General features: G+C 37.5%; 185 protein-coding genes, 5 tRNA genes, 1 pseudogene and 1 CRISPR repeat array (1 of these 192 cut by a window edge). Of the genes and pseudogenes, 94 read left to right on the top strand and 97 right to left on the bottom strand.

Features of this window, described 5'->3' with window-relative positions; genetic code table 11:
* The 3 genes in view from WAE64_RS18685 to topA are tightly spaced (at most 32 nt apart) and all read right to left on the bottom strand, a layout consistent with a single transcriptional unit that may run on beyond the window.
* Nucleotides 1-454, bottom strand: partial view of a serine hydrolase domain-containing protein gene (locus WAE64_RS18685; protein WP_340239133.1) — the beginning only. Its footprint begins 641 nt before the window's first position; the window shows 454 of its 1,095 coding nt (coding positions 1-454); the start codon lies at nucleotides 452-454; its stop codon lies beyond the left edge, outside the window.
* Nucleotides 455-473: 19 nt separating this feature from the next.
* A complete protein-coding gene (locus WAE64_RS18680) occupies nucleotides 474-1,172 on the bottom strand; it encodes an SIR2 family NAD-dependent protein deacylase (protein ID WP_340239132.1) in 699 nt (232 codons plus the stop codon).
* A gap of 32 nt (nucleotides 1,173-1,204) precedes the next feature.
* Nucleotides 1,205-3,673 (bottom strand): type I DNA topoisomerase, encoded by a 2,469-nt coding sequence (topA, locus tag WAE64_RS18675; protein ID WP_340239131.1) that lies wholly within the window; start codon nucleotides 3,671-3,673, stop codon nucleotides 1,205-1,207.
* A 307-nt stretch (nucleotides 3,674-3,980) separates the two neighbouring features.
* On the opposite strand from topA, the gene WAE64_RS18670 reads away from it, so the two are divergent.
* The gene (locus WAE64_RS18670; RefSeq protein WP_340239130.1) at nucleotides 3,981-6,245 is read left to right on the top strand and encodes an aconitate hydratase; all 2,265 of its coding nucleotides are present in this window, start codon (nucleotides 3,981-3,983) and stop codon (nucleotides 6,243-6,245) included.
* 462 nt (nucleotides 6,246-6,707) lie between these two features.
* Here the strand turns inward: WAE64_RS18670 and WAE64_RS18665 are convergent, their stop codons facing one another.
* From WAE64_RS18665 to WAE64_RS18640, 6 genes are all read right to left on the bottom strand, one after another.
* Nucleotides 6,708-8,075, bottom strand: a complete 1,368-nt coding sequence (locus tag WAE64_RS18665) for a glycoside hydrolase family 140 protein (RefSeq protein ID WP_340239129.1) — start codon at nucleotides 8,073-8,075, stop codon at nucleotides 6,708-6,710.
* Between the two features lie 156 nt (nucleotides 8,076-8,231).
* On the bottom strand, nucleotides 8,232-9,428 hold the full coding sequence (locus WAE64_RS18660; protein WP_340239128.1) for a hypothetical protein: 1,197 nt from the start codon (nucleotides 9,426-9,428) through the stop codon (nucleotides 8,232-8,234).
* Between the two features lie 166 nt (nucleotides 9,429-9,594).
* Entirely contained in the window at nucleotides 9,595-10,407 is an 813-nt protein-coding gene (locus WAE64_RS18655; protein WP_340239127.1) for a type 1 glutamine amidotransferase, read from the bottom strand.
* A gap of 284 nt (nucleotides 10,408-10,691) precedes the next feature.
* Entirely contained in the window at nucleotides 10,692-11,789 is a 1,098-nt protein-coding gene (locus WAE64_RS18650; RefSeq protein ID WP_340239126.1) for a carboxylate-amine ligase, read from the bottom strand.
* A gap of 83 nt (nucleotides 11,790-11,872) precedes the next feature.
* Complete coding sequence (locus WAE64_RS18645) at nucleotides 11,873-12,985, bottom strand: ATP-grasp domain-containing protein (RefSeq protein WP_340239125.1); 1,113 nt, start codon at nucleotides 12,983-12,985, stop codon at nucleotides 11,873-11,875.
* Between the two features lie 95 nt (nucleotides 12,986-13,080).
* Nucleotides 13,081-13,800, bottom strand: a complete 720-nt coding sequence (locus WAE64_RS18640) for an alpha/beta fold hydrolase (protein WP_340239124.1) — start codon at nucleotides 13,798-13,800, stop codon at nucleotides 13,081-13,083.
* Nucleotides 13,801-14,171: 371 nt separating this feature from the next.
* Here WAE64_RS18640 and WAE64_RS18635 point away from each other — a divergent pair, with 371 nt between their 5' ends.
* From WAE64_RS18635 to WAE64_RS18600, 8 genes are all read left to right on the top strand, one after another.
* Nucleotides 14,172-14,972 (top strand): alpha/beta hydrolase, encoded by an 801-nt coding sequence (locus WAE64_RS18635; protein WP_340239123.1) that lies wholly within the window; start codon nucleotides 14,172-14,174, stop codon nucleotides 14,970-14,972.
* A 40-nt stretch (nucleotides 14,973-15,012) separates the two neighbouring features.
* Nucleotides 15,013-17,631, top strand: coding sequence for a DUF5686 and carboxypeptidase regulatory-like domain-containing protein (locus WAE64_RS18630; protein WP_340239122.1), 2,619 nt, complete (start codon nucleotides 15,013-15,015; stop codon nucleotides 17,629-17,631).
* Between the two features lie 41 nt (nucleotides 17,632-17,672).
* A complete protein-coding gene (locus tag WAE64_RS18625) occupies nucleotides 17,673-18,380 on the top strand; it encodes a L,D-transpeptidase family protein (RefSeq protein WP_340239121.1) in 708 nt (235 codons plus the stop codon).
* Between the two features lie 108 nt (nucleotides 18,381-18,488).
* On the top strand, nucleotides 18,489-20,732 hold the full coding sequence (locus tag WAE64_RS18620; protein WP_340239120.1) for a sialate O-acetylesterase: 2,244 nt from the start codon (nucleotides 18,489-18,491) through the stop codon (nucleotides 20,730-20,732).
* 140 nt (nucleotides 20,733-20,872) lie between these two features.
* Nucleotides 20,873-22,897 (top strand): sialate O-acetylesterase, encoded by a 2,025-nt coding sequence (locus WAE64_RS18615; protein ID WP_340239119.1) that lies wholly within the window; start codon nucleotides 20,873-20,875, stop codon nucleotides 22,895-22,897.
* Between the two features lie 30 nt (nucleotides 22,898-22,927).
* A complete protein-coding gene (locus WAE64_RS18610; protein ID WP_340239118.1) occupies nucleotides 22,928-23,620 on the top strand; it encodes a 16S rRNA (uracil(1498)-N(3))-methyltransferase in 693 nt (230 codons plus the stop codon).
* Between the two features lie 28 nt (nucleotides 23,621-23,648).
* Nucleotides 23,649-24,323 carry a DUF4159 domain-containing protein gene (locus tag WAE64_RS18605; protein ID WP_340239117.1) on the top strand — a complete coding sequence of 225 codons (675 nt, stop codon included), beginning with the start codon at nucleotides 23,649-23,651 and terminating at the stop codon, nucleotides 24,321-24,323.
* A 158-nt stretch (nucleotides 24,324-24,481) separates the two neighbouring features.
* Nucleotides 24,482-25,282, top strand: a complete 801-nt coding sequence (locus WAE64_RS18600) for an acyl-CoA desaturase (protein ID WP_340239116.1) — start codon at nucleotides 24,482-24,484, stop codon at nucleotides 25,280-25,282.
* An 84-nt stretch (nucleotides 25,283-25,366) separates the two neighbouring features.
* Here the strand turns inward: WAE64_RS18600 and gldC are convergent, their stop codons facing one another.
* Nucleotides 25,367-25,714 carry a gliding motility protein GldC gene (gldC, locus tag WAE64_RS18595; RefSeq protein ID WP_340239115.1) on the bottom strand — a complete coding sequence of 116 codons (348 nt, stop codon included), beginning with the start codon at nucleotides 25,712-25,714 and terminating at the stop codon, nucleotides 25,367-25,369.
* A 216-nt stretch (nucleotides 25,715-25,930) separates the two neighbouring features.
* On the opposite strand from gldC, the gene WAE64_RS18590 reads away from it, so the two are divergent.
* From WAE64_RS18590 to WAE64_RS18575, 4 genes are read left to right on the top strand one after another with little or no spacing between them, the layout of a single operon-like run.
* Entirely contained in the window at nucleotides 25,931-28,069 is a 2,139-nt protein-coding gene (locus tag WAE64_RS18590) for a hypothetical protein (protein WP_340239114.1), read from the top strand.
* 11 nt (nucleotides 28,070-28,080) lie between these two features.
* Entirely contained in the window at nucleotides 28,081-28,398 is a 318-nt protein-coding gene (rhaM, locus tag WAE64_RS18585; protein ID WP_340239113.1) for an L-rhamnose mutarotase, read from the top strand.
* Nucleotides 28,399-28,409: 11 nt separating this feature from the next.
* The gene (gene rhaT / locus WAE64_RS18580) at nucleotides 28,410-29,450 is read left to right on the top strand and encodes an L-rhamnose/proton symporter RhaT (protein WP_340239112.1); all 1,041 of its coding nucleotides are present in this window, start codon (nucleotides 28,410-28,412) and stop codon (nucleotides 29,448-29,450) included.
* 16 nt (nucleotides 29,451-29,466) lie between these two features.
* Nucleotides 29,467-30,813 (top strand): glycoside hydrolase family 88/105 protein, encoded by a 1,347-nt coding sequence (locus WAE64_RS18575; RefSeq protein WP_340239111.1) that lies wholly within the window; start codon nucleotides 29,467-29,469, stop codon nucleotides 30,811-30,813.
* A 59-nt stretch (nucleotides 30,814-30,872) separates the two neighbouring features.
* Here the strand turns inward: WAE64_RS18575 and WAE64_RS18570 are convergent, their stop codons facing one another.
* Nucleotides 30,873-31,601 carry a DUF4197 domain-containing protein gene (locus tag WAE64_RS18570; protein WP_340239110.1) on the bottom strand — a complete coding sequence of 243 codons (729 nt, stop codon included), beginning with the start codon at nucleotides 31,599-31,601 and terminating at the stop codon, nucleotides 30,873-30,875.
* A gap of 134 nt (nucleotides 31,602-31,735) precedes the next feature.
* Between WAE64_RS18570 and WAE64_RS18565 the strand changes: the two genes are divergently transcribed.
* The 6 genes from WAE64_RS18565 (at nucleotide 31,736) to WAE64_RS18540 (ending at nucleotide 38,612) form a co-directional block, all read left to right on the top strand.
* A complete protein-coding gene (locus tag WAE64_RS18565; RefSeq protein WP_340239109.1) occupies nucleotides 31,736-33,010 on the top strand; it encodes a competence/damage-inducible protein A in 1,275 nt (424 codons plus the stop codon).
* A 33-nt stretch (nucleotides 33,011-33,043) separates the two neighbouring features.
* On the top strand, nucleotides 33,044-34,363 hold the full coding sequence (locus WAE64_RS18560) for a dihydrolipoamide acetyltransferase family protein (RefSeq protein ID WP_340239108.1): 1,320 nt from the start codon (nucleotides 33,044-33,046) through the stop codon (nucleotides 34,361-34,363).
* 183 nt (nucleotides 34,364-34,546) lie between these two features.
* Nucleotides 34,547-35,992 carry an MBOAT family O-acyltransferase gene (locus WAE64_RS18555; RefSeq protein WP_340239106.1) on the top strand — a complete coding sequence of 482 codons (1,446 nt, stop codon included), beginning with the start codon at nucleotides 34,547-34,549 and terminating at the stop codon, nucleotides 35,990-35,992.
* A 3-nt stretch (nucleotides 35,993-35,995) separates the two neighbouring features.
* Complete coding sequence (locus WAE64_RS18550; RefSeq protein ID WP_340239105.1) at nucleotides 35,996-36,529, top strand: hypothetical protein; 534 nt, start codon at nucleotides 35,996-35,998, stop codon at nucleotides 36,527-36,529.
* Nucleotides 36,530-36,549: 20 nt separating this feature from the next.
* Nucleotides 36,550-37,410, top strand: a complete 861-nt coding sequence (locus WAE64_RS18545) for an AAA family ATPase (protein WP_340239104.1) — start codon at nucleotides 36,550-36,552, stop codon at nucleotides 37,408-37,410.
* 8 nt (nucleotides 37,411-37,418) lie between these two features.
* A complete protein-coding gene (locus WAE64_RS18540; RefSeq protein ID WP_340239103.1) occupies nucleotides 37,419-38,612 on the top strand; it encodes a vWA domain-containing protein in 1,194 nt (397 codons plus the stop codon).
* A gap of 7 nt (nucleotides 38,613-38,619) precedes the next feature.
* Here the strand turns inward: WAE64_RS18540 and WAE64_RS18535 are convergent, their stop codons facing one another.
* Nucleotides 38,620-39,639 (bottom strand): acyl-CoA reductase, encoded by a 1,020-nt coding sequence (locus WAE64_RS18535; protein ID WP_340239102.1) that lies wholly within the window; start codon nucleotides 39,637-39,639, stop codon nucleotides 38,620-38,622.
* Between the two features lie 115 nt (nucleotides 39,640-39,754).
* On the opposite strand from WAE64_RS18535, the gene WAE64_RS18530 reads away from it, so the two are divergent.
* The 4 genes from WAE64_RS18530 (at nucleotide 39,755) to WAE64_RS18515 (ending at nucleotide 43,559) form a co-directional block, all read left to right on the top strand.
* The gene (locus tag WAE64_RS18530) at nucleotides 39,755-40,105 is read left to right on the top strand and encodes a 4Fe-4S dicluster domain-containing protein (protein ID WP_340239101.1); all 351 of its coding nucleotides are present in this window, start codon (nucleotides 39,755-39,757) and stop codon (nucleotides 40,103-40,105) included.
* Nucleotides 40,106-40,330: 225 nt separating this feature from the next.
* Nucleotides 40,331-40,681: a 4Fe-4S dicluster domain-containing protein gene (locus WAE64_RS18525; protein ID WP_340239101.1), complete on the top strand. Its 351-nt coding sequence runs from the start codon at nucleotides 40,331-40,333 to the stop codon at nucleotides 40,679-40,681.
* 344 nt (nucleotides 40,682-41,025) lie between these two features.
* Nucleotides 41,026-42,147 (top strand): porin, encoded by a 1,122-nt coding sequence (locus tag WAE64_RS18520; protein ID WP_340239100.1) that lies wholly within the window; start codon nucleotides 41,026-41,028, stop codon nucleotides 42,145-42,147.
* Between the two features lie 74 nt (nucleotides 42,148-42,221).
* On the top strand, nucleotides 42,222-43,559 hold the full coding sequence (locus tag WAE64_RS18515; protein ID WP_379976723.1) for an ammonium transporter: 1,338 nt from the start codon (nucleotides 42,222-42,224) through the stop codon (nucleotides 43,557-43,559).
* 637 nt (nucleotides 43,560-44,196) lie between these two features.
* Here WAE64_RS18515 and WAE64_RS18510 read toward each other — a convergent pair.
* The 4 genes from WAE64_RS18510 to WAE64_RS18495 form a co-directional block, all read right to left on the bottom strand.
* A complete protein-coding gene (locus WAE64_RS18510) occupies nucleotides 44,197-44,622 on the bottom strand; it encodes a hypothetical protein (RefSeq protein WP_340239099.1) in 426 nt (141 codons plus the stop codon).
* 26 nt (nucleotides 44,623-44,648) lie between these two features.
* On the bottom strand, nucleotides 44,649-45,062 hold the full coding sequence (locus WAE64_RS18505) for a hypothetical protein (RefSeq protein WP_340239098.1): 414 nt from the start codon (nucleotides 45,060-45,062) through the stop codon (nucleotides 44,649-44,651).
* 73 nt (nucleotides 45,063-45,135) lie between these two features.
* Nucleotides 45,136-45,549: a lipocalin-like domain-containing protein gene (locus WAE64_RS18500; RefSeq protein WP_340239097.1), complete on the bottom strand. Its 414-nt coding sequence runs from the start codon at nucleotides 45,547-45,549 to the stop codon at nucleotides 45,136-45,138.
* 162 nt (nucleotides 45,550-45,711) lie between these two features.
* On the bottom strand, nucleotides 45,712-47,076 hold the full coding sequence (locus tag WAE64_RS18495; protein WP_340239096.1) for a M20/M25/M40 family metallo-hydrolase: 1,365 nt from the start codon (nucleotides 47,074-47,076) through the stop codon (nucleotides 45,712-45,714).
* Between the two features lie 251 nt (nucleotides 47,077-47,327).
* Between WAE64_RS18495 and WAE64_RS18490 the strand changes: the two genes are divergently transcribed.
* From WAE64_RS18490 to WAE64_RS18475, 4 genes are all read left to right on the top strand, one after another.
* Nucleotides 47,328-47,957, top strand: coding sequence for a response regulator (locus WAE64_RS18490; RefSeq protein WP_340239095.1), 630 nt, complete (start codon nucleotides 47,328-47,330; stop codon nucleotides 47,955-47,957).
* A gap of 178 nt (nucleotides 47,958-48,135) precedes the next feature.
* Complete coding sequence (locus WAE64_RS18485) at nucleotides 48,136-48,993, top strand: hypothetical protein (protein WP_340239094.1); 858 nt, start codon at nucleotides 48,136-48,138, stop codon at nucleotides 48,991-48,993.
* A 40-nt stretch (nucleotides 48,994-49,033) separates the two neighbouring features.
* Nucleotides 49,034-49,384, top strand: coding sequence for a LytTR family transcriptional regulator DNA-binding domain-containing protein (locus WAE64_RS18480; protein WP_340239093.1), 351 nt, complete (start codon nucleotides 49,034-49,036; stop codon nucleotides 49,382-49,384).
* Nucleotides 49,381-53,811: a cellulase family glycosylhydrolase gene (locus tag WAE64_RS18475; RefSeq protein WP_340239092.1), complete on the top strand. Its 4,431-nt coding sequence runs from the start codon at nucleotides 49,381-49,383 to the stop codon at nucleotides 53,809-53,811. Before WAE64_RS18480 ends, WAE64_RS18475 begins: the two co-directional genes overlap by 4 nt.
* 65 nt (nucleotides 53,812-53,876) lie before the next feature.
* Here the strand turns inward: WAE64_RS18475 and mtaB are convergent, their stop codons facing one another.
* Nucleotides 53,877-55,205, bottom strand: a complete 1,329-nt coding sequence (gene mtaB / locus WAE64_RS18470) for a tRNA (N(6)-L-threonylcarbamoyladenosine(37)-C(2))-methylthiotransferase MtaB (RefSeq protein WP_340239091.1) — start codon at nucleotides 55,203-55,205, stop codon at nucleotides 53,877-53,879.
* A 110-nt stretch (nucleotides 55,206-55,315) separates the two neighbouring features.
* Between mtaB and WAE64_RS18465 the strand changes: the two genes are divergently transcribed.
* A complete protein-coding gene (locus WAE64_RS18465) occupies nucleotides 55,316-55,804 on the top strand; it encodes a GNAT family N-acetyltransferase (RefSeq protein ID WP_340239090.1) in 489 nt (162 codons plus the stop codon).
* A gap of 63 nt (nucleotides 55,805-55,867) precedes the next feature.
* On the opposite strand, the gene WAE64_RS18460 is transcribed toward WAE64_RS18465, so the two are convergent.
* Complete coding sequence (locus tag WAE64_RS18460; RefSeq protein WP_340239089.1) at nucleotides 55,868-56,884, bottom strand: glutamine synthetase beta-grasp domain-containing protein; 1,017 nt, start codon at nucleotides 56,882-56,884, stop codon at nucleotides 55,868-55,870.
* A 665-nt stretch (nucleotides 56,885-57,549) separates the two neighbouring features.
* Here WAE64_RS18460 and WAE64_RS18455 point away from each other — a divergent pair.
* Nucleotides 57,550-57,930 carry a hypothetical protein gene (locus WAE64_RS18455; RefSeq protein WP_340239088.1) on the top strand — a complete coding sequence of 127 codons (381 nt, stop codon included), beginning with the start codon at nucleotides 57,550-57,552 and terminating at the stop codon, nucleotides 57,928-57,930.
* Between the two features lie 115 nt (nucleotides 57,931-58,045).
* On the top strand, nucleotides 58,046-58,570 hold the full coding sequence (locus tag WAE64_RS18450; protein ID WP_340239087.1) for a ferritin: 525 nt from the start codon (nucleotides 58,046-58,048) through the stop codon (nucleotides 58,568-58,570).
* Between the two features lie 253 nt (nucleotides 58,571-58,823).
* Here WAE64_RS18450 and WAE64_RS18445 read toward each other — a convergent pair whose 3' ends face one another.
* Both WAE64_RS18445 and WAE64_RS18440 read right to left on the bottom strand, forming a co-directional pair.
* The gene (locus tag WAE64_RS18445; RefSeq protein ID WP_340239086.1) at nucleotides 58,824-59,090 is read right to left on the bottom strand and encodes a (2Fe-2S) ferredoxin domain-containing protein; all 267 of its coding nucleotides are present in this window, start codon (nucleotides 59,088-59,090) and stop codon (nucleotides 58,824-58,826) included.
* Between the two features lie 2 nt (nucleotides 59,091-59,092).
* Nucleotides 59,093-60,931, bottom strand: a complete 1,839-nt coding sequence (locus tag WAE64_RS18440; protein ID WP_340239085.1) for an LTA synthase family protein — start codon at nucleotides 60,929-60,931, stop codon at nucleotides 59,093-59,095.
* Nucleotides 60,932-61,272: 341 nt separating this feature from the next.
* On the opposite strand from WAE64_RS18440, the gene WAE64_RS18435 reads away from it, so the two are divergent.
* From WAE64_RS18435 to WAE64_RS18425, 3 genes are all read left to right on the top strand, one after another.
* A complete protein-coding gene (locus WAE64_RS18435; RefSeq protein ID WP_340239084.1) occupies nucleotides 61,273-63,465 on the top strand; it encodes a glutamine synthetase III family protein in 2,193 nt (730 codons plus the stop codon).
* Between the two features lie 107 nt (nucleotides 63,466-63,572).
* Nucleotides 63,573-65,522 carry a sialate O-acetylesterase gene (locus tag WAE64_RS18430; RefSeq protein WP_340239083.1) on the top strand — a complete coding sequence of 650 codons (1,950 nt, stop codon included), beginning with the start codon at nucleotides 63,573-63,575 and terminating at the stop codon, nucleotides 65,520-65,522.
* Nucleotides 65,523-65,547: 25 nt separating this feature from the next.
* A complete protein-coding gene (locus tag WAE64_RS18425; RefSeq protein WP_340239082.1) occupies nucleotides 65,548-66,540 on the top strand; it encodes a hypothetical protein in 993 nt (330 codons plus the stop codon).
* Nucleotides 66,541-66,554: 14 nt separating this feature from the next.
* Here the strand turns inward: WAE64_RS18425 and WAE64_RS18420 are convergent, their stop codons facing one another.
* From WAE64_RS18420 to ispG, 6 genes are all read right to left on the bottom strand, one after another.
* Entirely contained in the window at nucleotides 66,555-69,047 is a 2,493-nt protein-coding gene (locus WAE64_RS18420; protein WP_340239081.1) for a DUF5686 and carboxypeptidase-like regulatory domain-containing protein, read from the bottom strand.
* Between the two features lie 200 nt (nucleotides 69,048-69,247).
* Nucleotides 69,248-69,667, bottom strand: a complete 420-nt coding sequence (locus WAE64_RS18415; protein ID WP_340239080.1) for a gamma-glutamylcyclotransferase family protein — start codon at nucleotides 69,665-69,667, stop codon at nucleotides 69,248-69,250.
* 9 nt (nucleotides 69,668-69,676) lie between these two features.
* The gene (locus WAE64_RS18410; protein ID WP_340239079.1) at nucleotides 69,677-70,231 is read right to left on the bottom strand and encodes a hypothetical protein; all 555 of its coding nucleotides are present in this window, start codon (nucleotides 70,229-70,231) and stop codon (nucleotides 69,677-69,679) included.
* Between the two features lie 4 nt (nucleotides 70,232-70,235).
* Nucleotides 70,236-70,592, bottom strand: a complete 357-nt coding sequence (locus tag WAE64_RS18405) for an MmcQ/YjbR family DNA-binding protein (protein ID WP_340239078.1) — start codon at nucleotides 70,590-70,592, stop codon at nucleotides 70,236-70,238.
* Nucleotides 70,593-70,596: 4 nt separating this feature from the next.
* Complete coding sequence (locus tag WAE64_RS18400) at nucleotides 70,597-70,791, bottom strand: DUF6728 family protein (RefSeq protein WP_340239077.1); 195 nt, start codon at nucleotides 70,789-70,791, stop codon at nucleotides 70,597-70,599.
* A gap of 13 nt (nucleotides 70,792-70,804) precedes the next feature.
* Nucleotides 70,805-72,775: a (E)-4-hydroxy-3-methylbut-2-enyl-diphosphate synthase gene (ispG, locus tag WAE64_RS18395; protein ID WP_340239076.1), complete on the bottom strand. Its 1,971-nt coding sequence runs from the start codon at nucleotides 72,773-72,775 to the stop codon at nucleotides 70,805-70,807.
* A 348-nt stretch (nucleotides 72,776-73,123) separates the two neighbouring features.
* Between ispG and WAE64_RS18390 the strand changes: the two genes are divergently transcribed.
* Nucleotides 73,124-73,735, top strand: a complete 612-nt coding sequence (locus WAE64_RS18390; protein ID WP_340239075.1) for a 7-carboxy-7-deazaguanine synthase QueE — start codon at nucleotides 73,124-73,126, stop codon at nucleotides 73,733-73,735.
* Nucleotides 73,736-73,809: 74 nt separating this feature from the next.
* On the opposite strand, the gene WAE64_RS18385 is transcribed toward WAE64_RS18390, so the two are convergent.
* On the bottom strand, nucleotides 73,810-74,349 hold the full coding sequence (locus tag WAE64_RS18385; RefSeq protein ID WP_340239074.1) for a YbhB/YbcL family Raf kinase inhibitor-like protein: 540 nt from the start codon (nucleotides 74,347-74,349) through the stop codon (nucleotides 73,810-73,812).
* Between the two features lie 29 nt (nucleotides 74,350-74,378).
* Nucleotides 74,379-75,500: an NAD(P)/FAD-dependent oxidoreductase gene (locus WAE64_RS18380; protein ID WP_340239073.1), complete on the bottom strand. Its 1,122-nt coding sequence runs from the start codon at nucleotides 75,498-75,500 to the stop codon at nucleotides 74,379-74,381.
* A gap of 400 nt (nucleotides 75,501-75,900) precedes the next feature.
* On the opposite strand from WAE64_RS18380, the gene polA reads away from it, so the two are divergent.
* From polA to WAE64_RS18360, 4 genes are all read left to right on the top strand, one after another.
* Nucleotides 75,901-78,765: a DNA polymerase I gene (polA, locus tag WAE64_RS18375; protein WP_340239156.1), complete on the top strand. Its 2,865-nt coding sequence runs from the start codon at nucleotides 75,901-75,903 to the stop codon at nucleotides 78,763-78,765.
* A 91-nt stretch (nucleotides 78,766-78,856) separates the two neighbouring features.
* Nucleotides 78,857-79,474 (top strand): nucleotidyltransferase family protein, encoded by a 618-nt coding sequence (locus WAE64_RS18370; RefSeq protein WP_340239072.1) that lies wholly within the window; start codon nucleotides 78,857-78,859, stop codon nucleotides 79,472-79,474.
* Nucleotides 79,474-80,373 carry a lysophospholipid acyltransferase family protein gene (locus WAE64_RS18365; RefSeq protein WP_340239071.1) on the top strand — a complete coding sequence of 300 codons (900 nt, stop codon included), beginning with the start codon at nucleotides 79,474-79,476 and terminating at the stop codon, nucleotides 80,371-80,373. The genes WAE64_RS18370 and WAE64_RS18365 overlap by 1 nt, the downstream gene beginning before the upstream one ends.
* Nucleotides 80,370-81,326, top strand: a complete 957-nt coding sequence (locus WAE64_RS18360) for a glycosyltransferase family 9 protein (protein ID WP_340239070.1) — start codon at nucleotides 80,370-80,372, stop codon at nucleotides 81,324-81,326. The genes WAE64_RS18365 and WAE64_RS18360 overlap by 4 nt, the downstream gene beginning before the upstream one ends.
* Nucleotides 81,327-81,360: 34 nt before the next feature.
* On the opposite strand, the gene nudK is transcribed toward WAE64_RS18360, so the two are convergent.
* A complete protein-coding gene (gene nudK / locus WAE64_RS18355; protein WP_340239069.1) occupies nucleotides 81,361-81,945 on the bottom strand; it encodes a GDP-mannose pyrophosphatase NudK in 585 nt (194 codons plus the stop codon).
* Between the two features lie 54 nt (nucleotides 81,946-81,999).
* On the opposite strand from nudK, the gene WAE64_RS18350 reads away from it, so the two are divergent.
* A complete protein-coding gene (locus WAE64_RS18350; RefSeq protein WP_340239068.1) occupies nucleotides 82,000-82,752 on the top strand; it encodes a DeoR/GlpR family DNA-binding transcription regulator in 753 nt (250 codons plus the stop codon).
* A gap of 44 nt (nucleotides 82,753-82,796) precedes the next feature.
* Here the strand turns inward: WAE64_RS18350 and WAE64_RS18345 are convergent, their stop codons facing one another.
* The 10 genes from WAE64_RS18345 to WAE64_RS18300 form a co-directional block, all read right to left on the bottom strand.
* Entirely contained in the window at nucleotides 82,797-83,951 is a 1,155-nt protein-coding gene (locus WAE64_RS18345; RefSeq protein WP_340239067.1) for an acetyltransferase domain-containing protein, read from the bottom strand.
* Between the two features lie 498 nt (nucleotides 83,952-84,449).
* Nucleotides 84,450-86,474, bottom strand: coding sequence for a beta-L-arabinofuranosidase domain-containing protein (locus WAE64_RS18340; RefSeq protein ID WP_340239066.1), 2,025 nt, complete (start codon nucleotides 86,472-86,474; stop codon nucleotides 84,450-84,452).
* A 57-nt stretch (nucleotides 86,475-86,531) separates the two neighbouring features.
* Nucleotides 86,532-88,070 carry an alkaline phosphatase family protein gene (locus WAE64_RS18335; RefSeq protein ID WP_340239065.1) on the bottom strand — a complete coding sequence of 513 codons (1,539 nt, stop codon included), beginning with the start codon at nucleotides 88,068-88,070 and terminating at the stop codon, nucleotides 86,532-86,534.
* 115 nt (nucleotides 88,071-88,185) lie between these two features.
* On the bottom strand, nucleotides 88,186-88,818 hold the full coding sequence (locus tag WAE64_RS18330; RefSeq protein WP_340239064.1) for an L-threonylcarbamoyladenylate synthase: 633 nt from the start codon (nucleotides 88,816-88,818) through the stop codon (nucleotides 88,186-88,188).
* A 106-nt stretch (nucleotides 88,819-88,924) separates the two neighbouring features.
* Complete coding sequence (locus tag WAE64_RS18325) at nucleotides 88,925-90,283, bottom strand: amidohydrolase (protein WP_340239063.1); 1,359 nt, start codon at nucleotides 90,281-90,283, stop codon at nucleotides 88,925-88,927.
* Nucleotides 90,284-90,434: 151 nt separating this feature from the next.
* Nucleotides 90,435-91,295 carry a glycerophosphodiester phosphodiesterase family protein gene (locus WAE64_RS18320; protein WP_340239062.1) on the bottom strand — a complete coding sequence of 287 codons (861 nt, stop codon included), beginning with the start codon at nucleotides 91,293-91,295 and terminating at the stop codon, nucleotides 90,435-90,437.
* 72 nt (nucleotides 91,296-91,367) lie between these two features.
* A complete protein-coding gene (locus tag WAE64_RS18315) occupies nucleotides 91,368-92,696 on the bottom strand; it encodes a galactokinase (protein WP_340239061.1) in 1,329 nt (442 codons plus the stop codon).
* A 63-nt stretch (nucleotides 92,697-92,759) separates the two neighbouring features.
* Complete coding sequence (locus WAE64_RS18310) at nucleotides 92,760-93,938, bottom strand: thiolase family protein (RefSeq protein WP_340239060.1); 1,179 nt, start codon at nucleotides 93,936-93,938, stop codon at nucleotides 92,760-92,762.
* A 74-nt stretch (nucleotides 93,939-94,012) separates the two neighbouring features.
* Nucleotides 94,013-95,269 (bottom strand): sugar MFS transporter, encoded by a 1,257-nt coding sequence (locus WAE64_RS18305; RefSeq protein ID WP_340239059.1) that lies wholly within the window; start codon nucleotides 95,267-95,269, stop codon nucleotides 94,013-94,015.
* Between the two features lie 61 nt (nucleotides 95,270-95,330).
* The gene (locus tag WAE64_RS18300; protein WP_340239058.1) at nucleotides 95,331-96,671 is read right to left on the bottom strand and encodes a Gfo/Idh/MocA family protein; all 1,341 of its coding nucleotides are present in this window, start codon (nucleotides 96,669-96,671) and stop codon (nucleotides 95,331-95,333) included.
* A gap of 130 nt (nucleotides 96,672-96,801) precedes the next feature.
* Here WAE64_RS18300 and folE point away from each other — a divergent pair, with 130 nt between their 5' ends.
* The 4 genes from folE to WAE64_RS18280 all read left to right on the top strand — a co-directional run bounded on the left by folE (nucleotide 96,802) and on the right by WAE64_RS18280 (nucleotide 100,414).
* Entirely contained in the window at nucleotides 96,802-97,482 is a 681-nt protein-coding gene (gene folE, locus WAE64_RS18295) for a GTP cyclohydrolase I FolE (RefSeq protein ID WP_340239057.1), read from the top strand.
* 128 nt (nucleotides 97,483-97,610) lie between these two features.
* Complete coding sequence (locus tag WAE64_RS18290) at nucleotides 97,611-98,594, top strand: c-type cytochrome (RefSeq protein ID WP_340239056.1); 984 nt, start codon at nucleotides 97,611-97,613, stop codon at nucleotides 98,592-98,594.
* Nucleotides 98,595-98,863: 269 nt separating this feature from the next.
* The gene (locus WAE64_RS18285) at nucleotides 98,864-99,277 is read left to right on the top strand and encodes a nuclear transport factor 2 family protein (RefSeq protein WP_340239055.1); all 414 of its coding nucleotides are present in this window, start codon (nucleotides 98,864-98,866) and stop codon (nucleotides 99,275-99,277) included.
* 204 nt (nucleotides 99,278-99,481) lie between these two features.
* The gene (locus tag WAE64_RS18280; protein ID WP_340239054.1) at nucleotides 99,482-100,414 is read left to right on the top strand and encodes an SPFH domain-containing protein; all 933 of its coding nucleotides are present in this window, start codon (nucleotides 99,482-99,484) and stop codon (nucleotides 100,412-100,414) included.
* A 52-nt stretch (nucleotides 100,415-100,466) separates the two neighbouring features.
* Here the strand turns inward: WAE64_RS18280 and WAE64_RS18275 are convergent, their stop codons facing one another.
* Nucleotides 100,467-101,072: a LysE family translocator gene (locus WAE64_RS18275; protein WP_340239053.1), complete on the bottom strand. Its 606-nt coding sequence runs from the start codon at nucleotides 101,070-101,072 to the stop codon at nucleotides 100,467-100,469.
* A gap of 28 nt (nucleotides 101,073-101,100) precedes the next feature.
* On the bottom strand, nucleotides 101,101-101,658 hold the full coding sequence (locus tag WAE64_RS18270; protein WP_340239052.1) for an NUDIX domain-containing protein: 558 nt from the start codon (nucleotides 101,656-101,658) through the stop codon (nucleotides 101,101-101,103).
* Nucleotides 101,659-102,103: 445 nt separating this feature from the next.
* Between WAE64_RS18270 and WAE64_RS18265 the strand changes: the two genes are divergently transcribed.
* From WAE64_RS18265 to WAE64_RS18255, 3 genes are all read left to right on the top strand, one after another.
* Complete coding sequence (locus WAE64_RS18265; protein ID WP_340239051.1) at nucleotides 102,104-105,358, top strand: SusC/RagA family TonB-linked outer membrane protein; 3,255 nt, start codon at nucleotides 102,104-102,106, stop codon at nucleotides 105,356-105,358.
* A gap of 25 nt (nucleotides 105,359-105,383) precedes the next feature.
* Entirely contained in the window at nucleotides 105,384-107,156 is a 1,773-nt protein-coding gene (locus WAE64_RS18260) for a RagB/SusD family nutrient uptake outer membrane protein (RefSeq protein WP_340239050.1), read from the top strand.
* Nucleotides 107,157-107,277: 121 nt separating this feature from the next.
* Nucleotides 107,278-108,801, top strand: a complete 1,524-nt coding sequence (locus WAE64_RS18255) for a c-type cytochrome domain-containing protein (protein WP_340239049.1) — start codon at nucleotides 107,278-107,280, stop codon at nucleotides 108,799-108,801.
* Between the two features lie 23 nt (nucleotides 108,802-108,824).
* On the opposite strand, the gene WAE64_RS18250 is transcribed toward WAE64_RS18255, so the two are convergent.
* Both WAE64_RS18250 and surE read right to left on the bottom strand, forming a co-directional pair.
* Nucleotides 108,825-110,387, bottom strand: coding sequence for a GH3 family acyl-acid amido synthetase (locus WAE64_RS18250; RefSeq protein WP_340239047.1), 1,563 nt, complete (start codon nucleotides 110,385-110,387; stop codon nucleotides 108,825-108,827).
* A gap of 114 nt (nucleotides 110,388-110,501) precedes the next feature.
* Entirely contained in the window at nucleotides 110,502-111,269 is a 768-nt protein-coding gene (surE, locus tag WAE64_RS18245; RefSeq protein ID WP_340239045.1) for a 5'/3'-nucleotidase SurE, read from the bottom strand.
* A 129-nt stretch (nucleotides 111,270-111,398) separates the two neighbouring features.
* Between surE and WAE64_RS18240 the strand changes: the two genes are divergently transcribed.
* Nucleotides 111,399-111,908, top strand: coding sequence for a GNAT family N-acetyltransferase (locus tag WAE64_RS18240; protein WP_340239043.1), 510 nt, complete (start codon nucleotides 111,399-111,401; stop codon nucleotides 111,906-111,908).
* Here WAE64_RS18240 and WAE64_RS18235 read toward each other — a convergent pair.
* Nucleotides 111,903-112,457 carry a YdeI/OmpD-associated family protein gene (locus WAE64_RS18235; protein ID WP_340239041.1) on the bottom strand — a complete coding sequence of 185 codons (555 nt, stop codon included), beginning with the start codon at nucleotides 112,455-112,457 and terminating at the stop codon, nucleotides 111,903-111,905. The two genes, WAE64_RS18240 and WAE64_RS18235, sit on opposite strands and share 6 nt — an antisense overlap.
* An 88-nt stretch (nucleotides 112,458-112,545) precedes the next feature.
* Nucleotides 112,546-113,586 (bottom strand): oxygen-dependent tRNA uridine(34) hydroxylase TrhO, encoded by a 1,041-nt coding sequence (trhO, locus tag WAE64_RS18230; protein WP_340239039.1) that lies wholly within the window; start codon nucleotides 113,584-113,586, stop codon nucleotides 112,546-112,548.
* 138 nt (nucleotides 113,587-113,724) lie between these two features.
* Between trhO and WAE64_RS18225 the strand changes: the two genes are divergently transcribed.
* Nucleotides 113,725-114,369 (top strand): deoxynucleoside kinase, encoded by a 645-nt coding sequence (locus WAE64_RS18225; protein ID WP_340239038.1) that lies wholly within the window; start codon nucleotides 113,725-113,727, stop codon nucleotides 114,367-114,369.
* Nucleotides 114,370-114,402: 33 nt separating this feature from the next.
* On the opposite strand, the gene WAE64_RS18220 is transcribed toward WAE64_RS18225, so the two are convergent.
* On the bottom strand, nucleotides 114,403-115,875 hold the full coding sequence (locus tag WAE64_RS18220) for an LptF/LptG family permease (protein WP_340239036.1): 1,473 nt from the start codon (nucleotides 115,873-115,875) through the stop codon (nucleotides 114,403-114,405).
* A gap of 78 nt (nucleotides 115,876-115,953) precedes the next feature.
* Entirely contained in the window at nucleotides 115,954-116,337 is a 384-nt protein-coding gene (locus WAE64_RS18215; RefSeq protein WP_340239034.1) for an START-like domain-containing protein, read from the bottom strand.
* Nucleotides 116,338-116,540: 203 nt separating this feature from the next.
* On the opposite strand from WAE64_RS18215, the gene WAE64_RS18210 reads away from it, so the two are divergent.
* Nucleotides 116,541-116,614, top strand: a tRNA-Met gene (locus WAE64_RS18210).
* Nucleotides 116,615-116,787: 173 nt separating this feature from the next.
* On the opposite strand, the gene WAE64_RS18205 is transcribed toward WAE64_RS18210, so the two are convergent.
* Nucleotides 116,788-117,624: a ceramidase domain-containing protein gene (locus WAE64_RS18205; RefSeq protein WP_340239032.1), complete on the bottom strand. Its 837-nt coding sequence runs from the start codon at nucleotides 117,622-117,624 to the stop codon at nucleotides 116,788-116,790.
* 97 nt (nucleotides 117,625-117,721) lie between these two features.
* Here WAE64_RS18205 and WAE64_RS18200 point away from each other — a divergent pair, with 97 nt between their 5' ends.
* On the top strand, nucleotides 117,722-117,991 hold the full coding sequence (locus WAE64_RS18200; protein WP_340239031.1) for a helix-turn-helix domain-containing protein: 270 nt from the start codon (nucleotides 117,722-117,724) through the stop codon (nucleotides 117,989-117,991).
* Between the two features lie 2 nt (nucleotides 117,992-117,993).
* The gene (locus WAE64_RS18195) at nucleotides 117,994-118,260 is read left to right on the top strand and encodes a hypothetical protein (protein WP_340239030.1); all 267 of its coding nucleotides are present in this window, start codon (nucleotides 117,994-117,996) and stop codon (nucleotides 118,258-118,260) included.
* Nucleotides 118,261-118,269: 9 nt separating this feature from the next.
* On the opposite strand, the gene WAE64_RS18190 is transcribed toward WAE64_RS18195, so the two are convergent.
* Nucleotides 118,270-119,109 (bottom strand): hypothetical protein, encoded by an 840-nt coding sequence (locus WAE64_RS18190; protein ID WP_340239027.1) that lies wholly within the window; start codon nucleotides 119,107-119,109, stop codon nucleotides 118,270-118,272.
* A gap of 60 nt (nucleotides 119,110-119,169) precedes the next feature.
* Between WAE64_RS18190 and WAE64_RS18185 the strand changes: the two genes are divergently transcribed.
* From WAE64_RS18185 to WAE64_RS18155, 7 genes are all read left to right on the top strand, one after another.
* The gene (locus WAE64_RS18185; protein WP_340239025.1) at nucleotides 119,170-119,823 is read left to right on the top strand and encodes a hypothetical protein; all 654 of its coding nucleotides are present in this window, start codon (nucleotides 119,170-119,172) and stop codon (nucleotides 119,821-119,823) included.
* An 83-nt stretch (nucleotides 119,824-119,906) separates the two neighbouring features.
* Entirely contained in the window at nucleotides 119,907-121,397 is a 1,491-nt protein-coding gene (locus WAE64_RS18180; RefSeq protein WP_340239023.1) for a type IV secretory system conjugative DNA transfer family protein, read from the top strand.
* A 15-nt stretch (nucleotides 121,398-121,412) separates the two neighbouring features.
* On the top strand, nucleotides 121,413-122,273 hold the full coding sequence (locus tag WAE64_RS18175; protein ID WP_340239021.1) for a hypothetical protein: 861 nt from the start codon (nucleotides 121,413-121,415) through the stop codon (nucleotides 122,271-122,273).
* A 169-nt stretch (nucleotides 122,274-122,442) separates the two neighbouring features.
* Entirely contained in the window at nucleotides 122,443-125,196 is a 2,754-nt protein-coding gene (gene mobF / locus WAE64_RS18170) for a MobF family relaxase (protein WP_340239019.1), read from the top strand.
* Nucleotides 125,180-125,569: a hypothetical protein gene (locus tag WAE64_RS18165; RefSeq protein ID WP_340239017.1), complete on the top strand. Its 390-nt coding sequence runs from the start codon at nucleotides 125,180-125,182 to the stop codon at nucleotides 125,567-125,569. Before mobF ends, WAE64_RS18165 begins: the two co-directional genes overlap by 17 nt.
* A 947-nt stretch (nucleotides 125,570-126,516) precedes the next feature.
* On the top strand, nucleotides 126,517-128,160 hold the full coding sequence (locus WAE64_RS18160) for a hypothetical protein (RefSeq protein WP_340239016.1): 1,644 nt from the start codon (nucleotides 126,517-126,519) through the stop codon (nucleotides 128,158-128,160).
* Nucleotides 128,161-128,170: 10 nt separating this feature from the next.
* The gene (locus WAE64_RS18155) at nucleotides 128,171-128,623 is read left to right on the top strand and encodes a hypothetical protein (RefSeq protein ID WP_340239015.1); all 453 of its coding nucleotides are present in this window, start codon (nucleotides 128,171-128,173) and stop codon (nucleotides 128,621-128,623) included.
* 98 nt (nucleotides 128,624-128,721) lie between these two features.
* On the opposite strand, the gene WAE64_RS18150 is transcribed toward WAE64_RS18155, so the two are convergent.
* The 4 genes from WAE64_RS18150 to WAE64_RS18135 all read right to left on the bottom strand — a co-directional run bounded on the left by WAE64_RS18150 (nucleotide 128,722) and on the right by WAE64_RS18135 (nucleotide 131,484).
* The gene (locus WAE64_RS18150) at nucleotides 128,722-129,609 is read right to left on the bottom strand and encodes an ArdC family protein (protein WP_340239013.1); all 888 of its coding nucleotides are present in this window, start codon (nucleotides 129,607-129,609) and stop codon (nucleotides 128,722-128,724) included.
* Nucleotides 129,610-129,907: 298 nt separating this feature from the next.
* Nucleotides 129,908-130,450, bottom strand: coding sequence for a JAB domain-containing protein (locus WAE64_RS18145; RefSeq protein WP_340239011.1), 543 nt, complete (start codon nucleotides 130,448-130,450; stop codon nucleotides 129,908-129,910).
* 9 nt (nucleotides 130,451-130,459) lie between these two features.
* On the bottom strand, nucleotides 130,460-131,215 hold the full coding sequence (locus tag WAE64_RS18140) for a hypothetical protein (protein WP_340239009.1): 756 nt from the start codon (nucleotides 131,213-131,215) through the stop codon (nucleotides 130,460-130,462).
* A 74-nt stretch (nucleotides 131,216-131,289) separates the two neighbouring features.
* The gene (locus tag WAE64_RS18135; protein ID WP_340239007.1) at nucleotides 131,290-131,484 is read right to left on the bottom strand and encodes a helix-turn-helix domain-containing protein; all 195 of its coding nucleotides are present in this window, start codon (nucleotides 131,482-131,484) and stop codon (nucleotides 131,290-131,292) included.
* 727 nt (nucleotides 131,485-132,211) lie between these two features.
* On the opposite strand from WAE64_RS18135, the gene WAE64_RS18130 reads away from it, so the two are divergent.
* Nucleotides 132,212-132,610 carry a response regulator gene (locus tag WAE64_RS18130; protein WP_340239005.1) on the top strand — a complete coding sequence of 133 codons (399 nt, stop codon included), beginning with the start codon at nucleotides 132,212-132,214 and terminating at the stop codon, nucleotides 132,608-132,610.
* 101 nt (nucleotides 132,611-132,711) lie between these two features.
* Entirely contained in the window at nucleotides 132,712-136,857 is a 4,146-nt protein-coding gene (locus tag WAE64_RS18125; RefSeq protein WP_340239003.1) for a PAS domain S-box protein, read from the top strand.
* An 83-nt stretch (nucleotides 136,858-136,940) separates the two neighbouring features.
* Here the strand turns inward: WAE64_RS18125 and WAE64_RS18120 are convergent, their stop codons facing one another.
* The 4 genes from WAE64_RS18120 to WAE64_RS18105 are packed head-to-tail and all read right to left on the bottom strand — an operon-like array spanning nucleotide 136,941 to nucleotide 144,374.
* Nucleotides 136,941-137,669, bottom strand: a complete 729-nt coding sequence (locus WAE64_RS18120; protein ID WP_340239001.1) for a M48 family metallopeptidase — start codon at nucleotides 137,667-137,669, stop codon at nucleotides 136,941-136,943.
* Between the two features lie 2 nt (nucleotides 137,670-137,671).
* Complete coding sequence (locus tag WAE64_RS18115) at nucleotides 137,672-140,788, bottom strand: type I restriction endonuclease subunit R (protein ID WP_340239000.1); 3,117 nt, start codon at nucleotides 140,786-140,788, stop codon at nucleotides 137,672-137,674.
* Complete coding sequence (locus WAE64_RS18110) at nucleotides 140,785-141,939, bottom strand: restriction endonuclease subunit S (protein WP_340238999.1); 1,155 nt, start codon at nucleotides 141,937-141,939, stop codon at nucleotides 140,785-140,787. Before WAE64_RS18110 ends, WAE64_RS18115 begins: the two co-directional genes overlap by 4 nt.
* Nucleotides 141,930-144,374 carry an N-6 DNA methylase gene (locus tag WAE64_RS18105; RefSeq protein WP_340238997.1) on the bottom strand — a complete coding sequence of 815 codons (2,445 nt, stop codon included), beginning with the start codon at nucleotides 144,372-144,374 and terminating at the stop codon, nucleotides 141,930-141,932. Before WAE64_RS18105 ends, WAE64_RS18110 begins: the two co-directional genes overlap by 10 nt.
* Nucleotides 144,375-144,974: 600 nt before the next feature.
* Between WAE64_RS18105 and WAE64_RS18100 the strand changes: the two genes are divergently transcribed.
* Both WAE64_RS18100 and WAE64_RS18095 read left to right on the top strand, forming a co-directional pair.
* Nucleotides 144,975-145,154: a hypothetical protein gene (locus tag WAE64_RS18100; protein ID WP_340238995.1), complete on the top strand. Its 180-nt coding sequence runs from the start codon at nucleotides 144,975-144,977 to the stop codon at nucleotides 145,152-145,154.
* 9 nt (nucleotides 145,155-145,163) lie between these two features.
* Nucleotides 145,164-146,795, top strand: a complete 1,632-nt coding sequence (locus WAE64_RS18095; RefSeq protein WP_340238993.1) for a recombinase family protein — start codon at nucleotides 145,164-145,166, stop codon at nucleotides 146,793-146,795.
* On the opposite strand, the gene WAE64_RS18090 is transcribed toward WAE64_RS18095, so the two are convergent.
* Nucleotides 146,746-147,366: a hypothetical protein gene (locus tag WAE64_RS18090; protein WP_340238991.1), complete on the bottom strand. Its 621-nt coding sequence runs from the start codon at nucleotides 147,364-147,366 to the stop codon at nucleotides 146,746-146,748. The genes WAE64_RS18095 and WAE64_RS18090 overlap by 50 nt on opposite strands.
* Nucleotides 147,367-147,897: 531 nt before the next feature.
* Here WAE64_RS18090 and WAE64_RS18085 point away from each other — a divergent pair.
* Complete coding sequence (locus tag WAE64_RS18085) at nucleotides 147,898-149,067, top strand: Fic family protein (protein WP_340238990.1); 1,170 nt, start codon at nucleotides 147,898-147,900, stop codon at nucleotides 149,065-149,067.
* 235 nt (nucleotides 149,068-149,302) lie between these two features.
* A complete protein-coding gene (locus WAE64_RS18080) occupies nucleotides 149,303-149,842 on the top strand; it encodes a 3'-5' exoribonuclease domain-containing protein (RefSeq protein WP_340238988.1) in 540 nt (179 codons plus the stop codon).
* Between the two features lie 43 nt (nucleotides 149,843-149,885).
* Nucleotides 149,886-151,568: a CRISPR direct-repeat array (repeat unit 37 nt; unit sequence GTCTCAATTCTATCTACTCTGAATGATGTATTTGTAT).
* A gap of 91 nt (nucleotides 151,569-151,659) precedes the next feature.
* Here the strand turns inward: WAE64_RS18080 and cas2 are convergent.
* From cas2 to WAE64_RS18035, 9 genes are all read right to left on the bottom strand, one after another.
* Complete coding sequence (gene cas2 / locus WAE64_RS18075) at nucleotides 151,660-151,956, bottom strand: CRISPR-associated endonuclease Cas2 (RefSeq protein ID WP_340238986.1); 297 nt, start codon at nucleotides 151,954-151,956, stop codon at nucleotides 151,660-151,662.
* A gap of 49 nt (nucleotides 151,957-152,005) precedes the next feature.
* Nucleotides 152,006-152,986, bottom strand: a complete 981-nt coding sequence (gene cas1, locus WAE64_RS18070) for a CRISPR-associated endonuclease Cas1 (protein WP_340238984.1) — start codon at nucleotides 152,984-152,986, stop codon at nucleotides 152,006-152,008.
* 32 nt (nucleotides 152,987-153,018) lie between these two features.
* Nucleotides 153,019-154,077, bottom strand: coding sequence for a reverse transcriptase family protein (locus WAE64_RS18065; RefSeq protein WP_340238982.1), 1,059 nt, complete (start codon nucleotides 154,075-154,077; stop codon nucleotides 153,019-153,021).
* 62 nt (nucleotides 154,078-154,139) lie between these two features.
* Nucleotides 154,140-154,835: a CRISPR-associated endonuclease Cas6 gene (locus tag WAE64_RS18060; protein WP_340238981.1), complete on the bottom strand. Its 696-nt coding sequence runs from the start codon at nucleotides 154,833-154,835 to the stop codon at nucleotides 154,140-154,142.
* Nucleotides 154,836-154,853: 18 nt separating this feature from the next.
* Nucleotides 154,854-155,702 (bottom strand): type III-B CRISPR module RAMP protein Cmr6, encoded by an 849-nt coding sequence (gene cmr6 / locus WAE64_RS18055; RefSeq protein WP_340238980.1) that lies wholly within the window; start codon nucleotides 155,700-155,702, stop codon nucleotides 154,854-154,856.
* A gap of 1 nt (nucleotide 155,703) precedes the next feature.
* Nucleotides 155,704-156,069, bottom strand: coding sequence for a hypothetical protein (locus tag WAE64_RS18050; protein ID WP_340238978.1), 366 nt, complete (start codon nucleotides 156,067-156,069; stop codon nucleotides 155,704-155,706).
* On the bottom strand, nucleotides 156,066-156,908 hold the full coding sequence (gene cmr4 / locus WAE64_RS18045; RefSeq protein WP_340238977.1) for a type III-B CRISPR module RAMP protein Cmr4: 843 nt from the start codon (nucleotides 156,906-156,908) through the stop codon (nucleotides 156,066-156,068). Before cmr4 ends, WAE64_RS18050 begins: the two co-directional genes overlap by 4 nt.
* 17 nt (nucleotides 156,909-156,925) lie before the next feature.
* Nucleotides 156,926-157,945 carry a type III-B CRISPR module-associated Cmr3 family protein gene (locus tag WAE64_RS18040; RefSeq protein WP_340238975.1) on the bottom strand — a complete coding sequence of 340 codons (1,020 nt, stop codon included), beginning with the start codon at nucleotides 157,943-157,945 and terminating at the stop codon, nucleotides 156,926-156,928.
* A 7-nt stretch (nucleotides 157,946-157,952) separates the two neighbouring features.
* Nucleotides 157,953-159,725 carry a Cas10/Cmr2 second palm domain-containing protein gene (locus tag WAE64_RS18035; protein ID WP_340238974.1) on the bottom strand — a complete coding sequence of 591 codons (1,773 nt, stop codon included), beginning with the start codon at nucleotides 159,723-159,725 and terminating at the stop codon, nucleotides 157,953-157,955.
* Nucleotides 159,726-160,294: 569 nt separating this feature from the next.
* Here WAE64_RS18035 and WAE64_RS18030 point away from each other — a divergent pair.
* Nucleotides 160,295-160,933 (top strand): hypothetical protein, encoded by a 639-nt coding sequence (locus tag WAE64_RS18030; RefSeq protein WP_340238973.1) that lies wholly within the window; start codon nucleotides 160,295-160,297, stop codon nucleotides 160,931-160,933.
* A 60-nt stretch (nucleotides 160,934-160,993) separates the two neighbouring features.
* On the opposite strand, the gene WAE64_RS18025 is transcribed toward WAE64_RS18030, so the two are convergent.
* Complete coding sequence (locus tag WAE64_RS18025; protein WP_340238971.1) at nucleotides 160,994-163,912, bottom strand: hypothetical protein; 2,919 nt, start codon at nucleotides 163,910-163,912, stop codon at nucleotides 160,994-160,996.
* 290 nt (nucleotides 163,913-164,202) lie between these two features.
* Here WAE64_RS18025 and WAE64_RS18020 point away from each other — a divergent pair, with 290 nt between their 5' ends.
* On the top strand, nucleotides 164,203-164,532 hold the full coding sequence (locus tag WAE64_RS18020; RefSeq protein ID WP_340238970.1) for a hypothetical protein: 330 nt from the start codon (nucleotides 164,203-164,205) through the stop codon (nucleotides 164,530-164,532).
* Between the two features lie 33 nt (nucleotides 164,533-164,565).
* On the opposite strand, the gene WAE64_RS18015 is transcribed toward WAE64_RS18020, so the two are convergent.
* The 12 genes from WAE64_RS18015 to WAE64_RS17960 all read right to left on the bottom strand — a co-directional run bounded on the left by WAE64_RS18015 (nucleotide 164,566) and on the right by WAE64_RS17960 (nucleotide 184,913).
* Nucleotides 164,566-165,132 (bottom strand): hypothetical protein, encoded by a 567-nt coding sequence (locus WAE64_RS18015; protein WP_340238968.1) that lies wholly within the window; start codon nucleotides 165,130-165,132, stop codon nucleotides 164,566-164,568.
* 132 nt (nucleotides 165,133-165,264) lie between these two features.
* Nucleotides 165,265-165,663 carry a hypothetical protein gene (locus tag WAE64_RS18010; protein ID WP_340238966.1) on the bottom strand — a complete coding sequence of 133 codons (399 nt, stop codon included), beginning with the start codon at nucleotides 165,661-165,663 and terminating at the stop codon, nucleotides 165,265-165,267.
* Nucleotides 165,664-165,690: 27 nt separating this feature from the next.
* Entirely contained in the window at nucleotides 165,691-165,921 is a 231-nt protein-coding gene (locus WAE64_RS18005) for a hypothetical protein (protein WP_340238964.1), read from the bottom strand.
* A 1-nt stretch (nucleotide 165,922) separates the two neighbouring features.
* A complete protein-coding gene (locus WAE64_RS18000; RefSeq protein ID WP_340238963.1) occupies nucleotides 165,923-166,648 on the bottom strand; it encodes a hypothetical protein in 726 nt (241 codons plus the stop codon).
* Between the two features lie 198 nt (nucleotides 166,649-166,846).
* On the bottom strand, nucleotides 166,847-167,254 hold the full coding sequence (locus WAE64_RS17995; protein ID WP_340238962.1) for a hypothetical protein: 408 nt from the start codon (nucleotides 167,252-167,254) through the stop codon (nucleotides 166,847-166,849).
* 4 nt (nucleotides 167,255-167,258) lie between these two features.
* Complete coding sequence (locus WAE64_RS17990) at nucleotides 167,259-174,113, bottom strand: RHS repeat domain-containing protein (RefSeq protein ID WP_340238961.1); 6,855 nt, start codon at nucleotides 174,111-174,113, stop codon at nucleotides 167,259-167,261.
* 214 nt (nucleotides 174,114-174,327) lie between these two features.
* Nucleotides 174,328-175,545: a phage integrase SAM-like domain-containing protein gene (locus WAE64_RS17985; protein ID WP_340238959.1), complete on the bottom strand. Its 1,218-nt coding sequence runs from the start codon at nucleotides 175,543-175,545 to the stop codon at nucleotides 174,328-174,330.
* A gap of 499 nt (nucleotides 175,546-176,044) precedes the next feature.
* Complete coding sequence (locus tag WAE64_RS17980) at nucleotides 176,045-177,121, bottom strand: 3-coathanger stack domain-containing protein (protein WP_340238958.1); 1,077 nt, start codon at nucleotides 177,119-177,121, stop codon at nucleotides 176,045-176,047.
* Nucleotides 177,122-177,123: 2 nt separating this feature from the next.
* On the bottom strand, nucleotides 177,124-179,709 hold the full coding sequence (locus WAE64_RS17975) for a hypothetical protein (RefSeq protein WP_340238957.1): 2,586 nt from the start codon (nucleotides 179,707-179,709) through the stop codon (nucleotides 177,124-177,126).
* Nucleotides 179,710-179,787: 78 nt separating this feature from the next.
* Nucleotides 179,788-180,165 carry a LytR/AlgR family response regulator transcription factor gene (locus WAE64_RS17970; RefSeq protein ID WP_340238956.1) on the bottom strand — a complete coding sequence of 126 codons (378 nt, stop codon included), beginning with the start codon at nucleotides 180,163-180,165 and terminating at the stop codon, nucleotides 179,788-179,790.
* Between the two features lie 175 nt (nucleotides 180,166-180,340).
* Nucleotides 180,341-181,885, bottom strand: a complete 1,545-nt coding sequence (locus WAE64_RS17965; protein ID WP_340238955.1) for a PI-PLC domain-containing protein — start codon at nucleotides 181,883-181,885, stop codon at nucleotides 180,341-180,343.
* A 247-nt stretch (nucleotides 181,886-182,132) separates the two neighbouring features.
* On the bottom strand, nucleotides 182,133-184,913 hold the full coding sequence (locus WAE64_RS17960) for an ATP-binding protein (RefSeq protein ID WP_340238954.1): 2,781 nt from the start codon (nucleotides 184,911-184,913) through the stop codon (nucleotides 182,133-182,135).
* A gap of 246 nt (nucleotides 184,914-185,159) precedes the next feature.
* Here WAE64_RS17960 and WAE64_RS17955 point away from each other — a divergent pair, with 246 nt between their 5' ends.
* Nucleotides 185,160-185,291 carry a hypothetical protein gene (locus tag WAE64_RS17955; RefSeq protein ID WP_340238952.1) on the top strand — a complete coding sequence of 44 codons (132 nt, stop codon included), beginning with the start codon at nucleotides 185,160-185,162 and terminating at the stop codon, nucleotides 185,289-185,291.
* 41 nt (nucleotides 185,292-185,332) lie between these two features.
* Here WAE64_RS17955 and WAE64_RS17950 read toward each other — a convergent pair whose 3' ends face one another.
* Nucleotides 185,333-187,159: an asparagine synthetase B family protein gene (locus WAE64_RS17950; RefSeq protein ID WP_340238950.1), complete on the bottom strand. Its 1,827-nt coding sequence runs from the start codon at nucleotides 187,157-187,159 to the stop codon at nucleotides 185,333-185,335.
* Between the two features lie 84 nt (nucleotides 187,160-187,243).
* Between WAE64_RS17950 and WAE64_RS17945 the strand changes: the two genes are divergently transcribed.
* The 5 genes from WAE64_RS17945 to WAE64_RS17925 all read left to right on the top strand — a co-directional run bounded on the left by WAE64_RS17945 (nucleotide 187,244) and on the right by WAE64_RS17925 (nucleotide 190,675).
* Nucleotides 187,244-188,185: a hypothetical protein gene (locus WAE64_RS17945; RefSeq protein ID WP_340238948.1), complete on the top strand. Its 942-nt coding sequence runs from the start codon at nucleotides 187,244-187,246 to the stop codon at nucleotides 188,183-188,185.
* Between the two features lie 43 nt (nucleotides 188,186-188,228).
* Nucleotides 188,229-189,068, top strand: a complete 840-nt coding sequence (locus WAE64_RS17940; RefSeq protein WP_340238946.1) for a sulfotransferase domain-containing protein — start codon at nucleotides 188,229-188,231, stop codon at nucleotides 189,066-189,068.
* A 13-nt stretch (nucleotides 189,069-189,081) separates the two neighbouring features.
* Nucleotides 189,082-189,342 carry a PqqD family protein gene (locus tag WAE64_RS17935; protein WP_340238943.1) on the top strand — a complete coding sequence of 87 codons (261 nt, stop codon included), beginning with the start codon at nucleotides 189,082-189,084 and terminating at the stop codon, nucleotides 189,340-189,342.
* The gene (locus WAE64_RS17930) at nucleotides 189,339-189,770 is read left to right on the top strand and encodes a lasso peptide biosynthesis B2 protein (RefSeq protein WP_340238941.1); all 432 of its coding nucleotides are present in this window, start codon (nucleotides 189,339-189,341) and stop codon (nucleotides 189,768-189,770) included. Before WAE64_RS17935 ends, WAE64_RS17930 begins: the two co-directional genes overlap by 4 nt.
* 161 nt (nucleotides 189,771-189,931) lie before the next feature.
* Nucleotides 189,932-190,675, top strand: coding sequence for a class I SAM-dependent methyltransferase (locus WAE64_RS17925; protein WP_340238939.1), 744 nt, complete (start codon nucleotides 189,932-189,934; stop codon nucleotides 190,673-190,675).
* Here the strand turns inward: WAE64_RS17925 and cysC are convergent.
* Nucleotides 190,653-191,174 carry an adenylyl-sulfate kinase gene (gene cysC / locus WAE64_RS17920; RefSeq protein WP_340238937.1) on the bottom strand — a complete coding sequence of 174 codons (522 nt, stop codon included), beginning with the start codon at nucleotides 191,172-191,174 and terminating at the stop codon, nucleotides 190,653-190,655. The two genes, WAE64_RS17925 and cysC, sit on opposite strands and share 23 nt — an antisense overlap.
* A gap of 637 nt (nucleotides 191,175-191,811) precedes the next feature.
* Here cysC and WAE64_RS17915 point away from each other — a divergent pair.
* From WAE64_RS17915 to WAE64_RS17880, 8 genes and pseudogenes are all read left to right on the top strand, one after another.
* Nucleotides 191,812-192,681 (top strand): sugar phosphate isomerase/epimerase family protein, encoded by an 870-nt coding sequence (locus WAE64_RS17915; protein WP_340238936.1) that lies wholly within the window; start codon nucleotides 191,812-191,814, stop codon nucleotides 192,679-192,681.
* Between the two features lie 236 nt (nucleotides 192,682-192,917).
* Nucleotides 192,918-193,610: a response regulator transcription factor gene (locus WAE64_RS17910; RefSeq protein WP_340238935.1), complete on the top strand. Its 693-nt coding sequence runs from the start codon at nucleotides 192,918-192,920 to the stop codon at nucleotides 193,608-193,610.
* Nucleotides 193,600-194,955 (top strand): HAMP domain-containing sensor histidine kinase, encoded by a 1,356-nt coding sequence (locus WAE64_RS17905; RefSeq protein WP_340238934.1) that lies wholly within the window; start codon nucleotides 193,600-193,602, stop codon nucleotides 194,953-194,955. The genes WAE64_RS17910 and WAE64_RS17905 overlap by 11 nt, the downstream gene beginning before the upstream one ends.
* Before the next feature lie 245 nt (nucleotides 194,956-195,200).
* Nucleotides 195,201-196,490 (top strand): TolC family protein, encoded by a 1,290-nt coding sequence (locus WAE64_RS17900; RefSeq protein WP_340238932.1) that lies wholly within the window; start codon nucleotides 195,201-195,203, stop codon nucleotides 196,488-196,490.
* The gene (locus WAE64_RS17895) at nucleotides 196,487-197,605 is read left to right on the top strand and encodes an efflux RND transporter periplasmic adaptor subunit (protein ID WP_340238931.1); all 1,119 of its coding nucleotides are present in this window, start codon (nucleotides 196,487-196,489) and stop codon (nucleotides 197,603-197,605) included. Before WAE64_RS17900 ends, WAE64_RS17895 begins: the two co-directional genes overlap by 4 nt.
* Nucleotides 197,606-197,666: 61 nt before the next feature.
* Nucleotides 197,667-200,771, top strand: a complete 3,105-nt coding sequence (locus WAE64_RS17890; protein ID WP_340238930.1) for an efflux RND transporter permease subunit — start codon at nucleotides 197,667-197,669, stop codon at nucleotides 200,769-200,771.
* Nucleotides 200,772-200,814: 43 nt separating this feature from the next.
* A complete protein-coding gene (locus tag WAE64_RS17885) occupies nucleotides 200,815-201,714 on the top strand; it encodes a PE-PGRS family protein (RefSeq protein WP_340238928.1) in 900 nt (299 codons plus the stop codon).
* 17 nt (nucleotides 201,715-201,731) lie between these two features.
* A pseudogene (locus tag WAE64_RS17880) lies at nucleotides 201,732-202,118 on the top strand (helix-turn-helix domain-containing protein); the annotation flags it as partial.
* Nucleotides 202,119-202,149: 31 nt separating this feature from the next.
* On the opposite strand, the gene WAE64_RS17875 reads toward WAE64_RS17880, so the two are convergent.
* The 6 genes from WAE64_RS17875 to WAE64_RS17850 form a co-directional block, all read right to left on the bottom strand.
* On the bottom strand, nucleotides 202,150-203,517 hold the full coding sequence (locus WAE64_RS17875; protein WP_340238927.1) for an alkaline phosphatase family protein: 1,368 nt from the start codon (nucleotides 203,515-203,517) through the stop codon (nucleotides 202,150-202,152).
* 6 nt (nucleotides 203,518-203,523) lie between these two features.
* A complete protein-coding gene (eboE, locus tag WAE64_RS17870; protein WP_340238926.1) occupies nucleotides 203,524-204,720 on the bottom strand; it encodes a metabolite traffic protein EboE in 1,197 nt (398 codons plus the stop codon).
* Between the two features lie 2 nt (nucleotides 204,721-204,722).
* Nucleotides 204,723-205,871 carry a 3-dehydroquinate synthase gene (locus WAE64_RS17865; RefSeq protein ID WP_340238924.1) on the bottom strand — a complete coding sequence of 383 codons (1,149 nt, stop codon included), beginning with the start codon at nucleotides 205,869-205,871 and terminating at the stop codon, nucleotides 204,723-204,725.
* 44 nt (nucleotides 205,872-205,915) lie between these two features.
* Nucleotides 205,916-206,797, bottom strand: coding sequence for a UbiA-like protein EboC (eboC, locus tag WAE64_RS17860; protein WP_340238922.1), 882 nt, complete (start codon nucleotides 206,795-206,797; stop codon nucleotides 205,916-205,918).
* A gap of 227 nt (nucleotides 206,798-207,024) precedes the next feature.
* Entirely contained in the window at nucleotides 207,025-208,044 is a 1,020-nt protein-coding gene (locus WAE64_RS17855) for a TatD family hydrolase (RefSeq protein ID WP_340238920.1), read from the bottom strand.
* A 33-nt stretch (nucleotides 208,045-208,077) separates the two neighbouring features.
* Nucleotides 208,078-208,899 (bottom strand): EboA domain-containing protein, encoded by an 822-nt coding sequence (locus WAE64_RS17850; protein ID WP_340238918.1) that lies wholly within the window; start codon nucleotides 208,897-208,899, stop codon nucleotides 208,078-208,080.
* Nucleotides 208,900-209,296: 397 nt separating this feature from the next.
* Between WAE64_RS17850 and WAE64_RS17845 the strand changes: the two genes are divergently transcribed.
* Nucleotides 209,297-210,886 (top strand): RNA-binding domain-containing protein, encoded by a 1,590-nt coding sequence (locus tag WAE64_RS17845; protein WP_340238916.1) that lies wholly within the window; start codon nucleotides 209,297-209,299, stop codon nucleotides 210,884-210,886.
* A 128-nt stretch (nucleotides 210,887-211,014) separates the two neighbouring features.
* Here WAE64_RS17845 and WAE64_RS17840 read toward each other — a convergent pair whose 3' ends face one another.
* From WAE64_RS17840 to WAE64_RS17825, 4 genes are all read right to left on the bottom strand, one after another.
* Complete coding sequence (locus tag WAE64_RS17840; RefSeq protein WP_340238913.1) at nucleotides 211,015-211,836, bottom strand: ParA family protein; 822 nt, start codon at nucleotides 211,834-211,836, stop codon at nucleotides 211,015-211,017.
* Between the two features lie 246 nt (nucleotides 211,837-212,082).
* Nucleotides 212,083-212,427: a hypothetical protein gene (locus tag WAE64_RS17835; protein ID WP_340238911.1), complete on the bottom strand. Its 345-nt coding sequence runs from the start codon at nucleotides 212,425-212,427 to the stop codon at nucleotides 212,083-212,085.
* 170 nt (nucleotides 212,428-212,597) lie between these two features.
* Nucleotides 212,598-213,605, bottom strand: coding sequence for a DNA polymerase III subunit delta (holA, locus tag WAE64_RS17830; RefSeq protein WP_340238909.1), 1,008 nt, complete (start codon nucleotides 213,603-213,605; stop codon nucleotides 212,598-212,600).
* Nucleotides 213,606-213,608: 3 nt separating this feature from the next.
* Nucleotides 213,609-214,235, bottom strand: coding sequence for an acyl carrier protein phosphodiesterase (locus WAE64_RS17825; protein ID WP_340238907.1), 627 nt, complete (start codon nucleotides 214,233-214,235; stop codon nucleotides 213,609-213,611).
* Nucleotides 214,236-214,329: 94 nt separating this feature from the next.
* On the opposite strand from WAE64_RS17825, the gene WAE64_RS17820 reads away from it, so the two are divergent.
* A complete protein-coding gene (locus WAE64_RS17820) occupies nucleotides 214,330-214,842 on the top strand; it encodes an FKBP-type peptidyl-prolyl cis-trans isomerase (protein ID WP_340238905.1) in 513 nt (170 codons plus the stop codon).
* On the opposite strand, the gene WAE64_RS17815 is transcribed toward WAE64_RS17820, so the two are convergent.
* Nucleotides 214,839-215,312, bottom strand: coding sequence for a deoxycytidylate deaminase (locus WAE64_RS17815; RefSeq protein ID WP_340238904.1), 474 nt, complete (start codon nucleotides 215,310-215,312; stop codon nucleotides 214,839-214,841). The genes WAE64_RS17820 and WAE64_RS17815 overlap by 4 nt on opposite strands.
* 76 nt (nucleotides 215,313-215,388) lie before the next feature.
* Here WAE64_RS17815 and WAE64_RS17810 point away from each other — a divergent pair, with 76 nt between their 5' ends.
* Nucleotides 215,389-215,973: a DUF2911 domain-containing protein gene (locus WAE64_RS17810; RefSeq protein ID WP_340238902.1), complete on the top strand. Its 585-nt coding sequence runs from the start codon at nucleotides 215,389-215,391 to the stop codon at nucleotides 215,971-215,973.
* Here the strand turns inward: WAE64_RS17810 and WAE64_RS17805 are convergent.
* Entirely contained in the window at nucleotides 215,970-217,259 is a 1,290-nt protein-coding gene (locus tag WAE64_RS17805; RefSeq protein WP_340238900.1) for a M43 family zinc metalloprotease, read from the bottom strand. The two genes, WAE64_RS17810 and WAE64_RS17805, sit on opposite strands and share 4 nt — an antisense overlap.
* A gap of 57 nt (nucleotides 217,260-217,316) precedes the next feature.
* A complete protein-coding gene (locus WAE64_RS17800; RefSeq protein ID WP_340238898.1) occupies nucleotides 217,317-218,264 on the bottom strand; it encodes a PhoH family protein in 948 nt (315 codons plus the stop codon).
* Nucleotides 218,265-218,526: 262 nt separating this feature from the next.
* On the opposite strand from WAE64_RS17800, the gene dnaB reads away from it, so the two are divergent.
* Both dnaB and WAE64_RS17790 read left to right on the top strand, forming a co-directional pair.
* The gene (gene dnaB, locus WAE64_RS17795) at nucleotides 218,527-220,149 is read left to right on the top strand and encodes a replicative DNA helicase (RefSeq protein ID WP_340238897.1); all 1,623 of its coding nucleotides are present in this window, start codon (nucleotides 218,527-218,529) and stop codon (nucleotides 220,147-220,149) included.
* A 161-nt stretch (nucleotides 220,150-220,310) separates the two neighbouring features.
* Nucleotides 220,311-221,492: a carboxypeptidase-like regulatory domain-containing protein gene (locus WAE64_RS17790; RefSeq protein WP_340238895.1), complete on the top strand. Its 1,182-nt coding sequence runs from the start codon at nucleotides 220,311-220,313 to the stop codon at nucleotides 221,490-221,492.
* A 67-nt stretch (nucleotides 221,493-221,559) separates the two neighbouring features.
* Here the strand turns inward: WAE64_RS17790 and rlmD are convergent, their stop codons facing one another.
* Nucleotides 221,560-222,972 carry a 23S rRNA (uracil(1939)-C(5))-methyltransferase RlmD gene (rlmD, locus tag WAE64_RS17785; RefSeq protein ID WP_340238894.1) on the bottom strand — a complete coding sequence of 471 codons (1,413 nt, stop codon included), beginning with the start codon at nucleotides 222,970-222,972 and terminating at the stop codon, nucleotides 221,560-221,562.
* Nucleotides 222,973-223,111: 139 nt separating this feature from the next.
* Here rlmD and WAE64_RS17780 point away from each other — a divergent pair, with 139 nt between their 5' ends.
* Nucleotides 223,112-225,310 carry a T9SS type B sorting domain-containing protein gene (locus WAE64_RS17780; RefSeq protein ID WP_340238893.1) on the top strand — a complete coding sequence of 733 codons (2,199 nt, stop codon included), beginning with the start codon at nucleotides 223,112-223,114 and terminating at the stop codon, nucleotides 225,308-225,310.
* A 3-nt stretch (nucleotides 225,311-225,313) separates the two neighbouring features.
* On the opposite strand, the gene WAE64_RS17775 is transcribed toward WAE64_RS17780, so the two are convergent.
* Entirely contained in the window at nucleotides 225,314-226,051 is a 738-nt protein-coding gene (locus tag WAE64_RS17775) for an SH3 domain-containing protein (RefSeq protein WP_340238892.1), read from the bottom strand.
* Nucleotides 226,052-226,180: 129 nt separating this feature from the next.
* On the opposite strand from WAE64_RS17775, the gene WAE64_RS17770 reads away from it, so the two are divergent.
* The 8 genes from WAE64_RS17770 to WAE64_RS17735 all read left to right on the top strand — a co-directional run bounded on the left by WAE64_RS17770 (nucleotide 226,181) and on the right by WAE64_RS17735 (nucleotide 230,596).
* Nucleotides 226,181-226,253 (top strand) — tRNA-Lys (locus WAE64_RS17770).
* Nucleotides 226,254-226,305: 52 nt separating this feature from the next.
* Nucleotides 226,306-226,378, top strand: a tRNA-Lys gene (locus WAE64_RS17765).
* Nucleotides 226,379-226,430: 52 nt separating this feature from the next.
* Nucleotides 226,431-226,503, top strand: a tRNA-Lys gene (locus WAE64_RS17760).
* Between the two features lie 50 nt (nucleotides 226,504-226,553).
* Nucleotides 226,554-226,626, top strand: a tRNA-Lys gene (locus WAE64_RS17755).
* Between the two features lie 204 nt (nucleotides 226,627-226,830).
* The gene (locus WAE64_RS17750; protein WP_340238890.1) at nucleotides 226,831-227,190 is read left to right on the top strand and encodes a VOC family protein; all 360 of its coding nucleotides are present in this window, start codon (nucleotides 226,831-226,833) and stop codon (nucleotides 227,188-227,190) included.
* Nucleotides 227,191-227,322: 132 nt separating this feature from the next.
* A complete protein-coding gene (locus tag WAE64_RS17745; RefSeq protein ID WP_340238888.1) occupies nucleotides 227,323-227,781 on the top strand; it encodes a MarR family winged helix-turn-helix transcriptional regulator in 459 nt (152 codons plus the stop codon).
* Between the two features lie 151 nt (nucleotides 227,782-227,932).
* The gene (locus WAE64_RS17740; protein WP_340238886.1) at nucleotides 227,933-228,952 is read left to right on the top strand and encodes a bestrophin family protein; all 1,020 of its coding nucleotides are present in this window, start codon (nucleotides 227,933-227,935) and stop codon (nucleotides 228,950-228,952) included.
* Nucleotides 228,953-229,006: 54 nt separating this feature from the next.
* Nucleotides 229,007-230,596: a Na+/H+ antiporter gene (locus tag WAE64_RS17735; protein ID WP_340238884.1), complete on the top strand. Its 1,590-nt coding sequence runs from the start codon at nucleotides 229,007-229,009 to the stop codon at nucleotides 230,594-230,596.
* The last annotated feature ends 90 nt before the right edge of the window (nucleotides 230,597-230,686 follow it).

Here is a 230,686-nt window from a genome sequence, read left to right as displayed (position 1 = left end):
TTAGAAACTTAAGCACATCAGTATCAGATAGTTGTTCTTTCTGATTGTCGGGTATAAGCTCCTCATAGTCCAGAATACCCGACGTATGCGTGAGCAAATGTTTGAGCTTTATTTTTGAGCCAACAGTTTTATTAAAATCAGGGAAGAATTTTAGAAGATTGTCTTCATAACTAAGTTTTTTACGGTTTTCGAGTAGAATAATGCAAGCAGCCGTAAACTGTTTTGAAACCGAGGCCATTCTGAAATTGGTTTGAGGTGTAATAGGTGTTTGTGTTTCCATATCAGCCATACCAAAACCATCTTTATAGAGTTCATGCCCATTTTTCATTACGAGTACAGCCATTCCTGCCTCATCTTTCTTTACGTGCGCTTGCAGCAAAGAATCTAGTTTTTTCTGGAATCCCTGTGCAAAAGAGATATTTGCCATTAGTAGAAATAGAATGGTTTTTTGCATAATTTAAAACAAAAGAAAGCTATTGATACTCACGAATCAGAATTTCGGCAAGTTGAGGCACGCCAACAGTAGCAGTTTCGGTAATGAAGCTGATGTCTTTATAATTAGAAGAAGCCTCTGGTATAAATGGGTCAACAATGAACTTTGGAACTGTTTTCTGTACGTAGTTAATTAGTCCGGCGGCAGGGTAAACCTGTAAAGAAGTGCCAACCACCACAAAAATATCGGCATTTCTAGCAATTTCCACAGCAGGGTCAATCATCGGAACAGCCTCGCCAAACCACACAATATGTGGGCGCAATTGGTGCCCATCTTCAGCTAAATCACCAATTTCAATGGCTCTTCCACCAATATCCGTTATCAGATGCTCATTTTTGATGCTTCTTACTTTGCAGAGTTCACCATGTAGATGTAGTACATTCGTTGAGCCAGCTTTCTCGTGTAGGCTATCAACATTTTGGGTGATAATGTTTACATCGAAATATTTTTCTAATGCGGCCAATGCCAGATGCCCGGCATTTGGGTTTGCTTCGCAAGCTTTAGCCCTACGCTCATTATAAAATTGCAACACCAGAGCCGGATTTTTATTCCAGCCCTCGGGTGTTGCAACATCTTCAATGTTATGATTTTCCCATAAACCGCCGCTATCTCTAAAGGTTTTTATTCCGCTTTCGGCACTAATGCCAGCGCCCGTTAAAACAACCAATTGTTTTTTCATAAGATAGGGTATAGGTTTATGTTGCTTAAAATTTATCCGTTTGCCAATTTACGGCAATCTTCAAGCGTTAAAGAAGCCGGATCGGTTCCTTTCGGTATTTTTACGTTTCGTTTACCTACTTTAATGTAGGGGCCATATTGGCCGTTTAAAACCTGTATGGTCTTATCTTCCGGAAACTCTTTAATAATCTTGTTGCTTTCGGCAGCTTTTTTAGCCTTGATAATCTCAATGGCCTTATTAAGGTCTACTTCGGCAGCTACAATGCCTTTTTCAATGTTGTAGTACTTGTCGCCATGTTTTACATAAAAACCAAATCTACCTTTGCCCACGTTTACAGCAAGCCCTTCATAGATACCCAAGTCTTTTGGCTGAGACAAGTCTCCGCTGTTGCGTTTGGCTTCTATAATTTCTATGGCTCTTTCTTCTGTAACCAGATAAGGGTCTTCGCTTTTTTCGAGGTTATAAAACTTCTCGTCGTGTTTAATATATGGGCCAAACTTGCCAACTGCAACCAACAACGGTTTATCCTCATAGAAACCAACCTCACGAGGCAGCTTTGGCATATCTAGCAAGGCAAGGGCATCCTCAAGTGTAATATTATCAACCAATTGGCTTTTCAGTAAGCTGGCAAACACCGGCTTTTCTTCGTCGGTTGTTTCGCCTAATTGAACATACGGCCCAAATTTTCCGATTTTCACCGAAATCTTTTTGCCTGTTCTAGGGTCAAAACCAAGTTCTCTGGCACCTTTGGTAGCTTTTGCGCTATCGGCCTGCTCTACTTTATGGTGAAAATCTTTGTAGAAATCGGCAATCATTTTTTGCCATTCTACTTTACCGTCAGCCACTTTGTCGAAGTCTTTCTCAACATTGGCGGTAAAGCTAAAATCAATTACATCATCAAAGTTTTCTACCAAAAAATCATTAACTACTATACCTATATTAGTTGGGAATAGTTTGGCTTTTTCGGTGCCGTAGGTTTCTTTGCCTACTTTCTCGCTTATCTCGTTATTTTTTAGAGAAAACTCTTTAAAGTTTCGCTCCTTGCCTGGTCTGTCTTCTTTTACTACATAATTACGCTTAATAATAGTAGAAATAGTAGGAGCGTAAGTTGACGGACGACCAATTCCCATTTCTTCCAGTTTCTTTACAAGGCTGGCCTCTGTAAATCTTGGTGAAGGCTTGGTGAATCGCTCAGTGGCTTTCATCTCTGACAAATCAAGTGCCTGACCTATCGATAACGGCGGAAGCATACCTTTACTTTCTTCATCCTCATCATCGTTCGACTCCAGATATACTTTCAGAAAACCATCAAACTTAATTACCTCTCCGGTAGCTACTAGTTCTTCTGCTGTGGTTGAAATTCCGATGGTAGCAATCGTTCTTTCCAGTTCTGCATCTGCCATCTGTGAAGCAATTGAACGCTTCCAAATCAATTCATACAAACGTTGCTCGTTTCGGTCTGCACCTGCTTTTTCAACGCTGAAATCAGTGGGTCTGATAGCTTCGTGGGCTTCTTGTGCCGAATCGTTTTTGGTTTTATATTGTCTTACTTTTACATATTTCTCTCCGTAAGCATTTTCAATCTGAATCTTGGCTTTTTCTATTGCTTCACTCGAAAGATTGGTTGAGTCAGTTCTCATGTATGAAATCTTACCTGATTCATAGAGTTTCTGAGCCACTGTCATGGTTTGAAGAACCGAGAAACCCAGTTTTCTTGATGCTTCCTGTTGTAACGTAGATGTAGTAAAAGGCGCAGCAGGTGATTTTTTAGCTGGTTTTACTTCAAGATTTTTAATTGTAAATATCGCATTTTTACATTTTTCTAAAAATCTCTTTGCCTGCTCTTCCGTTTCAAAGTTTTTTGGTAATTCGGCATTTAGTACTTTGCCTTTTTCTACCAGAAATTGAGCAATTACCTTAAATGATGATTTAGAATTATGGGAATCAATGTCTCTTTCTCGCTCAACAATTAATCTTACCGCCACTGATTGTACCCGACCGGCCGAAAGGTTGGTTCGCTCACCGGTTCTGATTTTCTGCCATAGTACCGGAGAGAGCTCAAAGCCTACAAGGCGGTCAAGGATACGGCGTGCTTGCTGAGCATTTACCAAATCCATGTCTATGGTTCTCGGATTCTGAATAGCGGTGGTAATTGCTTTTTTGGTAATCTCTCTGAAAACAATTCTCGGAGTAGAATCTTTTAGCCCTAACGACTCTTTCAAGTGCCACGAAATGGCCTCTCCCTCACGGTCGTCGTCAGTTGCCAGCCATACTGTTTCCGACTCTTTGGCTAATTTCTTCAACTCATTAATCACCTTTGTTTTATCTGAAGAAATAGCATATTTAGGAGCAAAGTTTTTACTGACATCAATTCCTAATTCTTTTTCAGGGAGGTCTCTGACATGACCAAAACTTGATTTTACCGTAAAATCTTTTCCTAGATACCCTTCAATGGTTTTTGCTTTTGCTGGGGACTCAACTATAACTAAGTTCTTCGACATTCTTTGGCCTTTGGTTTTTAATTTTTGTGCGATATTAAGATATTAATGCAAAACAGAACATAAAAGTTTTAGAAAAATTATTAAAAAATTATAAAACGGAAAAGATTTGAACAAAAAAGCATGGCTTTGGGGTTATTCTTATAGGTACTTGCTGCCGAAAATTGCCTTTACGTACACCAGAGCACATATTTTTAGTAATATTTGAAAATTTACTATTTATAATTTGACGATGTTTCGTAATTTTGGCGCAATCCTTCATCTTTTCAATCCAGATATGAGTTTTAACATTTAAAATTTTCTTTAAAAAATGGCAGTTTTTGATTTAGATATGATTAAGAGCGTTTATGCTCGAATGCCTGAAAGAGTAGAGGCCGCTCGTAAAATAGTGGGTAAACCTTTAACGCTTGCGGAAAAAATCCTTTATACGCATTTATGGGAGGGAACTCCAGGTAAAGCGTATAGTAGAGGGGTTGATTATGTTGATTTTGCTCCAGACCGTGTAGCTATGCAAGATGCTACTGCTCAGATGGCATTATTACAGTTCATGACAACCGGACGCCCAAAAGTTGCCGTTCCTTCTACTGTTCACTGCGACCACCTTATTCAAGCTAAAGTAGGTGCAGTTGACGATTTGAAAATTGCTAACGAAAAAAATAAAGAGGTTTACGATTTCCTTTCTTCTGTTTCAAATAAATACGGTATTGGCTTCTGGAAAGCAGGTGCTGGTATCATTCACCAGGTAGTAATCGAAAATTACGCTTTTCCGGGTGGAATGATGATTGGAACTGACTCACATACGCCTAATGCAGGTGGTTTGGGTATGGTTGCGATTGGTGTTGGTGGTGCCGATGCTTGCGACGTAATGTCGGGCTTGGCATGGGAGTTGAAAATGCCTAAATTAATTGGTGTAAAACTTACAGGAAAACTGAAAGGATGGGCTTCTGCAAAAGACGTAATTCTTGAAGTAGCAGGTCGTTTAACTGTAAAGGGTGGTACTGGTTACATAGTAGAATATATTGGTAAAGGTGCTGATGCACTTTCCGCAACGGGTAAAGGTACAATCTGTAACATGGGTGCCGAAATTGGTGCTACTACATCATTGTTCGGATATGACCGTAAAATGGCGGCTTATCTGAAGGCTACCGGCCGTGCAAGAGTTGCTTCTTTGGCTAATGGTATCAAAGATTTATTACGCCCTGACCAAGAGTGTATCGATAATCCTGAGGCTTATTATGACCAAGTAATCGAAATTAACCTTTCAAGATTAGAGCCACGTATCAATGGCCCATTCACGCCAGACTTGGCTTGGCCGCTTTCTAAATTTGCGAAAGCTGTTAAGAAAAACAAATGGCCTGAGAAATTAGACGTAGGTTTGATTGGCTCATGTACCAACTCTTCTTACGAAGACATGACTCGTGCCGCTTCAATTGCAGCACAGGCTGCTTCTAAGCATATTGTTGCTAAAGCTGAGTTTACAATCACGCCAGGTTCTGAGCAAGTACGTTACACAGCCGAAAGAGATGGTATCCTTGATACTTTCAACTCAATTGGTGGGGTAGTACTAGCTAATGCTTGCGGACCATGTATTGGCCAGTGGGCAAGACACGGAGCTGAAAAAGGAGAGCGTAACTCAATCATCACATCGTTTAACAGAAACTTTGCTAAACGTGCCGATGGTAACCCAAATACACACGCTTTTGTAGCATCGCCTGAGATTGTAACAGCATTTGCCATTGCGGGAAGTCTTACTTTCAACCCTGCCAAAGATACCTTGACAAACGAAAAAGGTGAGCAGGTAAAATTAGATCCACCACTTGGTGTTGAGTTACCTCCACTAGGTTTTGATGTAAAAGATGCCGGATACCAGAAGCCTAAAAAAGATGGTAGCAATGTAAAAGTTGCGGTTAGTCCTAAATCTGACCGTTTACAATTACTTGACCCATTCAAAGCATGGGAAGGTACCGATCTTACTGGCCTTAAATTGTTGATTAAAGCCAAAGGTAAATGTACAACTGACCATATTTCGATGGCTGGCCCGTGGTTGAAATACCGTGGTCACCTTGACAATATCTCTAACAACCTTTTGATTGGTGCAATTAACTTTGCCAATGGCACTGCCAATAAAGTTAAAAATCAATTATCAGGCGAGTACGGCGAAGTACCAGCAGTACAACGTGCGTATAAAGCTGCGGGTGTTGGAACGATTGTAGTAGGAGACGAAAACTACGGTGAGGGTTCGTCACGTGAGCATGCTGCAATGGAACCACGTCACTTAGGTGTGCGTGCTATTGTTGTTCGTTCTTTTGCTCGTATCCACGAAACCAACCTTAAAAAACAAGGTATGTTGGCATTGACATTTGCTGACCCTGCTGATTACGACAAAATTCAGGAAAATGATACTTTCGATATCTTAGGTTTAACAACCTTTGCTGAAGGAGTACCATTAACGATGGTAGCACATCATGCTGATGGTTCGAAAGATGAAATCAAATTGAACCATACATACAATACTAGCCAGATTGGCTGGTTCAAAGCTGGTTCAGCCTTGAATCTGATTGCTGCTGAAGTTTAATTCTGATGCTTTATATCATAGAAAATATCCTGCGTTTCCGCAGGATATTTTTTTATGCCCATCTCCTCACTTTTCTGATTGCTGGTGTCGCTCACTTTTAGCCTATATTTTTACAGTACTGTAAATATTCTAACATCAATGTGTTATTTCCAGATATGGTTTTAAGTGTATGGTTAAAAATAATGATTCGACTTGAAAAGCAGTTTTTTTCAACTATACTGCTTTTCATTCAATTGCGGTGGAGAACCTTGTGGCTGTCGGCTACATCTTCAAAATGCGCTTGGGCGGTGTACGCTTGTCTAGTCAAAAAAGCTTTGCTTTTCGGTCAGAATAACAAAATTTCAATAATACTCTAAAAACGAACTTTGCTGGTAGATAAACCTACTATTAAAATAATGAAAGAGATTTCTAAAAAGTAAATTTCTACTGCAAAAGAGATTCACAAGTATGAGTGTTAAAATCTTACGGCTTCGGAAAATTCTTAGAGGCATCGTCTAATATTAATACCCAATCTTGACCATACCCTGAGCGTGGAGGTGTAAATTTATGAGTGCCTTTATTATCAATTTTACTTATCTCTTCAACTTTCCCATTTCTTGGGTCAAACCAGTAGGCGTTTAGCTGTGTGCCTGATATTTTGCCAAGATTTACGTTAAAAGATTTTCCGGCGGCAGAATAAATAAAAGCATAATCTTTGCCTCTTGTAGCCTGAATGCGTTCACTTGCTGGAGAGTTATTTTCAACGACCAACGATTGGTCGGGCACTCTATCAAGAAAAGGACGTGATTCTATCAGTCTTCGGGCATGCTGCATCTGTTTTGCTCCGGGTAATTCCATGGCTTGTTGCCAGTAAAAATGTGGACCATTTACAGCTTCTTTATTTGGCGAATACATCTGCCAGATGTCGTGGCAACCATAAGTATGCCCAAATGCCCCTGCAAAAAGATTAAGATAGGCATATTTGCGTACATCATAAGCATTTGAAGTGCCTAAATCGGTTGCATTAAAACAAACAGGATGGTCTTCGTAAATGGGTTCTCCGTCAATTACAGGTTTTACCAAGGCTCTGTCGTACGAACCCTTTATATTATCATAAATAGGAGTATCTCTGCAATGCCCGTTTTGAAACATATTAAAATCAAACCATTCGTCAGCATGAAACCATTGGCTGGCACCTTCTTTATTTGGTTGCGGGTGAAAAGTTATCAGGGCTTTATCGTTGCCACCTACACCCTCTACAATTCCGGCAGCCATTGCTCTCCATACCTCCACATCGTCAGAGTTTGGGCGAGGTGTTCTGTCGCCACCTAATATCCAGATAATGTTCTTCTTGTTTTTATAGCGGTTTGCCAGCCATTTACCATAAATTCGGGCATTGGAGGTATTAAAAACCTCAGGCCCTTTGCCCCAAGTCGATTTATTGAGTTTATCGCCCCAAGTCGGTAAAAAACCTATGGTTAAGCCATATTCAGCGGCTTTATCAATAATATAGTCTACGTGCTTAAAATAGGCTTCGTTTGGCGTAGTAGGGTCGTTGTTTAGTAATGGTTTATCTCCGTAAGGATTAGGGTCATTCAGACCATCAAATTCGGCGAGTGCTACTGCTTGTATAACGGTGTATTTTTGCGCAGCGCGTTTTTTAAGATAATAGTCTGCATCTTCTCGGTCGAGTCTATGAAACAACTCCCAGGCTGTATCGCCCAACCAGAAAAATGGTTTGCCATCTTTTAATAAAAAACGTTTGTTTTCGCTTACTGTGAAACTCTGAGCAGAGACGCCCAGCACGATGAATAACATTAATAAGGTTGAAATAAGTCGATTTGATTTCATGTTTAAGGGTAACTCATGGTTGAATTTTACCGAAGCTAAGTAATAAAATCGAAAAATTGTATTACAAAACTAAATTTTTTGTATAACGAGTTAGAAACAAAAATGCCGATAACTTTTTAAGGCTTATCGGCATAAGATTTTATATAAAAGTGGGTTTTAATCTTCAAAAAATGCGCAACTACCACCCACCCAGTCGAAATTCTTGTTGAAATTAACGCCTATCATCTCTCCACGACTTAATCGGGCTAGATTTGTAACCAATCTAGGGCGAGGCGCAGAATCTTCCCAAGCGAACAATAGTCTGATTTCGGTTTTTATGAGGTTCCCATCGGTGTCTTCAATCACAGGCTCATATTTTACTTTTCGCTGAATCAGATAGTTTTCTTTGTCTTCAATCGCATCTAAATCTTCTTTGGTGAAGTTTAATTTTACGCCACTGCCTGCAAACGAGAATAAAGGTTTCAGAACATAATTTTCTAAATCGGTCGGATATTCTTTTAAATCAGACAGATAATAACTTTTAGGCACAAACGGACTATTGAGTAGGGGCAAAGTAAATTTGCTTATTCTGAAAAACCAGTTTGGATGCGTTACCCATTTTACGTCAACATCATCAGTCATTTTAAACTCTGTCTCCAAGTCGGGGAAATTCTGTAATAAATCATCAAAAATCAGGCGATTATAGATTCTTTTGATTTCTATTTTCCGGCCGTCTTTTTCATAATATAATTTCCTGCCTTCTTTCTTTATTTTGGTGTAACATACCGGCTCAATTCCCCATAGTTGCTTACTTATTTCAAAATCAAGGCGTGTCTTCTGTTTTTCGGGGTAAATCTCAAGCAAAATAACGTTTTCAGCTTTTTCACCGCCTAGCAACACTTTTTTCATGTGCTCTACATAAGAAGCCATGTTTAAGCGATTAAAGTACTGCGAGAAATTTTTAGGGCTAAAAAAGAACTTTTTGTATTTCTGCCCCAGATACCATTGATACCCAAATAATGATGGAAAGCCTTGTAGTTCAATTAACTGTGGAGTCAACTCACCTTTTTCATCATGGCAAACTGCAAAGTCTACTGCTAAAAAATTGGGATGAGCGTCTTCATTTGGCACATCCTGATTTGCCGGAATCGCTCTTGCTGTTTTCGCTTTAAAATCATCTTTTACCAATGTGTCAATAATATCATTACAAGCCTGTAATAACTTGATTTTTAATGATTGAGGCACAAAAACCGGTGTTTCGGCAATACGAAAATCTAATTGTGTCGGAAAATCTCTTTCAATTTCAGCTAGTAATGCCTCGTATTTTTCGTTTGAAAAACTTTCGTTGAATTGACGACGGATTTCGGGTATCATATAATGATGGGAATGTAAAGATTGTGGAAAGGAAAAACGCTCAGTTTTAAATGAATAAGGTTTTTACCCCACCCTGACCCTCCCCATTGTTGGGGAGGGTCAGGGTGGGGTTGTTTACAAGTATTATTTGTCATAAAAACCTTTGAGATACACTTATTTGTCGGTTTTAAGCCAATTCTAAAATATTTTCAGCGGCAGTGCGCAAAAAAGTCGGAATAATAACGGCTTCTGTAAGCATAATTTTATCCGGGTCGTCGAGGCGGTCAATCATTTCTTCGTATTTCTCAGAACCATATTCTTTGATAACTGCGAGCATTTTTTCTTCTTGTTTAAAGTAATGCATCATACCCTCTGAATCGGCCTCAGGGTGAAACTGCGTACCAAACACCTCGTCAGAGAACCGGATAGCCATTATAGCCCTTTCAAGCGGTACATAAGGGCGAACTTTCTCAAGACACAATACTTTTGCGCCAAAATCATTTATCTTTTCCCAATCAGGCTGAATCAACTGATAATCTCTTGAATCAACGGCATAAAAAACTTCAGGAAGTTTTTCGAAAAGTGGTTCGTTTTCGCCATCTTCTGTTCGATGGATAGGCATAACACCAAACGAAGTCGATTTTCTTTTACAAACCACGCCAAAACCTAAATGGTGGCTAGCAATCTGAAAAGAGTGACAAATCAAGAAAAGATATTTTTTAACCTCGTTCTCTTGATTATAGGCAAAAATATCATCTATAAACTTATAGAATTTTTTCTCCCAGGCATGGCCTTCAGGCAATGGATTACCAGGGCCTCCGGTAGAGATAAATATCTGATATTTGTCAATATCAGGGATTTCGTTTTTTTGACGAACATCAAAAATATCATAGCGGCCACCTGATCCCTCCTGCGATAAAAACTGGTCGCATAACATTTTTATACAACGCATACCTTCGTTTGGCCTGCCATCATATAGGTCTAAAATTGCAATATTCATAACACAATAGGCTTGTTAATTTTATAACAAGGCTTAAATTAGTAAAACAAATACTAAGTATATTAAAAATTCGTTTTTTGACCCTAAAGTGTCATTTAAAGGCAACTTTTAGAGGCCGAAGAATAATTTCTGAATATACTCTTAACACAAATTTAATAAAATCTGTGGAATAGCAGGTCAGAAACCTGATTATAAATAAAATCCTGCAAGCTAGAAAGTAGACTTACAGGATTTTGGAATTAATGAATATTTATAACAAATAAAACCGACTTCTGGGTTCAAAACTATAGTCCAAATTTAGTTTCCGATACTATATAGTCAACCACCGATTTTAGGCTGTTTGTTTCTTCAAACACTTTCAGTTGTCGGTCAGCGCCGCTTCCCATTCTTAAAATTTCATGAATATACTCAACTTCTTTTCTACTGCCTAGTTCGTCAAGAACATCATCAACAAATTCCATTAGCTCTTCAGCCAAATGCGAATACGGCACTTCTTGTTCTTTACCAAAATCCACCAGATGGCCCTGAATACCATATCTTGCTGCACGCCATTTGTTTTCGCTGATAAGCATTCGATGATAAGGCCGGAAACTAAGATTCTGACGATGAAGTTTATGAATTTTGGCAATAATAGCCTGCATTAAAGCTGCCAGACAGATGGTCTCGTCTACCCGCATCGGAATATCACAGATTCTGAACTCAACAGTTGGGTAAAACGGATGAAGACGAATATCCCACCAGATTTTTTTGCCATTGTCGATACAGTTGGTTTTTACAAGCAGGTTTACGTAATTGTCATATTCTGCCACGCTTGAAAAATAATCAGGAATACCTGTTCTCGGGAATTTATCAAAAACCTTAGAGCGATACGACTTAAAACCTGTATTGCGGCCACACCAGAATGGCGAATTGGTTGAAAGCGCATAAATGTGGGGCAAAAAGTAGCGGGCTGTATTCAGTATCTGCATACCTTCTTCCCGATTCGGAATCCCCACATGCACGTGCAAACCAAAAATCAGGTTCGAACGAGCCACATCACGCATATCGTCAATCAGTTTTTCGTATCTTTCGTTGGGCGTTATCAATTGCCGTTGCCAGTCTGAAAAGGGGTGCGTGCCTGCTGCAGCAATCCGTAGATTCTGCTTGCCCGCCAAATCAATCAGCATTCTCCGTAAATAAGTAACTTCTTCTCGGGCTTGTTGAATGTTTTCACATACGCTTGAAATCATCTCAACCACAGCCTGATGCATTTCTTGTTTAATTCTTTCCTGCAAAATTACCTGTCCGCCCTCAACTATTTTAGCCATGTGTGAGCGAAGCTCACGAGTTTTTGGGTCAATTGTCTGAAATTCTTCCTCAATGCCTAATGTGAATTGTGACATAATTTTCTTAGTTCAAGGGATTACCAGTAGAATAGTTTATTGTTGGTTGGTAGTATAGGCTACTACCAACCCTTTGCATGCATTTATTTTTTCTTGGTTGCTTTTTTAGGAGCTTCCTCTTTTTTTGCTTTGGCGGCTTTCGGAGCTTCTTCTGCTTTCTTTTCTACAGCTTTTTTGGCAGGAGCTGGTTTTTTCTCTGCTGCTGGTGCTTTTGGTGCTCCACCTATAATTAGGTTATTAGCCTGATCTGCGATAGCCGATGCTGTAAATGTTCCCCAAGTACAATTGTTTTTGCCATCTTTTTGCTCAATAGCTCTTTCGATAGCCATTTTTGCAGCGTTTTCAACAATCCAATCAAAGTTTTGTTGACCTACCGAGTTTACATCGGCATCAGGAGCAGGGTTACAGAAGTCAATTGCGTACGGAATACCATCACGAATCGCAAACTCAACAGTGTTAAAATCATAACCCAATGCATGGTTTAATTTAAGCACATAGTCTGTAATGGTAGCCATTAGCTTTTTATGCTCTTCGCCTTGTGTTTTAGGTTGAGTAGCATAACGTAAATGGTGTGGGTTACGAGGTTCATAAGGCATAATATGCACATATTTACCATTAAGGCAATAACAACGATAATAATCAGTAAACTGAATTTCTTCTTGCAATAGCATTACCAACTGGCCCGTTTCTTCGTGTTTTTGCCAAAGGTCGTTCGGGTCATATACTTTGTAAACGCTTTTCCAGCCACCACCTGAGTGAGGTTTCATATAAGCCGGGAAACCGATTTGCCCAAACATATATTCCCAATCCATCGGAAACTTAAGGTTTCTGAACGATTTATCTGTAGTATCGGTTGGTCTTTCTTTTGATGGTAACAATACGGTTTTAGGAACCGGAACCCCTAGTTTTACCGCCAGACAGTTGTTGAAAAACTTCTCGTCGGCGCTCCACCAGAAAGGGTTGTTGATTACCGCTGTACCACAAAGTGCTGCATTTTTTAAATAAGCTCTGTAAAATGGTACATCTTGCGAAATTCTATCAATGATAACAGCATAATCAGTTGCTACACCTTGCTCTACTTTATCAATAGATACAGGCTCTGCAATAATACCCGCCGGAGCAGTTTTGTTTACTTCTTCAATAAACGCCCACGGAAAAGTATCTTCCATGCCAAAAAGAATTCCTATTTTTTTCATAAACAAGTCTTAATTAAATTATTGCTTTATTTTTTTATTGTATGTGTTCTTTGTAAGATAAATTATTTGACCGCTTGCTAAGTATTTGGTCACATTTATAATTGTCCAGCTACCATTTTTCCTACATATTCCGGAAACATCATGCGCCAGAGCGGCCAATCATGCGACGCCCACTTTTTTTCGTCGTACCAATGGTTAATATCTTTACTAGCCAGAATACGTGACATATTAATATTATCAGCCTTGCAAATATCCCAATCCGAAGTGCCCAATACTATCTTCATGTGGTTAAATTTCCAACCATCCTGATTCTGCATATAATCAACCGGATTGTTAAAGTACACGTTGTCATCAAAATACCCTTTCATAAAGCTTTTTATATCGAATGCACCACTCATACTGAAGCAATAGTCTACCACATCAGGATATTTAAAGGCAAAATTAGTACAATGAAACCCCCCAAAGCTACAACCTGCTACAGCTATGCGGTGTACATTACATTCTCTTTGGATAAAGGGTACCAATTCCTCTCTCAGAAATCGGGTATAAAGATTATAATTGAAAATTTTTACGTTTGGCGATAAGCCTTGTGCATAAAAACTCTGGAAATCGATACTATCTACATTGTAGAGTTTTATTTTTCCTTCATTTACCAGATTAGCCACAGAGTTATTGAGGCCGAAATCACGGTTTTGGAGGTAATTTCCCATTGATGTCGGAAACATCAGAATCGGGTAACCCCAATGGCCATTGATTAAAATGTCAATATCTCTGCCCAGAAAATGCGAAAAGAACCTTATGTGTTGTTCGTTCATACAGCCGTGTTTACTTAAATGGTCTTCGTTTGAAGAGTTTTTATGTGATTGATGAATTATTTTACTGCAAAAATCGTAGTTTATTTATTTAAGTAAAAATATTTTGCCGAATAAAATTTTGATTATGATTTATTTTTGCCTTTGGTGTAAATATAAAATTTTGTAAAAATGTTTTTGTAAAAAATAAAATATTGTTTTGTTTGCTTTTGGTGTTTTCGAGTGCTGAATTTGTAATTTTGTCGAAATAAAACTTTAACTGAAATATTAGTCGATTTTAATCAATGAAACAAATGATTTTCAAAAATTTTGTTTTGGCGGTCAGGCTACTAATTTTTATTTCAGTATTTTTTTCATTTAAAACCTATTCACAAGTGCAGCATATTTCCGTTCAGAAAAACCTTAAAATTTACTCAAAATACCTAAATAGAGACCTTGTCTATGATATAATATTACCTTCTGATTTTGACGCACAGCACATGCATAAAGTGCTTTTTATGAACGACGGGCAAGACCTGCAAGCGCTCAGAATGGAAGAGGTTCTTCAGAATCTTTATCAAAACAACGATATAACACCTTTTGTTTTGGTAGCAATACATACCAACGAAAACAGAATTAACGAGTACGGCACCGCCGCTATGCCCGACTACAAAAATAGAGGAAATCTGGCCGGAAAATATAACCAGTTTATCATTGAAGAGTTTGTTCCGCATATTCGCCATCATTATCATACTTCTACCAATCAGGCTGATAATTTCTTCTGCGGATTTTCATTAAGTGGGCTTTCGGCCATTGATATTGTTTGGAATAACCCAAGCGTTTTTTCGAAAGTTGGTGTTTTTAGTGGGTCTTTCTGGTGGCGTAAAAGAGCTTATGAAGAAGGCTACGACGACGACAAAGACCGTATCATGCACAATATAATCAAGAGCGGACATTACCAACAGGGGCAAAAGTTCTGGTTTGAGTGTGGTACAAACGACGAAAAAGACGATCGAAACAACAATGGTATTATTGATTCGATAGAAGATACGCTCGATTTAATTACTGAACTCGAAAACCTTGGCTACAAAAAGGAAGTTGATATAGTGTATTATGAAGTTAAAGACGGTGAGCACAACCAAAAAACATGGAACGAAGCCATGCCTGTTTTCTTGAAGTGGCTTGTCGGGAAATAATTCGCCGATGCACTCGTTAATTCACTTTTAGCATATTCCCATGTTCAGACTCACAATTATTTTTTTTCTATTATTTTCTTACACGCAATTATGGGCCGGGGGTATCAGAGGTGTGATAAGCAACACTAAAGGCGAAATTTTGCCTTTTACATCTGTAATTGTAAAGAAGCATAATACGGGTACTATGGCCAATGCCGATGGAGCTTACCTTGTGAATCTGAAACCTGGGACTTATGAAATTGATTTTCAGTTTTTAGGCTATAAAACCCAAACCAAACGTGTTACTGTAGGGCAGGAATTTGTAGAATTGAACATAAAGCTGGAAGAACAGACAGTTGTGCTTAAAGAAGTACAAATAAGTTCGAAGGAAGAAGACCCTGCTTATACAATTATGCGCAAGGCTATTGCTAAAAGTAAAATTCACCAGAAACAGGTAATCAGTTATCAGGCGAGTGCTTATGTTAAAAATTCGATTGTTTTAAATAAGATTCCACTGGTTTTAAGAAAAGACCTTAATAAACAAAATATAAAAGAAGGTGTTCCGTTTTTGTCGGAGTCTGTGATGGAAATTAGCTTCACTCAGCCAAATTCAAAATACACCAAGGTTTTAGGGCAAAAGAGTACATTTGAAGGTATTTCGATTTCTGATGGTTTTTATCTTTTTGATTTCTACGAGCCGGGCACTAATCGTGTTTCTCCTTTATCTCCACTCGCATTTAAGTATTATAAGTTTGAATACGAAGGCTTTTTTGAGGACAGAGGACTGGTTGTTAACAAAATTAAGATTCTGCCAAAATCGTATGGCGATGGCGTTTGGCAAGGAACAATCTATATCATTGATGATTACTGGAATATCCATAGCATAAATGTTGAAACCATTGAGAATGGGCTCAATCTGAAACTAAGCCAGTATTATGGGCCAATAGAAAAAGTATGGCGCCCGATTAACCAGCGTCTCGATTTATCAGGAAAACTATTTGGCTTTGATTTTCTGATTAAAGCACAGGTAAATGCTACTTATTCGAGCATTAAAACCAACCCTGCTTTTGTAGAAGAAATAAAACTGATTGACGAGACCAAAGAGGGGAAATCGCAGGACGTACTCTCCAGAAAAACAATTAAGGAATCTAAAACAGAGGACCTGTTGAAAGAGCAAAAGGCTTTTTCTTTGAAAAATCTTCAGAAAATAATGAAAGATTATGAAAAAGAAGAGCGAAAAAGGGCGAAAGAGAAAAGAGAAAATTCAGAGGTTTTAAGTAATGAAATAATAGAAGTAGACCCGCAGGCGCGCTCAAAAGACTCAACATTCTGGCGTTCGGTTCGGAATATTCCTTTAACAGCAGAAGAAAAGAAAAGCTATAATTATGGAGACAGCATAAAAGTAGCCCATGTCTTGAAAAAAGATAGTCTGAAACGAGATTCCGTGCGTAAATCGTGGCAATATTTTATCATGAACTACGATTTTAGGCTTAAAAACGGAAAATATCTACACTTTGAACCACCCTATATGCCTTTTGTAGGGCTAAATTACAATTCGGTTGAAGGCGTAGTTGCAGATTTAGGGCTAGGTTATAAAAACTATGCTTTTTTGAGCCCCAGAACCCAGTTCAGATATAATTTTTATGGAAATATACGCTATGCATTTCAGGAGAAAAAACTAAGAGGAAGGCTAGGGTTTGATTTAGAAAAAGGCGCATCAAAAGTCTCGGTAGGTGTAGGGAAATACATTGCGCAGTTTGACCCAAACAGTTATATTTTTGAATGGATGAATTCAGTTACGACGCTCTTCAACGAGCAGAATTTTATGAAAATCTATGACAAAAAATATCTGAACTTTGGCTATACTTTTGAGCAAGACCCAAGATGGCAGTTTTCGGCCAATATCGAAATTGCAAGAAGAACACCCCTCGAAAACCTTAGCAAAATATATGTGATTAAAGACTTTCCGAAAAATGGATTTTCGGTGAATAACCCTCCAAGTCTTGAGCAGCCTCCGGGCCCTTTTAAAGCCAATACGGCACTTATTGGGCTAGTACAAGTAAGATGGGCACCATCAAACCGCCTTGCAGTTCGTAATGGTATAAAAAGATATATTCCGGGTAGATCGCCGATATTTACCTTTACTTATAAAAAAGGGATGTTAGATATCGATTTTGATTACCTTAGCTTTGGTATAAGACAAACTGTCAATACAGGACAATTTGGTAAACTAGATTATATGTTTGAAGGAGGGCAGTTTGTGAATAACAGAAGAATTTTCCTGATGGATATGAAGCACATCAACAACAACTATTTGAATGCGCTTCAAACGGGGCTCTTTGCCCGCTATCGTTTGCTTGATACTCGCACACCTGTTGAGGGAGAGACAAACATTAGTTATATTAACCCATACAGATTTAGTACCAGAGGGCGTTATGTGGAAGGACACGTGATTAATGAGTTCAAGAAGCTATTACTGACCCAAATTCCGCTTGCCAGGCTGTATGGATTAAAAGAAGATATTTTTATTAATTACCTCAGGTCACCAACTTTAAAAGATTATGTTGAGATTGGTTACGGAATTGATGGTATCCTTAAAGCTGTGCGCTTAGAAGCAGTAACAAGTTATGAAAATGGTAAGTATCAACGCTTTGGAGTAAAATTGGGTGTAACAATGTAATAAAATCATATAAGAAAACGCTGTTTCTGTTAATACTGAGTATGATACCACTTAGTCTGCCACCTGATTTTTTTGAGAAACAACTGAAATTTGAGAGAGTTGCCCATGCTTATGCCTCCAAAGGGAAAGATGTTGATAAATTACTGAGTTCAAAAAGCATTAATACCACTGATTTTGACTTGTTTTTGCGTGCCGTAAAGCAAGAGAAGAAACTTGAAATCTGGGCTAAAAACAAGAGCCAAATAACCTATAAGTTAATAAAAACCTACGATTTTTGTGTGCTTTCTGGGGTTTTAGGGCCTAAAAGGCGTTCAGGTGATAAACAAGTGCCTGAGGGAGTATATGAGGTTACAAATTTTAATCCGCAGAGCGATTACCATCTTTCTTTTAAAATAAACTATCCAAACCAATCAGACTTGATACTTTCTGATAAACAAAATCCGGGTAGTGATATTTATATTCATGGCGATTGTGTTTCTATTGGCTGCATACCTTTGGGTAATGAAAACATTGAAGAGCTATATCTGTTGGCTGCTAAAGTACGAAATGCAGGTCGACCCATTCATGTACATATTTTTCCGGCGCATCTTGATGAAGACTCTTATACAACTTTGAAAGACAAATATAAAGCTGATAAGGTTTTACTATCATTTTGGGGAAACCTAAAATCAATCTACGATTCTTTCGAAAAGAGTAAAAAATTACCTGCTATATCTGTTGATTTAGCAGGAAAATATGTAATCAGATAAAATTTTTCTGCAAAAAGTATTATTAGACTTAACAAATCGTTTTCATAGAAAGAACCATACTTTCTCGTAAAAAACATTATATTTGTTTTTTGCACTACATAACTCTCTATGAAAACTAATAAAATCTACTTTGGTCAACAAAGTGTGCTTGTCATTACTTTGTTTTTTATTACTGCACTAAAAGCCTTTCCCCAAGTTAATTTTCAGAATTTTCCGACTAACAATCAGATTTTACAGCGGGATGATAAAGATGAAGCAATTATTACAGTTAGGGGCACAGTAAACGCAGATTTAAGAGGGAAAGTAACGCTAAAAATATGGAGGGAAGAAGAACTCTTTTCTCAGAACGAAGTAAATCTTATGGGCCAAACACAGGTTGATTTGACTGCCAAAATCAAAGCAGGAGAGTTTAATTATTATGTAAAGGTTTATTTCAACGATAACGAAATAAAAAAGGCCGATAGGGTAGTAGTTGGAGACATTTATGTGTTTTATGGGCAGTCGAATGCGCTGGGGTATAGTGGCATTAATGAATACCAGCCCTTACGAAATGTCTTTTTGCGTTACTATGTGATGTATAATTTTGAACATAAAGAAGGCGAGTGGCTTGTGCCTTTTGAGACTTCTCAATGGCCGGGCACAGGTTTGTTTTCTCTAGAATTGGAGCGAATGCTCTACGAAAAGCACAAGTATCCGGTTGGTGTAATAGTAGGGGCCGTTGGCGGTGCCGATATTGCTACTCTTGCGAATCGTAATGCTACCAGCCCGGCTAACCACCAAAATGAATATGGGCGGTTTATGAGCCAAATAAATGCGAGTGGCGCAAAAGAGCAAATTAAATATTTAGTTTTCAGACACGGTGAAACCGATGCCGTTTTCAATGGCAATTCTGAAACATATCCTCATCAATTTACCAAACTTCTTTCGTACCTGAAAACAGACATTCCGAATCTAAAGAAGATATATAATTACCAGATTAATATTCTTCCAAACCATAACACTAAAGCCGGATTTCTGCGAGAGTTTCAGCGTAACTCCAGAAATGTTTCTTCTACTATTACCAATATTAGTACAGTTGGTACCCAAGGGTACGATGGCCTGCATTACAACACCGCCGGTTACCGCCAAAGCTCTTTTGAATTGGCAAGAATTATAGGCAAAGAAATTTATGGAGTACAGCAATCAGCCGAAATTTATTCGCCTGACTTGAAAAAAGCCTATTGGGAAAATAACCAATTAGTACTTGAATTTGACGAAAATATGCAGATGAAGTATCCGAATGATACCACTATTAATAATTACGTATGGCGAATGCGAGACTTTATTTATATAGATGGTAAAAACGGGGTAGTAAATTCAGGTATAGGTATAGGCAATAAAATCTACCTGACAACCACTACAAAGGGTTCGGTAGTTTCTTATCTGCCATCGTCGTATGAAGGCGCAACGCCACTATCTTTTTATAAAGGAACGCACATCAAAAATTCATTGGGTATGCGGGCGTTCAGTTTTGAGAACGTAAGCATCAGAAACAACCCGATTGAAGTTGCGCCACATTTAGGGCCATTAACAATATATATTGAGCCCACAGTAAAATGTAGCGGAGCACAAGCAGAGTTACATTACACAACTTTTGAAGACGAAGAGGGTACAAATTTTAGAGTGCAATTATCTGACGAAACAGGTGGTTTTGCTGCTGGTAGAGTAATCGGAGAAGGAAAATCTTCACCAATTATGGTGAAATTTCCGGAAGATATTAAAGCCGGAGACCATTATAAAATAAGGCTTCTTGTAGATAATAAAACTAACGAACTGGCTACAAGTGCATTTTCCCTGCATTTAAAGCCTTTGGTTAACATTTCAACCATTACCCCACAAATAAATCAGGGAGACGATGCTACGATTCTTCTGAAATTTACCGGAGCACCGCCATTTGACTTTCTGTTGTCTGACTCCACTCATCATATCGCCACAAAAAACGAGTGGGAGCATAAAGTAAAACCATCAGAAACAACCAGTTATTCGGTTTTATCTTTAAAAAATGTCTGTGGAAATGGTAAAACCGAAGGCAAGGCGAATATCGAAGTAAGAAAGATTGTGCTGGTAAATGAGCCCACAAATGCCGATTTAATTAAGGTTTACCCTAATCCGGCTACCGAATACTTTATTATTGAAACAAATAACAAAATAATTGCCGATTTTAGCCTTTTTGATGCCAGCGGCAAACTCATCAATAAAACAGAGTTTTATGAGAAAAGCCAGATTTCGACCAGAAGCTTAAGCGCAGGTACTTATTTATACCGAATTAAAAACGGGAAGTATGTTAGTTCAGGAAAAATAATTGTGCAATAAGACAAAACTTTAGTGATTGTTGATAGTTTAGCTTCTATGTTATTGATAGGAATTGTGAAAATTGGCACGCTTTTTTCTAATTCGATTAGTAATACTATGAACTTGTTTTAACAGGTTCTAACCATGAAAACTTATAAACTGTGTTTACACTAGGCCATTTTAACTATAAAATAGGTTACCTAAAACCTATTTTACCAATGCTGTTTTGTTGGCAACTTACTTATGCCCAAATCGCATATCAGCAATTTCCGCTAAGTAATCAGGTTTTGCAAAGAAATGAGCAAAACGAGGCTTCTGTTGCTGTAAAAGGCACTGTTACAGAGAACGGACATTCTTCTCTTACATTGAAGATATTTAAAAACGAAGATGTTTTTTATGAGAATACAATCAATGTTGCTGATACAAATGCTTTTGAGTTCTCTCCTAAACTACCTGCCGGGAAGTACGATTATTCAGCAAACCTATACCTTGACGGCAAAGAAGTGAAAACTGCGACAAGAATAGCCGTTGGAGATGTATTTTTAGTCTATGGACAATCAAATGCTTTGGGTTATGGCGGTATCAATGAATATATGCCTGCCAGAGACCCATTTCTGAGATATTATGTAATGTATGATTTTAGCCAATCGAATGGTGAATGGTTAGTACCGTTTGAAACAGCCCAATGGCCGGGTACAGGTTTGATTGCGCTTGAGTTACAAAGATTGCTAAGTGAAAAAAATAATTATCCCGTTGGGGTAATTGTAGCGGCTGTGGGCGGTGCAGCCATGCAAAATCTTAATAACCGTAATCCGCAGAATCCGGCTAATACAGAAAGTAATTACGGGAAGATGCTGATTCAGGCAAATGCCAGTGGTTTAAAAGACCAGATTCGGTATCTGGTTTTCAGACATGGAGAGAGCGATGGTATTTACTTTGCCGATTCAGAGGCTTACCCCACTCAATTTACTACGCTCTACAACTATTTGAATGCCGATTTCCCTAATCTTCGGAAAATATTCAATCTTCAATCAAATATTCTTACAGAATCAAACCATAAAGCAGGCTTTTTAAGGGATTTTCAACGAAAAAGTAAATATCTTTATCCTAAAATCAGTACGCTAAGTACAGTTGGTACAACGGGCTACGATGGGCTTCATTATAATTTTCAGGGTTATAACCAAACAGCCACAGAGTTAGCAAGAATCATAGGGCATGAAGTTTACGGCAATACCCAGTCCAACGAAATTTACTCACCTGATATTCAAAGAATCTATTGGGAAGGCAACCGATTAGTATTAGAATTTGATGCCGGAATGCAAATGACATATCCTCAGTATATATATTCCAATGGCACTAATTACAGCATGAAAGATTTTATTTACATTGATGGCCGGAACGATGTGGTACAGTCGGGTGAAGGCTCAGGAAATAAAATCTATCTGACTTTGGCAAATGTCAGCAATCCTAAAACTGTATCATATTTGCCGAATTACTTTGCTAATATTTACTATGGTGCTCATATTACAAATGGTTTAGGTATGCGGGCTTTTAGCTTTGACAATGTTGAAATTGGCGGGCAAGCACCGGAAGTACCAAGTAATCCTGACCCACCTGTCAATCCAGAACCGCCGATAAATCCGGAGCCACCAATTAACCCCGAACCTCCAGTAAATCCTGAGCCACCAATTAATCCGGAACCCAATAATCCGACTAATCCCGAGCCTCCGGTAACACCTAGCTCTATTGACTTGGAGTTGATTGCACATGAAGAAATTATGGTGAAACTAACCTGGAATGGCGATTCTGCAACCAAGTATCGTATAGAACGTAGTACGAATGGCGCAGATAACTTAACAGAAATAGGTACAATTACAGGCAACATCTATTATGATACCCAAGTAGAGCTTAATAGTCGCTATTATTACAGAGTAAGTGCGGACGCTCCCGCAGCGAAATCAGAAGTAAAAGAAATTCTTCTGAAATGCCTTGACACTGTACTCCTGAAAAATTTAAATCAATTGACCTACATAGGTGCTAATACTTCAATTACGGCAATTGTTTCGTTAAATAGCACAAAACAACTAACTTTGGAAGCAAATAAATTTATAGAACTCAATCATGGTTTTGATGCACCATCGGGTAGTGTTTTTACAGCGCAAATTGGCGGCTGTAAGAACGACTAATTATGGCATCAATATTGTCTTAAAAATTTCATGCTTCTTTTCTTTCAACCAAATATTAGTCTGAATCATTTTCTTGACCCTGAGGACTCTCGCCATTGTGTAAAAGTTTTAAGAAAAACTGCAAAAGATACCATCCATATTGTTGATGGTGTGGGTGGGCTATATCAATGCGAAATCACCAAAGCCAACGATAAAAAGTGTGAATTTACCATTGTTTCTACACAGCAAAACTTTCAGCAAAGAGATACCTATCTGCATATTGCTATTGCTCCAACCAAAAATGCCGATAGGCTTGAGTGGTTTATTGAGAAAAGTGTTGAAATAGGAATAGATGAAATTTCGTTAATACAAACAAAACACTCGGAGCGCAAACAGCAGAAGACAGAGCGGCTTGAAAAAATTGCTATTTCGGCAATGAAACAGTCGTTAAAAGCATATTTGCCGAAGATTAACGAACTCATGCCCTTTGAGAAATTTCTGAAAACAGTGCAACAGGAACAGAAATTTCTGGCGCATCTGGCCGACGAGTCAATGCCTTTGGTAAGTATGCTAAAGCCTAAATCTTCGTACTGCATACTTGTAGGCCCCGAAGGCGATTTTTCGGCCGATGAAATTTTACAGGCTAAGCAAGCGGGTTTTCAATGGGTTACTTTAGGTAATGCAAGGCTAAGAACCGAAACCGCAGGGCTGGTAGCTTGCACATTAAGCAATAATTTGGTGTAACAGATAAATAACCGCTAAGATTTATTCGATGAAAAAGATTATTAAAATTGCTTCATTAAGTCTGATATTATGTTGTGCTGTGTTGATAAATATAGTAGCACAACAACCAACCCTAAAAATAGCCAAACTACGCTATGGCGGCGGTGGCGATTGGTATGCTAATAAAACCTCGTTGCCAAATCTGATAAAATTCTGTAACCAGAATCTTAAAATGAATATATATCCCGAAGAAGATATTGTAGAGGTTGGGAGTGGAGACATTTTTCAATATCCCTTCATACACATGACAGGCCACGGAAATGTATTGTTTACAGATGCCGAAGTCCAAAATTTACGTAAGTACCTTATTTCGGGTGGTTTTTTACACGTAGATGATAATTATGGTTTGAATAAGTTTATCAGACGTGAAATGAAAAAAGTATTTCCTGAGCTTGAGTTTATAGAGTTACCCTTTTCTCACCCAGTTTATCAGCAGAAATATAAATTTGCAAGTGGTTTGCCAAAGATTCATGAGCATGATAACCAGCCTCCACAAGGTTTTGGCTTGATTTGGCAAGGTAAACTGGTATGTTATTTCAGTTATGAAAGTGACCTTGGCAATGGGTGGGAAGACCAGAGCGTTTACCACGACCCGGAAGAAATAAGACAAAAAGCACTTCAAATGGGCGCTAATCTGGTGCAATACGCCTTTACAAATTATTAATCTTATTTAGGGTTATTCTAAATTGGATAATTCTTAGAAGTAGATTAGGACATTTTAAAGAACTTTCTTGTTTCATTTGCAACATAGTAACAATTTTATAAGTTTTGGCGTTTACAACTTATATTTGCATTTTAATCTAATTTACTAAGCACAATAAAATGGTTGCCGCATTATCCTTTTTCTTCGGACACTGGTACTTATCATTGTTTAGCCAAACATTCTTTTTGCACAGATACTCAGCACACAAGATGTTTACAATGAATAAGTTCTGGGAAAAGTTCTTTTATTTTTTAACCTATATTTCACAAGGCTCATCTTATCTTAATCCTCGTTCGTATGCTATTTTGCATCGTATGCACCACGCATACAGCGATACCGAGAAAGACCCACACTCACCACATCATACAGAAAACGTATTTACGATGATGTGGAAAACAAAAGAAATCTATAACTCATTGTTGAATTATAAATATAAAATTGAGGAAAGATTCGAAAAAGACCTGCCAGAGTGGAAAGCCATTGATAAAATAGGCGATACCTGGATTTCGAGAATCCTTTGGGGTACAAGTTATGTATTGTTTTATGTAATTGGCTTTTTCTATTTCGATATTCACTGGGGTTTCTTCTTTTTGTTGCCAATCCACTTTTTAATGGGGCCAATCCACGGTGCTATCGTAAACTGGAGCGGTCATAAATACGGATACCAGAATTTTGATAACAAAGACGAATCTAAAAATTCGCTGTTTTTTGATTTCTTGATGTTGGGCGAATTATTTCAGAATAATCACCATAAACACCCGATGTCGATTAACTTCGGTAAAAAATGGTATGAAATTGACCCTACCTATCCGGTTATCAAGTTTCTTACCTGGACAAAGATTATTAAGCCTAAAAAAGCTTTAAATGTAAGAAACCGAGCAGAATCTGCTGAGGTTACTGACGTTGACCACCATCATTAAGCCAAAATTCTCTGGTTGATATTTAAAAAAGATGGGCGTTCTGAAATTTTCAGAACGCCCATCTTTTTTATTAATATGCCCTGATTATTGCTGAGGATTTTCTTTCGCTTCTTCATCAAGATGTCTTTTCAGGCTTCTGCAAGTACTTTCCAAAATCTCAATCATTTTCTTATCTCCTGTAGAATCTGCCACCATTTGAGCTACATTTCCTACAATATCAATTGCAAAATGCTTCATTTCGTCAGAAGGCATATCTTTTGTCCATAAATTAATACCTAGCAAACCTTTGTGGTAATGGTCCCATACTGCGATTGAAATAGCTTTGCTTTCGTTGATTCCTTCGTTTGGATTTTCAGTTGCATCCCAGAATATTTTCTCAGGAATTCTGGTTGCGTCTAATTCAATACTAAAATTAATTTCTGATTTTTTCATTCAACTGATATTAGATAAGATAATAGTTTTAAAATTACTTTTTGAGCCAGAAAGTTCAAAAAACTCTTAAATTTCTGATTAAGACTTTATTAAGTTGCTCGTATTTCTTGCATTAATACAACTTTTCAATGAAAAAATTTAATAACATGAGAGTACAGGAGAGGAAAATTGGAGATAATGTCTATCTTTGATACAAGGATATACGCTAATTACATAATGATTTTTCTTTTACGCTTACTTAAAATTTGTTTTCTAATCACTTGTCCTTCATTTGTCTTTGCACAAAAGATTAACCGCCAGGCGTTGGTAAATAGGCATAATGTTGTAGTAAAGTCGCTGGATACCTTGTCTTCTCTTACTGTTGGCAATGGTAGTTTTGCCTTTACAGTAGATGCTACAGGCTTACAGACATTCCCTGATTATTATGCAAACGGAATCCCACTCGGCACTCAATCAGAATGGAGCTGGCATAGTTTTCCGAATACACAAAATTATACAATCGAACAGAGCTTCAAAGAAATAGACAGCCACGGCCGTAAAGTTATTTACACGCCACAAATTGCTAAACCTCAACGCAGAAAAGATGCTGTTAATTTTATCAGGCAAAATCCACATCGAGTGCACTTAGGTAATATTGGCTTTGAATTGTACAAAAAAGACGGTTCTAAAGCACTAACTACAGATATAAGCGATGTTAACCAGACGCTTGATTTATGGACAGGAGAAATAACAAGCCATTTTGTATTTGACGGGCAGCCCGTAGAGGTAAAAACTGTAAGCCATCAGCAAAAAGATATAATAGCTGTTTCGGTTGAATCTCCTTTGCTAAAATCAGGGCAATTAATGCTAAGAATCCGAATCCCTTTCCCAACCGATAAGTTTATCGATAGCGGAAATAACTGGGCAAATGTAGATAAGCATTCGTCAATCGTTACCAAACAAGGCGAAAAACGTGTAATAGTTAAACATAAAATTGACGATTTAAATTATACTATCGGGCTTAGTTCGAGCCTTAATGTTAAGTCGCAAATTAAGCAAGCACATTATTTTGTAATTCAACCTGTAACGCAAGCTACAAGCTGGTCGTTTACTTGTGATTTCTCAGAAAAAACACCAGAAGCAAATCAAGTAAACTTTGCAGCTGTGCGCACAAATAGCCAGACAGGCTGGAATCAATTCTGGAATTCGGGTGGAGCAATCGATTTCTCAGGTAGCACTGATAAACGTGCCACAGAGTTAGAAAGACGTATTATTCTATCGCAATACCTCACAAAAGTACAAGGCACTACTGAAACACCACCGCAAGAAACAGGACTCACCTATAACAGTTGGTTTGGTAAACCGCACATGGAAATGCATTGGTGGCATAGTGTTCATTTTGCTTTGTGGGGAAGAACTGATTTACTCGAAAAAAGCCTTAACTGGTATAAAATTGCTTTGCCAACTGCCAAAAAGATAGCGCATCGTCAAGGCTTTAAGGGTGCAAGATGGCAAAAAATGACCGACTATAAAGGAGGCGAAACGGCCTCATCGGTAGGTGCATATCTTATCTGGCAGCAACCACATATTATCACTTTTGCCGAATTGTGTTATCGTGAAAAACCTAACAAACAAACCCTTGAAAAATACAAGGAGCTCATTTTTGAAACAGCCGACTTTATGGCTTCCTATGCTTATTTTGATAAGGAGAAAGGTAAGTACATATTAGGCCCTGGGCTGATTCCTGCACAAGAGCGATTTAAACCAGAGCAAACCTTTAACCCAAGTTATGAGCTTAACTACTGGTATTGGGCGTTGAATACAGCACAAGAGTGGCGTAAACGCCTTGGTTTAAAACCAAATAAGGCTTGGCAAGAGGTAATAGACAAATTATCGGCATTACCTGTGAAAGATGAGGTTTATCTGGCGGCTGAGAGTGCACAGGATTCTTACACAAATCCGGTTTTTCTTACCGACCATCCGTCTGTTTTAGCTACTTATGGTATGTTGCCTGTTACCCCAATGGTTGATACAACAATCATGAAAAATACTTTTGAGAAGGTGTGGGAAGTATGGCATTGGGACGATACATGGGGCTGGGATTTCCCGATGGTAGCTATGTCGGCCACCCGACTCGGACTGCCAAATTATGCCCTCGATGGCTTATTAATGAATATCAGAACCAATACATTTCTGAACAATGGCCATAATTACCAAGACCAGCGATTAAGATTATATATGCCGGGTAATGGCGGCCTTCTAGCAGCAGTTGCCCTGATGTGTGCCGGATACGATGATTGTAAAGAAGAAAATCCGGGTTTCCCGAAAGATGGGAGCTGGAAAGTACAATGGGAAGGATTGAAAAAGTTTTTTTAGCATAAACCACTATGATGCAGAGAGTTGCCTTGAAAATGAAATTACATGCCGGCCAGGCAGAGGAGTACAAACGCCGACACGACGAACTTTGGCCAGAGATGAAAGAACTGCTAAAGGGAATTGGTGTGGAAGATTACGCCATTTTTCTGGACGAAGAAACCAATATTTTGTTTGCTTCGCTTAAAATTGACGACCCTGCATTGCTCGATACTCTACCACAGCACCCAACAACCAAGCGATGGTGGGCTTATATGGCCGATATTATGGACGCAAACCCTGACAATTCACCAGTTTCAGTACCCCTAAGCGAAGTCTTTTATTTACCCTAAAATAAACCTCTATGAATGCACTTCTTGGTATAATTTTTCACTTTATCGGGGGCTTTGCATCCGGTAGCTTTTATATTCCGTATAAAAATATTAAAAAATGGTCGTGGGAGAGTGGTTGGATTATCGGGGGCGTGGCCTCTTGGATAATAGCCCCGTGGCTTTTTGGCTTTATTACAGTTAAAGACTTACTGCCTAGCATTCAGTCCGCAAGTAGCGAAACAATCTTTTATACCATGCTTTTTGGTGTATTGTGGGGTTTTGGTGGTCTTACCTATGGCCTAACTATGCGTTATCTGGGTGTTTCGTTGGGTGTGGCTGTTGCATTAGGCTTTTGTGCGGCATTCGGTACACTTATACCACCAATTTATGAAGGCCGTTTTGGTGAATTGTTAGCTTCAAGTTCAGGACAAATCACTTTAGCTGGGGTTGCGCTTTGTGTAATTGGCATTTTTGTATGTGGTAAAGCCGGAATGATGAAAGAAAAAGAACTAGACGCCGATGCCAAACAAGCTTCAATAAAAGAATTTGATTTGAAAAAAGGTTTGGTTGTAGGTACTTTCTGCGGAATCATGAGTGCTTGTTTTGCCTTTGGGCTTGCAGTTGGCGCGCCAATTGCCAATCAGGCAGAATTAAATGGTACAGACCCACTATTTAAAAATAACGCTATATTGCCTGTGCTATTAATCGGAGGTTTTGCTACAAACTTTGTTTGGTGTATGATTCTGAACTTCAGAAACAAATCATTCAGTGACTATACTAATGCCAAAACTCCATTAAAAAACAATTATCTATGGGCGTTTCTGGCTGGTATAACGTGGTATTTCCAGTTCTTTTTCTATGGAATGGGACAAACCAAATTAGGTTCGTCATTGGATTTTGCTTCCTGGACGCTCCACATGGCATTTATTATTTTAGTTGGCACATTATGGGGATTATTTTATAAAGAATGGAAGGGCGCAAGCGGCCCAACTATGCGTGTACTATACCTAGGCTTATTTCTGATAGTGCTTTCTTCGGCCTTTATCGGAATGGGTAGTTATTTTGTTCATTAAACAGTTTTTTCTTATCATGTTAAAATCATTAAAACTGATTGCTTTAGGTTTGGCAATCGGATTGCAAAGCTTTGCCCAGCAACAAGCACCTGCCTCAACATTACACTCTGATGCTTTGCACACTGCAAAGCCCGATTACCCTACTTTATATGGTACAACAAAGCAGGAAGATATTGTGGCTGTAATGAACCGAGTGAAAAATTATCTTGAAAAGGCAACGCCGATAAAGGTAGTAGATAAAGCAACAAATGCCGAAATAACAGATTATTCAAAAATAAACACTAATTCCATTGTTTTTAAAGGTGATTTCAGCCTTACAAGTTATGAATGGGGTGTAACTTACGAGGCTATGCTATTGGCAGGAGAAGTAACTGGTGATACATCATTTACCAATTATACTACCAGAAGATTTAAGTTTATAGCCGATGTAGTACCTTATTTCAGAGAAATCTACAAAACAAACCCCCAAACCTCACTCAGGCAGATTATTGCGCCTCATGCACTGGACGATTGTGGTGCTATGGCCGCAGCCATGATTAGAGCCACCAAAAGTGGCGTGATGGAAACAGATTTAAGACCGATTATAGACCATTACATTAATTATATATTCACAAAAGAGTTTCGCTTGAAAGACGGTACCCTTGCCCGTAACAGACCTTTGCCAAATACTTTGTGGCTTGATGATATGTTTATGGGAGTGCCTGCCATAGCACAAATGGGAAGCTTGACTGGTGATAAAAAATACTATGATGATGCGGTGAAACAAGTGCTACAATTCTCAAAACGAATGTTTAACAAAGATTTGGGCTTGTATATGCATGGTTGGGTGCAAGAAATGGAAACGCACCCAGAGTTTCATTGGGCAAGAGCCAATGGCTGGGCCATTCTGACGCTGGTTGAGTTGTTGGAAGTTCTACCACAAAATTATGCAGGTAGGGCAGAAGTACTTGCCCAACTAAAAGCCCATGCAAAGGGCTTGGCTGCACAACAATCAGGCTCCGGATTCTGGCATCAATTGCTTGACCGCCATGATTCTTATCTTGAAACCTCTGCCACAGCTATTTATGCGCATAGCATAGCCAAAGCTATTAACAGAGGTTGGTTAGATGCCACAACTTATGGCCCAATGGCATTATTAGCTTGGAATGCCGTAGCTACAAAAGTAAATGAGAGAGGTCAGGTAGAAGGCGTATGTGTTGGGACAGGAATGGGATTCGACCCTGCGTTTTATTATTACCGGCCTGTAAATGTTTATGCAGCGCATGGCTATGGCCCGGTGTTACTGGCAGGGTCGGAGATGATAAAATTGATAAAAAGTAAAAAGTTTGAGTTAAATGATAGCGCAGTGATGTTTAGTAAATAGAGGGAAACAAAAAAGGACACGTGTAAAAGCGTGTCCTTCTTGTTTGGGCGTATCTTATATTAAATAGAACCAAATACCTTCTTCAATAAATCTGTTGTTCTTGCCCACGGATTCTCTCTGATTTTTGCCTCTTCGTTTGCAACTAATATAAATAAGCCATCAATTGCTTTTTCAGTTGCATAGCCTTTCAAATCAGGATTCACCTTTTGTACAAAAGGTAACTTGTTATACGTTCCGGCTAAATCGGCATAATAACGTGTTGCTTGTGTCTTTTGGAGTGCCTTTTCAACAACTGGCGAAAAAGCTGCTATCAATTGCTCAGAGGTAGTACGTTTCAGGTACATGGTTGCTGCATTTTTTTCTCCTTTCAAAATATTTAATGCATCAGTGAAAGTCATGCTTAAAATGGCATTCACAAAAATTGGCTTAGCTTCTTTGGCTGCCTCTTCTGCACCACGGTTTAGTGCCATCACAAATTTATCTACTTCGCCGCCCAAACCTACTTTTCTTAAAGCAGTTTCAACTTTTTCTACTTCCGGTGGAAACGGGATTTTAATCATCGGATTAAGAAAATAACCGTTTAATTTCGAAGCACTATCGGCACCTTTATTAATTCCAACCTGTAGTGCTTGTTTTAGACCTGAAATAATTTCGTCATTGGTTAGGCCTCCGCCTTGTGTGCTTTTAGAAATACCATCTAAAACTTTACCAAGATTTATTTTCTGGCCGGCACAGCCTTGCATAGTTAAAGTACTAATAATCAACGAAAGAATAAGGAATCTTCTCATTTTTAGCGGGTTTAAAATTGTTTTTTTTAATTATATAGTTGTCTTACTAACGAATGAACACCGAAAATTGTATTTTTGTGCAAATTAAGTTTTAATATACACTTTCTGAAATAACAAAACCCAATGTAATATATATGAGACCTATTTTTGCGGAAGTAGTAACAATTGGAGATGAAATTTTGTACGGACAAATTACTGACACCAATACCCAATGGATGAGTACCGAACTAGACAAACTAGGTATAAAGACAATACGAAAGTCGTCGGTAGGAGACCAGGAAGAGAAAATTTTGCAGATACTGGAAGAAGCTGAAAATAGAGCTGATATTATATTATTAACAGGTGGCTTGGGGCCAACAAAAGACGATATAACAAAAAAAACATTGTGTAAATACTTTAATGATGAATTAGTAATAAACGAAGATGCACTTTTATTTGTTACTGAATTTTTTAATAAAAGAGGTCGCCCACTGACTGAAATAAACCGTCAGCAGGCATTAATACCGAGCCGTTGTACTTATCTTGCCAATAAAACAGGCACAGCTCCGGGAATGTGGTTTGAGAAAGTTGAGGGAGGGGCAAAAGGCAAAATCTTTGTTTCGATGCCGGGAGTGCCTCATGAAATGAAATACCTGATGGCCAACGAAGTATTGCCAAGACTAAAGAAATACTTCGATACGCCAGTAATATATCATAAAATGATTCGTACAATAGGAATAGGCGAATCACTTCTGGCTGAAAAAATAGAAAAATGGGAAGATAGTTTACCACCGCACATAAAATTAGCGTATCTTCCAAGCTTTGGGCAAGTACGTTTAAGATTGACCGGAGTAGGAGAAAATGAAGAAATTTTAAAACAAGAAGTGCAACAGGAAGTTGATAAGGTGTTGCCCATGATAAAATCGTTTGTTTTTGGTTATGATAACGACGATCTTGAGATAGCACTTGGTAATCAATTAAAAAGCCAGGGCAAAACCGTTTCGGTGGCTGAGAGTTGCACAGGTGGTTTTATTTCGCACTTGTTTACAAAAGTACCTGGCAGTTCTGCTTATTTTATGGGAGGAGTAGTAAGCTATGCAAACTCGGTTAAGATTAATGTGTTGGGTGTAAAACCCGAAACTATTGAAGCCCGCGGTGCTGTAAGTGAAGAAACTGTTACCCAAATGGCCGAAGGTGCAAGAGCATTAATGAAAACAGATTTTGCCATAGCAACCAGTGGCGTAGCAGGGCCTGATGGAGGCACACCAGAAAAACCAGTAGGTACGCTCTGGATAGCCTGTGCTATGGAGGGTAAAACCATTGCACGAAAAATTCAAATGTCGAACCAAAGAGACACAAATATAAATTATGGCAGTGTAGTTGCCATGAATCTTTTACGTAAAATGCTTAATGGCGATTACGAATCTTAATTTGACATCAACAAAAATCTAATAATATAGACTATGGCGCTTGTAGAAATGTTAATGCCTAAAATGGGTGAAAGTATATTTGAATGTACTGTCTTGAATTGGTTGAAGAATGTGGGCGATAAAATAGAAGCAGATGAAATGATTCTGGAAGTGGCAACCGATAAAATAGACACAGAAATAGGCTCGGCTTATGATGGTATTCTGAAAGAAGTATTGGTACAAAAAGGAGAAATAGCCGCTATCGGGAAACCTATATGTATTATTGAAACAGATGCAGAGAATGTTGCTGCTAATTCTGAAAAACCTGTTGAACAGCCGGAAAGTGAAGAAAAAGAGGTTGAAAATGTTGCAGCAGAACTAGAAAGCCAATCGAAATTGACCTCATTATTGTTAGAGAATGAAGAACCAAAAATAAACTCGCTAAGTGGTCGTTTCTACTCGCCATTGGTGCAAAACATTGCTAAAGAAGAAAATATATCGAGCGAGGAGCTTGAAAACTTACAAGGTTCAGGAGCAGATAATCGTGTTACAAAAGATGATATTCTGGCTTATGTGCAGTTGAAGAAAGAAAAAGGAGCACAAGTTATTAATACACCAGCTCCATCAGCACCGGTGTCGGCTCCGGCTTATATACCAAACGCTACTGACCAGATTATTGAAATGGACAGAATGCGTAAAATGATTGCCGATAGAATGGTGGAATCGAAGCGAATATCGGCGCACGTTACTTCGTTTGTTGAGACCGATATGACCAATGCTTCTTTGTGGAGAGATAAAATAAAACATAGTTTTAAACAAGAAACAGGCGAAAATATCACATTTACACCGCTATTGATTGAGGCGGTGGTGAAGGCAATCAAAGATTTTCCATTAATCAATATTCAGGTTGATGGTGATAGAATTATTCGTAAAGGTAAAATCAATATTGGTATGGCTGTTGCCTTGCCAACTGGTAATCTGATTGTACCTGTCATACACGAAGCAGATTCTTATAGCCTGATTGGCCTTACTAAAAAGATAAACGACCTTGCCAACCGTGCGAGAAACAATAAACTAAAGGCTGATGATTTATCAGATGGTACACTCTCAGTTTCAAATATTGGTTCGTTTGGCAACATAGCCGGAACACCAATTATTATGCAGCCGCAGGTTTCGATTCTTGCCTTTGGCGTGATTCAGAAAAAAGTTTCAGTTATAGAAACACCACACGGCGATACCATAGGAATCAGACAGAAAATGATAATTTCGCATTCGTACGACCACCGGGTGGTGGATGGTTCTTTAGGCGGCCAGTTTGTGAAACGTGTTTCTGATTACCTTGAGAATTTTGATTTAGATAGAAAACTATTCTGATTTATAGATAAAAGGTCTGAGTTTATCAGGCCTTTTATGTTATCACTTCTACATTTGGTTAATTACAGAGTTTTTTGATTAATATTGGATTAGAATAAATTTGCTGCCGAAAACATGGAAATTTATTTTATAATCTAACATTAAAGCAAGAACTTTGGAATTCGAACTTTGAACGCCCTTAAGATGCTTTTTAATTCGCTAGAGTTTTTAATATTTTTTCCTGTAGTAACACTCCTTTATTTTGCCCTTCCGCATAAATATCGCTGGTTTCATTTGTTAGTAGCTAGTTGTGTTTTTTATAGCTTCTTTATTCCTTATTATATACTTATACTTTTCTTCACTATTATAATAGATTACTTTGCCGGAATCTGGATTGAGCAGGCGCAGGGTAAACGAAGAAAATGGGCACTCATAATGAGCTTGGTAGCGAATATTGGTGTATTGGCAGTGTTTAAGTACTACAACTTTTTTATTGATAATTTCAATGCAGTACTATATAAGATAAATCCTGACGAACTCATGCCTTATTGGGATATTATCTTGCCAATCGGGCTATCGTTCCATACTTTTCAGGCCATGAGTTATACCATTGAGGTATATAGAGGAAACGAAAAAGCCGAAAGACATTTCGGCATTTATGCGCTTTACGTAATGTTTTATCCGCAATTAGTGGCCGGGCCAATCGAACGCCCTCAGAATGTGCTACATCAGTTCTATGAAAAACATGAGTTTGATTATGATAGGGTAGTAAGTGGGCTTCGTCTTATGCTTTGGGGCATGTTCAAAAAAGTAGTAATTGCCGACAGACTTGCCAAGTTTGTAAATATGGTTTATAATAACCCTACAGATTATCAGGGCTTACCCTTGATTGTAGCTACTATTTTCTTTACGTTCCAGATTTACTGCGATTTTTCCGGCTATTCCGATATCGCCCTAGGTTCGGCACGCATCATGGGTTTTAAACTGATGAAAAACTTTGACCGACCGTACCTTTCTAAATCAGTAGGAGAGTTCTGGCGTCGTTGGCATATTTCTCTTTCTACTTGGTTCAGAGATTATCTTTATATTCCTTTAGGTGGTAATCGAGTGTCAAAACCCCGTCAATATTTCAATCGGTTCTTTGTATTTATGGTAAGTGGTTTGTGGCATGGCGCCAATTGGCATTATGTTATCTGGGGAGCATTACACGGTTTTTATTTGATTATTGGGCAAATGACAGCCTCTTTGCAAAATAAACTGACGGGTGTAAAAGGCTCATTGAGCCATGCGGCTATTCCGCAAAAGATATTACATGGCGCTATTACTTTTGTGTTGGTAGCTTTTGCCTGGATTTTCTTTAGGGCTAACACCAACGCAGATGCTATTTATATTGCAAAAAACATATTTAAAGCGAGCTCACATTCTTTAGATACCATCATATATATGATTGGAAAGAATGAACTATATTTAATTATTATTTCATTTGTCATCATGGAGTCAGTTCAATGGTTGCAAAGAGGTAAGAATCTATCGGCATGGATTGATGCCCGCCCACGCTGGCAACGTTGGGGCTCTTATTACCTCATCTTATTTATGATTCTATGTTATGGCGTTTATAACAATTCACAATTTATTTATTTCCAATTTTAAGGTATGAAAAACGAAGGATTTGACCCACAGGAAATTGCTCAGCTAAAAGCTGAATGCAAACAAGAAGGACAAAACTATGTAATAGTTGAAGATGAAGACGGCATGAATGATTCGGGCGAATTTGCTCATTTTCAGTTTGTTGGTAAGCATAATGGCGAAGAAGTAATCTACGATGCTGTAATGGGAACGTTACGTTTGAATCACAGCAGTCTTGTTTTTGAAGAAGCTGAAAGCAGAATGAAAAAATCTTATCCTGATTATGTAGAGGTTGATAAACGTAAGCCTAACTACAAAATCAATGAAGATATGGAAATGGTGATGGAAGAAATAATTGAGGAGTTGGAAGAAGAGGAAACCATTCAGGTAGCTGAGTTTGTAGAAATCGACGAAGATTTTGAATATGGCATTGGGCTTGATATTGCTTTAAATGTTGAAGAAATTGATGACGAAGTAATTACTAAATTCGTTAATGAATTTAATGCAGGAACATTGAAACTCGACCCGACATTGTATAGTTTTACAAGCGAAGAAGAGTAAGCATTGCTAAAGGGAAATTTATGGTAGGCAATTCGGATAAAAATAATACTTTCTCGGGTACATCAAGTTATGTGGCTACCCGCGAGCTGCAAACCGCAGTAAATGCTGCCATTGCGCTTCAAAGACCATTGCTTATAAAGGGTGAACCCGGTACGGGTAAAACCCTTTTGGCTTTTGAGGTAGCTAAGGCTTTGGATAAACAGCTTTTTACCTGGCACGTAAAATCGACTACTACAGCCCAGCAGGGCTTGTATGAGTATGATGCCGTTTCTCGATTACGTGATTCTCAGCTAGGCGATGATAGGGTAAATGAAGTAGAAAACTATATCAAGAAAGGTAAAATATGGGAGGCTTTTGATACTGACGAACAGAGTGTATTGTTGATTGATGAAATTGATAAAGCCGATATTGAGTTTCCGAACGATTTATTGCAGGAACTCGACCGTATGGAGTTCTATTGCTATGAACTAAAACGGACAATTAAAGCCAAGCATCGGCCAATTATCATTATTACCTCAAACAACGAGAAAGAATTGCCTGATGCCTTTTTGCGCCGTTGTTTCTTTCATTTTATCCGTTTCCCAGATAAAGAAACCATGCAGCAGATTGTTGATGTGCATTATGAAGGTCTGGAAGAAACTCTTCTTGCCAATGCGCTGAAAACTTTCTTTGGTATCAGAGAAATAAAGAACCTGAAAAAGAGACCTTCAACCAGTGAGCTAATAGATTGGCTTAAATTATTATTGGTTGGTAAAGTTTCAGCCGAAGATTTGGACGATTTAAGCAAAATGAATCAGGTACCGCCATATTTGGGGGCTTTGCTTAAAAATGAGACCGATTACGATTTATTTAGAGCACTGCGTGAAAAGGGTATAAAATAACATAAAAAATGCTTTTAGATTTCTTCTATCATCTGAAAAGTAATAGACTTCCGGTTTCGATAAGAGAGCACCTGACCCTGTTAGAAGCCCTCGACAAAGAAGTGATTGCTTACAGTGTAGAAGATTTCTATTTTTTGAGCCGTGCTATTTTTGTTAAACATGAGCAAAACCTCGATTTGTTTGATAAACTTTTCGGCCAGTTTTTTGGCGATGCAGAAAGTGTTCCTGTTGAGCAAATTTTGGCAAATATTGACGAAAACTGGCTGAAATCAAATTTGTTAAGAGAACTAAGCGAGGAAGAAAAGGAAGCCATAAATGCAATGGGTGGGCTCGATGAATTGATGAAAAGATTCAAAGAGTTACTTGATGAACAAAAAGAAAAACACGAAGGCGGTAGCAAATGGATTGGTGCAGGTGGGACTTCGCCTTTTGGTAACTCTGGGTATAATCCGGCAGGGATTAGAATAGGAGGTAAAGGAGGCGGAAAAAGTGCTGTAAAAGTGTGGGATAAAAGGGAGTTCAAAAACTATGATAACGACCTTGAGCTTAACACCCGAAATACCAAAATGGCATTAAAACGCCTACGTATATTAACAAGAGAAGGCGTTGAAGATGAACTAAACCTTGATGAAACCATCGATAAAACCTGCCAGAATGCCGGTTTGCTTGATATTAAAATGCAGGCATCGAAACAGAATAGGGTGAAAGTATTGCTTTTGCTTGATGTTGGCGGCTCAATGGACGAATATATTGAAGAATGTTCTACACTTTTTTCTTCAGCAAAGCACCAGTTTAAGCATCTTGAGCATTATTATTTTCATAATTGCGTGTATGAAACCCTGTGGAGAGATAATGGCCGCCGCTACGAAGACCGTGTATCTACCTGGGATGTGCTCAATAAATATAATAAAGATTACAAAGTTATTTTTGTGGGAGATGCTTCTATGTCGCCCTGGGAAATATCAGAACCTCGGGGAAGCGTAGAGCATTATAATGAAGAATCGGGTTTAACCTGGCTCACAAGATTCAAAGAAAAGTTCCCGAACCTTGTGTGGCTAAACCCGATTAATGATGGCTACTGGCAATATACACACTCTATAAAATTAATAAGAGAGTGGTCTGACGAACGAATGTTTCCGCTTACTATTAATGGTATTGAAAAAGCTATGAAATGTCTCAAAAACAGTAAACTGAAATTCTGATAGCTTATTATATATTCTTCAAAAACTCAATTGTATTTACACCATCTGCAAAATCATTCAATTTGGGTGCTTGCGCTTCTCCAAATGCAAAACTATTCTCAAAATTACGGTCTTTCGAAACTATACATTGAATCTTTTCCTGATGACTTTCAATGAGTTGCTGTAAATGTTCCTTGTTTTCGTAATATTCAAAATGACAAACAGATATAGCTGAAACCAGTGCTGCATCTTCTTTCAGAAGCAAAAAGCCATTATCAAAATGCGGCGTTTTATTTACTAAAAGCACCGACTTATTGTAGTCATAATTATTGTTATACTTATGGTGAATAGAAATGGTGCTCCAGTACTCTATTGACTCGTAGAATTTATCAAAAGTATAGCCCTTTGGTACGAAGAGCTTCGATACATTGCGGCAGCCTAAACCAAAATACTGAAAAATATCATTGCCAAGATTTGCTAGCTCAGTTCTCGATTCTTCGCCTGTCAGAACAGCTACCGAAGTTCTGTTCTTCCGAATTATATGTGGTATTTTGGTAAAGTAATATTCAAAATGTTTGGCAGTGTTATCGCTTCCTGTGGCAATCATTGCATCGGCCTCATTCAGTTTATCTGCTACTTTTATATAGTCTCTTAAAGCAGGATTAATTTCGAACAATTGAAAAATCAACAAACGCATAAGCACCGAATCGCTCGAGCTTAATTTCACTAAAGCAATATTGCCACTCAACACTACGCACAATAAATCGTGAAACCCAACTACCGGAATATTGCCAGCCATTACAATTCCAACTTTTTTCGGATTTGGGTTGGCTTCAATGCTATTGGCCTCAACAAAGTTTGCTAATATTTCTTTATCAAGATAATAGCGAGCTATATTGTTTAATGAAAGTTTAACGTTATCTTCTGTAAACCAGGCATTTTCATTGCGAGCCGAGTATGACCATTGTTTTATCGTATCGGCGTTATTTTCGTCAAGTATGAAACCTCCAAGTTGTGAAAATGTGAGTATAAAGTCTTTTAATTGCATTATTTATAGAAAAATTGATTTAGTATTTAAAATCATGCAAAAATACAACTAAATTGAAACTTTGAAGCTGTATATTTGTTGATTATTTGAAAACTACTAAAAATATAGAGAGAGTATGGCAATAATGATTACAGACGAATGTATCAATTGTGGTGCATGCGAACCTGAGTGCCCTAACACGGCAATTTATGAAGGTGGAGTAGAATGGACGTGGGGTGGCGGAACAAAATTGGCAGAAGTAGAATTAGGAGATGGCTCTATTATTGGCGGTAAAGACCCGATGTCGCCAGTTTCTGATGAATTTTATTATATAGTTACAGATAAGTGTACTGAGTGCCATGGTTTTCATGAGGAGCCTCAGTGTGCAGCGGTTTGTCCGGTAGATTGTTGTGTGCCAGACCCTGACAATGTAGAAGACGATGATACGCTTGCGGCAAAAAAAGCCTGGTTGCATGCTGAAGCTTAATTTTTAGATATAGGTATTCAATTAGCTCTCCATATTAGAAGCCTGCCCGATTTCTCGGGCAGGCTTTTTTTGTCTTGTTTCTGGGAATTTTATTCAGTTTGTTTTGAGAGTAATTAGTGTCTTTTAACTTTACTATTCCAAAAGGTTATAGAGCATAATTTAAAATCGTTTAAAAGTGAAAATTGTAAGTCGTAAATTTGGCTATTATTTAAAAACATAGACAGTATGGCAATAATGATTACAGACGAATGTATCAATTGTGGTGCATGCGAACCTGAGTGCCCTAACACGGCAATTTATGAAGGTGGAGTAGAATGGACGTGGGGTGGCGGAACAAAATTGGCAGAAGTAGAATTAGGAGATGGCTCTATTATTGGCGGTAAAGACCCGATGTCGCCAGTTTCTGATGAATTTTATTATATAGTTACAGATAAGTGTACTGAGTGCCATGGTTTTCATGAGGAGCCTCAGTGTGCAGCGGTTTGTCCGGTAGATTGTTGTGTGCCAGACCCTGACAATGTAGAAGACGATGATACGCTTGCGGCAAAAAAAGCCTGGTTGCATGCTGAAGCTTAATTTTTAGATATAGGTATTCAATTAGCTCTCTATATTAGAAGCCTGTCCGATTTCTCGGACAGGCTTTTTTTGTATTAATCTTCTAATTGTACAGAATTAAGAAATTATTGTATTGCGGAATAATATATTGAATATATGTAAAAATACGATATAATATTCTTTGTTAATAATTATTGTATTATTCTTATATATTATATTTTTTTATACATAAAATTTCGTAAAAAATATTTTTTTAAAGAAAAATAAGATTTTTTTAAACATAATATTTGGAATTAAAATATTTTTGCTGAACATTTGTGATAGATTATGATATAAAACAATCGCCACTTAAACCAAAGATTATTATGAGAAAATTGATTTTTACAGTATTATCGTTGTTTTCAATAGCAACAACACAAGCACAAGAAAGTACAACAACCACAGAAGAAAAAGCAAACCCTCTCACATTCTCAGGTTATATTGATACTTACTTCTTTGGAAACCTAAACAATCCAAAATCAAGATCAAATTTAGGCGTATCTGGTTTCGAGCGTATCTTCGACCAAAAACCAGGACAATTTCAACTTGGTCTTGCCCAAACGAAATTATCTTACTCTACCGACAAAGTTGATGCAGTAATTGACCTTGTATTTGGTAATCACGCAGATTTAGGAAACTATGGAAATATCATAAGTCCGGTATCTGGTGCAACAAGTACTGCACTGGCAATCAAACAAGCATATATAACATGGAAAGCCTCTGATAAATTTTCAATTACTGCTGGTCAGTTTGGTACGCATATTGGTTATGAAGTAATTGATGCACCTGTAAACTTTAACTATTCACTTTCTAACCTTTTTGGTAACGGTCCTTTCTACCATACTGGTTTAAAAGCGACTGTTGCTACTTCGGCTAAATCATCATTAACATTTGGAGTTGTTAACGGTATTGACACAAAAGATGATAATAATGATAAACTAGGCTTTATGGGACAGTTCTATGTTTCTCCTGCTGAAGGTTGGAATTTATATGTAAACTGGTTGGGTAGTGACGAAGGAGTAGACGAGAAATCTTTCTATTCAATTTTTGACTTAACTACTTCTTATCAAATTACTGATAAATTCTTATTAGGCTTAAATGCTGCCTATGGTTCACAAGATAAAAAGACATGGGGTGGTGCAGCACTTTACGCTCAACTTGCCTTCACTGATAAATTCGCTTTGGGTGGTCGTTATGAGTACTTTGATAACACTAGCGGTGTACGTGGTTTAATTAATCCATCAAGACCAAACGGTGGTACAACTACAAACTCATTCACTTTAACAGGAAACGTAACAATCTCTGACAATCTATTATTCAAACCTGAGTTCCGTTTCGATAGCTTTGCTAAAGGTGCAGCAGGAATGGAGCAATTTGAAGATAGCAAAGGAGAATTTACAAAAAGCTCACAATCAACAATTGGCGGTGCGCTAATTTTCAAATTCTAATAATATTATTATCAATAAACCTAAACTAAACTGTAAGATTATTTTTTGTACAACACTTAAACCCCAAACACATTATGCGTAAAAATCCTCTCCCTCTGATTATCCTGCTAGCAATAGCAATCGCCGGAGTATTTATGCCTGCGGTGCCATCTACTATCATTACCGAAGGGATAGTTGGAGCCGATGTTGCCTGGATGCTCGTAAGTTCAGCTTTGGTACTACTCATGACACCCGGATTAGCTTATTTCTATGGTGGTATGGTAAACACAAAGAACGTTATCTCTACTATGCTTCAAAGCTTTATTGCAATGGGTGTAATCTCTATCCTTTGGGTTACAGTTGGTTTCAGCCTTGCATTTGGCGATTCGATAGGTGGTTTTGTTGGTAATCCAATGACTTACTTCATGTTTAATGGTGTATTAGAAGCTCAGCCTTGGGGCACTATACCATTAGTTGTGTTTGCGTTTTTCCAATTGAAATTTGCGGTTATCACTCCTGCACTTGTTACAGGTTCATTGGCTGAAAGAATTAACTTTAAATCATACGTTTTATTTATAATTCTATTTAGCATATTTATCTATGCACCTCTAGCACACTGGACATGGCACGCAGAAGGTTTCCTTTTCAAACTAGGTGTGCTTGACTTCGCTGGTGGTACTGTTGTACACATGTCGGCTGGTTGGGCTGCTTTAGCTGGTGCAATCTATTTGAAACGCCGTCGTGCACACGTTGATGGTAGCTTCCTACCTCCTGCAAATATCCCTTATGTATTGTTGGGTACAGGTTTACTTTGGTTCGGTTGGTTTGGTTTCAACGCTGGCTCTGCACTTAGCGCTGGTCCTTTGGCTGCTTCTGCTTTCGCTACTACTAACACTGCGGCTGCAGCTGCTGGTTTAGCTTGGGTATTATTTGATGCCGCTCGTGGCAAAAAAGTTTCAGCTTTAGGGTTCTGTATTGGTGTAGTTGTAGGTTTGGTAGCTATTACGCCTGCGGCTGGTTTCGTAACTATTCCTCATTCAATCTTTATCGGAGCTATCTCGTCTCTTATCTCTAACTACCTTGCTCACTTAAAAACCAAAACAGCTTTGGACGATACACTTGATGTATTCCCTTGCCATGGTGTTGGTGGTATGGTTGGTATGATTATGACAGGGATCTTTGCAAGCAAAGGCATTAACCCTGCAGTAGCTGACGAAGGTCTATTCTTTGGTGTATCGAAATTATTCGTAAACCACATGATAGCACTGGTTGTAGTTTCAGTATTTGCATTTGCAATGTCATTTGTTCTTTTGAAAGTTACAGACTTAATTCTTCCATTGCGTGTATCAGATTCTGACGAAAAAGAAGGTCTTGATAAAAGCCAACACGATGAGTCTCTTGTTGAGGCTGGTGCAGTTGTAGAATTAGTATAAGATATTATTTTTTGTAACAAAATCACAATTGCGGGTTAAACCGTACTTTTATTGTGGTTTTGTTGTACTCCATAAGTTAAAATGCCTGCTTTCTTAGCGGGCATTTTCTTTTGTTATAGGCTAGGCCAAGTCCATAAAGCAAGTTTGAATAGATAGCTTTTAGTATGGCTATCTTCAGTGATAATTATTTTGTTTTTCGAGCTATAATTTATTTTAATTTCAAAGATAAAACTTACATCGAAAATTGTATTTTTTGTAGAGGCTTGCTGATTAGGATTCAAGAAATAAGCGTTCATTTCTATCATACTTGGATGTTTGATTAGGAACTGCTTCTTACGTTTCGGTGAATAAATTCACCGCCTAATGAAACAAAGGAAGTTTATCCATAGCGCCGACTTAAGTCGGCACATATATTAAAAAATATTCCGTTGTTATACCAGCCACCCAATTTATTGGGTGAACATTGGCATTAGCTATTACTATTGAATCTAGTTTCAAAGAACACTTAGTTCTTGAAACATAGTCTATTGCGCTCATATCATATCAGCAATAAACAAAATAGGCAGATACGAGCCTTGAGACGCATACCTGCCTATTGACTAAGCAAAAACAGAGAAATGATTATAAGAGGAAGGGTTTATTTCTTTACTCTGGCAAATTTGTTGCGCACATCGCACATTTCAAGTATTAATGAATCGGCGTTCAAACTTACAATTTCCCATTGATTGCAAGGTCTACAACTCATCTGAGGGCAGCTTTTGGTGTCTGAAAAAGTAATAGTAGTACCTGCTACCGCATATTTATTGCCTGCAGTACAGCATTCTGCTCCTTCTTTTCCTTCACGCATATATCTTCCGTCTATTGTGAACTCTGAGTTTGGAATTGCCACAAGCGCATTGTAATGGTTCCATCCGCTCCAATTCCCATTTGCTTCCTTCGTTTGAATCTGATAAGTATGAGCCCATTCGCCTACAAGTTCTTTGGGCTCAATATTATTGTTTTTAGGATCGCAAGCATAAAGAGCAAGAGCTATACCCAGAATAGTAGTAATAGACTTTATCATTTGTGATGTAATTTATAGAATAGACACTATTTTGCTTTTATATATTTGGTTCTGGTGTTACATGATTCTAAAATCAAAGTATCATCTTTCAATGTATTAATCGTCCACTCATGGCAATCCATACATCTTACTTGTGGGCAAGATAGAAAGTCAGAAAACTTAATAACATTGTTTGATATAGTATATAAGTTGCCGGCACTACAACAATCAGCACCAGGTTGTCCACCACGTAAAAATTTGCCGTCACGGGTAAATTCTATGTTAGGAAGGGCAACATAAATAGTTACATAAGACCAAGGCCCCCATTTCCCGTCAGCGTTTTTTGTTTGAATCTGATAAGCATTCGCCCATTCACCTATAATTTCTTTAGGTTTAATTTTAGAGGAATCACAAGCAAATAAAAGAAAAGTAAGGCCAAAAATACAAATAAGAGATTTCATCGTTTCGGGTGTTTTAATAATGATTCCTTTTAAGCAGTTAATCTGGAATCAGGCTAGAATTTATTATATCAGATTATTTCCCTCGTGCATATTTGCTTCGTGAATTACAAACTTCTAATATGAGTGTATCATCATTTAAACTCACAATTTTCCAATCGTTGCAGTTGGCACAAGATACCTGAGGGCAGGCTTTTGTTTCGGAAAAAGTGATAATGTTGTTTGAAACTGCGTATTTATTGCCGGCAGTACAACAATCTGCACCATCTTTTCCATCACGCAAAAATCTTCCAGAAGCTGTAAACTCCATATTTGGTATTGCTACTAAAGTGTTAATGGTTGTCCAAGGGCCCCATTTACCACCAGGTTCTTTGGTTTGCATCTCGTAAGTAGGCCACCAAATACCAATCAGTTTTTCTGGTGCAACAAATTTAGACTCGCAAGCCACAAAAATAAGTACAGTAATACAAAATGCCGTCAGCGATTTCATAGGGTCGGATATTTATGCTAATGATGCATTTTTTTTCTAAAAGGTTGGAAACTAAAGGGCGATTTAGTGATTTTTAATTTCGAGCAATGGGATGGGAGCTATGTGTAATAAAAAAGGGTGCAGTTAATGGCTGCACCCTTATAAAAAGTTTCAATAAGTTTGTTATTCTCCCGCATTTCTCAACCCTACTCTTGGTAATACTGGAAGGCTTTCGTTACCCTCTTCACTAACCGATTGTACCGCAAAAAAGTAGTTGTCTTTTGAGTACGGCAAAGTCATTTTAAGGTCAGTAGTAAAAAATTTCTTTTGCCAGTAGGGCATGGCAGTTTCGCGCATCAAAACATAATAGCCTTTTACTTTACCATTCTTAGAGGCTTTCCAGCGTAAACTGGTTGAATTACCTAAGCCTCGCACATCAAGAATTACGTCTTCTGGCATCGATGGTGATTTGGCTAAATTAGCCAATGTGGCCAGGTTTACGCAAGTATTCTTTCTCAGATATTCAAAGTCCATATCTTTGGCATAATCACCGTATTCAATACCTTTTTCTACCCGCAAATCCTGGTGTTGGTGCAGAAAATTCTCATTCATTTCTGAAATTCGTACGGCCGCAAAACCCTTATTTACAAACGGGGTATGGTCGCCACCACGTAGAAAGCGGTCGTTTCTGTATATCATCACTACTTCAAGGTTATCAACATATCTTTCTCCGGTTTCTTTTAAATATCGGGCAAGTTGACGGGCTTTTCCATCGTTTTCAACACCATATTGTCTGATAGCCCCCACTTTCTTATCCATTTCAAAAGCAGGTAGTCCCTCGCTAAATACTCTCAAGCGGGTATTATCAATAATATTAGTTTCATTACTGTTGTTAGAGCCCATAATATCATTGTTCAGAATAGCCTCTAAATTCCAGTTTTCTGCTACAGCTTTTTCTGCCAGATGATTAGCTCCTAATAAACCTTGCTCTTCGCCACTTACAGTTACAAAAATAACCGAAGCCGGAAACTTAGATTTCGACATTATTCGGGCAAGTTCAATAACAGCTACTGTACCGCTCCCGTCGTCGTTTGCGCCCGGTGCATCCGATTCCCGATTCATAACATCTGTTACACGGCTATCAATATGCCCGCTTACCAAAAAAACTCGGTTGTCGTTTGGGTCTGTGCCTTTTAGGGTAGCCATTACGTTGGCAATCTCAATGGTTTTATCAACCCGTTTGCCGTCTGGTTGTAGTGTCCAGGTATCCATGTAAGCCGTCATTCTGCCTTCCGATTGCTTAGCAAATTCCTGAAATTTGCTTAAGACCCATTTGCGGGCTGCGCCAATACCACGTTTGCTATCGGTAGTAGTAGATAAAGTGCTTCTTGTACCAAAGCTTACAAGCTTGTCGATATAGGCTCTAAGGGTGTCGCTCGATACCTGATTAACTAAGGCCTCAATTTGTGGGTCACGGTTAATGATTTTCTGAGCAGAGATTTCGAAAGAAATGATGATGAAGCCGAGTAAAAATAATCCTTTTTTCATGAATAAAGTTTAGATTAGATGTTAAGCAAAAATACGAAACAATTTTCAGATGGATACCTTAAAGCTAGCAGATTTAGACACAAGTAGGTAGTTTGTAGAGTAATTGATGAAATAAACAAAGATTGAGGCTATGTGCCACCATCAGAAATAACCTTTAAGTGTTATTGTAAAAATAAATTTTATCGCTTTCATTTGTTACAGTATTCAGACATGTTGCTGTGTTTACTGAAAACTTAATTATAAAACTAACCATGACAAGAGTATCTATATATGAAGACAATGCTCGCCTGAGCGATTTGGTAGTAATGATGCTCGAAAATACCGAGGGCTTTGTTGTAACAGGTGTACATCAGAATTGCCTCAATGTTTTAGAAGACATAAAACAAGAGCAACCTGATGTAATTGTGATGGATATAGATATGCCTGGATCGAACGGTTTAGATGGGGTTTTGAAAGTAAAACAGACTAAACAGGAAATAAAGGTGCTTATGCACACCGTTTTTGATGATGATAAACGCTTATTTGAATGCCTGAAACGTGGGGCCGATGGCTACATACTGAAACGAGATTCGGCAACAATGCTTATTCAGGCCATAAAAGATGTTGAAAAAGGCGGAGGGCCTATGTCGCCTGCTATAGCCCGACAAGTTTTACAAGCTTTTCACCAGACCGAAACCGCCAAAGAATATGACCTTACCGAACGAGAAAGAGAAATTCTGCAATTGCTTTCTTACGGTAATTCTTACAAACTCATTGCGGCATCTACCAAAATATCGATAGAAACGGTTCGCCGCCATCTACAAAATATTTATCAGAAACTACACGTACAATCTGCCACAGAAGCAATTTCTAAAGCTTTTCGTGAGAAATTAGTAAAGTAAGTACTGCTACCTAACACTAATGTGCTATTTACAAGCACCGAATTTTCTGCAAAATTTGTAGTGGATAATTAATCCAGCTATGAAAGCTCATCAATACTGTTTATCCCCTGCCATGCGATGATGGGAGATAGACCATCAATTTATTTCATAGCAAAGTAGCCAAACTAAATATTTTGCCATGAAAACCCTTAACACTTTATTCTGTTCTGCATTTTTTACGCTGCTCATTATCTGGGGCTGCCAAAAAGAAACTACTGACCCTAAAGACGATGAAGATGATAGCCCGCCAACGGGAAATGGAAATTTGGGAAACGGCCAAGCAGGAATAATTGGTATTGCTGGCATTGAGGCATGGGACAAACTAGCTACAGATGAAAAAAACAAGATAAAAGCATGGAATACAATATTTATGCACCAGTCGGTTGGTGGCGATTTAGAAGATGGAGCTAATGCAAACGGATTTAAGTTTGAGTATTTCGACCTTAACGAAAAACCAGATAAAGGCTTAAGCGGAAATGTATTCAGTGTTTCGAACGGAAACCCGATGGGAAAGATGAATGAATTTAAGGAGTTGGCTCTCATTCATCAGACTATTTTGAAGATAGCTATTTTTAAATTTGGCTATGCCGACATTAACGATACAAACCTTCAAGAAGTACAAACGGCCTATAAGTTAATGATTGATGAGTTAAGAGCCAAGGTATCAGGTTTAAGATTCATTCATATTACGCCGCCATTAATCTATATCGCTACTAAAGACGATGGAAATGCTGCCAAAATGAAAATGGCTGATTGGATGAAAACCACCTTTAAAGACAAAGATGTAATTTTTGAACTTCAGGAATTAGAATCAGATAACGGAAGATGTAAACTTGGGAGTGTATGGCGGATTTGCGACGAATACCGCTCAACGGCATCGTGCCCAAGTAAGGAGCAAGGCATTGACGCACCAGAAGGGCAAGGGCATATCTGCGAAAAAGAAGCAAAACGTATATCAAAAGCCTTGCTTTACGCCATTTATCAGGCAGGTAAGTAGGCTGAAATAAAATTTATATACCCACAATTATAAATAGACCATGAAAATACAAAAGATTCAGATAGGAGGAAGAATGAGCATCGAACCAGAGAAAGTGGTTCTGCTCAAGGCAAATCAGAATTATACAGAGTTGTATCTGTATAATGGCCGAATGCTAATGGTTGCTACCACATTGAAAATTCTGGAACAACGTTTTCTGCTCACAAATACTTTTTACAGACTAGACCGTGCCCACATGGTAAATCTCAGCTATATCAATAATTATGAAGCACAAACCGGAAAGGTTATCATGCAGAATCAGCAGGAGGTTTCAATATCAAGACGAAGAAGACACGGATTCTATTCTTTTATAAACGAGCATTTTAACCCATTCAACATACTACTAAAATGAGAAAACCTCTGTTGCTACTCTTGTTGCTGCTATTCTTTCAGAAAATAAATGCGCAAACTAATATTGCAGTGCCGAGTTACTCGAGCATAACAAACTCGTTTAATCCTGCTACCGGAAACATTAAGTTTTACCTGAATGGGGTAAGCCAAACCCTCACAGTTGGCCACGGTGCCAATGGTGTTTGTTTCTATGGTAGCAATATGTTTGTGGCTTATGATGATAACTCAGCCAGCGGCAACGGCATCATGTGGTATAAAAACGTAAGTTTTGCCACAGGTACTTTTTCGGCGGATGCTCCAGTTATTTTGGCTAATAACCAGCAAACATTTCAGGTGGTAGCCGATGCAAATGGTAATGTTTACGCTGCCAATATGAATGGTACAATTACCAAGTTTATGCCAAATGCTGGCGCGTATAGTGCCGCCAATAGTGTAACATTAAGGTTTTTTAGCGATGGAAGCTATGTTTTAGGAGGCTTGATGATTGATGCCACTTCGAATACTCTATGGGCTACCAGTTATAGTCTTCATACTGTAGCTGTTTGCCGTTTAGCCGATTTCCCAAGTAATACTTCTTACGCCACAACAGCTACTCCAGCATCTTTCATAAAGCCTGTTTCAGTATCAAATAATTACCTGCAAGCACCAGAGGGAATTGTAAGGGATGAATCAGGAAACATCTGGATTTCGAATAACAACAATAATTATGTAGTGCGTATTAATAGTGCGTCTGTTACAACCATTCTTTCAGAAATAAATGCGGCTAATTATACAGCCAAAAGCCTGACGGGTGCTATTGATGCAAATACCTGGGAGGTGTCGGCAAGTGGTCATCAATTGGGTGGAATGGTTTATGATAACCTTTATTCAAAGAAAATATACGTAAATAATCAAGTAAGTGGTGGTAATACGTTTCAGTATGTGTTTACACCAACTAATGCTACACCCGCATTTAGTGCAACCACTTTTGCACAGGTTTTTCCGGGCAATGGGCAACCTGCTATTATCCCTTGTCAGTTATTGCCAACGCCAGGCAATCCAACGGCTAGCGGAACAAGCATTAACTCAGGCCAAACAGCTACCTTAATAGCAAGTAATTGCGCTGCCGACCAGACCTACATCTGGAAACAAGGTGCTACGCAAGTAGCTACCACGGCAAGTTTTACAACTCCGGCACTAAGTGCCAACGCAACTTATACTGCCTATTGTGTAAGAGGTGGTACTTGCCAAAGCAGCGGAACTAACGCAATTGTAACCGTGAATAGTGGTAGCGGAGGTATCAGCCAGAATGTTACAATTTCTGTTGTAACGCCAACAACTAGCGGAGGTACTCGTACCGACGACCGAACATTTAGGTTTCATTTGCCGGTAGTTAATCCTGATTGTAATTTACCTGTCTTGTTTGTATTCAGTGGCGATGGAGGAACATCTACAGGAATAGAAACAACCACAGGTTTCAGTACTTTAGCTGATGCCAATAACTTTATAGTGGTGTATCCTGATAAGCTTACCGGAAGAAGTTATTTCAGCTATAGGATTGACCAACCTGCTTATCTTAACGGGCAGGTGGATTCTACTTTTATGCTAGCCATTATTAAGTATTTGCATACAAACTATGGTATCAACAGAAACAGAGTTTACGCAACGGGTATATCAAGCGGAGCTAACATGACCTATTTTGCATCGGCGAAATTATTTAATTCTTTTGCTGCTTTTGCGCCCGTATCTGGGTTTCCCCAGGACTATTCTGGTACGGGAGTCTGGCAAAGTATTGTGAATGATGTAAACACCCCTAAAGTGCCTATTATGCACATTCATGGTACGGCCGATGTAACTAGTGGAACACAATTTAGTAGTACAAACCTGCCCAATCCTTATCCGTCTACACCGCCAAGCAACAATAATGGTTGGATATGGCCTATGTTTCCGCTTTCAAATAAAGGTTGTAGTAATGCTCCCGGTAATTATAGCGGAGCATACTTTGCTAGTGGTAATACAACAGTCGATAAATTGACTTTTTGCCCAGGTGGCGGTACAAACAAAGAAGTTTCGATGATGATTATCAGAGGCATGGGGCATACATGGCCTACAGCAGCCCAGACAGGTGGCATTGATGGCTCATTGGCTATCTGGAATTTTGTAAAAGATTATGAGCTTTCTTTATATAGCAATCCGGCACCAACGGTTTCACCCACAAGCATCACAATTAATTCAGGGCAATCAACAACTTTAACAGCTAGTTGTGGTAGCAACTATGGCGTAAAATGGAATACCGGAGCAACTACCTCAGCTATATCGGTTTCTCCACTTGCAACTACAACTTACACCGCCAATTGTACTTTTGGTATTAATTGCCAGTCGATGGGCACAAGTGTAACTGTAACAGTCAATAATGGAGGTGGAATAAATCCGCCGCTTATTGCCGCCGACCAAACAAGTATTTGTGAAGGAAGCTATGCGAGATTAACCGCCACAGGTTGCTCAACAGGAACAATTAACTGGAGTTCAGGACAAACTGGAACTTCTATTTATGTGTATCCGGCTACAACCACAACATATACGGCTGTATGTACCATTACTCCAAACTCTTCAAATCCATCAAATCATATAACTATTAATGTTACCCCACTCCCTGATTTTACACTTTCTTCAACTTTACCAATAGAGGGTACTTTCGGGAATGATTATATATATATTCATGCCGGACAGTCAGTAACATTGAGTGCCAGCGGGTGTTCGGGAACTATTGCTTGGTCGTTTGGTTCATCAACGGCAACAAGTAGTTCAATTACGCTTACGGCCGATAATAGTGGCGATTACAACATATTTTATGCAGAGGCTAGTTGCACTACTACAAATCTATGTGCTACCACCAAATATGTTGTTTTGTTAAGGCAGTTTGCAGCAGATGATACTTTCACTACAAATGTCAACACGGCTGTAACAGGAGATGTAAAAACCAATGATACTGAAAGTTCTCTGCCTTTTCCGTATGAGGTTTCGGGTGTATCACACGGCACAATTGTTTGGCAAATGAGTATGGGCCGACCAACAGGTGTATTCACCTATACACCAAATAATGGTTTTGTGGGTATTGATAGTTTGGTTTATCACCTGACCGATGATTTAACTTTCAGCAAGCCTGCTACTGTAAAATTCATTATTGGCAGCCCATGTGTTGAAGATTTAATTGTTTCAGGTAATGATTACTCTGCAAATACTATATCGGGAATAATCACGCTTAGTGCATCTAATACGGTAAAAATAATTGAAAACATTGTACCCGTTACCGACCCTGCGTACATCCGTACTTCAATAGCCAGCGATGCGAAAGTAACCTTGCAGGCAGGTAAATCGGTTACCTTAAACCCTGGTTTTCAGACCAATGCAGGGGCTGTTTTTACAGCCAAAACTGGGGCTTGCGAGAATACTAACAGCGTGCCGTATCTAAAAGTACAAGGTACCAAGATTAAGAATAAATGCGGAACCGATTTTGTGATGCGAGGCGTAAACTTTGGTGGGTACTGGCAATATGATGTCAATAACCGTATGAATACACTAAACCGCATACCTGAAATTAAAAAAGCAGGTACAAATACGGTTAGGCTTCCTTGGAGTGCTAATACACAATATAGCCGGGATTATAAGGTGCTCGACACCCTTATTAAACACTTGGTGGCCAATAAAATGATTGTAATGGTTGAGTTTCATGATTTGACGTGTGCCAACCTAACACCTGCTAATATTCAGATTGCGACTAATTATTGGCTTTCAACAAATGTATTGGCAGTGCTGAAAAAATATGAAAATTACCTGATTCTGAATATTGCCAACGAAGTTGGAAGCGATTGGCAAGGCAATACGCCAACAGTTGTACAGAAGATGATTGATGCTTACACGCCCTCAATTACAGCACTAAGAAACGCAGGCTTGAAATGCCCCATAACAATTGATGCTACTGACTGTGGGCAGAATATTGAAGCCTTGGTAAGTGCTGCGCCAACATTATTGGCCAACGACCCCGACCATAACCTGATTTTCTCGGCACATTTATATTGGAACAACGATAATTATACTACTCGCCTGACAAATGCTTACAATAATGCCTTAGCGGCAGGGATTTGTCTGGTTATAGGCGAGTTTTCTGTGGCACAGGATTGTTTGTTATCATCAACACCCAACGATTATGTGGCTATTATGCAGGTTTGCAATCAGTTTGGTATTGGTTATTTGGCGTGGGAGTGGGGTGGAAGCCAGCAATATGCAGGCAATGGTTCTCTTTGCCCCGATGATGCCCGAGGTGCCGGCTACTCACGCCTGACAATGACAGGCTCATCGGGAATGTATGCCGATAGAGCAGGTTGGGGTTTAACAGTTGCCAACGATATTCAAGCAACTTCGGTAAAATCATGCCAGTTTAATCCTTAGATAAAACAAAAATCGTAGCTTCTTTCTGAGGCTACGATTTTCATTAATACTCATATGATTTATCTTTAGGCGTGAACCAACTCTTCATATACTTCATCAACTTCTACCAACATTTCATCGTTAATCGAAATCAGATTAACTTTTTTGGTTTCGTTGATAAGTAGTGGGTCATACTTTGCAATTACACGAACATAGTTTTCAGTAAAGCCTTGCATTAGTCCGTTTTCAACATCTTCTTCAAACAACACTGTAAAGTTTTTACCTAATTGCTGTTCATAGAAAAAGCGACGTTTTTTATCTGATAAGATATGCAACATCTTTGAGCGTTCAGCTCTTTTATTAGCTGGTACAACTGGTTTAATGCCAATCGCAGTAGTATTTGGTCGCTCAGAGTAAGTAAACACGTGTAAGTAGCTAATATCAAGACTATTCAGAAACTCATAAGTAGTCAGAAACTCCTCGTCTGTTTCTCCCGGATGGCCAACAATTACATCAACGCCAATACAACAATCAGGCATTAACTCTTTTATTTTGTTTACACGGTCAACATACAATTCTCTTTTGTATCTTCTACGCATCAAGCCCAGAACTTTGTTAGAACCTGATTGTAACGGAATATGAAAATGAGGTACAAAGCGTTTTGAATTGGCTACAAATTCAATAATCTCGTCGGTCAATAAGTTTGGTTCAATGCTCGATATTCTGAATCTATCAATGCCCTCTACTTTGTCTAAAGCCTGTACCAATTGAAAAAAAGTCTCCTTGCGTTCATCGTTTTGAAGACCAAAATCGCCAATATTTACGCCCGTCAACACTATTTCTTTTACGCCTCTTTCTGCAATCTCGTAGGCCGCACGTACCACGTTCTGAATGGTATCGGAGCGGCTTTTACCTCTTGCCAGCGGTATTGTACAATAAGCGCAAGGATAGTCGCAACCGTCTTGTACTTTCAGAAATGTGCGTGTGCGGTCATTTAAAGAATAAGAGGTATGATAATCAATGGCTTCTTCGATTTTTGAATTATAAACCTTAGCCTCGGGTGCTTTGGGCTCTTTCACAAAATCGCCTATTAAATCAATCAATCTGAATTTTTCGGCTGCCCCCAAAACTGCATCTACGCCTTCAATCTCCGAAATCTCTTTCGGTTTCAATTGTGCATAGCAGCCAATAATAGCTACATAGCCATCAGGATTAATCTTGTTGGCTTCCTTTACAATCTTTTTACATTTTTTGTCTGCGTTTTCGGTTACAGAGCAGGTATTTATAATGAATATATCAGGTTGCTGATTAAATTCAACTTTCTTATATCCACGTTCTTCGAACATACGCCCGATAGTTGAGGTTTCCGAATAATTAAGTTTACAACCTAATGTATAAAAAGCTACTTTTTTCATAGAAACAAATTTCAAGATGCAAATTTAGCGAAAATTAATAGATTTGCTGCCTTTGTACCTGAATCAATGCGATAAATAGATATATTTACATACAAAACCAATGCTTTTTTATGATAAAAAGTTCAAGACTTAATTACCTTAAAGTTAAAGAGACATCTATACACAAGTTTGATGAGGCACGCTTTACTTATAATGTTATGAAATACATAACAGGGCACGCCCTTACGACCGAAGAAGCTATTGACCGATATTTAAGATATACCGACGACCCTATCTTTGGAAATTATTTTGTGCTTGACAACATTACAAACAAAACTATAGGGCTCATAAAGTTTGTAGAAGATGCACCCGGTATAATTGAAATTGGTTACAGCCTTTTTGAAGAGCATTGGGGCAAAGGTTATGCCACAGAAATGGCCGAGGCAATGGTGGACTATGCACTAAAAGCCTTGAAACCTCAGAAACTAATAGGTTTTGTAGACAGCCGAAATCCGGCATCGATGCGGGTGTTGGAAAAAGTAGGATTAAGCAAAGAAAATGAGGAACTGGAGCGTAATGGAAATATAGTTTATTTGTTTGTGAGAAATGTAGAAGAATAAAAAAACAAAAACCTCATAACAATGTCATGAGGCTTTGTAAACAAAATATTATTCGAAAAAATCTTAAACCTCTGCTGTCTTAACGGTTTTGATGATGCGAGCAGCCACTTTGTATGGGTCTGCCGCTGAGTTTGGACGACGGTCTTCCAACCAGCCTTTCCATCCTTTCTGAACCGCAGCAATCGGAATACGGATTGATGCACCACGGTCAGAAACACCGTAAGAGAATTTGTCAATTGATTGAGTTTCGTGTTTACCAGTTAAACGTAAGTGGTTATCTGCACCATAAACTGCAATGTGTTCTTTCACGAATGGAGCGAACGCTTGACAAATAATATCATAAGTTTCTTTTTTGCCTGCAGTTCTCAACACAGTGTTTGAGAAGTTAGCATGCATACCAGAACCATTCCAGTCTGTTGCACCAAGTGGTTTACAATGCCAGTTGATAGCAACATTATATTTTTCACCTAATCTCTCTAACATATAACGGGCAATCCAAGTTTCATCACCTGCTTGTTTTGCACCTTTTGCAAATACCTGGAATTCCCATTGACCAGCTGCAACCTCAGCATTGATACCTTCAACGTTTAAGCCAGCTTGTAAACATAACTCTAGGTGTTCTTCAATAATTTCACGACCAAATGCATTGTTAGCACCTACCGAACAATAGTATTGTCCTTGTGGAGCAGGGTAACCATTTACCGGGAAGCCAAGAGGTTTGTTTGTCTCAGGGTTCCACAAGAAATACTCTTGCTCAAAACCAAACCAGAAATCATTATCATCATCTTCAATAGTAGCACGACCGTTAGACTCATGAGGAGTACCATCTGCATTCAATACTTCACACATTACTAAATAACCTGTTCCTAAACGAGCTGGGTCTGGACAGATAAATACAGGTTTCAATAAGCAGTCAGATGAGCCACCTGGTGCTTGTTCTGTAGATGAACCATCAAACGACCACATATCACAATCTTCCAATTTACCACTGAAATTTTTTTCTATTTTGGTTTTGCTGCGAAGGCTTTGAGTTGGTTTGTAACCATCAAGCCAAATGTACTCTAATTTAGCTACTGCCATTGTTGTAATTTTTTAAGATGTTTCGGTTATTGATCAAAGAATATGATACAAATATAAAGGCAAAAAACAATACAAGATTCTTTAAAGAGCAATTATTTTAGTCAAAAATTTTATTTTCTTTATAAAGTACAATTAATTATAGAAATATTAAGATAGATGCCTTATTTGTAAATAATCTATAATGGTATTTCGAAACAAAAAACTAAAAAAATACTTAAACGGTAGCTTTTTGAAACCTAGTTTGCCTAAAAAAATTAAAATTCTTTCACAAATCTAAGAAAATTGCACTAATAATCTTCAAAATTGTATTTTTATTTGATTTAATTTTTCTAAGAACCAATAACTAATAGTAAATAGGTCCAAATAGGTAGATTTACTTAAAAATTGCCTTCATAATACGTTATTAAAACTCATACCCAAAACTAAATATAGGTATCAGCTTAGGTGTCAGTTTAGTTATTAAATTTTGATACCTTTTGAAATTAATCATACGAGTTAGTACGAATTTAAATATGCCTCTCTTAATATTATGATATAATGGCTCGCGAAAAAAGATTGCTCTGCTCTGATTTATATTATTTAGAGTCGTTCCAAATAATATCTAATTAAATTTGGATTTATTCTAAACAGCGTTTACTTTTGTAGTATAATTTACGCCTTAAAAATTGAGTCAAGCAGAAATGGAGTGCCAACACGTAATTGAATCAGCAAAAGTAGAATTATTCAGAACAAGCAAGGGTTCAGCACATCAATGTAACCTTACGAACAGAATCTTTTTAGAATTTGGTGGCCTTACAACAGCATTCAAAGTGCACAACTTCATTAATTTCAAAAGACTCATTGATGGTATAAATATTATTGACAAACTCTACGACTTATCTGACGAGGCCGACTTCGACATTATTCAGGCTCCTAACTCAAATCAAACCTTTACGTTACATCTTTGCGACCTTCTCCATTTAAGAGAGTTATTATCAGGTGCAAAATTTGCCTTATATGTTAACTCTGTATTAAATGAGGTTCTGGGCGAATACGAGGTAATATAGCCATTAATTATATTTAGAATATCTCTAAATTTTAGCTAAAAGTGCAGTATTCTGAACAATTTTCAGAGTTCTGTTGTAATATTGTTACATCAATTGAAAAAACAATATTATAAATATGAAAGATTTAGTAAGACTTCGTACATCACTAAAAGAAGAAATAGAGAACGCTTTAAACGCACAAATAAAAATGGAAGCTGAGGCTTCGGCCAAGTATTTATCAATGGCTTCTTGGTGTGAACGCAACGGCTATATCAAAAGCGCAGAATACCTATATAAACAATCAGACGAAGAGCGTACTCACATGCTTAAAATCTTCCATTATATAGCTTCGGCGGGTGGTACGGCTATCAGCCCAGAGGTTGGTATGCCAAAAGTTGAGTGGGGAACTTTTCAAGAGATTTTTGAAGATGCTCTTCAAAGTGAAATCAACGTAACCCATGCGATTAACAGATTGGTTACAAAGTCTCGCAATGCAGAAGATTACGCAACCGAAAACTTCTTACAATGGTTTGTGAACGAGCAAGTAGAAGAAGAAGCAAATGCTCGTCGTGCTATCGAATTGTTCGATGTTATCGGTAAAGACGGTACAGGCTTATTTGTTATCGACAAAGAAATCGGTAAAATCGGTAGTGCAGAATAAGAAAAACTGGCTTAAAATAATAGAAGCACGGGCTAAAGCTCGTGCTTTTTTGTTTGATATTTTTAGGATATTTGTATTTTCCGTAGAGCCGTATTGCAATACGGCTAAAGGGTCTCTCTAGCTTTTTGAACGAAACATGAGCAAAATTTAGAGATTATGTCTCAGTTTCTGGGGAAAAACAGATTCTACGACAGTAGACGTATAGCAATACGTCTCTACAAAATTTGCACTTTTCTGTTATTTGAAATTTTACTTACTCCTCAAGAATATATTTATCAAAAAACTTCTCGGCTTTTTTTTCCGTTACTTCTCCATGCCAATAATTTTCGGGCTGAAAAGTTACCACCGGAGCGTGTTCGCAATTATCAGAGCAATCCATTTTTATCAGAATTACATCACCTTTTAGGTTATTTTCTTTGATTTTATCTTTAAATATCTTTCTGATGTTTTTGCTGTATTTGCCACATTTACTACCATCACAAACGAAAATAGTATGGCTCGGTATATCAATTTTACTCATGGTTATTTATCTAGGTAATCCTGAAACATTCTTTGCATAAGAGCTTTACCCAACTCAATATCGTGCGGAGCCGGGGTTCCGTTTACTTGAATCATCTTTTTGCCGATATTGTCAAAAACCATTTCTTTTTTAGGTTGAATAAAGCCAAATCCATTATTAAACGAAAAGAAAGCCCAATGTTTTGTTTTAGGGTCAAAAATATTCTTGCTCCAGTTGTAGGCATAAGCATTTAAACCAACCTGATGCAGCAGCGTAGCCGAAATATCAATTTGTGAAACAATCTGAGGAACTTCCATGCCCGGCTTTTCTAACGCACCACCAAGCCATAGCATAGGAATCTTAAAATCATCCACCTTTTTGCCTGTTTCGGGTATTCGGTGGCCGTGGTCGGCAACAATAATAATCAGCGTATTATCCCACCACGACTGATGTTTAGCCGAATCAATAAAACTCCCCAACGACTGGTCGGCATAATACATGGCATTCATAAACTTGGTTTGCTCATCGTCTCCTGCAAAGGTATTCTCCATTGGAATTTCAAACGGTTCATGGCTGCTCAGGGTAAGAATCGTTGAGAAAAACGGTTGATTCATGTTTGCATGGTCATTCAGAAATTTCTTGAAAACAATATCATCGTGCGCACCCCATTTTGAGTTCCAATGTTTTGAATCAAAATCTTGCTTACTTACAATCTTCTGAAAATCAGACGAATACAAGTAAGACTTTATATTGGCAAATTCTACTTCGCCACCATAATAAAAGTCGGTTGAATAACCGTTAATTTCAAAATCTTTGCTTAATACAGGCAATTTAGCCGACTTATTAGGTTCTGTAATAATAGAAGCAGTAGGTTGTGCTGGGTACCCACTCAGAATAGCCGGAATGCCCTTGTCTGTTCTGTCTCCGCTTGCGTACATATTCGGAAAATAAATTCCTTCTTTTTTCAGCGCGTTAAATCTTGGCGTTACCTCAATGCCGTTAATATTTTGTTCTGTGGCTTTTTTTGTGAAACTCTCCCAGATGATAACCAGTACATTAGGCTTTTTAATAGTACTTTTCAGTACCTTCGTCGTGGTGTTCGATGTCTCATAGAGTTCTTTTATATTATTGCTCAATTCTTCTTTGGGCAAATAGGTATAAGGATTCACTTTGTCGTAAGAACCATTTACAAGCGAACTAAAGAAGTTCCATGTCGGGTTAACCGCCGCAATATTGGCAAAGTTATTTGTTGAAAAATACACAGTGCTTTGGTTCATCGGTGAAATGCCAAGGCTGCCTCTTATCGGAATAATCAAAGAAAGTGTAATCAATATCGATACCGGAATAAAAGGTATATTATCTATATAGTTCCAGTTATCAATATTTTTGGTAATGATTCTATATACAATCAAAGACGCTACTACTAATAGTATCAGAAAACTGATAAACAATTGCAGTAGTGGAGACGAACTTACAGAAGCCCAAGCTTCACGAGGCGTTTTGAGGTAGCGTAGGGGAGTAGCATCAAGATGATAACCCCATGTATTGAATACTTGAAGGTCTACAACAACTACCAGAATGGTAATCAGTACCATCAGGAAGGTATAGCTGAAAATCCAGTTTTCGAGCCGGCTTTTCTTGATGAAGTTAGAGAATGAAACCAAAAAAAACGGAATCACCGAAAGGTAGGCAGCCATCGAAAAATCCATTCTGATTCCATTCCAGAAAATCCCCCATATAGTCTGTAGCGTTAATAACTTCGTATCTTCAATATGGTAGCCTAAAAATATTACTCGTGCAACCAGAAAAAAAATTACCCAAAAGCCATAGTAAATCAGTAAAAATTGTAAGCGTTCTTTCATTGAATCGGTTCAGTAAAAAATAATTTTCAGTTCAGGTTATACTCGCGAATTTGAGTAAAGTCGTTTAATTTAGAGCGCAAAAATAGTTATTTTCACCGAATGAATTCGGTGACTAAAGAAACAAAGGAACAATTTTAGTAACTAATGCGGACTTAAGTCCGCTTATGTAAAAAAATACCGCAGCGGCGGCCGCCTTTGTTATATTAGCCAGCGAATTCATTCGCTGTCATTAAACATGAGTATTATTGCATATCAAAAATCATAAATGTTTTTTTTATCAATGTTCTTTATCTATTTTTAACCCCAAATATAGGACATCCCAACAAAACTACTAATAAAAAATGGCAAGATTAAGATTTAAGGCGGTTGATGAAGCGCAAGGCCGCCAAACGATTAAAGTAGATATACCTGTAGGCAAAGTAACAGAGTACTATGGTGCGAATATTTTTAACGATGATGTGATGCGTGCCATGCTTTCGCCGGAAGCGTATACAAAAGTAACAACTGCCATAAAAAGTGGTGAAAGAATAGACCGTGAAATTGCTGATGAGGTAGCCTCGGCCATGAAGTCATGGGCGGTATCGAAAGGAGCAACGCACTATACACACTGGTTTCAGCCATTAACGGGTGGCTCGGCAGAAAAACATGATGCCTTTTTTGATATTAATTTTGATGGTAAAGCATTAGAGAAATTTAAAGGCAGCTCACTGGTTCAGCAAGAGCCAGATGCATCGTCGTTTCCGAATGGTGGTATCAGAGCAACTTTCGAAGCACGTGGTTATACCGCCTGGGACCCAACATCGCCGGCGTTTATTATTTATAACGAAGCAGGAACCGGAACACTCTGTGTGCCTTCAATCTTTGTTTCGTATACAGGCGAGCTACTCGATTCTAAATCACCACTACTAAAATCATTAAGTGCTTTAGACAAAGCCGCCACCGAAGTGGCTATTATTTTCGACCGTCATGTTGAGAAAGTTTCAGCAACCCTAGGCGCTGAACAAGAGTATTTCTTGGTCGATAAAGCCTTATTTAACGCTCGCCCTGACCTTATGATGGCAGGAAGAACCGTTTTTGGGCACGCTCCGGCCAAAGGTCAACAACTGGAAGACCACTATTTTGGTAGCATTGCACCAAGGGTAAATGCTTTTATGGTTGATTTTGAATTTGAGTGTTTAAAACTAGGTATTCCGGTTCGTACACGCCATAACGAGGTAGCACCTGCACAATTTGAAGCTGCGCCAACATTTGAAGAAGTAAACCTGGCTTGCGACCACAACATTTTGTTGATGGACGTAATGCGGAGAGTATCTAAAAAACATAATTTCGAGGTGCTTTTCCATGAAAAACCATTTGCAGGTATCAACGGAAGTGGTAAGCACAACAACTGGTCGATGAGTACCGATACAGGTGTAAACTTACTTGGGCCTAGTACAAAACCAAAAGAAAGTCTTCGTTTTGTTACCTTCCTGGTAAACGTAATCAAGGCTGTGCATGACAATGCAGACTTACTAAGAGCCAGTATTGCAACCTCAGGCAATGAGCACCGCCTAGGCGCAAATGAAGCCCCTCCGGCTATTGTTTCTATCTTCTTGGGTACTCAGATGATTAAGGTACTTGAAGATATTGAAAACAAAGAGATAGTTTCTATCGAAAAAGGGGAGAATGCTTACATCAAACTAGGTTTGAACCGTATTCCATCTATTTTGTTAGATAACACCGACAGAAATCGTACCTCACCATTCGCCTTTACCGGAAACAAATTTGAGTATCGCGCAGTAGGTAGCTCGGCTAACTCGGCGCAACCGATGATGGTAATTAATACCATTGTAGCTAACCAGTTGGTGAAGTTCAGAGAAGCATACGATGCAGAAATGAACGAGCACGAAGGAAAGAAAGAAGAGGTGATTGTAAAAATCTTGAAGCAATACATTAAGGAATCGAAGAAGATTTTATTTGAAGGAAACGGGTACTCTGAAGAGTGGAAACAAGAAGCGGCTCAAAGAGGATTATCTAACGTTGCAAGTGCTCCTGAGGCACTTAAGGCTTACTTAAGGCCAGAATTTATCGAGATTTTCGAGAAAATGGGTGTTTTAACCGAAAGAGAGATTCATGCGCGCTATGAAATTGAACTTGAAAACTACATCAAGAAAATTCAGATAGAATCACGTCTTATCGGCGATCTTGCTATGAACCACGTGGTTTCTACGGCTATTAAATATCAGACTAAACTGGTGCAAACTGCTAAATCGTTGAAAGAAATGGAGTTGCATCAAGAAGCTGAACCAATTATAAATATCATTAAAGAAATCTCTGCTCGTGTTTCTGAAATCTCGAAAAAAGTAGAAGAAATGACAGAAGCCCGTAAACAAGCCAATGTTGTTGAAGACCTTGAGCAAAGAGCAAAATTGTATGGCAATGATATCAAGAACTTCTTTGAGGAAATCAGATACCCGGTTGATAAGCTGGAACTATTGATTGACGACGAAGACTGGCCACTTGTAAAATACCGCGAATTGTTGTATATTCGCTAATTATTAATTGCCAACAATATTTAATGAATAAAATAGTATCTAGTATACAAAGATTAAGGTTTGTCCGATCAAAAGTAATTGGACAAACTTTTTTCATTTTGGGGCTTATGTTAAATATTTTCTCTAGTGCGTCTTTTGCACAAGCAGTTATTTACGATGAGTTTCCGATTACTGCACAGCTATACCAACGCGACGACCTTAACAGAGGGACTGTAAATATTAAAGGTAAGTTTTATACTCAAGACTATACCGATGTTTCGATAATTGCAAAAAAAGATAAAAAGGCTTTTTATTGGAAGAAACAAAAACTCACGTTTCAACCTGGAGAATTTCCTTATGCACCTTTTTCGTTTCAAACTTTTATTTCTGCCGGGCTTATAGAATATGAGTTTTATTTCTATGCACACCGCGGGCAAGACTCTGTTTTGGTAAAAGATGCTTCGCAGGTTTTATGTGGTGATAATATTGTGATTTACGGGCAGTCGAACGGTGAAGCCAATGACCCAACTGAATTAGCAAAGTTCAAAGACGAATTTAAGTTTGGCCGCACCGTATTTGCCAACTTTGAAACCAACGATTACTCATGGTTTCCGACCATGAAATGGAACAACTTTTTTGTTGGCATGGTTGGTCTGGAAATACAAAGACAATTGATAGACAAATACAAAATGCCTATTGGCATTGTAAATGGTTCGGTCGGTAATAAAAGTATTGATGAGTTGACTATTCGAAACGAGAGCAACCACGAAGATATTCAGTATTATTATGGTAAGCTAGTGAAAAAAGCCAATAAGGTAGGCTTAAGCAAAACGGCAAGAATATTTATCTGGCGACAAGGAGAAAGCGAAGCCTTTGAGGCTAATCGGGCAGCGGTGTATCCGGCTAAGTTTGATAAATTAAGAAAGCAGATTTATGAAGATTTCCCCTCTGTCAAAAAAATATATGTATTCCAGAATAACATTTATTGGACAGATAACAACAAGGCAGGCGATTTAAGAGATTTTCAACGGAAAATTCATGAAATATATGCCGATTGTGAGGGATTCAGCACCATAGGTACTACTGGATTTGATGGCCTACACTATACTTACGACGGGTACATTCAGAACGGGCAAGAATTATCGAGGCTTATAGCCAAAGATTTTATGAAAAGCACTGATACGCTGGAGGTGCATACACCAAATATTAAAAAGGCATATTTTAACGATAATAGAGACGAACTTGTTCTAGAATTTGACAAGAATCAGAAAATGCAATATCCATCTACCGGAGTCGATAAAAATGGTGGTGGACAGGTATTCTTAAAAGATTATATTTTCCTTGACGGCGTGGCAGGAAAAGTAGTAAGCGGGAGAGGAGAAGGCAATAAAATAGTTCTGAAATTATCAGAACCAACCAATGCTCGTCAGGTAAGCTATGGCCCTGATAATTTTACACTTAACAACGAACCGCTTACTGGTATTCCATATATCAAAAACTCCCGTGGCTTAAGAGCCTTTACATTTAAGAATTTTGCTATTAGCTTACACGTGAATACACCAAAGCCTGTTCTTGCAGGCAAATGGAGTGCAGGTATTTTAAGGAGAATCACACTCGAATGGGTAGCTCAAAATAATGTTACCTACACAATTGAAAAAGCAGTAGGCTCACCTGAAAATTTTGTAAGAATAGCCGATGTAAGCTATGGTACTTATCTGGACTTAAAAGTTAAAAAAGGGGTAAGATATTATTATAGGTTGAATATTGATGATGAAATTTTTAGCAATATCATTGAAGTATTTGTATCCGCTGAGCCTTCTTCGGTGTTTTTGGGGCAAGATAATGAAATGGCAATTTATCCGAATCCGATTCAACAAGGAATTGACCTGAAAGTTAATTTGACAAGTCCGGTTAGTGAGCTTATATTATCGAGTAGCCAGGGCAATATTATTCAGCGTATACAGGTTAATTCTCAGAATGCCACTATTTCAACATCTAAATTGACTCCGGGAATATATTTGTTGGAAGGCATAGGTCCTGATAACAGAAAAATAGTTAAAAAAGTAATAATAGATTAATTGTTGGTTGTAAATTTTTGTGTCAATGTTTTTAAAGTTTTTCAAAAAGATACTCATTTTTTTAATTCCTGTCATTCTGTTAGGAATTGGCTATTTTGTATTCGACCCTTTCCACATTCTTCATGCTTATGAGGCTTACCCTGATAATTATGCAAAAAGCCTTAACCGTGATAGAATAAGCACGCAGGTTTTTTTGAACAATAATACAAAGCAAGATTACAGGTCTTTCATATTTGGCAGTTCTCGCTCAAGTGTTTTTTATACAAAAGATTGGGCAGAACATATTAATGATAAAACCCCGTATCATTTTGATGCTTCGTGCGAAACAGTTTATGGAATAGCTACCAAACTAGAGTTTATCGAAAAACAGGGTAACAAATTAGATAATGTGCTATTGGTGTGGGATAGAAGTATTTTTGAGTATGAGCAAGATACCCTAGGTTGTGTTTTTATTCAGGATTATAGAGTTAGCCAGTTGCCTTGGTTGAAATACCAGACTATTTTTCTGAATTCTTATTTTTCGCAAGGCTTCTTTGCCGCTTTTTATGATTACATGATATTCAAGAAATTTCGTAATTATATGAAAACCTTTCTTGAGTTTCGTAAAATCAATTATACACCGGTTGTAAACGACTTTATTTTTACGAGTTATATCGACGAAATAAAAGCAGATTCGGTTAAATATTACAATCAGCCAAACTTTTTCTATGAACGCAGCCCTGAAAAGCAATTGGTAGGCAAGGTTATACAACCATATCAGGTACAATATATTGAAAGGATACAGCAGGTGCTAGACAGAAACAAAACCAATTATAAGATTGTACTCGGCCCAACCTATGACCAAAAGTATTTTAATGCTGAGGATATGAAAGTGCTTGAGAAATTCTTTGGCAAAGAGCATATCTACGATTTCTCGGGGCAGAATGAGTACACAAACGATAAAACTAATTACTACGAAATATACCATTATAAGCCAAACGTAGCCCGTGATATTATGAATAAAATCTATCAGAAATGATAGATTTTATTTTTTTAAAGAGATATTTCTGCCGATAGTTTAACTCCAAATTTCCTGATGTCTGGTCTATCTTGGTATGTCAAGCGGTGCATTGCTTCTATGCGGACAACTTTAAAGATATTGCTTATGCCATAGCCTAACTCAACATAAGGCATTGTGCCAAGTCCCGAAAAGTTTCTGAAATCTGTTTCAGTTCTTTGAGGTGTAATATCATAGTTTTTATCTGTTAGCGTTCCCCACAAAAACTTTCCTGTGGTAAAGGTTCTCCATTTCAGTTTCTTGATGAGTGGGAAACGGTTGAAAAGTAATCCCTCAAAATCATGGGTATATCTTACCGATGCATAACGGTCGCTAATAAACTCAAAATTATTCATGAGGTTAAACGAATTACCAACAATAAAGAGCGATTCGTTGCCCAGATGGCTTTTTAACAAAGGGTAGGGTACAGTACCAAAAATTGCCCCTGCTTCCGCTCTGTAATAAGTTTTGCCAAAATAGCCAAGGTTCAGAGTATGACTATATTTAGCCTGTATATTATGGTATGTAAAATCGCTGTTGAGCAGGTTTTTAGCACCTAATACATATTTTACTGTAATGGTTGGAGATTTTACTGTACCAAAACTTAAGCGTTCGTTATCGTTGATTACGGCTAGTTCATCTTTGGCAAAGGTTATTTCAGATAAAAACTCTGAAGTTTTGAATTTGGTTGTCAATGCTGAAGCATCTCCTAAAGATGGCTGAATTCTGTATTGAAACGGATAAAGTGGGTCAAAAGTACGGGTACGAAAGCCAAAAGAAGTAAATATACCTTTAGAAACTTCTCTTTGAAACTGAATTTTGTTCTCGTTTTCATAGTAAGGGCGTATCAATGTAAAGAATCGCATATAAGCCGAGAAAACTGAGCCTAAACCTAAATCTTCTTTTCTGAGGCCAACCTGTTCAATATCATTCGTAAACTTCATGTTTAGGGTCGTCCAAGGTTTTCTCGAAAATATCCTCGTTATTTCACCACCACCTTTCCAAGCATTGTCCATCGTTCCATAAGCAAGGTAGCCTTCAAGTACCCATTTTCTGCTGAATTCGTAATTAGTCCTTAGCCCTAGCCTTAACCTTACACCTTCAACATTATTATAAGCCCCCGAGTAAACCAGTGGCCCTAGTTCAATGCCTGTAAACAAACGTGTATAACCGCTTGAAATTATTTTGGCTATTTCTGTATAGGTTTTAATCACCGGAATACTCTTAATCGTGTCAATCATGGTGTAAGCCAGTTGCTCCTTTTCAGAAAAAGGTTCGGGTCTTACCGACTGCCAGTATTTTTTATCAGTTTCTCGGTAATCGGGCGCAATCTCTATTCCTCTGTCATAAAACTTTACATCTTTTGGGCGGTTTACTACAATATCGCTATTGTAGTTGGTAAACTTCAATAGCATACCTGCCGAGCCTTTGGTAAGTTCGGCAACATCAACCACAATTCTGTTCTTTATAGGTATCCAGACACTGTCAACAGGCTCTAATTCTTGTTGGATTTTAATTCGTTCTACAAAGTTTAGATTGGCCTCTTTACTTATGGCTGCATCAATTTGTGCAATTGCCCACGAGTCTTTGTTGATCCACATGGTTCCGGCAAATGCCAAATCTTGCTTTCGTTTGGGGGTAAATTCAATTCTATAACAAAAATCCTCACCTATATACGTACTATCTGCCAGGTAATAATCATAAACCAAACGCCAGTCGTCGGCAATAGGTGAGGCAAAGTTTTTATTAAGTACATCAACCTGGTTTACATAGAAATTGTATTGCTGAAATGTAGACCCAATTAATTGAGCTGTGAGGCTACCGTCTGTTACTCCAATGCCTTTTATGTTGGTTTTTTCAATGATTTCTTTCGATAACCTGGGGTTACTTCGGAAATAATAATGTGAAACCGATTCAGAAATGAAAGTGGGAACTAAGGCTTTACCGTCGTCGTCGGTTAGAGTACCAATTTCTTCAATGGCCTTGTTTACTTTTTGTGCAAGTTTACGCTTTCTGAGCTTGTCAGTAATATTATTAATATCAACCTCAATTTTATTGTAACTGGCATAGTCAAATGCACTTATCCGCTTATAATTATTCTTCGATTTGGCCGATACCGCTTTACGAATAATAGCCCATGCAGGATTCTCCCCGGCATATACACTCACTTCATGCAGCATAATATCAGACGGCTTTAGCTGAATATTTAGGGTCTGATTAAGCGAATCTCGGTGAATAAAAACAGTTTTAGTTATATAACCCATACAACTCACAAGCAGAGAATCGGACGTGAGTGCAGAAAGTTGAAGGACAAAGTTGCCTTCGAAGTCGGTGTTTTTGCCTAAAGTTGTGTTTTTAACACTGATAGAAGCAAAAGGAACAGGGTCGTGAGTTACAAAGTCTGTAACTTTACCCTTAATGGTAAATGTACTTTGTGCAAAAACTATATTGGTGGATAAAAAAAGAATCAGAAAATAGAGCTGCTTCATTTCATAATTTTTCGGTAAACTTGTCTAAATGATAAAACGAGTATGCCGATAGAATGGTTGCTTCTTTTTCTGAAATACGTGATAATATGATAGATATTGTTTGAAAAATCCAAAAAAATAGTTGGCAGTCTTAAACTGTCAACTTAATGTAATTTCAAGATTAAGTAACAAAATCTATTAAATTGTTTTAAAACAAAAGGCTATTTATGATATTCATTAATAAAATCGCCTTTTGGCATAAACTCTAAATCTTCAACCGATTGATTGAAATAGTAAACCCATGCTTCGTAGGATTGGCCATCACTTTTCAGAATCACATTTGATTTCTTGCGTACATATTCCGAATGTGCCGGGTCCATAGGGTTATATTCTTCATACTTATCTAAAAGAGAAAACAGTTTGTCTGGTTCTTTCAAACGATACAATTCGCCTTTAACAAAATACTTTTCTCCACTTGGGCAAGCAATAATACCAGGATAATAATCAACCATATACATCTTGCCTTCTATCATTGCTTTGCCCATTGGCTCGGCATACTTTTTCACCCATTCGTGCGACTCAATATTACCGTACTCGCTCAAAAGAGTACCGTAAACAAAAAGGTATTGATTTTCAGTCATTTATTTGGTTTAACTAGATGCTTTTCTAATGTTGCCATAAAAAAGCGTTTGTAAAAGTATATTGGATTTGCTGTCGCCTAGAGCGGCAGCTAATTTAAAGTTTTTCCGGGCACTTTCAAAGTCAGCTTGTCTGAATTCAAGCTCAGCAATCTGACGTAATACTTCCGGATTTTTATCTAAAAACATTCTTGACGAACGCTTAAATTCATAATGTGACATGGCGTATTCTTCTAACTGATAATGGCACAATCCTTTCCAGTAAAAAGTTTCACCAAGTGAATTATCGAGCCTTATTGATTTTTCGAAATCGGCAAGGGCTGCCTCCCAGTTCTCGAAATAGTAGTGACATTTTCCTCTGTATAAATAAGCAGTCGATGACTTTGGGTATTCTTGCACTTCTGCTTCAAAATACCTGAAAGCACTCAAATAATCGGCCGATTTGTAAGCATCAATTCCTTCTTTGAAGATAATCCCGTCGTATTCCTGCGGCGAAATATCATTACCTAACCTGATTCTGAGGTAGATATAAATCAAAAACGGTATGCCAATCAATAGAGCCTCCATGATACTACATATTATTGAGTTCTTCTTGTGTTTTCTTCGGTAAATTCTTCACCACAATATCATACGACTCACTTATCCATTCTTTCAGTATATTATCTTTCACACATCCATCTACTGCCACTGTGTTCCAGTGGCGTTTGTTCATGTGGTAAGCACCTGTTACAGAGGCATATTCGGCTCTAATTTCCTCGTTTTTTTCGGGTGTATTTTTCAGGCTTATTTTAAAGCGTTCAGTGTCTAAACCCGTGAGGGCAAATACTTTGCCCATAACCTTAAAAACGAGTGTATCGGGGCCAAAGGGCAATTCTTCTGTTACGCCCTTTTTAGTAAGACAATATTCTCTGAATGTCTCTAAGTTCATTGCTTTAACGGCTTGCGCAGCGAGTTACCATTATAATTACACAAATTAAAAACATCACAATCGAAATTTTATTGATTCCGTGCATCATTTTTAAGTTGAAACTATGTGGGTATTTTCCGTCTTTGTCTTTAGTAAATACTCTAAAAAAGTAAGCAAAAACAGGCCCAATCGAAAAAAAGTGTTTTAGTTTTTGTAACATCGCATTAGGGTTTTCAGTTAGCCATTAATTCCATTTCCAGCACTTCGGGTTCTAACCAACGACCATCTTCTTTTATTAATCCAATTAATTCGTTCACTGCGTTATCGGCATGTACCGATTTTTTTACCACGTTCTGTCCTCTATACAAAGCAATTTTATCTTTACCTATGCCTACATATCCATAGTCAGCATCAGCCATTTCGCCAGGCCCGTTTACAATACAGCCCATAATGCCTATTTTAACGCCTTTCAGGTGGTCGGTATGTTTGCGTATCATGGCAGTTGTTTCTTGCAGGTCGAACAAGGTTCTACCACACGAAGGACAACTGATGTATTCGGTTTTACTCATCCGTGTGCGGGCTGCCTGCAAAATACCAAACGATGTGCTGTTGGCTGTTGCAAGGTTATCAAACGATAACATAATACCATCGCCAAAGCCATCAACCAATAAACCTCCACAATCGGTAGCAGCATACAATTGTCCGTCAACTTCCGAAATGCTTCTGTAATCTCTTTTTAAAACCACAGGATGCTTGATTTTAGCATTCAGCAACTCAAAATAGAGTTTTCTTAGCTCAGGCATTGCAGCCTCGTTGTCGGTTTCGGCAACTAAAACAACACTACTTTGTTTTTGAAGCATTTCTATAAAGTCAGTACTTAAATCACTTAATGATATGCGTACAAAATTTAAAGAAATATGTAAATTCCCAGCGTTCAAAGCCTCAACAAATGCCCAGGCGCTAAACATTGGAATTTTGTGGAGTTTGTCTTCATTAAGTGTCCAAACTTCAGCATCCAGAATTTCTTTCAGGCCATTAGGCAACATAAAAGGAATAGGCTGTTTGCCACTATACACATAGTCGGCACCGATGTCGTTCATGCGCCATTTGTCAGGCAATGGCAAATAAAAATGCCCGATAGGTTTCAAATCTTCGTGCTTTTCTACCGTAACCTCCGAAAAATCAGCAATGACTCTTGGTACATTAAGCCCGCCTATGTTTTCAACCTCAATTGTATCTCTACGGTGATATTGATAAGGATTAATAGGGACAGTAGTAATTGGCTCAATAAATGATGCCTTTGCTTGTCTCTGTGTGTATCTGTCAACCAATGCCCGGGCTACAGGTGCTTCAAATTCGGGGTCTTCGGTAAGGCTGACCCTCACTGTATCACCCAAACCATCTTCCAGAAGCGTACCAATTCCCATCGACGATTTTATTCTGCCGTCTTCGCCTTCTCCGGCTTCTGTAACACCAAGGTGAAGAGGATAAGGTTTTAGTTTTTCTGCATCAAGCCTTTGTACCAGCAATCGATACGCCTCAACCATTACTTGTGGGTTAGAAGACTTCATCGAAATTACGATATTAAAATAATTTTCGTCTTCACATATTCTCAAAAACTCTAAGGCTGATTCAACCATACCCAATGGCGTATCGCCATAGCGGCTCAGGATTCTATCAGAAAGCGAACCATGATTGGTACCGATACGCATGGCTGTGCCATGTTCTTTACAAATCTTTATCAGTGGCAAAAACCTGTCTCTGATTCTCAGTAGTTCAGCCTGATAATTTTCCTCGGTATAATCTATGATTTCGAAGCGCTTTTTATCGGCATAATTCCCCGGATTAATACGTACTTTTTCAACGATTCGGGCAGCTAGCTCGGCGGCATTGGGCGTAAAATGTATATCAGCAACAAGAGGAGTAGAGTAACCTCTGCGGCGTAATTCTTTTTTAATGTTTTCAAGATTCTGCGCCTCTTTCACACTTGGAGCGGTGATTCTGACTAACTCACAACCACTTTCAATCATCCGGATTGTCTGTTCAACAGAACCGATTGTATCCATTGTGTCAATGGTAGTCATTGATTGAACCCGTATTGGGTAGTCAGACCCCATCCATAAATCACCTATCTTTACCTGATTGGTTTTTCTTCGGGAATATTCGGTTAAAGAATCGCTATATTTTTTTTCAGACTCAGACATTACCTCTTTCGTTTATTTGTCGCAAATCTAAGAAACTGTTTGAGTTTAATTTTAAAAATTAAAACGAATTATTTTTTACAAGCCCGTGCTACAAAATACAGATAGCTTGAGCTGGCTTTAGTCAATCAGTTTCTGAATATGAATATAACGTGTTTTGCATAAGAATGGTTGAAAAATTTAACATAAATTCAATTTTAGCTTTTTTGTTTCTCAAAAAAATGCAAAAAAGAACCTTGAATTGTGCTTTTATTATAAGAAATGTCAATTTTTTGAGATTATCTGACTCACAGATTTACTATTCTTAAAAAAATGGTAGAATATTGGTAATTTTGTAAAAAAATAAGTCAGATGATAACAGAGTTAGTAAAATTGCCCGTGATGGAATCGTTTTATACCCTACAAGGTGAGGGGTATCATGCAGGAAAGGCGGCATATTTTATTCGTTTGGGTGGATGCGATGTAGGCTGTGTGTGGTGCGATGTTAAAGAATCGTGGGATGCTTCAATTCACCCACAATTAAGTGTTGAAGAAATTGTAGCAGAAGCCAGCAAATATACTGGCCGTATGGCTGTAATTACAGGCGGAGAGCCGCTGATGTATAATTTAGATGAACTGACTGGTGCTTTGCAAGAGGCTGGTTTCCTGACCAATATAGAAACCTCTGGTGTATATCAGGTTACGGGTTCTTGGGATTGGGTGTGTTTTTCGCCGAAGAAATTTAAAGAACCACACGAAAGCATTTACGCTGAGGCTGATGAACTGAAAGTAATAGTTTATAACAAATCAGATTTTGCATTTGCCGAAAAACACGCTGCTTTGGTAAATAAAGACTGTATGTTGCTTTTACAACCCGAATGGGGCAAGCAAAGCCAGATGCTTCCGTTGATTATTGATTATGTGAAAGAAAACCCCAAATGGAAGGTGAGTTTACAAACGCATAAGTTTATGGATATTCCATAAATATAAAATGGCCTAGCTTGTTTAACAGCTAGGCCATTTTACATTGTATAAGAACATGAATTACTGCTAAAAAACTATCTCTGCCCATACATCACTATCGATGCCTTTTCAATGGTATTGGCACTAAGATTAAAACCTACCATTGCAGGGCTAGCGTTTTTATCAAGCTCCAGCTTGCTCTTTAATGCATAAACTGTTATCAGATATTCATGTGGAGCACCTGGAGGTGGGCACGGGCCACCATAGCCTTGTGTGCCAAAATCTGTAATACTTTGCACACATTCTTTTGGTGCAATTCCTTTAGAAATATCTCCTGCACCTGCTTTTAATTCGGTAACATTAGCCGGAATATTAAACACAACCCAGTGCCACCAGCCGCTGCCGGTAGGGGCATCTTTGTCGTAAATAGTAATGGCAAAACTTTGTGTGCCTTTCGGAACATCAGTCCACGATAATTGAGGTGAAATGTTTTGCCCGGTACAACCAAAACTATTGAAAAATTCTTTTTGAGAAGCCTGACCGCCTAGGTCTTTGCTTTTAAGTGTGAAATTCTGTGCGGACGAAAAACTGCTTATCGCCATAAGCATAACTAAAAATGTGCCTATTTTTCTCATATTTACTTGGTTTTATTTGCGCTTTAAGTTTAAATGTACTGTAATATTTTGCCATGCGTGCTCCTGATAACCAGCGGCATGAGGGCCGGTAAACTATTGAGTAACGTAATGGCGACTTCTGACGTTCTTTCTTTGCCAAAAAGCTTCTGTAATTGACGCCCACGCCATAGCTGATTTCTGAAATTAGTATTCCAGTTTGATATATATAACTTCTCTAGCTCGGCTCTGTTAATATTATCGTATAAAAATTCTGTAATTAATTTAGCTGCCATAAAACCCGACTTAATGGCGATTGACATGCCATTACCTGCCAGGGGCGTAATTAAACCTGCCGAATCGCCCACCATGATTATGTTTTCATGAACTTTACTTTTGCTTACAAAAACCACTTCGTTAATAACCTCAGGTTTTTTGAATAGAAATTCAGCTTTGGTAAATATTTCTTTCAGAAAAGGGTTTTGGTAAAGGATATCCTCTTCCATTTGTTTTATCCCAGTTTTGTTTTTGAGGTTCGCTGTGGCGCTTAGGTAGCACAAGCAGAGTTTATCGTCTTCAATGGCTGAAATACCACAATAGCCACCTTTAAAATTATGTAAGGCAATTAAATCTTTTGGAAAATCGAGCGAGATATGATATTTAATACCCATGTAACTCGTTTGCTGCTTTGGTATTGGCCTTTGAATGATTCTGTCAACCTTTGCACGCTTACCATAAGAGCCAATCAGTATTCTCGACTGGAAGGTTTTATTAGTGTTGGTATCAACAAAAAAAGTTTCATTAATGCGTTGTGTTTCTTCTATACTTGCATTGAGCTCAAAATGTACACCCAGATTAACCGCAATTTTGTATAATTCATAATCGAGTGTGTAACGACTTATCCCAAAACCACCCATTTTTAAGGGAGAGAATAGGGTGGTTCCTCTTACAGATGTAAGCATGAAACGATTAATAGTAGAAGCCCCCAGTTTAGCGAGGTCTAGACCTATGTGTTCAAGATAAGGTCTTACCTCATTAGAAATGTATTCGCCGCATACCTTATGAAATGGGTATGCATGTTTTTCTATTATTAGTACTGTAAATTTGTTTCTGGCTAGTTCAATAGCAACTGTTAACCCCCCAAGTCCGCCTCCAATAATTATGGCATCATACATAGGAATATTGTTTTTAAATAGTCACTTTTATCATGCAAACTTAAGAATTTTTTTTAACATTTTTTATTCGGTAGTCCGTGTAAATAAAATGAATTTCTGTACTTATTATTAAGTTACAACAAATGTATTTGCTATTTGTTTTCTCATTTCTGGCATCTTCTTGTGAATTTATCTAGGCTTAAGTTACCTTTGCATGAATTTTAAGAACTGAAGCGTTTTATGGCAAGTGTAAGTTAGGGGTTTTGATATTCCAAAACCTCTTAAGCACAAGCTTTTTAAAAATATTTCATGGTTTTGAGGTTTTTTTTAATAAAAAGACGAATATTTGATTAAAGAACCTGTTTCTAAAAAAACTGATTTAGATAAGATTTTTGCAACATTTATACAGATAAATTACACAATGCCCGAAAAAAAACTATTTCTTCTCGATGCAATGGCACTTATTTACAGAGCGCACTTTGCATTCCTTAAAGCACCAAGAATCACATCTAATGGCTTAAATACAAGCTGTGTGTTCGGATTCGCCAATGCTTTGCTTGAGGTTATTCAGAAAGAGAAGCCCACACACTTAGGCGTTGCCTTTGATTTACCCGGCGGCACCTTCCGTAACTCTATGTTTCCTGAATACAAAGCTAATCGTCAGGAACAACCCGAAGATATTACGGTTGCAATTCCGTATGTAAAAAAGCTTGTTGAGGCAATGGATATTCCTTGTTTGAGCCTTAAAGGTTACGAGGCAGATGATGTTATTGGCACCTTATCGAAAAAAGCTGCTCGAGAAGGGTTTGAGGTTTATATGATGACACCTGACAAAGACTATGGGCAATTGGTTGAAGAACACATTTATCTTTATAAGCCTGCCATTGGAGGTAAAGATGTGGAGGTAATGGGTGTGAACGAAGTATGTAGCCGATGGGGGATACAACGAGTAGACCAAGTAGTTGATATGCTCGGTTTAATGGGCGATGCCGTTGATAATATTCCAGGGATTCAGGGAGTGGGAGAAAAAACTGCAGCAAAACTTATTGCACAATATGATTCAGTAGAAAACTTAATAGCAAATAGCGATAAAGTAACAGGTAAATTAGGCGAAGCCATCAGAAGAAGCCATGATATAGCCATTTTATCGAAAGAACTGGCTAAAATTGAGTTGAACGTGCCAATTGAATTTGATGCTGACAAGCTCAAAATTATGCCTCCGCATATTGAACTCTTGTCGCCATTGTTAGATGAATTGGAGTTCAGAACCCTGAGAAAAAGACTATTGCCTAATGAACCAACTGCAACAGCAAGCGTAGCAACAACGGCAAAAACACCGGTAGAAAAAAAATCAGCTATTGGAGCAAAATCTGGTCAGCAAATATCTATGTTTGAGGCAGATACTTCAACAAATATTGTTTTACCCGATGATGTAGAAGAAGAATCGAATGCTTATTTATCTTCTTCAAAGGATACTATCGATACAGTTGTACATGAGTATCATTTGATGGACACGCCAGAGCTTAGAAAAAGCTTGATATATTATCTATCTCAGCAAGATGAATTCTGTTTCGATACTGAAACTACTTCGGTTGATGCAATTGATGCCGAAATAGTAGGGTTATCTTTCGCTTATCGTAAGGGTGAGGCTTATTACATTCCGTTCCCTGCCAATCAAGCAGAGGCGCTTGAAATATTGCAGGAATTCAAAGCGATTTTTGAAAACGAATCAATCATGAAAATAGGGCAGAATATCAAATACGATTTGATGATTCTGCAAAACTATGGCATTGAGGTTAAAGGTAAACTCTACGATACCATGTTGGCGCACTACATTATCGAGCCTGAGCAAAGACACGGTATGGATTACCTGGCTAATGTGTATCTGAACTATGAGCCTGTGGCCATCGAAACCTTGATTGGCAAAAAAGGCAAAGGCCAGCTTACCATGCGTGAAGCCGATGTAGAGAAAGTAAAAGAATATGCCGCAGAAGATGCAGATATTACTTTGCAACTGAAAAATGTACTCGAGCCAAGATTAAGTGCCAGTACCCAGCAGAAAAAACTATTGGCCGATGTTGAAATGCCTTTGGTAGGAGTGTTGGCCGATATGGAAATGTCGGGCGTAAAAGTAAGTGTTGAAACGCTTCACGATATGTCGAAGGTATTAGATACTGATATTCAGGAGATTCAAAGTAATATCTATAACCTTGCAGGTGGTGAGTTTAATGTGGCTTCGCCTAAGCAATTGGGAGAGATATTATTTGAAAGGTTGAAGCTGGATAAAAATGCAAAAAAGACCAAAACAGGCCAATATGCAACTGGCGAAGACGTGCTGTCGAAACTGGAGAGCGAACACGAAATTGTAAGAAAAATACTAGATTTCCGTGAATTGGTAAAACTGAAAAGTACTTATGTTGATGCTTTGCCTGCCTTGATTTCTAAGAAAACAGGACGCATTCATACCTCTTATAATCAGGCGGTAGCAGCTACGGGTCGTTTGAGTTCTACGAACCCCAACTTACAGAATATTCCAATCCGCACGGTTCGTGGGCGTGAGATTCGTAAGGCGTTTATTCCGCGTGATGAGAATTTCTTGATTCTTTCAGCCGATTACTCGCAGATAGAACTACGCATTATGGCGGCTTTCAGCGAAGACGAAAGTATGCTTAATGCCTTCAACCAAGGTATTGATATTCATGCTACTACGGCCTCAAAAGTTTTCAAAGTATCACTCGAAGAGGTTACTTCTGATATGCGTCGCAAAGCCAAAATGGTAAACTTTGGTATTATTTATGGCATTTCTGCCTTTGGTTTGGCTCAACGACTGAGTATTCCAAGAGGTGAGGCCAAAGAAATAATTGATGCTTACTGGATGGAGTTTCCGAAAATCAAGATTTTTATGGATTCGGCCATTAACAAAGCCCGTGAAACCAAATATGTTGAAACTATTATGGGGCGTAGAAGATATTTAAGAGATATCAATTCGCAGAATCTGGTTGATAGAGGCTTTGCAGAACGAAACGCTATTAATGCACCTATACAAGGGTCGGCGGCTGACATGATAAAAGTAGCCATGATTAATATTCATGAGTTCCTTAAAAAAGAAAAGCTACAATCGAAAATGATTTTGCAGGTGCACGATGAGTTAGTTTTTGATGCCCACCGCAACGAAGTAGAGTACCTTAAACAGAAAGTTGATGAACTAATGTGTACGGCTATTCCGTTACCCGTTAAGATGGAAACTGGAATGGGCGTTGGCAATAACTGGCTAGAAGCACACTAATAGATAGATTTTAAGGGTTTAACACCAATTTTATTTTAATTAATCGAATCTTCCTACTAAGAGCTATTTTAGTAGGAAGTATTTTATACAAATGAAAGTAGGCATAGTGATTTTGGCGGCAGGTGCCTCCACCAGAATGGGTGCTCCTAAGCAATTGTTACATATTGATGGAAAATCGTTGATTAAGCGTATTGCCGAAATGACAATGGATACGCCCGCTTATCCGATAGTAGTAGTTTTAGGTGCTAATCGCAACATGATTCGCCCTGAATTAGACCGTATGCCTATTACTGTTATTGATAATCCTCAATGGGAGGCCGGAATGGCAAGCTCAATAAAAATGGGCTTGGTTGGGGCCTATATGACCTTAAAAGACTTAGAAGCAGTAATTTTTTTAACGGTTGATATGCCTTACGTATCTGTCAGGCTTATTGAGGAAATAATTGCTAAAGCACAAGAAACTGAAAAAGGTAAAGAGGAATCACCAGATATTGTAGCTTGCCGATACGGCGAGCAAATGGGAATTCCGGTACTTTTTAAAAGAAAACTCTTCAACGATTTGCTTGAATTGAGCGGTGATAATGGCGCAAAGAAAGTTATACTTGCCAATAAAGCCAAAACAGCTACAATAGATTTTCCTCATGGGAAAACAGACTTAGATACGATAGAGGAGTACAGGAATTTTTTGTCTAATTACAATCAGAACTAATGCAAGCAGTTGGTTATTATATAGCATTACCTTTTTTATATCTTATTTCAATTTTACCTTTTCCGATTTTATACCTGCTTTCCGATTTCGCTTATGTAATTGTGTATTATGTAGTTGGATATAGAAAATCGGTGGTGAGAACTAATCTGAAAAATAGTTTTCCCGAAAAAAGTACGGCAGAGTTAATCAAGATAGAAAAGGCTTTTTTTCAATACATTGTCGATTTCTTTCTGGAAATGCTCAAATGCCTTACTATTTCAAAAGAGGCTTTACTTAAAAGAGTGAGTATTGAGAATCCCGAAGTAGTAGAGGAATTATTCAAGAATGGCCAAAGTTGTATCGTTTCAACAGGGCACTATGGTAATCATGAGTGGGTTAATCAGGTTTTGCCTTTTATGTTGCCCTTTCAAATAAAAACCATTTATCGGGTGCAGCATAATGCTTATTTTAATCAGATGTTTCTTGATTTCCGTTCTAAATATGGGGTCGAAATGATTTCGATGAACGATGCTTCCCGAAAAGTGAATACAAAGGGCGATAAACCATTTTTATTGATTCTGGCAAATGACCAGTCAGCACCGCCAGATAAAGCCTATTGGACAAACTTTTTGAATCAGGAAACTTCGTTTTTTGCAGGAACCGAAATATTTGCGCATCGTTTCAATGTTCCGGTGGTTTATGTTTGTATTAAACGTATTGCAAGAGGCAAATACAGGGCCGTGTTTGATATGATTAGTACAACACCTAGGGAATTACCAAAAGGCAAAATAATTGAGGAACACGCAAAAAAATTGGAAAGAGATATAAAAGCAGACCCATCGCCGTGGATGTGGTCGCATAAACGTTGGAAATACCAGAAGGTCAACGGTCAATACATAGACCTAAATTATAGAGAATGAAAGCAAAGTTTTTAATCCTGCGTTTTTCTTCCATCGGAGACATTATCCTTACAACTCCTGTCATTAGATGCCTGAAACTGCAGTATCCAAACGCAGAGGTTCATTTTGCTACAAAAAAGCAATTTAAAGTATTGGTTGAACACAACCCATACATTGATAAATTTTTTTTGTTAGAGGGCTCGCTCGATTCCTTTATAAAACCGCTTCAGGCCGAAAACTACGACTACGTAATTGATTTGCATAATAACCTGCGCACGTCAATTATTAAGTATCGCCTTAGTAAAAAATCATTTAGCTATAATAAACTGAATTTTGAGAAATGGCTTTTGGTTAATTTCAAGATTAACCGTATGCCTGATATGCATATTGTTGACCGAAACCTTGAAACCGTAGCATCGCTAGGTGTTAAAAATGATAACAAAGGGCTCGACTATTTTATTCCTGCGGGTCAGGAAGTTGATTTAAAAGATATTCTGAAAAATCACCAAGGCTTTGTAGCCTATGCCATTGGTGGCCAGCATTTTACTAAGAAATTACCCATTGGCAGGATTATAGAAGTTTGCAGTAAAGTAAACAAAAAGGTAATTCTTTTAGGAGGTAAAGAAGATGAGGCCGCAGGCGAAATAGTTGAGCACGCTTTAGGCAATAAAGTTTATAATGCCTGTGGTAAATATAACCTGAATCAGTCGGCGTCTATTTTAAAACAAGCTGAATATGTGATTAGCCACGATACAGGCTTAATGCATATTGCTTCTGCGCTAAAAAAACGAGTTGTGTCTATTTGGGGCAATACCGTGCCTGAATTTGGAATGTATCCTTATCAGACCGAGTTTAGTATTATCGAAAACAAAAATCTTAGTTGCAGGCCCTGTTCAAAAATAGGCTACAGCAAATGCCCGAAAGGACATTTTAAATGTATGAACGATTTAGAACTTAATAACCTTGATTCATAGCCGAATCAAGGTTGAATTTAAGTCTTTTTCATGCTTAATTATAGCTTATCAGATTGTGCATTTGGGCATATTGTAGTAGCATAATGGTTTTGCCGTCTTTTATTTCTCCGTTGGCGAGCATTTGCATGGCTTTGTTAAAATCTAGCTCTAGTACCTCAATGTCTTCCTCTTCGTCTACACCACCGCCATCATTAACTTTTTGCTCTTTGCTATATTCGGCTACAAAAAAGTAGAGAATTTCGGTAACTGAGCCCGGCGACATATAAGCCTCAAAAACCTTTTTTACCTGAGTAATTTTATACCCTGTTTCTTCTTCTGTTTCTCTTTTTATACAGTTTTCGGCATCGTCTTTATCTAATAATCCGGCGCAGGCTTCAATCAACATACCGTTTTCGTTGCCATTTACATAAGTTGGCATTCTGAATTGTTTGGTCAGAATAACCGTTTTTGTATCCTTATTATAAAGCAAAATCGTTGCTCCATTGCCTCGGTCGTAGGCTTCTCTGCTTTGTTTTTGCCAATCTCCGTTTTTCTTTTGCCATTCAAATGTAACTTTACGCAGCACATACCAATTATCAGAGAGTACTTCGGTGTTTAAGTTTCTAACTCGATTATTCATTTTGATTGTTTTTGAATTATTTTGATTATTTTTGAGCAAAATTACAAATTGTACATGAACTTCCAAGAACGTAAACAGATAATTATAGAAAAAATAGAAACCAACGGTAGCGTTGACGTAAAAGAATTGGCTGTATTACTGAACACTTCGGAGATTACAGTGCGTAGAGATTTGGCAGTATTAGCCGAAAAAGGCTTGATTTTCAGAACGCATGGTGGAGCGATGAAACTTAGTTTAAGCTATGACCCTGTGGATTTTGTGAATAAATCGGCGGTAAGGGGTGAGCAAAAAGAGCATATATGCCAGATAGCAGCCACTTTTATTAAAGAAGGCGATGTGGTTTTTCTTGATTGTGGCAGCACCGTTTACAGAATATGTCCGTTTATCAGAAACATGAGAATTAAGGTAGTTACTAACTCAATTCCGATAGTGAATGCTTTGCTTAATTCTTCCGTAAGTTTGAATTTTGCCGGAGGTGAAATAGATATGGAGCGGCAAGCCAGCCACGGACAGATTGCCGTTGAACACTTTGCCCGCTACCGAGCCGATAAGGCTTTTCTGGGGGTAGATGGTATATCTTTGACTAATGGGCTAAGTGCATCGAGCGAAAAAGAAGCCGAAATTTCAAGCACATTGGCTAAATATGCCAAAGAAACATTTCTACTCTGTGATTCAAGGAAATTTGAGAAAGACAAATATCTGCCATTTGCGCCAATCAATATGGCCAATTATCTGATAACCGATACCGAAGCAGATGCTTCTTTAATGAAGCAATATGAGTGTTTAGGTATTAAAATATTGCAGTAAAAAGGGTTTTTTAGCTACCTTTTTACTGCATTCTGTTTCAAAAATTACAAATATCGCAACCATTTATTGTCTTTATGGGCAGCTTTATAGTTGCTGTACCATTTACATAGCGGATACATAAAAAGCACAACGCCTAGCCAAACAGCATAGGTAGCACCTAGTTCTAAACCCGATGGCTGTTGCGGTCGGCCAAATTGAAATGGCCCAAAAACAAAGTCTTTCGTGCTGAAACCTTGTAAGTACAGCATCACAAACATAAGCGTATGAATCAGATACCAGTGAATGATGTAGTAAAAAAGCGGCACTTTGCCATAAACAGTCAGAAAATCGGTAAACTTATTTTTAATGCCATCGCTTACTGAAAGGATAATAAAACTTACGCCAAGTGTGGCTAGTGTAAATAGAAGTGATGGCGGATATTTGGTCAGATTCATAAACGATAAAAACGTGTACACGCCATCTTTTTGTGCTGACCAAGGTACAGGGTCACCGTAGAAATTAACGAAACGTATTGCCACAAATAGCACTAAAGCACCAAATCCTAATTTTAACAAAGCAGCTTTTCGCTCTGCCTGAGGTTTAGCAAAAACAGTTCCGCCAAAGCCATACCCTGCAAGCATAATACCTAACCACGGAATAGGAGGGTAGCCAACGGCAAAAGTGGTATCAGCCGAAAGCGGGAAAAGTGCAAAACCAAATAATGGCGAAAAATAAGAGAATGGCGGTTGGTTAAATGGCACAAGCCCTAATAAATTATGGCAGAAGATGATTACCAAGCCAATAATCAGAATGGTTTTAGGAGCGAGCTTCATTAAGAATGAAAGAATGATAAAACCAAAACCGATGGCTGAAATTACCTGAAAGAAAAACATTCGGAACTTAAAATCAAACCATATACCCAAACCGACAACCGTAAATTCAAGAAAAATTAGCCATAAACCTCTGCTGAGCATAAATCGTCGACTTTCTTTAAGACCGACATTCTGGTTTTTATAAGAGAGATATGCCGATGTACCCGAAAGAAACACAAAGGTTGGTGCGCAAAGATGGGTTATCCATCGGGTGAAAAACAAAATCGGTGTGGTAGCAGCTAAATCGGTTGGATTAGTACCTATATGTATTAAATCACGGGTATGGTCAAGTGCCATTATCACCATGACTAATCCACGAGTAAAATCAACAGAATTGATTCGTTTCATTTCATTAGAGGGAAAGGTTAAGTATTAGTCTTTACAATATAATTTTGAATGATTGACAATTTCGCAATTAATATGCTCTTAACAAAGAATCTGATTAAAATTAGGTTTTGTTATTGAGAAAAAGTCAATTTCTGAAAATTTTGGAGATTCATAAACTCAAATCGTACATTCGCACGAATTCGAACACAAAAGTGTTCGTACGAGCGATTCCTTTTTAAACTGTCTTGTTATTGAAAAAATAAAATTTTGGCAAGATTGAATATTCCTAAATTCAAATCGTACACTCGTACTAACTCGAACACAAAAGTGTTCGTACGAACGATTCTTTTTTAAGCTTCCTTATTTCTCTTATATTTTTTTTTATATATATAATAATATATATAGTATTGATAATAAGTAGTTTAAGAGGATAAACAAAATAACATAGGTCGTTCGTACGTACACTTTTGTATTCGAATACGTACGAGTGTACGATTTGCAAAGAATACACCTAATCCATTATTTCACAACCGGAAAAGCTACCACACGTAGTTTACTACAACCGTATGGAATCAGCGTGATAGTTTCTTCTTTTTTATCTACTTCGCCTAAGTATAAGCCGTCACGGGCAGTGATAGGTTGGCGGGCTACTCCTTCAACAATCTGCCAGCTTGGTATCTTCTTACCTGTGGTTTTTATTTCGATAGGGGCGTTGGTACTATTCCATACAAAGGCATCAGATTTAGGCTTGATTGTTACACTTGTGTTTTCAGAAGTTTTTTGAACAACCGGCAGTACTAAGCCATAATTCCAAGCGCTTTTTGGTTGAATATCATAATAGATTCCTTCTTCCTTAATCTCTTTTTTTGTCCATTCTTCCTCAATTTTCAAGGCATATACCAGCGGACCACGTTCAATAGCTCTTGAATTACCTGCCCAGTTAGTAGTTTTTACTTCCATAGGCAATTGCAAGGTGATTTTATCGCCATTTGCCCAGACTCTTTTTATTCTGGCAATTTTACCTCCTTGCTCGGTTCTTAATTTTTGACCATTGAGCAACAGCGTAGCCTCTTTACACCAAACCGGAATACGGATTTCAAACGGAAAATCAACCGATTTAGGCGTGTTGATTGTAAAGTTTATCTGGTCTTCAAACGGATAATTGGTTTCTTCTTCAATACTCACTTCGGTTCCGTCGCCTACTTTGGCTTTAATGCTGCTTGGTGCAAACAACAAAGCTGCTAAACCCTTATCTGGCGTTGCGTACCATAGGTGCGAGGTGAACTTTGTCCAACCCTGATGCATATTGGCTGTGCAGCAAGTATAGCCTGCATAAGGCCCAAAAACATTACACATACCTCGCCAGAAAGGCAAAGTAAAATCAAATACGCCACGGCTTACTTGAACCTGATTGGCTATCTGAAAATATTGTCTTGAATTATAATCGTCGGTGGTTTGGGTAGGCAAAGCATTGTAGGTCATTCTTTCAAGTGCTTCCATATAGGTTTGGTCGCCTGTAATGCTAATCATTTGCTCCATCGAAAACATGGTTTCTACAATAGAACATAATTCAATGCCTTGTGTTGGGTCGTTACCATTCAAATCTTCATCACCCGAAAACATACCATGCGGTAAACCATGAAGCAACATTAAATCACTCCAGCCTGTTTTCAGGCTTTTCAGTAATTCAGGATTCTTTTTAGATTGATAATAAATCGCAGGAAGTTTAATACCCATGCCAACGTTAACGGCGTGACGTTCCATCCATTTTTCATTGGTTTGGTTGGCTGCTGCCTGCATTACCCAGTTACGTTTGCCAAGTAGGTCTGTCCAAGGAGTTGTTTGTTGATAGATGGTGTCTCCTAATTCTAAAAGAAATTTATCTCCTGTAATGTTATACAACCAATAAATCGACATCAGGTTGTCGCCACCTCTGGCTTGCGCCCATTCGGTCCATTTCACAAGTGGGCAAGCCTTTATATTCTGGTATTGGTATTTAAAATAATTGCTAAGGCATTTTATAACTCTTTTGTCGTTTGTAGCGGTATAATACTGCTGCATTACCTTAATCATAACCATTTTAGGCCACCAATCGTCACCTTGTTGGCAGTCTGAAAGCGTTTTGCCTTCTCTTTCGGCTTTTGTAATACCACCGATATATCCATTCGGCCGTTGATTAGCAATTACCCAATCTACATATTTTTGTACTTTGGCTTTTAGCGTAGCATCGTCAAGCAAATAGGCGAGGGGCAGGGCACCATCGAGCCAGTAGGGCGTTTCTTCCCAAGCATCGCCTTTACCGCCAAGCCAGCCGTTGTCATTCATTATTTTCGGGTAATATTCGTCCAGATGGCCTGTTGTGCCATCGCGCATTATCTTTAATTGTGTATGTAGCCAGCCCTTAGGTTTAACCGCACCAAGCGGCAACTCTATGTATTTGAGTGGCGCAAGTGGTGCTTTGTTGGCAATGTAAAAAGAGTTTTGTGCTTGTGTATGACTAAAAATCTGGGAAATAAATAGAATAGAAAGTATTTTCTTAATCATGGTCAATTAGGTTGAATAGAGTTGAATTAGGTAAAAATAAGCTATTTTTGTCGATTCTTACTTACTCGTTCTAACAACTTTAGAAAAATCGAGGTAACGATACTTTCCTACAATACTTTGTTGCAAGGTTATTTCATACGAACCACCATTATAATCAGTTTTAGTGCTTATTTTCTCTATTTTAACCTGTGGAAGTTTAGACGTATTTTTTTCAATTAGTAGTTCATGAAAAACTCTTCCGTTCATAGAGTTAGGAATATCAATTTTGTGCAAATGTAAAACCGTCGGCACAAGGTCAACGTTAGAGGTTGGCAAGTTACTCTCAAATGCTTTTTTGAAACTTGGGCCATAAGCTAGCAATGCAATATGTACTTCATAAGGGCTTAAACTACCATGCCCCGCCACACCTTTGGCATAGCTGGTTCCGGCATAGCCTTTGTCGTTTTTATTATCATTCCAGTTATAATCAACCAATATATCAGATGTTCTAAAAGGGTGATTCCAATGAATTGATTCAAACGAAAGCGTACCTGCAATAAATCCTTTTGTGTCTCCGGCCTTGATGGCTTTTGTGTAAATGCCACCTACCCATTCTTGTGCTTGTAGCGCACTTACTATTTTTTGAATTTTATCTTTATCGTGATTTTGTACATAAATTGCGGTTTCAGAAACCACTACATCTTCGCTCTCTTTGCTTTGTTTGAAACCTTCTTTAATAAGAAAATCGGTGATATTTGTTTTACCTACAAATGTTGCAAAACCGTGGTCAGCCGATATGATTATATTGAAATTGTTTGTTAGCCCTTTTTGCTCTATATCAGCCAGAATACGACCAAATTGCTCATCAACAATTTTAATAGATTCCATAGCAATGTCAGAACCAATGCCAAAGGTATGAGCCGCTCCATCAGGGTCCGAAAACCAGAGGGCACTTACCAATGGACCATCAAGCGTGATTCCGTATTTCATTAAAGCATCGGCAATCCATTTATGTTGCAAACCATTAGGTTTTGGTTTAGTACTTTCAGGAATCGGCCCGATTTCTTTCAAAACAGTAGCTTCAAACGATTTAGGTAAAATCATACTGGTATTGATAACAGCACCATTGCCAACTTTATGGTTTTGTAACAAAGCTTGCCCAGATGAACCTGAACTGAAAACCATCATTTTCTTGCCTGCTTTTGTAAGCACTTCTCCGATAGAGGTAGTAGTTAGAAGATTGCCACCTTCTGATTCATTGATTTTATTCAGGTTTTCAGCTTCTCCGGTGTTTAAGCCTTGTTTTGCATCAACTTTAGGAAAATAAACTGTGTTGCCCATTAAACCATGCGTTTTAGGATAACTACCAGTTGAATAAGATGAAGAATTTACCCTTGTAACCGTAGGGAATACGCTATGATGTTTTTTGCCATAAGCACCTTTTTTGCTGAATGCATATAGGTTAGGCATAATTTCGGGAGTAATGTAATCTGGTCTTAAACCATCAAAAAATACAAGGAGCGTGCGTAAATCTTGTGTTTTTTGTGCTTGGCTTATGAATGTAACAGAAAATAAAAGACACGTAAATATAAAAGCCTTTTTTACTGAGGTTTTCATAGTAGCTTAGTTTTGGTAGGAGTGGTTGAAATAAAATCAGGTATTCAAACAATTGCTCATTTGGACACACTAATGTACGCCAACAAAATGAAATTAGGCTACTTATGTATGTGAATTATCTGTTAATCTCTTCAAAATCGCCAACGCCTTGTCTGATAACCTCAAAATCATCATCAATGGCCAGTACAACCGTCGATGGGTCAATACCACACCAGCCGCCGTCGATAATAATATCGGCTTTATCTTTATTCTGGTCGTAAATTACCTCTATTTCGTTCGGATATTCGATAATGTCATCAATATCATCTTTTAAGGAAGTAGTAATGATAGGATTCCCCAGCACTTCAATAATTCTTTGCGGAATTGTATGGTCTGGTACCCTAATACCAATTGTTTTACGATTGGTCTGCATGATTTTTGGCAAATCGGCAGTAGCCGGAAGAATGAATGTAAAAGGGCCCGGTAAGGCTCTTTTAAGTAAGCGAAATGCATTATTTGACACCTTAGCGTAGGTTGCAATATTGCTTAAATCGTGGCAGACAATTGAGAAATTATTATGTTGAGGCTTAATGCCTTTAATTTTACAAAGTCGCTCAACAGCCTTGGTATTGAAAATATCGCAACCCATGGCATAAACTGTATCGGTTGGGTAAATAATGATTCCACCACCTTTTAAACACTCAACTACCTGACGAATTTTGCGTTCATCAGGGTTCGACGGGAATATTTCTATAATTTCAGCAGACATAATTTTATCAATTGCGTGGGCAATTTAGTGTTAGCCCTTTATAAAACAAAAAGGTTAGTAGTAAAGTTTACTACCAACCTTTCAATAAATTGTGCCAGGCACTCAATTATTTACTTTTCTTGTCTTTTTTGCTTTTTGAAGGCTGCGCATTAACCGCTTTTACAGCATTCATTTCGAAATAATCTACTGTTAAACTGGCAAGAGATTTAATGCCTAAAGTGAAACCTGCTTCATCGATATAAAAATCAGGCGTATGGTGCGGTGCCGGATTGGTTTGTCCTTTTGGTTTACCACCTAAGAAGAAAAACAAGCCCGGAACTTTTTGCTGGAAGAAACTGAAATCTTCGGCACCTGTTTGTACAGGTTGCACAAATACATTTTCTTTACCTGCAATACCTTCAATTGTACCAATCATTTTATCGGTCAAGGCTGGGTCGTTATAAGTAACCGGATAACCTGTATCAATTGTTACATCGGCGGTTGCGCCTGCGCTTGCAGCAATATTTTTTGCAATTTCGTTAATTCTACGGTGTACTAACTGGCGTTGTTCAGGCGCAAATGTGCGGATAGTACCAATCATATCAAGCGACTCAGGAATGATATTCTGACGGATACCGCCATGAATTGCTCCAACTGTTACAATTGCCGGATTCTCGGTAATGTTCACGTTACGACTTACGATTGTTTGTAAGCCCAACACAATTTGGGAGGCCGTTACGATTGGGTCAATACCCGACCAAGGGTTTGCGCCATGTGTTTGTTTTCCTTTCAATTTAATGCCTAGTTGGTCAACTGCTGCCATTAAAGCACCATTACGGTAACCAATTTTGCCAACTTCTGTAATTGAGCTGATGTGTAAACCAAAAATGGCATCAACTTTTGGGTTGTCTAAAACGCCTTCCATCACCATTAATTCAGCACCCGATTTACCGTCTTTCAGCAATTTAGGGTCATAAACGCCTTCTTCAGCAGGCTGAAATATGAACTTCACAGTTCCGGCAATCTCATTTTTCATTGACGATAATACCTCAGCTACTCCCATCAGAATGGCCACGTGCGAATCATGGCCACAAGCGTGCATAACACCTGTTTTCTGACCATTGTACTCTGTCGATACTTTAGATTTGAAAGGCACATCAACTCTTTCTGTTACGGGTAAGCCATCCATATCAGCACGAAGTGCCACAACAGGGCCCGGTTTGCCGCCTTTCAATACTCCAACTACACCTGTTACGCCCACTTTTTCTTGCACTTCAATACCTAACGAACGAAGGTGGTCTGCCACAATTTTTGCTGTTCTGAACTCCATGTTTCCCAATTCAGGGTTTTCATGAAAATCACGACGCCATGTAATCACTTTCTTTTCGATGGCATCGGCTCCTGCATTGATCTTAGGTTTTAATGCTGACTGCCCCATGGCAACACCGCACGAAACGGTAAGTAGACTAATCAATAGATTTCTCATTGATAAAATTAATTTAGGTATAGTTTAAAAAGTTTAGCAAGTGTTTGAGACTGATTCTCCAATTTGATTCAGAATTCTCAGTTCAAACTTATTTATGAGTAATACGGCGGCTGGAAAAGCTAAATTACTGATATAAGTTTAATAATCCAAGCTATTTGATGGCATTATAGGCCTCAATCATGCGGTCGGTTGATAGAATATCAGCACCATTATTTACAAAATCCTTATAAGTTTTATCGCCTTTAGAGGCCGCCATTTTGTCAAGGTTACCCAAGGTACCTAAAATTGTAACAATACCTTTCTTATGTAGAAAATCATTAAATTCTTTATTAGGCTCTCTTGTGCCTATAAAAGCCACCATATTTTTATCAGGAATGCCTGCTTGCTGATGTCTATCGTATTCTTTCATGTCTCTGATAGTAACCGAAATCATCAGGTTCGGGTCTAAATCATAAACCTTTTTTGCCTGCTTTACGTCATAGGTAATTATTACACAATAGTCTTCGGCATGAAGCTTCTGCACCATTTCAACTACTTTTTCATAAGGTGTATTACGTTTTACATCAAGCGTGTATATTACTTTGTTTTTACCCCATTTTATAACTTCTTCCAATGTAGGTATCTTAAAATTGGTTAACGTACCCGCATTGTCTTTTAATTTCAGGTCTTTTAATTCGCTCCAATTTTGTGTAATAATTTTTCCTGTGCCCGTAGTAGTCCTATCTAATGAATTATCATGCATCATTACTAATACGCTGTCTTTAGTCAACTCAATGTCGCACTCTATGATGGTAGGGATTTTACTGGCTAGGTACTCAAATGATTCAATACAGTTTTCAGGATAGCCTGGAATGTCACCTCCTCCACGATGAGATGAAATCATGGGTTTGAAATCGGCACTATATTTTAAGAACTGCACCAATCCTTGCTTAGGCTCCTGAATGTAAGTTTTTTGGGGAACAGGTCTACAGCCTATGATAAGGGCTATTAGAAGCGAATAAACTATTTTCATTTTAAAATTGATAAAGTGTAGAACGCCATCTAAGGTAATTTTGATAGAAAACAGTCTCAGATGGCCTATAAGTTATTGAAAAAATACCAGTGATTCCTGCTTGGTTTGTTTCTGATAAAGTTTGAGTATTTCTTTAGCGCTGATAAGTCCTTTTTCGCCATGAACCATCAGACACACAGTGCCACCACTACCACCTCCGGTTATTTTAGCACCATAAACACCTGAATTAGTCCCTTTTGAATAGGCAATTTCTACAATCATATCAGTAAACTCATTACCTAAGCCACATTTATTATAACTCTGATGAGACTGGTACATTAACTCACCCATTAAAGGTAATATATCCTGATAATTTGTACCCGAAAGTCCTTTTAGCATTTCAATAAAGAAGCGCACCCGATGATTTTCATATATAGGATGTTGCGTACAGGCCTTAATATTATAATAGGTATCAGGCTTTATATTGGCTAGCGTATCAGTTACTACGCCGAAATCATTCAGAAAATCTTTGCCATACATTGAGTCGAGGCTTTTGGCATATTTTGATTCGTATTGCGACGGAGAAATATTGCTTAAAAAACCCGAATAGGGTAAATGATGGTGTTGATTGCTTTTCAGATCATGCTTTGCCACGCCATTTTTTTGTGCAATAATTGAAAAACCCATTGAAGCAGCTGTGCGTACTTCTCCATAAGAAGCACCACTTACAGCGTGTCTGATACCGCTATCGATTCCGACAAAATATAGATTTTCAGGTATTTTTATGGCTGAATAAACTTTATCCGGCTGGCATAGAATGGGTAGAAGATAATTATCTTGCCCAAAATAAGATGCTAGCTGGTCCATTAAACCACAAGGAGCACCAACAACCAGGTTTTCGGCTTTTTGGGCTAAAATAGGGAGTTCTGTACCTATAAATTCAACCGAAAATAATTCACCTAGTGCTTTTAAGGTAGCTACCTCAATGGCAGCCGAAGAAGAAACGCCCTTGCCAAAAGGCACCTCTGATTGCACCAGAATATCAAGTCCGCCCAATTTCAGGTGTTTTTCTTTGGTAAATGCTAAAACGCATCCTACAACATAAGCAGCCCAATCGCCACCTTCTATTTGTTTCAGATACTCGTTTGCCTCCTTATAATCTTTTGGTAGTTCTTCCAAGTCGATAAACAATTCGTTGTTTACCGACATATCGAGAGTTTTTATATGTAGCTGGTTGTATCCACGATGACCGATTAAGACAGTTGCTTTTTGCTTAATAGGCATTTGTAAAACCATTGAGCCTGAATAATCGGCTATGCCACCCATTACATCAAGGCGCCCAGTTGAACTGGCTTCGATTAAAGATTGATTTTCGCCAAAAAAATTTCGTAAAGTAGGAGAACTATTAGAGTTAATTTTCATAAGAAAACATCAAAATAAAGAGATGCTTTATTGAGGCATCTCTTCAAAATACTTATATGCGGGTTATAATTTTTCAATAATAATAGCACTGGCACCTCCGCCTCCATTACAAATGGCGGCTAAGCCGTATTTACCTTTTTTTTGTTGAAGTACATTAATCAGTGTTGTAACAATTCTGGCACCTGAACAACCCAATGGATGGCCGATAGAAACCGCTCCGCCAAAAACATTGACATTGTCATAGCTTAAACCTAATTCTTTGCAAAATACCATAGGCACTACCGAAAAAGCCTCGTTTACCTCAAAAAAGTCAATATCCGAAATACTTAATTTGGCTCTTTGAAGTGCTTTTTTTGCGGCAATAACAGGCGAAGTTGTAAACCATTCAGGCTCTTGCTCAGCATCGGCATAAGCAATTATTCGGGCAATAGGTTTTAAATTACCCGATTCAACGGCTTCTGCTGAAGCTAATACCAATGCCGCTGCACCATCGTTAATGGTTGAGGCATTGGCCGCAGTTACAGTGCCATCTTTAGTGAATACAGGTTTTAAAGTTGGAATTTTTTCAAAATTTACATTTTTGTATTCTTCATCCTGGCTCACAATTTTCATGTTGCCTTTTTTATTTGCTACTTCAACTGGTGTTACTTCGCTTTCAAAATATCCTTTTTCCCAAGCCTCTGCTGAGCGATTATATGATTGTATCGCAAATGCATCTTGTTCTTCCCGACTTATGCCATATTTAGCAGCTGTTGAGTCTCCAAAGCAACCCATTGCTTGCGGCTGATAAGCATCTGTTAAACCATCTTTAGCTAATCCATCAATAAGAACACCGTTTCCGTAACCATAGCCATAACGTGCTTTCTCGAGATAAAACGGAATCATCGACATATTTTCCATGCCTCCGGCAACTACTACCTGGTTTTCGCCTAATTCGATTGACTGGCTCCCAAAAATAATAGATTTCATACCCGAAGCACAAACTTTATTAACTGTAGTAGTATTAGTCCGTACAGAAAGCCCGCCATAAATTGCAGCTTGTCGGGCTGGGGCTTGTCCTACGTTTGCCTGACAAACATTACCAAAAAACAATTCATCTACGCTATCAGGGCCAACATTAGCATTTTTGATAGCAGCTTTTATAGCTGTTGCTCCCAATTTAGGCGCAGGAATAGTTGACAAAGCACCTCCGAAACTTCCGATAGGCGTTCTGATAGCAGAAATTATATAAGCCTTTTCCATTGTGATGTGAATTAAAATAAAACTGTTACAGGGTTATCCTGTAACAGTTAAACGAAGAAATTAAAAACTTAATTTCACCAGCTCTTTTTCTTATGACCAGATACTGCAAAGTAAAGTATAAAAATATAACAAACTGCCATAATCCAGAAACCTCTTTGTGGGTTTGCTTCACCACCAATTTCAGCATAGGCTAGCGGAATAATACCACCACCGGGCCCGATACCCATAATAAGTAGCGCAGAACCAATTTTGGTGAATTTACCTAATCCTTTAATTGCTAACGGGAAGATTGCAGGCCACATTAAAGCGTTTGCAAGACCCATAAAAGCAATAAAATAGATAGAAGTGTATCCGCTAGTAAAAATAGCTGCTACGGTTAGTATAAGACCCAGAATTGCCGAGTACATTAAGGCTTTTTCTTGTTTCAAATACTTTGGAATAGCAAATATGCCTATGAAATACCCCAACAACATGGTTGCCAATGTATAAGCCGGAAAGTTCTTGGCTTCATCTAGGCTGATACCAATGTTTTTACCATATTGAGCAATACCATCACCTGCAATTACCTCGGCTCCTACATATAATATAAGGGCAAGCACACCTAGCACTAAGTTAGGGAAAGCAAAAACTGAGCCTTTTTCAGATTTTCCGTCTTTTACTTCTTCTTCCTCTTTTATTTCAGGTAATTTAGAGAACCAGAATAAAACAGCAACCAAGCATAGTACAATAGCCAAAGAAATATAAGGCGTATGGATTCTTTGTGCCAATTCGTTCAGAATCGCCGCTTTTTCGGTAGCATCTGTAGTGACTTCAAGTTTGCTTTCTAGGTCGCCAATACCTTTTAGTACAATTGCACCTAGTATGATAGGAGCCAAAATACCTGCTAATTTATTAGCAACGCCCATTAAACTGATTCTTTGCGCTGCACTTTCGATAGGCCCTAAGATACTCACGTAAGGGTTAACCGCAGTTTGCAACAAAGAAAGCCCCGCGCCCTGAATAAACAGACCAGCAAGGAACAACTCAAAAGTGCGAGAATTGGCCGCAGGAATAAAAACCAATGAGCCAAGTGCCACTATTATCAAACCGATTACCATGCCATTCTTAAAACCAACTTTACCTAACAAGATAGAAGAAGGGATAGATAAAAAGAAATAAGACATGTAAAATGCAGATGTAACCAGAAACGCCTGCGTATCGGTTTTAAGTTCGCAAGCTATTTTTAAGAAAGGAATCAATGTCCCGTTTGTCCAGGTAATGTACCCGAAGGTAAAAAACAAGACTCCAATCATAATGAGAGGCATCAAATAGCTTTTATTATTTTGTTCCATATCAATAGGGTTAAGCAATTAGTTTGCTGATTGTGAAATTTGTTTAGGTTATAATTTATTATTAATAATCGTCGTTTAAACCAAACGTTCTTTTACGTGTACGCCATTTGCCCCGTGTGAAATCTGGTATTTCAACTGACGAACTGCCTCTCGCAATCGAAAGTTCAGAAAGCGGACTAATAGCACTCCATGCTGCTGCATCGTACACATCAATTGGTGGAGCAACTTTTCTTTTAATAGATTCAACAAAGGCTCTTATTACAAAGAAGTCCATACCGCCGTGTCCGGCATTCACAGCGTCTTGTTCAAATCTTTTCCAAAGTGGGTGGTCATATTCCTTCTGATAATCGGCAAAAGGCTCCCAGCTATCGTGTTTTTTCGATGTTCCTTCAATATAAATCTGGTTACCATCATTCATCCATATACCCTTAGTGCCTTGTGCCCTGAAACCCAATGAATAGGGGCGAGGGCTGTTGGTATCATGAATAATCACAATGTTTTCGCCATTTGCACACTGAATGGTTGTAGTTACAATGTCACCGAGTTTAAATTTAACTTTGGCATTTGGGTGGTTTTCTCCACCTTTCTCTACAATATAGTTATGCATACCACGTGCTTTAGTGGCCATTGAAGTAAGATACAAAAACTGGTTACCATAGTTGATGTCCATCCAATGTGCCACAGGCCCTAAGCCGTGTGTAGGGTATAAGTCTCCGTTTCTGTCAACTGAGTGTTGGGTTCTCCATTTGGCCTCGCTTATACCTTTCTCTCCAAATTCTACGCCTTTACCATAAGCAGTTTTACCATCGTTCAGTTTCACAAATCTTAAGTCGTGCTGGTAGCCGCAATGTCCGTAAAGCATTTCGCCAAACATACCTTTTCTTACCATGTTAAGCACGGCCATAATGTCACGTCTGTAACAAACGTTTTCCAGAATCATACAATGTGAGCCTGTTTGCTCAAAAGTATCAACCAAATCCCATGATTCTTGCAGTGTAACCGTTGCCGATACCTCAACACCTGCATACTTTCCGGCTTTCATAGCTGCCACTGCCATTGGCACGTGCCATTCCCACGGGGTCGCAATTACAACGCCGTCAATATCGTCTCTTTTCACCATGTTTTCGAAATCTCTTTCGCCGTTGGTGTAAGTAGCCGGGGCTTTTTTATTGAATTTCTGGATAATTTTGTTGGCTTCTGCAATTGAGTTTTTATCTATATCGCAAATAGCAGTTACTTCAACATCAGGGCGATACATCACTTGTTGCAGGTGAGTTCGGCCACGTAAACCAACACCAATAAAACCTAATCTTACTTTTTTATCTTCGGTTGGATTCTTTTTTACAATAAAGGGAATGCTCGAACTAGCCAAGCTGGTAGAGATAAAGTCGCGTCTATTCATAGTATGGTTAAAAGGTTTTGTCTGCAAAAAAATAGACTAATTATTCAATTTCAAAAGTTTAAGGTATAAATATTATTTTATTCGCGCTACAATCGCTTATTTTTGTAACCAAAATCTACCGTGGCATTTGATGAGTGATAGCAACAAAAAAACAGATTACAAACATTTATCTATCGACGAAATAGGTGAGAACCATTTGTCGGCAAATCCGGAAACCCCGATTCGAGATGATGCTTTCGAGTTAGACGATGATACCAAGATTGAAATGATAGAAGCACATTTCAAAGAAATTATGCATATTCTTGGTCTTGATTTGCTCGATGAAAGCCTCAGAGGAACACCGCACCGGGTGGCCAAGATGTATGTAAAGGAAACCTTCTCAGGGCTTAATCCTGAGAATAAACCGACCATGACCCTTTTCACCAACGATTATCATTATAATGAAATGTTGGTCGAAAAGAACATACAATTTTATTCTAACTGTGAGCATCATTTTGTACCTATTATTGGCAAGGCTCATATTGCTTATATTTCTAGCGGCAAAGTTATTGGTTTATCTAAATTGCATCGTATCGTAAATTACTATGCCCGCCGCCCACAGGTTCAAGAACGAATGACTATGCAAATAGGTGTTGCACTCAAATCGGCTCTTATGACAGAAGATGTAGCGGTTATCATTGATGCCGACCATCAGTGTGTATCGTCGAGAGGTGTAGGCGACCAGACAAGCTCAACCATTACTGCTTTTTATGGTGGAGCTTTTAAGACAGAAGAAAAGAAGAACGAGTTTCTGAGAATTCTAAGTATCTAAAAATGAGCAAGTTCTGAGAGTTATTACCGCTCAATAAATTGCTAGGCTGAAAATTGGAGTAGATAAAAACATTGAGTAGCTTGCTTCCTTAATTACTATTTACGACCACTTATTACCTCCTTTGCAGTATGAAAAAAACTCTCCGAATTATCGGCTACTTCCTGTTGTTTGTTGTTGTAGTCGTTGGTTTACTTCTAGCTTATGTAAAATTTGCTCTACCAAACATTGAGGCTCCCGAAGACCTGAAAGTTGAAGCAACGCCTGAGAGAATAGAAAGAGGAAAATACCTAGCCTACAACGTTACGGTTTGTATGGATTGCCACAGTGCACGAGACTATAGCCTCTTCTCTGCTCCACTTGTTGAGGGCTCTGATGGAAAGGGAGGTGAGGTTTTCGACCGTAAATTCGGTTTTCCAGGCCGATTCATAGCCAAAAATATTACTCCTTTTAACCTGAAAGACTGGACAGACGGCGAAATCTACCGGGCAATTACTTCTGGTGTTAAAAAAGACGGTACGCCGATTTTCCCTGTGATGCCTTATGCTTACTATGGCAAAATGGATAAAGAAGACATTTATTCGATTATCGCTTTTTTGCGCACACTTAAGCCAATAGAAAATGTAACAGAAGAGCCTGTGGCAGATTTTCCGATGAATTTCATCATGAATACAATACCAAAGAAACCAGAACATGTTAAAATGCCAGATCCGGCCAATGAAGTAGAATATGGCAAATATCTTGTCTATAGTGCGGGTTGTTTTGAGTGTCATTCGAAACCAGATGATAAAGGAAATAAAATTGAAGGTATGGACTTTGCAGGTGGCTGGTCATTTACTATTGGCGAAGGAAAAACAGTAACCTCGGCTAATATAACACCTGATAAAGAAACCGGAATCGGGAATTATACAAAAGAAGCATTTATTACCAGATTTAAAGCTTATGCCGATAGTTCTTATAAGGCTCATCCGGTTGGAAAAGAAGAATTTAATACAATTATGCCCTGGATGATGTACGCCGGTATGACAGAAAAGGATTTAGGTGCAATGTATGAATTCTTGAAAACAGTAAAACCAATTAAAAACAAGGTTGAGAAATTTGTTTACAAGCCTTAATCAAGCATTAAATTTTTTTATAGAGAGCAGCCAATTTCAAGGGCTGCTCTTTTTATTTACCGCTTATCGCTTGCAATTAACCATTTATGAGTTGCATAATACCGCTATTTAATTGTTGGTTTTAAGTTAGAATTCTTTAAAATAGTTTTGTATGCACAAACGTTGTAAGGGTAAGTCTAAATTATTCGTTTTGCCTCTGCCGCAATTAAAGAGTTGAATTTTAAACATTCACTAAGTCCGAAAAACATAAAAAAGTCAATTAACAATTTATGAAAAAGATACTTGTTTTAGTTATTCTAGTTATAATTGCTATAGCTGCTAAACTACCTAAAGCATCGAAGGCTGAAATAGCCCGACGAGGCTTTACCGCTGCTATCAATAAAGATACTGAATCCTTTGTGAAAATGTGTGACGATAATGTGGTGATAAGTATTCATTCGGACGATTCTGAAATTCCGAAAGAAACTTTCAAGGGGAAACAAGGCGCAAGAGAGTACATGGAGCGACGCAAAACCTACGAAACCTATAATTTTACCAATATGCAGTTTAAAGAATTAGGCGAAAAGGTGATTGTTACGGGTCATTTTGAAGGGAAACTATATGGTAAACCAACGTACACCAACGATTATGCAGGCATAGCCATTTTTAACGGAGATAAAATACAATACTATTACGCATTCTGACAATTCAGTATTTACAGACGCATCGAATGGCTTTAGAAGTATCATACTTTTAAAGCCATTTCTTTTTTTAATCAGTTATATAATACGTCGAATAAAATTTCTAAATATATTTCCTCAAAAATTACCACTTGTCCTTAAAAATTTCTAGGTTTCGAAAATCAAGCTACATTTGATACATTAATTTAACTAAACCTTTTAAATCCAATGAGTGCTATAATCACTATTGTAATCATCGTGGTAGTGCTTTATTTATCAGTTGTAATTGTTCAACAAGGAAACGTTGCCGTAATTACAATTTTTGGTAAGTATCAGAGAATCATGACACCCGGTCTTAACTTTAAGATTCCGTTTATTGAGTACGTTTTCCGAACTATTTCTATACAAAACCGTTCGGCCGAATTATCTTTTCAAGCCATTACCAACGACCAAGCCAATGTATATTTTAAAGCAATGCTTTTATATACAGTAACCGACCAGCAAGAGGAATCGATTAAAAACGTTGCGTTTAAGTTTATCGACCAAGCCAACTTTATGCAAGCCTTGGTGCGCTCTATTGAGGGCTCAATCCGTAGTTTTGTAGCTACAAAAAAACAAGCCGAAATATTAGGTTTGCGTACAGAGATTGTTTCTGATGTAAAAGAAAACCTCGACCACATTCTTTTAGGCTGGGGATACCATTTGATTGACCTCCAAATTAACGATATTACTTTCGATGAAGAGATTGTACGTTCGATGGCAAAAGTAGTTGCCTCAAACAACCTGAAAGCTGCCGCTGAAAACGAAGGACAAGCCTTATTAATCACCAAAACAAAATCGGCCGAGGCTGAGGGTAATTATATAAGGATTCAAGCCGAAGCAGAACGTGAAGCATCACGTTTGCGTGGACAAGGTTTGGCACAGTTCAGGGAAGAAGTTGCCAAAGGTATGGCAGTGGCCGCTAAAGAAATGGAAAAAGCTAATCTTGACTCCTCATTAATTTTGTTTTCGCTATGGACAGAATCATTGAAACATTTTGCAGAAGAAGGCAAAGGAAATGTTATCTTCTTGGATGGCTCTGTTGATGGCATGGAGCGCACCATGAAACAAATGATGGCCATGCAGCAAAAAGATAATAACGAAAAAAAGAATATTAAATAAAGGCTTAAAAATGAGAACAGTTACCTGTTCTCATTTTTTATTATTAGAAGACTTAAAATATATCGTAAATAAGTTTCATACCGATGCCAATAAATACAATACCTGAAAAATATTTTATTCTTTGAATAGTGAGGTTATTCAGGCGACTTTTAATTCTATCGGCAAATATTGCAAAGGCCGATTCCATTGCAAAAATCATGATAACACAAGTAGTAAAAAAAGCGGTTTCGTCATATATATCATATTTATAACCCTTGAGTGTTGCCGAAACTACCATCCATGAAATAAAATTGACAGGGTTAATAACATTCAGCAAAAATCCCTTGCCAAAAAAATAAAAGAACCGGGCAAGTTTAAAATCTTGTATCTGAGTAGGTGGTTTGGTATTGCTGAATTGCGCAACGCCCAAACCAACCAAGAGGAGTGAGCCAAAAACTCGTGAATAAGTTGCAAAATGCGGAATATCAGGTAAAAAGGAAGTGCCAAGGTAGGCAATGACAATCATAATCACATCTCCAAAAATTACGCCTAGAGAAATTTTTACGCCTGCCATATAGCCGTAATCTAAACTATTTTGAACTAATGCAAAAAATACACTTCCAAATCCGAAACTTAGTACGACTCCAGTAAAAAAACCTAAGGTAATGGCTTCAAGCATATTAACGTTATATTAAATAAAAATAGGTTTATAAAAGTTCTGGAAATCGTAATATTGTAGCCTTGAGAATCCCTGCAACACTCATAGAATCTGTTATTCTATCGTCTAGCACCATTTTATAGGCTTCTTTAAGAGGTACTTTGCGAACTTGCAATTGTTCAGTTTCTTCGGGTTGGCTTTCGGTTTGAGTTAAATCTTCTGCCATATAAATGTATGCAACTTCACGGCAAACTGAATTTGAGGTATGAAGTTTCGAAATCATCGTCCATTTTTTCGCTATTATTCCGGTTTCTTCAAGTAGTTCTCTTTGTGCGGTTGCCAGAATATCTTCCCCTTCGGGGCTGCCGCCTTCGGGTATTTCCCACGAATATTCTTCAATCGGAAATCGATATTGCCCAACCAGCCATGTATTTCCCTCTTCATCAACAGGAACTATTCCAATAGCTATATTTTTAAAATGCACACTTCCATAAATGCCTTTACCACCATTCGGATTTAAAACATTCTGATGAAGTACCTTTATCCAGTTATTTTCGTATTTTACCTCCGAGTCGAGGATCGTCCAAGGGTTAATGTTTTCATTCATAATTGCGAAATTATAACATTTTACCCAAGCTGAAAAATTAAGCTGAAAATTACAGAAAATATTAGCCTATAGTTTAAGCCGAAAAGAATACTAATGAATGTATATTTATAAATCGGTAGCAAAAAATACAAGTTTTTTTTGTCATTTTTGATTGAAAAAAATATGATTTTTCCGTTAATAATATCGATTTAAAACGTTTGCATATATTTTTCTAATATTTTATTTGTACAACTATTTTTATATTTACTCTTAATATAATACTATTGTATTGATTTTAATATTACGGCTAAACTTTAACGATTTCACCTAAACTTTTCCCTGAACTTTATAAGCTTTCGGGCTTTATATTTCTTCTCAAATTACTCGGAAATAGGATAAAGTAAAACTCGGTAATTGAATCGTAGTATAATTTCACAGTTTTATTAACCTAATTTTATATTTTTTCATGAAACAATCCTACTCTATTCCAATTAGGGCAAGAGCTCTATTACTGCTATTCTTTATTCTCGGGACTGCGGCCTTCGCCCAAAGAAAAGTAACAGGTAAAGTTGTTGATTCTGAGGCACAAATCGGTATTCCCGGTGTAACCGTGCTTGTTAAAGGAAGTTCAAAAGGAACTTCAACCGACGCCAACGGAGCTTACACAATCGACATCCCTCAAAATGGAGGCACAATCGTTTTTTCATCAATTGGTTATGAAACCAGAGAAGAAGTAATTGGAAACCGATCAGAAATTAACGTTTCGTTAAATTCTGATACCAAGGCTCTTAACGAGGTTGTAGTAACAGGTTATGCATCGCAACGTAAGAAAGACATTACAGGTGCTGTAACGGTTGTAGGTGCTAAAGAACTAACAGCTACTCCTACGGCCAGCGTAACGCAAATGCTTCAAGGTAGAGCATCTGGGGTAACTGTTGGTAACGACAACTCACCTGGTGGTGGTACAATGGTTCGTATCCGTGGATTCGGGTCAATCAACAACAATAGCCCACTTTATGTGATTGATGGTGTGCCAACGCAAGGTACACTAAACCAGATAAACCCTAACGACATTGAGACAATGCAGGTATTGAAAGATGCTTCTGCGGCTTCAATCTACGGTGCTCGTGCTGCCAATGGGGTTGTAATTATCACTACTAAAAAAGGTAAACCGGGTGAACCAAGCTTTACGTTCGACTTCTACACTGGTACTCAAAGACCAGGCAAAATGCTTAATTTGTTGAACACTAAAGAATTAGGTGAGTATTTGTACCAAGCAGATTTAGGTGCTGGTAAAAATCCGTCGGTTACTTCTCCTTCAGTACAATACAGATTTGGCCCTAATGGCGAGCAAACTATTGCAGATTATATTTATCCGAACGTTTACGGAACATTACCAGCTGGTATTACTTATACAAATGATATTGCTGACCCGAACTTAGGTAAAACAGCTTATAACATTACAAAAGCTAATAAAGAAGGTACCGACTGGCAAGATGTAATTTTTGACCCAGCACCGATTTCAAACTTCCAATTGGGTGCAACAGGTGGTTCAAATAACGCTAAATACGCTATTTCGGCTAACTACTTCAAACAAGATGGTATCTTGAGATATACAAAATATAACAGATACTCGGTTAGAGCAAATACAGAATTCAAAAAAGGAAGATTTACACTTGGTGAAAACCTTACAGTTTCTTACGACGAAAGACAAGGTATTACCAATAACGATGAGTCGAACCCAATTATGTTTGCGATTCGCGTGCACCCAATCATTCCGGTATTTGATATTACTGGTGGCCCTGCTGCTTTGGGTGGTACCAACAGCTCGCCTTACAATGGTTTTGCAGGTAGTAAAGGGGTAAACCTTGGTAATGCACCAAACCCACTTGCACGTTTGTATCGTGAAAAAGATAATATCACAAAAGGTACGCACATCTTCGGAAACGTATTTGCAGAACTTGACATCATGCCAGGTTTAAAAGCAAGAACAAGCTTAGGTCTCGAGTATAACCAATATAACAGATCGGAGTATTTCCACCGTGATATTGAAGCTGCTGAAGCAAGAGCTGCAAATAGCTTAAACGTTATCAATAACTTTGACCGCTCACTTACATGGTTTAATACCTTAAACTATAACAAAGAATTTGGTGCTCATTCATTGAATGTTTTGGTAGGTACAGAGGCCGTAACTACATACTCTTTTGGCTTCCAGGCTAATAGAAGTGGATTTGCTTTTGATGATTTAGAATATCGTTACCTTGATGCAGGTGCTGCTGCTGGTTTAAATAACTCAGGCGGTGGTGCAACAATCAGTGCCTTGTTCTCTCAGTTTGGTAAAGTAAACTATGCATTTAAAGATATTTATCTGGCTGACTTCACACTACGTCGTGATGGTTCATCTCGTTTCTCTGAGGCTAACAGATACGGTATCTTCCCTGCATTCTCGGTGGGTGTTCGTTTGTCTGAGTACGCCTTCATGAAAGAGTTGAAATTCTTAAACGATATGAAAGTGCGTTTAGGTTGGGGTAAAACAGGTAACCAGTTAATTCCTAACGTTTACAATGCCTACACGCTTTATGCTGCTGACCCTATCAGAAACGCATACGATATTGGTGGTACTGGTTCTTCAATTGTTGGTGGTTTTGACCTTGTTCAATTCGGTAACCCGAATGGTAAATGGGAAACCACAACTTCAACTAACCTTGGTTTAGATGCGGTATTGTTTAATAGCAAACTTGAAGTGGTTGTTGATTTGTATAACCGTGTTACGTCTGACATGTTAACACAGATTGCAATTCCAAGAACGTCAGGTACTGGTACTATTCCTTTCACAAACATTGGTGAAGTACAAAACAAAGGTATTGACGTTGGTTTGACTTACAGAGATAAAATAGGTAACTTCCGTTATCAGGTAGGTCTTAATGTGTCGCATTACAAAAATAAAGTTATTAAACTTAACAACGACCCTAACGCTACTATCTTTGGTTTTACTACTCGTCTTCCTGCTATTTCAGCTACAAAAGCAGGTTTACCGATTGCCAGCTACTACGGATATATTGTTGATGGTGTTATCAAAGATGATGCAGAAGCAGCAGCAGCTCCTAAATTTGGAACATACACAAGAGCCGGAACTTTCAAATTCAGAGATATAAATGGTGATGGTGTAATTACAGCAGCCGACAGAACCATTATTGGTAACCCACATCCTGACTTTACGTATGGTCTTAATGTTAATTTAGGATACAAAAACTGGGATTTAACTTTGTTTGCACAAGGTTCTCAAGGTAACGAAATCTTCAACTATGTTAGATACTGGACAGACTTCAATACTTTCCAAGGTAACAGATCTCACGAAATGCTTTATGATTCATGGAAAAAACAAGGTGATGTTGCTAAGCTTCCTCGCCTGAACTCTGGTGATGCAACTAGCCAACAGATTTCTAGCTATTTTATTGAAGATGGCTCATACTTACGTTTGAAAAATGTTCAGTTAACGTATTCAATCCCTACAGGTTGGTCTAAGAAAGTTGGTTTAAGTTCTGCTCAAATCTATGTTCAAGGTCAGAATATGTTTACTCTTACTAAATATACAGGTCTTGACCCAGATATTAACTTAAGAAGATCAGGTAACGATAACCAAGATATTCACATGGGTATCGACGAAGGTGCCTACCCTGTTGCAAAATCATATTTAGTTGGTTTGCGTTTAGGATTCTAATATTACTTAAAAAAATTAAAAAAGAATGAAAAAAATATTAATACTAGCACTCTTGGTTGCATCAAACTTTGCGTGTTCAGACGAGTTTTTCGATTTAAAACCGCAAGGGCGTGCTTCAATAGACCAGCTTAAAAATAAAAATGGTGTGAATGCACTCTTGATAGGAGTTTATTCATTACTTGATGGTGTAGGCTCTGGCAATACAGGTCGTACTTCAACATCATCAAACTATGTATTTGGTGGGGTTGCTTCTGATGATGCCGTTAAAGGAACAGATGCCGGTGACCAACCAGAACAATCATTTATTGAACAATATAACTGGCTGGCAGATAACACCTATTTTCTTGGAAAATGGTGGGGTATGTACGATGGCGTTGCTCGTGCTAACGAGGTAATTCAAATCGTGAAAAGTCCTGAAATTAAGGATATGACTGATGCTGAGAAAAATCAGGTGATTGCAGAAGCACGTTTCTTAAGAGGTTACTATCATTTTGAATGTAAGAAAATGTGGAACAATATTCCTTACATTGATGAAACAGTTTATGTAGCAGCAGACCCTAACTCTACAAAAATTCCGAATACAACAGATGCTTGGCCAAAAATTGAAGCTGATTTTGATTTTGCAGTAAAAAATCTTCCTGCTACTCAATCTCAAAAAGGAAGAGCTACGCAATGGGCTGCAAAAGCTTTCTTGGCCAAAGCTTATTTATTCCAAAAGAAATGGGCTCCTGCTAAAGCCTTGTTAGAAGATGTTTTGAAAAACTCTGGTAAAAGATTGATGGCTAACTACCACGAAAACTATAGAAACGGCGCTTATAACAATAATGCTGAATCTATATTCGAAATTCAGTTTTCAATCAATGATGGTACTAACGGCGATAATGGTAATGTTGGTGATAACCTTAACTGGCCTTATGCCTCAACTGCACCTGGTAGAGGTTGTTGCGGATTCTACCAACCGTCTCATAACCTTGTAAATGCGTTTAAAACAGATGCCAACGGTTTGCCAATGATTGGCTCTAAAGTTGATGGTTCTGAAGATACTTTTAATGATGTTGATTTACCAAACGACCAAGGTATCACTGCAAGTACAGCATTTACTTTAGACAAATCGATTCCTGTTGATCCACGTTTAGATTGGACAGTAGGTCGCAGAGGTGTTAATTTCCTTGACTGGGGTCAAATGCCAGGTTCGTCTTGGGTTCGTGACCAAACTTATGCAGGTCCGTTCATCGGTAAAAAATGGATGTACTATTTGGCAGAAGAAAACAGCAGCACGCACTCAACCAACAAACGTAGCACAAACAATAACTTCAGAGTTATCAAATTGTCTACAGTTATTCTTTGGTTGGCAGAATGTGAAGTTGAATTGGGTAACCTTGATGCAGCACAGGATTTAGTTAACCAGATACGTAACCGTGCAAAAACAGGAAGCGTTCAGGATGCAAGTGTAAACTACAAAGTTGAGCCATATCCTGCTGGTACTTTCACTTCTAAAGGTGCAGATTTTGCAAGAAATGCTGTTCACATGGAAACACGCCTGGAATTTGCAATGGAAGGACACCGCTTCTTTGACTTAGTTCGTTGGGGTATTGCAGCACCAGTATTGAACAAATATGCTAAAGAAGAAGGTGCTCCAGGAAAAGAGCCATCTGGTAGAACATTTGTGAAACGTGGTTATATGGTAGGTAAAACATTTACTGCACCTAAAAATAACTACTTCCCGCTTCCACAAGATGAAATCTTGAATAGCCAGAAGGATGGTAAACCTGTATTAGTTCAGAATCCGGGTTATTAATAAATTTCTGATATAGTTTTAAAATAGCCAAAGTCATCGACTTTGGCTATTTTATTTAATGCTGATTGTTAGTATATTTGAGAAAAATCAACCTTAAAATTTTAAACTTAACACTATTTTAATGCTTATTCTTGCCATTTCTGAGTGGATGGCCTTTTTGGGGCGATTCCATCCACTTCTGGTCCATTTACCAATTGGGTTCTTAATTATCGTTGGCTTTCTTGAGATTCTGAAAATAAGTGGCCGATTAAGTGTCAGTCAGGATATACTCCGATTCATATTACTGGTATCTGCACTTGGGGCTACGTTTGCTTGTATAGCAGGCTATTTTCTTTCCTTAGAAGGCGGATACAACGAAGAAATGCTCGAAGAACACAAAATGCAGGGAATATGGTTGGCGGTTTTTTGCTGGCTCGCATGGCTTGCAAAAAACACATGGTTGAACGACAGAATAGGTATCAATAAACTTTTGTATGCACCGGCATTAATATTGTCTTTAATTCTGATGGGAGTAGCAGGGCATCATGGGGGTAACCTTACACATGGCGAAACATACCTGACTGATAATACGCCTCAGCCTTTCAGAGGGTGGCTAGGTATGCCAGAAAAAACAGAAAAAGGCACTGATAAAGCAGGTGAAAAACCTAAGATTCAGAATCTCAACGAAGCACTTGTGTATCAGGATATTATCCAACCGATTTTTGAGCAAAAATGTGAGAGTTGCCACAATGCCAATAAAATGAAAGGCGACTTGAGACTTGACGAAATTGATTTGTTCAAGAAAGGAGGAAAACACGGTGCCATATTTGTAGCTGGCAATGTTGACGAAAGCGAATTTATTAAGAGGATTTTATTGCCTGAGTCAGACGATGACCATATGCCACCCAAAGGCAAAACCCAAATCACAGAAAATGAATTGGCTTTAATGAAATGGTGGATTGAGCAAGGCGCACCTTTTGATAAAAAAGTATCACAGTTACAAGTAACTGAGCCCATTAAACCTATATTAGCTAGTTTAGGAGGTGCTGCAGCAAGTACACAAATCTCTGGAGTGCAGCAAGACAAATTTGATATTGAAGAAAAGCTACTAACCGGTACAGTTGATGCAATTAGTGATAAAATAGCAAACGAATTAAAGCAAACAGGGGCTTTGATTCTGCCATTTGCGCAAAACAACAATTTTGTAGAAATTAGCTATATCAACAACTCGAAATTTGATGATAATCAGGCTAGTATGTTCTCTAAAGTAGCTGAACAAACGCTTTGGTTAAGACTAAGCAATACGAGTATAGGCGATAAAACACTTGAAGAAGTAGCCAAACTTAATAATCTTACACGATTACACCTGGAGCAAACGAAAATTACCGATGCAGGCTTGAAGCATTTAGCCACACTCAAAAATCTTGAATACCTTAACTTAATCGGAACGAAAATTTCAGATGCAGGGATAAAACAATTAGCTTCGCTAAAAAATCTTAAAAAACTTTATTTATGGAAAACAGAAGTAACGCCTGCTGGAGCGGAAGAATTAAAGAAAAGTATTCCCGAATTGAGAATTGACTTAGGAATGACGGAACAACAAATTGCTGACTTTCTTAAAGCAAAGCCAAACGAAACAAGCGACGATTTGTATAAAAAGAAATAAAACTGCCTCAAAAAAGGTTGGGATCAAATCCCAACCTTATCATAATTCTTCTTCAAAAAATCTTCCCATTCATCAACTAGTTTTCCTTTCAAAACTCGTGGGAACTTATGTTGTCCTCCTTCTTTACCTTTCATCTTCATCCAGTCATAAAAAGCTTTTGTTGGTAATGCTCGTAAGAAAACATTCTTTAGGGCATGGCCTCTTTCAACGGCATAATCGTCGTTCAACTCACAAAGTTTTTTGTCTATTAATTCGCACAATTGTTTTTCGTCAACTTTATCATCGGTAGCTACATACCATTGATGCGCAAATAAAGGCGGATGTTTAATGCCAAGTACTGTAAACTCACGAATATCGATTCCTAAATCTTTAGACACCAATTCAATGGCATTGTTCATGTTATCGACCGAAAGGTGTTCTCCACACAAGCTCAGAAAATGCTTGGTTCTACCCGTAATTTTTATTTCGGCTCTGGCTTTGTTAGTAAACTTAACGGTGTCGCCAATTAAATAACGCCAAGCACCTGCACAGGTTGAAATCAACAAGGCATAATCAATATCTTCTTCTACCTGATGAACCATCAGTGTCTGGGGTTTGGCAACCACATTGCCATCTTCATCAAAGTTATTCTCATTGAAAGGAATAAATTCAAAGAAAATTCCTTGATTAAGTACCAATCTCAAGTGCCCATCTGGTCGGTCTTGATAAGCCAGGAAACCCTCAGAAGCCATGTAGGTTTCTATATAAATTACAGGCTTTCCGAAAAGTTTTTCCAAACCTTGCTTGTATGGCTCTAAAGAAACACCACCCCATGCAAAAGCAGTAAGATTAGGCCACAATTCATGTATATTCTTAAGATTATAGCGCTTAATAATTTTTTCCAGCAATATAGTATGCCAGGCAGGTACTCCGGCTAAAAAGCCAATATCCCAGTATTTGGCGTTTTCTGTAATCTCTTCAAGTTTATTACCCCAGTTACGTTCGGCAGCAATTTTTTGACCCGGTTTATAAAAATTCTGAAACCAGAATGGGAGCGTGCCTGTAGTGATACCACTCAAATCTCCTTCATAATGAGAATCTACCTCGTTAAGGGCTGTGCTGCCACCAAGCATTAGGTATCCGGTTTCATAAATATTAGAGGGTAATGTATTATAATGCCCTAGTGCTATAATCTGATTAATACTTGTGCGCTGAATAGCCTTAATCATGTCTTTGGTAACCGGAATCGCCTTCGATGCCGCATCTGATGTACCTGAGCTAAGGGCAAAATACTTTATTTTCCCTGGCCAGCATACATTTTTTTCTCCATTACGGGCTTTATGCCACCATTCGTCATAAATCTTATTGTAATCGTAGATAGGTACAAGTTCCTGAAACTTTTTATAGAAATCATTACCTTTTTCAAAAATGGCTGTACTTAATATTTCTTCAAAATGATATTTTTCTCCAAACTGTGTATATCGTGCTTTTGCGACTAATTTTGTAAAAGCTTTTTTCTGCCACTTCTGCGGTTTAACTTTTCTTATTTTTTGAATTGTACTCGTAAACTTGATGCCTCCTTTTAATAAACTTCCTAAGACTGCCATAATATCTATAAATTGGTTAGTATGTGAAGTGTAAACAGTAAATAATTTTAGTCAGCGATAAAAATCGCTGACTAAAATTGTAAAATAAAACAGATAAATCCTATCTTAATAGACTTACAACTTCCACTTTTTTAATGTTTTAATCTCTGGGTACGCTGTTCTATCAATCTGAACGGGAACAATAGCTGTATAATTGTTATTCATAGCCCAAATGTCTGTATCCTGGCTTTCAGGCTCACGGTTTACAAAATCTCCGCCCATCCAGAAATAAGGTCGACCGTGTAAATCTTGTCTGGCATCAAACTCTTCCCTCCAATAGCCATTGGTTTGGCGGCATATTTTTATGCCTTGAATAGGCTTATCTGATTTGGCCGGAAAATTTACATTTAGTGCCGTATGAGGAGGAATGCCATTTTTTAATGATTTCTCCACAATTCTTTTCAAATGACGTTTTACGTGTCTGAAATCGGCGTCGTATTTAAAATCATCTAATGAAAAACCAATGGCCGGAATTCCCTCAATTGCTGCCTCAACAGCCGCCGACATTGTGCCTGAGTAAAGCACCGATACTGAGGCATTCATACCGTGGTTAATACCGCTTACTACCAAATCAATTTTTCGGCCTCTTAAAAAATGGTGTTTAGCTAGTTTTACACAATCAGCAGGCGTGCCAGAGCACTCATAAGCTTCAATATCCTTAAAAATCTTCGATTTTTTTATATGTATAGTAGTATCAACACTAATTGCATGACCCATTCCAGAATTTGGACTGTCTGGTGCTACAACAAACACATCTCCAAGGGTTTTTACTACATCAATTAAAACAGAAATACCTTTTGAGGTTATACCATCATCGTTAGTTACTAAAATAAGTGGTTTCATATTGTTTTTTAGTGATTTTCGTACTCACATGTATAAAAAAAGGTGTTATCTAAAGACTGAAATTTTTATGCAAATTAACAAAATGTTATGTAAGCAGAGTTTATATTTGCAAAGAAAATTCTCTGACACATGAACCTGACCTACCGACTAGCTACTGCAGAAGACATTGCTATTATTCGTGAAATTGCTGAACAGACCTGGTTTGCCACTTACGAACCCATTTTGGGCAAGCAACAACCCCAATATATGTTCGATTTGATTTATAGCTCCGAAGGGCTAGAAGAGCAACTTTGTGCAGGGCAAGTATTTACGTTACAATATGCTAGCAATGGAGATGATGAAGCTGTTCCTGTAGCTTTTGCTTCTTACTCAATCAAACAAGAGCCGGAAAAAATTTATAAACTCAATAAAATCTATTTGAATCCTGATCTTCAGGGTGGGGGTTTAGGTAAAAAACTTTTGATTGAAGTTGAAAGACAAGTAAAAGAGGTAGGAGGGGAGTGGCTCGACCTCAATGTAAACCGATACAACAAAGCAAAAGATTTTTATGAAAGAATGGGTTTTGAAATAATAGCCGAAGAAGATATTCCAATCGGCGAATATTTTATGAATGATTATGTAATGCGCAAAAAACTATAGTCGTTTACCTTCTTCGCTGGCAATTATTAATTTTTCTAACCTCGACATTTGGGTTGTTTCCTGCTTTGCCGTAACAACCCATTTGGTTAATACTCTTTTATAGTAGGGTGCTTGTTTCTGGAAAAATTCCCATGCTTTTGTGTTTGCACTAAAAATGCCTTCTAACATTGGGGTGAAATGCATCTCTACTATTTCGTGAGTATAACCACTCGATTTATGGTGTTTATGCTTTTCAAATGCAAGTATGCCTTCGGGCATTACCAGGCCAAGCGGAATCATTTCTTCCATTTTTTTTATGTTTACAGCACTCCAGACACTTGTTGGTCTGCGTGGAGTAAAGCGTATGCTATAACTTTCGTCATCAATCGTTCTACGGATACCATCGATCCAGCCAAAGCATAAAGCTTCATCAACTGATTGAGACCAGCTCATACTTGGCTTACCTGAACCTACCTTATAAAAGCCTACAAGTAATTCTTTCTCAGTTTTATAATTTTCCTCAAACCATTTTCTGAAATCAGCTTGTTCGGCAAAGAATGTTGGTGTCATATAGTTTTAAAAATGTTACATAAAAATACAAAAAAATACCTCAAATCAAGCCAATAACCTGATTTGAGGTATTCATTAACTGGTAATATTATAATCCTAAATCTTCTACAATATGTAGATGCTTGGTGTTCTTTCTGGTTCTTAGAGCTATCTCAGGTTTGTAGCCTTCGGTTGTTTTGGCATAATAACCTGTGCCTGTATATATACGTTTTCTTGGGTTTTCTTTGCAGGTAACCGAACAAGCACCTTCTAGCTCCCAACCGCATTTTTCACAGATAGCCACGTGTTCGTTACAGTCCGGATTAGCACAATTTACCATTCTATCTGAAGTAGTACCACAAACATGACATTTCGAGATTACCTCAGGGTTAACGGTGTTTACTTGAGTAGTTAAACGGTTATCGAAAACATAGCATTTGCCATCAAAATTTTCTCCACCTTCTTCTAAGCCGTATTTTATAATACCACCGTGCAGCTGATAAACATCAGTAAAACCTTGCGAAAGTAAGTATGCACTTGCTTTTTCGCACTTGATACCACCTGTGCAGTAAGTTATGATTTTTTTATCCTTCAGGTGCTCAATTTCTTTTACATGGTCTGGTAATTCACGGAGGTTTTCCATATCAAAAGTAATGGCACCTTTGAATTTGCCGACTGAGTGCTCATAATTAGAGCGCATATCAACCAAAACTACATTTGGGTCGTTTTGGATAATTTCTCTAAATTCTTTAGGCTCAAGGTGTTTACCAGTTTGCTCAAGCGGATTCACAGGTAGTTCTGAATGAACTATTTCTTTCTTGATTCTTACATACAATTTTGTAAAAGCGTGAGTTTGGTGGTTTTCAACTTTGAAGTCCACCTTTGCAAAACGTGGGTCTGATTTTACCCAGGCCATGTATTTTTCGCAATCCTCAATCAGACCTGAAACCGTACCGTTTAGTCCTTCGGGAGCCACAATTATGCGGCCAAGCAAATTGTTGTCGATACAATATTGGTGATGTATGTCGCGATACTCAACCGGATTTTCGATAGGTGAGTATATATAATAAAGTAATACGGAGTATTTACCTTTTGGGGCAGTAGTTGCCTCGTTTGTGATGTTTTGTGTTGTTGTTTCTTCTTTATGCATAATTATAATCCAATATTTCAAGGCGCAGACTTGATTTGAACACTGCAAAATTACAAAAGTTATTTTTGATGTTCTATGATTTTAGTCATTTTAGCAGTTATTTTGGAAAAATTTTACCAAATAAAATTAATTGAGTAAATGCATATTGCGATTACAGGGAATATTGGCGCAGGGAAAACTACATTAGCAGCAAAATTGGCAGAACATTATGGTTGGGAAGTGCTTTATGAATCAGTAGAGGGAAATCCATATTTGCCTCCTTTTTATGAAGATATGGAAAAATGGGCATTCCATTTACAGATTTTTTTTCTCAATAGCCGTTTTGAGCAGGTTTTAAAGATAAAAAGTTTGACTGAAGATAAAACTATTATTCAAGACCGTTCAATTTATGAGGATGCCTATATATTTGCCCGAAACTTGTATGAGTCTGGGAAATTCAATGAGGTAGATTACCAGACATACCGCAGTATGTTTAATACAATCACGCAGGCTATCAGCCATCCTGACCTTATGATTTATCTGAGAGCTGATTTACCAAAACTACAAAGACAAATAAATAAGCGTAATCGGGATTTTGAAAGAAATATAGACCCTGATTATTTAATCAAATTAAATGTTTTGTATGAAGACTTTGTGAACCTTTATACACACGGCAAATTATTGATTATTGATGTAAACGACCTTGACTACGCCGAAAATGAAAGCGATTTTAACGGCATTGTAGCGCTGATTGAAAAGCATATCAACGTAGGTACGCAGTTGGAAATAAATTCCTTGCTTTAAGAAAAAAGACCTAAAACAAGTGCCTGATGTTTTTCAGGCTGTTTGTAATGGGTCTTTTTTCTTAAATTTAGATTTAATGAAAGTTTTGAGTTTATCGAAATAAACATCATATATATCGCTATCGAACAAACGAGCATCGTTGGTTGCTTTATATAAGAAGTAAATTCCAAATCCAAGTAAAACAGCGTCAGGCATCCAGACTCCTACAAGCACATACCAGATACTCTCTTTTGCGTATTTATCGCCCAATTGCATTAAAACGTACATCAATATAAAGAAGGTTATAGAAAGCAAAACAGGCATGCCGAAACCTCCTTTTTTGATGATTGAACCCAAAGACGAGCCTATCAGGAACATAACAAAGCAAGCAAATGCCATTGTAAACTTATGCCATAGCTCTACTTCTGATTTATTGGCATCTTTAATTTTACCTTTTTCAATCTCCAGATTGGTTTTGTAATGGTCTTGAATGCTTTTAGCTTGCATAAATGCCGTTTCGAACGATTCCATCGTTTTAGATTCCTCGTGTAGCGGTTTCATGCGTTCATCAACCCATTTACCAGGTAAAATAACAATTTTACTAGCTGTATCTTTAATGATTTTTTTCAAATGGTGCGTGTAGAACTGGTCCATTGAGCCAATCTGCACTTTTTTAGCTTGCGCAATCTCTCTGTGTATTGAATCTACCTGCCTTGATAGTGCAGGAACATCTTTCATGTATTCGTGATATTTAAACTGTGACTCATCGGTTCTTTTCATTCCGAATGACTCTAATGGAAAAACTAGTCGGTTTTGTTTGAATGAATTCTTTACAAATTGCGTATCGTTATAACTTCCACCTGACGTGTTTTTGTAATCCATGTAATTAACACCATTAAAGAGCTCAAAAACCAGATAACTGTTATCGAGCATGGTATACATCTTGCCCGAGTCGGCAATGGTAACATTTATGTTTCCTTCGTTTGTTGTGTGGTTGTATATTGTTACACCTTTCAGTGTTTTTCCGTCGGGGTATTTTTGCTGTACTTTTATTTTATAGCCGGGTAATTCGCCATAAAAAATTCCCTCTTTTATGTTAAGTGTGACTTTTGTTGTTTTGACATCATATAATAAGCTATAGCCTTTCAGGTTAGCCCACGGACTAACTTTATTGTTAAACCAGAAAGAAAAAATACTTACGCCAAAAGCAAAAATCAATGTTGGAAGCAAAACTCTCGAAATTGGTATTCCGGAAGCCTTAATGGCTGTTAGTTCTGAATGTTCTCCCAGATTTCCGAAGCACATCAACGATGCAAGCAATGTAGCCAGTGGTAGAGAGATGGGTACAGTAATAAGCGAAAAATAGACGAAGAGTTTGGCAAAAACATCATAGCCTAAGTCTTTACCAACAAAATCGTTGAAGTAAAGCATTAGGAAACGCATTAAAAAAATAAAAACTACCACGCAGGTAGTTAATATAAAAGGTCCAATAAAAGACTTTATAACTAAAAAATCGATTTTCTTCATTAAAGACATAAATGATTGCCCTCACAAAATTCTTAAATGAATTTTGTATGTACAAGTCTATTAAGCATATTTAACAAATTACCCACCTACAATCTCACGCAACTTATCGACCATGCCATCCCACATATCTTCTAATTCGCTCTCATCCTGATTATCTGAATAATCAATTATTTTAAAGAAAGTAGCATTGGTTAATTCACTTTGCTCTAATTTGAATTCCACGTAATTGCCTTTTTGCTCATCGTTAAGAAAATCAAATTTAGTTGCTTTGTTCATTCTCTGAGAACTGAGGCGTGCCGGATGGCTCTCGTTGTCCCAGATAAAATCAAAATTCCCGTCATTCACATATTTAACTTTCGATGCGAACCACTGTTGCAAACCTGGAGGAGTGCTTATGTATTGATATAAGACTTTAGGTGATGCCTTAAATTCGTACTCCCGTGTAAACTTAAATTTTCCCATATCAGAAAGTGTTATTAATCACACATACCCAATCATATTTAGTATGAATGAATGATTATTTTAAGAATTTATATAAATTTTCCTTAAAATTCAGTTTGGTGAATTTTATTTTTTGCAATGTAAGAAAACTTTCCCTATTTTTGCAACATAATATTAAGGACGAGGGCATAATAGCTTAAACTTTTTATATTTTTACATACTTTGGCGGGGTAGCTCAGATGGTTAGAGCGTAGGATTCATAACCCTAAGGTCGGCAGTTCGATCCTGCTCCCCGCTACACTGATAATCAGGCAGTTACGTGTAAAAACGGAGCTGCCTTTTTTGTTTGGTACAACATAGGTACAACAATTTTGTATTTACTTTTATTCTTTCGACCGCAATTCCATGCATCAATTAACTGCTTCATTTTTTAAGATTTTCTCTAAAAAAATCTTAGAATAAGTTTTTTCATTACTTATTGATTCTTATTGATTTACCGAATCTAAAAAAAGCATAGCTGTAAAAACTACTCAAGGCAGTTAAAAAATGCCATAAAGCATGTCCCTGATATAAGGAGTGAGGGTCGCATCCTTTTTTCTGTACATCTAAGGCGCGGATTTTAATAGCTACAATAATCAATAAAAAACTCAGGATTGCTAAGATAATAGAACGCTCAGTTCTGAATTGAAAATAATTGACCACGTTTATGAGTGTTAATAGTAAAATCATTGCAGGTAATAAAACCGAACTTGAAACCAATAAAGCAATTTTAAAAAATACTAGTATAAATAAGACCAATGCTCCAACCCAAAGGTATTTAGCTGTATCAGATAAGTGTATCTTGTGAAAAACATGGTAAATGCCAATACTTAATAAAGTAATTGAAACGCCGTAAGTTCCATTCATATCTACTCTTTGCCCTGTAAATGTAAGAGAGGCATGAAAAAACGCACTGCCAAAACAAAGATAGATAAAGTATATTCCCAATAATACCGACAACAACGGGAATTGTTCCATTCTGTTCAGCGATTTTTTATTCTTATTTTTATAATCTTCCTTTCCAATCAGTATAATTAGCACTCCAAAAAAGAAATAGGAGAGATTTGAGTAGGTATTCATGGGTTGGTGAAAAAACTTGTTCACATTATTGAACTCACAATACTCACCAGTAATTGCAGACTTACTAGTAGTCATGCCATCCCAGAAATGTGGAGACAAAAGTTGATTGAGGATTATCCAGACCAATAGCATTCCTACTGTAAAAAATGCAGATTTAATTAATAACTTATAAAGTATGTGTTTTGACATGATATAAATATAGATAAAGTTCTTATGTTATTTTTTCTTCGGTATTTTTCTTTTTTAAATTAATAAAAATTCATAGGTTCGTGAAAAATATTATTCTATGCAAGTTATCTGTCTTGAGGAAGATGCGTTTTATACTTTGGTCGAACAAGTTGTTGCCAGATTAAAGAAAGAACATACTAAAGAGAAAGCCAAATGGATTTCTGACGAAGAAGCAATGCAACTCTTGAGCATCAAATCAAAAACTACTTTGCAAAAACTTCGTGACGAGGGTAAAATTCGCTTTTCTCAACCTCAGCCTAGAATAATTCTTTATGATACAGACTCTATCAATCAATATCTTGAGAGAAACGCAAGAGAAACATTTTAGCTATGGAAGAAACAACGCAAATAGACCCGGACTTTCTAAAAGGATTTAATGATGGCTATATCATAGCTCAGTATGAACCAGAATTAGCCGAAAAACTTTCAAAAATTGAAGCGGTAAGCCCAAGAATTGTTGGTATACAACAAGGACGTGAACAATTGCTAAAAGAACAATTGAAAACTAAATTACCCAATTGGCTAAAAGATAACTCGACTCGTGATAAGAGTAAGCAATTATCAAAAGACCAGAATAGGGATATAGAAAAAGATTGATAAATAAATCTATTCTTTATCCGGAGACTTATCCTTATTATCTTTTGAAGAATTGTCTTTATCAAAATTTCTATAAACAGGCTTGTGGAATTTAAGCTGATAATTCTGAGAGCCTGGTACTGAAAAAGAGTCTTTTTCTATTGTATTAGATTTCTCATTAGGATTATCCTTTTCTGCAATTTTAGCTTCTTGTATCTTCTGTTGTTCTCTTTTCTGCTGAATGAGTGATAAGGAATAATCATTCTTTGCCGGTAATTTGTCTTTTTCAGCATTATTTGTTAAATCTCCTTGATTTTCAGTAAAGGGATCAAGCCATTCTCCCTTTACGCCTCTATTTTTTTTATCATCCGTAACTGCCTTATCTTCATTAGCCTGACTCTCACGATTTTCACTGGGGGAATTAAGCTGTTCTCCTTTTACCTCTATTTGCGTTTTATCTTCAGTAATTCCCTTATCTTCGTTTGGCGTTCTATTTTCATACTTTTCCGGATACACTTTCTGATCCAATACATCTATTACACGTTTGGCTGTCTCAGGGTCAACTTCATGTTCATCAAAAACCCTTTGCATTCTTCCATAAGTTTTTTCTCTGGAAGCGTTCATTTCCTTTTCTGCCACTTTCATATTTTTATGGTAGTAGTTTACAGTCGCTTCTTTATTTAAAAAATCTGCATGGAAAAAACTCACATTTTTTAATTCTGCCTGTGATTTTTCCAACTCAAGTTTGTTGTACTCGTACATTTTAGTTGATTCCTGGAGTTTTTTAATCTCTGGTGCGAGTTCCTCTTCAAAAGATTCAAATGGTGGAGGAAACAAGGGTTCTTTTTTGTCTTTGTCTTCTTTGTCCATAAATAACTTGACTTTTAATGATTATGCCAATATAATAAATATTGTTTTTCGGAGCAAATTATGAGTGCTGAGCAAAAAGAATATTTTCATAGCGGCTATTTGAGCCAACTAGACCCTGACTTTGGGTATGGTTATGAAGAACCACTGACTTGGGAGAGTCTATCTCTTCAGGCAAAGGTTTATCCTGAACTTGCTAATCAAACTTTATGGCTTATTGAAAAACGCTTGGGATATATCCCCAGACTATCTACGACAATTCTCTATGAACCGACGTTAAGAATACACTATCATGATTATCTGTTTGGGAAAATTTCTCTTGAGCAATTACATGATAGGACAGATAAACTACTCAAACTTATGCGGGAATGGGATTTTAAATATGAAAGTAAATTATTTGACCTGCCCAATACCTATAAGCACTATAGTGAGTACTATCTGCCCTATATGCATGCAGCACGTACAAGGATTGCTCAATGCCTAGGCTATCAACCTGATGCTGCCTATTCTCTAGCTGCCGAACTCTGGTTAGCGTATGAAATGGCTAAAAAAGAGATTCAATTTTCTGATAAATGTTTAACTCCATATGACTATCGGGCAATCACAAGTATCAGATACAGAGAAATTTTACTCGAAGCAGGTGAAACTGCTGCGAATGAAGCACCCTTATTAGGCTTGAGTTTCTTGATTGAGTCAGGTCTATTTGCCGAAAAATAAATTTTCAGTCCTTTAAATAAAAATGCTACAAAAGATTTGTATATTTGATTGACAATCTTTGCCTGACTAAACCTAAGCTTTGTATGACTGACTTTGACTTAGATAAAGCCCTTATTGAATTTTCTTCTCAGACAAATAGCGGAAACTGGACTATTCGCCATGCTGTGGAGGGCGTACAGATTTTCGGAGGCATAGGCTCCGGAAAGTCAAGTGGTTCCGGTCGAACCTTAGCATTAAAATACCTGAAAGCAGGCTTTGGCGGATTAGTCCTGACTGTAAAGCCTGATGAAAAAGAAGAATGGCAATCTTACTGCAAACTGGCAGGTCGGGAAAAAGACCTGCTAGTGCTTGAGCCTGGTGGAGAGTACCATTTCAATTTTCTACAATACGAAGCAAGACAATCTACCCAATCCATTACTGAAAATATCGTTCAAGTCCTGAAAACAGTAATCAGAGCCGGAGAGGAAAAAGGCGGCAAAAGTGATGACCCTTTCTGGGAAACTGCTTTAGATATGCTGATTTTTAATGTGATAGATTTATGCATGCTGGCCTATGGTGAACTATCCATCCAAACACTTTACGACATTGTACAAACCATTCCCAAAGCTGATGAGAATCTGGAGGGTGCAGAAAGTAAACCCTACCATCAGGCATTTCAAAAAGCCAGAGCAAATGTCGATCAGCTAGTAGAACAATGGTACGTTTCTTTATCAGCAGAGCAACATGCATTGATGGATGAAAAAGGAACATTAGTTTATGAACTTGAAAACGCTGTTCCACAGGCACGCTTATATAATTTTGTTCTACAGTTCTTCCAAGAGAATTTTATTACCCTCAGTGAAAAGACCCGTTCTATCATTGATTTCACCTTTTCGGGTTTTTTATTTCGGCTCTTGAGAGAACCCATTTATTCTATGTTTTGCCGCTATGATTCAAACTTTACGCCACAAGACAGTTTATCCGGCAAAATCATTCTGATCAATCTTCCTGTCAAGGTTTACCAAAAGGTTGGCAGAGACTGTCAGATATTGTTCAAATACATCTGGCAACGTGCCATGGAAAAACGTGCTGTTGCAGATAATCCTCGCCCTTTGTTCTTATGGGCAGATGAAGCACAGAACTTTTTACATGAACATGATGCAGACTATCAGGCAACTGCCAGAAGCAGCCGCATCTCAACTGTGTATATTTCTCAGAATTTACCCAATTACTATGCCTGCATGGGTGGACAAAAAGCCGAATACCGGGTCAAGAGTTTTCTAGGTACTTTAGGGACAAAAATCTTTCATGCCAATGCAGACATAGAAACCAATAAATATGCCTCAGAACTGATTGGCGATGCCTATTTTGAAGATGAGACAAGTAGTCATACCGTTGCTAAAGAATTTTCTCATACCCGTGGAAAATCCCTGAAACTGGAAAGAATGGTTCGACCGGAAGATTTTGTGCGATTGAAAACAGGAGGGAACGCAAATGAGGGTCGTGTGGAGGGTTATCTGCATCGGCAGGGCGACAGTGTGTATAAAGGACAGAACTTTGTAAAGATGACATTTAAACAGAATTATCAACCTTAAACACCTCTTTTTATCATGAAAAAGAACCTGTATTTCCGCTCGGTGTATAAAAGCACCGCAGCGTTGGAAGATGCTGTTGTCGGAGTGATCCTACGTGCCCGGGCTTTTCCCAGAACTTTGTTGGAAGTCTTTATTCGAAAGAACCTGGGAGAACGCTACTTCTCTATGAGCATCGCTATTATGTTAGTATTAGTCTTAGCCTATGTTCCTATTGGTTTGTTGCCTTACCTGAAAGCAATTTCACTTTTGGGGGAATCAACAGTCAGTAGTATGGGACAATTTAATTCCATGACTGATCTGAACACGCTCATAGAGCAACAGCAATTTCAGCATGGCGGGAGAAGATTTGATTGGGGAGATTTCTTTTTGCACGAATTGAGTTGGTATCTCTTTCTGGGTGCTTTCTTTTATATGTGCCTGCAAAGACAGAAAGAGATTAAACGCTTGCCCTCGGTTTTTGAGATGGGTCGAAGTAGTCTTGACCCCGGCGAGATTCATCCTCGGTTCTGGACTGTTGAGTGGAAAAACAGGAAGACTGATTTACGTATGATAGAGACAGTCCTGGAGCCTTTGTTCTTTTTCTTGATTGGGCTAGGGCTGATTTTTCTCCAACAAACGGTAGGTTATCTGATTGTGCTTAGCAGCTTTGGGTACTGGCTGAATTATAGATTGGCTTACTATCAGGGCGACCAGTTTATTATGGATACGATTGATGAAATGATATTTTCAGAGGAAAAAGCCACAGCCTTTATTCTGGATAAAGACCCTAAAGATACCCGAGGGGTAAGGTATTATGGTCGCAAACCTGCTGACCCGGACACCCGTAGAAAACTGGCTGAGACCTTTGAAGAAGAGGAAATGGTGGAGGTCAATTAGCTCCTAAGCTGTGCTTAGGGAAGATGTCTGATACAAAACAATCAACTACTAAGACCGATTCCCTGGCACAGCCCTCGCATACCTGTTCAGAGCTTCATTTTATACGAAGCTTAACAGGTAGCCGAATTATCTAAACAGTTCATCAGTACATGTATAAATCCGATGGTCTATGATACGGATGATACAAAGCAGTTCTGCCGCCCATGCCAAAGCCTATTTCAGAGATGCCCTTTCCAAGTCTGATTATTATGTAGATGATCAGGAATTACAAGGCAAGATACAAGGGCTTTTGGCAAAGCGTATAGGCATAAAGGGGCAGGTCACAAAAGACCTGTTCAATGACCTATGTGATAACATTCATCCACAGACCGGAAAGCCTTTAAGCCCTCGTACCAAAGACGACAGGACGGTCGGCTACGATATTAATTTTCATTGTCCGAAATCTGTTTCTATCCTGCATGTGCTCTCAAAAGACGAACATATTCTGGTGGCTTTTGAAAAGAGTGTCACAGAGACCATGCAGGACATTGAGCAGGACAGTAAGACAAGGGTGCGTACCAAAGGGCGAGACGAAGAGAGAGCTACGGGTGAGCTGCTATGGGTCGATTTTACCCATCAGACAGCCCGACCTGTGGATGAGTCCATGCCCGACCCGCATCTGCATGCGCATTGCTTTGTTTTCAATATTACCTGGGATGAAGAGGAAAAGCGGCTTAAGGCTTGTCAGTTCAGAGACATCAAAAGAGAAATGCCCTATTATCAGGTCCGTTTCCAGAAACGATTGGCAGATAATCTGATTAAAGAGGGTTATCAGATTAGGCCAACCAAGACCTCTTTTGAGGTTGTCGGTGTCCCGCAAAGAGTGATTGACCTTTTCTCCAAGAGAACCGATGAAATTGGTCGTGTAGCCAGAGAAAAAGGCATTACCGATGCAAGGGAGTTGGATGGTCTGGGCGCCAGAACCAGAAGCAAAAAACAAAAAGGCCATTCAATGGAAGAGTTGAAAGAAGAATGGCGCAGACAGATTCATGAACAGGCTGTAAAGGAGGGCGGAACAGAAAATCCGATTGTCCGTTATGCACCAAAGAAAGAAGAGAAATTGCTGAGTCCGTCAATATGTGTGGACTATGCCCTGCAACATTGTTTTGAAAGAGCTTCTGTTTATCAGGACAGAAGATTACTGGCTACTGCCTATCGGTATGGGATTGGACACGCAGCTGTTTCAGTCGAAGCAATTACCGAGCATTTCAAACAGGAAGACAGCCTGATTCATGTCAAGGAAAAAGGCAAAGTTATGACCACTACCCGACAGGTACTTTCAGAAGAACAAAGAATGGTCAGACTTGCCCAACAGGGGCAAGGCAAGTTGTGGCCGCTCTATCAAAAGCTGCCTGAGATCAAAGCTACAGGTCAACAGAAAGATGCCATTGTGCATATTCTAAATACAACCCATCGGGTCTCTATTGTGACGGGCAAAGCCGGAACAGGGAAAACTTCCACTTTACAGGAATTGGTTCCCTTAATTGAACAGACAGGCAAGACTGTAACCATGGTGGCTCCCTCAGCAGAAGCATCGAGAGGGATGCTCAGACAGGAGGGCTTTCGAGGGGCAGAAACAGTGGCCAAATTGCTGGCTGATAAAAAGATGCAGGAGAAGCTATTAGGGCAAGTACTGATTGTGGAAGAAGCAGGGATGCTAGGCACAAAGGATATGAGTGCACTATTGGAACTGACCAACAACCAGAATGCCCGATTGATTCTGGTAGGTGATACCCGCCAGCATGCCAGTGTGGTCAGAGGAGATGCTTTGCGGATTCTCAATACAGTAGGAGGGATCAAGACAGCCGAAATTAGTAAGGTTTATCGGGAACGGAATGAAAATTACAAAAAGGCAGTAGAGGATTTATCTATAGGCAATGTGCCGGGTGCTTTTGAAAAGCTTGATGAATTGGGAGCAATCCAAAGTATTGATCCGATGAAACCCTATGAAACATTGGTAAGTGATTATCTGGAGACCATCAAAAATAAAAAGACAGCCTTGGTGATTTCTCCAACGCATCAACAGAGTGATGAGGTAACTGATACCATCCGTAAAAAACTGAGAGCATCGGGTTTGCTGGGAAAAAGAGAATTAGCCGTTTCTCGATTGCAGAACATGAATCTGACAGAGGCACAGAAAAGCGACTGGAGGAATTTCAAAGAGGGACAGGTGATTCAGTTCAACCAAAACCTGAAAAATATTGCCAGAGGGAGTGTCTGGACAATCACTCAGAGTACAGCCCGAGGAACATTGATTCAGAATGAAGACAAACAAATTGTTGAGTTGCCAAAAGATTGCAGCAAAGATTATGAATTGTATGAGAAAAGCATGATTTCTCTGGCCAAGAATGATGTGATACGCATTACCCGCAATGGTTTTGATGAGCAAAAGAACCGGCTGAATAATGGACAAATGATGCAGGTGCTGAAAGTCAGCAAAGACGGTAAAATCAAACTGCGGAATATTGTAAGCAAAGCAGAATACGAGTTGGATAAGGATTTTGGCCACCTGACGCATGCCTATTGCATCACCTCACATGCTTCACAGGGGAAGACAGTAGATGAAGTATTTATTGCCCAACCGGCAGCGACTTTTCCGGCCACAGATGCCAAGCAGTTTTATGTGTCCGTCTCTCGTGGTCGGGAACGTGTAAGAATCTATACAGATGATAAAGCGCAATTGATGGACTACGCTTCACAATTGGGAGACAGACAATCAGCCATCGAGTTAGTGCGTCGGAAAACACTCGATGCTGTTATCATAGAGCAACATATCCGGGAGAAAAGTAGCAAAGATGTGCTTTCGCCCAATCAACGCAACAAAGTGAAAGAGAACAAGTATCCACGATCTAAACCAGACAGAGATTATGAGCCAAGGATATAAACTCCGGTTTGATCAGATGCGGGAAAATGACCCGACACAAACTGAGCAAAATGAGACTACTGAAAATCAGGACTATTATCAGCAGTCAGGCTCGACTCGAAACCTTTGTCTGGTCTGGCCGGATGGGAAAAGAGCATTTTATAACTATTCCTATCTTGTTTCAGTAGCATTTGATCCGGGCGAAGATAAGAATGTGATTACCCTTTGCTTTTCGAGTGATGTGATAAAGATTCAAGGGTTTCTATTAGAACCTTTGTTCATGGCTTTATTTGAACACCTGCCTCGGATTATTACTGCAACGGACGAGCGATATGCTACTGGTGAAGAAAGCCTTGTTACCAACATACTCATAGAGAATAAAGACAATGGCTAAAGGAAAAAGGATTGCTAAGATAAAATACTAAATAGAAAGAGGCTGGACAGAAGAAACTGTCCAGCCTTAAATTTATTCAGCTTTAGTTTTTCTCTTGCGGAGAACATACTGTCCATTGGGACTGACATGATCAATGGAGAGGTTAAAACCCTGATTATCTTTGTGAGTCCAGGCAGCTCCTACTTGAAGCCAGCTAGTTTCATTAGAATCAGCTTTGGTGCTGGTGATGTACACGGTATGAGTTGGACGTTGTTTGGAAGTGGTTTCGTTTGTATTTGTCATCAGCAAATCTCCTTTGTTTGTTGTTGATGATGGCAGCAAAAAAGGCTCAGAAAGCGGTGGTAGCTCCCCGAGTGACAAAAAATCGATGCTTGCGTCTATTTTTTGTCAGGAGTCGCTTGCGAGCTTTTTTATTTATAAAAAAGAGGGATAAGCGTAAGCACAGCGTTTGAGCCAGGCTGACATTATTCAATCACCGATAAACAAAAGGGGGATTTTTTAGAAACACATAAAATGTAGCCGTTAAATAACAATGTTCCCGTAAAATAAATAAATCTTGTACGTATATTGTAGCTATATTTTTATTAAACATATCTTTATTAGGTGAATTTTAAAAGGATCTTTTGCAGTGCTAAAAAAATTATTGTTACAGAAAACATATCCTTTCTAATTGGGTCAAGATTGGCCTAATATAATTTGACTACGTTTAGCATTACTGCTTCTTTTAAAACTGATTCAATTTTATTAATTGAATCAGCATGTACTTTTTTAATATTATTTAGTAAATTCTAAAACAATCTTTGTGAAGATTATGAAACATCCCGCTGTGAAAATGTTGAGCATTTTTTCGAGTAAATTATGCTTGACCTTTAGTTGTATATGCTTTTTTTGAGTAAAAATTTTGCCAAAGTTCTTCTGACCATTTAATACAATTAATAATTACTTCTATGAAAAATTTTAGACTTATAACATCTATTGTTATTCTTTTTTTTGCATTTGCATGTGACAAACAATTTATCGAAAACGAAAAAATAGCATTAAATCCTACAAAACCCGAATCATCTGCCCAATTTTCTGGACTAAGAGAAGAGGCTAGTCAAATCAATGATCAGTTCATGGTTTTAGGCAGGAAACTCAAAAATCCGTACACTATTGAAAACATGAAAAAAGCATTGGAAAATATTAATGCTAACCGCCCAGATAAACTTCAATTAAATATTAAACCAAACTATTTGTATGTACGTTTTTTGCCAAAAAATGAGGAGGAATACGCTTTATTAAATAGAGATAAAAATCTTGAGTTATATAATTATCCTCTTGACTACGAAATAGTTAAACGGGGGAACTCCTATCGCGATTCAAGCATTAAAGATGGGTCTTTTTCATGGAAATATGCGGCGGTGAAAGTCGAATACGATTTTCCAAAAATTCAACATGAAATTTTATCGGAATTATATCTACCGGATAAGGACGATGAGTTAAAAAATAAATACAGTAATCTTATAGATGTATTAGATAATGAAGCCCTTAGGTTAAGTGATAATTTACCCGAGAAAAAACTGAAAAACACCAAAGTAGCATCATGGATACCTAATGGGCAGATTCAAATGTTTGATGATGTAAAAAACATGAATGTTCCGATAAAGGGGTGCAAGGTTAGGACTAGAAGATGGTTTTCTACTGAAAGTACTCTGACTGACAATTGGGGTTATTATAATATTGGTGTTAGCTATAATAATCCTGCTAATCATGAAATTTTATGGTCTAGAGCAGATTTTGATATATTAAATTCAGATCTTGATATAGCTGTATTTAATGGTCCAGAACAATCAACTCCATGGAGTTTGGTTATAATAAGTGGTAAATCAAGGCTATATGCGGTAACTCACAGGGCTGCTTATGAATATTATTATAATAACTTCACTTTAACTACCCCAGGTTATACAAGGCTTTCGGTAAGAGATGAAAATGAGCAAAACTATAGACCAGGTTTATCAAATCAATTTAACCCAGGAGGCTTTAAAATAAAAATATGGACAAAAATTGACGATGCTAATAATAATAATCTTGGCTATCGATATAGAAGTTGTTTAGAAACATTTGGCACGGTTATTCATGAACTAGGTCATAATGTCCACTACCTCATTAATACAACAGGCTATAATTTTGGCAGTTCTGCTGTGGCAGAATCTTGGGGTGAGGGAGTAAAATGGCATTTTACTTCAATAGAATACGGGAAGTGTGGAGATGCGGTATTTGTCGGATCTAGTCCTTCGTCGCCGTTAGCTTATTCAGATCCAACAAATTTTACTGACAATTTTCAGCGGAGATTTGATGCACCATATTATATTTCTCAAAGCCTGTCACCAATAGATTATACACCTATCGTTATTGATTTAATTGACAATTTTAATCAAGAAACTTCGTTTGGAGCAATGTATGCAAATGATAATGTATCGGGTTATTCTATTGTCGAATTCCAACAAGCAATCAGATATAATGATACTTGGGGTACTGTAAGAGACTATTTAACAAGTCATAGTAGTAATCCTCAAACTGCGGCAGTAAATATACTTTTTAGTCAATGGTAAATAAAAGCGCATGAAAACGAAATTTTTAATTCTCCTGATAATCTGCACTGCTATTTCTGAATCTTGTGTAGGGCCTAAAACCTGTCGGTATTCTTTGACATTTACAAACAATTCTAGCAATGAAATTGAATTTGGGTGGTATTATCGCAGCACCAAAACAGGTGAAACAGTAAAGCTCAAACGTAAAGAATCTATAGATTTTGATTTCTGGACAGATGAAAATCCGCAAAAGTTCTTTCCACAAACAGCTGATTCTATTATCGTAAAAATGGCTAATGGAAAAAGAGTAATAGAAACTAAGAAGTGTGAAGCATGGGGAGTAGATACTGCCACTTGTAATCCTGAAGTACGAAGTTTCTTTAATCCCAAAGCATACATTGGATATAAAGATGGTAAACACAACAAAAATTGTGGTGGTCTTGAATATCTGTTCTCTGATGAAGATGCAAAAAGAGGGATATAATTAAATTAGAATTATAATTCTAATAGAGTATTTAAAAGTGGCTAAACATAAAAGAGAATGCACACATTCTCTTTTATGTTTTATCAAAATTCTTATTGTCAGGTTTGGATATTATGTTGAAAGCTATGAAGAAATTCAGTGGCTTTCTGAGCATAAGCCGCAGCAGAGAAAATTAGCTTTTTATCATCTTGTAATGCTTTCAACCATGATTGAATGTACGCGGCATGTTTTTCTTCCGGCATGGGTTCAAAGCCTAAATCAGCGGCCAGAAAACAAGCACCAATTTCAGCTACTAATTCTTCTTTGGCATAGCCTTCATCTCCCCAATGTTTGCGGCCAAAATCACGGTTAAGGCGTGTGGGGTGTTTTGTCCAATGGGTGATTTCATGTGCTAAGACTGAATAATAATCTTTGGCTGCTTCAAAACTTTCAATCGGTGGCATGTCCACATAATCATCCATTGAATAGTAAGCAGCTTTAGAACCTGTCCGAATATCTGCTTTGGTTTGAGTGAAGAATTTGTCCAGTTCCTCTATGCGCTGTGGTGAATTGTTTGGTACTTGTTCAGCCAATTCATAGAAATGCTGAGGTAAACCATCAATCTGACTAGCATTAAAAACTGTGTAGGATTTCAAAAAGGGAATCTGAATAATCTGTTTTTCACCATCTTTATCTTCTTCCTCTTTAAGCATTTGTTCTGCATAAATGACCTGTGAACCTTTTTCACCTTTACGGATAGATGCCTTTAGATTTATAGCCTGATTAAAAGTCATCCAGTGAGGCAAAGCATATCCTTTTTCGGCTGCTGTTGCCCATAGAACAACCGTGTTGATGCCTGTATAAGGAATATTATTCCAACGCAAAGGGCGTTGAACATTCTGTGCCAGATGCTCACTATTCCATGGTTTTCGCCAGGTTAGTTCGCCTTTTTCAAGATCAGCAATAATTTTATTGGTGATGCGGGTGTATGTGTCATTAGAAGTCATGAGTTAATCTCTTTATTCAATGGTGGATGATGGAAGCAGAAAAGGCTTGGATGGAGGTGATAGCTCCCCGAACAAACACAAATCGATGCTCGCGTCTATTTGTGTTTGAGAGCCGCAGGTTTTACGCAGTAAAAAGGGATTAGCGTCATCAAAGCCATTGAAGCCAAGCTGATAGACAGATACCAATTTAAAAGAGAGAGGTGCTATGATTAAGAATGAAACGTATTCAATAGATGGACTTCATGAGCTCAACCTTGCTTTTCAGAGAAGAAATGCCGAAATTTGATTACTTTTTTAGTCACAGCAAAAGTTGTTTTGGGTTCATCGGGGATAGGTTTATCCCCTTTGCCTTTTCATTAGATTGTTTTTGATCAGGCATTATTCCGTTTTCAATAAAAGAATAATAACTTTGAGGAGAAACAATCAAATGATCAAGGATAGCAATATCTAATATCTTCCCTCCCTGATGAATCTTTTCAGTCAATTCTTTATCTTTTTCACTAGGAATTAAATTACCAGAGGGATGATTATGAGTTAATATAATTCCGCTGGCCTTTGCCTTTAGTGCGGCAGAGAATAACAATCGTGTATCAACGATACAGGCATTCATGCTACCAGAAGCTATATCTACAATTCCTAAGCAGTTACTCTTATTATCTGTTAACAAAATTTTGAATTGCTCCATCAATTCGATTTTGTTCTGGTCCCAAGTGAATCGTAGAACTTCATAAGCTTTAGATGGAGAGTCAATTGCAATTCTATCTTTGTAAGGAACTTTGTATTTATAGTGAATACCAATTTCCGAAACTCTATATAATGATTTTATCTGTGCAAAATTCATAACAGTTCCTTATTGTTCTGTGCTGACTTGGTGTGTATACCAATCACTCAGGTTGACGAATGGTTGATAGAAAGCATTCATGGCAATATGAATGATATTTTGTTCTTGCCGGAACACCGCTCCCAATTGTCGAGTACCCTTTATTCCAGCCTTGTCATTATTTAACCAAGTGTAAGCTTTTCGATAACCATATTGGTACAAGTATGCTTTCACTTGTGGCAGGCACTCTTCAGCGTTCAAAATGAGGGAGTCTGTCTGGAAATCTTTGCCTTTTAAATGTGTAAGGAGAGAAAGATAGTCCCAGACATTTTGAAAGATATGAATTGTGTCAATGTTTTGGTTTTGTCCTCTAACAAATGAAATAGAATGTTCACCAATCCAGTCATTCAAAATCGGGTTACTTATCACATACCCCTCTTTTTCATGTGCAAAGCCTAAAACAAAGAAATGTTTCTTTAGCGTGGAATGATAAACTTTCAACTCTGAAAGATATTGTTTGGCTGTATTGAGTGGAATATTCTGGTTTTTCAGATAAAAGAGTAAGCTAGGGTGTTTGATGACATCATATTTTTTAACAAGACTGAATTCATTGTTCGCTAGTAGTGGTATTTCTTGATTATTACTCATCATTTGAATCCAGCGTTTTGCATCAAATGGAGTAGAATCCTGTTTGTGTTCTTTCAAGTAAGTACAAACTTGTGCAATCAGAGTCTGGTCTTGTGTAGGGTTTGGCGTTTGTTTAATTTTGGCCAGAATTTCAGTCATAGACAGACTATTCGCTAAATGAGTGTTCATTGCGATCTCCATAAAAGTAATCAAGGAAGTTTTGGAAGACGGTTTTAGTAGGACAGTCTCTGTTCCAGAAAAGTATTGAGGTCAGAGAGGCGATAACGGACGGCTCGTCCAACTTTAATAAATTTGAGTTTGTAACGTCCGGTAGAAGCCCATACAGCGAGAGTATTAGGAGAGATGCAGAGATATTGTGCTGCTTGCTGTCGTGAAAGGAGGGTAGTATCCGGGTCTTTACGGTGCATTACAAAATCCTTTTGCTTACTAATGTCAAATGCAGATTCATTCTGATGGATGAAGCAAGGCTATTAGTAATGGGATTCTGTTTGTAATTGAATTTCAGTCAGTACATATAACGTGGTATATATTAGGATAAAGTTTTTACACACGTTGGCATGAACAAATATTGTCCAGGTTTTACTATGAATGCTTGATTGATGTGTTGATAAAGAAGCAAAAGAGTTTAGTTTTAAAAACAAGGAGCTTGTATAATTTAAACCTTATCAGAGTTTATAGAAAGGAGTAATCATGGACTATTTTCCTGAGGAATTTGAGGGTTTAAATTAGTGCTACGCATTACTGCTTGACATGGAAGGAAGGGAGCATAACTATATAGCGATTTTTAGTTTCTGACTACTCTACAAACCGTGCCAATTCAAATTTCCCTTTACCTCGGGAAGTATATCACGATGTTTTTTTGCTTGCCAGAGGACTGCAGCTCTCCTCCTTTGAGTAAATTAATATTAGTTTGGTGCAATATAGTATCATTATTGAAAACTGGTTTAAGTGAGAATAATTATATAAATATTATTACTTATTGTTCTTAGTAAATGGCATAAAATTTGCTTGTTTTTCTTAAATACTGCAATTAGCCATACGCAATTCTATAAAGGCTCCACCTCTTTTTTACTAAAACTAGGCATTCCCTAAGCAATACCTTGGATTATTGCTTGAACATTACTTAACCTATACATGATGATAAAAAGATTACTTTGTGTTGACGACGACAAAATTACTTTAACCTTTATTAAACTTGTGGTAACAAAGGCGTCTTTTGCTGAAGAGATATTTGCTAAAATGAATGGCAAAGAGGCAATTGATTATTACAGTGAATTATCTGCTACGCCCATAGAAGATTACCCTGAACTGATTTTTCTGGATTTGAATATGCCCGTCATGAATGGGTGGGAATTTCTGGATGAATTTACAACAAACTACTATCCAAAGTTTAATAAAACCAGGATTATAATTCTCTCATCTTCTACTACGCCATCAGAAAAAGCCAAGGCGCTGAATTATCCGATGGTTATTGATTTTTTATCAAAACCTCTGACTATTCATGCACTGAAAGCTCTGCCTTTAGGCGAGTAAACATTTTACTATTATTTTTTCTTTAGAAACTACCTTCTAAATACTCCTATCACCTTCAAAGTCTTTAGCAAGGTTGATAATAAAACTATTATTTTGCTCGTATGAAAGCTTACACTTTTCAACAGAATCTTTCCTCTACCTCATTAAAAAATCCTGACTATGAAGATTTGATGACCCGCTACATAGAGGAGAGTTTTTTAATTGTAGATTCCAACTTAATCATAGTTAATTTTAGTCTTAATTTTAAAGAACAATACAAGAAATACTTCGGGAGGATAGTGAAAAAAGGTGACAGTATTTTGGACTATGCACCCAAAGGCAGAAAAGAAATTGCCAGAAGTTTTTATATGCGGGCGATGGAAGGTGAAATATTCGAAATTGAGGTAGATTTACCAATGTCCGATAATACAATATTTACCTGTAGAAATAAGTACAAACCTATCTACAATAAAAAGAAGCATATTTTAGGGGTTTTTGTCTCGGCTTTTGATATATCTTTTATACGAAAGGCAGAGGCAGAACTCCGGCAAAATGAGAATAAATACAGGACAATTGTAGAAAATTCATTAGATGCTTTCATTTTCAGGACCCCAGATGGAGATTTGCTTGATGTCAACCATGCTGGGGTCGACATGTTTGGATATAGCAAAGAAGAGTTTAAAAAGCTAAACATAAGAGCCATTGTTGACCATTCTGACGAGAAGTACCTGAACTACTTACGGGAAAGAGGGAAAACTGGAAAAATGAAAGGTGAAGCCACCGGTATCAGAAAGAATGGTGAGCATTTCCCGATTGAGATTTCGTCGGTTGCTTATCAGCAGGTTAATAATAAAATATTGGTCGGCACATTTGTAAGAGATATAAGCATAAGGAAAAATGCCAAGAAACAACTGGAAAAAAGTGAAAAACGTTTCAGGGCTTTAGTGGAAAACTCGTCTGATATTCTTATTTTAAATGAAGAAAGTGGAATTCTCCAATATGTAAGCCCGGCATTTGAAAGAATCACTGGAATTACCTATTCAGAACTTCAGCAAAACCCTAAATCATTTTCTCTAGGCTTGCACCCCGATTATGCTGATCAAGCCAGAAAGATTTTTTTCGGGGCACTTAAAAAACCAGGCGTTCCTATCACCTGTGTTTTACGATTTCAGCATAAAGAGGGATACTCAGTATACCTTGAGGGAACTGTAACTAATATGCTTAACGATGAAAACGTAGGGGCAGTAGTTTCTAATTATCGGGACGTTACCGAGCGTAAATTAGCCGAAGCACAGCTTGTTAAAAGTGAAAATCGTTTCAAGGCACTGGTTGAGAACGCGAGTGATGTAATTATTCTGGGCAATGAAAAGGGGATTGTGCAATATGTGAGTCCTGCATTTGAAAAAATAACTGGCTTCACACTTGAGGATGCAAAAAACAACCTTAACTTATTAAGGGAAAGTTTACATCCGGATTTTCAGGAAGAAGCCATAAGAAGCTCTTTAGAAGCTATTGAAAAGCCGGGGGTTCCCATTCCACGCTTGTTGCAGTTAAAGCATAAGGATGGCCATTATCTTTGGTTTGAAGGTTTTATTACCAATCTTCTACACGATGCGAATGTAGGTGCTATCGTTTCGAATTACAGAGACATCAGTGAACGAAAAGTAGCCGAAGATAAACTGATTAAAAGTGAAAAACGTTTCAGAACGCTGGTTGAAAAAGGGGAGGATATTATTATTATGAGCAACCCAGATGGAATTATCTCTTACGTGAGTCCTGCATTTGAAAGACTAACAGGCTATAACAACAACGAAGTGATAGGTAAACAGAATCTGTTATTTATGCATGAAGAGCAAGCCAAAGAAACAGGAGCAATTTTTGAACGTTTATTAAAGCATCCTGAGCTTTCTGTACCAAGGCTGAACCGCATAAAATGCAAGAACGGAGAATATATATGGGTAGAAGGACACATCACTAACCTTTTATCTGATGATAGTGTGCAAGCCATCGTTTCGAACTATATAAATGTTACGGAGCGCAATAAGATTACTGAGCAAATCCGACAATCTGAATCTAATCTGAAAGCTATTTTTGAAAATACTTCCGAAGCCTTTGTATTGTTAGATACTAATGGGTTCATAAAGGCCTTTAATAACAACGCCCGATTATTTGGCTTTCTCAACACCGACAATGAAATGATTGAAGGGCGGCATATTTTAGAGCTTATTACTGATGATAGAAAAGTAATTGTGCAATCATTTTTCGATAAAGTGTTGAAAGGTGAGATTATTCAATATGATCGGCCCTATATACAAGGCGATAGCACTTTATGGATTAATTATACTATCAGGCCAGTAATTGAAAATAGGCAGATAAAAGGTATATGTACCACCGGACGGGATATTACAGCAAGAAAAGTAGCTGAGGAGGAAATAGCTAAAAGGGAGATAAAGTTCAGGTCTATTCTTGCAAACAGTCATGACTTGCTGCTCATTTTTGATGCTGATGGTAAAATTGAGTTTCTCAGTCCGGCTATTCAGAAGATCTTTGGCTACACAAATTCTGAAACTGAAATACCTAATATTCTGGATAGTATCCACCCGGAAGATTTAGAAAATGTAATGACGTATTTAAATCGGGCTTTCACTAATCCAGAAGTTCAGGTTTTTGCTACTTCAAGAGTGCGTAATAAAGAGGGCAATTACCTCTGGCTTGAAGGGACACTAACCAATATGTTGCACAAACCTGAAATCCACGCCATTATAGCCAGTTTTAAAGATGTAACCGAGCGTAGAGTATTTGAAGAACAGCAGGATTTTAATAGTTCAGATGACGCTATTATGAGTATTAACGCTGATAAAACTATATTAAGCTGGAATAAGGGTGCAGAAAAGATGTTTGGTTATGAAGATAAAGAGATAATTGGTAAAAGCATTTATCAGATTGTTCCAGCTAATCGTCATTACGAGGAGGACGAAATTCTTAGCAAGATACAAGAAAGCAAACCTGTCAAACATTATGAAACCCAACGTCTGAACAAGTGGGGAAGATTGCTGGAAATATCATTAACGGCCTCACCTATTAAAGATAGCAAAGGAAATATTACAGGAGTATCGAAAATTGCCCGTGATATTTCTGAAAAGAAGAAAGCTGCGGAGCAAATCAGCAATAATGAAAGACGTTTCAGAAGCCTTTTACAAAACAGTAATGAAGGCTTGAGTTTGATGGGTATTGATGGGGTAATGCATGAGGTAAGCCTAACCGGAAAAAAAATTCTGGGCTATGATGACAGTGAATTGATTGGCAAGGCCAGATATGACCTGATTCACCCCGATGATATAGAGCTTGTTTCGCAAGCCTTTGTAGATGTTGTTAATGACCCTGAAAAAACCAGGTACTTTGAGTATCGTAGTCTTTGTAAAGATGGGCAGTACAAATGGCTTGAAGCCAGTTGCCTAAATTTGCTTAATGATGGGGCTGTGGGTGCAATAGTGGTGAACTTCAGGGATATTACCGAGCGAAAAAATCAGGAGATTGAGCGTGAACAACTGATAATTACTCTCAATCAGAGTAACAATGATTTAAGAAATTTCTCATTCATTACATCTCATAATTTGAGAGCCCCCTTATCAAATCTGTTAGGGTTTACTCAATTGCTTGAAGATATACCTGTTGAAGACCCAATTCTGAAAGCCATTCTTGAAGGTTTCAGAACATCGACGATCCAACTGGATGATACCCTAAACGACCTCATAAAAATTCTAATAGTCAGAGACAACAGTTCTATAGAACAAAAAGAAATTGGTTTTAGTCAGATATTTTTACAGGTACAAAATCAACTCAATTATCTGATTCAGGAAGCTAAACCCGATATTGAAACCACCTTTGAGCATGCACCAAGTGTAATTTTTAATGAGACTTATCTGGAAAGTATTCTGATGAATCTCATGACCAATGCTATTAAGTATAGGGCCGGTAATCGTAAGTTAAAAATTAAGGTTGCAAGCCAAAAGACCGATAAGGGCATAGTACTTACTTTTGCTGATAATGGCATAGGGTTTGATGCCGAACGCCAGAAAGAGAAAGTTTTTGGCTTATATCAGCGTTTTCATGACCGTCCTGACAGCAAGGGCTTTGGTTTGTACTTGATTAAATCTCAAATAGAGAGCCTGGGGGGTACTATTGAAGTTGACAGTGCTGTGGATGTGGGCACTACTTTTAAGCTGAGATTTAAATCCATTTATCATAAGTCTGAATGGAATAAGTAGCTGGCATAGTGGTAAAGTCATTTTGAAGTAATACCAGAAAAGGCATAAAGAAAATAACTTTGATGAAGTTCAATCATTCCTGCTCAATAAGTCCATTCGCCATGACTTACCGGAAAACGATTGAGTTCTTCTTTATAAAATTTCCATTGTGGCATAAAAGCTTCTATCAATGATAAAAAACGGTCATTATGGTGGCGTTCTAATAAATGTATTAGTTCATGAACCACAATATATTCTAAGCAAATCACAGGTTTTTTTGCCAATTCTAGGTTTATCCAGATTCTTTTTTGCTCAATATTGCAAGTTCCCCATTTGGTTTTCATTTGTTTTACCTGCCAATCATTAACGGTAACTCCTATACGGTTTTGCCATTTCTCAATAATTGGCTGAATAAGCTTTTTTAGTTCTGCCCGATACCACTCATTAATAATGTCTTGTCGTTGCTCTGTGGTACTGTTGGGTCTGACATACAGGTCTATATAGGTCTTGGTTTTTACTACTACTTTAGGTGGTGTGTCTTGCTCTGTTATGCGCAACAGGTAGCGTTTACCTTGAAAGTAATGGCTCTCACGTTCCTTATACTGGCGTGGAGCTTGTCGGTCTTGCGCTATAAAATTGCGTTGGTTCTTTTTTATCCAGCTTAATTTTGAAATAGCAAAAAGTCTTACACCCTCATCGTTTATGCGCAAAGGTGCGGCAATACGCACCCTTCCTGTGGGTGGATATACGGCCAGGTGCATATGCTTGATGTTTTTACGCACAACATCAATACATATCTCAGGTGTGATATTTAAAACGCTTGTTTCTTCCATTCTCACTTATACCCGTGTTGTTGTTTGATGATTTCAAAAATCGAGTCTAGCTTTTCGGCCTTCCCGAACTCTTCTAATACAGATTTAACAACTTTATTCTTTAAATGTTTTTCTTTTGATAGTGTACCTTCCCAATCATCATGTTTGCCTTCAATAATGGCACTATCTAAACTAAGGGTGAGCGTTTCGTCTTTGTCCAGGTTATCGTACAACGCCCGTTTGGCTGGTGTATTTATGCTTGTTGGATATTCCTTACTTGTTTCAGGCTTTTTTACTTTTACGGCTAAATCAACAATGCTTTTTAAATAGGCTTCATATTCGGTGGCTTCCTCATTTCTCAGTTGGATTAGTTCATTCAACAAAATGCTCATTTTTTCGTAATAAATGGGGTTGGTCGGGGTTTCCTCAATAATTACTTTCCGCAAGTTGTTTTCAATGGTTTCGGCCATTGCTTCTTTGTTCTTTTTAATGTTGTCGGGCAATTTAGCTAAAGCACTTTCGCCATTTTTTACTAAAAGTTCTACCAGACTGAAATCATCAAAAGCTGAAACCTTTTCGCTTTCTTCTGCGCCTATATAGCTATCAATCAAGTGCCTCATGGCAGGTTCGTATTGTTTCAAATCCACCCAGTCGCCACTTGCATGTTGAATTTCTTTGCGAACACTTTCAAAATGCTTTAAATCCTGTTTTATAGCTGCGATTTCAGCAGGTTTGTAACCTGCTTCGGGCATTTCGTCGGCAATATTGGCATAGGCCCGAATCAAAGAAATAACCGCTTTGTATAAAGCTACCCGTTTAGGTTCGCTGTCTTTCAGGTCGTCTTTTATTTGCGGATTCCCACAGAAATACGCAATATAATCTTTTGTTTCTTTTGGCGGCACTACGGGTTCACATAGGGCCTTAATGGTTTCCAAAGCATCATCCAGTCGTTCTTTGCCCTTGGTCAATCGGTCGCTTAGTAAGCCTTCTACGTCTTTCTTATCGTAATCTTCAAAGGCTTTTGACGTAAAATTGTTGTAGGCGTTTTCTAAACTGCCAAATAAATCTTTGTAGTCTATGATGTAGCCATAGTCTTTGTCCTCGCCGTCTAAACGATTTACCCGGCAAATGGCCTGAAATAAGCCGTGGTCTCTCATGCTTTTGTCAATGTAGAGATAGGTAGCACTGGGGGCATCAAAACCTGTCAGTAGCTTATCGACTACTATCAGGAGTTTCATTTGGGCGGGTTCGTCTATGAAACGCTTTTTTACTTGATCTTCAAAATCTTCGGGTGTTTTGCCTTTGAGCATTTTTTGATAAATCTCATACTGCATTATCTTTTCTGTATGATTTTCACCTTCACCTTTAATATCACTATGAGACGGGGCAAATGAGGTCACGATGGCACACCGTGTAAAACCGCTATCCTGAAATAACTGATAATAGCGACAAGCATTATAGATACTATCTGAAACCAGAATGGCGTTCCCTCTGCCGTTTTGTAGCCGTTCACGGGTCTCCATATCCAGCAGAATATCAGCCACGATTTTTTGCAGGCGACCAACCGAGCTGAACACCTTTTTCATGGTTCCCCATTTTTGTTTCAATTCAATTTTGGCAAAGTCGGTCAGGCCTTTTGTTTTGCTTTCAAACCAGGCATCAATTTTATCTAATGAGGTTATTTTTTGCTCAATATCTCTTGCTTCATATCGTAAGTCTAGTACAACCCCATCTTTTACTGCCTCATCAAATTTGTAGGTGTGAATGTATTTGCCAAAAATCTCAATGCTTTTTTGCTTATCGGCTTTCATTAGGGGCGTTCCGGTAAACCCGATAAATATGGCTTTGTCGCCCAATAGCTGCCTCATGGCTTTGTTTAAATCTCCGCTTTGGGTTCGGTGACATTCGTCTACAAATACGTAGAAATCGCCTTTGGGCTTGAAGTTCTTAGGTAAACTATTTTTTAGCTCTTGTAAGTAATTATCGTAATCTGATGCACGGCCTTCTTCTTTGTTGCCGAACTTATGAATGAGCGAACACAAAAGCCACGGCGAGGTAGCATTTAATTTATCAATCAGATCGGCTCCGCTTTTGGTTCTTACTATCTGTTCATCAACTCCTCTGAAAACCTTTTCAATCTGTTTATCCAACTCGTCACGGTCGGTTATGATTAAAACCCTTGCATTGGGGTTATACTCTCTAATCCATTTGGTGAGCCATACCATTGTTAAGCTCTTGCCACTGCCTTGTGTGTGCCAGATAATGCCGCCCTCTTTTTGGCGGATACTTTCCTGCGCAGCTTTTAAACCAAAGTATTGATTAGGACGGCACAGCTTCTTTTGCCCTCGGTCATACACCACAAAATCGTGCATGATTTCAATCAGGCGTTCTTTGCCAAGCATTTCAATGATATTCCTATCTAAAAGATTATCAGCTTTGTTTGCTTGTTCTCTAATAGGTTTCGTAAGCTCTAAAAGATAGGTGTCATTTGGATTAAAATCTTCGTTTATCTCTTTCCATTTTAAGTAATATTTTTCAGAGGTATCAATGGCGGCATATCGTAAACCTTCTACATTTTGCCCTGCCATTACCAACTGGATAGTGGTATAAAAGGGCTTGATAAATAGATGCTTCTGGTTATCGTTATTCTGGCGGATACCTTCTGAGACAGATACCGTGCTGCGTTTGAGTTCTAGAACACCTATGGCGATGCCATTGATGTAAATAACAATATCGGGGCGTTTGTTGTACTGACCTTTAATAGTTACTTCTTCGGCAATGGCAAAATCATTATTGAGTGGGTTCTTCCAGTCAATCAGATACACGGTTTCTTTGTTTTGTCCGGCTTCTTCTTTTACGTTGATGCCATAACGGAGAGCGGCATATACATTCTTGTTGGCCTGATATAGGTCATCGTTGGTATTGATAGTAGCTATCTTTTTAAATTCAAATAGGGCTTTGCTGATGAGTGTCGGACTGTACCCTTTTTTGGTTAAATGCGCTTTTAGTAAAGTTTCATCAACATTACTGTTTCCTTCTTCCTTTTCGAGATTACCCAGATAACGGTAATTCAGTTGTTGCTGAAATAAAGCAACAATGCGGTTTTGGGTAGCACGTTCTATTTGTCCGACTTTGCTCATATCAATCTTATTTTTCCGGTTAAAAGGTTTTGCATCATACCTAATTTTACTTTTCTGTATTTCTCTAATTTGGCTTCTAAAGCAGTTATTTCCTTGTCCATATCAGAGAGGATGGTAGCTATGCTGATTTGTTCTGTTAATGGAGGCAGAATAATTTTGAAACTCCTGATTTTAGACATTGACAAGCTTGGTTGTGCACCAATGCTTGTATTATCAATTATCTCTTTTTTTATTAGTTCACTTGTAAAGTAATGAAATAAAAACAGAGGGTATAGTTCGCTGCGTGAAGTAATTTTTGAAGTATTAGGACCTAAATGATATTTATCATTTTCATCAATTAAAAATATTGGGCCGATAGTTCCAACATAAGCAAATACTAAATCATTCTTTTTCAATTTACTTCTTTGCAAAAAATTAGAAGTAGTTCTTGGAATATATTTGACATCAGTTAAATCCATTCTGTTATGAGTAATATTAATTCCTCTAACTACAATAATTTCACCACCATCATTATAACTATTAAAATAATTTGAGTATTCAAATCCGGCTAATTTCGTAATATCTGCAATTTCCCCTAACTTTTTTACTTCCCAGGTTTTTCTTGGAGTTAAGAGCATTTGCATTGCCCCTTGCTTAATATTACGTTTTTTAGCAATGAGTTTTTCTAAATTATTTATTAAGGCATCTGTTTCTGACAGGGCGTTTGCCACAGCGATTTGCTCGGTAAGACAGGGTAATGCGACTCTAAAATCGTGAACGTAATTTCTATTTAAAGTTGGAACTCCTGAGCCAGTTGCAAATCTTTCAATCTTAATTTTATGAAGCAAATAATAAATATATTTAGGATAATTATTATTAAAATCCGTGACCCACAACGTAGTGTTGTGTGGCCAAAAGTCTTCTTCAATATAATTTATTTTACCAATCGTCCCAGACCTTCCTGTAACAATTCCAGGTGCTTTAACTTGAAATTTATTGTGATGGTTCATTATCCCATTAGAATAAACAACTGGATAATCACCTCTTTGTAAATCTCTATTAGGCAAGTCAAAACCTCTTTGTAAAGGTGAGATTTCACTTATTCTTTTCACTTCCCAGTCCTCAGGAATAATCCCAACTTCTGTATTTTTATAACCTGCGCTTAGTTCCATACAAATCCCATTTCCTTTAGGTGAGCATTCACTTTTTCTTCCAGTTCAATTATTTCGGCAACTTGATTAGGTAGCGGCGTTTCATAGCGTTCAGCTAATTCTTTTATTCGTTGGGTAAGGCGTTGGCTTATGCGCTCCATTTCAGTTTTTACACTGCGCTCTATACTTGCCATCCATTTATCATCTACTACCAATTGTTTTATTTCGTCTTCAGTCAATGTTTTGTAACGTTCAATCACCTTAATATCTAAAGCGGTTATGGCCTCCTTTATTTTTTTGTTCAGGTCAGCCTGGTCATCAACGAGCTTTATATAGGATTTCAATACTTTCACTTCTTCGGCATTGTCTGCCCTGAACATGGGGTTATCAATCGTTTTTAGTCGTTTCTGCATATTGGCTTTGCTTAATTTATCTAATTCGGCAAAGAAACCTTCTTCGGTATTGTGCTCTTCTTCCATTTCGCTTAGTTGCGTAGCAATGGCTTCTTTTTCAGCTTCCAATTGTTCAATGGATTTTTTCTCTTGTAAGAAATAGCGGTCAGTCACTAAGGTTTTTGGCACAAGGTCGCAGTCCCAAACCGTTGCTGATTTGGTTTGTTTGATAATACTTAGTTCGGCTTTCCATCCATCTGCGGCTATCAGGTAGCAATCATCTTGCATTACTTCATTCCAGTAGTTCATTAAATGCTGATACACATCGTATTTATCAATCAGGGCTTTGTCTGTGTAGGTCGTCAGCACATCTTCCGAAATCCGTGCAATAGTTTCTTTGGGTTTAACGCCAATCGTTAAGGCTTTTAAAAGTTGAGTGTTTCGGGTTTTCCAGTCGGTAAATAAAGCGTCCATTTCCTCACTAAAACTTACAAATTCAGGGTGATTAAAAATGGTTTGCTTGATTTGCTCTTTGCTTATTTTTAACTGACTATAATGAGGTCTGTTGCTTGCGGCAAACAATTCGGCTTTTAAAGTCTTGTACACTTCCCAATACTGGCTCAATGCTTCAACATCAGCATTCGGAATGCCGCCTAATAGATGTGCTTCAATGTCCTGTATGTCTTCTGCTTCCTGATTATCAATATATCTGGGGATATTCAGATTGAAATCATTTTTAGGGTCGCTTATTTCTTCAATGCTTACCAAACGGCTAAACTTCGGTAGTTCAGTTTGTTTGTTGAAAATATCCACAATTTTGTGAATATCCTGCTCACGCAAACGGTTTTTATTTCCGTCTTTGATATAGCCCTTGCTGGCATCTATCATAAAGATATGCTTGCGTTCGTCTGCGTCTTCTTTGTCTAATACAATAATACAAGCCGGAATACCTGTGCCATAAAACAAGTTGGCAGGTAGGCCGATAATACCCTTGATGTATCCTCTTTCAATTAAGTCCCTGCGAATCTCGGCTTCAGCATTACCCCTAAACAAAACACCATGCGGTAGAATACAAGCCCCTTTACCTGTACTTTTTAATGATTTCAGAATATGTAACAGAAAGGCATAGTCACCATTTTTATCGGGTGGCGTTTTATAGACTGCTTTATTTGCTTTTTTGCTTTCAATCTCATCTTTTTCAAAACGTCCATAAAGATCGTCTTGTGGATTAAAGCCCGTAGCCCAGTTTTTAGAAGAAAAAGGAGGGTTAGCTACTACAAAGTCAAAGGTTTTCAGATAACCATTGTTATCTTTAAAAAACGGGTCTGAAAGCGTGCTTTGTCCTCTATGGATTTGGATGGCTTCCTGCCCGTGCAAAATCATGTTCATGCGAGCCAAGGCAGCCGTTGCCACGTCTTTCTCTTGTCCGTAAATAGTCCCCTTCCCATCGGCTTCATCCACGGCTTTTAGCAGCAGTGAACCCGACCCACAGGTAGGGTCATAGAAAGTAGTTTTATTGGTAGCGTGGTGAATGTTCAGCACCTTTGCCATTACCCGGCTTACTTCACTTGGCGTATAAAATTGTCCTTTGCTTTTGCCGCTTTCAGTGGCAAAGTTTTTCATCAGGTATTCAAAAGCATCACCTAGAATATCATCGCCCCCTGCACGGTTTTTACTAAAGTCAAGTGCAGGATTTTCAAAAATGGTAATGAGGTTGGTGAGCCTATCCACCATTTCTTTGCCTTTGCCCAATTTATCATCATCGGCAAAATCGGCTACATCAATCACGCCCTTTAAATCATTTGCATTTGCCAGAACGCCAATAATAATATTGATTTGGTTACCAATGTCTTTGGTACCTTTTAAGGCCTGCATATCTTTGAAACTACCGCCTTCGGGTACTTCAATAATGGCATCTGCATCGCCTGAGTATTTATCTGACACATATTTTACGAACAACAAAACCAATATATAGTCCTTATATTGACTTGGGTCCATTCCGCCTCTTAGCTCATCACAACTTGCCCAAAGAGAACTGTATAACTCGGATTTCTTGATTGCCATTTTTTCCTCTCTTAATTTCTGTGTTTTTTTTGATGATTAATAAAATAGAATAATTCTCTGTTAAGCCTACATTTCAACTAACAAAAAAGCCCTTTGACTGGGCTTTGCAAATTTAAAAAACTTATCTCATTTTTCCGTCTCGTAATGGAGTAACAAGCATTTATGCCTGATAAATTCAATGATATTACAATTGTAACTTGTAATGTGTAACATTACAAGAAATGGTAGATATTTTTATTAGGGAAATTAAATACTTGAACGAACTTTGATTATTGAAGAGCTTTATGGATGCTAGGTGCAATGCGGAAAAGTAAAGATTTAGGGCTGTTATAAAGGTGTCGATAAGAATGTGTGTGAAGTGGGTAAAAGATTTGGGTAGTTGATGCCAAATCAGTATATAAAACAATATTGAATTAAAAAAAAAATCGGCCAAACGGTAAGCCAGTAATTTCTCTTGGCTTTCTGCCAAGTACCTACAAGCATATTCGGTTGTATTAGAATAGACCGGACTTAACTCGGTCTCTCGTTTTTTCTCATGCCTGCAAATGCACTAAAATATCCCCTCACCAATTATACAAACAAAACTTGAGGTGAGGCTATATGAGTGATGACATGGCAAGACCCTACATTAATCCTCAATCGGAGGCTTATGGCAGGGTAGTAAAACAAGTAAAGAATTTGTATGAGCATAAAATTACAGAAAAAGAAGCCCATGAAGCGGCTCGAAACCTGATTAATTTCTTTCAGATTTTGCTTGAGATGAAGCAGCAAATGAAGTAAAATATAGGTATGAGTAAACAATCATCTCATTTCGGAAATACAGATAAACCTGCTATCAAAGCTGTTATTCTCACACGGGTATCTTCCAGAGAGCAAGAGGAAGGGTATTCTATCGAAGCGCAGAAACACCGTTTACAAACCTACTGTGAGCGACGTGGACTAAAAATAGAAAAGATATTTGAAGTAGTAGAATCATCTACCCAAGGCGAACGCACGCAGTTCATGGAAATGATTAAATTTGTCAAAAGCTATCGGGAAACGATTGCGATTGTGGCTGACAAAGTAGATAGAGTTCAGCGTTCTTTCAAAGAATATCCGATGCTTGATGCCCTTATTCAGGAAGGCAAGATAGAACTGCACTTCAATACTGAAAACTATATCATTCACAAAAACTCAGTCAGTCAGGAAAGGCTCATGTGGTCGATGGGCGTTATTATGGCTCAATCGTATGTAGATAACCTGCGGGATAATGTGAAACGCTCTATTGACCAGAAAATCCGACAAGGCGAATGGATTGCATTAGCACCCTTGGGTTACTTGAATGTCAAAGATATGCGAGGGCGTAGCGATATTATTATTGATGAGCAAAGAGCTGCTCATATCCAGAAGATATTTGAATTATATGCCACCGGAAGCCATACCTTGGAAGAAATCCGGCAGTATTGCAAGAAACAGGGGATAAGAAATCGGGTGGGGAAAAAAGAATCCCTGACAAGATCACAAATCCACCAGATTATTAACAATCCTTTTTACTACGGCAGAATGATGATTAAAGGGCAATTATTTGACCATCGCTATCCACCACTCATTTCAAAAAAGATATTTGACCAATGTCAGGCAGTATTGCACGGCTGGAAAAAGAAACCCTTTAAATGGGGAGGTAAAGAATTTATCTTTCGAGGGCTGATTAAATGTGCCACTACCGACAAAGTAGTTACGGCAGATACCAAGAGAAAGACGTATACCAACGGCAAAATAGCAGAATGGACATACCTGCGCTGTGGAAATCCTGAAAATCCTGCAAAGGTGATGTGGGTAAAAGAGGAAGAAGTGATTAGGCAAGTCGAGCAAATCCTGAAAAGTATCCAGATTCCGAGAGAGGTACTGGTAGAAATCAAGGATTATATTCGTGAGATTCAACAATCAGAGGAATTATTCCTTAGCCGTCAATTGGCTGAATACCAAAAGGAACACACTTTGATTCAGAATAAAATCAACAGCCTTGTGGATTTGCTCTTAGAAAAGACGATTGATAAAGCTGATTTTGACAGGAAAAAAACGCAGTTACGGGAACAGCAGATAGACATTGAGAACTTTATTGCTGCTCATCGTCATGGGGATGATGGCTTTAAAGATGCTTTAATTTCAATCATTTCTATTCTGTCCGAGGCTTATGAAGTATTCAGAGGTTCGCAAATTGCTCAAAAACGGCAACTACTCAATATTGTGTTTGCGAACCTGACTTTGAAAGGCGCAACCCTTTGTTATGATTTAAGAAAACCCTTTGAATTATTCATAAATGTACCCAATATAGAAGAATGGCGACCTTTAGTTGATAGTGTGCGAACCTGTCCTGATTTACGGTCATTAATCATTGAAAACACACAGCATACAATTTCTTTCCTAACTCACTTACATTAAATCCAGACCCATATCTCCAAGCGACACCCAAAGAAAATAATAAGGGCTCAAGTTTACCATCACTGTAATTTTTAATTGGTTCTCCACTATCAAAATATATTTTTAATGCTTTTAAGGCTGGTATAGAACCGTATTGAATTATGAGAGATAACTCCTCAAATTCTTGATGTGTAACTAATCCTTTTGAACCAGCAACTATTAGTTTCCCTAACATATACGCTTTTAATGGCTTTTCTGCCTCTAGCAAAATTGCCAATGTTGTATCAAAAAATTCTTCAGCCCATTCAGAGTTTTCTTCAATTCTTTCTCTATATTTTTGAAGTAACATATCGTCAGAATCTTTGAAGGCCTTTAAAAAATCGTAGCAATTCCTTCTTAATCTATACATTTGATAATTATCTTTTATTTTAAGAGCTCCTACCGCCCATGAAACAATAGGTATATTATCCAAAATTTGACTTTCAGAAAAAAAGCTTAATACCTGATCTGTTATTTCAGTAAGTATTTCTGTAGCACCTGTAGCTGTTTCAAACACTACGGGTAAAGGAATATCTTCATTATTTTGATTCATTCTCACGTCTCTCCTTTATAAGATTATTTGCTGATAATGAGCTATTATCTAATAGTAGCTATTCTGAAATCTTGCTTAATTAACTTCAGCAAAGTTTAACAACTAACAATAAGGAACTAAAGAATGACTCAAAAAAATACTTTACAACAATCATCTGTCTGGAAAAGCCTTTGATAAAGTAATAGATCACGTCCGTAAGCTTTATGATGGCAAAATATCTGACCAAGAAGCTTTTGAAGCAGCCAATAACTTAATCTCTTTTGTTGAAATCCTAATGGCAATGAAAAAGGCACAAGGTAGAAATACAGATCAAGAACCACAATAAATAAGACTTTTGCAAACCAAGTCCACAACTTGGTTTGCAATATATTTCAGTTGTTTAATTTATGGTTTGTTAATTCCCATTTTGACGACTGTTAAATGTTGAAGCCACCAAATGTTAATTCCAGTAGTATATAAATATCTTGTAAGATATTGAATTATATTATATTATAATAAAAATTGTTAATTGTTACAGGTCATGGGTTTTAAATGCAAGAAGCTGCTTTCCGTCATTATCCTCTTGAATTGCTGAATCCGTCATTTGAGTCGCCTTTAGTAGATTTGGTAACCGAACTTGAATTACTGCGTAAAAAACGCCTGACCGGTTCCACAAACCCTTACATCTTTTTTCAGTTAAAAAGCCTGTTCCACATCCTTGAAAGTATCGGGTCTGCACGGATCGAGGGAAATAATACAACAATAGCAGAATATGTTGAAACAAAACTAGAAGATCGCCAGGACGATACCCCATCCCATATTCTTGAAATTCAGAATCTTGAACTGGCAATGGATTTCATTGAAGAAACCATTGATGACACGCCAATAAATAAAGCGTTTCTCAGCGAACTGCACAAAATGATTGTTTTTAACCTGCCCGTCACAGGAACCGCAGAGGGCGATCGCACACCTGGGGAATACAGAAAAGCCAACATTAAAATAAGCAAGTCACTGCATTTACCTCCCGACTATACAAAAGTCGATGAGTATATGGACGAATTGTTGGCGTTTATAAATACTGATCACCCTCCTAAATATGCTCTTTTAAAAGCAGCTATTGCGCATCACCGTTTTGTATGGATACACCCTTTTGGCAATGGTAATGGACGAACCGTTCGACTCTTTACCTATGCCATGCTTATAAAACTTGGATTTAATGTCAGAAACGGCAGACTCCTAAACCCAACGGCCGTGTTCTGTAATAACCGTGATAATTATTACCGCCATCTTGCGGAAGCGGATCAGGGCACGCCCGAAGGACTTGAGAAATGGTGCTTGTATGTGCTCACTGGATTAAAGGAAGAAATAGAAAAGATCGATCGCCTTCTTGATTACGACTTCCTAAAAACCAACATCCTGCTTCCCACAGTTTCAATTTCTCTTGAAAGACAACTTATTACGGATACAGAAGCAAAAATTTTAAGACGAGCGATAGAAAAACAAGTTATTCAGGCAGGGGATTTAAAAGACATCTTTGCAGGAAAACATGGTTCGGAAATTTCCCGACAGATCAGCCGACTTGTCGAGAAGAAAATGCTTCGACCCCATAGAAAGCAAGCGAGAAAATATCTGGTCAGCTTTGACAACAGCTATTTACTGCGTGGCATTGTAAAAACTTTAAATGATAACGGGTTTTGGGCCGATAATGAGAAAAATCTCTAACTCATTAAGCACAGTACAAGGATTGGCGACCCCTAATTGACAGTGTGCGAACCAATGCAGAGCTACGGTCATTAATTGTAAACGTTGCAGATACACTTTCAACATCAGAAATAAAGCAATATTTTGTATAGTGCGCTCTATACCATATTTTTACAAAATACTCTGGCTTTAATTTTGTTTTTTTCTAGCGTAAGCATTTTTGTTCTAATACTCCAAATCTTTCAGAGACGTATTTATGAGGATTTTTTTTGACACCGAATTTACAGGGCTACACCAGCAGACAACTTTAATTTCAATTGCGTTGGTAAGTGAAAATAATCAAATATTCTATGCTGAGTTAATTGATTATGCAACCGGACAAGTAAACGATTGGATTGAGCAAAATGTTATCAGGCATTTATTTTTGACTGACAATGTTTTTGACGAAAGCAAGACATTTATTAAAGGAGAAAGTAGTTTTGTAAAAAAAGCATTGGAGGAATGGCTGGGTAAGTTTGAAGAGGTAGAAATATGGGCAGACGTGCTAGCTTACGATTGGGTTTTATTTTGTAATCTTTTTGGTGATGCCTTTGGCATTCCTAAGAATATCTTTTTTATCCCTTTTGATTTATCTACGGGGTTTAAGTTGAGAGGGCTCGACCCTAATATTAATCGGGTGGAATACGCAGATAATTTTTCAGACGCTCTTATTGATTTCCCTTTGCAAAAGCATAACGCACTCTATGATGCCTTACTGGTAAAAGCCTGTTATCAAAAACTAATGCGCTCGAGCTAACCCTATCTATCTACATATATTTTAGCCAGCATTATTTCTTCCTGTCTCAATTCTATCTACTCTGAATGATGGATTTGTACACCATTTCTGTAAGGCACGTAGATTTAACATCACTATGTCTCAATTCTATCTACTCTGAATGATGTATTTGTATACCTTGATGGTGGCACTTGTGTTAAACGCTGCTGCGTCTCAATTCTATCTACTCTGAATGATATATTTGTATGTTGAGCGCAACAACACTCTGCGTGTAGATGCCTTGGCCTCAATTCTATCTACTTTGAATGATGTATTTGTATTGTTTAAAACCAACCGGAACCCCGGGGTATTTGTCTCAATTCTATCTACTCTGAATGATGTATTTGTATCTTCTGGCCACACAAACGGTCAGATGATTTTATAAGTCTCAATTCTATCTACTCTGAATGATGTATTTGTATAATCAAGTGCTTGGAAAAAAATAAAAATACAAGTCTCAATTCTATCTACTCTGAATGATGTATTTGTATTTTGTCTACACGCATTTAATGCATGGACAAAAGAGTCTCAATTCTATCTACTCTGAATGATGTATTTGTATAAATTAATTTCGCTCAGGCAAAAAATTTCGCAAAGTCTCAATTCTATCTACTCTGAATGATGTATTTGTATGCTGAAGTTTTGTACTTCAATTATAAAAAACGAAAGTCTCAATTCTATCTACTCTGAATGATGTATTTGTATACAAAATAAAAGAAGAATCAGAATATTCACTATGTCTCAATTCTATCTACTCTGAATGATGTATTTGTATCGTATGTATACGATGGTATCAAAGGCTTGGTCCTGTCTCAATTCTATCTACTCTGAATGATGTATTTGTATTGCCCGTCAACTACGTCCTCTAATGGATATAGCTAGTCTCAATTCTATCTACTCTGAATGATGTATTTGTATATAAAACTCCGCAACGCCAAGGCGGTGCAGTTGAGTCTCAATTCTATCTACTCTGAATGATGTATTTGTATTCTTACAGAACGCTGGCTTTATGCTCACACCCGTGTCTCAATTCTATCTACTCTGAATGATGTATTTGTATTCTAGGACTAGTCCTAAGCACAGGTCTTGGTCTACAGTCTCAATTCTATCTACTCTGAATGATGTATTTGTATCCTTATGAGTCGAGGAAATGACTCAATGTCTTATGGTCTCAATTCTATCTACTCTGAATGATGTATTTGTATATTGATGCAGCGAGTGCTGCTGCTCTACTACTTAAGTCTCAATTCTATCTACTCTGAATGATGTATTTGTATATTGCACTGGTGGTTGCTATTTCACTTTTTGAATTGTCTCAATTCTATCTACTCTGAATGATGTATTTGTATAAACAACAACTTGAACGGCTAAAAGAGCCGTACAGAAGTCTCAATTCTATCTACTCTGAATGATGTATTTGTATTGCGTGTAGCCGAGGGAACGACGCTATACCACTTGTCTCAATTCTATCTACTCTGAATGATGTATTTGTATGAAACTTATCCTACCAATGTCAGCACACCCTAAGATGTCTCAATTCTATCTACTCTGAATGATGTATTTGTATAATTCTTGGAGGCGAAAACGTAAAAAAGACAGTGTCTCAATTCTATCTACTCTGAATGATGTATTTGTATAAGCTTCTGCTTGACATGAACCAGATGGAGATGAGTCTCAATTCTATCTACTCTGAATGATGTATTTGTATCCTGATGTTGTATAAATGGTTGATAGACAGGATGTTTGATGGGGTGTATTCGGTTGCGTAATATGCCATTTTATGCATCAGAGTTAAAAAGCTAAAAAAACATGGTTAGTTTATTACCTGCCAGATATTCCCAGTCAAGCGGTTCAGTTGCAAAATGTTCAATGGCCGTTAGCATATCATTATGCAGCGGGATATTCAGCAAGCTATGCTTTTTATCTTTCTTTACCTGTGCTTGTAGCCATTCGGTGGTTTCTGCATACTGCGTGTCAGAGAGCGGCCCTATAAAAAGAGAGTATTGTATTCTCTCTAATCCTGTTGCCAAAAGCCTTTTGGCAATACGCTGGCGTATCGAATCGTTTTCTAAATCATAGGCAATTAAATAAAGCATAGATTAAAATGTTTATTGAAATTTACACAAAAATTTTCATCGGGCAAAATCAAACAATTTTTTCATTTATTTTATCAACCAGATCGCCTGCCAATCGATAAATATGATTTTTACGTATAGCTCTATTATTCTCTAATTCGCCTGATTCAGCCAAAAAAGTATTCAATAAAGGTATCAGAAATTGCTTTCCCTTTTGAGCAAGCCAGATACCTCCTTGTTTGCTTTCAAAAAAATCAGGTTTTATTTTATCAGCCAGAACATTCTCAACCACCAATCTATCTACCCAGGGTCTGAACGGCTCAATGAGGTCATAGCTGAGGGTAGGTTTATCATATTGGTCGGCATGAAGAATGCCCAGATAAGGGTCAAGACCCACGCTGAAAAGAGCCGTTTCTATATACGTATAAAGCATTCCGTATAAGTAATTAATGGCTGCATTAAAGAAGTCCTGCGCTGGGTTGCGGTTTCGGTTTTCAAAAGTAAAATCAGTAGGCATACAGTCTGCGATTGACTGCCAGTATGCTCTGGCAGCTATGCCTTCAATGCCCATCAGAATTTCTGCCACTTCTTTCAAAGGCTCATTCTGGTAATACACTAGCTTGTCAGATTGTTGTTCAATCAGGGTAATGGCTTCAGTAAGAGATTTTGCTTGTGCCATTTTTCTGTCTTTCAGAAAAACAAGTAAGTTTTTTTGCTGATACAACTTGATTCTGAATAAATGAATTGCCCATTGTGTGGCAGCTAAATGCTCTGTAAAAAAAACTTGTTTTCGACGGAGCGTAGAGAGCCTTCCGAACGAGGCACTCCAAAGCCTGCCTTCAACTCTTCCAAAGCCATCAACAAAATAAATCGGGATGCTTTCTTTAATTGCCAGTCTGATAGCTGCTGTTGTTAATACGCAATGCGTACACACAACAATACTACTGATTTTCTGTGGAGCAATCAGTCTTTCATGTTTTTCAGTTTGCAAATGAAAACATCTGTTTCTTTGCCTGATAACAATTCCTTTTGTATCCAATAAGAGTTGCATCGATAGAAAGGTTTAGAAGTTGAAAATCCCGTTCATTTGCGTTTAGGCTTCCAGTCGATATAACCTATTTCAAGCCAGCTAACCGGGTCATAATTGGCCGCAGGATTTTGAGCTTTTTCATAGAAGCGAGCCATATCCTGATAATCTTGGTGGGCATTGCCCAAAATAAACCGCATAAACTCGAGGTGGCCTTCAATCTGCTGTTCAAATTTTTTGACCCAAGCCGATTCCTCTTTTCCGGTTCTGTAGTTTATTTCCTGTACATGTGCTAATTTTTGTATTTCTTTGGTAAGGTTTGCTACGTAGTCATCGGGCAAACCTATTGTATCGCTTACTTTCAGACCCGTTACGGTTTTGGGCATTTCAGGTGAAAAAATCCTGACCTTGTTTTCGTTAAAAACATAATTGTAGAGTTTGCAAATACCTTTGATTTCGAGCAAATGCTCATTCGTAATGGTATTATAAGACGAAAAAGTAAGATCATCGGCATAGCGTGTGTAAACCCACTTGTGCTTTTTTGAATAATCAAGCAAATCATAATCGAGCCCAATTGTAGCAAAATTAGATAATACTGGCGAAGTAGGTGCACCCATAGGTAGCCTACCCTTATAGGTGGTCAGGTTTGTTAGAAGCAGCGCAAGGTCTTCCTGAAAATCAAATGGCGAACACAAGAAAGTTTCGAATACTTCCTGCTGAGATACCTGATGAAAAAAGTCAAGAAAATCGGCATTCAGCATCCAGGGTCTACTAATGTGGCATTGAGCATTGGACAGTAAATTACGAATCTCGGTTTTGTCATCATCATCGTCAGCCAATTGAAATGCATAGGCAGCCGAAGTTCTTTTGAGGTAGTAACAACATTGGAGGTAATAATTCAGCTCTCTTTGAATTGCTTTCAGATTTTCCTCGGGGTCTTCTAATAGCCTGAACCCGCCTTTCTTTTTAGGGATTTTAAATTCATTGTAGGAGGGATTACTGGCAAAAAACTCAAGGGCAAAAACCTGTGTTTTTAGCAAATAAGCTAATTCATCAACAGTTTTTACCTGACAAAAGATATTCTGGGCAGTTTGTTGATAGGAATATTGAGCCATTGTCTTAAATTTTAAAAATCCAATACGTCAAAGAACTCAATTGTGAGGATTCAAGATGATTATCAGTTGTTTTGACTAACCGAAACGGTTTTTATTGTTTTTGAATTGATAGAGGCAGAAGTATGACACAACAAAACGCCTTTCCCTTTACTGACTCCCTTACCTAGACCAATATGTTGAGGCAACTGAATGTTGGCTTCAAAAGCTATATCAAAACTAAGCCGCCAAAGCTCTGCATTCTGAGTCGAGAATTTCTTATAACCCAATTCTTTCAGCGAGCCTATCAGTTTTACTTTTAATGATTTATCAGGTATCGCAAAACCAATTGCGCGGCAGAAGCCCAGGATATGCCCAGTAAGAATTTTCTGCAATAGTTCTATGCGTTCGATAAGCCCCTTGGTATTCTGCCAGAGTAGATAGTTCTCAGCATGAAAAGGCTGCCAGTTATAGAGGCTATATTGGGGTGTAGTGTCAAGCATTCTTATTTCGTCTCTCTGTACATCCATTTTTAACTGGGTTTCAGCCAGTAAGAGGGGCAATAGCTGCATCAATAGAGTTTCACCTTCATTAATACCCAAAAAACCATTATGCCTGTATTGAACCAATGGATATCGATAGTGCTCTCCACCTACTTCTTTATGGTTATGAAGTAATTCATGTTGCCACTCAGTCAGGTCGTTGAGCCAGCTACGCCACTGTTGTGGAGTTCGGTAGGGGAGGTTTTGAGGTTGGATGTTTAGGATTTTGATATTTGCCATGAGATAATAAATTAAGAGTTAGTTTGCCTTTGAGATCATGCGTCCATAGCCTACATTAGTTTTAGCACCAATACCTATAGTGCGTATAATCTCCATAAAGACTTTCTGTTTGATCTCTTTTGTAACAAAAGCATACATTTGACTACCTTTTATATCCATTTCGAAATGGAAAGTAACATTGGGCAGTATCTTCATAAACAATAAAGGCGTAGGGTTTTTTAAAGGCCCTGCTGTATGCGGCGTGATAGAATCATCGCCTATTATTTTTCGTAAGCTATTGCCCTCTACCAGTGTGGCATCAAAAAACAGGTCTCGCTGATAAATTCCCAATTGAATTGATCCTTCGGTTTTATGAAAAGATTTACCCTCAAAAATTTCAGACTCCAGTAAGTCTATATCTAAATCTAAGGCATTTTGCTCACTTAAACCTGCTTTGAAAAATAAATAGCGGATATAGCCTCTTTTTGCTTCTATTTTCTCAAGTTCATCTGCACCATAATCTTTCTTACTGTTGAAATTAGGGAAACAACTTCGCAAAGTGCCTTTTACACTGCTTCCAGGAATAACTGGTAACCCAGAGGTATAATCAAAATAAAAACCTAGTTTGAATTCTCCTTCTGCTTTAATACCGTGCCCATACCCAAGACCTACAGCAAGGCCAGGATAAACCGTAGTTAGGTCAAGGTTACCTTTGTTTTTTTGGGTACGGGTAAAAATAAAATTCTTAAATCGTTCATTCTGAGTAGAGAAGAAAGCATGGGTATATTCTGCTTCTTTTTTTCTGCTGAAAAGGAATTGGTTTGCACCATTATGCTTATAGTATTCTTTATTGAAAAGAAAACCTAAATTCACTTCGTTCTCATTCATGTTATTTTTCAATTTTATAAGTACGAATCATCATTTTTAAAGCAACAGAAGCATTCACCACTTCTTCTTTCAACATTCGTCTGGACGAAAGTCCTAACAATTCTGTATCCATTATTCTTTCAAATAGCATATTAAAATTAGAATTTGAATCCAGGGTTTTAGCAATGGCATCAATCACTTTTTTTCGATTTTCATCTTCAAGATAAACGGCAACTGTTGGTAGTAAATCAAGATTTATTACCATCGCCCCAAAACCGGCAATGTGACCTTCAATAACCCCTTTTTTAACAACGCCTTCCTCGTTAATTATTTTAGCATTAGCTAAAGCTGTATTAGCTGGTATCAGTAACTTATTTATGGCTCTCATGCTATTACTTTATTTAGGTTTTTAATTTTACAACGGCCATAGCCTACGGTGGCGTTACCACCAATCTGGACAAGTTGAGTGTTGTCTTCTAACGCCTTATCAAAAAGTACTTCCTCTGTATAATCATCAACAAAGAAATAGAAACGAGTCATTTTGGGCACTACTTGTTCGTACCAAAGATTCTGACTGATTCCATTATCAAGATGATTACGGGCTAAAACAGGCAAAGCATAATCTCCGCATTGATAAGCAAAATCTTCGTCAGAAAACAATACTATATCCTCACCTAAGATAGTATGTAGTTTAGAAAGCCTGAGATTATGATTGGTGAAGTTGATAAAATCTTCGATTTTTAAACCAGATATAGTTGATGGGGCTATTAATATAGGTTTTTCTGTTTCAGGTGAAAGGCTCGCAAGAGCTAAAAGGTCTTTTTTTAGATCGGTGTCAAGCTCGTAACCAAATTCATCTGAAAGAGAAAGAAACTTCTTCAAAACATAAGGTGATGTCGCAATAAAGTAGGGTTTCTTATTGCTCCGCACAGGTAAACCTAAAAGATGCCCCTCTGAAAAAACACAGTTTCCTTTGCCCTGGTCTATGTCTCCAAAAACTTTTTTAGATTTATCATTAGGTATTTTTTTCTTATCAATAGTCACTGACCACCCTTTTGCTTCCTCAAAAAACTCTCGTATTGCACCCTTGAGACTGGAAGCGTTAATATTCGGATACTGGTCAATGGCATCTCGCTGGACAAGGTTATCAATAACGCCATAGTTTGAACTACCTGCACCAACATGAAGATTGGATTGAGGTATGAGTAGATATAGGTTTGTTGTCATTGTATAAGAATCAGAAATTAACGTGCTTGAATTTGATAGTGATTATAACCAATGGTACGAAAGGCTATGCTTGCCTCAATGAGTTCAGTAACTTCAGTTATATCTTTGGGATAAATTACAGTACCTCTACTTAACAGATGATATTGATTACTACGATTAATGGATGTGTAGTAGTCTGATTGTTTATTTATATTGAATTTGAAAGGGACAGGCTTGTCGGTTAGTATAAAGGAGGAATAAGACTTCAGAACCCCCAAGTCTGGTATAAAGCAGTCGCTCAAGAGTACAATTTTATGATTACTGGCTTCCTTGGCTTTCAATAATTGATTAGTTGATTCAATAGTTTCAAAAATACCATTTGAAGGAGTTAATTCAATAGTAAAAGAAGATTCGGCTCCCAGAAATACGGTTTTGATTTTGCTGAATTCTATTTCTTCTGTTGTTTCGAGCTCAAAGCCAAAAGCAAATAAGCTTTCATAATTTATTTTTTCTTGTCGTTTAAAGCTTTTATAATTGTGCTTAAAAAAAGCATCGGGTTGGGTTTGTCCTTTTCTATCTTTGGCATTTCCTACTTGCGGGTTGTCTTTAAAAAAATCATCTAGTTTTTTTAAAGACTCAGAAGAATTATCGCTTGAGATAAAGTACTGAGATAAACCTTTTTTTGCATCATATCCATCTAATCTCAGAGTCTTGCTCTCAGACAACTTTAAAACAATATCTCCTTGTCTGTCGAGTCCGGCACTTAACCATACAGCCTGTTTCTCAAGAAGAAATACCGGTGAGATAGTTTTGATGATTCCATGACTAACAGCTTCGAGATCAAATCCTGTAGCCCCAACAAGCTTTTCTTTCTCTTCTTCTTCTTCTAAAAATCCACGCTCATTGAGAATCGCATAACGCAGCATACCTAACAATGCTGTTTGCTGTGGAAAATGTGTAGAATGAGCGTAGTAATTCTGGCGTTCCTGTGCAGTAAAAGTTCTGTCTCCACCAAAGAAAAACTTACTCCTGGGTTTTAATGTAACGAGGTATTTCATAGATTAATTAATTTTTAACTTCTTCTAGCCCTTTAATAAACTTACTTGTTCTGATAATTGAAAAAACTTCTTTCATGGCTTGATCAATATCTTTATTTTGTTGGGTATAAGAGTAATTAACCAATAAGCGGACTTTTTCAAGATATAAGTCTTTGGCTTGTCTATTTTCAATTTTCTCGTCAAAAACATTATGGAACAGATTTTTAAGAAGTATACTTTCGTGGCCAATTATTTTAATTAATTCATGATTATCCCGAAGCTTATACCCAACTGAATTCAAAAAGGATTTATCATCTACCATTTTTGCCAGAATATCTTTAAAGTGAGATTGATATAGCAAATCAGATTTTTTCAAGACTAATTCAAACTCGGTCCCACTATGTTTAAGGAGTTTTAAGGCAATTGCATTTCCTGTATTTTTTTTGTTATAGCTCTCAATGAGTTCTTTAGCTTTAACCCTTTTCTCATTTTCGGTATATTTATTATCAGCTAATAACTCAATTATGGTCCTAATCTCTCGAATCTCTTTGTATTTAGGTAACTTTAAGATTTGTTCTACCTCTGTAAGCTGATATTTGTCTCTTGATAGCATTTCTGATGCTTTTTCGAGAGTTTTATCTAATGCCTTAGCTATGTACAATAATTTACCAGCTTCTTCAATTGCCTCGCCTAATGGAAATTTATAGTAAGTCAATGAAAGTCCAAAAGAAAGGCTTGGAGAAACCTCGCTACTGATTTCATGCCAGTTTTGTCCAATAAATTCCTTATCGATGCTATCAATTAAATCGAAGATATTTTGTCCATTATTACAAACAGGCGCAAAAAATAATAAATCATCGCCACCGATATAAATAGGTACTCCACCATATTTCCTTATAGTATCTTTTACTGATAAACCCCATTTCAGAAGTTTTTCTGAGAATTGAAATACTTTTTCGCCAGTAATTTTTTCAAGAGTTTTTCCGATTTTATCCCCATCAGCACTAACTATGCAGATATATTTATGATAGTTTTTAAAGTCTTCCTTTTCTGTAAGTTTATCAATAAACTTGTTATCACCTTTGTCATTCTCTCCTTCATCCCAAATAGTTGAGTTAAGTATTCTTTTGTAAGAAGAATTTGGTCTTAATTCTCTGGTAGAAATCTCAACTAGCGATTCAAATCTTACTTGTCCATTTGTGTCTTTTTCATCGTAATTCCTGGATAGAAAACCATTAATGTTAATACTGAGAAGAAATTCGGATAATGGATTTTTGTCAATTTCACTAACAAACTGAGGGGTTAGTTCAAGAGAATCCAAGTAAGGAGAAATTTTTAGAATTGGGTTTCCTTCTTCTTCAAATTCATCCCAATCAATTCTAAGGTATTTTTTCAAAAAAGAAAATAATACCTTATTATCACTCTTATTAGCACTAGCAATTTCATTGGCTATATCTTCAATGACGGCATCAACTATGTTTTGGAAATCTCTGTCCTTAATCAATTCACTCTTGAAAATAATTCTATCCGGGAATAGCCCAATTCCTGATTTAGATTCGAATAATCGTAAGTCGCTAATATTAGGTAAGATGAACGCATCTTTCGTACTAACAATTTTCTTTTTTTCTTCTTCAGTAAGATTACTATAATCTGCTTTTGTAAAGTCAGATAAACAAGTACGAACAATAATGCCTTTGGCAAGGTATGAAAACAAAAAACTAGCAGCCCAAACTTCTCGTGTCTGTCGAGCATTTCGAAATGTTTGGTAAATTGGACCTATGGTGATAGCTATATATTTCATGATTAATTGACTTTATGAATTTTTTCGATATAATATAATGTATCGCTCAGACTTTTTACGGCCTTGGGATCTTTCTTATCAGTACTTATTCCTGATAAGCTATTATAGTAATTTACAAACGACTCTAGAAAGTCATTGAGATTAAATTCTGACGGTGTAGAAATAGGATAAGTAGCTCCTCTATAAGAAAACTCAAATTTTTTATTTAGAATTTCTTTTAGATTACTATCATCGGGAAGTATAAAAACCCTATTGTTGATTATTTTAAATAAAATGGGAGATTGAAATCTTTCAATTTCTTTACTTTTATAGTTTATTTTATTTTTCTTTTGGTCAGTGTCGAGAAATTCGATATTTTCAGCTACTCCTAGTAATGCTCTTACATACCTAAAGTCATTAATGTTAGAATCTCCAATATTATTTTGTATATGTTTTGTATTTAAAAAGTTTATTTGACTTCTGAAAGGGACTTATATTGCTATACATATACACTTTTACTAGAATTAAACTCTTTGAAAACAATGTCATTTCTATGCTATACTAGTGGCGTCAACACCAGGAGGATCGTGATGACCAACAAATTTATGCGTTATGCCCGTGCAGCCTTTTTGCCGATGATGATGTTAGGTGCTGCTTCATGCGACACCAAAGGCGATCCGAACCCTGTCGAGCCAGGCACTGGCCCAGGCACAAACCCTGTGACTAAAGTTGGAGAATTGGTCAAAGTTCCAATCCAGTATGTTGACATTCAGGATAGCCTCATGACTATCAGCAATTATGGCAGTGTCGATGCTATTGTTATGCAGATTTCTCTCAAAAAATCTGATATTGGTAAAGGAATTCCTGTAAAATATAAATACACGGGTATGTCATCAGACGCTGCGATTAAAAAGACGAATCTGATGTCAGATGGTAGTATAGAACTTACCACAGCTTCTGAAACCGCTTTTGATCTTGCACTTGGTAAGAGCGATAGCCAAAACCCTTTGTTGAAAAATGACAGCTTTTCTTATAAAAATCTGGGAATCGAAAAAGTTTATACCAATAAAATCACGGTAGAAAATGAAACAGATGTTTCAAAAGGCATAGAAAAAGCAAAGACTTTTATGCAGACTGGTAAAGAAATTGAAGGCACGCTTTTGAAAGTAACAGGTAAGGGTGTCCCCAATCAGATTATTATCAATAAAATCCCTTATAATATCAATTGATAAACTTACTGAAAAGAAATCAAAATAGTCTTTGAAAGCCTCTGGATTCAGAGGCTTTTTTTAATAGTTAATAGCTTTTGGGTACAAGGCTCTCATCTTTTGGCAAACATCAAGTGGATCAGCCAAAGCCCCTGACTTTTTAAAAGCATCTGTAAACGCTCTATCAAAAGCATCAGCATCTTGCACATCTAAATACTGGACGTTTCCTCCCTGCTTACGATCACACGATTCCAAATCCGGACTACCCAAATTCACAATATAAACTTTCAAATCCGGATAATTCTGTTTGATATAGTCAATCGTTGTCGGATAAGGCTGTGTAACGAAATTCTCGCAGTCTTTCCAGGCTGCACCGTGGAGTTTATCGCTTACGCCGTTGTAATACAATGTAATCCCATAACAGATAGATGAGGGTGTTGAACTACTGCAATTATTTGCAGTATAGGCTTGGCGGAATACTGTCAGGGCTTCATCTTCGCTCAATGAGCGTCCTGAAATCCCCACGGCATCACAAATTTCCCGGTCATTGCGTCTTTCCTCCTCGCAGAATCCTGCGAATGGATACGCATAGTCTTTTCTGCTGGCATTGATTAATTGCCCATCAGTGGCTTTGCCATCAGTAAAGAAAAATAGAATTTGAGGCATAGTTGAATTGCCACTATGAGTGAACTGTTTCAAAGCCTCAACACTTGCCTCCATCAATGGCGTATCACCATCTGCCGAGCGTGAGCCTGTCAGGGCATTGCTGAGTGCTTTGAGATTCTGGGCATGTTCACATGTTGGGTCATCTTTTTCACTACAAAACTGGCGCGTCACGACATTGATGGTGTTACCTATATACTCAGTATATTTGAAATCACTACCCGATGGAATACGGCTGATTCCGACACCTAGTTGCGCTAGTGCCACGTTTAAGCGAGTACCGCCTGCTTTTTCTGAAATTTTTATGCAAGTACCAGGGGCACAGGTAGGTTGTTTTGCCGGACCATTCGGGTCAGGACAATAGCCAATTTCGTCACTTATTGTCTGGTTACAGGATGTGCGGTTTTCCAGAGCATTGTGTAACAAGGTATAGTATTTGGCATCATTACTAACCAGATAGGCTTGTAATTGCCCCTCAACCTGATACTCCCCACCTGTTTCCTGATGATTCATTTGAAGATTATGACGGTCAATAATTGCACAAGCGGCTATTTTGTCGGAAAATATATCTTCGAGTTTAATCTGACAGGTCATTTTATTGATGTTTGATTCTGCCGGGGTTGGCAGTGTCATACTGCCTGACCGATCAAAGACAAAACCTACACGAATCGGATCAGGTGGGAATACACAGGTCTGATTGGCCAGTTTGCAACCGTTTATCTCTCGGATGTATTCACCAATATTCATAACTGATTCCAGTTCAGAACTGAATTCCGGATTAATCAGACTATTCAGTTCTTCGTTGGCTACCCGATAACCTTGACTTAAAGCACGTGTAAGAGTTTCAATGTTTGCGTTTCCGCCAAAGAAACCATTTTTCCAGGCAATGGTACTGCTTGTCCATTTGCCAGGCTCCGGCTCTGGTCCCAGTTGCAAGGCAATCGGGCGTTTCATTGAAAATGCTTCCCGCAATTGCACCTGCCCCTTATAAGGATGCGGGCACTGATAGCTTGCTTCCTTACTGTTCGCATTCGTACATTTCGCAGCCACATAAGCAATCTTGTATATTGTCTGTGCCTTGCTCAGAATTGTCTCAGTACCATCGACGATCTTGACCAATTCGCACTGACGAACCTTGTAACCAGCAATCAGGTCGCCTTTCCATCCCTTACCACAATCATTATTACCAACGGGTGCGCTGCCGGGTGGCGTATAATGCGCAACGGCCGTTGGGGTTGCGCTGATAATCTTGCCCGTCGCATCCAGTTTCAATGGCAGGGTCGGGTTGACCACATATTGCTCGACCGGATTGGTTGTATCACAGCGTAGGAATGTCTTAGGCGGTGCTGTGTACGGCGTGGCATCACATGTATCAGAGCCATCTTTGTTCGTGCGGCAATAGAATGTGTAATAACCCGGAGTGCCTGTATCCAGTTCCTGTTTCAAACTATCAACAGTCATTTCAATTGCATTGTCAGCCTGTTTCTGGATATCATCGGCCGGATTGCGGCAGAATGCGGAAATTTCAACAGGTGTCGGCGGTTCCAAAGGCACGTTGTTGTCCGGTGTACATTCCCAGTATTTGTGCAGTCTTTGAACTTTATTAGTGGCTGTACCAATAATGACAGTAGTTGTTTCTTGTTGAGTTGAATTATCGCTAAATTTCAACTGACATATTTGTTCTCTTTTAATTACACCATCCATTCCAGTTGGGCAAGGTAGAGTAACATCTCTTTTAAAAGTAGGTTGTTGCGTTTTGCTTGGGTCTGGCAAGCCACCAAGATCATTACCTGCTGAATCTTTAGGTGCCAAAAAGCCAGCTACAAAAATTGGTGAGCCCTCGATAATATCATCTCCAACGCCACACCCTAATTCTATTGCTTTCTTGGGTAATTGAACGCCATTGTACATTTTGATACCAACTTGCTCATGGCCAAATCTGCGAACCAATGAGGCCGCCATACTATTCCCATGTTTTTTAAGATCAGCTACTCCCATTGGCACTTGAGTGAAATAAGCAATAGCTCCAAACTGACCACAAGCATTTACTTGAACGCCAGTAGGAGCAATAGGGGTAGGATTATTCTGAACTGTAAAATCTGTAGGGTCATCTGATAAAACTTTACCCTCTTCCTGTAACGGAGTTTTTCGTTTCATTTGCGATGCTGACAGATAAGCAGAGAGGTTTTGTGCGGAGGTAGCTAAACTCTCGGCGACGTTTTCAATGTGCGCACGTTGATTGATAGCATTATACCGGGCAGAGACATCGCCCTCATCTGGCAGGCATGAACTTAACAAAACTACCGAAAGTAATAGATTGATTTTTCGCAAAAGCATGCAGGGAGCCTTGAAATCAGTGATCAATTATAAGGATACTATAAAAAGCTATCAATTAGTTAAATTCACAGAGTGGGATTGTCTTTTGACAGCATAATAGTAAGATACATAGGAAGTTCTCAGGAGCTTTAGGGTATGGAAACCCTGTTTTTAGCGGTTTGTGACCGAAACCTCACTCCTCGATTTGTCGGGGAGGCCCAAATGTATGTTCAGCTCGCAAGAGCAAAGATTTGGGCAGCCTATCTAAAAACGGGCTTTCCAACTCCCTGACACCAATCGAGGGGGTATATATGAATATACAGGATACGCTCTACCAGTCGGGTTACTATCCAGGTTCTTTGTACATGAAACAGTGGATGGATAATCATTATATCATTCTGATTGGTGATAGAATTGCCCGGATTAGATATTTTTATGAGAAGCCTATCGGTTATAAGGAGCTAGCGATTTTATTTAATCAATGGAAGATACCAACAACCGTCGATGATAAACAGGACAAATGGACTGATCAGAGTATTCAAGAAGTATTTTATACATATCTGGATTTACTTGAAATTACCGAACAGGAAATTATTGACGTATATCCAAAGTTACACAAATTGGGTATTCCGTATGGGTAGTTTATGAAAAAATAACCAAACAATGGAAATCAATTATTTCTTCTTTCGTTTAGGTTTACATGATTTACAAAACTCAAATAGTTCATCAATTTCTTTTAAAACTTGTATTTGAGCTTCTTCAATTCTAATATTTGCTTGTCCTACATTTGTTAACTTCCCCAACTCCGCAACTTTTTCATTGTACTCCTGCTCTATGCCTTTATAAGCTTCCTGGAAAAAATTAACGTTTGACAAAACACCCTTGCTTTCAAAAAGTTTTTTTCGATATTTTCGGGCATATAATTCAGTTAAGTCAAAATTTAATTGAGCAAACTTTAAAAGATCCTGAGCTAATTCATTGTCAGGAGCTATCAGAACGGACGCACTTTGTGTAAATGTCGTTGAGACCTTTGAATTAAAATTTTTAGTAAGCATAAATTCGTAGGAGCTCATATAGAATGAAAAGTCCATATGAGAAGCAGGTAAAATACTATAATGATTTACGTTGCCAATTTGTGTTGATTTCGACTGAAAATCTGATAGTTTTAGCTTATAGTCAGGTGACCATTCAATTACATCCTGTGCTGTTGAACTAAGTGAAATTAAAAATAAATATTGCAATATAGAGTGTTTTTATTTCCATCTTATTCGGACATTTATTTTTGTTTTTTGATTTATTTCTACTCTTAAGCTGAGTATAGTTTTCAATCAGAGTGCTTGAGAAGTACACTCTGATTGAAAACGGAGTTTTATTTATAATAGATTCAATTCGGTTTTACACTGAATTTTCATGCTTGTAACTTCATTTTCACTGATACTGAACTTTTCTAATACAATACTTATTCCCTCAAAAACCAAATCAATATAATTGTTCAAATCTTTGATTTCATCTGGTAGAAAAATAGCGTATTCAACTATTTTCATCTTTTTTGAGATGGATGGCTTTTTAATTTCTAGTTGGTTTGTTCCTACCATTGTTGTAATGAAGAAACCAAGACTATAGTCAGAACCATATTTATCAAAAAATGCATGCCATTTGAAAAAATTCTCTCTTAAAGGTTTTATCAATTCTTTATGTGACAATAAATCATACGGATTCTTCAACCCAGGACTTAAGTTTATATAGGATATATAAAGGGTTTGCAATTTCATTTGGAAATAGAAAAGCGAATTTGCTTATTATTCTACAAATTTTTTATAAATCTTTTCACAATTGAATTTTTTACAAACTTCTTTTAGATAATCAGCAAATGTTTCTTTTTTATCAATAAGAAGAAAAGGCAAATATTCCAGTTCGTCTAAAAAATTATAAATTTCCAAATGACTTTTTTCTTGGGTAGCCATAACTTTAGCTTCAATTATGAGAGCTTGGATAGCTTCTATTGCTTTATGTAAGTTTATCTCTTTCATTTTATCTCTTAAAAATAATATCTGCAATTCTAACGCCTCTTGTACCTGGTGAAACATAAATGGGATAATTTTTTCCACTCATGACATATTCATATGCTGCCTTAAATCTATCTAGTAATCTTGGAGTTGATATATCTATTTCTGTTTTAAGAGGTGATCGAAGATTTTCAATAGGAACCTTGAAAACTTCACCAGCATTATTAGTCGCATCAATAGTTTTATGTCCAAGTAGCTCTGCCGATTTAGCTCGTCTTACACCGTCTCCAACTTCATAAATCTGATTTCCTAATTTACCCGCATCATCAATATAGTTCAAACTTTGTTTCCCTGCCTGGGCCATCATTGAATGCCCAGTTCCTTTAATAGCAGGTTTCACTACTACTTCAGCCGTCGATTCAAGAGCAAAACTTCCAGCCTCTGAACCTACTTTGGCAAAGCCCATTGTTCCATTGACAGTTGAAACAGCATTAGATGAGAAAAAGGATGCTAATTTAGTAGCACCAAATTTTGCTAAACTTCCTGCTCCTGCTGCGCCAAATCCATCAAGTGCTAAACCTCCTGCATATTTGAATCCATCCCAAATAGGGTTTTGACTATTTTTAAAGTCAGGCAGGTTTCCTGTAGCCACATCTGTTACAAAATTTCCTCCTGCTGTTATAGTTCCTCCTAGAGCCGGATTAAATACGCTTACTGTACCACCAACTGCACCACTTGTGAAGTATGCCAAGCCTGACTTCCAGTCCTTAACTTTGCTTCAGTTACTCCAGAGATTTAATCCTCCTCCTATTACTGCGGCTTCTGCTGCTATAACTACAAAGATAATGCTACAATCAGGATAAGCCGGTTACTAGCCATGTATATACAGATAGTAATATTCTGAAATTATTCTGCTGGGGCAGTTGATGTCCATTTTCTTATAAATCATTCATCTTTCATGAAGTTCTGCGTAGTTTTCAATAAATTCCGTTATAGAATCTCCCACATATTTGTTATATTCATCATCATACAAATCAAGTTCGTATATTTTTCCTGTTTCTTTATTAAAAGCATAATGGAAAGTACCTCCGCTTGACCCAAAAATATAATATTTACTAAAGACTGGATCATTTTCGTATTGTTTGTTTACTTCAACAATATCTTCTAAATTCCAAATAGCTAAATAGTGCTCGCCAACTGAACCCTCAGCACTATCAAATTGCGAAATAAAGGGTATTAAGTCTGCTGGAACTTTAAATTTTGCAATCCCGTCTTTAAAAAACGTCAATTGTTCTTCCTGTGGAGTGTTACCTTTGGAAAAGTTAGATGTTAAAATCATTAATTTTTCAATGTTCATTTTCTTATCTTATCTTTGTTATGTCTTTTTGCAATCTATTCCACCAATTAGTATAGTGTGTATGTGTCGGTCTTGGAAGTGCTATTTTATTAGCAATATCTGTCGGGCTTCCTCCGAATTTTACAGGATGGATTTCATGGATGTCAACACCACGTGGAAAAATACCTTGTTTTTTCAATAATTCATTAGTTCGATTCGCAAGGTTTCTAGCTGTTGCATATTCTGGATTTTCTAAAATTCTGAAAGGACCAGTTGGTTTTGGTACATTTCCAATTGTTGGATAACTACTCCAGTCTGTAATAGAAAAAGAACCATCTAGATTATTAGAATTGTTTCCTAATGTTTGCCCTGCTGTTCTCCCTCCAAAAGACTGAGTAATTTCGCCATCGGGTAGCTCAGTTTCCCCTTGAATTAGAGGGTCGAGTTGGAATGAAGTTTTTGGTTTAATTCCAAACATTCTTTCAATTCCTTTTTCTGTTTTATCATACCAATTCCCAATTTTAGCGGCTAGTTTTGGATGTCTTCCCAGAAAACTTCCTGTTGCTCCTCCTATGACTGCTCCTCCAAGTACTCCAAGCCCAAAGTCCTTTACTGTATAAGAATCTCCAAATGCAAGCATGTTCCCTATACCCTGAATAGGTCCACCAGCAGCTGCCCCTATTGCTCCAGTCACTGCTCCACCTGCAAAGGTAGTTGCCCCTAAGCCAAAAGCTCCAACAGCTGCACCTCCAGTCGCCGCTGTTACAGCTCCCGCTGCTGCTCCAATACCAAAGGCTAATAGTTTCTGTTTAAAACCTTGCGCTTTATTCCAATGAGTTACTAAATTTATTGTACCGCCGACTACAGCACCGATAGCAATATGTAGCCACTCTCCATCAGGATCAACACCAATTGTTGGCATATTGCCCATACCAACATAGCCGCTTGAGAATTGATTTTTTGGGTCTGTTGAATTAAACCGACCAGCGAATGGATCGTACTGTCTAGCATGGAAGTCATACGAATTATAACCAAAGGCATCTACATATTCTTTGCCTTGAAACAAGAAATTCCAATCACCTTTATTCCCAATTCCTTGTAAGACTTCCCCCCAAGCTCCATAGTGATTTTCTTGAGCAAGGTAAACAGAATCATTTAATCTCTCAAATATAACACGGGTGTTTCCTAAATGGTCAGTGATAAAATATTGGTAATGAGCTAGACCTAAACTATCGAAACGTATTTTTCCCTCATCATGTAGGATGCTTATTAGAGTGTCATTTTTGTAAACTAGGTCGCCTATATAATCTGTTCGGATAACATTACTTCCGTTGATAATCTTTTGGAATAATTTCTGCCCATCAGCAGCATATACATTTTCTATTCGCTGGATAGGACCAAATTCAATTCGCTCCGGCAGCCCTAGATAATTATAGACAATGTTGGTTATGCCCTTATTTGCATCAGTTTTTAGGCTACCATCAGCATAGTAAGTATAATCATTACTAGTACCATTATCTACAAACCCAACGGTAGCATTGGCTTTATCAAGAATACCTGTAAGGCGGTTCTGATAATTAGGGTAGGTATAAGTTAAGCTATCAATATCTCCCCAAGAGTTGGTACTTAATAAGCCCTTTCGGTTCAATGTCAGAATATTCCCATTGGCATCATAGGAAGTATTGGTACTGTATTTTTCATTGCCTTTTCCTACAAAATCAGCATTGATGAAACGATTTGCTGCATCATAATCATACAAAAATCTTCTGGTAGTAGTGTCCTTAGATGTTTTCCAGGATTGACGACTCAAATTCCCATTGTAATAACGATTGTCTTCAAAGTAATCTAGCTTTAAAGCAAATACTTTATTTGCATCTAATAAACCAGTAGATGTACAATTGATACAGTTTAGATTTCCTCTGATATTATATTGATAAGTAACTTGTTGTAATCCACTTCCAATAAAGGCCAGATAAGTACTATCAAGATTGATATTTGTGTTCGGTAGAATAAGAATATATTTCCGAGCCACATCCGTCTTGCCTTTTGTCAGATTTTCATTTTGCCGAATGATACTATCTGTTTTGGTTTCATTGAGATTCTTTGCTTTAAGCCTACCAAGTTCATCATACTCATAGGTGGCAAGTAATTGTGGACTTTGCCCTGCTACTTGTCGGCCATTAAGAAAATGGATCGCTTGAGTTTTTCGTCCAGCATGGTCGTAGCTATAAGCTGTTCTGCTAACAATGGTATCACTGGCAGGTTTTCTGTAGATGGTTCTTTCTTCTAGAAGTTGACCGATGAAATCATATACCTGATCGGTTTGATTGACTGTACCAAAGCGATTTTCTGATTGGCTTTGTATTAAGCGATTTTTATCATCGTAATAAAAAGCTGTTCTCAACCATTCCTTAGTATCAAAGCGTCTTACAGATGTTCCAGTTAATAAACCTTTGGCATTGGTATATTGAGGGGTTTTATATTGGGTGAAATTAAGAGTGTCATTCGCTTTCCAAGTATAATCATCATAATAATTGATAATCATAGCATTTGAATCTGCTACTGCTATACCTGCCGGGAAACTGCGATTGGTGTAAGCAAATAATGCAATCCTTTCTTCGTATTGCTTGCTTTCTGTATAAGCATCGAAACTGTTTTGTATGGTTGCTCGAGTATTGGTATTAGTAACAACTCCCACTGCATATACTCTTCCAAAAGCATCGTATTTTTTATATTGCCATTTATTCTCTGTTCGTAATCGGGCGTTCTGACTCATAACCAATTGCCCCAATCGATTATAGACCATGTACTCCCAACCCGCATCTGGTATATGCTTTTCTACAACACGGCTTTGCGAATCATATTTGAATTGGTAAAATCCGGCTAAATAGGGACTGATAGCCAAGTGTGTAGTATTTACTAATAATCCATAGAGTTTAGGTGGGAGAATAACTGCTAAGCGCCCAAGATAATCATATATATATGTGGTTTTTAAATAATCCCCTGTTTGTGAACCATCACCAGTAAATTGTACATGCTCTTCTAAAGTTTTTCCTGACTTGTCAGTAAAGCTAATCACTCGCCTCTGCTGTTCGTCAATTCTGGTCGTCTTAAATATTTGGTTGCCTGTATACGTTTCAACCAAAAATGCACCATCTTCAAATACTTCATACTTCATTAAACCAAAGTTTCCTGTCTCAAACTGTTGTTGGTTTTCTTTAGTAGGTCTGAAAGCGGCCCCAGCACCTATACTTTTAAACGGACGGCTTAAAGGTGATTGTTCAAATTGAGTAATCTCTGAATAGGGGGCAGTATCACCGTAAAATGTTTGCGCCTGATTTTGAATATTATTTTGGTATTGTCCGTTACCAATGTCACTAGCTATTGGAAGAATAGTTTTATGGTTTCGCCCGAATGTATCATATTGAGGAGTGCTATAAACTAAATCTTTTGTATTAGGAGATTGTTTATAACTTCTACTTTGTAATTCTCTCCCGCTTCCATCGCTGTAATTTACACTAGTTGTGACTTTTTCAAAATCCTGATAAGGATTATTAGTGGCTATTCTTGGAACTCTTGCAATTATTCTATTTTTAGTAGTATCTGTTGAAAAACTACCTGCTGTTCCTAATAGGGTTTGTCCTTTATAGGGATATTCGTAATGAGTAAGAATATTCCCATCTCTATCTGTAATTTGCTTTAACTGGCCTGTTTTATTATTCTCTGATTGAGTATAAAAGGAATAATTTAAGGATAAACCATTTGGGCTAATCTTTTTCGATAAACCGAATATTTTTTTATCGTACTCATAAGTAGTAGTATCAATGACAATTCCACCAATATTCTGAATAGATCTTATAGGCATTATATCGAAACTACTTTCATAATCTGTTCCTGATACAACACCTCCAAATGGCTTGGATTTTTTGAGCAAACCTTTAGTATTATAATCCTGATACTCTATCATCGAGCGATAGTCAGAATCTATATAAGTAGTATCGTTATTTAAACGGTCATATTGGACACCTTGTAGGATTGTTCCCACTCCATCTAAAGTAAAACTTTCCCTTAGGTAATATTTAAAACCAGTTGAGGCAGTATTAATTTTATCATAGCGGAGATAATAGGCGTCTAATAAATACCCATTATTGGTATTACTGCTTTCAACAATAGGTGTTAATATGTTCTTTTGTTGTAGTTCATAAATAGCCCGCATTTGTGAACCTATACGAGGCACATGAATAGTATATACGGTTGTATCACAAGCGTATGAGAAGCCAAATTCCTCGTCATAGCAAGTGCGTTCTATTAATGTGGTATCTAGACCGAAATTAAAGTCAGCTACATATTTATTCAAATTTTCGATGAGATGACCTTGCCCATCTCTGGTATTTGTTTTATAGGGAAAAGAATACTCGTTAGGATACTTTGTTTTATAAGCACCACTAGCATACTTATAATAGTAGTTAGTTGTATTACTAACAGGGTTAGTGCCATTCTGAGAAAAAATGGTAGTAGTTTCACTGTCTAAATTATATCTGCGAAAGAGTAGATAAAAAGTTTCTGAAAAATGTTTTGAATAAGAATCATAACCTAGATTATATCCATTAGTTTTAAATACTCTGGCTGCACGAGTGTTATCAAGAGTATTCTCAATACTGAATAAGTCATTATATTTATAAGATTGAATTGATAACGTATCGTTTTTCTGATTAAATACTGTCTTTTGTAAGAGATTTCCACCGCCATAACTAGGCTGGAACATGTTATCCGGCATGTTAGTATGTGCCTTTTCCGGTTCATAATAAGTCGTAGTATCACAAACCTGATTAGGGAAATCACCTGTGCAGTGAATGCTATGTCTTTGAATAGTTAATTCAGTAGTATCTTGGTCAAAAGTATATTCGGTTCTGCCTAGTTGATTGCCATTATTGTCAAGAATTTGTTCAGTAACATGACTATATCCGACAGGGACTCTACTACTCTCTGCTAATAATCTGCTATATAAGCCTGAGTTGGAACCACTTAATCCATATTCATTCCTAAAGCGATAGATGGGCTGGAGACACAAAAAGCCTGAAGTACGGCTACTATCAGGCATCAGATAGGAGTATTTTTTAATGATCTCTATATTAGAAATTACATCTTTAGTACGAACTTCCTTGATGCGGCAACCTCCAATAGGTTTGTATATGTTACCGTCTTTATAGTTTCTCGCTCTATGTAGTTCGTAGTCTAACTTGATTCGCGTACCTGTTGAGACAATAATGCTATCTAGGTTTCCTGCAAAATTAAAGTCAGGGTTTGTCTCTCTTACACTTGTATTTACAGAACACTGTTTAAAAAATGCATCAGGGCCAATAAGTCCAGTTAATACATTATTAGTTGAATAACCATTGGAATATCCCCAGTGATCAATGCCATAGTCAAGTCTACTTTTACTATAGGAGTCTGGCTCATCACTCCTATATCTAAAGCGATAAGTAGAAGCGTCAGGAAAAGTGATTTTGTCTAAACGAAGCCGCCTGGTATGGGTGTACCCCACATCGGCATTTGTATAGCCAGCAGGTAATCCGTCGCTTTGAGTAAAATAGCCGTGATCAAAAGTATAAATAAGAGTGTCAGTCGGATTTGGGACATTATCCATAACTGTCATTTCAGACATTTTTTTTGCAAGAGTTGCATTTATCGGGTTTGCACTGGTTGTCCAACCATCAAGGTCAAGTCTACGTGAACCAGAACAGGTTACTCCAAAATTAGTTATTTCACAATTGTTATATCTCTTATTAAATTCAACTTTCTTATGTTCAGACTTAATGGAACTTAAGGTAGAGCCCCATACATAAACTCTTGTAAGTGATTTAGTTACATCCTCAGGCGCAGGACAACTAGCGAGGGATTCATTTTCAGCGACTTTAAAGAAAGAATAAGTAACCCGATGGTATTCAAAATCAATACTTGCACCATATGGTGTTTCAATGCGTGTCAAGTACCAGGCTGAAGTTATAGCTTCATTTTTCCAGTAGTGCTCAAAATGTGCATGAGTGGGATAAATATCTAATTGTTGAGCGGTTTTTACCTCTACTTCGGTGCTCGTTTCTGTATAACCATTTCCAAATATATATTTTGTGCCATCAGGCATTAAGACTTCGAATTTTGTAAATTGGCCTACAACATTACTTTCGGGTAAAAACTGGAAAGTTGGTATTATTTTTATATCATTGTCAGGTAAGAAGATAAAACGAGGTACACCTGAATATTTATACATGAATTTATAGGATTGCCCATTAATATTCATATAAAAAATATCTGGCTCTGTATCATCATCAACAGAGCTAGTGTAATAATTGAAACCATGCGAATAGTAACCTTTTCTATGATTACTACTAGTCCACGAATTGGGTTTCAAATCTAGTTTTCCCTCATCAGGAAGTCCTTTAACTTCACGGGTAATCATCCCACCGGAAACTAGATTCCAGCCAATGCCAGTCCATCCAGCCACTTCGTGGGTTTTCATACCAGAGGCATTATAATTAAGAGAGATAGGTACGCTAATGCCTGCTTCTTCTAAGGTATATAAAGGTACAGGAATGATGGCCGATCCTGTAAAAAGGTTGACGGGGACATCCTTAAATCGGTTAATACTAGAGACCTCAGGAGGAGCAACGGGCATTGTTCCTGATGACAAACCTCCATAAATAGAAGATGTGAGGGCTTTAGGAGGATTAGCCTGCGATTGCGAAATCAGCTTTTTCTCTTGCTCTGGCGTAAGAGTTGGCAGCTTTGGATAACCATGATTAGGAACTTTAATAGAAATAGTCTCTTGTGCTAATAGAGAAAAATGGACAAAGCACAGCAAGGAGCATAGTAGTTTTTTCATTAAAAGAGTGGAGGTTTTAGACACAGTAATTAATGTCTAAAGATACGAAAAAACTAGGTAAGAAGAAAATGAAAACTTATTTTTCGGTTATTTTTTAGACGAGATGATTAGGGATATAGATTTTACTCTTTCTCATTTGTCCATACTTTATATAAATCTGGCTATTTGGCTTTGTTAATATCTTGAATAAATATTTCTGTTTACAGCTAGACGTTTACTCTCCAATGACAGCCTCTAAGGCATCGTCTGCCGTTTTATTTATAAAGTTTGCCTGATAGCCGATAGTTGTTGTAATATTGGAATGACGGTAAAGCTTTTGGAGCATTTGGACAGGTATTTTTTCTCCTGATATATTGCCAAAAGTATGACGTGAAATATGGAGAGTGAGAGGTTTAGAAAGCTCTGCCATCTTAGCAATTTCACCAAGAGCCTTATTCAGCCTTTTAACGGCATAAGATATTTTACGTTGGACATTATAAGTATCATCTAAACTGTCTAAGACTTTCAGTTCAGGGAATATCAGGTCATTTTTTCGTTCTTCTTGGCGATACTGGTCAATAATCTTCAAAGCCTTATCAGGTACTTTGAGAGACCCTGCTTTGAGGTTTTTACCCATAGCATAAAACAATCGGTCATTTTGAAGGTCAGACCATTTCATCCTTAGAACATCTGAAATACGAACCCCTGCGAAGTAGAATGAAAAAAGCCAAATATTCCGAGCATGGTTAAGATAACTATTGGTTGGCAGTTCCAATGCCTCAATAGTTTTAACTTCCTCTGGTATTAGACCCATCTTTACAGAGTCTGGGAATTTAATAGCGATCTTGCCTTTCCCGAATGGATAGTTCTTGTTATCAATGAGGCCGCTTTTGATGGCCTGGTTATAAATAGTACGAATAATCAGGAGGTGATTGACAATTGTCCTTTCTGATATGTTTCTTGTGGATTTCAGGTAGGCCTGGAAGCGTTTTAAAAGCAAGACGTTTATGTCGGCAAATGCAATATCTTGGTTACCTAGAAACTCTTTAAAATGATTAATTCGTGTCTGGTCAGTTTTGATACGATTGTACTTTCCAGCCTTTTGCATGTTATCGATAAAAATAGCCGCTTGTGCAAAGAAAGAGGTTTCCTGTTTGGATGGCGAAACCTCTTTCCGCACAGCCCCTAAGGTTACTCTTTCCTTATTTCCTTGTAAGGAGATTAAACTATCACTTGCTTCAGCTTTCTTTTGAAGAATCAAATTATTTAGACGAACAGAATTAGGATGAGATTTTCTTACTTTTTGATTGGCAACATCCCAATCTGCTTCTTTTAAGTTATTGCCCAGATGAAAGAATGTGGTTTTTCGATCTAATGTAATGCGAATTGCTAGGGGGTAAGTGCCATCGCTGATTTTCTTCTTGCGGAGAACAATTTTTACGGATGATGCCATAGGAAATTATTATCTTATTGGATGCTTCATTACAAAGATAATAAAAATAGGTACAACATAGGTACAACAAATGATGTTTTTTTGTGAATTTTATTGACTCTAATTTTTTATAAATATCTTATAATAAGTGAATTATAATTCATTATGCACCAATAGGAACCATTTAAGGTAGGATTCATAACCCTAAGGTCGGCAGTTCGATCCTGCTCCCCGCTACTCAATAATAAAAGCCTTGATTATCAAGGCTTTTCGCATTTTGATACAACATAACTGATACTTGATATAAAAATGCTCGCTGCTCACTCTCTATAAAGAGTGCGAAACCAATCTCCATAGGAACGATTTAACAAAACGCGGTTACTTTGATTTCTAGGTTTAGGCGAATTAAAAATAAACGCCAAAGAATTAGATTTCAAACATAGCCATTTACATCTAGTGTATTAAAACTAGAAGCAAGGATAAAAAATATCAATATACCAAAGTCCTTAAACTGGGTAAATCAATTATCACATCCTTTTATTTCTGCCATAAATACTGCACCAGGTTTTACTTCAAAGCCTGAGTTTAGTATGATAGCATTTCCTGCCTGATATTTTACCTGCGAGTTTTGTAATTTGTTTTGAGCAATAATGGTGTTACTCACTTTCTGAGTTTTGGTTCCTGACGTAATATCATCAGCAGAGCTATTCAGATACTTTACACTAGGGGTGAGGTCTATCATCGACATGGCGGGATTTCCGGCATAGGTCTGGTTAGATGATACCACCCTGATTAGATACTTGTTACTCTCCGGCGCATTGGCTGGTATGGTGCATACTACTGTTCCGGCTGTGGTACTGGTGCCTATCACTGTCGGGAATTCAAAACTGCCACTTGGTTGAGATAATTGTACCATAAACTGATTATCAGGGTTAAATGTGCCAGTAGTTGAAAAACTAACACTAACCGTACTACCAGCACATAAACTGGCACTTGAAAGTGTAGGCATAGAAATGGTAGCCAGATTGCCCACCACTCGGAAAGTGGTTACAACAGGGCCATAGGTCTGTTGCCCTCCTTTGTTGTCTTCTGAGTAACCCGTTACGGTAAGGGTATAATTACCTGGTAGAAAGTTGCGGCCATTCACATTATTTTCGAAATTATCAAATAAAGCGTTTGGTGTTACATTCTGCACTATATTCCAGTTTAACTCTGGCCCCTGGATATTCATTTCGAAACTTTCGATAGTTAAGTTATCGCAGATATCTGTTACCAGAATACTCACCTGCTCAGGTATCTGGTCTATTACCATATTATTGGTGAGCGGAAACAGTCCCTTGAAAGGGTTACCTGCTTTTACATACCGGTAATCAACCAGACTCACACAGATATTCATATTCTGCTGGAAACCTTGCGATAGCGCCAATACAGGTGTACTAAGCGGAGCAATGAAAGTTTCGCCTAATGTCCATGAAACCTGTACATTACTTGTCGCTGAATAGCTACCCGCAGATGATATTACCTGCGGGCCTGCATTTTGGGCGAAGCTCAATGAGCTAAGAAATAAATTGACAATTAATAGAGTTTTCTTTTTCATTACTAGTTTAGAGGGGTAGCGCAGAGATAAGCTTGACGTAATACTGTTGGGTTTCCATTAGTAGTACTTGCCTGTGCCCATTGTAAGGTAAATGTACCAGTAGTAGTGGTTTCCAAATAAACATCTATTGGGATAGATGAGGTAGCTAAGTTAACTGGACTACCTATACTTGTATACGAAACTGAAGCGGTGTTAATATTAGAATCTGTTGTAGTTGCAGTTATATTATTAATTTTAAAGTCGGTAAGAGTGCCTGTGTAAGTAAATTTATATTTAAACCCATCATTATTTGCAATTGCTAGGTCATTTTTCCCTACTCGGAGTAATCCATATATATGATAAACTTTATTAGCCTCTAAATTAAAGAATAAGACGTCATCGTCCTGAAAGGTAGTACTCGAGGTTACGATTTCTGAAATGATTTTTCTAACAAAGATTGTTTTCTCCTGTTTGGGCTTCCATTCTAATGTAGCACTAGTAGAACCCGGACTCGGAGAGGCAGAGATGCTTAATACATCGCCTGCATTGCCAACGGTAGCGGGTAGGGTGTAGGTATTATCATTAGCCAAAGTGGCAGGTGCTTTTAATGCCACATGATTGGCACCACTAGAAGAGGCTTCTTTGAGCCTGATTTCATTAGCACTATTATTATCGTTTGTTATTATGAGTGGCTCATTCTGTACTGAAATACCGCCTGTCCAGCTATTGTTCTGGTCAAGATTAATTCCTAATGGAGAGCCAGACGTGCCATCGCCGGTAAGTGTATTATTTCTTGAAATACTGGTGACTTCTCCTGTAGCTCCAGTAGCACCTGTAGCTCCTGTGCTTCCAGTATCACCTTTTGCACCAGTAGTTCCTGCTAGTCCCTGTGGTCCAGTAGCTCCGGTTAATCCTTGAGCACCAGTAGCCCCAGTATCACCTTTTGCACCAGTAGTTCCTGCTAGTCCCTGTGGTCCAGTAGCTCCGGTTAATCCTTGAGCACCAGTAGCCCCAGTATCACCTTTTGCACCAGTAGTTCCTGCTAGTCCCTGTGGTCCAGTAGCTCCGGTTAATCCTTGAGCACCAGTAGCCCCAGTATCACCTTTTGCACCAGTAGTTCCTGCTAGTCCCTGTGGTCCAGTAGCACCAGTTGACCCTTGTGTACCAGTAGCCCCAGTGTCACCTTTTGCGCCTGTAACTCCTGCTAGTCCTTGTGCGCCAGTAGCCCCTGTTGGTCCTTGTGGCCCAGTAGCGCCAGTATCACCTTTTGCGCCAGTAGTTCCTGCTAGTCCCTGTGGTCCAGTTGCCCCTGCCAGCCCTTGTGGCCCAGTAGCTCCAGTATCACCTTTTGCACCAGTAGTTCCTGCTATTCCCTGTGGTCCAGTTGCTCCTGTTGACCCTTGAGCACCAGTAGCTCCAGTATCACCTTTTGCACCTGTAACCCCTGCTAGTCCCTGTGGTCCAGTTGTCCCTGCCAGCCCTTGTGGCCCAGTAGCTCCAGTATCACCTTTTGCACCAGTAGTTCCTGCTATTCCCTGTGGTCCAGTTGCTCCTGTTGACCCTTGAGCACCAGTAGCTCCAGTATCACCTTTTGCACCTGTAACCCCTGCTAGTCCCTGTGGTCCAGTTGTCCCTGCCAGCCCTTGTGGCCCAGTAGCTCCAGTATCACCTTTTGCACCAGTAGTTCCTGCTATTCCCTGTGGTCCAGTAGCTCCAGTATCACCTTTTGCACCAGTAGTTCCTGCTATTCCCTGTGGTCCAGTTGCTCCTGTTGACCCTTGAGCACCAGTAGCTCCAGTATCACCTTTTGCACCTGTAATCCCTGCTAGTCCCTGTGGTCCAGTTGTCCCTGCCAGCCCTTGTGGCCCAGTAGCGCCAGTATCACCTTTTGCACCTGTAACCCCTGCTAGTCCCTGTGGGCCAGTTGCGCCAGTATCACCTTTTGCGCCAGTATTTCCTGCTATTCCCTGTGGGCCAGTAGCCCCAGTTGGCCCTTGTGGTCCGGTTGCACCTGTTGACCCTTGTGCACCAGTATTTCCTGCTATTCCCTGTGGGCCAGTAGCCCCTGTTGGCCCTTGTGCACCAGTAGTTCCTGCTATTCCCTGTGGCCCAGTTGCGCCAATTAATCCTTGTGGTCCCGTAGCTCCAGTGGCTCCTGTCAGTCCTTGCGGACCCGTAGCTCCAGTCGGTCCGGGTGTCCCCGGTGTGCCACTGGTTTCTGCATACAAAGCATAAGGCACACTCATCATTTGGGTTGTGCCAAGGTTTGTATAATTAATCCCCCCATCTGGATCAAGTTCTATCTGTAAAAATTTACTGCCAACACGCCAGTTAATAGTGGCAAAGGTGTTAGTCTGTGGTGTTCCTGCACCCAATGTGAGTGTAAATAATCCAAGTGCATTGGTAGTAGTAGTATGGCGCTCTACATAAGCAATTGTGCCATTGGCTGTTCCGGTAAAGACAGTAAATCTAACCGAGATTGCCTGGTTTACAAGGGCATTACCACTTGCATTTCTGGCAATTGCCTGATATGGAATTCCGGAAGGCGCCTGCGAGAATACCTTTATGCTAATGCATATAAGTATAAAGGTCTGGTAGAATTGTTTCATTGAGAAATAATAATATTGATAATTGAATTTTACTTTTTAGGATGCTTAATCTGCTGAATTGGTTGATAATTAATTATCTTACTGATTACCAACATGACAGATATTAGTATCGGATGGATTATAAGATTGATTTTCAGGAACCCTAAAGTAATTTTTAAACTTTTTGCTTCTTCTTCTTGCTAGCGTGATTACTTCATCATTCTGCATCATGATTTGGGAATAATTATTGTCAACAACCTTGAGGTATGCTAGGTTGATAAGAGTCGAGCGATTGGGTCTGAAAAAAGATAAATGAGTAAGTCTTTTAGCTATTTCACCCAGTGTTGTTGCAACAATTAGCGAAGAACCGTTCAGAAGAATTATATTTGTATAATTGCTTTCTGATTTGAGCATTACAATTTGTTGATGCGGTAATTGTTTCCGACCACCAACGTGGATTATATCATAGTCTTTCATGTCAGTTATATAGGTTGTTTTTGAGTCTTTTAAAATAAAAATGTCAACCGAGGGAAGAGTTGTTTTAATAGCTTAATAGAAAGCTCATTCAATCAATTCATTCGTAAAGAATTGATTAACATATTAGGCAGTCTAGATTAAACTTTACAATATTTCCATTAGTATTTATCTCAGATTAATTATCCATTCGTTTTTGGGTAATCCAGCAAGATTGTTGAGCCAGAGCATTTTCAGAAAAATCATTCAAAAACACAATTAGCTGGTCTTTTTCAAAGTTTTTATGAACGTTTTCATGAATCCACGGATAGGTCTTTGTATCAAAATTTGCTTTTGTAGACATTAAAGGAGAAGTTAATTTGCTGAAGGTTGCACTACTATCTACAATATCGGATATGATTCCGTTGGCTGTGCCCTGTAATTGTAAAACTGTATAATCAGATTCTTTCTGCCCGTTTTTGTTCATGCTGTTCAGCGCATCAATAATTACATCAGCGTTAGTTGTTTTGTAAGTATTATTGTAAGAATCGTACTTTTGGGCATCAGTAGATTCGCCAATTTGATTTAAGAAAATTAATCTTTTATGGTTTTTTATAAGGTCATTGTAGGAAGTATTCAAATCAGCTTTAGAGCCTATACTTATTGTAATCTTGAGCTCAGAGATAACATTATTTATATAATCATCCAGAAATTGGGGTGTTGGTTTCATGGTTTCAAGTATAAAACCCTGAAAATTGAGATTCATCACAATAATCTCTTTTTTGTTTTTATCCAACCAATTCAACGCTTCATTCAGAATCTGATCGAAACTCATGCCCGGTACTAAAGCATGCTGGTGATATAGATTATTAATTCCAGTTGCTTGGGATACTTTTGTAGGTAGAACAAATGAATCAGCATAGCTGCAAAAGCCTGGTCTGATATCAAAGAACCGAGTACCTAAATCAAGCTGCATACTAATATCATCTTTTTGGGTCATGGCCAGATTGACTATGATGTTTTCACCGCCCGTAGCAACTAATTTTTGGAATAGTTTAATATAATCTTTAATGTTTTGCTTAGCATCGTCATCCAATTTTACTCCATGATTAGTTAAAAAATCCTCGGATGACTTCGATAAGAAGGTAGTATATTCTTTGTTTTTCATTAATTTCATTGCCTCTGAATTATTATACATACCAGCATCATGTGAGCCGGCTAGGGCAAAATTACTGAATTTGCAAAGGCCGTATTTTGCATTAAAAGCAACTAAATCACCCATCCAATTCGACATGCATGGGGTTACATATACATAAGACTGATCATAATTTGTTAGAGCGGAGAAGTCGCCCGAAGAGGCATCATAAAATCCATAAGAAATAGCATAGTTATTATCTTTATTGACTATCGAATTTTCTTGAAGTGTCGGTTCAATATTGCTTGATCCTACATTCCCAGTACCAGGATTAATGTCAATATATTTGCCCGCAATTTTATTGTCTTCATCATCATTATCTTTGTCATAGACCTTCCATTCGAGCCTTCCGCTTTTATTCCATAGAGAAATATCAATTTTGCTGATTTCTATATGGTTAGTCTGCATCAAAACGTCATCCTGATAATGAAAAATTTTATCCGAATGGCTAAATCCTAAATCGCTAGGAGCTTTGTATTTTACGCAGTAATTTTCTTTTGCAAGAAACACATAATAGTCTACGCCTTTGCTTGGGTTTAAAATGCTCATGACTTCTAAAGTTTAGCTAATAAATTTATTGAACTTATTATTTCGAAATTTGTAAAGTAACCTAAATGGAGATCGAGGTTTTCTAAGCAAATGTCGCTTTTAGAAGGCTATTTTCTTTAACAAAAAAAAGACTTTCTCTTGCACTTTTTGGTTAATAAAAAAGCCTCAGAGTTGAGGCTTTAGTAGTTTTGAGTAGTATGTTTAACACAAAATGGACTTTTTTTTGTCTTTTTTGTTAAAAACTCAATTATTTGCTAAAATCTGAAGGGGCTTGCCCGAACTCCTCCTGAAAGGCTCGGGTGAAGTATGACAGGTTTTCGAACCCTACCTGATAAGCAATATTTGAAACTGTATCAGCACGTATTTGAAGCAGATTAGCGGCTTTTTGCAGGCGATATTTGCGCACAAATTGTGCAGTTGTCAGATTAGTTATTGCTTTTATTTTACGACGTAATACTACAGGCGTCATGCTCATTTCCTGTGCAAAATATTCTATATCAAATTCATTATCAGAAATATTTTTTTCAATAATCTCTTTTGCTTTATTGATGAATCTCTCATCAATTGATGCTATTTTTATTTCGGTTGGTTTTAAATCTACTATTTGTTTTTCGAATTTTTGCCTTAATACTGCCCTTTGCGTAACCAGATTTTTTACTCTGGCTTGTAACTCTTCTTTATTGAAAGGTTTACTGATGTAGTCGTCGGCACCTGATTCAAATCCTTCAATCCTGTTACTTACATCGGCTTTGGCAGTAAGCATTATAATAGGAATGTGGCTAGTTTTTTCTTCATTTTTTAATAACTTACACAATTCCAGACCATCCATTCGAGGCATCATCAGGTCGCTCACTATTATGTCCGGAATAAAAGCTAAAGCTTTTTCGATACCCTCTTGCCCATCAACGGCTTCGATAATCTGATAATCGTTTTCGAATACACTTTTGATGTATTGCCGTAGGTCTTCATTGTCTTCTATAATCAGCAGAATGTTTTCTTCCTCGCTTTGCAGGGTTTGTTCCTGATTGAAAGATAGCGGAGCAGTTTTTAGATAAGATAAGTCGGGCAGAGATGGCTCGTGGCGCTCAGCAGCAAGCACAATCCGGTTTTGCCAGGTAATTTTGTCAATAGGTAAGTTTACAAAGAAAGTAGTGCCTTTGCCTTCTGTACTTTCGACACGAATCTTGCCCTGATGTAGATCAACCATTTCTTTTACCAATGCCAGACCAATGCCAGTACCTTCGTACCCACGCTGGTCGGTGGCATCTGCCTGAAAGAACCTGTCAAAAATATGTTTGACTTTGCGTGGAGCAATACCAATACCTGTATCACTTACCATGATTTCTACTTCCTTAAAATCATCGGTATATTGCACTGATAAGGTTATTTTACCAGTATTTTGTGTAAATTTAAAAGCATTGGATAATAGATTCGTGAGGATTTTCTCAAGTTTATCTGCATCATAATAAGCAATGGCTTCTTTCCGGTTCTGGATGATTTCAAATCTTATACCTCTGCTTTCTGCCAGAGAGCTAAACGAACTTGCCATTGCCTGGATAAATCTGGCTAAATCATTCTGTTGAATATTGACTGCAATTTGGCCAGAATCAAGTTTACTCAAATCTAGTAACTGATTGATAAGTATATACAAGCGCTGGGCATTACGTTTCATCGAATCCAGCAGGGTTTCGTTCGGATACTTTTTGCTTAAATCGTCAATAGGATTTAAAATTAATGTGAGTGGTGTTCTGAACTCATGAGATATATTTGTAAAAAACTGGGTTTTGGCTGTATCTAATTCCTGTAGTTTTTCGGCTTCAATTTTTTCTTTATATAGCGCTTTTTCAGTACTTACTCTTTCATTTTCAGCACTTTCTATGATTTTTCCGAGTACAAGTGATAAGGCTACTATTTCTAAGAAATTGGTAGCGTAAATCATCGGATATATCCAGTCGTAGTTGATATATCCTAAAGCTCTGAGATTAAGAAAAATGAATGGCACTAAAGTAATAAAACACGGAATCAATAAGTAGGTATTCATCGAAATCCGCTTAATCAAAGCATAGAGGCACATACAACTCAGAAACGCCTCGGTAAATAAAAACAGGTAATTATTGAATATAAGTAGATACATTTTAGGGACAAAGGCGTATGCCAGTATTTGTAATACACTACAAGCAATTATAAAGAAAAACACCCAGCGGATTTTTGGAAAGTTTTTCCTGACATTCAGTAGTGAAAAAATAAAAAGTGTGTAAGTGGCAGGCATTAGCTCATAAAAAGTAGCATTTAAAAAGCCGGCAACTGGAGGATTACTGCTAAAAATACTACCTACAACCCCAAACGATCCCATGACAGAAATTGTTACAATTACCGTATGAAAAGCATACCACCTAAAGGAGGTATTTCTGATGTAAAATGCTAAAATAATATTATAAAGTACCCGAAGAATCTGGAAACCAATAACGAGCCAAACCATAGCTAAAGTGCCGGGCATCATATCGATATATGATTGATGTGTCATTAATGTGAGTTGTGCATTAATAGATTCGCTTGACTGCAGACGAACGTAAAAAGTCAGTGTCTGCCCAGGAGGTAAATACTTCGCTTCAAAAATAGGGAAAAGCCCCTTATATACTTTTTCGTCAGGTGAAGCCAAAAGCCCTCCTTTCAGGATTTTATAAGAGCCATTTGCTTGTGGTACATAAATATCTACCTTATCGCTAAGGCCATCGCTCCATAAGAAATACCAGTTATTTCGATTTAGTTTACTTTGATTGTTAATCTGAAACTTAAACCAAAATACATCGGCTGAAAATGAAAAATGGAAAGCGCTATTATTATTAGGTTGAAAATTCTGCTGAATTACCTTTTCGAAGGGGATATTCCTGTTCTTATCTTGAAAAACACTTGCGTATTCAGAAACATTTACCTGTGTTAACCTATCGTGAAGTATGATAGGTTGTTGGGCAAATACTTGTAAAAAGGGTAAACAAGAAAGTATTAATGTCGAAAAAATAAATTTCATTAGTTACAATTGTGTTTATTATAAACTGTGCCAGTTGATGCATTAAAAGCGGTGTCCGATTGTGTAGTCAAAAAATCTTTAGTTCTCAGTCAGGTTACTACAATTTAAACATCCTTTTATAATTATATTATTGGTTCAAATGAGATTTTTCTGTAAGACCTTAAAATAATTAATAATAGATGAGGGATTTTATTCATCTATCATTAAATTTACGTGAAATTTTGCTAACAACTTAAAAAAATAATCATGGAAAACCAATTACCAACTGAACAAGTGACTACAGAAAAAAAGCTATGGATTTCACCTGAAATGCAGGAGATGCCTATTAACGGAGGACCTGCTTATCTTGTTACTGAAAATGCCTCGTATCAGTCTTAATTTCTATTTAGGGCATACCGAACAGGTATGCCCTTTATCAATTATTCTACATTTTTATTAATAAGATAGTCGAGTGAGTATCTTTTCATATTTCGGATTAAATTAATTAACCCTTTATTATCGAATTTTTTTTTGGTGTCAATCAAACCTAAACTGTCTGCAAAACGATATTTTTTTAGCATATTCAGGCTAGTATGATGCCAATATTCAAAAAAAGCAAGGGTAAAGGCGCCATTCCGTTTAACTTGAATACGAACTTGCTCAGGTAAAATAGGATAACACATATTTCTAAAAATAGCTCTGTCATAATCTTGTGGAGCAAACATCTGTGTCGGGATACTGATTAGCATAGCAAGTAATCTAATATCAGCTAAAGGGTACACTGTCTCTACACCATATTGAGCAGCATACAACCCCTCAGATTCAGTACGATGGCTGGTGTGAGGGCGGCAAACCTGATTTTTTAAAAATTCTTTAAAGGTTGGGTAAAACTTAAAGGCTTCTTTATCTCTTATTAGTTCTTTATTAAATGGCGATTGAGGATTAAGTATACTTCTTTGAATAAGAGATTTCTGGTAACCTCTCATGTAAGTGCCTGAATACTTTGCATAATAGTAAGAGGCTATTTTTTTCAATCCAGATAATTTTTGTGTAATAATTAATTGTGCAACTTCTTTCCATTGTTTGTTCCCGATATAATCGTAGAAATACAAATAGCCATTGTTAGATACGCATTCATCGCCAGGGAATCCACTCATAATATATCCTACATCATTATTGCCGGCTTTTTTAAACATTGTGTCTTGCCAAATAGCATCAGAATTAGCATATCCACCCATAATTAAGTTACTCGTCTCAAATTCTTCGAAAACATCTTTATGGTGAAATTCTTTAATTTGGTGGTGGTTCTCTTGTAACAAATCAGCATATTTGAGAATAATATTTTGTGTTTCTTGTTCATCAATTCCTTTTTCAGAATAAGGCCTGGTTTTATCAGTTAAAACAAACGCATAGGTATGTAATCTGCTTTTATCAATGTTTCGAGAAAGTAACACCGCAACAGCTGATGAATCTAAGCCTCCGCTAAGTTGACAACCGATATTTTTGTTAGTTCGTGTACGACAAATTACTGCCTGGGTAAACAGTCTCCGTAATTCTTCATAGATTTCTTCTTCTGTTTTAAATGCAGAAATATCAATAGCTTTTAATTCCCAATATCTTTGCTCTTGAATAAGGCCAACATGAGGGTTGAATTTAACAAAGTGAGCAGGTTTTAACCGCTTTATATGCAGAAAAAAAGTATCTTCATAAGTTGGCGAGAAATTTTTAAGCTCACGAGCTATATACAGTTCATCTAATGCAAGATTTACAGATTTGACACCTTTAATGGCATGAGTGTAGGTTGAAAAGAGAAAAAAGTTTTCGTCTTTGTAATAGAACAATGGTTTGATGCCTAAATGGTCTTTTGCTATAAAAAGCATTTGCTCGTGTTTATCCCAAACCACAAACGAAAAATCGCCAATGATGTATTCTACACATTTTTCCTGAAAGTGAGTATAAGCCGCTAATAAATACTCGTGGTCAGAAGCACTCAGCGGATTTTCTATACTGATTTTGCTGGCCAGTTCTTCACGGTTATCAATTCGGCAAGTAGCTGCCAAAACATACCTTTCGTTTTGACAAATATTGGTTGTATTAACAGACTCTGGTGTATTAAAAATAAATGTATTACATATAAATATTTCTTTTGTTTGATACATTCCAATGGCATCTCCCTGAAAAAAACTCATGGAACGGGTCATCTGAGAGCCAACTTGTGATACATTTATTTGTGGGTTTAAGGCAATACAACCAAAAAACTGCGACATAAATTTAATGTACTTTTAATAGGGGGGGTAAATAACTTTTAAGTTTCTTCAAAAGTACTTAATTTTACAAAAAAACACCTAACTATGTTTAAATACCTATCTTACGGTATTCCGGTAATTTCAACACTAGAGTTGGCAGCATTTGTAAGCACAACAGAAACTTTTGATGAACAACAAATTCTATACGTTTCTGAAGGAAATGTTCCTGATCATTTAGAAAATCAGCCACTCGAAACAAAACCATTTTCGATTTTTAATGAGAATGAATTCATATATGCCGTTCCTGAAGTAGCCCGTTATTATATAAGAGATGGGAAAGAGGTAATCATTGAGCGTACAAACGGAAGTTGGAATGAGGTTTTGTTGTTTTTTTATGCAAATTGTATGGCAGCGGCTTTGTTTCAACGCAATCTAATTCCGTTTCATGTCTCGGGCGTATTTGTTGATAAAAGTAAGGTTCTCCTTTTTGCAGCACCATCACGAAATGGTAAATCTACTACATCAGTAATGCTCCAGCAAAGAGGCTACTCTCCATTTACAGATGATACTGCAGTTTTGTTTGTTGAAAATGGAAAATGCTACGCACAGGCATCTTATCCGATGATTCGACTTTGGCAAAATACGATTGAAAAACAAAAAGTTTTACCTGAAGCAGAGAAGTTTGAACTATGCTATAACTTAGAATTAGATAAATACGGTTTTATGTTTCATCAGCAGTTTGTGAGCGATAGAGTGGAAGTTGTTGGAATTGTTTTTTTAGATGCCGATGGAAGCGAGATGAAGACTGAGAAAGTAAAACCGTCGTTAGCTATTCAGCAATTAGGAAACAATGTCTATCGAAGACAATGGTTACATGGAATGAAAAAACAACTTGTTCAATTTAAACAGCTTACAGGTATTGTTAGTGCCATTCCTTTATGGAAAGCCTATAGACCCAAGGGGCAAGCAACTTTTGAGAGTTTTGCTGAAATGATTGAAGACCAAATTATTGATTCAATCAACCAAAGGAAACTAGTGATTAAATAATTTTATGGAGAAAGTAACTACACCTTTGTTTAGCAAAGAACCAATGAAAAAACAAATTGTTTGGTTGGCATCTTATCCAAAATCAGGAAATACATGGTTTCGTTCGTTTCTAACAGCACTTTTAAACGAAAAAGAGGTTGATTTAAACAAAATGGCAACCGATAGTTCATTTTCAGATAAAAATTATGTTGAAAGTATCTTAGACCTTAACTCAGATTATCTGAATCCTGTGCAAATTGAACAATTTAAGCGTATAGCCTTCAATCACTTATCTGCTTCAAGTTCAAAGCAACTTTATATAAAAATACATGATGCTTTTACTTTCTCTCCAACTGACAACGCGCCTCTTATTCCAGAAAAACCAACAAAATTGGCTATTTATATTATTAGAAATCCATTAGATGTGGCGTTGTCTTTGGCAAATCATTTTGGTGAACGAGTTGAAAAATCGATTAAAAAATACATTATTAATCCTAAGGGGGGCATGGCCACTATTCAAAATTCAACTAATAACCAATTTTTTCAACCCTTCGGTACATGGTCAATGCACGTAGAAAGCTGGCTTACTGCACCTACATTTCCGGTGCATTTTATGCGTTATGAAGACATGAAAGAGAAACCTTATGAGACTTTTAAGGCTGCTATACAGGCAATTGGTTTAGAGTTTAACGACAAACAATTAGCATTTGCGATTGAAGAAACAAAATTTGAGAAATTACAAAAAAAAGAATTAGAGCATGGTTTTAAGGAAAAATTGCTTCCTTCTTCCAATTTCTTTTTTAAAGGGCAAGTAGGGCGATGGAAAGAAGAATTAAGCAACGAGCAAATTGAAAAAATAAGAGAAATTAACAAACCAATGATGCAAAAATTTGGCTATTGGTAAACCAGCATATATAATGAAATATCAATTAAACTCTGAAAAAATACTTTTTACCCAATTGGGCGATGAAGGTGTAGTGTATGATACCGAAAAGAATGAGTATGTATCGCTCAACGAAACGTTTTTTAAAATATTGAAAGGGGTGGAAGTTGGCTTAGAAGTTGACCAGATTGTGCATAATTTATGCAATGAATATGCAATCTCGGAAAAGGACTGTAAGCGTGAAGTAGAAAATGCGCTTTTGAAGTTAGAAGAAAAAAAATATGTTTTGAAATGAAAACATGGCAGAAAGTAAGAAGTTTTATGAAACTCAGCGTTCGTCAGAAACTACTAATTTTCTTTGTTGGATTCTTATCATTTTACAGCTTCTTATTATTTAAGTTTTTTAAGCAGAGGGCTACGTTTGGGCGTATCAGTTCAGGAAACCAAGGTATTTTGAATTTAGATATGAATTTAGTTAATGATATACGCTTTGCGATTAGGATTGTTGAAAAATATACAGTTTGGAAAAATGTTTGCAGGCATCAAGCCTATCAGGCTATGATACTCTGCAAATACTATCAGATTCCCTATCAGATTTTTATAGGTTTTAAGAAAGGTGGTGATGGTAAAATCGAAGGTCATGCATGGACACTCGTAGGAAACCAAATTATTACGGGGTTTTGTAAGCCTGAAGAATATGTGATTCAAGCAATTTACAGTTAAACCAATGATTTTAAAAAATTAACTCCTTATTGAGCCTATTAAAATTGTATTATTTAGGTATGTTTAAATATCTGCAAAAGTTTATCTAGTTCGCAACAATAAATAAAAAGCTTAAACAGGTTTATAGTTAGAATGTATTTGAAACTACCAAAACTATCAGAATGAAATTGATTAATACTTTAAAACAGAAACGCTGGGAAGTTGGTAAATTCCAGCTATTTTACAAAGTATTATGGTCTCTTTATAATATTTACCGTTTTGTTGCAATACCTTCTTATCGTTCTCGATTATTATATTCAGTTTGGTTTAAGAAGCATTATCATCAATTTTCAAACTTTACCAAAAAAGACCGGTATCCTGATTTATTTCAGATAGCTAAGAAAGAATTTGAAAATATTGAACATCCCAGAATATTATCATTCGGGTGTTCAACAGGTGAGGAAGTAATTACGCTTTCTGAATATATTCCTCATGCAACTATCATCGGAGTCGACATAAATAATTGGTGTTTAAAAGAAGCTAATCGAAAATATGCTTCTGAAAATCGAAAATTCTTACATAGTCATTCTCCAAAATTTTTATCTTCACAAGATTTCGATGCTATTTTTTGCCTGGCAGTTTTTCAGCATCCTGAAAATAGACATAATAAAAACCTTAAAGAATCGGCCTATCCATTTGAGCAGTTTGAACGTCAATTAAAGCAACTCGACGATAAGTTAAAGCCTAAAGGTTTACTTTTTATTGACCATTGTGACTTTAATTTCTTAGAAACCAGCTTAATGCCCAATTATCAAATAGCAATTTTTGACAAAAATCAAAAAATCAGACAAAGGCCTATCTTTAATAAAAAGAATCAAAAGATTGCGGAATATCAAAATTTATTCAGAGTTTATCAGAAAAAATAAATGCCTTTATTTGGTCAACACATTCTCTAATACTTCTGTCAAACGTTTTCACAATTAAATTTGGCGATGCAGGTATTTCAAAAGGAGAATCAATGCCCGTGAAATTAGTAATCTTATTTTGTAATACTTTTTTGTAAAGTCCCTTTGGATCTCTCTTTTGGCATAATTCTAATGACGTATCAATAAATATTTCTGTATAGGCCATATTTAAAATGTTACGATTTTCTGTTCTCATTATTTCAAGCGGAGTTATCATGGCAACAACTACCCAATAACCCTCATTTAGAAAAAGCTTTGCTACTTCTGCTGTTCTTCTAACATTTTCGAGGCGGTCTTCAGTCGAAAACCCCAGATTATTATTGAGGCCTTTTCGTAATAAGTCTCCATCAAGTAAAATGCACTTCTTATTTTGAGAATTTAATTCAGCTATTAATTGCTCTCCAAGCGTAGTTTTTCCAGCACCTGATAATCCCAATAGCCAGAGACATTTAGTTTGCATATCAATTATTTTAAGTTTAATCTAATTTAGAGTTCTGAGAGCCTGTTTAAAAACAGAAGATAAAAAAGAATAATAGTATCTAAGTGTTTGAGTTAAATTTTTATTTTCTTTATTAGAGTTTATACCGAATAAGAGTTTATGAGCTACCAGTTTAAAAGTTATCTATTAAAACCTTATTCGATATAAATACTATTGTTAATTGAATGAAAGCAATTTAAAAAAACTCTTACTATTTTCGATTAACGTCTCAAATTTTATAAAAACGGCCGCCAACACACAGTTTGCCAAGCAGGTAATTTATCTGGTAAATCTCATTACCACTCAGTATGGCCTAGGACTGCAGAAGCAGTGGTGCTTTTTTCTTCACGAATCAAATGTATAATAACTTCGGCTCTAACTTTTTTATTCAAATAATTAAAAACACTTTTTTAAATTAAAGCAGCAATGAAATACTTCTGTTGAATGTATATGGTTTGAAGCTATGTACCTTAACTACTTCTTTGCAAATAAAACTATTCGGAGAAAAAACTATATTTTCTTTATTGTCTTTTTTTTAGATATTACCAATAGTTTTCTATTTTTGCTTTTGAAATGAAACTAACTTTCAAAATTAACTACTACAAAAATTCTTAATCAAATGAAAAACATTCGTTCTTTTAGGCTTTTGAGCTTATTTATCTTGATGTTAATAAGCTTGACAGGCTTTTCTCAAAAGAAGTCAGGGGGTATGACATTATATACTGTGCGTAATGAAATGGGTAAAGACCCAAAGGCAACACTAAAGCAAGTGGCAGACTTGGGGTTTAAATACATAGAAGCAGTAGATTACCAAGATGGCAAATTTTATGGAATGGCCCCAGATGAATTCAAATCTTATCTTAAAACTTTGGGTCTTACACCTATTTCTGTTCATATGGGGTCTATGACTACCGAAAATGCAGATAAACTAATTGCCGATGTAAAAGCTGCAGGTTTTAAATATTTTATCGCTCCTGTTCCGCCAATGGGGATGTTTAAATTTGACCCTAAAACCAGAAGTATATCAATGGATGATGATGTTGAAAAACTTGCCAATATCCTTGACACAATTGCCCGCAAAGCACATGCAGCCGGATTGGAGTTTCTTTACCATAACCACCATTTTGAGTTTGAAGCTAACAAAAATGGCATTGTACCAATCGATTATTTACTTGAGCATTTAGACCCTAAGTATGTGAATTTTCAGATGGATTTATACTGGGTAACTAAAGCAGGAGTTGACCCGGTAGCTTATTTCAAAAAATATCCTGGCCGTTTTAAAATCTGGCACGTAAAAGACATGGATTCTCAAGAAAGATTTGCGCCAGTTGGGCAAGGGAAAATCGACTTCAAAAGAATCTTGGATAACAAAAAACTTTCTGGTATGAAATATTATATAGTAGAGCAAGACCAAACTTTTGATGGTATGAAACCATTTGAGGCGCTTAAATTAAGCAAAGAAGGATTAAAGAAGTTTGGATTTAATTAATCAGAACACAATTTTCAGAGAAATGAAATTATGATTCTGAAAAACAAAAGCAACGGTAGTAAATGCTACTGTTGCTTTTGTTTTTATGCTTTATTTTTTAGAAGTTTAAAACTATAGTTCAACATATTGCGTTCTAAAAATTCTGGAGTATTGCTGATTTTCTTGCAAGAATACGTTAAGAAGCTTATGTTTGAATGTAGTTTTGCTCTATGTCTTAAAAATTAAGTAAACTAATCATGGCCAACATCCTATTAATTGAAGACGATAAAAGAGTAGCTTCGTTTATTCATAAAGGTCTCACCGAAAAATCTTATTTAGTAAAGATTGTTGATAATGGCTTTGAGGGTGTTGAAGAGGCTATGTCATATCCTTACGACGTCATCATTCTTGATATTATGCTTCCTGATATTTATGGCTTTGAGGTTTGTAAAATTCTAAGAAAAAGAAAAAATCTTTCGCCGATTATTATTTTAAGCTCGCTTGATAGCCCCGAAGAAAAAGTAGAAGGCTTAAAAGCCGGAGCCGATGATTATTTAAGTAAGCCTTTCCTGTTTGAAGAACTATTGGCACGTATACAGGCTCAGTTAAGGCGGGTTGAGTTTAACAAAGGCATGGTTGATATTCAGAAATATGCTGGGGTTGTGATAAATGCCGATGAACAAAGTGCTACAAGAGACGGAAAACCTTTGAACCTTTCACCTCTGGAGTATAAGTTACTTTTATATTTTATGCGAAACAGAGAACGGGCTTTATCAAGAATCCAGATTGTACAAGCCGTATGGGATTTGAATTTTGATACCAATACTAATGTTGTAGACGTTTATATTAATTTTCTTAGAAAAAAACTTGATAAAGATTTTAGTCAACCGCTTATTCATACCATAAAAGGTACAGGCTATATGTTTAAGATGAAAAGCAATGAGTCTTAGGAAAAAACTTACATATCGGTCCACACTTTTGTTTTTTGGTACTATGGCATTTATTGTGCTTGGTACCTACCTGCTTTTTAAGTATTTTACCGAAGAGGCTTACCGAGCCAAACTTCTGGGCATTGCCAATTTATCGGCGAGTTTTTACTTAGAAAAAGATGAGGTTAATGATGTAACTCATGAAAAGACTGAACGGAAATTCAAAAGGATTTCAAATGAACTAATTCAGATATACCGGGCTGATACAAAAACTATCTACATCAATAATTCTTTACACCTCGAAAATCTTAACTATATTCTATCGCAAACTATAAAAGATGGGGTATATGCCTTTAAAAAAGATAATAGGCAACTGTTAGCCTTATTTTATAAAGATAACCAGGGAGACTTTGTTATTTTAGTTTCAGGGGAAGACCTGCAAGGGCAAAAGCAAATTATTCTATTAATACAGATGCTGGTTTTGTTTGGTGTTTTGGGTACTGTAATGCACTTTTTTCTTACCAAGATTTTGGCTCAACAAACATTTAAACCTTTCAATGACCTTATCAGGCAAGTAAATTCAATAAAGGGTGATGATTTTGATAAACGATTGGAATACCCAGATGAAGACGACGAAATAAATCAATTAATAAATGAGTTTAATTACTTGCTTCGAAGAATTGAATCGAGTTTTATGATTCAGAAGAATTTTCTGAGAAATGCCTCGCATGAAATAAAAACACCTTTAGCCATAATTATAGGAGACATTGAAGTGGCTTTAAGTAAAGATAGGAGCACCGAAGAGTATAAAAGTTTATTGCAAGCTTTACGAATGAGTAGCCTGCATCTGAAATCAGTACTTGAAGGGCTCATAACCTTATCGAACCTTGAAACAACAAGTAACAAGCTCATTCAGAACGTACGCATTGATGAAATAATATGGAGTATACTCGACAAGAAAAAAATTGAGTATCCTGACAGAAAGGTAATAATCAATTTTAAAACAGGGGTTGATATACAAGAAGATTTGCTCGAAATTAAAGGTAACCGTGACCTCCTGTTTGTGGCTATCAATAATATTATTGATAATGCACTCAAGTTTTCAGACGATAAACCTGTGGAGCTAACAATTGATACTTTGTCAGATAACCTGAAAATAAGTATAACCGACTATGGAAAAGGCATAGAAAAAGAAGAAATCGAAAAGATTTTTGATTTGTTCTATAGAAGCAAAAAAACGAGCCATATTCCTGGGCATGGCATTGGCCTTTACTTAACCAAACAAATCCTCAACCGCCATAATATCGAAATCCAGATTTCTTCTACCAAGCCTGGTGGCACAACCATGCATTTAATCTTTCCTTAAGATTGATTAATCATTTTTAATTTTAGACTAACAAACAGACTAGAATCTCTATGTCCATTTTCTTCTTTTTTCATCATTCGAAGAGTTATTTTATCTCATAATCAGAGGTTTAGCGGAATAGTTTTTAGCGTAAAACGTCTCATTCGTTGCGAAAAGGGCCTTAATCGAATTTTAATCTACGGTCAAGGAGCCTTTAAGATTGCAGCGATAGTTTTGTGTTCGATTAATTAATTTGCTAGCCCAAGATGATAAAATACCTTTTTTCGGTCACTATCTCCATACTTTTAATAGCTAAGGTAAGTTCAGTTTCTGGCCAGACAAAAATTGATACATTAAAGTTTTCAATTGTTGAGGCAGAAAAAATCTTTCTTCAGAGCAACCTGCCCTTGCTGGCAGAAAAACTAAACATTAATCAGGCCGATGCCAGAATTTTACAGGCAAAAGCCTGGCCTAATCCGAATTTAATAGTTGACGAGATACAGACCTATGTTAACTCTACAAGCGATGATATTCCGCCAATTTTTGGCAATTTCTGGCGAAACCGAAACTTCGCAGTGCAGGTTGAGCAATTGATTTTAACTGCAGGTAAACGTAAAAAGAACATAAATCTGGAAGTAAAAAACAAAGAGTTTGCCGAAATTATGTTTACCGATATGCTGCAAGCCCTTAAAGCTGAATTCAGACAAACGATATTCGAAATTCAATACATTCAAAGAATAGAGAATAGTTGGCAGATTCAGTTGCAAGAGATTCGCAAGTTATTAAACGCTCAGCAAACACAATTTAAAGAAGGGCATATTTCAGAGGTTGAGGTGTTCAGGCTAAAAGCTTTAGAAATTGCGCTTAAGGGTGAAATAAACGCTTTGAAAGAAGAAATGAGCTCAAAGCAAAAAGCTATTAAAAATCTGATGTTTATTGAGCCACAAACTTATGTGATAATTAACGATGAGCTCACTGCCGAAAGCCTTGCTCAGTTTAAGAACAACACACTAAACGAACTGATTGATTTATCAGAGAATAATTCGCTTCTGCGTGCGTCAAAAAGTCGAATTGATATTAGTGAAGCTACTTTGGCTATTGAGCTGGCTAATAAAACCCCGAATATTAATCTGATTTCAAATTATGACCGGAATGGTAGCACAATGCGCAATTTTGTAGGTCTTGGTATCTCAATGGAACTGCCAGTATTTAATAAAAACAAAGGAAATATTCAGGCAGCAAAATATGAAGTAGAGAAAAATATGCTGCTACAGAAAAGCGCCAAAGCGCAGGTAAACAATACAATAGTAAAGCATTGGAATGATTTAAACCAAGCCATTTCCCTCTATGAATCAATTGATAAAAACTTTGTTGGAAAACTTGACGACATGACCCGGGCAATCAGTAAGAATTTTCTGGAGCACAACATAAACCTGCTTCAATTTCTTGATTACTACGAGTCTTTCCGGCAGAGCAAAGAACAATACTATAATTCTATAAAAAATATACTCTTAAAAAAAGAAGATTTAAACTATCTAATAGGTGGCGAAATATGATGAATAAAAAAGTAACTAACCGATTTATAAAAGTAGGCAGCACATTTTTAATTATGCTTGTTGTGTTTGGCTGTGCTAATTCTACCGAGAAAGTAAAAGAAAGCAAAAAAGATGAAAAATATTGCTTAGATGGCGTATTTAAGAAAGATATAGAATTTGAAACAGTAATAAAACAGAAAATTTCGGAGGGAATACATCTCACAGGTGTTATTGAGGCTAATCCTGATAAAATTGTGACTTTCAAGAGCCTTTTCAGTGGAATTGTAACAAATACCTTTTTTTCAATTGGCGACAAAGTTCAGAAAGGCCAGATATTAGCCGAGGTTAGTAGTACTGAATATACTTCTTTAAATGCTAACCTGCAAAGTCTGGAATCTCAGATAAAAGTTGCCGAAACTAAGCTCAAATCAATACAAGGGATGTATAATGATGGCTTAGCTTCTCGCAAAGAACTCGACGAAGCAAAAAGCGAACTGGAGATACTTAATGTTGAAAAAACGAAAACCACGGCCAACAGAAGTTTGTATAGTGCAAGCAATTCAAAAAGTGTATTTCAGATAAAAGCGCCCGCAACAGGTATTATAACTGTAAAAAATATTTCAACAGGTATCCAGATAACTGCCGATAGCGACGAGCCCTTGTTTACTATAGCAAACCTGGATGATGTTTGGGTAATGGCTAATATTTATGCCTCCAATATCCAGCACATAAAAGAGGGAATGGAAGTAGAAATCAGAACAATTTCATACCCTGATCAGGTATTCAGAGGTAAAGTATCTTTTATACCCCAAATACTTGATGAGTCGGCAAAAGTTTTGAAGGCCAGAATTGTGATGTCAAACAAAGACTCAAAACTAAAACCTGGAATGCTTGCAGATATTACTGCACTGAAAAAACAGGAAATTGAAGCAGCAAGTATCCCGAGTTCAGAACTTATTTTCTCAGAAAACGAAAACTTTGTAGTTGTTTATCGAGATGATTGCGACATCGAGGTGCGCAAAGTGAAGATTCTGGCTAAAAACCAGGAGAAGGTTTATGTTGAAGGCTTGAAAGAAAATGAAAGAGTAATTTCAAAGAATCAACTGCTGATATTCAACAGGCTGAACGAGTTATAATTTAATTAAGCACAGATTAAACCCCAGAGTGTAGCTAGTACTAACCTACGCACATAATACAATGCATAAATTTGTTGAAAAGATAGTTGCTTTTTCTCTTAAGAATACAATAATAGTTTTTTTTCTGACTGCCTTACTTGCTGTTGCAGGCGTGGTGAGTTATATACATACACCCATAGAGGCTTATCCTGACGTAACTAACACAAGGGCACGTATCATTACGCAATGGCCCGGCAGAAGTGCCGAAGAGATAGAAAAGTTTGTTACGCTGCCAGTAATGAGAGAAATGAATACAATTCCGAAGAAATCGAGTGTCAGGTCTATTTCTTTGTTTGGCTTATCGGTTGTTACAGTTACTTTTGATGATGATGTAAACGATTTTTATGCCCAGCAATATGCATCAAATCGTGTTCAGAAAATAAATCTCCCAGAGGGTGCCTCTGTTGAAGTTGAGCCACCTTATGGAGCAACCGGAGAGATTTTCAGGTATGTTATCAAAAGTGAGCGTCCAATTAAAGAATTGACAGCTCTGCAAGACTGGCTGATTACGCGTGAAATGGTTTCAGTACCTGGTATTGCAGATGTTGTAACCTTTGGCGGTGAAGAGAAAATATATGAAATAAAAATTAATCCAACCGAACTGGCAAATTATGACTTATCGCCACTACAAGTATTCGAGGCAGTATCAAAGAGTAATGTTAATGTTGGTGGAGATATAATTGAAAGAGGAGACCAAGCCTATGTAGTACGTGGAGTAGGGCTTTTAGAGAGTATAGAAGACATAGAAAACATACTTATTCAGGTAAAAGATGCTGTACCTATTCTTGTAAAACATGTGGCTAATGTTGAAATAGCTGCCAAACCAAGATTGGGGCAAGTAGGTTTGCAAGATAAAGACGATTTAGTTCAGGGGATTGTGCTAATGCTAAGAGGCGAAAACCCAAGCGATGTAATTGCTCGTCTAAAAGTGAAAATTGATGACCTTAACAACAGAGTATTACCTAAAGATGTAAAAATTGAACCATTTGTTGATAGAACCGAGCTGGTTAACAATACTGTAAGCACTGTTACAAAAAACCTTGTCGAAGGTATTTTACTGGTTTCGGTTATTGTATATATTTTTCTATACAATTGGCGCTCAACACTTATTGTGGCTTCGGTTATTCCATTAGCGTTTTTGTTTGCCTTAATCATGCTCCGAATACAGGGCCTTCCGGCAAACCTGATTTCGATGGGCTCGCTAGATTTTGGACTTTTACTTGAAGGTACACTTGTAATTGTAGAGTCGGTTTTTGTGGCTATGGCGGTAAAGGCGCATGAGGTTGGTATGTCTGCCTTTAACCGAATGAGCAAGCTGGGCTTGATAAAAAAGAGTGCCAGTAGTGTGGCCACCTATATATTCTTTGCATTGTTGATATTAATTGTAGCGCTTTTGCCAATATTCAGTTTTCAGAAAGTTGAGGGAAAAATGTTTTCACCTTTAGCTTTCACTTTGGGTTATGCGCTTCTGGGTTCGCTTTTATTAAGCCTTACCTATGTTCCGGCAATGTCAAAGGTATTGTTGACAAAGAACATCGATGAAAAAGAAAACATAATTTCTAAATTCTTTCGTACGAGTCTTTTTAAACTCTACAATCTGAGTGCAAGATTCAAAAAGGCAACTATGCTGATTTTCTTCATTATAGTAGGTGTCTGTGCTACAAAGTTTGCTTTTTATGGTACTGAGTTTTTGCCGAAGCTCAATGAAGGTTCAGTTTATATAAGGGCTACGTTCCCTAATAGTGTAAATATAAACGAGACCTCAAAGCTGGCTAAAGAGGTAAGAAACAAGATTCGTGCTTTTAAAGAAGTGAAATTTGTGCTTAGCCAGGTTGGCCGCCCAAGTGACGGTACAGAGCCAACAGGTTTTTTCAATATTGAATTCCATATCCAGTTGAATCCTGAAAAGGAGTGGGAGCGAAAGATAAGCAAAGAGCAACTTGTAGGCGAAATCAGAGAGATGCTACATGTTTATCCGGGTGTTGTTTTTGGCTTTAGCCAACCTATTCAAGATAATGTTGAAGAATACGTGGCAGGGGTGAAAAGCTCTTCTGTTATTAAAATATTCGGCGATAACCTGGTTGAATTAGAAAAATATGGAGCTGAGGTAGCGAACATAATTAAAGAAGTTGACGGCATAGAAGACGTAAACGTTTTTAAAAACATGGGTTTGCCGGAGTTGAGAATAAAACTGCACGACCACAAAATGGCTATTTATGGTATTGATATAGCCGATGCACAAGCGGTAGTAGAAATGACAATTGGTGGTAGAGCAGCTACTACGTTTTATGAAAACGAAAGAATGTTTGATGTAAGACTCCGTTTTGCCAAGGAATATAGAGATAATGAGATGAAAATTGGTGAAATTCTTATTCCATCAAAAGATGATTCAAAAAAAATACCATTGAGAGAAATCGCATCTATCAATTATATAACAGGTCCTGCTTTTATTTATAGAGACGGAGGGAGCAGATACATTGCCGTAGGCTTTAGCATTGAAGGCCGAGACTTGGGGAGCACAATTGCCGATGCGCAAAAAGTTGTTGCTGAAAAACTTAAACTGCCTGCCAGCAATAGTATAGTTTGGGCAGGGGAGTTTGAAAGTAAAGAAAGAGCAACAAAGCAATTAGCCCTTATTGTTCCGGTATCATTGTTACTTATCATGTTCCTATTATACATGAATTGCAAAGGCAATTTAAAAGATATGCTTATTTCTGCTACCACTTTGCCATTTGCTTTTGTAGGAGGTTTCATCTCATTATGGGCTACCAACACAGTATTTGGTATATCGGCTGGAATTGGGTTCATTATATTATTTGGAGTTGCTACCATTGACGGAATTGTATTAATAGGTGTAATAAGAGAGAATTTGCAGAAGAGAATGCCACTCAAAGAAGCCATTGCTTCGGGTGTTCATAGCCGCATACGCCCGATTGTAATGATTGCCCTAATGGGATCACTAGGGCTACTTCCCGCAGCCTTATCAACCGGAATGGGGTCTGAAATTCAGAAGCCTCTGGCAATTATGATTGTTGGTGGTCTGATTATCTGTATGCTTCTTTCGCTGACGGTTTTGCCACAGATATTCTATCTGGCTTATCGTAAGCAGAAAAACACTAGAGCATAAATAATATAAGTCTGATTGATTTTGTAAACTAAACACGCACATCATGAGGAAAATTAGCTTTCTATGCCTCTCAGTTTTTTTTAATGCTTGCAACTGGCTCAAAACTCCGGTGAATGTGCAGGAAACTGATATAATACCAACGTATGAAACTAGTCCCGTAGTAGCTGATTTATCCTCAAAGATTCTCAGAGAGGCTTCCGGTGTATGTGATAGCAGAAGTATGCCGGGCCATGTCTGGATTCATGAAGATAGCGGAAACCCTAATCATATCTATTTATTTTCACACAACGGGCAATACAAGGGCTCAGTCGTAATGCCATTTCCGAATAGAGATTGGGAAGATATTTCGATTGGGCCTGGCCCAGTAGAAAATAAAAATTACATTTATTTAGCAGATATTGGCGATAACGCTGCTGTTTTTGATAATCTATATTATATTTATCGGTTTGAAGAACCGCAATCATTGGAGCAACCTGTGGCTGCGCATGATAGAATTAGGTTTAGGTATCCTAATGGCAGCAGAGATGCTGAATGTATCTTGGTTGACCCTTTAACAAAGGATATTTATATAGTAACTAAACGGGAGATAAACGTACATCTGTATGTTTTACCATATCCTCAGTCAGTTTCTGAAATACAAACAGCCAGATTCATCCAAACTATACCTTATCAGATTGTTACAAGTGGTGGTATATCGCCTGATGGAAAAGAAATAGCAATCAGAAATTATTTTAGAATCTTTTACTGGTATCGCCGTGAGGGAGAAACTATTCCGCAGGTGCTTGCTCGCACCAGAGATGGCTTTCTGCCAAGTAAAAATGAGTTGCAGGGTGAAGGTTTCTGTTTTGATAGAAATGGTATGGGATATTTTACTAATAGTGAGATTCCAGACGGTGAGCCATTAGAATCTTATCTGTATTATTTTCGAAAGAAAACAAAGTAAGCTAACCTATAAAATAAATGGAAAATCAAGAGAAAGATATTCAGGCCAAGTTAGAGTTGCTGAACTTGGCTGACAAGCTAGGCAATATATCAATGGCTTGTAAAATAACAGGTTTTAGCCGTGATAGCTTTTATCGTTTTAAGAATTTATACGAAACAGGTGGGAAGTCGGCACTTCAGGTAATAAGCAGAAGAAAACCAATAGAGAAAAACCGCGTGCCTACCTCAGTTGAAGCTGCGGTTGTAAAGATGGCTACCGAATTGCCTCGCTATGGTCAACAACGTGTAGCTGATGAACTTCGTAAACAAGGCATAATAGTTTCGCAAGGAGGTGTTCGCTCAATCTGGTTAAGACACAATCTGGCTACATTTAAACAGCGCTTAAATGCCATAGAACCAAAAATAGAGCGAACAACTATTAACGCATAAATTTTGCTTATTTGCCAAATAAGCTCTTCCAGATTACATCATAAACATCAGTTGCGGCAATTTCATCATTTAACTTCTGATTGCTAATCAATACGGGGTAGTATTCTTTGCCAATATCTAACGTTCCGTGTGAACCTTTGATAAGCGTAGCATCAAGTGGTATTACATCCATTCTGTATCTGAACCCAAGTAGTTTTCTGGCTAGCTTATAGGCCGCACGCAGTTTAATAAACGGATTCTTTGGGTTCATAAACATTTCTACAGGGTCGTAGCCCGGTTTGCTATGAATATCTACGCTTCGTGCAAAATCAGGTGCCACTTTATCATCAAACCAATAGTAATACGTAAACCAGCTATCAGCTCTGGCCATCAAAACCAAATCTCCGGCTCTTTTGTGGTTAATATGGTGTTCACGTTTCTCATCTTCATCCATTATCAATGCAATCCCATCAACCTTTGATAAAATTTCCTTGATTTTTGCTTTTTTGCTTTGGTCATTTATGTACACATGTGCAATCTGATGGTCGGCAGCGGCAAAAGCTTTTGAAGCGCCACAATCAAGCAATTCATGTCCACTTTCAACCCTTACTGATATTAAACCATTTTCTCTCAGAATTCGATTAATATGAATCGGATTATTTACATTATTGATGCCATATTCAGAAAGTAAAATTACGTTCGCATTTTTTTGCTCATAGTAATTTACCAATTCTTCTACCAGACTATCAATCTCTTGTAAATCCTTAGCTATTTTGCTGAAATCGACACCAAACTTCTGTAAGCAATAATCAAGGTGCGGGAGATAAATGAGTGTTAATGTTGGGTCATGATCTTTATCTACTTCTAGCGATGCGTCAGCAATCCATTTTGAGCAATCAATGCTTGTATTAGGTCCCCAGAACTTAAATAATGGGAAAGTACCGAATTTAGCTTGTAGTTTATCCCTTAAATCGGCTGGATAGGTATAGCAATCAGGCATTTTTACACCGTCGGAATGATACTGCGGGCGAGGAGTAGCCGAAAAATCAGCCGATGAATACATATTATACCACCAGAACATCTTGGAAACAGTAAAATCAGGATTTTTCCGTTTTGCCGCTTCCCATATTTTCTCAGATTGTACCAGTTTGTTCGATTGTTTCCAGAACTTCATTTCGCTAGCATCATGGTCATACCAACCATTACCAACAATTCCGTGCTCATCAGGATTTTTACCTGTTATGTAACAACTTTGTGAAGTTGTAGTAAGTGCAGGGAAAGCGGGTTTAATATGCGTGAGTTTATTCTTTGCAATAAATTTTTGCAAAAATGGGGTGTATTCTCCTATTACACTTGTACTAAGCCCAACAATATCGATAACAACTGTTTTTTGCATATTTTCTTAAAATAGAAGTCCTTTTACCCAATTAAGTTCTCTACTAATCGACTCATTGAGTGGAGCCTGAAATTCTTTTGGTAATACGCCCCAAGTATAAGTTTCTACTTCAAGGTGTTGCGTAAAAGGCTTTTGCGTATGAATCCCAAGTGTATCAACAATGTCTGACTGTGTAGAACCTAACAAACTATATTGCTCTAAAAATAGCGGCACATGAAAATGCACACGCCACGATTCTACATCGTTACTGAATCCTGCAATTGCTTCGCTCAAGTCAGGATATTTAACAAAGCTGCCATCATGTTTTTTCGCAACAACCTGATGCAGATAGATTGGTTCGTTATACTGTGCAATTGTATCTAATTTCTCCTGTGCTTGTGTTGAAAAATCAACCTTCAAAGCCGAACTGATTTGTATTTTCCCTACTTTTATTTGCTCCGCTTCAAGTCTATTAACAATCTCAGTCGGATTCTCATAACCAACTGCCATGTGACAAACATCATAGCATAACTGAAGGTGCGTTCTGATTGCTTGCTCCGCTTGCTCTGCTGTTAGTCCTTTTGTCGCTAGTTGTTCAATACCTTGTGGTAATAAGTAATTGTTATACCAGTCAATAAACTCACCAGAGTTTTCCAGAATCCCATCTGGCTCAGGTTCAACGTCAAGGTGTAGCGTTTTTCCGGTACTTGCTTTTAAGTCAATGAGTGTCTCTACCACAGTAATCATATTTTTTGTGGCTTTTACTGTTGCCTCTTTTAATACTTCAGTATTTGGCCACCAGAAACGATATGATAGGGGAGACGTTGAGATTCCTCCCTCGTTTAAATGCTCCGGCAGAAGTTTAGCCAGAAGCTTAAATAATCTTATTGTATAATCGAGCCTTTCTTGGGTCGTCCAATCTGGTGCGTGTACTTTATCTTTTACAATTGTGGTATGGAAATTCCCGAATGGAAAGCCATTCATTGTAAAAACATAGCAATCGTTTGCTGAAAGCCAGTTTTGAAAAGCCTCAAAGTTGTGTTCGATTGATAAATCTATACTTGCCTGATTTGCCAATCGAAGACCAATACCCATTGATGCGGATGGGCTAACAGATGCTTTAATTTCAGGAATGCTCGCCTGTAAAATATTAAAATGCTCTTTCCAGTCTTCACCTTGATGAATATTACTGCAATAACTTAAATGTCCGAAAGGTGTATTCATTTTTAATCGAGGGTTAGTTTCAAGCGGTCAACGGCTAGTTTCATCAAATCAAAATCTACTTCGTGAACCTCTTTGCCTTTTCCTAGTTTTTCTAAAATTGTGATGGTAAGTCTTCCGCCTAAATGTTCTCTAAATTCATTCAGGCCCTCCCAAAGATTGAGTTTATCATTTTCAGCAAGCGACTCATGATAAAGCACAAATCCAAGGGTTTTCAGCAATTTTATTATTCTGGCAGAATCTTCTGCCGAAATTAATCCCAACAACTCGGAGTAGATCGAATCAAGGGCAATACCTATGGCAACTGCCTCTCCGTGTCTAATCTCAAAATTACTTAAGTACTCTAATTTATGAGCTGCCCAGTGTCCAAAATCCAGTGGTCTGGCTGAACCCATCTCGAAAGGGTCGCCACTCGAAATATGATTTGTATGCAAAGCCGCTGACCTAAAAATCTGTTCGTTCATTACCGGCATTTCACGGTTTGCCATTGCCTCTGCATTAGTTTCTAGCCATTCAAAAAAAGGCAAATCCTTTATCAAAGCTACCTTTACCGCTTCTGAGATACCGGAGCGCCAATCCCTGTCAGACAATGATATAAGAAAAAACGAGTCGTTAAATACAGCCACTGGTGGTGAAAAAGTACCTAGAAAATTCTTTTTACCTAGAAAATTGACCCCATTTTTTACGCCAACACCCGAATCGTTCTGAGAGAGAACCGTAGTCGGAATTCTAATATGTTTTACACCTCTATGCGCAATACACGATGCATAACCAACCATGTCAAGAAATGCTCCGCCACCAATTGCCACTACAAAAGAATGGCGGTCGATACCATATTTATTAATAGCCAGTAACGCTTGGTCAAGATATTGGCTATCGTTTTTGACTAATTCTCCTCCCGGCATAATCAGAATTTCTTCGGCAAGTAAAATCTGATTTTGGCCTTGGAAATACGTTCTGATTGCCTCTGGCAAATACTCGTGCTTTTCTGCAACACCTGCGTCAATCAAAAACAAAATTTTTTTCTGAAAACTTGTATCACCGAAGCCAGACAAGAAATTGATAAACTCTCTGTTATCAGTCGAAAAAAGATTTTCTGTAAAAATAATATTGAAAGAATAAGGTACCTGAAAAGCCTGTTTTATTACACTCATTGATAGCTAAAAATAAAATAATCAAAAAAACATACATACACACATTAGGTTACGGCAAAAATCTTTGCCAAACCCATCGAAATCGGTAACAAACATAGCACCGCCAATGCAAAAACAATATTGCCCGAAACACTCACCCATGCGGCATTCATCACAATTAAAGATAATACCCCTGCTTTTACTGCTTTACCAATATTTGGCCCAATTGGGTTGGCTATAGCTTTAAGTAAAGGCCTGAAAATCAGGAATATATGTAGCGCCACAAATGCGGCAGCAAACAAGATGTTGTCTAAGGTATAAGAGATATACAACTGTGCCGAGCTTACTAAAATATAAAGAAATGCTGCAAAATAGAGTGTGTTCTTATTGCCACCATGTACTTCGCCTCGGCTAATCATGGTTATAGCGGCAATATAGCAAACAGGTAAAATACCAATTAACCACCATTGCTCAATAGCACCTTGAATGATGCTCATACCTAAAATCAGATTCCCACCACGGCAAAGCCCCATGTTAATAGGGCCAAGAAAATTATGGTGTTTGCCAAACTTATCATATACCAAAGCACAAACAGCTACTAATGCCGCAATAACAGCACTTGTTGGGCTATTAAACCAAGCTGCCACAACACCCATAATCAACAGAAGAACTCCAAAAATAATTGCACCTTTCAGGCTAACTTTTCCGCTTGGAATTGCTCTTTCAGGCCGTTCCATGCGGTCGAGTTCCAAATCAAAAATATCATTAAAAACTATCCCACCGCCATACAGACCAATTGTTGAAATACAAAGAAAAACTGCTTTCCAGATATCGATACCTAAAAGTGAAAACGAAAATCCGGCTATGGCAATGCCCGCCAGAATATCTGAAACTGCAGTAATAATATTGGCGGGCCTGGTAAGTTGTAAATAGGGTTTTATATTCAATGCCTTAATGTTTTATCGGGTAGAAGTGTAAGCGTATGCCTAAAAATTATGATTTTTACCTACAAGATAGTGGTTTGATTCATCTTGCTTTGAGGGTTTTCGTCGTAGTTCCTGCCTGCGTCTGCGTAAGACTCGTGAACGGAGACAAAAACTTATAGATGCTGGCCAAAAAACAAAATTTAAGCTTACTCTTAGATTTGTAACACCCCTGTAAAATTTAGCTAACCTTAGCTTATAATGATAGAATCTTTGTCTACCCTCGGTATTTGGCCGCCACGTAACACAGTATTGCCATTGTATTTCAGGCTTTGGTCAATTTCCATTGGTGTTTCAAAATCAGCAATATTTATTTGGCCGCTTTGCGCAAATGCGTCAATTGCGTTCTGGTAGGTAACTTTTCTTATATCTTCGTCCGAAATTCCCTTAATCTTCATCAAAGCTGCAGTTTTTGGTACAGCAAGCGGGTCACTGATACCCCAATCGGCGGCTGAATTAACCATAATGCGCTCGGAACCATATTTTTTTACAATCTCAACCATACGCTCATTACCCATTTTTGTAAATGGATAAATAGTGAATGCTGCCCAGAATCCTTGGTCTAACACACTTTCTACGGTTTCTTCATTATTATGGTCAATAATAACCATACCAGGGTCAATGCCATGCTCCAAGGCAATAGCCATGCTCAACTCTGTGCCCTTTTTCTTGTCACGGTGTGGCGTATGAACCTGAACTGGTAAATTTGCCTCTTTAGCCAGCTCTAATTGTAATCTATAGTACTTTTCTTCGGCGGCTGTTTGGTCATCAAAACCAATCTCTCCAACACCGACAACTCCTTCTTTATAAAGAAATATGGGTAAAATCTCCATTACTTCAGCTGCTAAAGCCTCATTATTTGCTTCACGGGAATTAAGCCCAATGGTACAATAATGCTTTATGCCAAATTGAGAAGAGCGGAATCTTTCCCAACCCACAAGACTACTGAAATAATCTTTAAACGATGCTAAGCCTGTACGTGGCTGACCCAGCCAGAAAGCAGGTTCAATAATAGCTACTACCCCTGCATCAATCAAGGCAGTATAATCGTCGGTAGTACGAGAGGTCATGTGGATATGAGGGTCAAAAAACTTCATATCCTTTATATAGTCTGTGTAATTGGCCTGAACAGTAGTGGCAGTTTTTAGTTCTTCGGCACTTCCCTCAAAATGTGATGGATTTTGAGATATTTCTGTATGTTTCTGACACATATTCTTAAATGGTAATTTATTGGTACTCCTGTGTTAGTTTTCTAACGTTTGCCAGGTTATTGCTTTGCTTTTAACTTCTTGGTTTAAATCTCTGTATTTTTCTAATTCATCTTTAGCCAAGGCAAAATCAGTTTCGTTACAAACTAAAACTGCGGCTATTTTGTCAGATTCATTTTCAGACAAAAACAAATGCTGAATATCGGCAAATATTACCTCATTCATAAACCTGCTTACCAAACGCCATGCCTGAGCCGGAATGGTACGTCCTGCTGCCCAGCGTTCATGTGCAAGATAAGAAATTGAGTTTGCCAACTCCTGATTTGCACGCTCGTTTAAGCCTGTAATATTATGGATAGCCTTATCATTAAAAATGCATTTTAGCACTAATTGATTCCATGCAAGCTCAGAAAAATGATTTAAAGGGAAAGAATTCTGAAAAGCTATGGCATCAAAAACAGGACCTATATTTGACCGTACGGCATTAGTCGCTCGTAACTGCCAATAATCAGGGAATTCAAGAAACGAAAGTGCTGAAATTAAAGCTACTGCTTCATTATTTTCGGCAGTATCAAAAAGGGTATCAATTGCTTTAGTGTAAGCGCTCTTATCTGAACTATCAAATTGAGTAAGTAAATAAACTCTTACTAATCTATCGAGTGTCCAGTTATCAAAAGAAACCCCATTTATTTTATCGAGAGATTGAACCGGATTTTTACTAATAAACCTTGGTGTGGCTACAAAGGCTGTCTGTAATGATTGTAAACTTCCAGTATTTATTTTTGAAGTAATCCAGTTTATTTCTTTAGTTGATGCCTGACTTTTTATTTTTTCAAGCAACAAAGCAGAATCATTCATTGTGGTTAGGCTCTTTGTGTTAATTTTTGAGCAAATCTAAACAAGAATTCTGAGCTTCTTGTAGTATTTCTACAAAAAATCAGATTAAAAAGCGTTTTTAAGTTAAATTTTTACTAAACTAAATTATGTCAGAGTTTAACCTGTCATAGTGCCGTAAAATAGGTTTATTGAAAAAAAAACCTGATTTTGAGAAATATTTAATAAAAAGACAATATCTTCATTCTGTAATTATTAGAGTGAATTACTATTTTTGCTACTACTCGCCAAACTACCGTACCCTATAATCTAACCAGAACAAACGCTTAGTTTTTTACTGCTAAAAGTGAGATTATTCTGAAAAGAGTAATTTCAAGACTCCTTATGCCTTTACTTATCGATATATATATAACGAATTCACATGTTTTCAAGCGATTACATTAACTATTTAATTGAAAGAGGTAATGATGAACAAACACATTTATTGAGCACTATACGGAAACTGCCTATTGATTTTTTTGAAACCCTATGTGCATTTTTAAACACAAACGGAGGTGAGATTCTTGTCGCTTATTCGTTTGAGAATAAACTTATAGGGTTGACAGAAAACGAATTTAATATTCTTGAAAAGAGTATTATAAACGGAATAAATGATGCCAATAAAATTCATCCCAAACCCAGAGTCGTGATAAAAACTGTTTTTTATCATCAGGAAAGAATCCTTTACTTAAAAATCCCTAACAGCCAGGCTGTTCATACCACAAACAATGGCTTTAATATCTATGAAAGACGGGATACTACTAACATTTTGGTCGATAATATATCGGACCAGCTACGCATTCAGGAGAAAAAAAGATTCTATTATCCTGATAATAAAGTAATCCGTTATATTGAAGTTGAGCATTTTAATACGGAGGTATACAACAAGGCAATGAAGCTCATTTTACAGACGCGCCCCTCGCACCCGTGGCTCAATATGGATTTTGAAGAGGTGATGAGAAGCTCTGGTTTATGGCGTATTGACCTCGAAACCAAAGAGAGCGGATACACAGTAGCTGCTGTACTACTGTTTGGCAAAGACGAGGTAATACGAGCTATTTTTCCGAGTTTCAGAATAGATGCTTTGCGAGAGAAAGATGGTTTTGATGGTTACTATGACCGTGAAACTTTTACGACGAATCTGATAGATACGTATTATTGCCTTATGGATTTTGTGCATAAACACTTGCCTGACTTCTTTGTTATCAACAACACAACAAGGGTAGGTATCCGTGATTTGATGTATCGTGAGGTATTTATTAATTTTTTAACCCATCAGGATTATAGCTCAGGGTTGCCTGCTAAGTTTGCGATTACACACACTGACGGCACATTTACGGTGAACAGCAATCGGGCCGGCCTGAATAAAAACATAGATCCAAGCAATTACCAGCCAATACCCAAAAACCCTATTATTGGGCGGTTCTTACGGGAATTAGGCTTGGCGGAAGAGCTTGGCTTTGGTTTAAAGAAAATAGCGGCATTTGTAAACTATTTTTCTGACGAAAAACCGCAATTCCATGATGGGCCTACGTTTCTGACTTCTATTCCACCAATCTCAAAAAAAATTATACTTGAAGAAGAAGTAAAGAGGAAAGAAGAATTAAACATTGAAAAACCAAAAAGTGTATATCAGCAAGATTTAACATCTTTCAGACAGTTCCCGATAATCAGCAATCATTTAATAAAAGAAACGCAAGTAGATAATTCGACTGATATTTTCGAAAACCTGAGTGAGCAGAAAAAAGAGCGTCTGACCAGCATAATATTGTTTCTTGGTAAGGCAAAGTATAGTACTACAAACGTCTTAATCAAGGAATTAGGTGTTTCTAGAGAAACCATAGCCCGAGAGATTAAGATACTGAAAGAGCACCGCCTGATTGAGTTCAGAGGTGCTCTAAAGAATGGGTATTATTACTTGACTGATAAGGGAGTAGAATTCGCTAAGATACTGATAGCAAATACCGATTAGGTTGGATGCCTAAAGAAGTTAATTAGAGCTTACCTTAATGAATAGAAATGTCATGTACTCTTAAAAAACTGGGAAAGTCTTCAGATTATTTCAAAGCCAGCTAAACGCTTGGTTTTCGATATGTCTAGTTATTCTTTCAGAATTTTTTTATCGTTGCGTAATAAAAACTCTTTAGCCAGATTGAGGTAAGCAATTGCCCCTGCATTTTCAAATATTAAGTCGCTGTTACCATTCCCACCATATTTTCGGTCAACAAAGAAAACAGGCATACCAAAACTTGGTGCATCTGCCAAGCGGATATTACGCGGAATAATAGTTGTATATGCCAGTTGATCAAATGCTGTTTTTAATTCTTTTACAACTTCTTGCGACAAATTCGTACGGCCATCATACATTACAGGCACAATTCCTTCTATTTGCAAGGCCGGATTTACTTTTTTCTGAACAAGTTTTATTGTATCTACCAGTTTTGCCAAACCTTCAAGTGCAAAATACTCACATTGTACCGGAACAAGCGCCGAATCGCTGGCTACTAAGGCATTTATTACCAACAAACCAAGCGACGGTGAGCAATCCATAAAAATGAAATCATATTTATCGGCCAATCCTGCAATTTGCTCTTTCATAATGGCCTCGCGGCTCATTTCGTTAATAATTTCAATCTCAAACCCGGCCAAATCAATATGCGAAGGAATGATTTGAAGGTTCGGAATATTTGTTTGTTGTATCGATTCTTCAAACGTTGACTCGCCTACTAATAATGAGTACAGGTTGTTTTTTTCAAATTCTTTAGGATTTAACCCAAACCCAGACGTTGCATTTGCCTGTGGGTCGCAGTCAATTACTAAAATATTATAGTCTAAAAGTGCTAAAGCCGTAGAAAGATTAATAGCGGTTGTTGTTTTACCTACACCACCTTTTTGATTGACAATCGAAATTATTTTTCCCATTTATAAGTGTTTATTTAAAATTTAAACCAACAGGTTTTTTAAATTGATTGGCAAATTTAGACCTTTCTCTTATTCTGTTAAAACTTAAACTGTGTTTTGTGGAAAATTATCTTCTCGGTTTATGCATTGATAATGTTATTTTAACAATTGTGAGGTTTTTTCAAACAATCTGAGTTGGTAGCCAATAATAGAATTGTAGTCAGAATTTTAAATAATGGTTGATTGCTATAATATAACTTTGGGAGATTATACAACAAGATACTTTCTAATAAGCATCAGCATGTGTAGATGGGTACTGTCTTCTTCGTATTGTTTTTCGTCAGAATAATCAATTTCTTTTAGGCGGTCCTTATCTTTTCTTTGTAGCCACCAGTTGCGCAGTTCTATAATATATTGCCGTACGGTACGGTATTCGTCGTTGCATTCCCAGTTTATAACTTCGAGCACCCTGTCTTTTTCGAGGGCATCCATAAAAATCTGAAAGGCAATATGAAGCAATAGCGTATCTCTCTCTATCCAACTATATTTAGGTAGTGAATTAATGTGAACAGGATTATTCGAAAAGGTCAGATTTCTTTTCTTAGTTTCCACCGGCAATCAGATTAATACATGAAATTGGCAAAGGCTTCACTGAAAGCTTCCGAATTATACTAAATAAAAACAAAATATTTTTAATATTTTACAATTTATTAATTTTGAAATTAAAAAAATAATAAAAAATGTGCCAAAAAAATCAGAAAATATTGTGTTTGAGGTATGTTTCAATGTAAGATTTCGAAAATCAGTTTCTGAAGAATATCTCCCTCTGTTTCTTCGCCAGTATCAACTCCTTTTGATTTCAAGTCAGCTATTTTAATTGAATGAATAACTGTGGTCAGTTTATGGAGCGAGTAATTGCGCGCTGCATTGAGGTAGTCTTTGGCAAAAAAACTGTTGACTTTTAGTAACGATGCGATTGCACTATCTGATTTATCGCTGGATGCGTGAACCAGTAGAACTTTACTGAAAAAATTATAAAGAATAATAAGAATTGGCTGTATAGGGTTATCTTTGGGGTTACTGCCAAAAAATATCACAATCTGATTGGCCTTAACCACATCTCGTTGTATTAGTGCTTTCTGAAGCTCAAATACGTTGTATTCTTTGCTTATACCAACAAATTTCTGAATCGTATCTGCATCGATTCCATCACCCAGTTTAACATTCAACACAACTTTATCAACCTCACTTGTGAGTCTTTTTAAATCATTGCCAATATGTTCTATCAACAACTGAATGGCTTTCATACTTATTTTTACTCCCTTGGCATGGCAATAGTCTGCCAGAAACTCCGGTAGTTGATTGTCATAAAACTTTTTAGAATTATGCAGCACACCGTTTTTACCAAAAGCCTTAATCCAGGCTTTCCGTTCATCTTGTGCATTACTGAAAGTCAGTACCAAGATCGTTGATGACAATGGTTGAAGTGCATAGTCTTCAATTAGTTTTTGATTATCTTTCTGGTCAATACCTTGAATCTGCTGCGAGTCTTTCACTATAATCAATTGCTTTTCAGCCATCATCGGAAACCTACGTGCATAATTTAACAATGCACCCACATTTAAATCTTTTCCGAATAGCACAAACTCATTAAAGCCTTTCTCTTGCGCCGGAATAGCCAAGCGCTGAATTTTATCAACAATCTGTTCAATATGAAAAGGCTCTTCTCCATGAAGAAAATACAGCGGCTTAATACTGTCTTTTTTTATAGATTTAAGTATCTCTGACATCTTCTATCTGACAATTATAAAGTTATGTGTGTAATCTTTTTCGTTTAAGAAATGTGTACATTCCTTGATTATCTGCGGAAAAAATAACCTGAAGTTTTCATCAAAAAAATCATAATGCTCTTTTAGATCATCTACCGCTTTTTCCATATTAGACTTATATGCTGTTCGCTGAGCAACACCGGTCAAAGCTCTTTCTATGCCCCAAAACTCGCTATAATTTTTTAGCCAATCATATTTTATCATTGAGTCTACCATCGGCTTCATTTTATCGGGCAGAATCCCCCAATAGTTCAGAAGTGACTGATGAGCTCGTTTCCTGAAATCTTCAAAAGGCTCTGTCGAGTAAGAATACCAGTGCTTGGCAAGGTAATGGTCAAAATAAATATCTATTACCACCGAAGCATATTTATGATAATGCTTATATAGTACCGTTTTGCAAGTACTAACGGCTGTGTGGGTATCAGTGAAAGTATCTATTATGCGGTGAAGCAAAATACCATTTTTAATATTTGACGAAAAATGCTGGTTGCGTGGATGTTCAATTCTACCGACCACGTAATCTTCTAGCAGATTTCCGACTAAAATTTCTTCACTATCGCCCGAAAGAAATAAATGTGCTAAAAAATTCATTTATAAGGGTAGAATTTGTACGTTTGTGGCAAAGTTAAAAAATATTTACTTTGGTTATACTTATTTCCTTGGCGACAAACAAAATTTACTAAATATGAAAGTTGAAGAAAAAAAAGTAGTGACAGCTATTTATGAGTTATATGTTGGCGAGGGTGAGGATAGAGAAATTATTGAGGTTTCGGATGAGTCTGATCCGATTGTGTTTATTCATGGCATGAGTGGGCTGCCTGAGGCTTTCGAAAGAAATTTGATAGGTTTAGGTGTAAATGACACTTTTGAGTTTTCGGTTAGCCCAGAAGAAGGTTACGGTGAAGTGGATACAGAAGCATTGATTGATTTTCCGATAGAAAATTTTAAAATTGAAGATGGAGAAGTCCCGGAAGGAATGCTTGAAATAGGAAACTTTATTCCTTTCTCAAACGAAGAAGGACATCGCATGAATGGTAGGGTAGTAGAGGTGCACCCTGATTTGGTGATGCTAGACTTTAATCATCCATTAGCAGGTGAAACATTACATTTCAAAGGGAAAATAATCGCAATCAGAAATGCGAATCCTGACGAAATAGCACATGGGCACGTGCATGGTCATGGGGGTGTAATTCACTAATTACACCCAAATTCTATCACTTCAACTCCAAATTTTCTTAGGAAATCCACACCTTCATCGCTAGGTATTCCCTTATATTTGGCATAAGATTCCAGAAAAAATACTTTTTTAATCTTCATCGAAAAAATAACCCTTGCGCAAGCAATACAAGGCGATAGGGTAACATAAAGCGTACTTCCTTCAAGATTCGCTCCATTTTTTGATGCATAGAGTATAGCGTTCTGCTCGGCATGAAGTGCCAGTGAGCAGCTACCTTTCGAATCTCTCGGGCAACCTTCTGCCGGAAAGTCTTCATCACAATTATGCGTACCAGATGGTGGCCCATTATACCCGATAGAAATAATTCTTGTATCTTTTGTTAAAACAGCACCAACCTGAGCCTTAACACAATGCGAGCGTTGAGCAAGGTTTTTAGCTAAGTCCATAAAAATCTCATCAAAATCTGGCCTGTCTTTTATCAATTTCTCCATTTTAGGCGTTTAGTAGTTGTATTTGTATCGTAGGTTTTACCAAATAAAAAAAGGTGAGCAAAGCTAATTCTAAATTATGAGAACGTATTTATTAATTGTTGTTTTTTTGTTTTTCTCCAAATCAGTATTGGCCGTTAATGACAGTATCGTTAAACCACAGGTGCGCAACAGCCCAATCTTAATCGCCAATTTGTTGATGGCCAACAATAACTATGTTAAATGTACCTATGGGCAACCTTTAAAAAAAGGCAGAGAGGTTTTTGGTTCATTAGTACCTTTTGGCAAATTGTGGCGAACCGGCGCAAATGAAGCTACAGAAATTACTTTTACAAACGATATTGTTATAGGAGGCACATCATTAGAAGCCGGAACATATACTTTGTTTACGATACCAAACCAAGATAGCTGGACAATTATAATAAACAGTGTACTTGGCCAATGGGGCGATTTTACTTATGATGCCTCTAAAAACATTGTGGTTTTTCAAGTACCTGTTTTGAAGAATCATGAAATATATGAGGGTTTTACGATACAGTTTGATGAAAAAACAGCCGGATTTGACATGAATCTTTTATGGGATTCAACTAAAATACAAATACCTGTGCAATTTGCTGATAAAAAGCCTACCTCAACCAAAAAGAAGAAAAAGAGGAAATCTTAATAAACAGCTAGTTTCTTGGTGGCTTTTTCTTGTTTTGAGACCACGTTTACTATATAAACGCCTGCTGCTATATCATAGGTTTTAAGGGTTACAACTGTACTTGGATAATCTTTGAACGACTCAGTGTAGATTTCCCGACCTTTCATGTCAACCATAGAAATAGTAAAGTCTTGAAAATCGGGTAGTGAAACCTGTATGGTTATGTTGTCTTTAGTAGTTGGATTTGGCAATAGCACTACATCAAGCGCACTTGAAGGTGGAAGCTGAAATTTTGAATAATTGATAACTCTTTTACGTCGTTGGCTTAGTTCCAAAGCGGCTCTCATTCTTAGTTTCTGACCTTGTGTGAAAATATTCATACAAGAGTCAGGAGAGTAGTCCATATAGTTTTCAATGAGATTTCTGGTAAGCGTACCGTTGCATCTCGAAAAACCATCGGCACAAAACGAACTGTTATTGGCTGTAGCCGTTGGTGGTGTATCATCTACAAAATCGGTTCCGCAATACTCATCACCCCAGGTATGTATCAGCCCAAGCCAATGCCCTATTTCATGCGTTGTAGTACGCCCAAAGCTGTAAAGACCTTTGGTATTAGTTCCCGATTTTTTTCCAAAAACTCTATAATCAATAAAAGCACCATCAAGTTTTTCGGGTACTTCTTCATTCAGTCCATCCACTGTCTCAGCATACGGAAACTCAGCAAAACCAATATAAGGCTCACGAAAAGTAGTTACCCAAAGATTTAGATATTTATTACTATCCCAATAGGCCAAGTCTGATAACCTACTACGGTCGTTGTCGTTTAATAAGTTATAGTCTGCTGTTGAGCTATAATGTCGAGTGATTCCACTTGTTGGATTACCGTCAGGGTCTTTTGTAGCCAGAAAAAATTCAATTTGCGTATCGGCACCGACAGAGCTATTGTTGTAGCCCATTGTTCCTTCTTTGCGGCGGTAATCTTCGTTTAAAACTTTTATCTGCGAAAAAATCTGTTCGTCCGGTATATTCGTGCCAGCTATTTCTCCGTTTTGCTGATTATGGATAATATGTACCACTATCGGAATCCTGATAACCTCATCTTCTGCACTTATTCGGCTTTGCGAATTATCAACACGTTGGTAATTCTTAATCGCCTGCTCAAATCGAAGTTTTTTTATGGCCCTTGAAGGGTCTTTTAATAACCGAAGCGAATCACTGATTGCATTGGCACAAAAATGTGTTTTTTGTGCCAATGTCTGTAAACAGAACAGGAAAAATACCGAAACAAGATATAAAGCTTTTTTCATGCTATAATGACGTGATACCAGTAGCCTATGGTTGCAATGCACCCGAATTTGTGAATATTATTTACTTTCGGCCTTTTCATAGGCATTCAAAATATCTCTCACTAATCTGTGGCGTACCACATCTCTTCCATCAAGCTCAACAAAACCAATACCGCTCACATTCTTAAGAATTTCTAAAGCATCAACTAAGCCCGAACGCTGATTTTTAGGTAAATCAACCTGCGTTCTGTCGCCGGTTATAATTGTCTTAGATAGAGGCCCCATACGAGTTAAAAACATTTTTATCTGCATAGGGGTTGTATTTTGAGCTTCATCAAGAAGGATAAAAGCGTTATTTAACGTTCTACCTCTCATATAGGCCAATGGCGCAATCTCAATAGTACGATTTTCAAGATAAAACTTTAGTTTTTCTCCTTGAATCATATCATCAAGTGCATCATAAATTGGTCTTAGATAAGGGTCAATTTTTTCTTTCAGGTCGCCGGGTAAGAACCCAAGGTTTTCACCGGCTTCAACTGCGGGTCTGGTTATAATAATTTTCTTAACCTCTTTTTCTTTCAACGCTTTTACTGCCAGGGCTACAGCGGTATAAGTTTTTCCGGTTCCTGCAGGTCCTGTTGCAAATACAATATCATGTTTTTGAGCTGCCTCAATCAACTTCTTCTGATTTGCAGTTTTGGCTCTAATTACAATTCCTTTGGTTCCATATAAAATTACATCGTCGTCAACAGCTTCATGATTGGCCGATTCAATATCTTCTTTTATATAGTTCTTTACTTGTTCGTTACTTAATTTGCCGTATTTCTGATAATGCTCTAGCAATGACTCTAATATATCAGATATTTTGTTGATTTCAGTGTTATTTCCCTTAATTAAGATTTGATTCCCCCTTGAAATAATTTTGCTTTCCGGAAACGCCGCCGCTACTACTTTGATATTACTATTTTCTACTCCGAGAAAATCTATCAATGACACTTCGTCTAATGTGAATACTTTTTCTGTCAAAATCCTGATAAGTTTGGTTACTGGTTAATGAATTGGTCGTAATAATAATAACACTCGACCCTAAAATTTAGTTTTTAAGTATAAATGCGTTTTCAGTTCAAAAATCAAAAATTATTCACAAAATCAAATGTTTTTTCCACAAAAAATTACTGTACTTAAAATTAAATATTGATAATCAATCGTTTATCTTTAGAATGCAATTGTCTCGAAATAAGGCTTTGTTTTTTGAGAAAGTATTTTTTCTTAACATTGCATTAATATTATGGAACAAAAATACTCAAATAATCAATCAAACAGAAACCAGAATCAAAGAGGTTTCGGAAAAAATCTTTTCTTGGAAACCATTAAGAGTGATTCGGGCAAGCTTCCACCTCAAGCAACTGAGCTAGAGGAAGCCGTTTTGGGGGCATTGATGATTGAGAAAGATGCGCTAACTACTGTAGTTGATATTTTACAACCAGGCAGTTTTTACAGAGAGTCGCACCAGCGAATCTATAACGCTATCTTAGTACTTTTTGGTAAATCAGAGCCAATTGATTTATTAACTGTTACTTCGCAACTAAGAAGCCTGGGCGAGCTTGAATTTGTAGGCGGTGCACAGTATCTGGCAAGATTAACCAGTAAAGTTAACTCTGCTGCTAATATAGAATGGCACGCCCGTATTATTTCGCAGGCAGCAATTAAAAGAGATATGATTCGCGTTGCCGGAGATATTCTGCGTGATGCCTTTGAAGATACTACCGATGTATTTAACCTGCTTGATAGAACCGAGCAAACTTTTTTTGAGATTTCAGAGCGAAATATCAGAAAAAGTTATGCCGATGCTAGTTCAATTATGCGGGCCACCATTGAAGAGTTAGAGAAAAAGAAAGATAATAAAGATGGGCTTACTGGTGTAGCTAGTGGTTTTACCGAACTTGACCGTATTACCAGTGGTTGGCAAAATACTGAGTTAACCATTATTGCGGCACGTCCGGCTATGGGGAAAACAGCGTTTGTCGTTTCAGCCATGCGTAATGCTGCAGTAGAGTGGAATACCCCTGTTGCTATCTTCTCATTAGAGATGTCTTCAACACAGCTTATGCTTCGTATGATTTCTGCCGAGGCAGAGATTGATAGTGAAAAACTGCGTAAAGGCTCTTTAGAGAGCCATGAATGGCAACAGTTACATTCAAAGATAGATAGGCTATCAAAAGCACCAATATATATTGATGATACTCCTGCCTTATCTGTGCTTGAATTACGTGCTAAGTGTCGTCGTTTGAAAGCGCAATTTGATATAGGACTCATCATTATTGACTACTTACAGTTAATGACAGCCGAAGTAGGTGGCGGAAAGTCAGGTAACCGTGAACAGGAAATCGCTACAATTTCGAGGTCCCTGAAAAACCTTGCAAAAGAAATAAATGTACCCGTGATAGCACTATCTCAGTTGAGCCGTGCTGTTGAAACCCGTGGAGGCGATAAACGTCCACAACTTTCCGACTTACGTGAATCGGGTTCTATTGAGCAAGATGCCGATATGGTAATGTTTCTTTATAGACCTGAATACTATAAAATTACACAAGATGAAAACGGTAACCCAACAGCCGGAGTTGGTGAGGTAATTATAGCCAAAAACCGTAGTGGTACCGTTGATACCGTAAGGCTTAAATTTATTGGTAAATATACCAAATTTACTGACCTTGATGGCTTCTATACCCCAATTCAAGAAGGTTTTTCTGATTTCAATGCGCCTAAGCCATTCCCGACCACCAATTCTTTAGAGAACTTTGAACAAGGTGGAGCTCCTCCTAATCCTGCCGGTGGTGGTGGTGCTATGACATTCGGAAGTAAGGCTAATCAGGCACGTAATCTTGATAACAACGAAGAGTATCCATTCTAACGCATTCTAGCGTTTTATTAGAATATTGTGCATCACTCAGGCCATCGTCTGAGTGTTTTTTTTTGTTAAAACTCAAAAAAACCTTAAATAATAATATTTTTTGTCGATAAAAGTATAATTTTGCTTCAATTACAATGCCTCTTGAGGCTTACTTTACTTAAATGAAAGCAAAATATTACATTTTTTTTGTTCTTCTGCTTAGTTCTTTCTACGGGATTGCTCAGAAAAACTATTGGACAATTAGCGGCATTGTTGTAGAAGATAAGAAGACTCCAATTCAGTCGGCAAACGTTTTTATTAATAATACTTCTATAGGTGCTAGTACTACAGAGAAAGGCAATTTTCAGCTTAATGTACCAGCTTACTTCTCTCAGGCTGAATTAATTATCTCGGTTGTTGGCTTTAAAACTCTGAAACGAAAAATAAATTATTCGTCAGAAGTACAAGTATTTAAATTTCAGCTAGAAAAATCTGATTTGCCAAATGATGCTATATCAACTGCAATACAAGATAAAGATTGGCCAGAGAAATGGAAAATTTTTGAAACAGTGTTATTGGGTGATTCAAAATTTGCCAAAGATTGTAAAATCCTAAATGCTAAAGTTGTAAAATTAGAATATGACAAAGACAAAAAACTGAAAGCAAGCGCGAAAGAGCCAATTCTAATTAAAAATGCTGCTCTTGGATATAAAATTCTTCTACAGTTAGATAAGTTTGAGACCGATGGAGTAAAAACAACTTTATCAGGCCTTAAGTATTTTGAGAAAATTGATACAGCTAATGTGTCGATTAATACCAGATGGGAAAAGAATCAGAGGTATGTATTTAATGAATCGTTTAGAAGTTTTCTTTTAGCACTTTCGCTTAACAAATTAGCCGAGAATGATTATGCGGTATTTAAAATAGTAGATACCAAACTTTTGGATAATAAGCAAACAAGCGTAGCCAGCGAGGTAAAAGCAGGTACATTGATACCTATGGATACTACGAGTATATGCGCTTTTGATAAAGATGTTGAAAGTTTTGTTTTGCAGTCTGAATATCCGCTTCTGGTTTTTATGAAAAAGCGTTATCAGGATAAACCTTTTTTTTCCGATTACCCATACAAATTTGCTCAAATAGTTTTACCTAAAGGCTATGTAGCATTTTCTGAAAATGGTTTACTGAATCGTTCAAGCAATATAGTTCTGAAAGACCACTGGAGTTTTCGAGGCGTGGCTAATATGTTACCCGAAGATTTTGATATTGTAGGCTTGATAAAAGAAACAAGCGATGCAGCGCAAATAGATAAGCTAGATGTAGAAGCACCGAAAAAATTGAGTAGATTAAAGAGAAATCGGTAGACGCAATTAATAAATAATGGCGCCACCATTTAACCGGAGGCGCCATTGCTATAAAAACTCTTCAAAATTAAGCCTCTTTCAGCTCTAATTTTACGATATTTTCAACATGATGTGTATGTGGGAACATATCAACAGGCTGAACGGCCACAATATTATATTTCTGGCTCAGAATCGATAAATCACGGGCTTGTGTAGCCGGATTACAACTCACATATACAATTCTTTTAGGTGCAACCTCTAAAATAGTATTTGTTACAGGTTCGTCCATGCCTGCTCTTGGCGGGTCAGTAATAATTACATCTGGTTTGCCTTTTTGTTCAATAAACTCCTGTGTAAGAAACTTACGCATATCTCCGGCAAAAAACTCTGTGTTGTTTATCCCATTCACTTGCGAGTTGATTTTTGCATCTTCAACGGCATCTTCAACGTATTCAATTCCAATTACTTTTTTTGCTTTTTTAGCAACAAAATTGGCAATTGTTCCTGTTCCGGTATATAAATCATATAAAAGTTCGTCGCCTTTTAAATCAGCATATTCACGTGTGAGTTTATACAATTCAAAAGCCTGCTCTGAGTTTGTCTGATAAAAAGATTTCGGTCTGATTCTGAAAATCAAATCCTCCATTTTTTCTTCAATGTAAGGCTTGCCGCTGTAAGTATGCACCTCCAAATCATAAAAAGTATCGTTTCTTTTCTGGTTAAGTACATAGTTTAGTGAGCTTATTTCCGGAAAATTGCTCTTTAAATGACTCATTACTGCTTCAATGGCCTCTTCATTGTTTTGTGCAAACTGCACCATCACCATCAGGTCACCAGTTGATGAAGTGCGAATCATTACGTTTCTTAAAAAGCCTTGATGCGCAATGTGGTCATAGTAAGTATATTGATTTTTATTGGCAAAATCCCTTAATGCCAATCTTATCTGATTCGATGGGTCTTTTTGCAAATAGCATTTTTCAATAGGTAGTACTTTTTCAAAACGTTTAGGTACGTGAAAACCCAAAGCATTTTTATCTAAATCTTCTCCAAGACTAGCCTCTTCTCGTGTAAACCAACGGCTATTCGAAAAAGTGTATTCTAATTTATTACGATAAAATTGTACATTTTCTGAGCCCAGAATAGGATTTATTGTAGGTAAATCTAATTTTCCGATTCTATGTAATTGATCGTTTACTTGCTGCCATTTCAAGTCAAGTTGTTTCTCATAGGGTACATGTTGCCATTTACAACCTCCACAAACACCAAAATGCTGGCAGAAAGGATCAATCCTCAATGGTGATGGCTCTAATAATTCAAGCACATTGGCCTCAGCGTAGTTTTTCTTTCTGTTGTTTACCCAGAGTTTTACTTTATCACCCGGCGAAACATTGCTCCCTTCAATAAAAATTATTTGTCCGTTGTGCCTTGCAAAACATTTTCCTTCTGCTGCAAAATTTTCTACTTCAATGTTTTCAATAACGAATGTTTTGTTTTTGGCCATTTTTTTAAGGGTCAGTTCTGTCTATTTTTCTGCAAAAATATTTAACTTAGTTCTAACATCAAAATCCAACCTTTCATTAATGAATTACGTCTTATAAATATAGCAATACTCGCCCGTAAGACACTATACCCATTAGCCTATGAGAAAGTATTTTTACTTTGTATTTTTTCTTGCCTTATCTTTTAAATCTTTTGCTACGCATATAGTAGGTGGTGAAATAGAATTGATACAGTTGAAAAATCCTTCGCCGGGTATGACACATGAGGTTATACTGAATTTATACTTCGATGCTATTAACGGAGATGCTGCAGCAGAAGATATTTCATTGACCTTAACATTTATCCAGAAAAGTACTTTAGGAAGGGTAGGCGAGGCTACTTGTCAGAGAGTTTCCCGTGATTTTATAAAGTACATAGACCCTACTTGCTCAAAAGGCGATTTAAAGACTATGTTAATCAAATACCGTGCAGTTGTAAATCTTACCGCTGCTTTTTTCTCTGATCCCGCCGGTTATGCTATTGTTTGGGAAAGATGCTGCCGAAACGTAATAATTACAAATATTGCAAAACCCGGTGATGCCGGAATGGTATTTTATACCGAATTCCCGCCAATAACTACCGCTAACAGTACGCCTCATTTTAAGGATGTTGTTGCTGATTACCTTTGTATTAACCAGAATTTTGAGATGGATTTTAGCGCAAGTGATGCAGACGGCGATAGCTTGACTTATGAGTTGATTACGCCGTGGGCAGGTTATTCGAGCCGAACTGTAACGAATCCTGTAAGCATTGGCCGAAGCAGTTATCCGCTTACTACTTGGGCTGATGGTATCTCTTTAAGTAATGTAATACCCGGCGAATCGCCCTTAGAGATTCACCCTACAAGAGGTATATTGTATGTAAGACCTAATAAACTTGGCCTGTATGTGTTTTCGGTAATGGTGAAGGAATATAGAAAAGGGAAAATGATAGGGCTAACAAAACGAGATTTTCAATTAAAAGTAGTTGAGTGCCCTATAAACTTGCCACCACAGGTAATGGTGAAAAATCAGAACTCTTCGGTGTTTTTTAATGAGAATGAGGTAGTTAATATTAAGAAAGGTGACAAGCGATGTTTTGATATTTTATATCTTGACCCCGACATTAACCAGAAAATCACTATTACGGCCAGAGGTGTAAACTTTGATGCACAAAAAATAAAGCTACCTGCTGTGTCAAATGTTGTTGTGCAAAATGCTGATACCTTACGAAGCACCTTTTGTCTGGACGATTGTGTTATAACCAATAACAACCAGCCTGCCGAGTTTATAATAAGTGTCAGCGATAATGGTTGTCCTGTTCCGCAAATAAGACATTACCGAATGAGAATAAATTTTGAAGACGCTGTAAATAATAGGCCAATTGTTTCTACTTCTTTGACAGATATACCAACCGTAATGTATGGCGACACGTTGGAGTTTACAGTCTTTGGAAAAGATATAGACTTAGATACTTTGTCGTTGACAAGTGCCGGTAGAGGTTTTGCACTTAGTAATCTGGGTTTTTCGTTTACTCCGCAAAGTGGTGTGGGTAGTGTTCAATCAACACTAAAATTTATTCCAAATTGTGCAGCCGTTCTTGAGAAACAGATTTTGCTTGATTTTGTAGCCCGAGACCAGCGATGTGGCGTAAGTAGTCAGTCTGCTTATACGCTCCCTATAGCAGTGCGCTCACAACCCAACAATGCGCCTAGAGTTCTGACTAGTTTGTCTGATAATACAGTTGAGGTTATTCTGTCACCTACAGAACCTACAGAAATAAGCTTTGAAGTAGATGCTTCTGACAGTGACAACGAACGAATAGAGTTAATAGGTATTCCTGATGGATTTGACTTTACAAATGCTATGATGACTTTTGAAAACAAGGAAGGCATCGGCAATGTTGGTAGTAGGTTTATCTGGGCACCTGTATGTAGTATATTAAATGGGCAGGATTCTAAAGAATTTGTGGTTAATTTTCGTACACAAGATAAAGCCTGTGAACAGAAGCAAGATACGGTAAGTGTTAAGTTTTTACTCAAGAATAACTTAGCACCTGCAAACCCACTGGCGCAATATAATACTTTTACCCCCAATGAAGATGGCATAAACGATTATTTTAACTTTGGCGATATTCCTGAGAATAATTGCAACAGGCAATTTGTAAGGTTTGAAGTTTTTAATAGATACGGCAAGCCAATATTTACTACGTCAGATAGAAATTTCAAATGGAGTGGTGATAAGGAACCTACAGGTGAGTATCTCTATATTTTACACTTCACCGACGAAGTTTTCAAAGGCATCATTCATTTGATCCGCTAATATTTAATTTATTAGCAAAATATCATTTCGTTTTAAATAACAGAATTTGCCTTCCCAAAGAACCTGATACCAAATGTCTTCTGAATTAATAACATTCAGGCGATGGCCTTCGCTTATATCTCCGACAATATGCGACCCTGCCGATGGATAATCTCTTAAATAAACATGTTCGTTTTTAATGATTACCGTTCTGTAATTATTTGGCAGGTTGATGAGTATCGATAAGAAAATCAGGTATAGTAAAAATATTACTTTATGATGCGTAGGTGTAAATTGGTTGCTGGTTCGCTTAATAATAAATACAGCAAACACGTATATACCAACCAGCAGAAACCCCATCCAGACGTAAATAGAATATTGCCTGAAATAGTATAAGAAATAGTTTAGGTCATTTTTCTCATAGCCTTTGTAACCATTCTCAGTTGCTATCGTATATATTTTTTCGAAAACTCTTTCATCCGCAAATCGGAACGAGTATAGGTTCAGGTAATAAAGTTCTTTAACAAAGTCGCCTTTGTTTTCATAAATATTGGCGAGCTTTAAATAAATTTTAGGATTAAAATTTGGCGTTGAAACCAGAATTTTCTCGTAGAGGTCGGCCGCTTCATCAAATTTTTTCTGTTTAAATAAAGAATCTGCCGATAAATACAATTTTCTTTGTGCTTGACTATCAGACACTTGTAGAGAAAATGCAGATATAAGAAGAAAAATTTTCAGAAATTTCAGAAAGCTTGTTTGCATAATAATATCAAAAAGTATAATTTTGCACCTCGATTAAGGAACATAGCAAGACCAAAAGGCTCTTGAGAAAGCAAAAATAGTAAAAATAATTTTCCTTTTGTTTCTTAATTCTGATTTGATAGTTTAAAAGATTCCGTAGCTCAGTTGGTAGAGCAATACACTTTTAATGTATGGGTCCTGGGTTCGAGTCCCAGCGGGATCACAGAAAGTAAGCAATTTTTTGTTTTCATTTAAGATTAAAATATTTAGAGTAAGATTCCGTAGCTCAGTTGGTAGAGCAATACACTTTTAATGTATGGGTCCTGGGTTCGAGTCCCAGCGGGATCACAGAAAGTAAGCAATTTTTTGTTTTCATTTAAGATTAAAATATTTAGAGTAAGATTCCGTAGCTCAGTTGGTAGAGCAATACACTTTTAATGTATGGGTCCTGGGTTCGAGTCCCAGCGGGATCACAAACGTATATAAACCTTTATTCTTCTTTTAGAGTAGATACTGAAAAGAAGATTCCGTAGCTCAGCTGGTAGAGCAATACACTTTTAATGTATGGGTCCTGGGTTCGAGTCCCAGCGGGATCACAAAGACGCCTCAACAAATGTTGAGGTTTTTTTTGTGCCAATATGGGCAGAATGAGCAATAGACCTTCCATTATAGTAATTCGCATTTCCGTTTTCTTACACAAATATTCCCATCATTTTATTTGTTTAAATAAAGAAATTTAAAAAATATTATATTTTTTGTTGCCGTGTATATTATATTTGCGACAACAAAAATAATATAAAATGAGAAGATTAGATTTTGCATCACTGCAAGTAAAAAATTTAGAAGCATCAAAGGAGTTTTATGAAAAAAAATTAGGGTTTGAAATTGGTAATACAAACCCGCAAGCCTGTGTTTTTAAGTACAATCAAGGAGAGGCAAGTTTTGCTATTCGTACACCTCTTGAGCCACTTGAAGGGAAAGAATTGGGGATTGGAATAGCAATTTGGTTTTCTGTTGACGAAAATGTCGATGAATTGAAAGCGAAATTTATTGCAAATGGAATAAGCACCGCTGGGCCTATCCTTGAAACGCCTTTCGGTAGGGCATTCCATGTAAAAGACCTTGACGGTTATAAACTTACTTTTTTGGAGACAAAGTGAAATAAGATTACATTAGAGTTTAAAACGAATAAGGATTTAAGAAGCGTATCTTTGAGAATTCTTATTCGTAATATTCCCTTAATTGAGAGTATTCATCATTACTTTGATGAATTTAAATGCTTAAATATACCTATGTCTAAAGAAATTGATTTTCATTTTAAAAATCCAAACGATAGTCCGGGTTATCTGCTGGGGCAAGTAACTATGCTTTGGCAACGAAAACAAAAGAAGGTTTTAGATCCTTTAGATCTTACACAAACACAATTTGTTTTGTTGGCGGCATTAGCTTGGCTTTCAAAAAAAAGTGATACAGTTACTCAAGTAGATATTGCCAACCAAAGCAATGCTGATAGAATGATGGTATCAAAAGTATTACGAACATTAGAAGATAAAGGATTTATAACACGTCAAGAACACAAAACAGACACAAGAGCAAAAATAATTCGTCTGACAACTAATGGTGAGGTTGTTTTACAAAAAGCAATTATAGTAGTTGAAAACGCTGATTTAGAGTTTTTTGCAACAATAGCCACCGAACTTTCTTCATTCAACAAAAACATGGTGAAGCTTATTGCTAAGAACAATGAGTAGGACTCTAAAGTATCAGGGGCAATCAATCTGACGTAATGTTTGTATTATCATACCTCAAAATTTCTCATTTGCGCATTGAATAAGCTTTAGCAATTATAGCAAGTGTCAAAAGTTTAATTAAATTTGGGAATCTAACCTAATTCAAGCGTATATGATTGCTCGGAAAAACACTTCTTTTATTGGCATAATGTATTTTGCAGGCCATCACCTAATATGGTTAGGCTTATATATGGGGCTCATTACGGTGTTGTATAAAGTTGCCGGCTGGACCAAATTATCGATACCCTGGCTACCGGTTTCACTCATTGGTACGGCTGTAGCTTTTTATCTGGGCTTTAAAAGTAGCCAATCGTATGATAGAACATGGGAGGCTCGTAAAATATGGGGCGCCATAGTAAATAGCAGCAGAAGCTGGGGAAGTTTGGTAAATGCTTATATCAGCAACAGTAACCAAACTCCGGCAGAAATTCATGCAATCAAATCAAGGTTAATTTACAGACATATCGGCTGGTTATATACCTTAAGAGAACAACTTCTTGTACCTACCCCTTGGGAACACGTAAGCCTGAAAGGCCAATTTGGGAAGGTAAATGTTCAGCGAAGAGAGAAGTTTGGTGTAGGCCTATTTACAGATTACCTGACAGAAAGGCAAAAAAGAAGATATTTTGCTGATGTTGAGCAATTGAATGGTGCGGTAAATAAAGCCACGCAAATAATACGTATACAGGCGCAGGATTTAGCTGCACAAGAAGAGAATGGCAACCTTGCTGTTTTAAAGCATATCGAAATGCAGAAAATACTGAATTGCTTTTACGATGAACAAGGCAAAGCAGAGCGTATTAAGCGGTTCCCTTTTCCGAGGCAATATGCCAACATGAGTTTTATTTTTACTTGCATCTTTATTTTTCTGCTTCCGTTTGGCATTGTTGGCGAGTTTGCCAAACTTGGTGGTTTTAGTGTTTGGCTCACTATCCCGGTTGGTATGTTAGCAGGCTGGATATACATTGTTATGGAGTTAGTAGGTGACTATTCCGAAAACCCTTTTGAGGGGCTGAGCACCGATATTCCAATGCTTTCGATGTGTAGAACCATTGAAATTGATTTACTTCAAATGCTGGGTGAAACAGAGATTCCTGCACCTATACAAGCTAAACATGATATTTTGCTTTAGCCCATAAGCGTATATTTTAAATCCCATAAGTAGAAATCATAAACAAATCCTCTTATGCATAGCGTTTTGCCCTTTTTTCTGGCTATGATAGCGGCCATTGTATTCTTGCAAATGTTGGCCAACAAACTGAAAGTTGCTTACCCAATATTATTAGTGATAGCCGGTTTGGCTGTTAGTTTTATACCTGGCTTACCTCACTTACAAGTAGACCCTGACCTGATATTTTTTATATTTCTACCTCCATTGCTTTTTGAGGCCTCCTGGTCTATTTCGTTCAAAGAAATGAAAAAGTGGTGGCGTATCATTACCAGTTTTGCTTTTCTGGTTGTGTTTTTTACAGCTTTGTCAGTAGCAGTTGTTACAAATCATATAATTCCCGGATTCACCATCGCTCTAGGTTTTTTACTTGGTGGAATTGTATCTCCACCCGATGCTGTAAGTACAGGTGCAATTACCAAGTTTGTAAAAATATCAAAATCTACCTCAGCAATTCTGGAAGGCGAAAGTTTATTAAATGATGCATCTTCGTTAATCATATTTCGTTTTGCATTAGTTGCCGTAGGCACCGGACAATTTATATGGCAGGAAGCCGCCACAAGTTTTTTATGGATGGTAATAGGTGGCGCAGGCATTGGTTTATTACTAGGCTGGATTTTTGTTCAGGCACATAAACGTTTACCAACCGATGCGCCATCAGATATTGCGCTTACGATCATTGAGCCTTATTTTATGTATTGGGCGGCTGAGCAATTACACAGTTCGGGGGTTCTGGCTGTTGTAAGCGGTGGTTTGTTTATGTCAACACGCAGATTACTATTTTTGAATAGCTCTAGCCGAATCAAGGGTTACAGTGTTTGGGAAAGTTTTGTATTTATTCTGAATGGCATTGTGTTTTTGATAATTGGCCTCGAACTCCCTGAAATTGTTGAGGGGCTGCGTTCAAAAGGCATCGCTTTAAATACTGCTATTGGTTATGGTATATTGGTAACCGGGATTTTGATACTGGCTCGCATAATAAGTTCTTACATAGCAATGTTGGCCACACTCATTTTCAGACCAAGTGTGGCACCTCGTGCTTCTTCCGGAAAAGTTCGTATGCTAATGCCTCTTTTATTGGGTTGGACTGGTATGCGAGGAGTAGTTTCATTGGCTGCCGCATTAGCTATACCTGTTACGCTTGATAATGGTACCGAATTTCCTCAAAGAAACCTTATTTTATTCATCACTTTTGTTGTTATATTACTTACATTATTGGTGCAAGGTCTTACTTTACCTTATTTTATAAAACGGAGCAAGTTGTTTGATGTTATTACAGAAGGCCAAGACCCAGAGCATATTGCTCAGCAAAAATTAAGGCAAGGCTTACGAGAACATACTTACCAGTTTTTGAAAAGTAAAACTGAAAGTGAATTACACGGTCATGTTGTTGTACAAAAATTATTACAACAATGGGAAGAAAAATCTAAGGATACAGATGATTGGATGAATAAAAAAACAATAATGCTGCTTTTTGAAATGCTCGAAAGCCAGCGGCAATATTGCGTAACACTTAATAAAGACCCTAAATTTGATGAAGAAATTATTCGTCAGCAATTGTATTTGCTCGACCTTGAAGAGGAGCGTTTGAGAATGAAGCTGAAGTAATTAACTGAAAAGTCTTCTAAAACAAAAACATGAGTCATCCCGAATTTTGCAAGAATGCATAATTCATAAAATTATTCAAGCAATTGGAGA

The organism is Emticicia soli (genome assembly GCF_037860775.1).
Taxonomy (GTDB): domain Bacteria; phylum Bacteroidota; class Bacteroidia; order Cytophagales; family Spirosomataceae; genus Emticicia; species Emticicia soli.
This window is presented reverse-complemented; position numbering and strand designations above follow the sequence as displayed.

Excerpts from the sequence above, each read along its gene's own strand:
- WAE64_RS18350 (WP_340239068.1), top strand. The coding sequence starts at position 82,000 with ATGAACTTCCAAGAACGTAAACAGATAATTATAGAAAAAATAGAAACC.
- WAE64_RS18360 (WP_340239070.1), top strand. The coding sequence starts at position 80,370 with ATGAAAGCAAAGTTTTTAATCCTGCGTTTTTCTTCCATCGGAGACATT.
- WAE64_RS18345 (WP_340239067.1), bottom strand. The coding sequence starts at position 83,951 with ATGAAACGAATCAATTCTGTTGATTTTACTCGTGGATTAGTCATGGTG.
- WAE64_RS17910 (WP_340238935.1), top strand. The coding sequence starts at position 192,918 with ATGGCCAACATCCTATTAATTGAAGACGATAAAAGAGTAGCTTCGTTT.
- WAE64_RS18180 (WP_340239023.1), top strand. The coding sequence starts at position 119,907 with ATGACTGACTTTGACTTAGATAAAGCCCTTATTGAATTTTCTTCTCAG.
- WAE64_RS18270 (WP_340239052.1), bottom strand. The coding sequence starts at position 101,658 with ATGAATGAAAACATTAACCCTTGGACGATCCTCGACTCGGAGGTAAAA.
- folE (WP_340239057.1), top strand. The coding sequence starts at position 96,802 with ATGAGTGATAGCAACAAAAAAACAGATTACAAACATTTATCTATCGAC.
- WAE64_RS18255 (WP_340239049.1), top strand. The coding sequence starts at position 107,278 with ATGCTTATTCTTGCCATTTCTGAGTGGATGGCCTTTTTGGGGCGATTC.
- WAE64_RS18445 (WP_340239086.1), bottom strand. The coding sequence starts at position 59,090 with ATGAGTAAAATTGATATACCGAGCCATACTATTTTCGTTTGTGATGGT.
- WAE64_RS17825 (WP_340238907.1), bottom strand. The coding sequence starts at position 214,235 with ATGAATTTTTTAGCACATTTATTTCTTTCGGGCGATAGTGAAGAAATT.
- WAE64_RS18370 (WP_340239072.1), top strand. The coding sequence starts at position 78,857 with ATGAAAGTAGGCATAGTGATTTTGGCGGCAGGTGCCTCCACCAGAATG.
- WAE64_RS18555 (WP_340239106.1), top strand. The coding sequence starts at position 34,547 with ATGCTTTTTAATTCGCTAGAGTTTTTAATATTTTTTCCTGTAGTAACA.
- WAE64_RS17805 (WP_340238900.1), bottom strand. The coding sequence starts at position 217,259 with ATGAAAAAAGCTTTATATCTTGTTTCGGTATTTTTCCTGTTCTGTTTA.
- WAE64_RS18435 (WP_340239084.1), top strand. The coding sequence starts at position 61,273 with ATGGCAAGATTAAGATTTAAGGCGGTTGATGAAGCGCAAGGCCGCCAA.
- WAE64_RS18275 (WP_340239053.1), bottom strand. The coding sequence starts at position 101,072 with ATGCTTGAAGCCATTACCTTAGGTTTTTTTACTGGAGTCGTACTAAGT.
- WAE64_RS17990 (WP_340238961.1), bottom strand. The coding sequence starts at position 174,113 with ATGAAAAAACTACTATGCTCCTTGCTGTGCTTTGTCCATTTTTCTCTA.
- WAE64_RS18550 (WP_340239105.1), top strand. The coding sequence starts at position 35,996 with ATGAAAAACGAAGGATTTGACCCACAGGAAATTGCTCAGCTAAAAGCT.
- cmr6 (WP_340238980.1), bottom strand. The coding sequence starts at position 155,702 with ATGAATGAGAACGAAGTGAATTTAGGTTTTCTTTTCAATAAAGAATAC.
- WAE64_RS18630 (WP_340239122.1), top strand. The coding sequence starts at position 15,013 with ATGTTCAGACTCACAATTATTTTTTTTCTATTATTTTCTTACACGCAA.
- WAE64_RS18625 (WP_340239121.1), top strand. The coding sequence starts at position 17,673 with ATGATACCACTTAGTCTGCCACCTGATTTTTTTGAGAAACAACTGAAA.
- WAE64_RS17995 (WP_340238962.1), bottom strand. The coding sequence starts at position 167,254 with ATGAACATTGAAAAATTAATGATTTTAACATCTAACTTTTCCAAAGGT.
- WAE64_RS18010 (WP_340238966.1), bottom strand. The coding sequence starts at position 165,663 with ATGAAATTGCAAACCCTTTATATATCCTATATAAACTTAAGTCCTGGG.
- WAE64_RS18235 (WP_340239041.1), bottom strand. The coding sequence starts at position 112,457 with ATGACACCAACATTCTTTGCCGAACAAGCTGATTTCAGAAAATGGTTT.
- WAE64_RS18440 (WP_340239085.1), bottom strand. The coding sequence starts at position 60,931 with ATGAAAGAACGCTTACAATTTTTACTGATTTACTATGGCTTTTGGGTA.
- WAE64_RS18515 (WP_379976723.1), top strand. The coding sequence starts at position 42,222 with ATGCGTAAAAATCCTCTCCCTCTGATTATCCTGCTAGCAATAGCAATC.
- WAE64_RS18240 (WP_340239043.1), top strand. The coding sequence starts at position 111,399 with ATGAACCTGACCTACCGACTAGCTACTGCAGAAGACATTGCTATTATT.
- WAE64_RS18505 (WP_340239098.1), bottom strand. The coding sequence starts at position 45,062 with ATGAAATCTCTTATTTGTATTTTTGGCCTTACTTTTCTTTTATTTGCT.
- WAE64_RS18450 (WP_340239087.1), top strand. The coding sequence starts at position 58,046 with ATGAAAGATTTAGTAAGACTTCGTACATCACTAAAAGAAGAAATAGAG.
- WAE64_RS17840 (WP_340238913.1), bottom strand. The coding sequence starts at position 211,836 with ATGGGAAAAATAATTTCGATTGTCAATCAAAAAGGTGGTGTAGGTAAA.
- WAE64_RS17885 (WP_340238928.1), top strand. The coding sequence starts at position 200,815 with ATGAGGAAAATTAGCTTTCTATGCCTCTCAGTTTTTTTTAATGCTTGC.
- WAE64_RS18175 (WP_340239021.1), top strand. The coding sequence starts at position 121,413 with ATGAAAAAGAACCTGTATTTCCGCTCGGTGTATAAAAGCACCGCAGCG.
- WAE64_RS18290 (WP_340239056.1), top strand. The coding sequence starts at position 97,611 with ATGAAAAAAACTCTCCGAATTATCGGCTACTTCCTGTTGTTTGTTGTT.
- WAE64_RS18485 (WP_340239094.1), top strand. The coding sequence starts at position 48,136 with ATGAAAACCCTTAACACTTTATTCTGTTCTGCATTTTTTACGCTGCTC.
- WAE64_RS18525 (WP_340239101.1), top strand. The coding sequence starts at position 40,331 with ATGGCAATAATGATTACAGACGAATGTATCAATTGTGGTGCATGCGAA.
- WAE64_RS18090 (WP_340238991.1), bottom strand. The coding sequence starts at position 147,366 with ATGAATCAAAATAATGAAGATATTCCTTTACCCGTAGTGTTTGAAACA.
- eboE (WP_340238926.1), bottom strand. The coding sequence starts at position 204,720 with ATGAATACACCTTTCGGACATTTAAGTTATTGCAGTAATATTCATCAA.
- WAE64_RS17925 (WP_340238939.1), top strand. The coding sequence starts at position 189,932 with ATGAAATTGATTAATACTTTAAAACAGAAACGCTGGGAAGTTGGTAAA.
- WAE64_RS17745 (WP_340238888.1), top strand. The coding sequence starts at position 227,323 with ATGTCTAAAGAAATTGATTTTCATTTTAAAAATCCAAACGATAGTCCG.
- WAE64_RS17930 (WP_340238941.1), top strand. The coding sequence starts at position 189,339 with ATGAAAACATGGCAGAAAGTAAGAAGTTTTATGAAACTCAGCGTTCGT.
- cas1 (WP_340238984.1), bottom strand. The coding sequence starts at position 152,986 with ATGCAACTCTTATTGGATACAAAAGGAATTGTTATCAGGCAAAGAAAC.
- WAE64_RS18365 (WP_340239071.1), top strand. The coding sequence starts at position 79,474 with ATGCAAGCAGTTGGTTATTATATAGCATTACCTTTTTTATATCTTATT.
- WAE64_RS18645 (WP_340239125.1), bottom strand. The coding sequence starts at position 12,985 with ATGAAAAAAATAGGAATTCTTTTTGGCATGGAAGATACTTTTCCGTGG.
- WAE64_RS18620 (WP_340239120.1), top strand. The coding sequence starts at position 18,489 with ATGAAAACTAATAAAATCTACTTTGGTCAACAAAGTGTGCTTGTCATT.
- WAE64_RS18400 (WP_340239077.1), bottom strand. The coding sequence starts at position 70,791 with ATGTTACAAAAACTAAAACACTTTTTTTCGATTGGGCCTGTTTTTGCT.
- WAE64_RS18120 (WP_340239001.1), bottom strand. The coding sequence starts at position 137,669 with ATGGAAGAAACAAGCGTTTTAAATATCACACCTGAGATATGTATTGAT.
- WAE64_RS18490 (WP_340239095.1), top strand. The coding sequence starts at position 47,328 with ATGACAAGAGTATCTATATATGAAGACAATGCTCGCCTGAGCGATTTG.
- WAE64_RS18680 (WP_340239132.1), bottom strand. The coding sequence starts at position 1,172 with ATGAAAAAACAATTGGTTGTTTTAACGGGCGCTGGCATTAGTGCCGAA.
- WAE64_RS18410 (WP_340239079.1), bottom strand. The coding sequence starts at position 70,231 with ATGGAGGCTCTATTGATTGGCATACCGTTTTTGATTTATATCTACCTC.
- WAE64_RS17900 (WP_340238932.1), top strand. The coding sequence starts at position 195,201 with ATGATAAAATACCTTTTTTCGGTCACTATCTCCATACTTTTAATAGCT.
- WAE64_RS18260 (WP_340239050.1), top strand. The coding sequence starts at position 105,384 with ATGAAAAAAATATTAATACTAGCACTCTTGGTTGCATCAAACTTTGCG.
- WAE64_RS18660 (WP_340239128.1), bottom strand. The coding sequence starts at position 9,428 with ATGATACCCGAAATCCGTCGTCAATTCAACGAAAGTTTTTCAAACGAA.
- WAE64_RS18035 (WP_340238974.1), bottom strand. The coding sequence starts at position 159,725 with ATGAAATATATAGCTATCACCATAGGTCCAATTTACCAAACATTTCGA.
- WAE64_RS18165 (WP_340239017.1), top strand. The coding sequence starts at position 125,180 with ATGAGCCAAGGATATAAACTCCGGTTTGATCAGATGCGGGAAAATGAC.
- nudK (WP_340239069.1), bottom strand. The coding sequence starts at position 81,945 with ATGAATAATCGAGTTAGAAACTTAAACACCGAAGTACTCTCTGATAAT.
- WAE64_RS18125 (WP_340239003.1), top strand. The coding sequence starts at position 132,712 with ATGAAAGCTTACACTTTTCAACAGAATCTTTCCTCTACCTCATTAAAA.
- WAE64_RS18215 (WP_340239034.1), bottom strand. The coding sequence starts at position 116,337 with ATGGGAAAATTTAAGTTTACACGGGAGTACGAATTTAAGGCATCACCT.
- WAE64_RS17915 (WP_340238936.1), top strand. The coding sequence starts at position 191,812 with ATGAAAAACATTCGTTCTTTTAGGCTTTTGAGCTTATTTATCTTGATG.
- WAE64_RS18670 (WP_340239130.1), top strand. The coding sequence starts at position 3,981 with ATGGCAGTTTTTGATTTAGATATGATTAAGAGCGTTTATGCTCGAATG.
- rhaM (WP_340239113.1), top strand. The coding sequence starts at position 28,081 with ATGATGCAGAGAGTTGCCTTGAAAATGAAATTACATGCCGGCCAGGCA.
- WAE64_RS18430 (WP_340239083.1), top strand. The coding sequence starts at position 63,573 with ATGTTAAATATTTTCTCTAGTGCGTCTTTTGCACAAGCAGTTATTTAC.
- WAE64_RS18305 (WP_340239059.1), bottom strand. The coding sequence starts at position 95,269 with ATGGAACAAAATAATAAAAGCTATTTGATGCCTCTCATTATGATTGGA.
- WAE64_RS18590 (WP_340239114.1), top strand. The coding sequence starts at position 25,931 with ATGATTTTTCTTTTACGCTTACTTAAAATTTGTTTTCTAATCACTTGT.
- WAE64_RS18465 (WP_340239090.1), top strand. The coding sequence starts at position 55,316 with ATGATAAAAAGTTCAAGACTTAATTACCTTAAAGTTAAAGAGACATCT.
- WAE64_RS18600 (WP_340239116.1), top strand. The coding sequence starts at position 24,482 with ATGGTTGCCGCATTATCCTTTTTCTTCGGACACTGGTACTTATCATTG.
- WAE64_RS18570 (WP_340239110.1), bottom strand. The coding sequence starts at position 31,601 with ATGAGAAGATTCCTTATTCTTTCGTTGATTATTAGTACTTTAACTATG.
- WAE64_RS18110 (WP_340238999.1), bottom strand. The coding sequence starts at position 141,939 with ATGGAACTAAGCGCAGGTTATAAAAATACAGAAGTTGGGATTATTCCT.
- WAE64_RS17750 (WP_340238890.1), top strand. The coding sequence starts at position 226,831 with ATGAGAAGATTAGATTTTGCATCACTGCAAGTAAAAAATTTAGAAGCA.
- WAE64_RS18060 (WP_340238981.1), bottom strand. The coding sequence starts at position 154,835 with ATGGCAAATATCAAAATCCTAAACATCCAACCTCAAAACCTCCCCTAC.
- WAE64_RS18335 (WP_340239065.1), bottom strand. The coding sequence starts at position 88,070 with ATGAAAACCTCAGTAAAAAAGGCTTTTATATTTACGTGTCTTTTATTT.
- WAE64_RS18105 (WP_340238997.1), bottom strand. The coding sequence starts at position 144,374 with ATGGCAATCAAGAAATCCGAGTTATACAGTTCTCTTTGGGCAAGTTGT.
- WAE64_RS17735 (WP_340238884.1), top strand. The coding sequence starts at position 229,007 with ATGCATAGCGTTTTGCCCTTTTTTCTGGCTATGATAGCGGCCATTGTA.
- WAE64_RS18040 (WP_340238975.1), bottom strand. The coding sequence starts at position 157,945 with ATGAAATACCTCGTTACATTAAAACCCAGGAGTAAGTTTTTCTTTGGT.
- WAE64_RS18510 (WP_340239099.1), bottom strand. The coding sequence starts at position 44,622 with ATGATAAAGTCTATTACTACTATTCTGGGTATAGCTCTTGCTCTTTAT.
- WAE64_RS18020 (WP_340238970.1), top strand. The coding sequence starts at position 164,203 with ATGAATATACAGGATACGCTCTACCAGTCGGGTTACTATCCAGGTTCT.
- WAE64_RS18535 (WP_340239102.1), bottom strand. The coding sequence starts at position 39,639 with ATGCAATTAAAAGACTTTATACTCACATTTTCACAACTTGGAGGTTTC.
- WAE64_RS18220 (WP_340239036.1), bottom strand. The coding sequence starts at position 115,875 with ATGAAGAAAATCGATTTTTTAGTTATAAAGTCTTTTATTGGACCTTTT.
- WAE64_RS17790 (WP_340238895.1), top strand. The coding sequence starts at position 220,311 with ATGAAAGCAAAATATTACATTTTTTTTGTTCTTCTGCTTAGTTCTTTC.
- WAE64_RS17965 (WP_340238955.1), bottom strand. The coding sequence starts at position 181,885 with ATGAGCATTTTAAACCCAAGCAAAGGCGTAGACTATTATGTGTTTCTT.
- WAE64_RS18460 (WP_340239089.1), bottom strand. The coding sequence starts at position 56,884 with ATGGCAGTAGCTAAATTAGAGTACATTTGGCTTGATGGTTACAAACCA.
- WAE64_RS18225 (WP_340239038.1), top strand. The coding sequence starts at position 113,725 with ATGCATATTGCGATTACAGGGAATATTGGCGCAGGGAAAACTACATTA.
- WAE64_RS18085 (WP_340238990.1), top strand. The coding sequence starts at position 147,898 with ATGCAAGAAGCTGCTTTCCGTCATTATCCTCTTGAATTGCTGAATCCG.
- WAE64_RS18575 (WP_340239111.1), top strand. The coding sequence starts at position 29,467 with ATGTTAAAATCATTAAAACTGATTGCTTTAGGTTTGGCAATCGGATTG.
- WAE64_RS18320 (WP_340239062.1), bottom strand. The coding sequence starts at position 91,295 with ATGAAAATAGTTTATTCGCTTCTAATAGCCCTTATCATAGGCTGTAGA.
- WAE64_RS18415 (WP_340239080.1), bottom strand. The coding sequence starts at position 69,667 with ATGACTGAAAATCAATACCTTTTTGTTTACGGTACTCTTTTGAGCGAG.
- WAE64_RS18605 (WP_340239117.1), top strand. The coding sequence starts at position 23,649 with ATGAAAAAGATTATTAAAATTGCTTCATTAAGTCTGATATTATGTTGT.
- WAE64_RS17960 (WP_340238954.1), bottom strand. The coding sequence starts at position 184,913 with ATGAAATTTATTTTTTCGACATTAATACTTTCTTGTTTACCCTTTTTA.
- WAE64_RS18280 (WP_340239054.1), top strand. The coding sequence starts at position 99,482 with ATGAGTGCTATAATCACTATTGTAATCATCGTGGTAGTGCTTTATTTA.
- WAE64_RS18420 (WP_340239081.1), bottom strand. The coding sequence starts at position 69,047 with ATGAAGCAGCTCTATTTTCTGATTCTTTTTTTATCCACCAATATAGTT.
- WAE64_RS17935 (WP_340238943.1), top strand. The coding sequence starts at position 189,082 with ATGAAATATCAATTAAACTCTGAAAAAATACTTTTTACCCAATTGGGC.
- WAE64_RS18200 (WP_340239031.1), top strand. The coding sequence starts at position 117,722 with ATGCAAGTTATCTGTCTTGAGGAAGATGCGTTTTATACTTTGGTCGAA.
- WAE64_RS18650 (WP_340239126.1), bottom strand. The coding sequence starts at position 11,789 with ATGTCACAATTCACATTAGGCATTGAGGAAGAATTTCAGACAATTGAC.
- WAE64_RS17955 (WP_340238952.1), top strand. The coding sequence starts at position 185,160 with ATGGAAAACCAATTACCAACTGAACAAGTGACTACAGAAAAAAAGCTA.
- WAE64_RS18140 (WP_340239009.1), bottom strand. The coding sequence starts at position 131,215 with ATGACTGAAATTCTGGCCAAAATTAAACAAACGCCAAACCCTACACAA.
- mobF (WP_340239019.1), top strand. The coding sequence starts at position 122,443 with ATGATACGGATGATACAAAGCAGTTCTGCCGCCCATGCCAAAGCCTAT.
- WAE64_RS18385 (WP_340239074.1), bottom strand. The coding sequence starts at position 74,349 with ATGAGAAAAATAGGCACATTTTTAGTTATGCTTATGGCGATAAGCAGT.
- WAE64_RS17865 (WP_340238924.1), bottom strand. The coding sequence starts at position 205,871 with ATGAGTGTAATAAAACAGGCTTTTCAGGTACCTTATTCTTTCAATATT.
- topA (WP_340239131.1), bottom strand. The coding sequence starts at position 3,673 with ATGTCGAAGAACTTAGTTATAGTTGAGTCCCCAGCAAAAGCAAAAACC.
- trhO (WP_340239039.1), bottom strand. The coding sequence starts at position 113,586 with ATGCATAAAGAAGAAACAACAACACAAAACATCACAAACGAGGCAACT.
- WAE64_RS18640 (WP_340239124.1), bottom strand. The coding sequence starts at position 13,800 with ATGAACGAACAACACATAAGGTTCTTTTCGCATTTTCTGGGCAGAGAT.
- WAE64_RS17905 (WP_340238934.1), top strand. The coding sequence starts at position 193,600 with ATGAGTCTTAGGAAAAAACTTACATATCGGTCCACACTTTTGTTTTTT.
- WAE64_RS18545 (WP_340239104.1), top strand. The coding sequence starts at position 36,550 with ATGGTAGGCAATTCGGATAAAAATAATACTTTCTCGGGTACATCAAGT.
- WAE64_RS17970 (WP_340238956.1), bottom strand. The coding sequence starts at position 180,165 with ATGAAAGACTATGATATAATCCACGTTGGTGGTCGGAAACAATTACCG.
- WAE64_RS17820 (WP_340238905.1), top strand. The coding sequence starts at position 214,330 with ATGAAAGTTGAAGAAAAAAAAGTAGTGACAGCTATTTATGAGTTATAT.
- cmr4 (WP_340238977.1), bottom strand. The coding sequence starts at position 156,908 with ATGACAACAAACCTATATCTACTCATACCTCAATCCAATCTTCATGTT.
- WAE64_RS17780 (WP_340238893.1), top strand. The coding sequence starts at position 223,112 with ATGAGAAAGTATTTTTACTTTGTATTTTTTCTTGCCTTATCTTTTAAA.
- WAE64_RS18340 (WP_340239066.1), bottom strand. The coding sequence starts at position 86,474 with ATGATTAAGAAAATACTTTCTATTCTATTTATTTCCCAGATTTTTAGT.
- WAE64_RS17940 (WP_340238946.1), top strand. The coding sequence starts at position 188,229 with ATGAAAAAACAAATTGTTTGGTTGGCATCTTATCCAAAATCAGGAAAT.
- WAE64_RS18025 (WP_340238971.1), bottom strand. The coding sequence starts at position 163,912 with ATGCTTTTGCGAAAAATCAATCTATTACTTTCGGTAGTTTTGTTAAGT.
- WAE64_RS18655 (WP_340239127.1), bottom strand. The coding sequence starts at position 10,407 with ATGAATATTGCAATTTTAGACCTATATGATGGCAGGCCAAACGAAGGT.
- cysC (WP_340238937.1), bottom strand. The coding sequence starts at position 191,174 with ATGCAAACTAAATGTCTCTGGCTATTGGGATTATCAGGTGCTGGAAAA.
- mtaB (WP_340239091.1), bottom strand. The coding sequence starts at position 55,205 with ATGAAAAAAGTAGCTTTTTATACATTAGGTTGTAAACTTAATTATTCG.
- WAE64_RS18315 (WP_340239061.1), bottom strand. The coding sequence starts at position 92,696 with ATGAAAATTAACTCTAATAGTTCTCCTACTTTACGAAATTTTTTTGGC.
- WAE64_RS17895 (WP_340238931.1), top strand. The coding sequence starts at position 196,487 with ATGATGAATAAAAAAGTAACTAACCGATTTATAAAAGTAGGCAGCACA.
- gldC (WP_340239115.1), bottom strand. The coding sequence starts at position 25,714 with ATGAAAAAATCAGAAATTAATTTTAGTATTGAATTAGACGCAACCAGA.
- WAE64_RS18325 (WP_340239063.1), bottom strand. The coding sequence starts at position 90,283 with ATGAGAAATCTATTGATTAGTCTACTTACCGTTTCGTGCGGTGTTGCC.
- rlmD (WP_340238894.1), bottom strand. The coding sequence starts at position 222,972 with ATGGCCAAAAACAAAACATTCGTTATTGAAAACATTGAAGTAGAAAAT.
- WAE64_RS17890 (WP_340238930.1), top strand. The coding sequence starts at position 197,667 with ATGCATAAATTTGTTGAAAAGATAGTTGCTTTTTCTCTTAAGAATACA.
- WAE64_RS18610 (WP_340239118.1), top strand. The coding sequence starts at position 22,928 with ATGCTTCTTTTCTTTCAACCAAATATTAGTCTGAATCATTTTCTTGAC.
- WAE64_RS18190 (WP_340239027.1), bottom strand. The coding sequence starts at position 119,109 with ATGGACAAAGAAGACAAAGACAAAAAAGAACCCTTGTTTCCTCCACCA.
- WAE64_RS18135 (WP_340239007.1), bottom strand. The coding sequence starts at position 131,484 with ATGCACCGTAAAGACCCGGATACTACCCTCCTTTCACGACAGCAAGCA.
- WAE64_RS18475 (WP_340239092.1), top strand. The coding sequence starts at position 49,381 with ATGAGAAAACCTCTGTTGCTACTCTTGTTGCTGCTATTCTTTCAGAAA.
- WAE64_RS18500 (WP_340239097.1), bottom strand. The coding sequence starts at position 45,549 with ATGAAATCGCTGACGGCATTTTGTATTACTGTACTTATTTTTGTGGCT.
- WAE64_RS18205 (WP_340239032.1), bottom strand. The coding sequence starts at position 117,624 with ATGTCAAAACACATACTTTATAAGTTATTAATTAAATCTGCATTTTTT.
- WAE64_RS18005 (WP_340238964.1), bottom strand. The coding sequence starts at position 165,921 with ATGAAAGAGATAAACTTACATAAAGCAATAGAAGCTATCCAAGCTCTC.
- rhaT (WP_340239112.1), top strand. The coding sequence starts at position 28,410 with ATGAATGCACTTCTTGGTATAATTTTTCACTTTATCGGGGGCTTTGCA.
- WAE64_RS18405 (WP_340239078.1), bottom strand. The coding sequence starts at position 70,592 with ATGAACTTAGAGACATTCAGAGAATATTGTCTTACTAAAAAGGGCGTA.
- WAE64_RS18540 (WP_340239103.1), top strand. The coding sequence starts at position 37,419 with ATGCTTTTAGATTTCTTCTATCATCTGAAAAGTAATAGACTTCCGGTT.
- WAE64_RS18130 (WP_340239005.1), top strand. The coding sequence starts at position 132,212 with ATGATGATAAAAAGATTACTTTGTGTTGACGACGACAAAATTACTTTA.
- WAE64_RS18115 (WP_340239000.1), bottom strand. The coding sequence starts at position 140,788 with ATGAGCAAAGTCGGACAAATAGAACGTGCTACCCAAAACCGCATTGTT.
- WAE64_RS17845 (WP_340238916.1), top strand. The coding sequence starts at position 209,297 with ATGTTTTCAAGCGATTACATTAACTATTTAATTGAAAGAGGTAATGAT.
- WAE64_RS18665 (WP_340239129.1), bottom strand. The coding sequence starts at position 8,075 with ATGAAATCAAATCGACTTATTTCAACCTTATTAATGTTATTCATCGTG.
- polA (WP_340239156.1), top strand. The coding sequence starts at position 75,901 with ATGCCCGAAAAAAAACTATTTCTTCTCGATGCAATGGCACTTATTTAC.
- WAE64_RS17945 (WP_340238948.1), top strand. The coding sequence starts at position 187,244 with ATGTTTAAATACCTATCTTACGGTATTCCGGTAATTTCAACACTAGAG.
- WAE64_RS18160 (WP_340239016.1), top strand. The coding sequence starts at position 126,517 with ATGAAAAATTTTAGACTTATAACATCTATTGTTATTCTTTTTTTTGCA.
- WAE64_RS18380 (WP_340239073.1), bottom strand. The coding sequence starts at position 75,500 with ATGTATGATGCCATAATTATTGGAGGCGGACTTGGGGGGTTAACAGTT.
- WAE64_RS17740 (WP_340238886.1), top strand. The coding sequence starts at position 227,933 with ATGATTGCTCGGAAAAACACTTCTTTTATTGGCATAATGTATTTTGCA.
- surE (WP_340239045.1), bottom strand. The coding sequence starts at position 111,269 with ATGAAACCACTTATTTTAGTAACTAACGATGATGGTATAACCTCAAAA.
- WAE64_RS17875 (WP_340238927.1), bottom strand. The coding sequence starts at position 203,517 with ATGCAAAAAACAGTTGTTATCGATATTGTTGGGCTTAGTACAAGTGTA.
- WAE64_RS18310 (WP_340239060.1), bottom strand. The coding sequence starts at position 93,938 with ATGGAAAAGGCTTATATAATTTCTGCTATCAGAACGCCTATCGGAAGT.
- WAE64_RS18300 (WP_340239058.1), bottom strand. The coding sequence starts at position 96,671 with ATGAATAGACGCGACTTTATCTCTACCAGCTTGGCTAGTTCGAGCATT.
- WAE64_RS18520 (WP_340239100.1), top strand. The coding sequence starts at position 41,026 with ATGAGAAAATTGATTTTTACAGTATTATCGTTGTTTTCAATAGCAACA.
- WAE64_RS18560 (WP_340239108.1), top strand. The coding sequence starts at position 33,044 with ATGGCGCTTGTAGAAATGTTAATGCCTAAAATGGGTGAAAGTATATTT.
- WAE64_RS18080 (WP_340238988.1), top strand. The coding sequence starts at position 149,303 with ATGAGGATTTTTTTTGACACCGAATTTACAGGGCTACACCAGCAGACA.
- WAE64_RS18390 (WP_340239075.1), top strand. The coding sequence starts at position 73,124 with ATGATAACAGAGTTAGTAAAATTGCCCGTGATGGAATCGTTTTATACC.
- WAE64_RS18150 (WP_340239013.1), bottom strand. The coding sequence starts at position 129,609 with ATGACTTCTAATGACACATACACCCGCATCACCAATAAAATTATTGCT.
- WAE64_RS18495 (WP_340239096.1), bottom strand. The coding sequence starts at position 47,076 with ATGAAAAAAGGATTATTTTTACTCGGCTTCATCATCATTTCTTTCGAA.
- WAE64_RS18425 (WP_340239082.1), top strand. The coding sequence starts at position 65,548 with ATGTTTTTAAAGTTTTTCAAAAAGATACTCATTTTTTTAATTCCTGTC.
- WAE64_RS18480 (WP_340239093.1), top strand. The coding sequence starts at position 49,034 with ATGAAAATACAAAAGATTCAGATAGGAGGAAGAATGAGCATCGAACCA.
- WAE64_RS18185 (WP_340239025.1), top strand. The coding sequence starts at position 119,170 with ATGAGTGCTGAGCAAAAAGAATATTTTCATAGCGGCTATTTGAGCCAA.
- WAE64_RS17980 (WP_340238958.1), bottom strand. The coding sequence starts at position 177,121 with ATGAAAAAGAAAACTCTATTAATTGTCAATTTATTTCTTAGCTCATTG.
- WAE64_RS18065 (WP_340238982.1), bottom strand. The coding sequence starts at position 154,077 with ATGGCTCAATATTCCTATCAACAAACTGCCCAGAATATCTTTTGTCAG.
- WAE64_RS17975 (WP_340238957.1), bottom strand. The coding sequence starts at position 179,709 with ATGAAACAATTCTACCAGACCTTTATACTTATATGCATTAGCATAAAG.
- ispG (WP_340239076.1), bottom strand. The coding sequence starts at position 72,775 with ATGTCTGAGTCTGAAAAAAAATATAGCGATTCTTTAACCGAATATTCC.
- WAE64_RS18030 (WP_340238973.1), top strand. The coding sequence starts at position 160,295 with ATGACCAACAAATTTATGCGTTATGCCCGTGCAGCCTTTTTGCCGATG.
- WAE64_RS18100 (WP_340238995.1), top strand. The coding sequence starts at position 144,975 with ATGAGTGATGACATGGCAAGACCCTACATTAATCCTCAATCGGAGGCT.
- WAE64_RS17815 (WP_340238904.1), bottom strand. The coding sequence starts at position 215,312 with ATGGAGAAATTGATAAAAGACAGGCCAGATTTTGATGAGATTTTTATG.
- WAE64_RS18195 (WP_340239030.1), top strand. The coding sequence starts at position 117,994 with ATGGAAGAAACAACGCAAATAGACCCGGACTTTCTAAAAGGATTTAAT.
- WAE64_RS17810 (WP_340238902.1), top strand. The coding sequence starts at position 215,389 with ATGAGAACGTATTTATTAATTGTTGTTTTTTTGTTTTTCTCCAAATCA.
- WAE64_RS18565 (WP_340239109.1), top strand. The coding sequence starts at position 31,736 with ATGAGACCTATTTTTGCGGAAGTAGTAACAATTGGAGATGAAATTTTG.
- WAE64_RS17950 (WP_340238950.1), bottom strand. The coding sequence starts at position 187,159 with ATGTCGCAGTTTTTTGGTTGTATTGCCTTAAACCCACAAATAAATGTA.
- WAE64_RS17775 (WP_340238892.1), bottom strand. The coding sequence starts at position 226,051 with ATGCAAACAAGCTTTCTGAAATTTCTGAAAATTTTTCTTCTTATATCT.
- WAE64_RS18050 (WP_340238978.1), bottom strand. The coding sequence starts at position 156,069 with ATGAGAGCCATAAATAAGTTACTGATACCAGCTAATACAGCTTTAGCT.
- cas2 (WP_340238986.1), bottom strand. The coding sequence starts at position 151,956 with ATGCTTTATTTAATTGCCTATGATTTAGAAAACGATTCGATACGCCAG.
- WAE64_RS18095 (WP_340238993.1), top strand. The coding sequence starts at position 145,164 with ATGAGTAAACAATCATCTCATTTCGGAAATACAGATAAACCTGCTATC.
- WAE64_RS17850 (WP_340238918.1), bottom strand. The coding sequence starts at position 208,899 with ATGAATGATTCTGCTTTGTTGCTTGAAAAAATAAAAAGTCAGGCATCA.
- WAE64_RS17985 (WP_340238959.1), bottom strand. The coding sequence starts at position 175,545 with ATGGCATCATCCGTAAAAATTGTTCTCCGCAAGAAGAAAATCAGCGAT.
- dnaB (WP_340238897.1), top strand. The coding sequence starts at position 218,527 with ATGGAACAAAAATACTCAAATAATCAATCAAACAGAAACCAGAATCAA.
- WAE64_RS18330 (WP_340239064.1), bottom strand. The coding sequence starts at position 88,818 with ATGTCTGCTGAAATTATAGAAATATTCCCGTCGAACCCTGATGAACGC.
- WAE64_RS18265 (WP_340239051.1), top strand. The coding sequence starts at position 102,104 with ATGAAACAATCCTACTCTATTCCAATTAGGGCAAGAGCTCTATTACTG.
- WAE64_RS18250 (WP_340239047.1), bottom strand. The coding sequence starts at position 110,387 with ATGGCAGTCTTAGGAAGTTTATTAAAAGGAGGCATCAAGTTTACGAGT.
- WAE64_RS18285 (WP_340239055.1), top strand. The coding sequence starts at position 98,864 with ATGAAAAAGATACTTGTTTTAGTTATTCTAGTTATAATTGCTATAGCT.
- WAE64_RS17855 (WP_340238920.1), bottom strand. The coding sequence starts at position 208,044 with ATGTGTCAGAAACATACAGAAATATCTCAAAATCCATCACATTTTGAG.
- WAE64_RS18155 (WP_340239015.1), top strand. The coding sequence starts at position 128,171 with ATGAAAACGAAATTTTTAATTCTCCTGATAATCTGCACTGCTATTTCT.
- WAE64_RS18145 (WP_340239011.1), bottom strand. The coding sequence starts at position 130,450 with ATGAATTTTGCACAGATAAAATCATTATATAGAGTTTCGGAAATTGGT.
- WAE64_RS18530 (WP_340239101.1), top strand. The coding sequence starts at position 39,755 with ATGGCAATAATGATTACAGACGAATGTATCAATTGTGGTGCATGCGAA.
- holA (WP_340238909.1), bottom strand. The coding sequence starts at position 213,605 with ATGTCAGAGATACTTAAATCTATAAAAAAAGACAGTATTAAGCCGCTG.